Annotated in this window: 220 protein-coding genes, 7 tRNA genes, 2 pseudogenes and 1 riboswitch (2 of these 230 cut by a window edge); of the genes and pseudogenes, 135 read left to right on the top strand and 94 right to left on the bottom strand. The window is 68.3% G+C overall.

Annotated features, from left to right (window positions below):
• Positions 1-32: the start of a DUF5994 family protein gene (locus OG729_RS20645; RefSeq protein ID WP_405807572.1), read on the bottom strand. Its footprint begins 496 nt before the window's first position; the window shows 32 of its 528 coding nt (coding positions 1-32); it begins with the start codon at positions 30-32; its stop codon lies off the left edge, out of view.
• 321 nt (positions 33-353) lie between these two features.
• On the opposite strand from OG729_RS20645, the gene OG729_RS20640 reads away from it, so the two are divergent.
• The 5 genes from OG729_RS20640 (at position 354) to OG729_RS20620 (ending at position 2,397) form a co-directional block, all read left to right on the top strand.
• Positions 354-950 carry a DUF5994 family protein gene (locus tag OG729_RS20640; RefSeq protein ID WP_360873280.1) on the top strand — a complete coding sequence of 199 codons (597 nt, stop codon included), beginning with the start codon at positions 354-356 and terminating at the stop codon, positions 948-950.
• Between the two features lie 4 nt (positions 951-954).
• Positions 955-1,188, top strand: a complete 234-nt coding sequence (locus OG729_RS20635; RefSeq protein ID WP_360873063.1) for a hypothetical protein — start codon at positions 955-957, stop codon at positions 1,186-1,188.
• Positions 1,189-1,266: 78 nt separating this feature from the next.
• The gene (locus OG729_RS20630) at positions 1,267-1,527 is read left to right on the top strand and encodes a hypothetical protein (protein ID WP_360873060.1); all 261 of its coding nucleotides are present in this window, start codon (positions 1,267-1,269) and stop codon (positions 1,525-1,527) included.
• Positions 1,528-1,579: 52 nt separating this feature from the next.
• Positions 1,580-1,852 carry a hypothetical protein gene (locus tag OG729_RS20625; protein ID WP_405807570.1) on the top strand — a complete coding sequence of 91 codons (273 nt, stop codon included), beginning with the start codon at positions 1,580-1,582 and terminating at the stop codon, positions 1,850-1,852.
• A gap of 188 nt (positions 1,853-2,040) precedes the next feature.
• Positions 2,041-2,397, top strand: coding sequence for a PRC-barrel domain-containing protein (locus OG729_RS20620; protein ID WP_360873054.1), 357 nt, complete (start codon positions 2,041-2,043; stop codon positions 2,395-2,397).
• Between the two features lie 168 nt (positions 2,398-2,565).
• Here the strand turns inward: OG729_RS20620 and OG729_RS20615 are convergent, their stop codons facing one another.
• The 3 genes from OG729_RS20615 to OG729_RS20605 form a co-directional block, all read right to left on the bottom strand.
• Entirely contained in the window at positions 2,566-3,564 is a 999-nt protein-coding gene (locus OG729_RS20615; RefSeq protein ID WP_405807569.1) for a GNAT family N-acetyltransferase, read from the bottom strand.
• 109 nt (positions 3,565-3,673) lie between these two features.
• A complete protein-coding gene (locus OG729_RS20610) occupies positions 3,674-4,324 on the bottom strand; it encodes a sigma-70 family RNA polymerase sigma factor (protein WP_405811205.1) in 651 nt (216 codons plus the stop codon).
• A gap of 143 nt (positions 4,325-4,467) precedes the next feature.
• A complete protein-coding gene (locus OG729_RS20605) occupies positions 4,468-5,127 on the bottom strand; it encodes a hypothetical protein (protein WP_405807568.1) in 660 nt (219 codons plus the stop codon).
• Between the two features lie 292 nt (positions 5,128-5,419).
• Here OG729_RS20605 and OG729_RS20600 point away from each other — a divergent pair, with 292 nt between their 5' ends.
• Both OG729_RS20600 and OG729_RS20595 read left to right on the top strand, forming a co-directional pair.
• Complete coding sequence (locus OG729_RS20600) at positions 5,420-6,697, top strand: MFS transporter (RefSeq protein ID WP_405811204.1); 1,278 nt, start codon at positions 5,420-5,422, stop codon at positions 6,695-6,697.
• On the top strand, positions 6,694-7,608 hold the full coding sequence (locus tag OG729_RS20595; protein WP_405807567.1) for a sugar ABC transporter permease: 915 nt from the start codon (positions 6,694-6,696) through the stop codon (positions 7,606-7,608). Before OG729_RS20600 ends, OG729_RS20595 begins: the two co-directional genes overlap by 4 nt.
• On the opposite strand, the gene OG729_RS20590 is transcribed toward OG729_RS20595, so the two are convergent.
• Positions 7,605-8,789, bottom strand: coding sequence for an acyl-CoA dehydrogenase family protein (locus tag OG729_RS20590; RefSeq protein WP_405807565.1), 1,185 nt, complete (start codon positions 8,787-8,789; stop codon positions 7,605-7,607). The genes OG729_RS20595 and OG729_RS20590 overlap by 4 nt on opposite strands.
• Positions 8,790-8,903: 114 nt before the next feature.
• Here OG729_RS20590 and OG729_RS20585 point away from each other — a divergent pair, with 114 nt between their 5' ends.
• Both OG729_RS20585 and OG729_RS20580 read left to right on the top strand, forming a co-directional pair.
• Positions 8,904-10,691, top strand: coding sequence for a CoA transferase (locus OG729_RS20585; RefSeq protein ID WP_405807563.1), 1,788 nt, complete (start codon positions 8,904-8,906; stop codon positions 10,689-10,691).
• Complete coding sequence (locus OG729_RS20580) at positions 10,688-12,349, top strand: class I adenylate-forming enzyme family protein (protein WP_405807561.1); 1,662 nt, start codon at positions 10,688-10,690, stop codon at positions 12,347-12,349. Before OG729_RS20585 ends, OG729_RS20580 begins: the two co-directional genes overlap by 4 nt.
• Before the next feature lie 147 nt (positions 12,350-12,496).
• Here the strand turns inward: OG729_RS20580 and OG729_RS20575 are convergent, their stop codons facing one another.
• The 6 genes from OG729_RS20575 to OG729_RS20550 form a co-directional block, all read right to left on the bottom strand.
• Positions 12,497-13,300: a metal ABC transporter solute-binding protein, Zn/Mn family gene (locus OG729_RS20575; protein ID WP_405807559.1), complete on the bottom strand. Its 804-nt coding sequence runs from the start codon at positions 13,298-13,300 to the stop codon at positions 12,497-12,499.
• Entirely contained in the window at positions 13,255-14,124 is an 870-nt protein-coding gene (locus OG729_RS20570) for a metal ABC transporter permease (protein ID WP_405807557.1), read from the bottom strand. Before OG729_RS20570 ends, OG729_RS20575 begins: the two co-directional genes overlap by 46 nt.
• Positions 14,121-14,756, bottom strand: coding sequence for an ATP-binding cassette domain-containing protein (locus OG729_RS20565; protein WP_405807555.1), 636 nt, complete (start codon positions 14,754-14,756; stop codon positions 14,121-14,123). The genes OG729_RS20570 and OG729_RS20565 overlap by 4 nt, the downstream gene beginning before the upstream one ends.
• A gap of 92 nt (positions 14,757-14,848) precedes the next feature.
• The gene (locus tag OG729_RS20560) at positions 14,849-15,352 is read right to left on the bottom strand and encodes a copper chaperone PCu(A)C (RefSeq protein ID WP_360873024.1); all 504 of its coding nucleotides are present in this window, start codon (positions 15,350-15,352) and stop codon (positions 14,849-14,851) included.
• Positions 15,333-17,606 carry a heavy metal translocating P-type ATPase gene (locus OG729_RS20555; RefSeq protein WP_405811202.1) on the bottom strand — a complete coding sequence of 758 codons (2,274 nt, stop codon included), beginning with the start codon at positions 17,604-17,606 and terminating at the stop codon, positions 15,333-15,335. The genes OG729_RS20560 and OG729_RS20555 overlap by 20 nt, the downstream gene beginning before the upstream one ends.
• Positions 17,607-17,626: 20 nt before the next feature.
• Positions 17,627-17,830 (bottom strand): hypothetical protein, encoded by a 204-nt coding sequence (locus OG729_RS20550; RefSeq protein WP_360873022.1) that lies wholly within the window; start codon positions 17,828-17,830, stop codon positions 17,627-17,629.
• Positions 17,831-18,136: 306 nt separating this feature from the next.
• On the opposite strand from OG729_RS20550, the gene OG729_RS20545 reads away from it, so the two are divergent.
• The 4 genes from OG729_RS20545 (at position 18,137) to OG729_RS20530 (ending at position 21,907) form a co-directional block, all read left to right on the top strand.
• Complete coding sequence (locus OG729_RS20545) at positions 18,137-18,724, top strand: HhH-GPD-type base excision DNA repair protein (protein WP_405807554.1); 588 nt, start codon at positions 18,137-18,139, stop codon at positions 18,722-18,724.
• Between the two features lie 164 nt (positions 18,725-18,888).
• Positions 18,889-20,421: a M28 family metallopeptidase gene (locus OG729_RS20540; RefSeq protein WP_360873271.1), complete on the top strand. Its 1,533-nt coding sequence runs from the start codon at positions 18,889-18,891 to the stop codon at positions 20,419-20,421.
• A gap of 440 nt (positions 20,422-20,861) precedes the next feature.
• Positions 20,862-21,158, top strand: a complete 297-nt coding sequence (locus OG729_RS20535) for a type II toxin-antitoxin system VapB family antitoxin (protein WP_003955420.1) — start codon at positions 20,862-20,864, stop codon at positions 21,156-21,158.
• 122 nt (positions 21,159-21,280) lie between these two features.
• The gene (locus OG729_RS20530) at positions 21,281-21,907 is read left to right on the top strand and encodes a LytR C-terminal domain-containing protein (protein WP_360873016.1); all 627 of its coding nucleotides are present in this window, start codon (positions 21,281-21,283) and stop codon (positions 21,905-21,907) included.
• 88 nt (positions 21,908-21,995) lie between these two features.
• On the opposite strand, the gene upp is transcribed toward OG729_RS20530, so the two are convergent.
• Positions 21,996-22,631 (bottom strand): uracil phosphoribosyltransferase, encoded by a 636-nt coding sequence (gene upp / locus OG729_RS20525; RefSeq protein ID WP_360873013.1) that lies wholly within the window; start codon positions 22,629-22,631, stop codon positions 21,996-21,998.
• Positions 22,632-22,751: 120 nt separating this feature from the next.
• On the opposite strand from upp, the gene OG729_RS20520 reads away from it, so the two are divergent.
• The 9 genes from OG729_RS20520 to OG729_RS20480 all read left to right on the top strand — a co-directional run bounded on the left by OG729_RS20520 (position 22,752) and on the right by OG729_RS20480 (position 28,011).
• On the top strand, positions 22,752-22,937 hold the full coding sequence (locus OG729_RS20520; protein WP_360873010.1) for a hypothetical protein: 186 nt from the start codon (positions 22,752-22,754) through the stop codon (positions 22,935-22,937).
• Positions 22,938-23,106: 169 nt separating this feature from the next.
• Entirely contained in the window at positions 23,107-23,640 is a 534-nt protein-coding gene (locus OG729_RS20515) for a hypothetical protein (RefSeq protein WP_360873007.1), read from the top strand.
• A gap of 17 nt (positions 23,641-23,657) precedes the next feature.
• Positions 23,658-24,146: a tRNA adenosine(34) deaminase TadA gene (gene tadA, locus OG729_RS20510; RefSeq protein WP_360873004.1), complete on the top strand. Its 489-nt coding sequence runs from the start codon at positions 23,658-23,660 to the stop codon at positions 24,144-24,146.
• 92 nt (positions 24,147-24,238) lie between these two features.
• Positions 24,239-24,323: transfer RNA gene (locus tag OG729_RS20505), tRNA-Ser, on the top strand.
• A 203-nt stretch (positions 24,324-24,526) separates the two neighbouring features.
• Complete coding sequence (locus OG729_RS20500; protein WP_215092471.1) at positions 24,527-24,691, top strand: hypothetical protein; 165 nt, start codon at positions 24,527-24,529, stop codon at positions 24,689-24,691.
• A 9-nt stretch (positions 24,692-24,700) separates the two neighbouring features.
• Entirely contained in the window at positions 24,701-24,994 is a 294-nt protein-coding gene (locus OG729_RS20495) for a Dabb family protein (RefSeq protein WP_405807551.1), read from the top strand.
• A gap of 177 nt (positions 24,995-25,171) precedes the next feature.
• Positions 25,172-26,014, top strand: coding sequence for an RNA polymerase sigma factor SigF (locus OG729_RS20490; protein ID WP_404725012.1), 843 nt, complete (start codon positions 25,172-25,174; stop codon positions 26,012-26,014).
• A 234-nt stretch (positions 26,015-26,248) separates the two neighbouring features.
• The gene (locus OG729_RS20485) at positions 26,249-27,112 is read left to right on the top strand and encodes an RNA polymerase sigma factor SigF (RefSeq protein WP_360872995.1); all 864 of its coding nucleotides are present in this window, start codon (positions 26,249-26,251) and stop codon (positions 27,110-27,112) included.
• Positions 27,113-27,240: 128 nt separating this feature from the next.
• Positions 27,241-28,011: a hypothetical protein gene (locus tag OG729_RS20480; RefSeq protein WP_405807550.1), complete on the top strand. Its 771-nt coding sequence runs from the start codon at positions 27,241-27,243 to the stop codon at positions 28,009-28,011.
• A 39-nt stretch (positions 28,012-28,050) separates the two neighbouring features.
• Here OG729_RS20480 and OG729_RS20475 read toward each other — a convergent pair whose 3' ends face one another.
• Complete coding sequence (locus OG729_RS20475) at positions 28,051-28,272, bottom strand: hypothetical protein (protein ID WP_360872990.1); 222 nt, start codon at positions 28,270-28,272, stop codon at positions 28,051-28,053.
• A 196-nt stretch (positions 28,273-28,468) separates the two neighbouring features.
• Here OG729_RS20475 and OG729_RS20470 point away from each other — a divergent pair, with 196 nt between their 5' ends.
• The 3 genes from OG729_RS20470 (at position 28,469) to OG729_RS20460 (ending at position 32,100) form a co-directional block, all read left to right on the top strand.
• Positions 28,469-28,942, top strand: coding sequence for a MarR family winged helix-turn-helix transcriptional regulator (locus OG729_RS20470; RefSeq protein ID WP_405807549.1), 474 nt, complete (start codon positions 28,469-28,471; stop codon positions 28,940-28,942).
• Between the two features lie 20 nt (positions 28,943-28,962).
• The gene (locus OG729_RS20465) at positions 28,963-31,446 is read left to right on the top strand and encodes an MFS transporter (RefSeq protein WP_405807548.1); all 2,484 of its coding nucleotides are present in this window, start codon (positions 28,963-28,965) and stop codon (positions 31,444-31,446) included.
• A gap of 186 nt (positions 31,447-31,632) precedes the next feature.
• Positions 31,633-32,100, top strand: a complete 468-nt coding sequence (locus OG729_RS20460; protein ID WP_405807546.1) for a PPOX class F420-dependent oxidoreductase — start codon at positions 31,633-31,635, stop codon at positions 32,098-32,100.
• Here the strand turns inward: OG729_RS20460 and OG729_RS20455 are convergent.
• The 11 genes from OG729_RS20455 to OG729_RS20405 form a co-directional block, all read right to left on the bottom strand.
• Positions 32,097-32,876: a TetR/AcrR family transcriptional regulator gene (locus OG729_RS20455; protein WP_405807544.1), complete on the bottom strand. Its 780-nt coding sequence runs from the start codon at positions 32,874-32,876 to the stop codon at positions 32,097-32,099. The two genes, OG729_RS20460 and OG729_RS20455, sit on opposite strands and share 4 nt — an antisense overlap.
• Positions 32,877-32,918: 42 nt before the next feature.
• Positions 32,919-34,430, bottom strand: a complete 1,512-nt coding sequence (locus tag OG729_RS20450) for an MFS transporter (RefSeq protein ID WP_405807543.1) — start codon at positions 34,428-34,430, stop codon at positions 32,919-32,921.
• A 70-nt stretch (positions 34,431-34,500) separates the two neighbouring features.
• Complete coding sequence (locus OG729_RS20445; protein WP_405807541.1) at positions 34,501-36,672, bottom strand: ArnT family glycosyltransferase; 2,172 nt, start codon at positions 36,670-36,672, stop codon at positions 34,501-34,503.
• Complete coding sequence (locus tag OG729_RS20440) at positions 36,669-38,006, bottom strand: glycosyltransferase (RefSeq protein WP_405807540.1); 1,338 nt, start codon at positions 38,004-38,006, stop codon at positions 36,669-36,671. Before OG729_RS20440 ends, OG729_RS20445 begins: the two co-directional genes overlap by 4 nt.
• 26 nt (positions 38,007-38,032) lie before the next feature.
• Positions 38,033-39,640 carry an ATP-binding protein gene (locus OG729_RS20435; protein ID WP_405807539.1) on the bottom strand — a complete coding sequence of 536 codons (1,608 nt, stop codon included), beginning with the start codon at positions 39,638-39,640 and terminating at the stop codon, positions 38,033-38,035.
• Positions 39,641-40,378: a response regulator transcription factor gene (locus tag OG729_RS20430; RefSeq protein ID WP_360872964.1), complete on the bottom strand. Its 738-nt coding sequence runs from the start codon at positions 40,376-40,378 to the stop codon at positions 39,641-39,643. It abuts the gene before it with no gap.
• 84 nt (positions 40,379-40,462) lie between these two features.
• Entirely contained in the window at positions 40,463-41,374 is a 912-nt protein-coding gene (locus OG729_RS20425; protein ID WP_405807537.1) for an amidohydrolase family protein, read from the bottom strand.
• Complete coding sequence (locus OG729_RS20420) at positions 41,331-41,675, bottom strand: antibiotic biosynthesis monooxygenase (RefSeq protein ID WP_360872958.1); 345 nt, start codon at positions 41,673-41,675, stop codon at positions 41,331-41,333. Before OG729_RS20420 ends, OG729_RS20425 begins: the two co-directional genes overlap by 44 nt.
• Positions 41,676-41,772: 97 nt before the next feature.
• Positions 41,773-42,645, bottom strand: a complete 873-nt coding sequence (locus OG729_RS20415) for a DUF2797 domain-containing protein (RefSeq protein ID WP_360872955.1) — start codon at positions 42,643-42,645, stop codon at positions 41,773-41,775.
• Positions 42,646-42,760: 115 nt separating this feature from the next.
• Complete coding sequence (locus tag OG729_RS20410; RefSeq protein ID WP_360872952.1) at positions 42,761-43,639, bottom strand: arginase family protein; 879 nt, start codon at positions 43,637-43,639, stop codon at positions 42,761-42,763.
• Between the two features lie 49 nt (positions 43,640-43,688).
• The gene (locus OG729_RS20405) at positions 43,689-44,117 is read right to left on the bottom strand and encodes a DUF3291 domain-containing protein (protein WP_360872950.1); all 429 of its coding nucleotides are present in this window, start codon (positions 44,115-44,117) and stop codon (positions 43,689-43,691) included.
• 83 nt (positions 44,118-44,200) lie between these two features.
• On the opposite strand from OG729_RS20405, the gene OG729_RS20400 reads away from it, so the two are divergent.
• Positions 44,201-44,836, top strand: a complete 636-nt coding sequence (locus OG729_RS20400; RefSeq protein WP_405807534.1) for a MerR family transcriptional regulator — start codon at positions 44,201-44,203, stop codon at positions 44,834-44,836.
• 292 nt (positions 44,837-45,128) lie between these two features.
• Here the strand turns inward: OG729_RS20400 and OG729_RS20395 are convergent, their stop codons facing one another.
• The 3 genes from OG729_RS20395 to OG729_RS20385 form a co-directional block, all read right to left on the bottom strand.
• A complete protein-coding gene (locus OG729_RS20395; protein WP_405807533.1) occupies positions 45,129-45,650 on the bottom strand; it encodes a hypothetical protein in 522 nt (173 codons plus the stop codon).
• A 16-nt stretch (positions 45,651-45,666) separates the two neighbouring features.
• Entirely contained in the window at positions 45,667-46,824 is a 1,158-nt protein-coding gene (locus tag OG729_RS20390; protein WP_405807531.1) for a DNA/RNA non-specific endonuclease, read from the bottom strand.
• Positions 46,825-46,907: 83 nt separating this feature from the next.
• Positions 46,908-47,288, bottom strand: coding sequence for a hypothetical protein (locus OG729_RS20385; protein WP_405807530.1), 381 nt, complete (start codon positions 47,286-47,288; stop codon positions 46,908-46,910).
• A 509-nt stretch (positions 47,289-47,797) separates the two neighbouring features.
• Here OG729_RS20385 and OG729_RS20380 point away from each other — a divergent pair.
• Positions 47,798-48,199 (top strand): hypothetical protein, encoded by a 402-nt coding sequence (locus OG729_RS20380; protein WP_405807529.1) that lies wholly within the window; start codon positions 47,798-47,800, stop codon positions 48,197-48,199.
• On the opposite strand, the gene OG729_RS20375 is transcribed toward OG729_RS20380, so the two are convergent.
• Positions 48,196-48,780: a hypothetical protein gene (locus OG729_RS20375; protein ID WP_405807528.1), complete on the bottom strand. Its 585-nt coding sequence runs from the start codon at positions 48,778-48,780 to the stop codon at positions 48,196-48,198. The two genes, OG729_RS20380 and OG729_RS20375, sit on opposite strands and share 4 nt — an antisense overlap.
• A gap of 636 nt (positions 48,781-49,416) precedes the next feature.
• On the opposite strand from OG729_RS20375, the gene OG729_RS20370 reads away from it, so the two are divergent.
• A complete protein-coding gene (locus OG729_RS20370; protein WP_405807526.1) occupies positions 49,417-50,757 on the top strand; it encodes a tetratricopeptide repeat protein in 1,341 nt (446 codons plus the stop codon).
• A gap of 414 nt (positions 50,758-51,171) precedes the next feature.
• Complete coding sequence (locus OG729_RS20365; RefSeq protein WP_405807525.1) at positions 51,172-51,486, top strand: hypothetical protein; 315 nt, start codon at positions 51,172-51,174, stop codon at positions 51,484-51,486.
• A 382-nt stretch (positions 51,487-51,868) separates the two neighbouring features.
• Here the strand turns inward: OG729_RS20365 and OG729_RS20360 are convergent.
• Positions 51,869-52,324, bottom strand: a pseudogene (locus tag OG729_RS20360) (IS110 family transposase); the annotation flags it as partial.
• Between the two features lie 289 nt (positions 52,325-52,613).
• Between OG729_RS20360 and OG729_RS20355 the strand changes: the two are divergent.
• The 3 genes from OG729_RS20355 (at position 52,614) to OG729_RS20345 (ending at position 54,803) form a co-directional block, all read left to right on the top strand.
• Complete coding sequence (locus OG729_RS20355; protein WP_405807523.1) at positions 52,614-52,784, top strand: hypothetical protein; 171 nt, start codon at positions 52,614-52,616, stop codon at positions 52,782-52,784.
• 499 nt (positions 52,785-53,283) lie between these two features.
• Positions 53,284-54,240, top strand: a complete 957-nt coding sequence (locus OG729_RS20350; RefSeq protein WP_405807522.1) for a hypothetical protein — start codon at positions 53,284-53,286, stop codon at positions 54,238-54,240.
• A gap of 26 nt (positions 54,241-54,266) precedes the next feature.
• Positions 54,267-54,803, top strand: a complete 537-nt coding sequence (locus OG729_RS20345) for a hypothetical protein (RefSeq protein WP_405807521.1) — start codon at positions 54,267-54,269, stop codon at positions 54,801-54,803.
• A 69-nt stretch (positions 54,804-54,872) separates the two neighbouring features.
• Here OG729_RS20345 and OG729_RS20340 read toward each other — a convergent pair whose 3' ends face one another.
• Both OG729_RS20340 and OG729_RS20335 read right to left on the bottom strand, forming a co-directional pair.
• Complete coding sequence (locus tag OG729_RS20340) at positions 54,873-55,412, bottom strand: GNAT family N-acetyltransferase (protein ID WP_405807519.1); 540 nt, start codon at positions 55,410-55,412, stop codon at positions 54,873-54,875.
• A gap of 26 nt (positions 55,413-55,438) precedes the next feature.
• Positions 55,439-56,212: a GntR family transcriptional regulator gene (locus OG729_RS20335; protein WP_405807517.1), complete on the bottom strand. Its 774-nt coding sequence runs from the start codon at positions 56,210-56,212 to the stop codon at positions 55,439-55,441.
• 494 nt (positions 56,213-56,706) lie between these two features.
• On the opposite strand from OG729_RS20335, the gene OG729_RS20330 reads away from it, so the two are divergent.
• The 12 genes from OG729_RS20330 (at position 56,707) to OG729_RS20275 (ending at position 66,121) form a co-directional block, all read left to right on the top strand.
• Positions 56,707-56,976, top strand: a complete 270-nt coding sequence (locus OG729_RS20330) for a DUF6284 family protein (RefSeq protein WP_405807515.1) — start codon at positions 56,707-56,709, stop codon at positions 56,974-56,976.
• Positions 56,973-57,869, top strand: a complete 897-nt coding sequence (locus OG729_RS20325; protein WP_405807514.1) for a DUF2637 domain-containing protein — start codon at positions 56,973-56,975, stop codon at positions 57,867-57,869. Before OG729_RS20330 ends, OG729_RS20325 begins: the two co-directional genes overlap by 4 nt.
• Positions 57,866-58,249 (top strand): RRQRL motif-containing zinc-binding protein, encoded by a 384-nt coding sequence (locus OG729_RS20320; protein ID WP_405807512.1) that lies wholly within the window; start codon positions 57,866-57,868, stop codon positions 58,247-58,249. The genes OG729_RS20325 and OG729_RS20320 overlap by 4 nt, the downstream gene beginning before the upstream one ends.
• Before the next feature lie 29 nt (positions 58,250-58,278).
• Entirely contained in the window at positions 58,279-58,488 is a 210-nt protein-coding gene (locus tag OG729_RS20315) for a hypothetical protein (RefSeq protein WP_405807510.1), read from the top strand.
• A 15-nt stretch (positions 58,489-58,503) separates the two neighbouring features.
• Positions 58,504-59,055 carry a hypothetical protein gene (locus tag OG729_RS20310; RefSeq protein WP_405807509.1) on the top strand — a complete coding sequence of 184 codons (552 nt, stop codon included), beginning with the start codon at positions 58,504-58,506 and terminating at the stop codon, positions 59,053-59,055.
• A 115-nt stretch (positions 59,056-59,170) separates the two neighbouring features.
• Positions 59,171-61,291, top strand: a complete 2,121-nt coding sequence (locus OG729_RS20305) for an FtsK/SpoIIIE domain-containing protein (RefSeq protein WP_405807507.1) — start codon at positions 59,171-59,173, stop codon at positions 61,289-61,291.
• Positions 61,292-61,495: 204 nt separating this feature from the next.
• Entirely contained in the window at positions 61,496-61,951 is a 456-nt protein-coding gene (locus tag OG729_RS20300; protein ID WP_405807505.1) for a hypothetical protein, read from the top strand.
• An 85-nt stretch (positions 61,952-62,036) separates the two neighbouring features.
• Positions 62,037-62,948, top strand: coding sequence for a bifunctional DNA primase/polymerase (locus OG729_RS20295; protein WP_405807504.1), 912 nt, complete (start codon positions 62,037-62,039; stop codon positions 62,946-62,948).
• Complete coding sequence (locus OG729_RS20290; RefSeq protein ID WP_405807503.1) at positions 62,945-63,295, top strand: hypothetical protein; 351 nt, start codon at positions 62,945-62,947, stop codon at positions 63,293-63,295. Before OG729_RS20295 ends, OG729_RS20290 begins: the two co-directional genes overlap by 4 nt.
• Positions 63,292-64,458, top strand: a complete 1,167-nt coding sequence (locus OG729_RS20285) for a DUF3631 domain-containing protein (protein ID WP_405807502.1) — start codon at positions 63,292-63,294, stop codon at positions 64,456-64,458. Before OG729_RS20290 ends, OG729_RS20285 begins: the two co-directional genes overlap by 4 nt.
• Before the next feature lie 182 nt (positions 64,459-64,640).
• Positions 64,641-64,838, top strand: coding sequence for a helix-turn-helix domain-containing protein (locus tag OG729_RS20280; protein ID WP_405807501.1), 198 nt, complete (start codon positions 64,641-64,643; stop codon positions 64,836-64,838).
• Entirely contained in the window at positions 64,838-66,121 is a 1,284-nt protein-coding gene (locus OG729_RS20275; RefSeq protein WP_405807500.1) for a tyrosine-type recombinase/integrase, read from the top strand. Before OG729_RS20280 ends, OG729_RS20275 begins: the two co-directional genes overlap by 1 nt.
• Before the next feature lie 80 nt (positions 66,122-66,201).
• On the opposite strand, the gene OG729_RS20270 is transcribed toward OG729_RS20275, so the two are convergent.
• Positions 66,202-66,274 (bottom strand) — tRNA-Arg (locus tag OG729_RS20270).
• Positions 66,275-66,459: 185 nt separating this feature from the next.
• Positions 66,460-66,553: transfer RNA gene (locus OG729_RS20265), tRNA-Ser, on the bottom strand.
• A 265-nt stretch (positions 66,554-66,818) separates the two neighbouring features.
• Here OG729_RS20265 and OG729_RS20260 point away from each other — a divergent pair.
• Both OG729_RS20260 and OG729_RS20255 read left to right on the top strand, forming a co-directional pair.
• On the top strand, positions 66,819-67,262 hold the full coding sequence (locus OG729_RS20260; protein WP_405807498.1) for an SSI family serine proteinase inhibitor: 444 nt from the start codon (positions 66,819-66,821) through the stop codon (positions 67,260-67,262).
• Between the two features lie 168 nt (positions 67,263-67,430).
• Positions 67,431-71,243, top strand: a complete 3,813-nt coding sequence (locus OG729_RS20255) for a PAS domain-containing protein (RefSeq protein ID WP_405807497.1) — start codon at positions 67,431-67,433, stop codon at positions 71,241-71,243.
• A gap of 148 nt (positions 71,244-71,391) precedes the next feature.
• Here OG729_RS20255 and OG729_RS20250 read toward each other — a convergent pair whose 3' ends face one another.
• From OG729_RS20250 to OG729_RS20215, 8 genes are all read right to left on the bottom strand, one after another.
• Positions 71,392-73,038 carry a long-chain fatty acid--CoA ligase gene (locus OG729_RS20250; RefSeq protein ID WP_360872910.1) on the bottom strand — a complete coding sequence of 549 codons (1,647 nt, stop codon included), beginning with the start codon at positions 73,036-73,038 and terminating at the stop codon, positions 71,392-71,394.
• Between the two features lie 211 nt (positions 73,039-73,249).
• Positions 73,250-73,822 (bottom strand): SigE family RNA polymerase sigma factor, encoded by a 573-nt coding sequence (locus tag OG729_RS20245; RefSeq protein ID WP_360872907.1) that lies wholly within the window; start codon positions 73,820-73,822, stop codon positions 73,250-73,252.
• Positions 73,823-74,039: 217 nt separating this feature from the next.
• A complete protein-coding gene (locus tag OG729_RS20240; RefSeq protein WP_405807494.1) occupies positions 74,040-75,206 on the bottom strand; it encodes a lipid-transfer protein in 1,167 nt (388 codons plus the stop codon).
• Entirely contained in the window at positions 75,203-75,604 is a 402-nt protein-coding gene (locus OG729_RS20235; RefSeq protein ID WP_405807493.1) for a MaoC family dehydratase, read from the bottom strand. Before OG729_RS20235 ends, OG729_RS20240 begins: the two co-directional genes overlap by 4 nt.
• Positions 75,591-76,772 (bottom strand): acyl-CoA dehydrogenase family protein, encoded by a 1,182-nt coding sequence (locus OG729_RS20230; RefSeq protein ID WP_405807491.1) that lies wholly within the window; start codon positions 76,770-76,772, stop codon positions 75,591-75,593. Before OG729_RS20230 ends, OG729_RS20235 begins: the two co-directional genes overlap by 14 nt.
• A 2-nt stretch (positions 76,773-76,774) precedes the next feature.
• Positions 76,775-77,755, bottom strand: coding sequence for a bifunctional MaoC family dehydratase N-terminal/OB-fold nucleic acid binding domain-containing protein (locus tag OG729_RS20225; RefSeq protein ID WP_405807489.1), 981 nt, complete (start codon positions 77,753-77,755; stop codon positions 76,775-76,777).
• Entirely contained in the window at positions 77,752-78,930 is a 1,179-nt protein-coding gene (locus tag OG729_RS20220) for an acyl-CoA dehydrogenase family protein (protein WP_405807488.1), read from the bottom strand. The genes OG729_RS20225 and OG729_RS20220 overlap by 4 nt, the downstream gene beginning before the upstream one ends.
• 220 nt (positions 78,931-79,150) lie before the next feature.
• A complete protein-coding gene (locus tag OG729_RS20215) occupies positions 79,151-79,459 on the bottom strand; it encodes a hypothetical protein (RefSeq protein ID WP_360872890.1) in 309 nt (102 codons plus the stop codon).
• A gap of 312 nt (positions 79,460-79,771) precedes the next feature.
• Here OG729_RS20215 and OG729_RS20210 point away from each other — a divergent pair, with 312 nt between their 5' ends.
• From OG729_RS20210 to OG729_RS20195, 4 genes are all read left to right on the top strand, one after another.
• Positions 79,772-80,653, top strand: coding sequence for a bifunctional DNA primase/polymerase (locus OG729_RS20210; RefSeq protein WP_405807486.1), 882 nt, complete (start codon positions 79,772-79,774; stop codon positions 80,651-80,653).
• A gap of 383 nt (positions 80,654-81,036) precedes the next feature.
• Positions 81,037-82,566, top strand: coding sequence for a hypothetical protein (locus OG729_RS20205; RefSeq protein WP_360872884.1), 1,530 nt, complete (start codon positions 81,037-81,039; stop codon positions 82,564-82,566).
• 19 nt (positions 82,567-82,585) lie between these two features.
• On the top strand, positions 82,586-83,269 hold the full coding sequence (locus OG729_RS20200) for an NUDIX hydrolase (protein WP_405807484.1): 684 nt from the start codon (positions 82,586-82,588) through the stop codon (positions 83,267-83,269).
• Positions 83,242-83,442 carry an FAD-dependent monooxygenase gene (locus OG729_RS20195; protein ID WP_405811200.1) on the top strand — a complete coding sequence of 67 codons (201 nt, stop codon included), beginning with the start codon at positions 83,242-83,244 and terminating at the stop codon, positions 83,440-83,442. The genes OG729_RS20200 and OG729_RS20195 overlap by 28 nt, the downstream gene beginning before the upstream one ends.
• Before the next feature lie 19 nt (positions 83,443-83,461).
• Here the strand turns inward: OG729_RS20195 and OG729_RS20190 are convergent, their stop codons facing one another.
• Positions 83,462-83,740: a hypothetical protein gene (locus OG729_RS20190; protein WP_405807483.1), complete on the bottom strand. Its 279-nt coding sequence runs from the start codon at positions 83,738-83,740 to the stop codon at positions 83,462-83,464.
• Positions 83,741-85,324: 1,584 nt separating this feature from the next.
• Between OG729_RS20190 and OG729_RS20185 the strand changes: the two genes are divergently transcribed.
• A complete protein-coding gene (locus tag OG729_RS20185) occupies positions 85,325-86,374 on the top strand; it encodes a hypothetical protein (RefSeq protein ID WP_405807481.1) in 1,050 nt (349 codons plus the stop codon).
• Between the two features lie 396 nt (positions 86,375-86,770).
• Here the strand turns inward: OG729_RS20185 and OG729_RS20180 are convergent, their stop codons facing one another.
• The 5 genes from OG729_RS20180 to OG729_RS20160 all read right to left on the bottom strand — a co-directional run bounded on the left by OG729_RS20180 (position 86,771) and on the right by OG729_RS20160 (position 93,565).
• Positions 86,771-88,879, bottom strand: coding sequence for an AIPR family protein (locus tag OG729_RS20180; RefSeq protein WP_405807479.1), 2,109 nt, complete (start codon positions 88,877-88,879; stop codon positions 86,771-86,773).
• A gap of 220 nt (positions 88,880-89,099) precedes the next feature.
• Positions 89,100-90,974, bottom strand: coding sequence for an ATP-dependent nuclease (locus OG729_RS20175; RefSeq protein ID WP_405807477.1), 1,875 nt, complete (start codon positions 90,972-90,974; stop codon positions 89,100-89,102).
• A gap of 431 nt (positions 90,975-91,405) precedes the next feature.
• Positions 91,406-92,155 carry an inositol monophosphatase family protein gene (locus OG729_RS20170; protein WP_405807476.1) on the bottom strand — a complete coding sequence of 250 codons (750 nt, stop codon included), beginning with the start codon at positions 92,153-92,155 and terminating at the stop codon, positions 91,406-91,408.
• 32 nt (positions 92,156-92,187) lie between these two features.
• Complete coding sequence (locus OG729_RS20165; RefSeq protein WP_405807475.1) at positions 92,188-93,045, bottom strand: DUF5919 domain-containing protein; 858 nt, start codon at positions 93,043-93,045, stop codon at positions 92,188-92,190.
• A 19-nt stretch (positions 93,046-93,064) separates the two neighbouring features.
• Positions 93,065-93,565 carry a GntR family transcriptional regulator gene (locus OG729_RS20160; RefSeq protein WP_405807473.1) on the bottom strand — a complete coding sequence of 167 codons (501 nt, stop codon included), beginning with the start codon at positions 93,563-93,565 and terminating at the stop codon, positions 93,065-93,067.
• Positions 93,566-93,846: 281 nt separating this feature from the next.
• On the opposite strand from OG729_RS20160, the gene OG729_RS20155 reads away from it, so the two are divergent.
• The 20 genes from OG729_RS20155 to OG729_RS20060 all read left to right on the top strand — a co-directional run bounded on the left by OG729_RS20155 (position 93,847) and on the right by OG729_RS20060 (position 109,806).
• Entirely contained in the window at positions 93,847-94,230 is a 384-nt protein-coding gene (locus tag OG729_RS20155) for a hypothetical protein (protein ID WP_405807472.1), read from the top strand.
• Between the two features lie 169 nt (positions 94,231-94,399).
• The gene (locus OG729_RS20150) at positions 94,400-94,708 is read left to right on the top strand and encodes a WhiB family transcriptional regulator (protein ID WP_405807471.1); all 309 of its coding nucleotides are present in this window, start codon (positions 94,400-94,402) and stop codon (positions 94,706-94,708) included.
• On the top strand, positions 94,705-95,076 hold the full coding sequence (locus tag OG729_RS20145) for a hypothetical protein (protein WP_405807469.1): 372 nt from the start codon (positions 94,705-94,707) through the stop codon (positions 95,074-95,076). The genes OG729_RS20150 and OG729_RS20145 overlap by 4 nt, the downstream gene beginning before the upstream one ends.
• A 105-nt stretch (positions 95,077-95,181) precedes the next feature.
• Positions 95,182-95,481, top strand: coding sequence for a hypothetical protein (locus tag OG729_RS20140; RefSeq protein ID WP_405807468.1), 300 nt, complete (start codon positions 95,182-95,184; stop codon positions 95,479-95,481).
• 181 nt (positions 95,482-95,662) lie between these two features.
• Entirely contained in the window at positions 95,663-96,172 is a 510-nt protein-coding gene (locus OG729_RS20135) for a hypothetical protein (RefSeq protein WP_405807466.1), read from the top strand.
• Complete coding sequence (locus OG729_RS20130) at positions 96,159-96,371, top strand: hypothetical protein (RefSeq protein WP_405807464.1); 213 nt, start codon at positions 96,159-96,161, stop codon at positions 96,369-96,371. Before OG729_RS20135 ends, OG729_RS20130 begins: the two co-directional genes overlap by 14 nt.
• Positions 96,372-96,473: 102 nt before the next feature.
• On the top strand, positions 96,474-96,716 hold the full coding sequence (locus OG729_RS20125) for a hypothetical protein (RefSeq protein ID WP_405807463.1): 243 nt from the start codon (positions 96,474-96,476) through the stop codon (positions 96,714-96,716).
• A 7-nt stretch (positions 96,717-96,723) separates the two neighbouring features.
• On the top strand, positions 96,724-97,524 hold the full coding sequence (locus tag OG729_RS20120) for a DUF2637 domain-containing protein (RefSeq protein WP_405807461.1): 801 nt from the start codon (positions 96,724-96,726) through the stop codon (positions 97,522-97,524).
• Positions 97,524-97,913: an RRQRL motif-containing zinc-binding protein gene (locus tag OG729_RS20115; RefSeq protein WP_405807459.1), complete on the top strand. Its 390-nt coding sequence runs from the start codon at positions 97,524-97,526 to the stop codon at positions 97,911-97,913. Before OG729_RS20120 ends, OG729_RS20115 begins: the two co-directional genes overlap by 1 nt.
• On the top strand, positions 97,910-98,446 hold the full coding sequence (locus OG729_RS20110) for a hypothetical protein (RefSeq protein ID WP_405807457.1): 537 nt from the start codon (positions 97,910-97,912) through the stop codon (positions 98,444-98,446). The genes OG729_RS20115 and OG729_RS20110 overlap by 4 nt, the downstream gene beginning before the upstream one ends.
• Entirely contained in the window at positions 98,446-99,078 is a 633-nt protein-coding gene (gene traA / locus OG729_RS20105) for a plasmid transfer protein TraA (protein ID WP_405807456.1), read from the top strand. Before OG729_RS20110 ends, traA begins: the two co-directional genes overlap by 1 nt.
• A 24-nt stretch (positions 99,079-99,102) precedes the next feature.
• Positions 99,103-101,163, top strand: a complete 2,061-nt coding sequence (gene traB / locus OG729_RS20100) for a plasmid transfer protein TraB (RefSeq protein WP_405807454.1) — start codon at positions 99,103-99,105, stop codon at positions 101,161-101,163.
• A 339-nt stretch (positions 101,164-101,502) separates the two neighbouring features.
• Positions 101,503-102,369 (top strand): bifunctional DNA primase/polymerase, encoded by an 867-nt coding sequence (locus OG729_RS20095; protein WP_405807452.1) that lies wholly within the window; start codon positions 101,503-101,505, stop codon positions 102,367-102,369.
• A complete protein-coding gene (locus OG729_RS20090) occupies positions 102,369-104,213 on the top strand; it encodes an ATP-binding protein (protein ID WP_405807451.1) in 1,845 nt (614 codons plus the stop codon). The genes OG729_RS20095 and OG729_RS20090 overlap by 1 nt, the downstream gene beginning before the upstream one ends.
• 3 nt (positions 104,214-104,216) lie before the next feature.
• Positions 104,217-104,402, top strand: a complete 186-nt coding sequence (locus OG729_RS20085) for a hypothetical protein (protein ID WP_405807449.1) — start codon at positions 104,217-104,219, stop codon at positions 104,400-104,402.
• A 23-nt stretch (positions 104,403-104,425) separates the two neighbouring features.
• Positions 104,426-104,599, top strand: a complete 174-nt coding sequence (locus OG729_RS20080; protein ID WP_405807448.1) for a helix-turn-helix transcriptional regulator — start codon at positions 104,426-104,428, stop codon at positions 104,597-104,599.
• A gap of 398 nt (positions 104,600-104,997) precedes the next feature.
• On the top strand, positions 104,998-105,999 hold the full coding sequence (locus OG729_RS20075; RefSeq protein WP_405807446.1) for a tyrosine-type recombinase/integrase: 1,002 nt from the start codon (positions 104,998-105,000) through the stop codon (positions 105,997-105,999).
• A 134-nt stretch (positions 106,000-106,133) separates the two neighbouring features.
• Positions 106,134-106,886, top strand: coding sequence for a DUF5131 family protein (locus OG729_RS20070; protein ID WP_405807444.1), 753 nt, complete (start codon positions 106,134-106,136; stop codon positions 106,884-106,886).
• Between the two features lie 95 nt (positions 106,887-106,981).
• Positions 106,982-108,139, top strand: a complete 1,158-nt coding sequence (gene tcmP / locus OG729_RS20065; protein ID WP_405807442.1) for a three-Cys-motif partner protein TcmP — start codon at positions 106,982-106,984, stop codon at positions 108,137-108,139.
• 89 nt (positions 108,140-108,228) lie between these two features.
• Positions 108,229-109,806 carry a hypothetical protein gene (locus OG729_RS20060; protein ID WP_405807441.1) on the top strand — a complete coding sequence of 526 codons (1,578 nt, stop codon included), beginning with the start codon at positions 108,229-108,231 and terminating at the stop codon, positions 109,804-109,806.
• A gap of 144 nt (positions 109,807-109,950) precedes the next feature.
• On the opposite strand, the gene OG729_RS20055 is transcribed toward OG729_RS20060, so the two are convergent.
• Together OG729_RS20055 and OG729_RS20050 are read right to left on the bottom strand one after the other, a co-directional pair.
• A tRNA-Ser gene (locus OG729_RS20055) sits at positions 109,951-110,040 on the bottom strand.
• A gap of 142 nt (positions 110,041-110,182) precedes the next feature.
• Positions 110,183-111,751: a trypsin-like peptidase domain-containing protein gene (locus tag OG729_RS20050; protein WP_405807439.1), complete on the bottom strand. Its 1,569-nt coding sequence runs from the start codon at positions 111,749-111,751 to the stop codon at positions 110,183-110,185.
• A 246-nt stretch (positions 111,752-111,997) separates the two neighbouring features.
• On the opposite strand from OG729_RS20050, the gene OG729_RS20045 reads away from it, so the two are divergent.
• The 3 genes from OG729_RS20045 to OG729_RS20035 all read left to right on the top strand — a co-directional run bounded on the left by OG729_RS20045 (position 111,998) and on the right by OG729_RS20035 (position 114,655).
• Positions 111,998-112,798: a glycerophosphodiester phosphodiesterase gene (locus OG729_RS20045; protein ID WP_360867338.1), complete on the top strand. Its 801-nt coding sequence runs from the start codon at positions 111,998-112,000 to the stop codon at positions 112,796-112,798.
• A 95-nt stretch (positions 112,799-112,893) separates the two neighbouring features.
• Complete coding sequence (locus tag OG729_RS20040; protein ID WP_360867406.1) at positions 112,894-113,451, top strand: ATP-binding protein; 558 nt, start codon at positions 112,894-112,896, stop codon at positions 113,449-113,451.
• 211 nt (positions 113,452-113,662) lie between these two features.
• Positions 113,663-114,655 (top strand): DUF5926 family protein, encoded by a 993-nt coding sequence (locus OG729_RS20035; RefSeq protein WP_360867335.1) that lies wholly within the window; start codon positions 113,663-113,665, stop codon positions 114,653-114,655.
• Between the two features lie 195 nt (positions 114,656-114,850).
• On the opposite strand, the gene OG729_RS20030 is transcribed toward OG729_RS20035, so the two are convergent.
• Together OG729_RS20030 and OG729_RS20025 are read right to left on the bottom strand one after the other, a co-directional pair.
• Positions 114,851-115,456 carry a hypothetical protein gene (locus tag OG729_RS20030; RefSeq protein ID WP_405807437.1) on the bottom strand — a complete coding sequence of 202 codons (606 nt, stop codon included), beginning with the start codon at positions 115,454-115,456 and terminating at the stop codon, positions 114,851-114,853.
• A 223-nt stretch (positions 115,457-115,679) separates the two neighbouring features.
• Positions 115,680-116,363, bottom strand: a complete 684-nt coding sequence (locus tag OG729_RS20025) for a bifunctional DNA primase/polymerase (protein WP_405807436.1) — start codon at positions 116,361-116,363, stop codon at positions 115,680-115,682.
• 455 nt (positions 116,364-116,818) lie between these two features.
• Here OG729_RS20025 and OG729_RS20020 point away from each other — a divergent pair, with 455 nt between their 5' ends.
• A complete protein-coding gene (locus OG729_RS20020; protein ID WP_360867328.1) occupies positions 116,819-118,369 on the top strand; it encodes a PP2C family protein-serine/threonine phosphatase in 1,551 nt (516 codons plus the stop codon).
• Between the two features lie 87 nt (positions 118,370-118,456).
• A complete protein-coding gene (locus tag OG729_RS20015) occupies positions 118,457-119,941 on the top strand; it encodes an aminopeptidase P family protein (protein WP_405807435.1) in 1,485 nt (494 codons plus the stop codon).
• Positions 119,942-120,035: 94 nt separating this feature from the next.
• Here OG729_RS20015 and OG729_RS20010 read toward each other — a convergent pair whose 3' ends face one another.
• Positions 120,036-120,518, bottom strand: coding sequence for an ATP-binding protein (locus tag OG729_RS20010; RefSeq protein WP_360867322.1), 483 nt, complete (start codon positions 120,516-120,518; stop codon positions 120,036-120,038).
• A gap of 235 nt (positions 120,519-120,753) precedes the next feature.
• Here OG729_RS20010 and OG729_RS20005 point away from each other — a divergent pair, with 235 nt between their 5' ends.
• The 9 genes from OG729_RS20005 (at position 120,754) to OG729_RS19965 (ending at position 130,503) form a co-directional block, all read left to right on the top strand.
• Positions 120,754-121,542, top strand: coding sequence for a hypothetical protein (locus OG729_RS20005; RefSeq protein ID WP_405807434.1), 789 nt, complete (start codon positions 120,754-120,756; stop codon positions 121,540-121,542).
• A 96-nt stretch (positions 121,543-121,638) separates the two neighbouring features.
• Positions 121,639-122,379 carry a YcnI family protein gene (locus tag OG729_RS20000; protein ID WP_360867316.1) on the top strand — a complete coding sequence of 247 codons (741 nt, stop codon included), beginning with the start codon at positions 121,639-121,641 and terminating at the stop codon, positions 122,377-122,379.
• Between the two features lie 92 nt (positions 122,380-122,471).
• Complete coding sequence (locus OG729_RS19995; protein ID WP_405807432.1) at positions 122,472-123,122, top strand: SCO family protein; 651 nt, start codon at positions 122,472-122,474, stop codon at positions 123,120-123,122.
• Complete coding sequence (locus tag OG729_RS19990; protein ID WP_405807431.1) at positions 123,119-123,577, top strand: copper chaperone PCu(A)C; 459 nt, start codon at positions 123,119-123,121, stop codon at positions 123,575-123,577. The genes OG729_RS19995 and OG729_RS19990 overlap by 4 nt, the downstream gene beginning before the upstream one ends.
• Before the next feature lie 22 nt (positions 123,578-123,599).
• Positions 123,600-125,528, top strand: a complete 1,929-nt coding sequence (locus OG729_RS19985; protein WP_405807430.1) for a copper resistance CopC/CopD family protein — start codon at positions 123,600-123,602, stop codon at positions 125,526-125,528.
• 37 nt (positions 125,529-125,565) lie between these two features.
• Positions 125,566-126,828 (top strand): iron uptake transporter deferrochelatase/peroxidase subunit, encoded by a 1,263-nt coding sequence (gene efeB / locus OG729_RS19980; protein WP_405811198.1) that lies wholly within the window; start codon positions 125,566-125,568, stop codon positions 126,826-126,828.
• 43 nt (positions 126,829-126,871) lie between these two features.
• Positions 126,872-127,807: a prephenate dehydratase gene (gene pheA / locus OG729_RS19975; RefSeq protein WP_360867302.1), complete on the top strand. Its 936-nt coding sequence runs from the start codon at positions 126,872-126,874 to the stop codon at positions 127,805-127,807.
• A 600-nt stretch (positions 127,808-128,407) separates the two neighbouring features.
• A complete protein-coding gene (gene serS, locus OG729_RS19970) occupies positions 128,408-129,685 on the top strand; it encodes a serine--tRNA ligase (protein ID WP_405807428.1) in 1,278 nt (425 codons plus the stop codon).
• Positions 129,682-130,503, top strand: coding sequence for an HAD family hydrolase (locus OG729_RS19965; protein ID WP_405807427.1), 822 nt, complete (start codon positions 129,682-129,684; stop codon positions 130,501-130,503). Before serS ends, OG729_RS19965 begins: the two co-directional genes overlap by 4 nt.
• A 35-nt stretch (positions 130,504-130,538) precedes the next feature.
• Here OG729_RS19965 and OG729_RS19960 read toward each other — a convergent pair.
• The 7 genes from OG729_RS19960 to OG729_RS19930 form a co-directional block, all read right to left on the bottom strand.
• A tRNA-Ser gene (locus OG729_RS19960) sits at positions 130,539-130,625 on the bottom strand.
• Between the two features lie 211 nt (positions 130,626-130,836).
• Positions 130,837-131,514, bottom strand: a complete 678-nt coding sequence (locus OG729_RS19955; protein ID WP_405807426.1) for a rhomboid-like protein — start codon at positions 131,512-131,514, stop codon at positions 130,837-130,839.
• 101 nt (positions 131,515-131,615) lie between these two features.
• Positions 131,616-132,329, bottom strand: a complete 714-nt coding sequence (locus OG729_RS19950; RefSeq protein ID WP_405807424.1) for a hypothetical protein — start codon at positions 132,327-132,329, stop codon at positions 131,616-131,618.
• Between the two features lie 268 nt (positions 132,330-132,597).
• Positions 132,598-133,317 carry an ABC transporter permease subunit gene (locus OG729_RS19945; protein WP_405807423.1) on the bottom strand — a complete coding sequence of 240 codons (720 nt, stop codon included), beginning with the start codon at positions 133,315-133,317 and terminating at the stop codon, positions 132,598-132,600.
• A gap of 17 nt (positions 133,318-133,334) precedes the next feature.
• Positions 133,335-134,246 (bottom strand): ABC transporter ATP-binding protein, encoded by a 912-nt coding sequence (locus OG729_RS19940; protein WP_360867285.1) that lies wholly within the window; start codon positions 134,244-134,246, stop codon positions 133,335-133,337.
• On the bottom strand, positions 134,243-135,145 hold the full coding sequence (locus tag OG729_RS19935) for an ABC transporter permease (protein WP_405807421.1): 903 nt from the start codon (positions 135,143-135,145) through the stop codon (positions 134,243-134,245). Before OG729_RS19935 ends, OG729_RS19940 begins: the two co-directional genes overlap by 4 nt.
• Positions 135,142-136,107: an ABC transporter ATP-binding protein gene (locus OG729_RS19930; protein ID WP_360867403.1), complete on the bottom strand. Its 966-nt coding sequence runs from the start codon at positions 136,105-136,107 to the stop codon at positions 135,142-135,144. The genes OG729_RS19935 and OG729_RS19930 overlap by 4 nt, the downstream gene beginning before the upstream one ends.
• Positions 136,108-136,345: 238 nt before the next feature.
• On the opposite strand from OG729_RS19930, the gene OG729_RS19925 reads away from it, so the two are divergent.
• The 4 genes from OG729_RS19925 (at position 136,346) to OG729_RS19910 (ending at position 140,689) form a co-directional block, all read left to right on the top strand.
• Positions 136,346-137,233, top strand: a complete 888-nt coding sequence (locus OG729_RS19925) for a M24 family metallopeptidase (protein ID WP_405807419.1) — start codon at positions 136,346-136,348, stop codon at positions 137,231-137,233.
• The gene (locus OG729_RS19920) at positions 137,230-138,999 is read left to right on the top strand and encodes an SDR family oxidoreductase (protein WP_405807417.1); all 1,770 of its coding nucleotides are present in this window, start codon (positions 137,230-137,232) and stop codon (positions 138,997-138,999) included. Before OG729_RS19925 ends, OG729_RS19920 begins: the two co-directional genes overlap by 4 nt.
• Entirely contained in the window at positions 138,996-139,946 is a 951-nt protein-coding gene (locus OG729_RS19915) for a MerR family transcriptional regulator (protein WP_360867273.1), read from the top strand. Before OG729_RS19920 ends, OG729_RS19915 begins: the two co-directional genes overlap by 4 nt.
• A gap of 215 nt (positions 139,947-140,161) precedes the next feature.
• On the top strand, positions 140,162-140,689 hold the full coding sequence (locus OG729_RS19910; protein ID WP_405807415.1) for an RNA 2'-phosphotransferase: 528 nt from the start codon (positions 140,162-140,164) through the stop codon (positions 140,687-140,689).
• Positions 140,690-140,727: 38 nt separating this feature from the next.
• On the opposite strand, the gene OG729_RS19905 is transcribed toward OG729_RS19910, so the two are convergent.
• On the bottom strand, positions 140,728-141,627 hold the full coding sequence (locus OG729_RS19905; protein ID WP_360867267.1) for an LLM class flavin-dependent oxidoreductase: 900 nt from the start codon (positions 141,625-141,627) through the stop codon (positions 140,728-140,730).
• A gap of 140 nt (positions 141,628-141,767) precedes the next feature.
• On the opposite strand from OG729_RS19905, the gene OG729_RS19900 reads away from it, so the two are divergent.
• On the top strand, positions 141,768-142,643 hold the full coding sequence (locus OG729_RS19900) for a Cof-type HAD-IIB family hydrolase (RefSeq protein ID WP_405807414.1): 876 nt from the start codon (positions 141,768-141,770) through the stop codon (positions 142,641-142,643).
• 75 nt (positions 142,644-142,718) lie between these two features.
• On the opposite strand, the gene OG729_RS19895 is transcribed toward OG729_RS19900, so the two are convergent.
• The 5 genes from OG729_RS19895 to hisC form a co-directional block, all read right to left on the bottom strand.
• On the bottom strand, positions 142,719-143,765 hold the full coding sequence (locus OG729_RS19895; RefSeq protein ID WP_405807413.1) for a M23 family metallopeptidase: 1,047 nt from the start codon (positions 143,763-143,765) through the stop codon (positions 142,719-142,721).
• Positions 143,766-143,911: 146 nt separating this feature from the next.
• On the bottom strand, positions 143,912-147,502 hold the full coding sequence (gene cydD / locus OG729_RS19890; protein WP_405807411.1) for a thiol reductant ABC exporter subunit CydD: 3,591 nt from the start codon (positions 147,500-147,502) through the stop codon (positions 143,912-143,914).
• 15 nt (positions 147,503-147,517) lie between these two features.
• Positions 147,518-148,519 (bottom strand): cytochrome d ubiquinol oxidase subunit II, encoded by a 1,002-nt coding sequence (cydB, locus tag OG729_RS19885; RefSeq protein ID WP_360867257.1) that lies wholly within the window; start codon positions 148,517-148,519, stop codon positions 147,518-147,520.
• A 22-nt stretch (positions 148,520-148,541) separates the two neighbouring features.
• The gene (locus OG729_RS19880; RefSeq protein WP_360867254.1) at positions 148,542-150,050 is read right to left on the bottom strand and encodes a cytochrome ubiquinol oxidase subunit I; all 1,509 of its coding nucleotides are present in this window, start codon (positions 150,048-150,050) and stop codon (positions 148,542-148,544) included.
• 264 nt (positions 150,051-150,314) lie between these two features.
• Entirely contained in the window at positions 150,315-151,394 is a 1,080-nt protein-coding gene (hisC, locus tag OG729_RS19875; protein ID WP_405807409.1) for a histidinol-phosphate transaminase, read from the bottom strand.
• A gap of 370 nt (positions 151,395-151,764) precedes the next feature.
• Here hisC and OG729_RS19870 point away from each other — a divergent pair, with 370 nt between their 5' ends.
• From OG729_RS19870 to OG729_RS19860, 3 genes are all read left to right on the top strand, one after another.
• Positions 151,765-152,877 (top strand): LacI family DNA-binding transcriptional regulator, encoded by a 1,113-nt coding sequence (locus tag OG729_RS19870; RefSeq protein WP_360867248.1) that lies wholly within the window; start codon positions 151,765-151,767, stop codon positions 152,875-152,877.
• A gap of 174 nt (positions 152,878-153,051) precedes the next feature.
• Entirely contained in the window at positions 153,052-154,284 is a 1,233-nt protein-coding gene (locus tag OG729_RS19865; protein WP_405807407.1) for a metallophosphoesterase, read from the top strand.
• 147 nt (positions 154,285-154,431) lie between these two features.
• Positions 154,432-155,262, top strand: a complete 831-nt coding sequence (locus tag OG729_RS19860) for a hypothetical protein (protein WP_405807405.1) — start codon at positions 154,432-154,434, stop codon at positions 155,260-155,262.
• Between the two features lie 194 nt (positions 155,263-155,456).
• On the opposite strand, the gene thiC is transcribed toward OG729_RS19860, so the two are convergent.
• Positions 155,457-157,241: a phosphomethylpyrimidine synthase ThiC gene (gene thiC / locus OG729_RS19855; RefSeq protein ID WP_405807403.1), complete on the bottom strand. Its 1,785-nt coding sequence runs from the start codon at positions 157,239-157,241 to the stop codon at positions 155,457-155,459.
• A riboswitch (TPP riboswitch) is annotated at positions 157,234-157,368 on the bottom strand. (Overlaps the previous gene by 8 nt.)
• A 71-nt stretch (positions 157,369-157,439) precedes the next feature.
• Between thiC and OG729_RS19850 the strand changes: the two genes are divergently transcribed.
• A complete protein-coding gene (locus OG729_RS19850; protein WP_405807401.1) occupies positions 157,440-158,765 on the top strand; it encodes a YibE/F family protein in 1,326 nt (441 codons plus the stop codon).
• A 49-nt stretch (positions 158,766-158,814) separates the two neighbouring features.
• Here OG729_RS19850 and OG729_RS19845 read toward each other — a convergent pair whose 3' ends face one another.
• From OG729_RS19845 to OG729_RS19830, 4 genes and pseudogenes are all read right to left on the bottom strand, one after another.
• Positions 158,815-159,249 carry an SsgA family sporulation/cell division regulator gene (locus OG729_RS19845; RefSeq protein WP_405807399.1) on the bottom strand — a complete coding sequence of 145 codons (435 nt, stop codon included), beginning with the start codon at positions 159,247-159,249 and terminating at the stop codon, positions 158,815-158,817.
• A gap of 225 nt (positions 159,250-159,474) precedes the next feature.
• Positions 159,475-159,726 (bottom strand): annotated as a pseudogene (locus OG729_RS19840) (helix-turn-helix domain-containing protein); the annotation flags it as partial.
• A gap of 191 nt (positions 159,727-159,917) precedes the next feature.
• Entirely contained in the window at positions 159,918-160,130 is a 213-nt protein-coding gene (locus OG729_RS19835) for a DUF5326 family protein (protein WP_360867400.1), read from the bottom strand.
• A 128-nt stretch (positions 160,131-160,258) separates the two neighbouring features.
• Positions 160,259-160,576, bottom strand: coding sequence for a cupin domain-containing protein (locus OG729_RS19830; protein ID WP_360867232.1), 318 nt, complete (start codon positions 160,574-160,576; stop codon positions 160,259-160,261).
• Between the two features lie 48 nt (positions 160,577-160,624).
• Here OG729_RS19830 and OG729_RS19825 point away from each other — a divergent pair, with 48 nt between their 5' ends.
• From OG729_RS19825 to OG729_RS19805, 5 genes are all read left to right on the top strand, one after another.
• Positions 160,625-161,002 carry a phage holin family protein gene (locus OG729_RS19825; RefSeq protein ID WP_360867229.1) on the top strand — a complete coding sequence of 126 codons (378 nt, stop codon included), beginning with the start codon at positions 160,625-160,627 and terminating at the stop codon, positions 161,000-161,002.
• Positions 161,003-161,066: 64 nt separating this feature from the next.
• Positions 161,067-161,519 (top strand): low molecular weight protein-tyrosine-phosphatase, encoded by a 453-nt coding sequence (locus OG729_RS19820; protein ID WP_405811196.1) that lies wholly within the window; start codon positions 161,067-161,069, stop codon positions 161,517-161,519.
• Positions 161,516-162,655 carry a cystathionine gamma-lyase gene (locus OG729_RS19815; protein ID WP_405807397.1) on the top strand — a complete coding sequence of 380 codons (1,140 nt, stop codon included), beginning with the start codon at positions 161,516-161,518 and terminating at the stop codon, positions 162,653-162,655. The genes OG729_RS19820 and OG729_RS19815 overlap by 4 nt, the downstream gene beginning before the upstream one ends.
• 256 nt (positions 162,656-162,911) lie before the next feature.
• Entirely contained in the window at positions 162,912-163,802 is an 891-nt protein-coding gene (locus OG729_RS19810; RefSeq protein ID WP_360867222.1) for a LysR family transcriptional regulator, read from the top strand.
• Positions 163,803-163,854: 52 nt separating this feature from the next.
• Positions 163,855-164,334, top strand: coding sequence for an NUDIX hydrolase (locus OG729_RS19805; protein ID WP_360867219.1), 480 nt, complete (start codon positions 163,855-163,857; stop codon positions 164,332-164,334).
• 6 nt (positions 164,335-164,340) lie between these two features.
• Here OG729_RS19805 and OG729_RS19800 read toward each other — a convergent pair whose 3' ends face one another.
• Positions 164,341-166,194, bottom strand: a complete 1,854-nt coding sequence (locus tag OG729_RS19800) for a globin domain-containing protein (RefSeq protein ID WP_405807396.1) — start codon at positions 166,192-166,194, stop codon at positions 164,341-164,343.
• Between the two features lie 306 nt (positions 166,195-166,500).
• Positions 166,501-167,151 (bottom strand): HAD family hydrolase, encoded by a 651-nt coding sequence (locus OG729_RS19795; protein ID WP_405807394.1) that lies wholly within the window; start codon positions 167,149-167,151, stop codon positions 166,501-166,503.
• Positions 167,152-167,227: 76 nt separating this feature from the next.
• On the opposite strand from OG729_RS19795, the gene OG729_RS19790 reads away from it, so the two are divergent.
• The 5 genes from OG729_RS19790 (at position 167,228) to OG729_RS19770 (ending at position 170,850) form a co-directional block, all read left to right on the top strand.
• Positions 167,228-167,773, top strand: coding sequence for a DUF2269 domain-containing protein (locus OG729_RS19790; RefSeq protein ID WP_360867210.1), 546 nt, complete (start codon positions 167,228-167,230; stop codon positions 167,771-167,773).
• Positions 167,774-167,778: 5 nt separating this feature from the next.
• Positions 167,779-168,639 carry a GNAT family N-acetyltransferase gene (locus tag OG729_RS19785; RefSeq protein WP_405807393.1) on the top strand — a complete coding sequence of 287 codons (861 nt, stop codon included), beginning with the start codon at positions 167,779-167,781 and terminating at the stop codon, positions 168,637-168,639.
• Between the two features lie 113 nt (positions 168,640-168,752).
• Positions 168,753-169,211 (top strand): MarR family winged helix-turn-helix transcriptional regulator, encoded by a 459-nt coding sequence (locus OG729_RS19780; protein WP_405807392.1) that lies wholly within the window; start codon positions 168,753-168,755, stop codon positions 169,209-169,211.
• Positions 169,212-169,221: 10 nt separating this feature from the next.
• Positions 169,222-169,674, top strand: a complete 453-nt coding sequence (locus tag OG729_RS19775) for a GNAT family N-acetyltransferase (RefSeq protein ID WP_405807390.1) — start codon at positions 169,222-169,224, stop codon at positions 169,672-169,674.
• Between the two features lie 15 nt (positions 169,675-169,689).
• On the top strand, positions 169,690-170,850 hold the full coding sequence (locus OG729_RS19770; protein ID WP_405807389.1) for a winged helix DNA-binding domain-containing protein: 1,161 nt from the start codon (positions 169,690-169,692) through the stop codon (positions 170,848-170,850).
• 73 nt (positions 170,851-170,923) lie between these two features.
• On the opposite strand, the gene OG729_RS19765 is transcribed toward OG729_RS19770, so the two are convergent.
• Both OG729_RS19765 and dnaB read right to left on the bottom strand, forming a co-directional pair.
• Positions 170,924-172,306, bottom strand: coding sequence for a serine hydrolase domain-containing protein (locus OG729_RS19765; RefSeq protein ID WP_405807388.1), 1,383 nt, complete (start codon positions 172,304-172,306; stop codon positions 170,924-170,926).
• An 82-nt stretch (positions 172,307-172,388) separates the two neighbouring features.
• Positions 172,389-173,855, bottom strand: coding sequence for a replicative DNA helicase (gene dnaB, locus OG729_RS19760; RefSeq protein WP_360867397.1), 1,467 nt, complete (start codon positions 173,853-173,855; stop codon positions 172,389-172,391).
• Between the two features lie 442 nt (positions 173,856-174,297).
• On the opposite strand from dnaB, the gene OG729_RS19755 reads away from it, so the two are divergent.
• Positions 174,298-175,635: an MATE family efflux transporter gene (locus OG729_RS19755; RefSeq protein ID WP_405807386.1), complete on the top strand. Its 1,338-nt coding sequence runs from the start codon at positions 174,298-174,300 to the stop codon at positions 175,633-175,635.
• 91 nt (positions 175,636-175,726) lie between these two features.
• Here OG729_RS19755 and rplI read toward each other — a convergent pair whose 3' ends face one another.
• From rplI to rpsF, 4 genes are all read right to left on the bottom strand, one after another.
• The gene (gene rplI, locus OG729_RS19750) at positions 175,727-176,173 is read right to left on the bottom strand and encodes a 50S ribosomal protein L9 (protein ID WP_360867189.1); all 447 of its coding nucleotides are present in this window, start codon (positions 176,171-176,173) and stop codon (positions 175,727-175,729) included.
• Positions 176,174-176,191: 18 nt separating this feature from the next.
• Positions 176,192-176,428, bottom strand: coding sequence for a 30S ribosomal protein S18 (gene rpsR, locus OG729_RS19745; RefSeq protein ID WP_003956534.1), 237 nt, complete (start codon positions 176,426-176,428; stop codon positions 176,192-176,194).
• A gap of 54 nt (positions 176,429-176,482) precedes the next feature.
• Entirely contained in the window at positions 176,483-177,067 is a 585-nt protein-coding gene (locus tag OG729_RS19740) for a single-stranded DNA-binding protein (protein ID WP_360867185.1), read from the bottom strand.
• A 73-nt stretch (positions 177,068-177,140) separates the two neighbouring features.
• Positions 177,141-177,431: a 30S ribosomal protein S6 gene (rpsF, locus tag OG729_RS19735; RefSeq protein ID WP_004950685.1), complete on the bottom strand. Its 291-nt coding sequence runs from the start codon at positions 177,429-177,431 to the stop codon at positions 177,141-177,143.
• A 260-nt stretch (positions 177,432-177,691) separates the two neighbouring features.
• Between rpsF and OG729_RS19730 the strand changes: the two genes are divergently transcribed.
• From OG729_RS19730 to OG729_RS19720, 3 genes are all read left to right on the top strand, one after another.
• Positions 177,692-178,009, top strand: a complete 318-nt coding sequence (locus OG729_RS19730) for a hypothetical protein (protein ID WP_405807384.1) — start codon at positions 177,692-177,694, stop codon at positions 178,007-178,009.
• A gap of 108 nt (positions 178,010-178,117) precedes the next feature.
• The gene (locus OG729_RS19725) at positions 178,118-179,236 is read left to right on the top strand and encodes a lipid II:glycine glycyltransferase FemX (RefSeq protein ID WP_405807383.1); all 1,119 of its coding nucleotides are present in this window, start codon (positions 178,118-178,120) and stop codon (positions 179,234-179,236) included.
• A 97-nt stretch (positions 179,237-179,333) separates the two neighbouring features.
• Positions 179,334-180,365: an alanine racemase gene (locus tag OG729_RS19720; RefSeq protein WP_360867177.1), complete on the top strand. Its 1,032-nt coding sequence runs from the start codon at positions 179,334-179,336 to the stop codon at positions 180,363-180,365.
• A gap of 26 nt (positions 180,366-180,391) precedes the next feature.
• On the opposite strand, the gene OG729_RS19715 is transcribed toward OG729_RS19720, so the two are convergent.
• On the bottom strand, positions 180,392-181,912 hold the full coding sequence (locus tag OG729_RS19715; protein ID WP_405807381.1) for a glycosyltransferase family 87 protein: 1,521 nt from the start codon (positions 181,910-181,912) through the stop codon (positions 180,392-180,394).
• Positions 181,913-182,035: 123 nt separating this feature from the next.
• Complete coding sequence (locus OG729_RS19710; RefSeq protein ID WP_405807379.1) at positions 182,036-184,735, bottom strand: transglycosylase domain-containing protein; 2,700 nt, start codon at positions 184,733-184,735, stop codon at positions 182,036-182,038.
• A 359-nt stretch (positions 184,736-185,094) separates the two neighbouring features.
• On the opposite strand from OG729_RS19710, the gene OG729_RS19705 reads away from it, so the two are divergent.
• The 4 genes from OG729_RS19705 to OG729_RS19690 all read left to right on the top strand — a co-directional run bounded on the left by OG729_RS19705 (position 185,095) and on the right by OG729_RS19690 (position 188,915).
• A complete protein-coding gene (locus OG729_RS19705; protein ID WP_360867168.1) occupies positions 185,095-185,811 on the top strand; it encodes a helix-turn-helix transcriptional regulator in 717 nt (238 codons plus the stop codon).
• A gap of 59 nt (positions 185,812-185,870) precedes the next feature.
• Positions 185,871-186,953 (top strand): inositol-3-phosphate synthase, encoded by a 1,083-nt coding sequence (locus tag OG729_RS19700; RefSeq protein ID WP_360867165.1) that lies wholly within the window; start codon positions 185,871-185,873, stop codon positions 186,951-186,953.
• Between the two features lie 76 nt (positions 186,954-187,029).
• A complete protein-coding gene (locus OG729_RS19695) occupies positions 187,030-188,298 on the top strand; it encodes an MFS transporter (RefSeq protein ID WP_360867162.1) in 1,269 nt (422 codons plus the stop codon).
• Between the two features lie 50 nt (positions 188,299-188,348).
• Complete coding sequence (locus OG729_RS19690; RefSeq protein WP_405807376.1) at positions 188,349-188,915, top strand: hypothetical protein; 567 nt, start codon at positions 188,349-188,351, stop codon at positions 188,913-188,915.
• Between the two features lie 118 nt (positions 188,916-189,033).
• Here the strand turns inward: OG729_RS19690 and OG729_RS19685 are convergent, their stop codons facing one another.
• A complete protein-coding gene (locus tag OG729_RS19685) occupies positions 189,034-190,476 on the bottom strand; it encodes a CCA tRNA nucleotidyltransferase (protein ID WP_360867156.1) in 1,443 nt (480 codons plus the stop codon).
• 216 nt (positions 190,477-190,692) lie between these two features.
• On the opposite strand from OG729_RS19685, the gene OG729_RS19680 reads away from it, so the two are divergent.
• From OG729_RS19680 to trxA, 7 genes are all read left to right on the top strand, one after another.
• A complete protein-coding gene (locus OG729_RS19680; protein WP_405807374.1) occupies positions 190,693-193,083 on the top strand; it encodes a DUF6049 family protein in 2,391 nt (796 codons plus the stop codon).
• Between the two features lie 45 nt (positions 193,084-193,128).
• Positions 193,129-195,282: a murein biosynthesis integral membrane protein MurJ gene (gene murJ / locus OG729_RS19675; protein WP_360867150.1), complete on the top strand. Its 2,154-nt coding sequence runs from the start codon at positions 193,129-193,131 to the stop codon at positions 195,280-195,282.
• Positions 195,283-195,402: 120 nt separating this feature from the next.
• Positions 195,403-197,106, top strand: coding sequence for a serine/threonine protein kinase (locus tag OG729_RS19670; RefSeq protein ID WP_405807372.1), 1,704 nt, complete (start codon positions 195,403-195,405; stop codon positions 197,104-197,106).
• A gap of 25 nt (positions 197,107-197,131) precedes the next feature.
• A complete protein-coding gene (gene sigM, locus OG729_RS19665) occupies positions 197,132-197,836 on the top strand; it encodes an RNA polymerase sigma factor SigM (RefSeq protein WP_360867145.1) in 705 nt (234 codons plus the stop codon).
• Positions 197,837-197,868: 32 nt separating this feature from the next.
• Complete coding sequence (locus OG729_RS19660) at positions 197,869-198,735, top strand: anti-sigma factor family protein (RefSeq protein WP_405807371.1); 867 nt, start codon at positions 197,869-197,871, stop codon at positions 198,733-198,735.
• Between the two features lie 125 nt (positions 198,736-198,860).
• A complete protein-coding gene (trxB, locus tag OG729_RS19655) occupies positions 198,861-199,835 on the top strand; it encodes a thioredoxin-disulfide reductase (RefSeq protein ID WP_360867139.1) in 975 nt (324 codons plus the stop codon).
• Positions 199,836-199,886: 51 nt separating this feature from the next.
• Positions 199,887-200,219 carry a thioredoxin gene (trxA, locus tag OG729_RS19650; RefSeq protein WP_360867136.1) on the top strand — a complete coding sequence of 111 codons (333 nt, stop codon included), beginning with the start codon at positions 199,887-199,889 and terminating at the stop codon, positions 200,217-200,219.
• Between the two features lie 78 nt (positions 200,220-200,297).
• On the opposite strand, the gene OG729_RS19645 is transcribed toward trxA, so the two are convergent.
• From OG729_RS19645 to rpmH, 9 genes are all read right to left on the bottom strand, one after another.
• A complete protein-coding gene (locus OG729_RS19645; RefSeq protein ID WP_360867133.1) occupies positions 200,298-200,915 on the bottom strand; it encodes a GNAT family N-acetyltransferase in 618 nt (205 codons plus the stop codon).
• A 306-nt stretch (positions 200,916-201,221) separates the two neighbouring features.
• On the bottom strand, positions 201,222-202,313 hold the full coding sequence (locus OG729_RS19640) for a ParB/RepB/Spo0J family partition protein (protein ID WP_405807369.1): 1,092 nt from the start codon (positions 202,311-202,313) through the stop codon (positions 201,222-201,224).
• A complete protein-coding gene (locus tag OG729_RS19635) occupies positions 202,310-203,383 on the bottom strand; it encodes a ParA family protein (protein WP_360867127.1) in 1,074 nt (357 codons plus the stop codon). Before OG729_RS19635 ends, OG729_RS19640 begins: the two co-directional genes overlap by 4 nt.
• Before the next feature lie 263 nt (positions 203,384-203,646).
• A complete protein-coding gene (gene rsmG / locus OG729_RS19630; protein ID WP_405807367.1) occupies positions 203,647-204,363 on the bottom strand; it encodes a 16S rRNA (guanine(527)-N(7))-methyltransferase RsmG in 717 nt (238 codons plus the stop codon).
• Positions 204,364-204,476: 113 nt separating this feature from the next.
• Positions 204,477-204,989 carry a R3H domain-containing nucleic acid-binding protein gene (locus tag OG729_RS19625; RefSeq protein ID WP_360867122.1) on the bottom strand — a complete coding sequence of 171 codons (513 nt, stop codon included), beginning with the start codon at positions 204,987-204,989 and terminating at the stop codon, positions 204,477-204,479.
• A 14-nt stretch (positions 204,990-205,003) separates the two neighbouring features.
• On the bottom strand, positions 205,004-206,266 hold the full coding sequence (gene yidC / locus OG729_RS19620; RefSeq protein ID WP_360867119.1) for a membrane protein insertase YidC: 1,263 nt from the start codon (positions 206,264-206,266) through the stop codon (positions 205,004-205,006).
• 3 nt (positions 206,267-206,269) lie between these two features.
• Positions 206,270-206,629: a membrane protein insertion efficiency factor YidD gene (gene yidD, locus OG729_RS19615; RefSeq protein WP_360867116.1), complete on the bottom strand. Its 360-nt coding sequence runs from the start codon at positions 206,627-206,629 to the stop codon at positions 206,270-206,272.
• On the bottom strand, positions 206,626-206,997 hold the full coding sequence (rnpA, locus tag OG729_RS19610) for a ribonuclease P protein component (RefSeq protein WP_360867113.1): 372 nt from the start codon (positions 206,995-206,997) through the stop codon (positions 206,626-206,628). The genes yidD and rnpA overlap by 4 nt, the downstream gene beginning before the upstream one ends.
• Before the next feature lie 18 nt (positions 206,998-207,015).
• Positions 207,016-207,153, bottom strand: a complete 138-nt coding sequence (gene rpmH, locus OG729_RS19605; protein ID WP_006381191.1) for a 50S ribosomal protein L34 — start codon at positions 207,151-207,153, stop codon at positions 207,016-207,018.
• Positions 207,154-207,513: 360 nt separating this feature from the next.
• Here rpmH and dnaA point away from each other — a divergent pair, with 360 nt between their 5' ends.
• Positions 207,514-209,295: a chromosomal replication initiator protein DnaA gene (gene dnaA / locus OG729_RS19600; RefSeq protein WP_405807365.1), complete on the top strand. Its 1,782-nt coding sequence runs from the start codon at positions 207,514-207,516 to the stop codon at positions 209,293-209,295.
• Positions 209,296-209,341: 46 nt separating this feature from the next.
• Here dnaA and OG729_RS19595 read toward each other — a convergent pair whose 3' ends face one another.
• The gene (locus OG729_RS19595) at positions 209,342-210,544 is read right to left on the bottom strand and encodes an IS110 family transposase (RefSeq protein WP_405807364.1); all 1,203 of its coding nucleotides are present in this window, start codon (positions 210,542-210,544) and stop codon (positions 209,342-209,344) included.
• A 1,314-nt stretch (positions 210,545-211,858) separates the two neighbouring features.
• Here OG729_RS19595 and dnaN point away from each other — a divergent pair.
• The 11 genes from dnaN to OG729_RS19540 all read left to right on the top strand — a co-directional run bounded on the left by dnaN (position 211,859) and on the right by OG729_RS19540 (position 225,613).
• Positions 211,859-212,989, top strand: coding sequence for a DNA polymerase III subunit beta (gene dnaN / locus OG729_RS19590; protein WP_405807362.1), 1,131 nt, complete (start codon positions 211,859-211,861; stop codon positions 212,987-212,989).
• A gap of 187 nt (positions 212,990-213,176) precedes the next feature.
• Complete coding sequence (gene gnd / locus OG729_RS19585; RefSeq protein WP_360867106.1) at positions 213,177-214,055, top strand: phosphogluconate dehydrogenase (NAD(+)-dependent, decarboxylating); 879 nt, start codon at positions 213,177-213,179, stop codon at positions 214,053-214,055.
• A 30-nt stretch (positions 214,056-214,085) separates the two neighbouring features.
• Positions 214,086-215,213, top strand: coding sequence for a DNA replication/repair protein RecF (gene recF, locus OG729_RS19580; RefSeq protein ID WP_360867103.1), 1,128 nt, complete (start codon positions 214,086-214,088; stop codon positions 215,211-215,213).
• The gene (locus OG729_RS19575) at positions 215,210-215,770 is read left to right on the top strand and encodes a DciA family protein (protein WP_360867100.1); all 561 of its coding nucleotides are present in this window, start codon (positions 215,210-215,212) and stop codon (positions 215,768-215,770) included. The genes recF and OG729_RS19575 overlap by 4 nt, the downstream gene beginning before the upstream one ends.
• Positions 215,771-216,240: 470 nt before the next feature.
• Positions 216,241-218,307, top strand: a complete 2,067-nt coding sequence (gene gyrB, locus OG729_RS19570; RefSeq protein ID WP_360867097.1) for a DNA topoisomerase (ATP-hydrolyzing) subunit B — start codon at positions 216,241-216,243, stop codon at positions 218,305-218,307.
• 41 nt (positions 218,308-218,348) lie between these two features.
• Positions 218,349-220,958 (top strand): DNA gyrase subunit A, encoded by a 2,610-nt coding sequence (gene gyrA, locus OG729_RS19565; RefSeq protein WP_405807360.1) that lies wholly within the window; start codon positions 218,349-218,351, stop codon positions 220,956-220,958.
• Positions 220,959-221,054: 96 nt separating this feature from the next.
• Positions 221,055-221,606 carry a DUF3566 domain-containing protein gene (locus OG729_RS19560; RefSeq protein ID WP_360867092.1) on the top strand — a complete coding sequence of 184 codons (552 nt, stop codon included), beginning with the start codon at positions 221,055-221,057 and terminating at the stop codon, positions 221,604-221,606.
• 69 nt (positions 221,607-221,675) lie between these two features.
• Positions 221,676-221,749 (top strand) — tRNA-Ile (locus OG729_RS19555).
• Positions 221,750-221,917: 168 nt separating this feature from the next.
• A complete protein-coding gene (locus OG729_RS19550; RefSeq protein ID WP_003958712.1) occupies positions 221,918-222,052 on the top strand; it encodes a DLW-39 family protein in 135 nt (44 codons plus the stop codon).
• A gap of 178 nt (positions 222,053-222,230) precedes the next feature.
• Positions 222,231-224,162 (top strand): vWA domain-containing protein, encoded by a 1,932-nt coding sequence (locus OG729_RS19545; RefSeq protein WP_405807358.1) that lies wholly within the window; start codon positions 222,231-222,233, stop codon positions 224,160-224,162.
• A complete protein-coding gene (locus tag OG729_RS19540) occupies positions 224,159-225,613 on the top strand; it encodes a hypothetical protein (RefSeq protein ID WP_405807356.1) in 1,455 nt (484 codons plus the stop codon). The genes OG729_RS19545 and OG729_RS19540 overlap by 4 nt, the downstream gene beginning before the upstream one ends.
• A gap of 14 nt (positions 225,614-225,627) precedes the next feature.
• On the opposite strand, the gene OG729_RS19535 is transcribed toward OG729_RS19540, so the two are convergent.
• A complete protein-coding gene (locus OG729_RS19535; protein ID WP_360867084.1) occupies positions 225,628-226,965 on the bottom strand; it encodes a serine/threonine-protein kinase in 1,338 nt (445 codons plus the stop codon).
• A 56-nt stretch (positions 226,966-227,021) separates the two neighbouring features.
• Complete coding sequence (locus OG729_RS19530; protein WP_328682482.1) at positions 227,022-227,570, bottom strand: DNA-binding protein; 549 nt, start codon at positions 227,568-227,570, stop codon at positions 227,022-227,024.
• A gap of 182 nt (positions 227,571-227,752) precedes the next feature.
• Here OG729_RS19530 and OG729_RS19525 point away from each other — a divergent pair.
• A tRNA-Ala gene (locus OG729_RS19525) sits at positions 227,753-227,825 on the top strand.
• 215 nt (positions 227,826-228,040) lie between these two features.
• On the top strand, positions 228,041-228,442 hold the full coding sequence (locus tag OG729_RS19520) for a DUF6344 domain-containing protein (protein WP_405807354.1): 402 nt from the start codon (positions 228,041-228,043) through the stop codon (positions 228,440-228,442).
• A gap of 40 nt (positions 228,443-228,482) precedes the next feature.
• On the opposite strand, the gene OG729_RS19515 is transcribed toward OG729_RS19520, so the two are convergent.
• Positions 228,483-229,175 (bottom strand): DUF5324 family protein, encoded by a 693-nt coding sequence (locus OG729_RS19515; RefSeq protein ID WP_360867078.1) that lies wholly within the window; start codon positions 229,173-229,175, stop codon positions 228,483-228,485.
• 274 nt (positions 229,176-229,449) lie between these two features.
• Between OG729_RS19515 and OG729_RS19510 the strand changes: the two genes are divergently transcribed.
• Together OG729_RS19510 and OG729_RS19505 are read left to right on the top strand one after the other, a co-directional pair.
• Entirely contained in the window at positions 229,450-229,983 is a 534-nt protein-coding gene (locus OG729_RS19510) for a peptidylprolyl isomerase (protein ID WP_405807352.1), read from the top strand.
• A 93-nt stretch (positions 229,984-230,076) separates the two neighbouring features.
• Positions 230,077-230,686: the 5' portion of a rhomboid family intramembrane serine protease gene (locus OG729_RS19505; protein ID WP_405807350.1), read on the top strand. It continues 284 nt past the right edge of the window; the window shows 610 of its 894 coding nt (coding positions 1-610); it begins with the start codon at positions 230,077-230,079; its stop codon lies off the right edge, out of view.

The following is a 230,686-nucleotide window of genomic DNA, read 5'->3' as shown; positions in this document are numbered from 1 at the left end:
TTCGCTGCGCGCGGGGTGTCGGAGTCGGACATGGTGTGCTCGCCGTCTGCGGGATTCGTCAGTTGGCCGATCGCCTGGGACGGCGTCTGCGTGGCTGCCGGGCCGGCGGAGTGGTTTCGTCATTTCACGGTACTCCGCGAGCCGGCGCCCAGCGGTCGCCCGCGCAGCGGACCCGGACCCGGGTTCGCGAGAAAGTCGCTGGTCACGCGCGGGTTATGCGGGCCACACGCGGAGTACAGTGAAAGGACCGGGAGTACTTCGCACACCGGCTACGCGCTGGTGCCGTTCTCGGCGAGCAATAGCACCGGGGACGTTGAAGACGCGCCCGGGGACGGGTCTGCGCCATGACCGCCATGACTGCCGCGATCGACCGTACGAACATCAATGAGCGCGTCGCCTCACCTCCCGCCCGCCTGTCCCTGACCCCCGCAGGCCCGATGCCAGGTCTTCTGGACGGTGCATGGTGGCCTCGCTCCCGCGATCTCCTCCGTGAACTCCCGGCGCTGACGGACGTGCTGGACTCGCGCTGGGGGCGGATCACTCGCGTCACCGTGAACCCGGCCCACTGGCCCGTGATCCCCCGCAAGGTGCCCGTGACCGGGCATACGGTGCACGTCGGCTGGTTCACCGACGAGCAGGACCCGCACAAGCTGATTCTCCTCAGCTACACCGCAGGCCGCTGGGACCTGTTGGTGATCCCGCCGGAGACCGATGCGGCTGTCGCTGCCCGGCTGATGTCCGCCGCGGCCGCCCCCGGGGGCATCGTCGCCGCCAGCGGTCTGATGGCGAGCGAGGACACCACCCGTAACGCGAGTGAGTCGCTGAGCCGGGAAGAGGAGTGGGAGACCGAGGGCGGAGCCTCCTCGGCGGCTGCCGGGCACCAAAGCCCCATCCGCCCGGCCGGGCACCAGAACCTGATCGGCCCTCTGAGCTGCACCCAAGGGATGTGAGGACGTGGAGACTGCCCTGACCGTGGCCGTGATCATCGCCATGATCGTCGTAGGAGTAATGCTGATCCATCTGCTCAATGGCCAGCACGAGGCACGGATCGCGGCATTCCACTACGGCGACATCATGCCGGGAATCGGCCGACGGACCCGGAAGAGCCGACGGCCGGCAACGCCTGCCGGACCGCCCGTCGCCCCCACTCACCACGAACACAGCAACGGGTCCGCGGATGACGCATGACCTTCTGCTGACCGGACCGGTGGGTGTGGAGCTGCGGCTCATGCCCACCGACACGTCGTCCTGATGAATGAGGTCACCATGAAGCCACTGGAACTGCCCCTGGCCGGGCGTGCCGACGTGCGCATCGTTGCCGCGTCCCCCGAGGTCGCCCGCCGGGTCGCAGAGGTACTCCGGCGTTGCTTCGCCGCCACCGAACAGCGCAGTTACTCCGCCAGTGGCGAAGGCGGAACCCGCCTCCACCTCACCGTGGACACCAGCCAAACGGCCGAGCCGGCGCAGTCCTGGCTGGTGACCAGTCAGTCCTCGTCGGGGGATCGCGGACACGCGGACGAAATCTGAAGCGATGGAAATCTGAAGCGATGGAGTGCCTCAGCACGAGTGGGCGGACGTCATGGCAACACTGCAGGAGCGGAAGGTCTTCCGCGAAGCGATCATGAAGACCCTGTACGAGGCCACGGAAGGCAATCGCCTCCTCGGCGTCACCGGGGCGAAGCTGCGTGACGACCTCCAGGTCCCTGACGAGGATCTGGCCGCCGCCTGCGCGTATCTGGATGGCGAAGGGCTCATCACCGTCGACTGGGCACAAGGAAACACACCCGCGATGGTCATGCTGACGCATCAAGGGATCCGGCTCATGGAGGCCGAGGAGGAGGAACACGACTGACGCGGCGCGGGGCCTTTCCGGACATCAGGAGTGAATTATCCGAATAATCTCTGATGCCGGAAGTGCGTAGCGGTCATAACATGATGAATGGGTCGTGCACTCTCACGTGTGGCGGCCCGGAAGGGCGGCCCCGGTGTGTATACGCCGGGGTCGTTGTGTCACCTTCGGCGCGTGGCAGGGAGCAGGGAATGATTCGTTCAGCCGATATCCGCGAGTGGCGCGACCGCGACGTCGTCGACCCGAAGGGGCGCAAGATCGGCGCGCTGGAGGCGATCTACGTGGACACCGCCACCGATCAACCCGCCATGGCCACCGTCCGTACCGGCCTGCCCACCCGGCAGCGCCTGGTTTTCGTCCCCCTCGACGAGGCGATGCTGGGACCGGGATACGTCAAGGTCGCGCACGCGAAGGCACTGGTGAGGCAGGCCCCGTCCATCGGCACGGACGACATCCTGCCCGCCGAGCGGGAGGAAGCGATCTTCAAGCACTACGGCATGGCCTACCGGCCGGGCGCCAACGGCGAACGACAGCTCGCGCGCCGCTGATCGCCCGCCGATCTCCCGCCGATCTCCCGCTGCTTTCCCGTCGATCTCCGGAGCACCGCACCCGTGGAGGTGTGCGCGCATGGCGATCTTCCTGTTCCTGCTTCTCGTCGCCGTCGTTCTGGGACTCATCGGCGCGGTGGCGGAGGGCCCCCGTGACGTGAACGCCGACTAGGCGGTGGGGAGCGTCAGCTGGTACTCATGGGTGCGGCGGTAGGCACGGAATCCCAGCTGCTCGTTGACCGCGAGCATGTGGGTGTTGTCCGTCGCGTTGTCGGTTTCGACCTCGGTGAGGTGCGGGTGCTCCGCCCGCAGCCACTGCAGCATCGACGCCTTGACCCGGACGCCGAGGCCATGGCCGCGGTGGGCCGGGACCACCGCCGTGTCGTATTGCTGGGCTCGGGGACCGGTGCCGCCCGGGATCACGATTTCGGTGAAGCCCGCCATGTCGCTGTCGTGCAGCGCGGCGACGGTCAGGAGCGTATCGCCGCGGTCCGCGACGACCTCGGCCATCCTGACGACCCGGTCGGCGTCCCAGCCGACCGTGCCGTAGTCGATCTCACCGATGGGCATGTCGTTCATCGCGGACTTGGCGGCCGCGAAGGCGGGGGCGAGTTCGGCGGGGACGGTGCCGCGCCACCGGGTGAGGCGGTAGCCGGGGTCGTCTGCCGTGGCCAGCTTGTCGAGACGGTCCGGGTCCAACTCGCTCAGAGGCAGGATCAGATGATCGAGCGTCAGAGCAGAGCTGAAGCCGCGGCTCACACAGAAGCGCTGGGCAGGGGTGTCCGCCGGGGTCTGAGTGATGACCGTGCGACGGGCCTCCGCCGACGCCCCGGCCAGCAGTTCGCTCAGCAGCCCCGATCCGATGCCCCTCTTCCGCAGGTCCGGATGGACATACAGCTCCGCCTCCGCGAGATGGCCCTGGCCGACTCCGGTGAACAGACGGAGCGAGGCGACACCCGCGACCCGGCCGTCCGGTCCGGTGGCCAGCCAGGTGAGGACTCGGCTGCGCAGCTGGCTGCCCGCAAGACGGGCGTACAACTCCTCGGCCGTGGGCGGCGGTACACCGGGCAGGTCCAGGGCCATCGATGCGGCGACCACCTCCTGCCAGGCTTCGGCCTGTGCGGGTGTGAGCTGCGGCAGCGATGCGATCGCGAAGGAGGAGTCCATGCCGTCACTCTTTCAGGGCGGGCGCTCGACAACGACCCGATAACAGCCGGCCTGTTGAGAGTGCGGGGCCCCAGCGCCGCAGGGCGATGGGGCCCGCCTTCGTCGGCTGTCAGCCGCTCCAGCACGCCAGGGCGGGGCGCTCGGCATCGTGCAGCAGGCCGATCAGGGAGCTGCGGGCGCGGGCGACGCGGGAGCGGACCGTGCCCACCGGGCAGCCGCTGACCAGGGCCGCCTCGGCGTACGGCAGGCCCAGCAACTGCGTGAGGACGAAGGCCTCACGGCGCTCGTCGGGGAGCGTCGCCAGCAGCTCGGCGAGGGCGATGCCGTCGTCGAAACCGGGCAGGTTCCGGTGCTGGGCGCGCTCGGCGGCGGACTGCCAGTCGTCCGTGTCCGCGAGCCGCGGGCGGGCGGCGGTGTGGCGGAGGCTGTCGATCACCGCCCGGCGGGCTATCGAGAGCAGCCAGGTGCGGGCCGACGAGCGGCCCTCGAAACGGTGCAGGCTGCCCAGCGCCCTGAGGAAGGTGTCCTGGGTCAGATCGTCGGCCGCCTGCGGGTCGGCACTGAGGTAGGCGACGTACCGGCGGACGTCGCGGTGGAGAGCGCGTACGAATTGCTCGACGGCCAGGGGGTCGCCACCGCGGGCGGCGAGCGCCCACGCCGTGATCGCGTCGTCGTGCGGATTGGCGGTACATCGGGTCGCGTTCGGCCGGGGCGTGGTGGGCCGGGGCACGGTCGGCCGAGGGGTGGTCGGCCTGGGCATGGTCGAGGGCAGGGCAGCGTTCATCGCCTGGTGTCCTTCTCGGGAATCCGGTGGAACCGGTGAGTCGTACGGCCACGCGAAGGCGCGACCGGAGCCCGGACCGCCGAGGTGTGAACCCCATGGCGCGGCCGGGGAGCCGGCTGTCAGCTGACAGCGGTCTCCGCGGGCGGACCCCGAGTGGTGAGATCGTGAACGAGCAGCAGCTGCCTGGGCGTACGCACGCGACGGACGCGACGGACGCGGATCCGCGGGCGGCCGGGCAGCACGGGGACGATGACCGGCAGACGCAACGGTGCGGCCAGCCACCCTGCGACGGCGCGCAGGATCCGGAACGCCGCCCGCTCGCCGTACGCGAGCCAGAGGCCGCTGAGGAGCGCGGCCAGCAGGTGGGCGGCGAGCATTCCGGCCGAGGAGTTCGGTGAGGTGAGTGAGGTCAGTGAGATCGGCGAGGTCGGTGACAACGGCATGGTGCTCATGCCGTCCATGGCGTGCATCGCACCCATGTCGTGCGCCATCGAGGGCGCGGCGCCGTGCCCGTGCGTCGCCGGTACGGGCTGCGCCAGCGAGAACGCGGTGTGCAGTGCCGCCTGCATGGCCATCGTGATCGCCACGACCGGGAGGAGACCGCGCTCCCGCTCGGCCAGACACCACCCCGCGCCGCCACTCACGCCCGCTCCGGCCGCCACTGCCCACCAGGGGACGCCCGTCTGCGACATCAGTACGTGGCCCATGGCTGCGAGCAGCACACAGACAGCCGCGAACACCGCAGCCCGTACCGCGCGCACACCCCGTCCAGCACTCATGGCGGGCTCATCCTTGCATCCGGCTCGTGCACTTCAAGGGTGGGTACGGAACTTCCCGAGCGAGGCTCAAGGGACGACGGGTGATTCAAGCCATAGAAATTCCCGGGAACTTGGCGGCCGCCGCGAACGACTCCTGGCACGGCCCGGGTGACTTTCGGGGGAGCCAGGAAACGGAGACGCAGCGGTGGGGACAGCGGAGCAGAAGGAGACGGCCGCAGCTGGTGTGCCCCGCCGGACGGGCGGCCCGACGGATGGCCCGGCGCGTACGCCCACGGCGCTGCTGACCTGTGCCATGGCCTTCTCCATGATGCAGCTGTTCCTGCTCGGAGCGCTGGGCCCACGTCTCGTGAACGAGCTCGACGTGTCGCCGACCCTGCTGGGTCTGACCACGACCATCGGCTTCGGCGCGGCCGCCGTGCTCTCGCCGGTCGGCGGCCGAGTCGTCGACCGGGTGGGACCGCGCCGCTGTCTGGTCGCGCTGCTGCTGGTCTCCGCCGTGGCACTCGCGCTGATCGGTGCCGCGCCCGGCATCGGGCTGCTGCTGGCGGCGGTCGCGCTCGGGGGGCTGCCGCAGGCGCTCGCCAACCCGGCCACCAACAAGGCGATCCTGGCCACCGTGCCGCCCGAGCGGCGCGGCTCGGTGACCGGGATGAAGCAGTCCGGCGTACAACTCGGGGCCTTCGCCGCCGGGCTGCCACTCGCGGCGCTGGCCGGGGTCGCGGGGTGGCGGGTCGCGGTGTGGACGGCGGCGGGCGCGGCGGTCGTGGCGGCGGTGTGGGCGGCGCGGGTGCTGCCCGTGGACGCCGAAGCCTCGGTCGGCGGGCCGTCGCCGAAGCCGGGCCAGGGGTCCGGGCCCCGCCCGAGCGAAGGATCCGGGCCGCGACCGGGCTCCCCGCCGGCTTCCGAGCCCGGCTCCCCGCCGGCTTCCCAACCCGGCACCTCGCCCGCTTCCCAACCCGGCACCTCGCCCGCTTCCGGGCCGCGCTCCTCGCTGGTGCCGCGGGGTGCGATCGCCTGGCTCACCGTCTTCTCACTGCTGCTCGGCTGCGGCATCGCGTCCGTCAACACGTACCTGGCGCTGTACGGCGCTCAGCGGCTCGGCCTCGGCCCCACGGCGGCCGGCGCGCTCGTGGCCGTACTCGGCATCGCGGGCGTCGCGGGCCGCGTCGGCTGGTCGAAGGTGGCCGGGCAGCCCGGTCGTGCGGTCTGGCTGCCCGGCGGGCTGGCCGCGGGCTCCGTCGGGGCCGCGCTGCTCCTCGCGGGCGCGACCTTCGTCCACCCGCTGGCATGGGTCGCGGCGGTCGCCGTCGGCGTCTTCGCGGTCGCCGCCAACGCGGTGTCGATGGTGCTGGTCATGCAGCGCGCGGCTGCCGGGCGGGCGGGAGCGGACTCGGCGCTGGTCTCGGCGGGGTTCTTCGCCGGATTCGCCGTCGGGCCCCCGCTGTTCGGCCTGTTGGCGGAGTCCGGGTACTACGGACCCGGGTGGCTGCTGGTCGCCGGTGAGTTCGCGGGCGCGTGTGCGGTGGCGCTGTGCTGGGCCGTACGGGACAGGCGCGAGGCACGCGCATGAGTGCGCCTCAGTGGGCCGGGCGCGCCCTGGCCGGAGTTCTCGACCGGATCGCCGTCACCCGGGCCGAAGTCGCCGACCGTTTCCCGCTGTTCGCAGATCCGGAGTCCGGGCGCTGGACGACGACCCGGCGCGGCTCCTGGACCGGCGGGTTCTGGGCCGGGCTGCTGTGGCTGCGGGCACTCCACTCCGGCGACGCATCGGACCGGCAGGCCGCGGCCGAGTGCACCGCACGGCTCACCGACTGGGTCCACGCCGACACCGCCGCCCGTGGGCTGATCCTCTGGTACGGCACCGCCCTCGCGGACGACGCCGGATCCGTGGCGCTGCGAGAGCGCGCGGCACGCGCCTGCCTCGATGCGTACGACCATGAACTCGGCCTCGTCCCTTGGGGTTCGGCCTTCGGCGGCCCCCGGCTCGCGGCGCGCGTGGACGGCGCACCGGGCATGGTGCCACTGCTCGCGTCGGTGAACGCGAAAGCGGCCGAATCCCATCTGCGCACGCATCTGGAACTCGGCGCGCCCGGGTGGAGCCGTGGCCGTGCCTGGTTGCTGCTTGCGGTGGCCGACGCACTGCGGTGCTTGGATGTGCCCGATCTTCGTGGTGCGGCGACGGAGTTGACGCCTTCGCGACATGTTCCGCTCGCCACCGAGGAGCATCCCGACGGGCCGCTCGACACGTCCGCCGCGGCCATCACTGCGGTCGCGCTGCTCAAACTCGGGCAGCGCGACCGGGCCACCGCGGTACTGGAGGAGCTGGTGCGCGTACATCTGGCGGACAGCGGCGCGCTGTTGGACGGCTGCTATGACCTCGGCGGAGGCGTTGGGATGCGGCATGAGCTGGTGTGGGGCGACTTCTTCCTCGCCCTCGGTCTTGCGGTGCTGACGGGGCTCGTCGACGCCCACGCCGTCTAGGACTTTCGCAGCACCCGCCGTGCCACCGAGGTGATGTGCAGCTCGTCCGGGCCGTCCAGAATCCGCGCCGTCCGGCCGGTGCGGAAGAGCCCGGGCAGCGGAGTGTCGGGGCCGAGACCGGCCGCGCCGTGCACCTGGATCGCCGCGTCCGCGACCTGCTGGAGCATCCGGGCCGCCGCCACCTTCGCCAGGCCCACCTCCACATGTGCGTCGCGTCCCGCAGCGAGGTGCGCCACGGCCTCGTACACCAGCGGGCGCGTCGTGCGCAGGGCGAGCAGCGACTCGAAGATGTGGCGCTGGACGAGCTGGAGGTCACCCAGCGGCCCGCGCGAACGGGTGCGGGTGAGGGACCGCTCGCGCATCAGCTCGAAGGCGCGCCTCGCCTGGCCGAGCCAGCGCAGACAGCGCAGGGTACGGCCGAACTGCAGCCGTTCCCCGGCGATCGCCAGGGCCTTGCCGCGCTCGCCGAGCAGATGGTCGCCCGGCACCGCCACCTCGTCCAGGGCGATCTCCCACTGGCCGCCCGCCCCCAGCACGGGAAGTTCGCGCACCACGCGGAAGCCCGGCGAGTCCGTAGCGATGAGCAGCAGGGAGAGGCCTTCGCGGTCGGGCGGTGCGCCGTCCGTGCGGGCAAGGACGGTCACCAGATCGGCGTCGGCGGCCGCGCTGGTGAACCATTTGCGGCCGCTGACCGTCCAGTTGCCGTCGGCCGAGGGCGTCGCCGCGGTCTCGGTGAGGAAGGGGTCGGTGCCGGGGGTTTCGGGTTCCGTCATCGCGTACGAGGTGCGCAGCTCCCCGGCGACGAGCCGCTTCAGACAGAGGTCGCGCACCCGGGCGCTGCCGTGCCGTCGCAGCATCAGCACATCCAGCAGGGGCGCGGAGCCGAGCGCGGCAGGACCGTGGTCGCTGGCGCCCTCGGCCTCGGCGATATGCGCGTACGACAGGAGGGGCAGCCCTTGGCCGCCGAGTTCGGCGGGAAGGGGCAGCGCCCACAGGCCCTGGTCCTTGGCCTCCCGCTGGAGCCCGCGCAGCGCTGCCGTCGCCGCCGGGCCGCCGCGGTCGAGCACCGGCTCCCGGGGCATCACTCGTTGCCGTACGAAGTCCGCGACCCGGTCCCTCAACTCCCGTACGTCGGTCGGACATTCGGGATGTCCGGCCACCGCCGGCGTTTCGCCCTGCACCACTTTCCTCCGGCCTTCCGGGAACCCATGGGAACGACTGTCCGACTGCCTCTCACACGGAACTGTCGGGTGCGAGGGCTCCCGGGTTCCCACCGCTTCGGGGAGGGGAGAGGCATGGCATCACCAGCCACCACGCGCACGGTCCGGCCACTGGACGGGCTGCGGGCGGAGGCCGCGGGGCCGCCGGGCGGCCGAGGCGGTCCGTGCGGTCCGGGCGCCGGGCACGTGGCCGAGCATCTGCGGCTGCTGGGCGCCGCAACGGATGACACCGAGACATCCGGTTTCGTCGTCGAAGGTGCCGGTTTCGCCCCTCTCGTCGCCCGGACGGCATGGTCGGATGCGGGCGCCGACCTCACCGACGAGGCCACCGTGCAGGCCGCCACCGGGATCATGGCCGTGCACGGGAGGCGCGACGGCGGGCCACGCGGCATCGCGGCCGACTACGCCGCGACCGCCACCGGCGTGCTGACCGTGCAGGGAGTGCTCGCGGGCCTGCTGGCCCAGGCGCGCGGCGGGCAGGTCGCGCAGGTGTCGACCAGCGCGAGCCGGGCGGGGCTGCTGGCCGTTTCGCAGTATCTCGCCGCAGCCGGCGCCGACGAGGGCGAGGCGGCCGAACTCGCCCCCGGCGGGCCGCCCTTCACCTCGGCCGACGGGACCGTCTTCGAACTGGAGACCCTGGACCCGGGGGCCTGGGCGGCGTTCTGGCGGGTGCTCGGTGCTCCGGAAAAGGCGGTACGGGCGGGCTGGCGGCCCTTCCAGTTCCGGTACGCCACGGCCTGCGCACCGTTCCCCGAGGCACTGCACATCGCGGTCCGGCAGATCGAGTGGGAACGGATCCGGCACGCGGCCGGGGTCTCCGGCGCTCAGGTGTGCCCCCTGCGGTCCCTGGCCGATCGGGGCATCCCCGATGCGCCCCCGTGGAACCTGGTCCCGTACGAAGCGATGTACCCATCGGGCGCCACCGCGGGCAGTCCGCAGCTCGCCGGAGGGCCGCTCGCCGGGCTGACCGTCCTGGAGGCCGGACGGCGCATCCAGGCACCGCTCGCTGCCCATCTGCTCGGCCTGCTCGGCGCCGAGATCGTCCGGATCGAACCGCCGGGCGGCGACCCTCTGCGCGGCATGCCGCCCGCCTGCTCCGGGATCTCCGCGCGCTGGCTCGCCCTCAACCGGGGCAAGAAGGCCGTCGAGGTCGACATCAAGTCCGCCGCCGACCGGCGGCGGCTGCGCGAGACGGCGGCCGGAGCGGACGTCTTTCTGCACAACTGGGCCCCCGGGAAAGCCGCCGAACTCGGCCTGGACCACGAACACCTGGCCGCCGTGAACCCCGCGCTCGTCTATGCGTACACCAGCGGCTGGGCGAACCGGCTGCCCGGCGCCCCCATGGGGACCGACTTCATGGTGCAGGCCCGCACCGGCGTCGGCGAGGCCGTCCGGCCGGCCGGTGAACCGCCCGCGCCCTCGCTGATGACCCTGCTCGATGTGCTCGGCGGACTGCTCGGCGCGGAAGCCGTGCTGGCCGGGCTGCTGCTGCGGGAGCGCACCGGTAACGGCGTACGGGTCGACTCGTCCCTCCTCGGCGCGGCCGACGTCCTCACCGCGCCCGCGCTCCGCCGTCTCGCACAGGGCGGGGACGGGCGCCGGCCCGCCGGCTTCCGCCGCCCCCTGCCCACCGCCGACGGCTGGATCGCGCCCACCGACACGTGCGCGCCCGCGGCCGCCGCCTACGACCTGCGCGGGCTTCCCACCGTGGAGGCCCTGGCGCAGCTGCGCACACACGGCCTGTCCGCGACGCCTGTCACGGCCGACCTGGCCGGCCTGCACCACGACCCGCGCTTCGGCGGCTCGATCAGCCGCGACGCGCACGGTGCCCCTGCCGTTCCCGACCCCTGGAGCTTTCTGTGACCGTCGCACTGCACGACCTGCTGCCCGCCGAGCTGCGCCGTTCCTGGACCGTCGACGGCACCTGCCCCGACCTCGACGTCTACAGCCTCTTCCGGGCCCGCCAGATCGCCGATCTGCATCGCACCGCGGTGATCGACGCCAAGGGGAAGCTCTGTTACACGGCCCTCGACCGCAAGGTGCGATGTCTGGCCGCCGGCCTCACCGCCCTGGGCATAAGCCCCGGCGATGTGGTCGGCGTACAGCTGCCCGGCGGGCGCAACGCCGTCATCGCCGATCTCGCGCTGGCCGCGATCGGCGCTGTCGCGCTGCCCTTCCCGGTCGGCCGCGGCGGGCGCGAGGCGGCCTCGCTGCTGGGCAGATCCGAGGCGGTCGCCGTGATCGCCGCCATCGAGCACCGGGGCTGCCGGCCCGCCGCCGCTCTGGTCGAGCTCGCGGGTGAACTGCCCGCGCTGCGTACGGTGATCGCCGCCGGGTCCGGCACGGCGCCCGGCGGGTCCCTGCCGCTCTCCCAGCTGCTGCGCACCGACGCGAGCGCCTTCGTCCCGGCCCGCCCGGACCCCGATTCCGCCGTACGCATCCTGGTCTCGTCGGGCTCCGAGGCCGAGCCCAAGATGATCGCGTACTCGCACAACGCGCTGGCCGGGGGCCGCGGCAACTTCCTGGCATCCCTGATGAAGGACGGGCAGCCGCCGCGCTGCCTCTTCCTGGTCCCGCTCGCCTCCGCCTTCGGCAGCAACGGCACCGCGGTCGCGCTCGCCCGGCACGGCGGAACCCTGGTGCTGCTCGACCACTTCACGCCCGCGGCCGCCCTGGACGCCATCGCCGAGCACGAGCCGACGCATGTGCTGGGCGTGCCGACGATGATCCGGATGATGCTCGACCACCTGGCCGAGCAGCCGCGCGAACTGCCGCCGCCGACCGCGCTGGTGCTGGGCGGCTCCGTCCTGGACGCGGCCACCGCGCAAGAGGCCCGCCGCGCCTTCGGCTGCCCGGTCGTCAACCTGTACGGGTCGGCGGACGGCGTCAACTGCCATACGGGGCTCGGTGATCCGCCCGTGCCGGTGGAGGGGCCCGGGGTGCTCGCGGGACATCCGGACCCGCGGGTCGCGGACATCCGTATCACCGTCCCCGGCAGCGACGAGCCGGCGGAGGCACCCGCGGGTGCGGTCGGTGAGATCGTCGCCCGCGGCCCGATGACGCCGCTGTGCTACGTGGGCGCGCCCGAGCTCGACGCCCGCTACCGCACCGCCGACGGCTGGGTGCGTACGGGAGATCTCGGCATCCTGGGGGAGGACGGCGCGCTACGGGTGGTGGGCCGGCTGAAGGACGTGGTGATCCGCGGGGGCGCGAACATCAGCCCGGCCGAGGTCGAGATCGAACTGGCCGCGCATCCGGGAGTACGGGACGTGGTGTGCGTCGGCGTCCCCGATCCGCTGATGGGGGAGCGGCTTGCGGCCTGTGTGGTCGTGCGGGACGGGCATGTGCCGCCGACGCTGGACGAGTTGTGCACCCACCTCGACGCGCGGGGTCTGGAACGCCGCAAGCACCCGGAGCGGCTGCTGGTGCTGACCGCGGTGCCGCTGACTCCCGCGGGCAAGCCGGACCGCACGGCACTGCGAAGGTCCCTCACGGGGGAACCATTGGTTCAGGCGGTCTGACCCCGGTCCGTCCTCAATCGCCGGACGGGCTTGCAAACAAGCCCCGCCGGCGATTGAGGCGCTGGGGCGGAGCCCCAGGTGCTTCAGCCGTCCGGCGGAATGCCGGCCGGTCCGGCGTTGAGGCCGGGATCCGGGGCGAGCCCCGGGTCACGCGCCAGCCATCGCCGCCTTCACCGCAGCCGCCGCAGCGCGGTACACCGGCAGCAGATCCAGGTCGTCACCCGGATAGTTGACGATCTTCACCTGCTTCGCGCCCGAGTCGGGCAGCACCGTCCCCGTCGACATGTGTGCGTTGTCCAGCACCAGCGCCGGCTTCTTCGCCGACAGTCCGGACAGCTGCTTCGCGGTCACCGCCTCGGGCCCGTACGTCCCGACCACATTGACGCCCGCCATCTTCGCCGACCACGCGGTGAAGACCTGGGTGACGACGGCCGGGGCCTTGCCGCCCGGCCATGCGGCCTTCAACTCCCGCTGCAGCCCTGCGTACTGCGTGCCGAAGGTCTTCTGCCAGCTCGCCGCCGCGTCCGCCGTGCCGAACAGCTTTCCCAGCCGGGCGACTTCGGCCGTGGCCTTGTCGGCGTCGTTGTCGAGGTTCACCTCGACCAGCTCGGCGTCGGAGCCCGCGGCCTCCTTGATCTTCTCGGCGTACGGCTCGAAGGGCGCGTAGAGGACGAAGTCGGCCTCGGCGACAGCGGCGAGGTCGGAGGGCTTGGGGTCGTAGTCGGGCGCGTGCTGCACCGACTTGGGGACGATCACCTTCACGTCCTTCGCGCCCGCTGCCTTGGCGAAGGCGCCCTCCCAGGTCGTGGTGGCCACGACCACCGGCGCCCCGTCGTGAGCGTGCCCGCCGTCGCTCGACTCGGCGTCCGAGCTGCCGCAGCCCGCGGTGAGGAGCAGTACGGCGGTCAGTGGTGCAAAGAGGCATGCGAGGCGGACGCGGTTGCGCGCCATGGGCGGGTTCTCCGTTCGGGTACGAGATGGACGCCGAGGGCCACGGCCCCCGCCGTCAGGACGAGGACCGGGCCTGGCGGCAGGTCCAGCCAGAGAGCGACGAGGAAGCCGGTCGTATTGACCGCGACACCGATGGCGACGGCCCAGGCGCTGATCGACTTCAGTGAGGAGCCCAGACGGCGGGCGGCCAGCGCGGGCAGCAGGGTCAGCGCGTCGACCAGCAGCGCGCCGGTCAGCTTGATCGCGCCGGCGACCGCCACGGCGACCAGGACGAGCAGGATCAGGGTGAGCCGTGCGGCCTGCACTCCTGAACAAAGGGCGAGTTCACGGTCGTACAGCAGCAGGGCGATGTCGCGCCGCCGCCACCAGAACAGGGCCGGGACCAGGACGGCGAGCGCCCCGAGCAGCCACAGGTCGGCGGCGGTGACCGAGAGGATCGACCCCCACAGCAGCGCGAACGCACCCGCGGCATTGGCGCCCGAGACCGCGAGCACCAGCAGCGCCGCCGCGATCGCCAGGCTCATCAGGAGGCCCATCGCACCGGAGAGTCCGTCCGGTGTGCGGGCGAGCGGCGCGACTGAGGCGCCTGCCAGCGCGCACGCGAGAAGCGCACACAGCATGGGGTCGAGGCCGGTCAGCAGCCCCACCGCGATTCCCAGCAGCGCCACATGCATCATCGCGAAGCGCACCGGCATGATGTCGAGCCCGACGATCACGACGCCGACGATCGGCAGTCCGACGGCGGCCAGCAGCAGGGCCGCGCCCGCCCGTTGTACGGGGACGAGCTGCAGCAGGGCGCCGATGTCGGCGGTGGCGAGAGTCATACGGCCTCCCGCAGCCGCCCGGCGGCCATCTCGAGGACCCGCTCGCAGCGGTCGGCGAGCGCCCGGTCGTGCGTCACCACGACCAACGTCACCGGCAGCGACAGCAGCAGGTCGGCCGCCTCCTCCTGACCGGCGAAGTCGAGCGCGGCGGTGGGCTCGTCGGCCAGCAGCACCCCGGCCCCGGCGGCGACGCAGCCGACCGCCCGCGCCAGATGCATACGTTGCAGCTGGCCGCCGGACAGGGTGTGCAGCGGCCGGTCGGCCAGCCGCCCCACGCCCAGCTTCCCGGCCGCGTCCAGAGCATCCGCCACTGCGCCGCTGCTCGCCAGCAACTCCCCTGCCAGCAGCGGAAACCGCCCGGCCGCGGGCTTCTGCGGAATCCAGGCACACGCCCGACGACGCCAGGCCCACTCGGCGGCCGTGCGCGCCTGCCGCCCGCCGACGCCGATCTCACCGTCCACCGCGCGGTGCAGGCCGAGCAGGGCCCGTAGCAGTGTGCTCTTGCCGGAGCCGTTGGTGCCGGTCAGCGCCACGTGCTCGCCTGCCGCGACATCGAGATCGACGTCGCGTACGGCGTCCACGCGGCCGTGCCGGCAGCCCACTTGGCGCATCCGCAGGTCAAGCCCGCCCATTCCACCTCCCGCTCCCAACTCCCAGGTCACGGGAGAGGAGTCGGACGGCAGGTGCCGTCAGTTCCCGGGCCGGCCAGGATCTCCCTGAAGGGTCAGCCCCCGGTCCTGACCACCACCGCCTGCGTCCGCACCGTGGTCCCGTCCTTGAAGCGCAGGACGAACTCGACGCGCTCGCCGAGCTCCAGCGGCGGCGGAGACTCGACCATCACATCGCCCACGGCCGGGGACATCTTCACCTCACCGCCCGCGGGGATCCTCAGCTCGGGCACCTCCTCCATCCGGCCCGCCCCGCCGGACTCGACGTCGCGGGCCAGCATGGTCGGCGAGCCGAGCAGGGGTGCCGTGACCGAGACGAGCATGGCGTCGGAGCCACCGGTGTTGCGCAGGTCGATGTAGGCCACGGTGTCCCGGTCCGCGATCGGCTGGACGAGCCGGGCGCGGGTCACCGTGATCTCTGCCGGGGCCGCGCCGGCCGCGCCGCTCGCCACATAGGCGACGAGCAGGGCGAGCGTCACGACGCAGGCACCGACCGGAACCAGGACGGCCGCCGCCATGGCGTCCCCGGTCCCGTCTGGGTCAGCGGAGGCTGAGGTCATCGGAGCCCCTCCAGGAGCCGGTGGCGCGACGGCCGGCGAGGCCGTCAGGACGTGTCGGCCGACTGCGCGGTCGGGTCTCTTGGGCGCGCAGCCGCAGACTGTTGCCGACGACCAGGACAGAGCTCGCGGACATCGCGAGCGCCGCGAACATCGGGGTGAGCCAGCCCGTCGCGGCCAGCGGCACGGTGACCGCGTTGTAGCCGAAGGCCCACACGAGATTGGCCCGGATGGTGGCGAGCGTGCGGCGGGTGAGACGGACCGCCGAGACGACCGCGGCCATGTCCTCCCGTACGAGAGTTATGTCGGCGGCTCCGATCGCCGCGTCCGTGCCGCTGCCCATGGCGATGCCGAGATCGGCCGAGGCGAGAGCGGCCGCGTCATTGACCCCGTCGCCGATCACCGCGACCCGGCGTCCCTCGGCACGCAGGGCGGCGACCAGTGCGGACTTGCCCTCGGGGGTGACCTCTGCATGGACCGTACGGATGCTCAGCTCGCGGGCCACCGCCCGCGCCGCCGCCTGTCCGTCGCCGGTCACCAGGATCGGCTCGATGCCGAGCCGGGTCAGCTTGGTCACCGCCGCGCGGCTGGACGGCCGCAGGGTGTCCCCGACGGCGAGCAGGGCCACGGGCCGGGAGTCGATCTCGACGACGACCGCGGTGTGCCCGGCCTCCTCGGCGCGCCCCAGCCCGGCCCGCAGCGCGTCCGGCAGCGTGAGGCCGGGTCGTGGACGGCGTACGGAGACCTTCCGGCCCTCGACCACGCCGTGCACGCCCTCGCCCTGCACGGCCCGGAAGTCACTCACGCCGGGCAGTGCGTCACCGCCCGGCTGCTGGCGCGCTGCGGCCACCACGGCCCGCCCGATGGGGTGTTCGGAGCCGTACTCCACCGCGGCCGCGAGCCGCAGCGCCGTCGGGGCCGTGGGCGAGTCGTCGGCGACGGCCGTCTCGACGAGCGTCATACGGCCCGTGGTGAGCGTCCCTGTCTTGTCGAAGACCGCCGTGTCGACCCGGCGCAGCCGCTCCAGCGCCCCCGGTTCCTTGATGAGCACGCCGAGCTGCGCGCCGCGGCCCGTCGCCGCCAGGAATGCGGTGGGCGTCGCCAGGCCCAGCGCGCACGGGCAGGCCACGACCAGGACGGCGACCGCCGCGGTGACGGCCGCCTCGGGGTCGGCGCCGGCCCCGAGCCAGAAGCCGAGCACGCACGCCGCCACCGTCACGACCGCCGGGACGAACACGCCCGCGATCGTGTCGGCGAGCCGCTGCATGCGTGCTTTGCCGGCCTGCGCGTCAGTCACCAGCCGGGTGATGCGGGCCAGTTGGGTGTCGGCGCCGACAGCGGTGGCGCGGACGACGAGCAGCCCGCCGGAGTTCACGGCCGCGCCCACCACGCGGGAGCCCGGCCCCACCTCCACCGGCGTCGACTCGCCGGTGACCAGGGAGAGGTCCAGCGCGGAGCTGCCGTCGGTCACCACACCGTCGGTGGCGACCTTCTCGCCCGGCCGGACCAGGAACTCCTGGCCGGTGCGCAGCTCGGACACCGGGAGGCGGCGCCCCTGGGAACTGCCGCCCCCCTTCAACTCGACGTCCTTCGCGCCGAGTTCGGCAAGCGCCCGGAGCGCCGAACCGGTGCCGCGCTTGGCGCGCGCCTCCAGATAGCGGCCCGTGAGCACGAACAGCGGGACGCCGACCGCGGCCTCCAGGTACACATGCGCGGTGCCGCCCTCCGCGCTCGGCACGAGACTGAACGGCATCCTCATGCCGGGGTCGGCCGCGCCGCCGAAGTACAGGGCGTACACGGACCAGAGGAAGGACGCGATCACACCGAGGGAGACGAGGGTGTCCATGGTGGCCGTGGCATGCCGCAGGCCCCTCAGCGCCCTGGTGTGGAAGGGCTGGGAGCTCCACACGACGACCGGCCCGGCGAGGGTGAAGCAGAGCCACTGCCAGTAGTCGAACTGCAGGGCCGGGACCATCGACAGGACCAGGACCGGGACCGCCAGCAGCGCGGTGATCAGCAGCCGTTCGCGGCTTGTGGCCCGCTCCTCCTCCGCGTCGCCGGGCTCCTCATCGGCTGCGGGCGGGGGCAACTGCGCGGTGTAGCCCGCCCGTTCCACCGTCGAGACCAGCATGTCCGCGCTCACCTCCGGCGGATGCGCGATCCGGGCGAGACCGGTCGCCAGATTGACCGTGGCGCTCACCCCGTCGAGGCGGTTCAGCTTCTTCTCCACGCGGGCGACGCACGCCGCGCACGTCATGCCGCCGATCAGCAGGTCCGTCACCGGCTCTCCCCCATGCCGTGCATGCCCGGCATCCCGCCGGAATCCTCGGGCCCCGGGCTCCCCGGCTCCTCGGTGCGGTGCAGCCCGGGCGCCACCGGGCCGACGGCGCGTCCCACGGCGTAGGAGAGGGCCGTCAGGGCGAGCACCAGGAGCATGAACCCCAGCAGGGCCGGGGGCACGGGTAGCCGGGAAGTCCTCATGAGCCAATACCGTACGGGGGTATTGACGCCGGACGAACCCCCGGGCGCTGTGAGGAAGAACGGCACCCTGGCCGGGAACCCCGAGGGGTGGCTGCCCGACTACGTGAGGGCTCACCCAGGCTCACCCGACGGTGGGATGCCGGCCGGGCCGTTGATCCCGTCGAGTCCACAACGCAGTCCGAAGGCCGCAAGTCCGCGGCCCGCCGCTCGCGCCCGCCGCCCCGGCGACCCGATCACGAGGTGAGGACTCGTCCGCACGGCCGGGCTTACTGGCGACCCATCGGCGACCGGGTGATCATTCAGGGCATGAGCCCCACGATGCATCTCGCCCAGCAGCCCGAGGCCGACGAACTGCTCGGCCGCAGTCCGCTCGCCGCCCTGACCGGCATGCTGCTCGACCAGCAGGTCCCCATGGAGTGGGCCTTCTCCGGCCCGTACACCATCGCCCAGCGCCTCGGCAGCGACGACCTCGACGCCGCCCGGATCGCCGCGTACGACCCGGACGCCTTCGCCGAGCTGCTGAAGCAGAAGCCCGCCGTCCACCGCTATCCCGGGAGCATGGCCAAGCGGATCCAGCAGCTGTGCCAGTACGTCGTCGACGAGTACGGCGGCGACGCGAGTGCCATCTGGCGCGATGTGGAGACCGGCGAGGAGCTGCTTGCCCGGCTGAAGGCGCTGCCCGGCTTCGGCGAGCAGAAGGCGAAGATCTTCCTCGCGCTGCTCGGCAAGCAGTTCGGCGTGCAGCCCAAGGGCTGGCGCGAGGCGGCCGGCCCGTACGGCGAGAAGGGCTCGTACCGCTCGGCCGCCGACATCACCGGGCCCGATTCGCTGGCCAAGGTGCGCGCGCACAAGCAGGAGATGAAACGCGCCGCGAAGGCCGCCAAAAAGGCCTGAAAATTGGCGTGTTGAAGTGGATGGGTCACGTCCTGATGTCAATGCGCGTAAATGTGCCGTGAGTTGAGGCACAACTGTTCACAGAGCTCCCGAAGATCGCTAACTTCCCCTCAACCTCGTACACACCGGGAAGGAACTCTGTGAAGGCAACCCATCGCAGAGCCGTGGCCACCATGGCTGCCGCCGCACTCGCGACCCCGCTCCTGCTGGCATCCGCCTCCCCCTCCGCCGCCCGCCAGAACCCCGGCGAGCAGGCGGCCAAGGACGCCGCGAAGCTCGCCAGGAAGCTGGTGGCGAAGTCGTCCGCAAAGGACGCGTACAAGCACCTGCAGAAGCTCCAGCAGATAGCCGACACGACGGACGGCAACCGGGCCGCCGGCACGCTCGGGCACGACGCCTCCGCGGCGTACGTCTACCAGCAGCTCAAGAAGTACGGCTACGACGTCTCGTACCAGCGGTTCGAGTTCCTCTACACCGAGACGCAGGCCGAGAAGCTCTCGGTCATCTCGCCCGCGCCCCGCGATGTCGCGATCAAGGCGATGACCTACACCAAGTCCACTCCGGTGGGCGGCATCAAGGCCGATCTGGCCGCCGTGCCGGAGGATGCGACCACGGGCTGCGAGCCCGCCGACTACGCCTCCGGAACCTTCACCGGCAAGATCGCACTGATCAAGCGCGGCGGCTGCACCTTCGGCGCGAAGCAGGCGGCCGCGGCCGATGCGGGTGCGGTCGGCGCGGTCATCTACAACAACACCGACGGAGCGCTCTCCGGCACCCTCGGCGACCCGGCCACCGGCCGGATACCGACGGGCGGAGTCACCAAGGCGGACGGCGAAAAGCTCGTCGCCGACCTCGCCAAGGGCCCGGTGAACATCTCCTTCGAGATCCGCCAGCTCCAGCAGCAGCGCTCCACCAACAACGTCATCGCGGAGACCCGCGGCGGCAACGCGGCCAACACCGTGATGCTCGGCTCACACCTCGACTCGGTGACCGCGGGCCCCGGCATCAACGACAACGGCTCGGGCTCGGCCGGACTCCTCGAAGTCGCCCAGGAGCTCGCCAAGTCCAAGTCGAAGCCGGCGAACAAGGTCCGCTTCGCCTGGTGGTCGGCGGAGGAGAACGGCCTGCTCGGCTCGGAGGCGTATGTCGCGCAGCTGAGCTCGCTGGGCAAGAAGGAGATCAAGCTCTACCTGAACTTCGACATGATCGCCTCGCCGAACTACGGGCTCTTCGTCTACGACGGCGACGACTCGGACCACGTGGGCGCGGGCCCCGGCCCGGCGGGCTCGGCCCAACTCGAGCGCGACATCAACGAGTTCCTCGACAAGCGGGGCACCCCGCACGAGGGCACGGACTTCACGGGCCGCTCCGACTACGGACCGTTCATCGAGGTCGGCATCCCCTCCGGCGGCACGTTCACGGGCGCGGAGGGCATCAAGACGGCGGCCCAGGCGGCGAAGTTCGGCGGCACGGCGGGGGTCGCGTACGACGTGAACTACCACGCTGCCGGCGACAACCTGAGCAACATCAACATGAAGGCGTTCGCCGTCAACATCGGCGTGATCGCCAATGCGGTGGGCACGTATGCCCATGACCTGAGCTCGCTGCGCAAGCCTGTGACGTCGGTCCCGACGAACGGCGACGCGGGCAGCGGCGGCGGCCTGCACGAGGGCCACGACCACGACGTGACTCAGTAGCCCCGCGCTGTTCGACCGCCCGCGGGGCCACCCGGCCCCGCGGGCGGCCACGTCTTTGCCGGTTGGCCCCGCGCCGCGGACGCTACGGCCGCCGGCGGCCCTGCGGCAGGCCACCCGCACCGCGGGCCGGCCCACCGCTGAGCAGGGGGCTGCCCATGACGCCGCACCGCGCGGCGAAGCCGGCGCGGGCAGGGCCCGTGGACACCCGTCCCCACCCGGTCCCGGGGGCCGCCCGCATCGCGGCGGGAGCCGACGAGGCAGCAGTCGCGGATGGGGACGAGGGTGCGGGTGTGGCGGTGGGTACCCCGGTCTCCGGCGCGATCGCCGGCTGTTCGCTTGCGCTCATGGCGGTCTCTATTCCGGTTCTGCATAATTTTGTCCGGAATTGCACCGCCGCTGCTTGGCTGCGCCGACTGCCGCTTGCCCGGTAGGCTCTCCGTGTGATCTTCAAGCGCATCGGTAACGGGCGGCCGTATCCCGACCACGGCCGGGAAAGCACCCGGCAGTGGGCGGATGTCGCGCCGCGCCCGGTCCGCCTCGATCAGCTCGTGACCACCAAGGGCCAACTGGACCTGGAAACGCTGCTCGCCGAGGACTCCACGTTCTACGGCGACCTGTTCGCCCATGTGGTGAAGTGGCAGGGCGACCTCTATCTGGAGGACGGTCTGCACCGCGCCGTGCGCGCGGCACTGCAGCAGCGCCAGGTCCTGCACGCCCGGGTCCTCGAACTGGGCTGAGCCCGGGCACCGGTCCGCGGCCGCCTCGACGACTGAGCCTTTCGGGCCTTTTCGGGACCCTACGGACGCAATCGGTTGATCATTTAGTAGGCATCGGCTTCCGGCCGCACTACGCTGCGCCCATGAGCATGCTCACTCCCCCCGGCATGGGCGGAAAGTACCGCATCACGGGCGACAGATACCCACGAATGCGACGCCCTCGCCGGCGAGGCAGGATCATTTTGGCGGCCGTCGCCGCGGTGGTCGCCCTCAGCCTGGCCGTGTGGGGAACACTGCAGCTCATCGACGTCTTCACCGGCGACGGCACAAAGTCGTCCGCGGCCGCCCGCAAGGCGGACTGCAAAGCCGCACCGAAGCCGTCCGCGCTGCCCCCCGTGTCGCTCAAGCCCGGCCAGATCACGGTGAACGTCTACAACGCGACCCCGCGCGGCGGACTCGCCAAGGCTGCCGCCGACGAGCTGAAGCGGCGCGGCTTCGCCATCGGCAAGGTGGGCAACGCCCCGGAGGCGTACGACAAGAAGGTGCCCGGCGCCGGGATACTGCTGGGCGGCCCCGAGGCGCAGCAGGGCGCGTTCCGCGTGCTCGCCACGCAGCTCCGGGGCAGCCAGTTGAAGACCGACGCCCGCAAGACGGCGGACGTCGATCTGATTCTCGGTACGGCCTTCACGACCCTGGCGCCGAAGCAGGACTCCGACGCGGCGCTGGCCACGTTGGCCAAGCCCGCACCGGAGCCCTCCGGAAAGTGCTGACGCCACTCCTCCATCGCCGGTCGCGCCGAATGCCGGCCCGTCCGGCGATGGAGAACAACCGTAGGCTTGAGGTCCTGTCCGGCCGGACCTAGTCCGCCGAGCCGTACATCCGGTCGCCCGCGTCCCCGAGCCCCGGCACGATGTAGCCGTGCTCGTTGAGCCGCTCGTCGACCGCCGCCGTCACCACCGTCACCGGCGTCCCCGCCAGCTCGCGCTCCATCACCTCGACGCCCTCCGGCGCCGCCAGCAGGACCACCGCGGTCACATCGTCCGCGCCGCGCTTGATCAGTTCCCGGATCGCCGCGACGAGCGTGCCGCCCGTGGCCAGCATCGGGTCGAGTACGTACACCTGGCGGCCCGAGAGGTCCTCCGGCATCCGCGTCGCGTACGTCGACGCCTCCAGCGTCTCCTCGTTCCGGATCATTCCGAGGAAGCCCACTTCGGCGGTCGGCAGCAAACGCATCATGCCGTCGAGCATGCCGAGGCCGGCCCGCAGGATCGGCACGACCAGCGGGCGCGGGTGCGAGAGCTTGACGCCCGTCGTCCCGGTGACCGGGGTCTTGATGTCCACCTGCTCGGTGCGTACGTCCCTGGTGGCCTCGTACGCGAGCAAGGTGACCAGTTCGTCGGCCAGGCGCCGGAAGGTCGGGGAGTCGGTGCGCTGATCGCGCAGAGTGGTGAGTTTGTGCGCCACCAACGGGTGGTCGACGACATGGATCCGCATGTCGCCAACAGTAGCCGGGGGTCGCATCAAGGACGGGTCCGGAGGGAAGGTGGAGGGGGTCCCCCCAGGCCGCAGGGCCGAGGGGGAATACGGACTCAGCCGTGGGGTGGTGAGTGGCCGATGCCGGACCCAGATGCAGAGCAGTACGAGCCGGAGACCGAGAGCGACGCCGACCGCAGGCGGCGACGCGCCCAGTTCCTCCGCGAACTGGGCGAGGCAAAAGCCCTGCGCGAGCGCGTCCAGCCCCGGCGGGCCCGAGCGGCGCGGATGCGCCAGCAGATGCGCATGCGCACCTTCCGCTGGTAACAGGTCCGCTGATGACAGATCCTTCCAGAAGGTCCTTGGAAGAACTGATGGCCGACGCAACGACGGAAGACCTCTCGCAAAGCCCAGGTTTCTGCCACGATTCCGAGTGGGCGGGGCGCACAGGAACGCACCGCCGGTCGTCACACCTCTGATCAGTGGGAGAGTCACGGTGTACTTCGCCGCACTGCTCGCGCGCACTCAAGACGGGTGGGAAGCGAGCGACACAGAGCTCGACGATGTGGAGACCCTGTCGGATCTGACCGACCTGGCCCGTGAGGCCTCGGTTGACGAGGACACGGTGCTCGTCTACATCGAGCAGGAGGACGCCTGGTTCGGCATCGTCCGGGTGGAGGGCGAGGAGGACCCTCGCATCTTCGTCTCGGACGCGGCCGCGGCCGCCCGCTCCTCGTACGGGGAGATCCTCACCAATGAACTGCTCGGCGGGGAGGATGACGACCCGGCCGACGATCTCGACACGCTGGACCTCGACGGCACCGAGGACGGAGAGCCGGACGAGGACGACGAGGAGGACGCCGAGTCGTCTCCGGCCGGCGAGCTGGTGCCGGCGGGGCCCGTCGGTGACCGGGACATCCTCATGGACCTCGGACTTTCGGAGAAGGAGCTGCTGGCACTGGACACGGACGCACTGCTGGAGATCGCGGAGTCGCTGGGCGCCGCCGAGGTGCTGGAGACCGTCCGCTAGTGAATTCGGCCGTACCCATGCACGTACCCATGCCTGATCCTGTGCCCGATCCCATACGGGATCCGTGGGAGGCGCCGATGCGTCTCGCCCTCGAGGAGGCCGAGCGCGCGGTGCAGTCCGGCGATGTGCCGGTCGGTGCCGTTGTGCTGTCCCGGGACGGCACGGTGCTCGCCACCGGGCACAACGAGCGCGAGGCGACCGGCGATCCGACAGCGCATGCCGAGATGCTGGCGATCCGCAGGGCCGCCGCGCAGCTCGGCGAGTGGCGGTTGTCCGGCTGCACGCTCGTCGTGACGCTGGAGCCGTGCACGATGTGCGCGGGCGCGATCGTGCAGTCCCGGCTGGACCGGGTGGTCTACGGGGCACGGGACGAGAAGGCGGGCGCGGCCGGTTCGCTGTGGGACGTCGTACGGGACCGGAGGCTCAACCACCGGCCCGAGGTGATCCTCGGTGTGCTCGAGCAGGAGTGCGCAAAGCAGCTGACCGGCTTCTTCCGCGACCGCTGATCCGGCGCTCGTCCCCCGCTGATCCATCGCTGATCCACTTGGTTCGGATACGGATTTCAGAGCACGGCCCACCTTGGGCTAAGCTCTCTCCCGGTAGCGTGTCCGAGCGGCCGAAGGAGCTCGCCTCGAAAGCGAGTGTGGGGAAACTCACCGAGGGTTCAAATCCCTCCGCTACCGCTCTTGTCGAAGGGCCCCGGCGCATCGCGTCGGGGTCCTTCGTCGTTGCCGCGCGGGCGGACGCCGCGGCGCCGTGCGTGGGTACGCCACGGCCCGGGCGGCAAAAGGCCCCGATCACCCTGTCCTTGGTCCGATAGGGCTCGGTTAGACTCACGCGACGCACGGCCAGGGGGCCAAAGGGGTCACAGGGGAGGCAGGGGCTGATGGTGCAAACGAAGAAGATCGCTCTCTATGTTGTTGTCGTCTTCGTGCTGTACACGATCATCACGTCCCCGGCCAAGGCTGCGGACCTGGTCCAGATAGGGTTCGAGGGCATTTCCAGCGCCGCGCAGAGCGTCGGAGAGTTCATGACCGAGCTCGTCAACTAGGAGTGCCCCTTGATCCGCCATCTGGTCCTCTTCAAGCTCAATGAGAGTGTCGAGCGCGACGAGCCCCGTGTGGTCGCGGGTGCGAAGGCTTTCCAGGAGCTGGACGGGCAGGTGCCCGAGCTTGAGTTCTGGGAGTGCGCCTGGAACATCACCGACCGGCCGATCGCCTATGACTTCGCGATCAACTCCGCGGTCGCCGACCGCGATGCGCTGAAGCGGTACATCGAGCATCCGGCCCATCAGGCGGCCGCCGGACAGTGGCGCGAGTTCGCCACGTGGGTGATCGCCGACTACGAGTTCTGAGGTCCCCGCTCCCCAGGCCTCTCGCCATCACGGCGGGGGGCTTTTTTGGTTTAAGTGCCAACTTGCCCTCAACACGGTGTTATCGGGTGCTTGCACACAGTGGACATGTCTTGTGATGCTATGACCGCTTTTGACGAATGAGTGGACCGTTGTTGACCGCAAAGGGGTGGCGTGACCGTGCCGGCCAGTACTGCGCCTCAGGTGCCACCCCAGAACGAGCGGCCCGACGACCCTCCGGCCGCCGGAAAACCGCAGACCAGGGGCGCGGACACCCGGGCACTGACCCAGGTGCTCTTCGGCGAGCTCAAGGACCTCGAGCCGGGCACCCCGGAACACTCCCGGGTGCGCGGGGCGCTGATCGAGGCCAATCTGCCGCTGGTGCGGTACGCGGCCGCCCGCTTCCGCAGTCGCAACGAACCGATGGAGGATGTCGTCCAGGTCGGCACCATCGGGCTCATCAACGCGATCGACCGCTTCGACCCGGACCGCGGGGTGCAGTTTCCGACCTTCGCGATGCCCACGGTCGTCGGCGAGATCAAGCGGTACTTCCGCGACAACGTACGGACCGTGCATGTGCCGCGGCGGTTGCACGAGCTATGGGTCCAGGTGAACGGCGCCACCGAGGATCTGACGACGGCTCACGGCCGCACGCCCACGACAGCCGAGATCGCCGACCGGCTGAAGATCGGTGAGGACGAGGTGCTGGCCTGTATCGAGGCCGGGCGCTCGTACCACGCGACCTCACTGGAGGCGGCCCAGGAGGGCGACGGGCTGCCCGGGCTGCTCGACCGACTCGGTTATGAGGACCCCGCGCTGGCGGGCGTCGAGCACCGCGACCTCGTGCGCCATCTCCTCGTACAGCTGCCCGAGCGGGAGCAGCGGATCCTGATGCTGCGTTACTACAGCAATCTGACGCAGTCACAGATCAGCCAGGAGCTCGGTGTCTCCCAGATGCATGTGTCAAGGCTGCTTGCCAGAAGTTTTGCCCGACTCAGATCCGCAAACAGGATCGAGGCGTAGCTGAAACGGGTAGACCGTTTCGGGGCCACTTCGGGCTGCCCAAAAGCCGTACACCCCCTGTTTCCTGCATAGTTTTGCCGGATACTTGTCGACATGTCACTACAGCGTGTTGCCGACATGTGACATTCTGCGGGAACCGCGTTTGCCGCAGCTCCGCCTCCGGTATTCAGGTGGAGGCTGCGTTCCTCCGATGGTCGTGGCCGTTGCGACCGTCCGCGACCTCAAGGGGGTGGCATGTCCGTAGAACAGGGCAGCTCGAAAGTGCTCACGCTCGCCAAGAGCGCACCCGCACCCGTCGTGCCTGACAGCTCGGAAGCCATCGACACGCGCACTCTGTCCCGCTCCCTGTTCCTGCGGCTTCGCGCACTGGACGCAGCGAACGAAGCGGGCACGGGCGACACTCCGGAGCGCACCTATGTGCGCGACACACTGATCGAGCTCAATCTGCCCCTGGTGCGGTACGCCGCGGCCCGCTTCCGCAGCCGCAACGAACCGATGGAGGACATCGTCCAGGTCGGCACCATCGGCCTGATCAAGGCGATCGACCGGTTCGACTGCGAACGCGGCGTGGAATTCCCGACGTTCGCGATGCCGACGGTCGTCGGCGAGATCAAGCGCTTCTTCCGCGACACCTCGTGGTCGGTGCGGGTGCCGCGCCGACTCCAGGAGCTGCGGCTCGCGCTCACCAAGGCAAGCGACGAGCTGGCGCAGAAGCTGGACCGCTCTCCGACCGTGCCCGAACTCGCCGCGGTGCTCGGGGTGTCGGAGGAGGACGTGGTCGACGGTCTCGCCGTCGGCAATGCCTACACCGCCTCCTCGCTGGACTCGCCCTCGCCCGAGGACGACGGCGGCGAGGGCTCGCTGGCGGACCGGCTGGGGTACGAGGACTCGGCGCTGGAGGGCGTGGAGTACCGCGAGTCGCTCAAGCCCCTGCTGGCCAAACTCCCGCCCCGCGAGCGGCAGATCATCATGCTGCGGTTCTTCGCGAACATGACCCAGTCGCAGATCGGCGAGGAGGTCGGCATCTCGCAGATGCATGTCTCGCGACTGCTGACCCGTACGCTCGCGCAGCTGCGGGAGGGCCTGATCGGCGACTGACCGATCTCCTTGTCCTCGATCGCCGGACGGGCCTGTGCAGCAGGCCCGTCCGGCGATCGAGGATGTGACCGAAGGGCGTACCCCTCCGCAGGGTTTCTTATTGACGGTGCGTCAGACACACTGGCGCGATGCGACGACGTCAGAGCACCGCTCTCGCCGCGGTCGCGCTCTGCCTCGGCGGGGCGCTGACCGCGTGCGGAAGCGGGGGCGGCGACGGCTATGTGGCGGTCGGGGCAGCCGGATCCGGGCCCGATGAGGCGCCCACCGCTGCCGTGCCGCCGAAGGGCAGGGTCGTACTCGTACCGCTGGACGGTGCCACTGCGCCCGGCAGCCCGGCGGGCAAGCCGCCCGCGGAGCCCGGGAAGCCGAGCGGTGGGGACGCGAGCGGACCGGGACTGCCCGGCGTACCAGGCGCCGGCTCGGGCGGGGTCTCAGGCGGTACGGGAGCGCCGGGCGGCACGGGGGGCACCTCGGGCGGTACGAGCGGCTCCGTCACCGGCGGCGGGGAGTCGGGCGGCTCAGGCTCCGGCGGCCCCGCCTCGCCCGGCACCCCCTCCACGCCAACCCCGAGCCCTGCCCCACCACCCGCCACGCCTGCCGTGCTCACGCTCGGCGAGCCCGTCCGCACCGCCCTGGACAAGCGCTGGTGCGAGAAGGTGACCGTGGAGTTCCGTAACACCGGCGGCTCGCCCGTGACCTCGGGAACCGTCACCTTCGCGACGCACATCATCGGCCCGCTCGGGATCGACTGGGCGACCATCGAGTCGACTCAGCCGCTTCCGGCGCCGATCGCCCCGAAGGCCGTACGCAAGCAGGCGTACACCGTGTGCGTGGACGCCTGGCGGGTGCCGCTAGGCATGCACATCGACACCCAGGACGTCACCGCCGTATGGAAATGACCTGGCCGAGGGCGGATGTCCTGGCCGAAGGTGAATGACCTAGCCGAGGGCGAGCCAGGCCACCGCGCCGAGGATCAGGACGGCCGCGATCACGCCGACGATCAGCCCGACGCGCGAGGAGGACTGGGGGGCAGGCGCCGCCGCCCGGCGGCCCTGCGGAGCGCCCTCGTCGACGAAGGCCCGGAACATCTGGGTGCTGCCCGCCGGGTCGTAGTTGCCCTCGGGGCCCGGACCTTGGGGAGCGTGGGGGTTGTGTGCCATGGGGCAGGACCCTAGCGAACCCTCCGTCGAGGCCCAACCCCGGGCGGGTGGCAGACACACACCCTCCATGACCATGCGGGGCGGCGTGCGAAGCCTTTGGTGTTCCTTTACCACCGGGAGCCCCCATTTCGTTTGCCTGTAGCAACCAACAGCTTCTATGGTTGCCCTAAGCAACAAGATGTCGGGAGGGACTGCCATGGCCGCACAGAGTCAGTACGCGGAACTGGCCCGCCAGCTCAGCGCCCTCGGCGCCGTGAAGCGCGGCCTCGCGCGGATCCTGCCCGGCGAGTGCCCGCCCGGTTCGGCCGCCGTACTCACCCTGCTGGACCGGCACGGTGAGATGCGGATGAGCCGGCTCGCCGAGCTCCTCGCCGTCGACATGTCGGTGACCAGCCGCCATGTCGCCCACGTCGCCGAGCGCGGCTGGATCGAACGGCTCCCCGACCCGGGAGACAGGCGCTCCCGCATCCTGCGGCTCACCCCAGCGGGGCTGGACATGCTCGACGAACTCGCGCTGCGAACCGCCGACATGTTCGCCCGCAATCTGGGCGACTGGTCCGACGACGACGTCGGGCAGCTCATCGCGATGCTGGCACGCCTGCGCGACTCCTTCGGAGACTGCCGGTCGCGCCATCACGATGAGTCGTACTCCCGTACACCCGTGTGCTGAAACACAAGAAAAGGAAGTAAATGGCTACGACCACACCAACCGGTGTGCGGGGCGGCCACGCCAAGCACGGCGGCGGCCACGCCAAGCAGGGCGGCGGTCACGCCTCCGACGGCGGCGCGCCGATGACACACCGGCAGATCATGGAGGCGTTGTCCGGGCTGCTGCTCGGGATGTTCGTCGCCATCCTGTCGTCCACGATCGTCTCCAACGCCCTTCCGCAGATCATCTCCGACCTCGGCGGCGGGCAGAGCGCCTACACCTGGGTGGTCACGGCGGCGCTGCTGTCGATGACCGCGACCACCCCGCTGTGGGGCAAGCTCGCGGACCTGTTCAGCAAGAAACTGCTGGTCCAGATAGCCCTGATCATCTACGTGGCGGGCTCGGTGGTGGCCGGTCTCGCGCAGAGCACCGGCATGCTCATCGCCTGCCGGGTCGTCCAGGGCATCGGCGTCGGCGGTCTCACCGCCCTCGCGCAGATCGTCATGGCCGCGATGATCGCGCCGCGTGAGCGCGGCCGGTACAGCGGCTACCTGGGAGCGACCTTCGCCGTCGCCACGGTCGGCGGCCCGTTGCTCGGCGGCGTCATCACCGACACCGACTGGCTCGGCTGGCGCTGGTGCTTCTACGTCGGCGTGCCCTTCGCGATCATCGCCCTGCTCGTCCTGCAGAAGACCCTGAAGCTCCCGGTGGTGAAGCGGCAGGTCAAGGTCGACTGGGCAGGCGCGTTCTTCATCAGCGCCGCGGTCTCGCTGCTGCTGGTCTGGGTGACCTTCGCGGGCGACAAGTACGACTGGATCTCCTGGCAGACGTACGCGATGGTCGGTGGCGCGGTCGCGCTCGGCGGGCTCTTCCTCCTCGTCGAGTCGAAGGCGAGCGAGCCGATCATCCCGCTGCGTCTCTTCCGCAACCGCACCATCACGCTGGCCTCGCTGGCCTCGCTGTTCGTCGGCGTCGCGATGTTCGCGGGCACCGTCTTCTTCAGCCAGTACTTCCAGCTTGCGCGCGACAAGTCGCCGACGATGTCCGGCGTCATGACCATCCCGATGATCGGCGGCCTGTTCGTCTCGTCGACCCTCTCGGGCCAGATCATCACCAAGACGGGACGCTGGAAGGCCTGGCTGGTCGGCGGCGGCATGCTGGTGACGGCGGGCCTCGGGCTCCTCGGCACCATCCGGTACGACACGGAGTACTGGCACATCGCGGTCTTCATGGCCGTCCTGGGTCTCGGCCTCGGCATGATGATGCAGAACCTGGTGCTGTGCACGCAGAACCAGGTCGCTGCGGAGGACCTCGGCTCCGCCTCGTCCGTCGTCACCTTCTTCCGTTCGCTGGGCGGTGCCATCGGCGTCTCGGCGCTGGGCGCGGTCATGGCGAACCGGGTCACCCACTACGTCAAGGACGGGCTCGCCGAACTCGGCCCGCAGGGCGCGGCGCTGGGCCGCGGCGGCACGGGCGGCGGCATCCCCGACATGGACAAGCTGCCGGCTCCGATCCGGACGGTGATGGAGGGCGCGTACGGGCACGGTGTCGGCGATGTCTTCCTGTACTCGGCGCCGTTCGCGCTGCTGGCGTTCCTGGTGACGCTGTTCATCAAGGAAGTGGCGCTGAAGAGCCACGCGAAGCCGGAGGAGCCTGCTGCCGCGGCTGTCGAGGCCCCCTCAGCCGACGCCACCGCAGCCGTCGCCCCCGCAGCCGTCGCCCCCGCAGCTGACACTCCCGCGGCTCCGGTGGCCGTGGTCACCACGGCAGTCGTACGCGGCGTGGTGCGCGGCAACGAGGGCGCGGCGGTGCCACAGGCCGCGGTCACGCTCATCTCCCCGGCGGGACGCCAGCTCGGCCGCTCGGTCGCCCAGGCCGACGGCAGCTATGCCCTGGATGTGCCGGGCGCGGGCTCGTACGTACTGATCGCCTCCGCCGACGGCTTCCAGCCGCAGGCGTCCACGGTGGTCGTCGGCGCCGAGCCGCTTGATTACGACATCCTCCTGTGCAGCGCCAGTGGTCTCGCCGGGACCGTGCGTGCCGCCGAGGGCGGGGCGCCGGTCGAAGGCGCGATGGTCGTCGTGACCGATGTGCGCGGCGATGCGCTGGCGACCGGGAAGAGCGCGGAAGGGGGCGAGTTCGCGTTCGGCGAGCTGGTGCCGGGGGCGGTCACCGTCGCGGTGACCGCAGTCGGGTTCCGGCCGCTGGCACTGCCGGTGGAGATCGGCGGCCAGGGTGTGACCCGTATCGAGGCGGTCCTGCAGGCGGGCGCGCTGCTCCAGGGAATGGTCCGCGGCCCAGCCCGCGGGCCGCTGGCTGATGCCCGGGTGACCCTGGTGGACGCCGCGGGGAACGTGGTCGCGTCCGCGACGACCGGGGACGACGGGGCGTATGCCTTCGCCGACCTGGACACGGGGGAGTACATAGTCGTCGCGACCGGGTACCCGCCGGTGGCGAGCGCGCTGACGGTGGCCGGTGCCGGGGTTGACGGCCACGACATCGAACTCGCCCACCCCGGCGAGTAGTTGATCTCCCGGCCGTGCTTCGAGCGGAGAGGCGGCCGGGTACTGGGGGCGGCGGGCAGGGGACGGCCTGCCGCCCCCGCTCTTTGCGCAGGTGATGGGGGCGCGGGATTCTCGGCGATCGGCACGACGCTGACGGTGGAGCCGGCGTCCCGGCGGTGCAGGGGCAACTCCCCTAGGCTGCGCTGCATGGCACCCAACATCGCGAGCAACGCCTCGGTGGATCTGGAGCAGTTGCTGGAGTTCGTACGCCCCCGCCACCGCGCGATCCTGCTCACGCGCCGCGCCGACGGAACCCCGCAGGGGTCCCCGCTGACGTGCGGGGTCGACGACTCGGGGCGGATCGTCGTCTCGACCTACCCCGAGCGCGCGAAGACCCGCAATGCGAAGCGGGACCCGCGGGTGAGCGTGATCGTCCTGTCGGACGACTGGAACGGCCCGTGGGTGCAGATCGACGGCACGGCGGAGGTACTCGACGCACCGGATTCGGTGGAACCGCTGGTGGAGTACTTCCGGAACATCTCCGGGGAGCATCCTGACTGGGACGAGTACCGGGAGGCGATGGTGAAGCAGGGCAAGTCGATCATCCGCGTGACACCGGAGAGATGGGGGCCGGTGGCGACGGGAGGTTTCCCGGCGAGGCTGAGCGGGTCCTAGGCCTCCTTCGACCGCGCCACCATCGACTCGATCCCCGCCACCAGCAGGTCCAGCGCAAAGCTGAAGTCCCGCTCCCTCATCTCCTCCACCGTGTCCCCGCCCCGCGCCTCCATCAGTTCCGTCGCGCTCTCGAAGCTCTTCGCGAAGGCCGGCTGCTCGCTGATCGTCCCCATCGCCTCGCGGAAGTACTCGTCCTGGCTCATCCCCGCCGTCGCGCACCGCGCAATGAAGTGGCCCTCGATCGTGCCGAAGCCGTACACGAACTGGAATACCGCCGAAAGACCACCCATCTGGCCGTGCGGCGGCAGGCCCGTGTTGCGCATGACCTGCTGCACCGCCGTCGAGAAGGCCATCGAGTGCGGCCCGATGTTGAGGAAAGTGCCGATCAGCGCCGACACCCAAGGGTGGCGGACCAGCAGATCCCGGTATCCCGTCGCCAGTTCCCGCAGCTGCTCGCGCCAGTCGCCCTCCGCGCTCACGTCCGGCAGCGGGAACGTCCCGAAGACCGCGTCGAGGGCAAGCTCGAGCAGGTCGTCCTTGGTGTCCACGTACCAGTAGACCGACATCGCGGTGACGTTCAGCTCCGCGGCCAGGCGGCGCATCGAGAACTTCGCCGCGCCCTCGGAGTCCAGCAGCCGTACCGTCGCGTCGATGATCTTGTCGCGGTCCAGACCGGCCGGCTGGCCCGACTTACGGCCCCGTTCCCGGTCCGCCTTCCCCTCCAGCCAGATACTGGTCCGCGCAGGACCCTTCGCGCGGTCGGCCGCACTCACCATCGCGCATCCTCCTCGAACTCGCCCCCGGTCCCGGTCCCGATGCTATGCCGCTGCCTTGGCTGAGTCTGCCCGCTCGGCCCGCCGCAGCAGCATCGCGGCCAGCAGGCCACCGGCCAGCACAGCCACCGCGCCGACCAGCTGACTCGTCTGAAGGCCCGAGGCGAAGGCGTCGGAAACGCGGACACGTTCCGCAGGGCCGTCCGCGGCCGCCAGCGCGGCGGGCAGCGAGGCTGCGCCCACCACGGTCGGCACGAGCGCGGCGAAGCGGGAGTTCAGGACCGCGCCCAGGACGGCGACGCCGAGTCCGTTGCCGAACTCTGCGAGCGTGCCGTTCACACCCGCACCCACTCCCGCCTTCTCGGGCGGAATCGCGCTCATGATGGCGTTGGCCATCGCCGGCATGGAGAGCGCCACGCCCGCGCCCATCACCACAAGACCGAGCAGCATCCCGCCGTACCCGTGCCGACCGCCGAGGACCGCGATCGCCGCCAGTCCCGCGGCCACCAGGGTCATCCCGGCCGCGATGGTCCCCGGCGTGCCGAGCTTCGGCACCAGCCGCGCCCCGACGCCGGTCAGATTGAGGGCGACGACGGTCAGCGCGAGCGGCGCCGTACGCAGACCCGCGTCCAGCGGCCCGTATCCGAGGACGAACTGAAGGTGCTGGGTGAGCAGGAAGAGCGAGCCGCCCATGCCGAACGCGACGAGGATCGCACCCGCGACCGCCCCGATGAAGCGCTGGTTGCGGAAGAAGTGCATGTCGAGCATCGGATACGGGATGCGGAGCTCCCAGAGCACGAAGCCCACGAGGACCAGGGCGCCGACCGCGGCCGGAGCAAGCACGTGGGTGGAGGTCCAGCCGTGCCCGGGCCCGGAGATGATCGCGTACACGACCCCCGTCATGCCGATCGTGGAGAGCAGCGCGCCGAGCAGGTCGGGACGGTCCCCCTGGGGGTTTTTGGACTCCGGCACGAGCGCGACGACCGCGAACAGTCCGATCGCCGCGACCGGGATGTTGACCAGGAAGATCGCGCCCCACCAGAAGTGGTCGAGCATGACCCCGCCGATCAGCGGACCGGCCGCGAAACCGAGGGAGTTGACGGTGGACCAGAGGCCGATCGCCTTGACCCGTTCGGCGTCGTCGAAGATCTGCACGACGACCGCGAGCGTCGTCGTCATCAGCAGCGCGCCGCCGACTCCCATGCCCGCGCGGGCAGCGATCAGCTGAGTCGTTGACTGCGCGAGGCCCGCGGCGAGTGAACCCAGGCCGAAGAGTGCGAGGCCGCAGATGAGCATCTTCCTGCGGCCGTAGCGGTCGGCCGCGTTGCCCGCGGTGAGCAGCAGCCCCGACTGGACCAGCGAGTACGCGTTGATCATCCACTGGATGTCGGCGGTCGATGCGTCCAGCTCCCGGGTGAGGGAGGGGATCGCCACGCTGAGGACGGTGTTGTCGAGCAGCACGGTGAGCTGGGCGAGGCAGATGACGCCGAGGATCAGCCAGCGCTGCGGATGGCGGCCCGTGGGGGCCGTGCGGTTCTCGGCGGTCGTTGCCGTCATACACGCTCCTTGTACGGTGTACGGGATGTCGCCGTACACCGTACAAGGAATTGCCATACACCGTATAGGGCTACTTCTTCGCGGTCAGGTCGTAGAGGGTCGTGCCGTCCACGGTGACCTTGGTGAAGTTCGCCTCGATCCATGTGGTGATCGAGGAGCTGGAGTTGCCGCCGGGGCCGCCGCCCTGGCCGCCGCCCGCGATGAAGTAGTGGATCTTCCCGGCCGTGACGTACTGCTTGAACTGCGCGAGCGTCGGGGAGGGGTCGCTGCCGTTGAAGCCGCCGATCGCCATCACCGGCTTCTCGGTGGCGAGCTGGTAACTGGCGGCGTTCTGGGAGCCGATGGCCGCGGCGACCCAGGTGTAGTCGCCGGCGTTCTGCTTCAGCTTGGCCTCGACCTCGGCGTTGACGTTCGCGCCTCCGAGGAGGCCACCCATGCCGCCGCCCATGCCGCGCTCGCCCTGGCCGGGAAAGCCTCCGGGCATCTGGCCCCGGCCCGGTGCACCCTGACCCGGTGCACCCTGACCCGGTGCACCCTGACCCGTACGGCCCTGACTCTGGCCCGGCTGCCCGCCGTTCGGCGGCTGGCCCATGCCACCACCGGGGCCGCCCTGCTGGCCCTGCTGGCCGGGCGCCGGCATCCGGGCGCCCATACCGCCGGGACCGCCCCCGCCGCGCATACCGCCACCGCCCGGACCGCCCCGCATCGACGCCGGTCCCGCCGTCACGATCGACCCCGCGTGCCCCTCGCTCACCGTGGTGAGGGAGTACGCCACCGGCCCGGCCAGCGAAGCGGCGATACCCAACGCTGCGGCCCCCAGGGCCATTTGACGCCCGACCCGGCCCGCGAACAGCAGCCCGACCGCGGCCGCCAGACCGCCGATCAGCACCGCCCACCGCAGCCACGGCAGATAGTCCGAGCTCCGGCCGAGGAGTGTGTACGACCAGTACGCCGTCACCGCGACCGTGCCACCCAGGGCCGCCGAGCCGAGCAGTTTCGTCCGCTCCTCCCACAGCACGGTGGCACCCATGCCGACGAGCGCCGCGATGTACGGCGCCAGCGCCACCGTGTAGTACTCGTGGAAGATTCCCGCCATGAAGCTGAAGATCCCCGCGGTCATCAGCAGCGAGCCGCCCCAGACCAGGAAGGCCGCCCGGGCCGTGTCCGTCCTCTTGGCCCGCCAGGTGACGACGAGCCCCACGACGAGCAGCAGCAGCGCGGCGGGCAGCAGCCAGGAGATCTGGCCGCCGATGGTGGAGCTGAACATCCGGTCGATGCCGGTCTCGCCCCAGCCACCACCACGGCCGCCTCCGCCACCGCCCCCGGCCCCGCCCCCGCCGACGCTGCCGGTCTCGTTGCCGTTGATCCGGCCGAGACCGTTGTAGCCGAAGGTCAGCTCCAGGAAGCTGTTGTTCTGCGAGCCGCCGATGTACGGGCGCGACGACGCGGGCCACAGCTCGACGATCGCCACCCACCAGCCGGCCGATACGATCACCGCCAGCCCGGCGAGGGCGAGTTGGCCGAGCCGCCGCCGCAGCGTCGTCGGCGCGCACACCACGTACACCAGAGCCAGCGGCGGCAGGATCAGGAACGCCTGCAGCGTCTTCGTCAGGAACGCGAAGCCGATCGCCACACCCGCCCAGAGCAGCCACTTCGTGCGGGCGCCTTCGAGGGCGCGCAGCACGCAGTACACCGTCACCGTCATCAGCACAGTGAGCAGCGCGTCCGGGTTGTTGAAGCGGAACATCAGCGCGGCGACGGGCGTGACCGCGAGCACCGCGCCCGCGATCAGGCCCGCGGCGGGGGTGAAGCGCCGGCGTACGGCCGCGTACACCACAGCCACCGTCGCGACGCCCATCAGCACCTCGGGGACGAGGATCTGCCAGGAGCCGAGCCCGAAGAGCCGTACGGACAGGGCCATCGGCCAGAGCGCGGCCGGGGGCTTGTCGACGGTGATGGAGTTCGCGGCGTCGGAGGAGCCGAAGAAGAAGGCCTTCCAGCTCTCGCTGCCGGCCTGTGCGGCGGCGGAGTAGAAGGAGTTGGCGTAGCCGGACGCGCTGAGGTCGTAGAGGTAGAGCAGCGCCGTGACCAGCAGGAGGCCGAGGAAGACGGGGCGCACCCAGGGGGCGTCATCGGCCCGCCCGCGCCAGAGGCGGGCAAGCTGTCCGGCGCCGGTGCGGGCATGCGGCCGGCCCGCCGCCCGGGCCACCGCGGGCCCGTCGTGCGGAAGAGTCGTGGTCATCGGGCGTTCCTCACGTCGTAAAGAAGGTGGGTGGCGTCGGGCTCGTGGGGCGCGGCCGCATCGGCGGGCGCCGCGGGTGCGGCGGGCCCGTCGTCGCGCCGGTCGGGGAAGACCCAGGCCCGGAAGAGCAGGAACCGCAGCACCGTCGCCGCCAGGTTCGCTGCGATCAGGACCGTCAGCTCGGTGGCGTGCGACGGATTCCCCGCGGCCGCCGACAGGGCCGCAAGCGAGCCGCTCGTCAACGCGAGACCGATGCCGAACACGACCAGGCCCTGGGCCTGATGGCGAAGGGCGCGGTCCCGGCCCCGTACCCCGAAGGTGAGCCGCCGGTTCGCGGCCGTGTTGGCGACCGCCGACAGCAACAGCGCTCCGGCATTGGCGACTTGAGGTCCGGCCCCGGCCCTGAAGAGCGAGTACAGCAACAGATAGACCAGCGTGGAGAGGGCGCCGACGACGCAAAAGCCGACCAGCTGGCGGGCGAGTCCGCCCGGCACCCCGGTCAGCTGACGGTCGCGCGGATCGTCCCCGAAGGGCCGGGCCAGCCGGTCCAGCGGCAGCGCGCCGACCGCCAGCGCACGCCCCACCCGCCACACACCCTTGAGGTCCTCCGTCGCCGTACTCACGATGTGCACGGTCGAGTCAGGGTCGTCGACCCAGTCCACGGGCACCTCGTGGATGCGCAGCCCGGCGCGTTCCGCAAGCACCAGCAGCTCGGTGTCGAAGAACCAGCCGGTGTCCTCGACCATCGGCAGCAGGCGCTCGGCGACGTCGCGCCGTATCGCCTTGAACCCGCACTGGGCGTCGGAGAACCGGGCGGCGAGCGAGCCGCGCAGAATCAGGTTGTAGGCACGCGAGATGAACTCCCGCTTCGCGCCGCGCACCACCCGCGAGGAGCGCGCGAGCCGGGACCCGATCGCGAGATCCGAGTGACCCGAGATCAGCGGCGCGACCAGCGGCAGCAGGGCGTTGAGGTCGGTGGACAGATCCACGTCCATGTACGCGAGTACGGGAGCGTCGGAGTACGACCAGACGGTGCGCAGCGCCCGCCCCCGCCCCTTCTCCTCCAGCCGGTACGCCTCCACCTCGTCGATCGAGTGGGCGAGCCGGCTCGCCACCTGGGGCGTGCTGTCGGTGCTCGCGTTGTCCGCGATGGTGATCCGGAAGCCGTACGGGAAGGTCCGCGCAAGGTGGTCGTGCAGCCTGCGCACACACGGCTCGAGGTCGGCCTCCTCGTTGTAGACCGGGATCACCACGTCGAGTACGGGCAGTCCGGCCGTGTCGGCGAGCAGATGCTCCCGGGCCGGCAGGGTCCCCCTTGGGGTGTCGGTTCGCATGACATCGACACTCGGGGGGCGCGCTGTCACGGCTGTGTGATGCGCCTGTGCCCTGTCTGTGAGTCGTGCGCACGCGAGCCGGGCGCGTGCGAGGCGTGCGCGGGCGAGGCGTGCGCGGGCGAGGTGTTCATGTGCGAGGTGTGCATGTGCGAGCCGGGGGCGTGCGCTGCGTGCAGACGCACGGCGAAGACCGTGCGCCCCGGCTCGGACCGTACCCCCACTGTGCCGCCGTGCGCCGAGACCACCGCCTGCACGATCGCAAGCCCCAGACCGGTGGATCCGGCGTGCCGGGACCTGGACGCGTCGCCACGCGCGAACCGTTCGAAGATGTGCGGCACGAGCTCGGGCGGGACGCCCGGACCGTCGTCCTCGACCTCCAGCACGACCGCCGGGCCGCCGCATCGCACCCGTGCGGTGACGGTCGTCCCGGGTGGCGTGTGAGTGCGGGCGTTCGCCAGCAGATTGACCAGCACCTGATGGAGCCGGGCGCCGTCGCCCGGTACCGTCGCCGGTTCGACGGGCAGCTCGAGCCGCCACGTGTGGTCCTGGCCCGCCGCGCGCGCGTCGCTGAGAGCGTCCACGACCAGCGGGGAGAGATCAGTGCTCTCGTACGAGAGCGGGCGTCCGGCGTCGAGGCGCGCGAGCAGCAGCAGATCCTCCACCAGGCCCGTCATCCGGGTCGCCTCGGCCTCGATCCTTCCCAGGGCGTGCCGGGTGTCCGCGCCGACATGCTCGCGGCCGCGTCGGGTCAGCTCCGCATATCCGCGGATCGACGCCAGTGGTGTACGCAGCTCATGGCTGGCGTCCGCGACGAACTGCCGTACCCGCGTCTCGCTCTCCTGCCGCGCGCTGAGCGCGGAACCGACGTGCCCCAGCATCCGGTTGAGCGCCGCGCCGACCTGCCCGACCTCGGTCTGCGGATCGGCTTCGGCGTCCGGGACCCGCTCGTGCAGGGCCACCTCGCCGCTGTGCAGCGGCAGTTCGGAGACGCGTGTCGCGGTCGTGGCGACCCGCCGCAGCGGCCGCAGCGCAACACCGATCATCGCGGCACCGGCCAGGCCGGCGGCAACGAGCCCGGCGCCGGTGACGCACAGCTCGACCACGACGAGAGTGCCGACCGTGTCCTGGACCGACTTGGCCGGGATGCCGACGAGGAACGAGCCGTGCATTCCCTCCGCGTACTCGACGCGATAGTCGCCGAGCCCGCCCGGCAGTTCGACGCTGTGGGGATCGCTGTCGCGGGGCACGTCCGCCAGGGCACCGATCTGCACCTGGCTCAGCGGGTCCGCGGACGCGCCGGGCGTGTCCGCCTGCCGCTCCTTGCTGACCGCGGCGCCCGTGACCTTGCCGTCCTCGCCGAGCTTCGCCCCGAGCGTGCCGAACTGCTGCCCGCCCCGAACCACGAAGCCGAGCGGGTCGTCAGGACCCGGGCCCTGCTGCAGCGAACCGACGGGAGGTCCCGCCGCCCGCCTGGCCACATTCGCGAGCTCGCTGTCCAGCCGGTCGTACAGCGAGCCGCGCAGCGCGACCGTGGTGACCGTCCCGATCACCGCCGCCACCACCGCGATCAGCGTCACCGCGGAGACCACGAGCCGGGTCCGCAGCGACCATCTGCGCCGTCGTCCCCTGCTCACCTATTCACCGGGCTTGATCAGATAGCCGGCCCCGCGCCGCGTGTGGATCATCGGCGCCCGCCCCGCGTCGATCTTCTTGCGCAGATACGAGACATACAGCTCGACGACATTGGCCTGGCCGCCGAAGTCGTACGACCAGACCCGGTCGAGGATCTGCGCCTTGCTGAGCACCCGGCGCGGATTGCGCATCAAGAAGCGCAGCAACTCGAACTCGGTCGCCGTCAGATGGATGGACTGGCCGGCCCGACTGACCTCGTGGCTGTCCTCGTCGAGGGTCAAGTCCCCCACGGCCAGCAGGGATTCACTGCGTACGGTCGCGGCCCCGGAGCGCCGGATCAGCCCGCGCAGCCTGGCCACGACCTCCTCCAGCGAGAACGGCTTGGTGACATAGTCGTCGCCGCCCGCCGTCAGCCCGGCGATCCGGTCCTCGACGGCGTCCCTGGCGGTGAGGAAGAGCACCGGCACCTCGGGCAGCTCGCGCCGCAGCCGCCCCAGCACGGCAAGCCCGTCCATGTCGGGCAGCATCACATCGAGCACCACGGCATCGGGCCGGAAGTCGCGCGCGGAACGCACCGCGCCGGCCCCGTCCCCGGCGCTGCGCACCTCCCAGCCCTCGTAGCGCAGGGCCATCGACAGCAGCTCGCTCAACGCCGCCTCGTCGTCCACGACGAGCACCCGGACGGGGCTGCCGTCCGGCCTGAGCATTTCGGTACGCCCCTGGGGCGAGGTCGTGGTCATGCTGGTCACCTTGCGACCCCGCCCTGAGAGCCTCCTTGCACTTTCCTGTGAATTCCCTGAGAAAGAGCTGAGGGGGAGAAAGAGCTAAGGGACAGGGAGCGCGAACAGCCGTGCGCCGTTGTCGTGGCAGACCGCGCGCAGCCAGTCGTCTCCCAGCTCCAGCCGCTCCAGCGCCTGAAGTTGATGGGCGTACGGATACGGGATGTTCGGGAAGTCCGTCCCGAGCAGCACCCGGTCCTGCATATCCAGCAGCCGTGCCCGCTCCCCCTTCGGGAAGGGGCTGAAGCGCTCGCTGAAGTCGGTGAAGGCCATCGTCGTATCCAGCATCACACCGTCGTAGGACTCCGCCAGCTCCAGGAAGTCGGTGTACTCCGGCATGCCCATGTGCGCGACGACCAGCCGCAGTCGCGGATGCCGCGCGAGCAGCCGCCCCACCGGCTCGGGCCCGGTGTGCTTGCCGGGCACGGGCCCGGAGCCGCAGTGCATCACCACCGGGACACGGGCCTCGGCGAGCAGCCCCCACACGGGATCGAGCAGGGCGTCATTGGGGTCGTACGCCCCGACCTGGAGGTGCGCCTTGAAGACCCGCGCCCCACTCTCGACCGCCGTTCGTACGTACCGGTCCACGCCCTCCTCGGGGAAGAGCGTCGCGGTGTGCAGACACTCGGGCGTCCGCGCGGCGAAGTCCGCCGCCCAGCCGCCCAGCCAGGCGGCCATGCCCGCCTTGTGCGGATAGAGCATCGAGGTGAAGGCGCGCACCCCGAACTCCCGCAGCAGAGAAACCCGTTGCTCTTCCTCGTGGCGGTAGGTGATCGGCCACTCCATGCCGGTCAGCGGCCCGACCGCGTCGAAGTATGCCCAGACCTTCTTCAGGACCTGCTCGGGCATGAAGTGCGTGTGTATGTCGACGAGCCCGGGCAGCCCGAGCCGCCTCCAGAACCTCTTGACGTCCTCAGCCTCGCTCAAAGCCATAACTCCGCTCGACCCTGCCCACATGGACGGTGTAGCTGTCGTACCACTCGGCGCGTCCGCGCTTCTGCGCGGCCTGGTGATCGAGGTTGCGCTGCCAGGTGGCTATGGCTTCCTCGTCCCTGAAGTAGCCGACGGTGATGCCGAGTCCGCCGGGGGTGCGGGCGGACTCGTATCCGAGGAACCCGGGCACGTCCTTCACGAGTTCCTTCATCAGCTCGGCGGTCTCGGCGTATCCGTCGGGCCGCTCGGTCAGAACCGAGGCGAAGACGACGGTGTAATAGGGCGGTTCATGCGCAGTGACAGGCCTGATGCTCTTGATACTCATGACGTCCACCTTCCGGTCCCGGTCAGGCGGGTGTCCACCCTCATTGCCGTAAGGGATCCGAACGGGATCCAAGACTTGACCATCGGGTCGGCGCCGGTCAGAAGAGCCCGTCCTGCACGGAGTCGGGGCCGGTGCGGAGTTCGACAACGGGCACCGTCACCCCCGCCGCCGAGTCCGCGCCGACCAGCGCCCACCCGGTCATCAGCCGCGTATCGAGCACGACGAGCCCGTCCCCGGCGGTCCGCAGATGCAGATCGGGCCCGGCGGCGGCCAGCAGGCGCCCCGCGACCACCCCGCCGTCCACCAGCTCGCGCACCACGCCGGTCGCGGGCGGCAGCCCGTCGAGCCCGAACATCTCCCCGTGGTCGACCGCCTCGAACTCCAGCCGCTCCAGCGACTCGGCCCAGCCGGCGAGCCCGGTCGCGCGCCGGTGCAGCTCCGCCAGCTCGGCGGCCCGTTCCGCCGCGCCCGGCAGCGCGGTCCGCACGGCGCGCTTGTCGGCGTACGGAATCCGGTCCGGCACCCCCAGCGCACTGCGCAGCAGCTCCTCCGTCCGCCGCGCCGCCATCAGCGGACCGCGCCCCAGCCAGCTGAACGCGACGGCCCCCTGCTCGAGGAGCCGGACGGGCCCGCGCTGCTCGGCGGTGATGCCGACCTTGACCATCGCAGGACCGAACCAGGCGAGATAGACGCGGTACGTCCTGGGGTCGTCGGCGATGGTGTCGGCGGCCACCGAATGCGCCCGGTCCAGCCGCGCGCACTCGGCACACCGCGCCTGCGTCCCCCGCCCGGCGACGACGGCCCCGGACGGACAGGCATTCCCGCGCGCCCCGACACACCGCCGGGGCCCCTCGGCCCGGAACCCCAGCTCCTTTCCGCCGGTCAGCGGACTGACCGGGCCGCCCTCCCAACGGAGTACGGGCATCCGCGCCCCCTGCGGCCAGCTGAGCCCCGCGCACCGCCATGCCATTCACACACCTCCGGCCGAAAACGGGGAGGTTACCCGAGCCCACGGACACGGGTCGCGGCCTTGTGCCCGGTTGCCGCGAACGGGCGCCGGCTGCCGTTGCTCGGCGCCGACTGCCTCAGCTGCCACCTGCCCGCGCCGCAAGACCACGGCGCAGACACTCGACCAGCCGAGCGGCGATGCTCCCGTCGGGGTCGAGTCGGGGATTGAAGATCGTGACATCGAACCCGACGGCCCGCTCGTCGGCAAGGGCCGTGCGCAGCACGCTCTCCAACTCGGTCCAGCTCAGCCCACCGGGCAGCCGGTAGTCGACCGCGGGCATGACCGCGTCGTCCAGTACATCGACATCGAGGTGCACCCAGTACTCGCCGAGCCGCCCCACCGCGTGCCGTGCCGCCGCGGCGGCCCCCACGGCCCGCACCCCGTCGAGGTCGACCGCATGCAACGCGTCCGGCAACGGCTGCATCCCGGCCCCGGCCGACTCGGCTGCGTCCCGGAACCCGAGGACGACAACATCCTCGTCGGCCACGAGCGGCCCGAGTCCCTCCAGATCGCTGAGCACCCGCGGCCCGCGCCCCGTCGCCAGGGCGAGCTCCATCGAGGCCACCTCCCCGGTCGGCTCGGCGTCCGGCTGGTAGAAGTCGCAGTGCCCGTCCAGGAACAGCAGGCCATAACGTCCACGCCGCCTCAGCGCGAGCAGGTTGCCGAGCAGAATGCTGCAGTCACCGCCGAGGACGAGGGGGAAGAGCCCGCGGTCGATCACCTCGCCGACACGGTCCGCCAGCCTGCTGGAGTACTGCGCGATCCCACCCGGATTGAGCATCCCGGAGCCGGGGTCCCGCCTCGGGTCGTACGGGGGTGCGTCAACGCGCCCGCCCGCCAAGGCCCCAAGGCCGTCCGCCAACCCGGCCCCGAGCAGGGCCGCGGCCATGCCCTGCACGCCGGTCGGCCGCAGCCCGAGGACTGACGGGGCCTCGATGATCGCGAGCTCTCGCACTGGGCACCCAATCGTCGGCGGGGAATGCCCATTGTGGTGCGTACGGTCCTCATCGGACCGCACCGTCACCACCCTCGGCGGCGTCGGCCCGCCGCTGTTCCGCAAGGCGTCGTCGGGCCTCGTCCCAGCCGATCGGCAGCTGTTCGACCGGGACTTCCCAGAACGTGAACGTCGACGTGCGCATCGTTGCGCGCAGCGCGCTCATGATGCCGCGATGCGGCTCGGTCCTCGCGTACGCGTACAGAGCGTCTCGGCTCTCCCACGCGGACAGTGTGCAGAAGACGCGCTTCATCGGCTGGGCGACGAGGGACGCGCCCAGGGCTCCCGGCGCGGCGCGCACCTGCTTCCACGCAGCGAGAGACTTCCAGAAGAAGCGGGGCACGTCCCTGAGGGTTCGCACCTCGAAGCGGGAGGCCATGACGTAAGCCTGAGTGTGGGGCGGAGCCGGGTTCGGAGTGACCCAGGGAAGTGTCGGCACCGTACTCCTCGCCTTCATAGGAAGTGGCACTATCCATATTAGAGAGTCACACTCTCCAATTGCCAGCCGAGAGCGAGTAACAGGTGCGTATTTCCGAACTGAGCCGCCGCAGCGGGATACCGATCACGACGATCAAGCACTACCTCCGCGAAGGCCTGCTGCCCCCCGGCCGGGCGACGGCCGCCACCCAGGCCGACTACGGAGATCTGCACCTGCGCCGCCTCCGGCTGATCCGCGCGCTCATCGGTGTCCGGGGACTGTCGATCAGCGCCACCCGGGACGTCCTGAGCGCCGTCTCCGAACACGAGGCCGACACCCACCAGGTCCTCGGCCTCGTCCTCGGCGCCAGGCCGGTCACGTTGACCGACGCCGAGGAGTCCGAAGAGGCAGCAGACCGTCCGGGCATGGCCGACACGGACGCCCTGCTGTCGGAAATGGGCTGGGACGTCTCGCCCCACGCCCCGGCCAAACAGGTCGTCGCCGAGACCCTGGAGACCCTGCGCTCACTCGGCCTGACCTACGACTGGCGCTCCCTGGTCCCGTACGCCGACCTCGCCCAGCGCACCGCCACCCTCGACCTCGACCAACTGGACCACGCCGCCGACACGGTGGAGCGCGCCGAGCGCGCGGTGCTGCTGACGCTACTGCTGGAGCCGGCACTGCTGGCGCTGCGACGCCTCGCCCAGGAGAACGAGTCGGCGAAGCGGTACGGCGGTTGACGTCCCCTGCCGGGCAACGCAAGAGGCCCCTTGGATCTCTCCAAGGGGCCTCTTGTCTGTGTGCACTCGGCAGGATTCGAACCTGCAACCTTCTGATCCGTAGGATCGGACACCGCCTTGCAAGGGAGTCTCGCGGTCTCCTGAGCCGATCGCCGCGGTCGATGATCATCAGCCTTTGTGTGCTGTCGTTGCCATCAGCGCTGCCGTCATTCCGAGAAGCGGCCGACTGGCCCCGTCTTCTCAGTTGCCGCCGCTGCGTGACCTCCTGCTACCAGATGCTGCCGTACGTCATTCAGATACGCGGGTTGCGCTCGTACGTGGACGATTCATCCGGGAAGTCGTCGGGAAAGACTTCGCTCACGACGTCGCCCTGAAGCACACGCAACAGGTACGTCCCCACAGGGCCATCAAAGAGATCAAACTCGTCGCCACGCCCGATGACGGTGAGGACGGCCCACTTGCGGGGATCCGCGTTCGGGACCAGGAAGCACATGTCCGCATTGTCCGTACCTCCCCAGCGGACCAGCTGAGCCGGTGCCACTCCGCGTTGTGACAGCAGCTCCTGGATGTGCGGACGCGTGGTGGCCATGGTTTCCCTGGCGATGAGAGTTCGGGTTACCAGATCGACGTTCTCGTTGTTTGCGCCCGCACGGTAGACGCGCAGGAAGTCATCGAACTTGGCGCCTCCGAACACGTCGAGGAAGCGCATGAACGAAGCCGGGAAGGTGACACCGAGAGCCGCTTCGGCGGACTCCCAATCGTTGATCACCGGTCCCATCTCGCCAGTTGCCGGAAGTGCCGCCAAGAGTTCCAAGTCAGTCATGATCTGCCTACTGGTTGATGATGGTTTGGTCGATGTCGAGGCCACCGCCCTTGGCGACGACATGGACACCTGACGGGATGAGGTCTGACGGGTTTCGATACATAGGAGTGGCCAAGTACTTCACATCATGGCCAGCATCTACAACGGCGTATATCTGCTTCTCCATCTTCTGCATGACTTCATTGTTTGCCTTGTCGTACATGATGACGATGTTCTCTGGCGCCTTGCCGTCGCCCCCTAGAGACCTGGCGAGCAGGTGCCCCCGAGTGTGACCGGCTGTATCACCGCCCCAACCGGGAGGTTGCACGCGTCGGCCGGCCTTGGAACCCGTGTCGAGCATCGACTTAGTGATCGTTGTGTTAACGCCTTGGGCACGTCCGACGCCGTCAAGGGGCTGGCAGTAGTGGGGAGGTTGCCTCGCTGCCCCGTAGCCACCCCCCTGGCCGACACGCAGCAGGGGCTGCCCAGGACCGAGGGGTGGTATACCGGCCATCGCCAGGCGCGGGCCGGCGATATCGATGGGTATTCCCTGAAAGAACCTGTTGATCCCGCCCGCTTCGGATATGGCTTGCGCAGACTTTCCCAATCCACCGAATGCACCGCCGGTGGCCGCGCCGTAGAACCCTGCGCTCTGAGCTTCATCGAGGTTGAAGCCGTCCTGCATGCCGAAGTTGATCGCCATGTTCTGCGCGACGGCGAGGTCGACGGTGACGGACTCGATGCCTGCGAAAGCAGCAGTGACAAAGGTGGTAGCGGCGATGTCGGCGACCACGGTGGAGAGAGTCACCCCGAGGGTGGCGGCAAGTTCGATGATCGTGACCGAGGCTGCTGCGGCAGCGGCTTCGGACACACCGAAAGTGAAGATGGCGAGAGCGGTGCCCGCAACGATGGTGGCGCCGACAATCTCCAGTTCATGCTCGAGCTTTTTCTTGGCGTCAGCCACGGCATCGGCGTACTTGTCCAGCCCGTCCGCCAGGGCACGGGGACCGTCGATGAGGTCCTGAAGCCAGCCCTTCTTGTCGTGGTAATAGCGGCGCCAGAACGGGTCGTCAAAGGCCGATATGGCCTCTCCCGTGTTGTTGTGAATCAGAGTTTGTGCGGCTTTGTTGGCAGCGGCGGTAACGTCCTCCATGTCGTCGGCGAACTTCCGCCAGGCCTTCGCCATGTCCCGCAGCTTGTCCTCGTCAGCAGCCGGCCAATGTATCCCCGTGAGATCCTGGACAACTTCCCGGACCTTGTCACCCGCACTCACTGTCCTTGGCCCCGGTCGTGATTGCCGAGATCGTCATGCTTCTCGCGCGGCTTAGGCACGACCTTGCTGAACATGGCGCGAATCAATTCGTCATTTTCGATGTGCCCGTCCGCCATATCGGTCATGGCCAGATGGATGCTGACCAACCCCTCGGCAAGGATCATTGACGAACGCATAATTGCGGTGATGTTGGGGGCATAGATACCGTGGAACTTCATCCCTGGATCGTCGTCTCCCCAAGCCGCACCGGCCTCGGACAGCGAAGTCGTGAGTGTGGTGAGGGCCTTGACCAACGCCGTGCTCTGCTCGTGAAATGTCGGAGCAACCGCCTTTAGATCAGCGGTCTTGATGTTGAGGACCTTGCCGTCATCACCCATCGCAATCACCCCTCCGTTGATTCGTTAGCCGTACGACCTTAATGGGCGAGATTCGTTCACGAGTGCGACCCGCGGAAAGACTTGGTAAAGATCCACTCCGGGTGCGTGTCTCAATCCGCGCCGTCCAACACCATCGTCGGCGCTACGCTGCGGACCACAGCTGACAGGGGTCGTCCCCACGTCCGATCACCGTGACAGCCCGGCGTTCCCCTTGGCTCACCGGTCGGGTTGCCATCAACAGGCGTACCGGGCGGCCTGCTGTGCACTCGGCAGGATTCGAACCTGCAGCCTTCTGATCTGTAGGATCGGGCAACCCCTTGCCGGGGTCTGCGGCGGCCTCGTGATCTGCTCGCCCACGTAGGCCCTCGGCAGTCTCTGTGTGCCGTCGTTGCCGTCAGCGTTGCCGTCACGCAGGGGTTCTCGAACATCGGTGCGCCATTTCACCGGCCTGTCCAATGCACTGGCGGCGGCTTTCGTGGGGACCTCGACATCGGGCTACCCTGCGGCCCATGGCTGAGGCTTTCGTCACCGGTGGCGAACACCCGTCGTGCGGCATCTGCCCCTCACGTCGCTTTCCGCTCGGCGAGTTCGACGTGGTCGAGCGTCCCTCCGCCGACTGCCCGTTCAATCCTGCGGACGGGCACCGATACACAGCGGCTGGAGTGCCCGTATGCGTACACCCGGAGAAAGTCGGCCTGCCGCCTGGTCGGTACAGGACTGAAGGCGTGCCGTTCACGGTGGAGCTGCGGTTGCCGGACAGCCCGTCCCAGTTGGATGCGTACCTGTACGAGGTGATGCACAGCGCAGCACCCGGAGTGCTCGAACTGCTCATCGAGCAAGCCACCCAGGAGATCCCGCAGGTCTTCCCCGAAGTGGACGTACTCCAGGCGCTGCGCCGCGCGCTCAATTAACCGCGGGTGGCAAATCCGGGGGCGAACTTACGGCCGCCCTGAAAGATGCCCAGCGGCTCGTACTTCGCGACCACGACCGCCTTCCGCTTCATCGTCTCTTCCTTGCCGATCCAGAACCGCTCGCTCAGCGGTCCCCACGCGGCCCGGTAGACCTGGTGCGTGTAGTCGCCGTGGTCCCATCCGCCGATCTGCTCTCGGTCGGTGGCGTGCACGAACTTGATTCCGGTGCGCTCCTGGACACGGCTGAGCACGGTGAACTGCGCCGCGAGGGCGTGAATCATCTCGTCCACGGGGACGGAGACGGGAATCTCGGCGGCCTGCTCATCGCCATCGGTCATCTCATACACGGCCGACTTGATGGCCATGGCCCGAAGCGCCTCCGGGAAGAGCGGCACGGTGTCCGTCTCCACATCGAAGCCGTCCACCAGGGCGTAGCCGGTGAAGCTCTGCCAGTCCTCGTCGTACTTCGCGCACGCCGTGCGCAGCCGGGCGAACTCCGGGTCCGCCTCGATGATCCTCACGATTTCCCGGGCTCGCACCGCGACCCGCTCAGGGGCGGGACGTACTAACGTTGCGGACACTGCTGCACGCTCCTTCGGTTGGGTGCATCGGTTGACCCGTCCGGCTGCCGACCGCCGTCACACGGGACAGCCGGGCGGGAATCTGTCGCCACGCATATGGCGTGGGACCTGGCCGCTTCGAAGAGACACCTCCCGCGGCCAGGAGGCGTTCATGTGGTCGGGCTGACCAAAGCCACGCCGAGGACGAAGCCGACCGACCCTGAAATAGCGATGATGAGAATCGGTTCGGCGTAAAGGCCGAGGCGGGCCGTCAATCGCCTCACTGCGACTCGCCCCCGCTCTGCGCGTTCGCTGCTCGAACCTGGTCGCTCACTGTGGTGCCGCCCGTTGAGGCTTTCGCGGCGCGGTGTTGCGGGCACTGGCACGGCGGGTAAGCCATCGATCCCGGGGGCAAGTCCAGCCCCTCCGTCGTGTCGATTCTCAGCACTCCGCCGGCTCCGCGTTCCTCGGTCAACTGGGCGAGCAGTGCCCGCGCTTCGCTTCCCATAACTCAGCCCCTCATGGACGACTGCGGCGAGCGTCTCGCCGATCTCTCCTGCCTCTACGCAACCGCCCGACCACGCACAGCGGTACCGTTGCAGCAACGTCGGGACTTGAAAGCCTTGAAAGTTCTTAAGAGCACGGGGAGTTGAGGTCATGGCAAAGCGCTTACCGAACATGGCGCTTGCCCGGCTGCTGACTGAGAGCCGCTGGACGTACCGCCAGTTCGCGCGCGCGGTGAACCGCGTCGGCACCGAGACCGGCTTCCCGCTCCGCTATGACGAATCGGCGGTGAGCCACTGGCTCGACGGAACCACTCCCCGCAAGTCGGTTCGGACCTGCATTCTCGAAGCTCTGTCGCGACGGCTCGGCCGCCCCGTCACCCACGCCGAGGCAGGCCTGCCAATTCCCACTGATCACTCCCCCACGGCTGCGGATACCGTGGAAGGGATGATCGACCTGGGGAGGCAGGACATGGACCCTTCACGCAGGAGCGTCCTGGGCGCCGGTCTCTTCTCCGTCGCGTTGACCATCCCCGGCTGGCCCGATGTCGTCGGCCGTGCTGAGGCCGTTCAGACCGGCCGAACCTCACGCATCGGCATGAACGAGGTGGACATGGTCATCTCCATGACTGAGCGGGTCTCGGAACTGGACGACCAGTTCGGCGGTCGGCACGCCCGCCCCATGGCAGCGTCGTTCATGGTCAACACGGTGGCCGCGTATCTGCGGGCGGATGCTCCGGAGCACGTACGGCAAGCGATGCTTTCCGCGGCCTCCGACCTGCTGTATCTCACGGGCTACATGGCGGTGGACGAAGGGCTCCACGGGCTCGCGCAGCGCTACTACGTCAAGGCCTTGGAGCTGGCCGGTGCGGCGGGGGATCACCTCACGTACTGCACCACGCTGCGCGGCATGAGTGTGCAAGCGGTGGACCTGCGCCACGGAGCCAAGGCCATGGAACTGGCCGACGCAGCTGCTGCCGCCGCCCCGAAGGCTGGGCCACGCATGCTCGCCTTCCTCGTCGGCCAGCAGGCCCACGCCTCCGCCCAGACCGGAGGCCGCACGAGTGCGCTGCGCTATATCCGTGAAGCCGAAGCTGCCATGGACCGCGCCGAGTCACGCGGAAAGGCGTTCGGCTCTTACGACCCGTCTTCGCTCAACTATCACGTCAGCCAAGTCCGGTACGAACTCGGCGACAAGGCCGGGGCAGTCGAGGCTATGCAGCAAGCGGACGAGCTCCGCCCCAGCGTCTATCGGCGCACCCGGGTACAGCGGCGCGGCCTGCTGGCTGAACGGCAACTGGAGATCGGCCACCTGGAAGCGGCCTGCGCTACCTGGAACCTGGCACTCGACGACTACCCCAAGGTCCAGTCGGGCCGTGCTGACGATCGCGTGAAGACCATGCTCAGCCTGATCCGCCCCCACTTGAAGACTGCTGCGGCCCGAGAACTCCACGACCGTGCCCGCGCTGTCGCACCCTCTGCGCTCGTCGGCTGACCAAGCGCGGTACGGGTTGACGTCCGCACACTCGGGGCGACGGCGGCGATCCCGCGACATCACGACGCATATAGAGGGCTGCTTTGTAAGCCTGGCGCCGATCACAGGCCGGTCTTGGCTGGTCAACAGGCGTACAACAGCGCTGGGCCTGTCGGCGCTTTCCTGCACCGTCTCGCGCCCCAATTGACCGTGACTGACCGCTCGATCTGGCACGGATCTGGCACGAGCGTCGTCGCCGACACCTGCCTTGTAGGTTCGCTCCATGGCTCAACCTTGCTCGAAAACGCTGCCCTCGCTCGGCAGAGATGTCGCAGACTCGGTTCGTTCGCTACTGCGTCGTCCGCCACCGTTGATGTCACCTGGTGATGTCACCCGAGCTCAGTTGCGGCGCGCGCTCGCTGGCACTATGCCCACGTGACAGACTTCGCGCGCATCGCGGCAGACACCGCGGCCTACTACCGAGCACTCGATGAAGGGGCCACCCAGCGGCACCACTTTCGCCATGCCGACGAAGAGGGCGGACTGTGGTACATCGAGGGCGTCCCCGACGGCGCCGAGTTGATCGTCGTCAAGCAGGCCGAGCTCACTTCGGACGGCGGTCTCTACCGATACTCCTGGGAACACCTGGATGATGAACACGGCGGCCTGACAGACCGAGCGATCGATCCGGAGGAGGATCCGTTGGAAGTCATCACAGCCGACGACTTCCAGCGTCTGTGGACCCGCTAAGCCTGGAACCACCGCCTTAGGAGCGTGGTGGGGCGATCGTGGGCGTGACCTGGGAGCGTCAGCTTTCGGCAGGGCCGGGCTATCTTCTCTCCTGCTCGCCTTGATTCACCGTGACTCTCCGTCTCTTCTGGCACGGGAGTGGCACGGCCACTTGCGGTCTGTAGCTGCTGGTGCGACGCGTCAGACTCACGGCCCGGTACCGTCCGGTGGCTAGGGCACTCGCCGGTGGGAGCTCATTCCGGTGACGAGCTGCCCCGAAGGGCGAGCGGCAATGTTTGCTTGGCACGGACTGTCTTGCCGCCCGCGCGCCGCACGTACGCTCGGATCGAGTGCGTCTCGTTGGGCCATGTCGCCTGGCTGGCCTCAGCCAGGGAAACCACGTGAGCATCCGGACCCGGTCGGCGATCAAGTCGGATCGGTGAGCGGTCAGCAGGGCGAGATTGGCGGCCAGTTGGGCGGGCACGTCGATGGAGCTGAAGTCGCGCCGCAGGCGCGCGGTGTCGGCGATGACGTAGGCGTCACGGGCGTCGGTCTTGGCTTCACCGCGGTAGGCACCTGACATGCGGTTGACCGTGCGGCCGGGAACGTAGACCGCTTGTTGGCCGTGGGCGGCGAGTAACGCCAGCAGCAGGGCGGATGCTGTGCCGGCGATGTCCACCGCCCAGTGCACCCCGTCAGCGAGATCGAGGATCTCGCCGAGCGCGGTGAGAATCGAGGCCTCGTCGTTGGGAACCTTCCGGCTCCAAACCGTTGCCCCGGTGTCGTCGACCGCGGCCAGCCAGTGATGAGCCTTACCTGCGTCGATCCCGACCCAGAGCCGGTTCAGATGCTCGATCATGTGTGCCTCCTCAGCGTCGGGCAGCATGCCGTTCGGCCCGAGGAACACCCGCCGTCAGCTCCGTAAACAGCGACCAATGCGCACATCTCAATCAGCGGCCGGGGCGTCCCGGAGAATCGGGCGGCCACTCCACCGGAGCCACCTGCGGCAAGCGGTTTTAGAGCCACACCCGACTCCCCCGGACCGCTGAACAACTTACGGAGCGGCTGGGCGGGAGCTGCCATGGGGCGAGAGATCGGGGCCCGTAAGCTTTCCGCGACTCGGGCAAGGGGCCGACGCCAGGACGATCATGGAAGTCCTCGGACACAGCTCGATCCGCGTGACCATGGACGTCTACACGTTCGTCCGGCTGGACACCCAGCGGGCCGCCTTCGACCGCGTCAGTGATGCGCTGGCAGGCGTTGACGGCAACCGGCAGGACGGCGATGACGGTACGGCTGGAGTAATCGCCGCGATCTAGAAGCGGTTGCCGTCAACCACCTCCGTCAAGGCAAAAAGCAGAGGCCCTGTCGATCTCTCGACAGGGCCTCTGGCCTGTTGTGCACTCGGCAGGATTCGAACCTGCAACCTTCTGATCCGTAGGCGCGTGCCCCCTGCCTGTAGATCCCGCCGATCAGCCGCTCCGCAGCTACGATCCCGCATTGCGTCGGCACACGGGTCCGCGACTGTGCGTCGGTGTACGTGGCTGTTGATGTCAGCGATTGATGTCAGGGCGCGACGCTCTTTTCGCTGGTGAGGTCACCATTGGCAGAACGCCACTGTTGCGTCACCCCCGGACCCCGTGTCTGGTGCGAGCCTAGATGGATGGACTGGTTGTTCAGCGCCGCGGCGAGGTCGGGAGGGAGGCGTCGTGGCCTTGGCTTCTGGTCAGCTTGGTAGCTGATGTGCAGCCTGCGAGGTGAATGCGTGCATATGGCCCCGAAATCGTGTCAGATGCGGCACCATACGATCACCGCCAGTTGACAGAGCTCACCGCCACTGACACGAGATGGGGAACCCGGTTGCCTTCTTTTCAGTTCTGCATCTACGAATTTGGGGTTCGGCAGCACAATCGAAAAAATTCCAGTCGCCCGGTAGTCGAGTTCAACTCCAGGAGGCACGATCTCCTCGACTCGCTCCGGCGCTTCATGCGAGACGGCCTCGGAGTCAAGGGAATCACCTTATCCCATGGTGAGCATTACATCCGCTTGATGGGCATGGACGAAGAGCACAGGACTCTTTGGCCAACTGTAGAGTCGGGTCGCTTCGGAAACACAGGGAAAGTGGTCAACACGGCGACGGGGGATGACGCATACTCTATCGGCAATGAAGATGCCCCCACTTACCCGCTACGCCAGTTCTTCGTGGTGCCGCGATCTGGGCACTCAGCCCTCTGGGTAACCGAGGTGATAGGTCATTCCTCGGCGATAACGTCGCTATGGACAACGTTTAGCGACTGGTTCAGGGCCGAATATGACAACGATAGGCTTGTTGTTCGCCGCTCCCCGCTTCAGAACACTGATGCATGGAAAGCGTTCATAAGCGAGTCTGAGCTGCACGAGGTTAAGTTTCTGGCTCACGTTGCCGACTCTGACGGCGCTGTGGGAATCAAAACAAAAGAGTTCACAGCGAAGAGCGGCTGGGGCAGGCAGCTCCCGAAGGACTGGATATCGCGGGCATACGCTAGGGAACTTCCGCCAAGTGCGGTGTTCCACATCGAGGGTCTGCCGGAGCCAGATGAAGTGCACCTCGAAATCGAGCGAGAAGGCAAGAGTCGGACAATCGTCGTAGGGCGAGAGTTTCCGCGTTTCATGTACCAAGTCGAGACCCCGGACGGCGAACGCCCGGACGATGCCACCTTCAGAAGGGAGGTACTGTCAGAGGTAGGTGCTTCACTGGAGCTCATGGGGGTCAGCCAGGGAGACTGGCAGGCGTGACCTGAGGCCGAGGAGCCGGAGGGAACATGAGCGCCAAGTGGAGCGTCGCAAGCATCGCGCGCGCGCACTTTGCCACCTACACGGACGCGCGTTCTGGGAAAATGCTCCCTTCAGATTACCTGTCGTTTCTAGGGGGGCCTGGGGTAGTGGCTCTTGTCGCGTCTATCATGGCGAGCGCCGGAAAATTTCAACTAATGGACGTGTCCCGCCTCTTAGGGGGGATTGGTGTATTCACCGGCCTGCTGTTTGGCCTTCTGACCAACACATTTACTCTAAGCCTGCGCGTTCGCAGGGATGAAGGTCTTGATTCCGAACATGTAGTCGTGAAGCAGGTTGCAGAGTTATTCGCAAACCTTGGCTGGTCTGTGATTATCGGCTGCTTGCTGGTGAGTCTCATTGTGGTAGCGGGTGCCACGCATCCGGCAAAGGCAGCTCTAGGTCCCTGGTGGACAGGCGTATTGGTATTCCTCTTCCTGCATCTGATGATGACAGTCTTGATGGCGCTCAAACGCCTTTGGTATGCACATCAGAAGATTGCAGACCTTCCCCCCAAAGGCAGGTAAGCCTCCCAGCGTCGTTGTCTCATGCGTCGAGTCGGGGCCTTAATGCGCTACTCCCACGCGAACCGCAGCTCAGTCTGCTTGGGTGACAGGCTCAGGATCAGGAGTTTCATCCGCGAATCCGTGATCCGCAGGTCGCGCGGGACGCTGAGCAAGCCACCCAGATACCCGGGGTCCTCCGTTCACAGCAGTGCCCTCACGGATCGTCCGCACATACTCGAATTCCTGACGCAGGTAGTACTCCTGTAGCGCCGTGTTGGTTGTCCACGCGTCCAGTCGTAGCCACTTCGCGCCTGCTCGATACGCCCGATCTCCTGCCCAATCGAGCAGACGCCCGCCGACGTTCTGTCCAGCATGCGTGCGTGCGACTGTGAGTTTGTTGATGAACATAGAGGGTTCTGCGAGCTCCCGGTCTGTCCAGAGCCCCGCTTCTGCGTCAGAGGTCAGAGTGATTGTGGCAGCCGTCGCGGCACGATCTATGACCATGAAGACGGTGCCTGCCTCGATGGTGGCCAACAACTTGTCAGCTGGGTAGGGCCGTTGCCACTGGTCGGTTCCAACGCGAGAGAGCCAGGCTGCGGCCTCCTCTCGGAAGTCGAGCAGCTTGGCCACGTCGCCCGGTTGGGCAGGGATGATTCTCACTGAGGCTCGTTCTCACTTCGGGCGGACAGGTCGCCGGTCTCGTAGTTCATCCGGTTCAGATCGCCCCGGAAGGTTGTGATGGTGCACCGGACGGGTCGGTCTGCCGAGTAGCCCGTTCGCGTCCAGAGCAGCACTGGCACACCGGCGCCGACCTCCAGTAGGCGAGCCTCATCCGGTGTCGGCATACGCGTGGCAATCTCGTCGAAGTACCCGATCTGCTCGATTCCATGGGCCGCTAGGTACCTCGTCGTTCCCTCCGCGATATCCCCCGGTTCAGCCAGACGAGGCGCCTCTTCGATCAGCCATGCCGGGTAATAGGTCGCCTGCGTGGACCACGGCACGTCATCTACGTACCGGTGGCAGAACCTCAGAACCGTCTTGGCGCCAACCTCAACCTTCAGCCGCTGGGCCACATACTCCGAGGCAGGCAGCATCTCGACTCGGAATGTCTGATGCGGTCGGCGGCCGGCGTTCGTCACGTCAGTGTTGTACGCATCGCCGTTCTGCGGGAAGTTCAGGTTCTCGAACCGGGATGCGTTGAGCTCGAAGACCTCGTGGGACCGGACTTCGTACCCGAGCCCCTGGCTGGACGCAATCAAGCCCTCGCTGACCAGCAGACTCAGTCCATTTCGGACCGTGTTCCGCGAGGCGTCAAAGCGGGCCGATAGCTCACTCTCAGACGGCAGCCGCGACCCAGGTGGGAACGTGCCGTTGTCGATCTCTCGGCGCAGGGCGTCGGCCACCTGCCGGTACTTCGGCTGCTTGTTCATGCCCTCATCATGACGCACTCGCGCAACTTGTTGGTACATGTAGCCCCCAATCCCTTGACGACTCACCGTCCGTGGGTGCAGCATCACTGCATCAGCTTGTACCAACAAGCTGAGCAGGTGGTGCAACTCCTATAAAGGTGCCTGCCTGCACTGACAGCGCCCGGCGGGCCCCGTGAAGACGGGAGCGCCTCTGACCAGGGGTTACCGCGCTCGTCGGCAGCGACTGCGCCTTGAGAACTCAACAGCGTGCTTGAGGGAGACCGCCCTACCTCTGCGAGCAAGTGGGCGGCGTGCGCGGGTTCTGTCCCGTGTGCGAGTACAGAGCGTTTCGACCTTTCCGCAGCTCGATGGCTGCGGCCGGTTGCCTCCGCTGCTCGTCTCGTACGAGCAGCGCTGAGGGGAGCCGGATGTTCCGACTTCAACGGCGCGCGGCTCCCGGGTGGCACCCCGGGAGCCGCTGTTCGGGCCGTTCCACGCTGAGAGGAACACGACCCATGGAGCACATCGGTGCTGTTCAGGCGGTTGTTACCGCCGTCGTTTTCGACCGCGAGCCGACGGCCGCGGAGCTGGACGCGATCGAGCGCGAGATGCCCGTCATCACGGCGGACATCGAGCTGCTGGACGCGCAGATCATCACGCTCGACCGCATCCCGACCGAGCTGGACGCGCGGCGTATCCGCCGGGCCCGCCGTCGGGTGCTGGCCGCGCGGCGGGAGCTGGCCAACCAGTCCGCCGACGCGACGCGGGCGGGCGGTGCGGCATGAGCCTCCACCGCAAGGGGCGAGCCGCCCTGGTGCTGGCCTTGGTCGCCGTGGTCGCCATGGCGTTCCGGGTCTCGTGGAACGCGTTGCGGGACATCGCCAACGCGGTCGGTGCGGACCACACGGCCGCGACCCTGTATCCGTTCGTGGTCGACGGCCTGATGGCCCTGGCTCTGGTCGCCACCCTGGTGCTGGCGGGTCGGGATCGCACGTTCGCGCTGCGGGTGCTGGGCACTTACACGCTCGCCTCGCTGGTCCTCAACTACGTGCACGGCCTGGTGCCGCAGCTGCACGGCCGCACGGTCGACTGGGGACGGTTGGCCGACTGGGACCCGGCGAACTGGGCGCTCGTGCTGCTGGCGACGTCGCTTCCGGTCGGCTCGATCTACTTCGGATCCGACCTGGTCGCCAAGGTGCTGCACCACCGACCCACCCCGATCCCAACCGTGGGCGCGAATGTGGAGGAATCGACCGAGAGCGTGAGTAATCGGTCTACGGCTGACCTCCCGGAATCGACCCCGCAGCCGGTGCCCATGGCGCCGGTGCGGATGCCCGATCCGGTGGCCGTGGCGCACGTGAAGTCGGCTCTCCCGCGCAAGCCCTTCCCGTCCGTCGCCCCGATCCGGGTTGCCGCGATCGAGCGGCGTGCGGTGGCAGCTGAGTCGCCCCGGCCGCGTCGGACAACCGGTCGGGTGCCCGAGGCGGCCCGATCGACCCGCCCGAAGCGGACTGCGGCTCAACTGCTCGATGAAGCCCGCACAGTGACGGCGGGTTGGCCGGATGCGGAGCTGACCGCCGAGGGCATCCGCCGGAACGTCCGCACCTCCCCGGCGAACGCGCGGATGCTGCGCGACACCCTGCGCGGTGAGCGAGCCGGTAAGGCAGTCGCCCGATGAGCCCGGCGTTCGGCAAGTGCTACGACCCGAACGGCGCTGTTCATGGTCTCCCTACCTACCCGTGGCGCCTGGCCCCCGACGGTTTCGCCACGCGGCGCCAACTGCGTGCGCAGGGCCTGCGTCCGGGAGGCCAACCCATAGCCGCACAGGTGCTGAGGCTGCGCTACCGGCGCGGTCCGTTGGTCGCCTACCTCTACCGCATCGACCGTGCCAAGCCTGTACGACCGATGACCTCCCGCAAGTGGGGCGCCCTCGCCCTGGCGATGCTCGCCCGCCGCACCTGCCCCGTGTGCCGTCTCGACGTCGGCTACTGCATCCCGCCCTCCCTCGGCATGTGCGGCATGTGCCACACCCGCCTTAAGGACCAGCGCGCCGCCTGAACACCCCGACGAGACCTAGGAGTTCCGCTGTGACCAGCACCAATGCTGCCCCGAACGTCGTCGCCTACCACTGGCACGGCTGGGTGACCGTGCCCGGCAAGGGCCCCGCGTTCGCCTCCGGCACCGTCACCGGCCCGCGCGGCTACTGCCGCGCCAAGGCCCTGCGCGACATCGCCGCATGGCTCACCGCGCACGGCTGCACCGGCCGTATCGCAGACATCGCGCTCCTGCCCGCCTGAACGAACGGAGACGTCGTGAAGCTCACCGTCACCACACACAAGCTGTTCGGCTACGGTGCAACCCTGCGTACGGCCAAGCGTCTGGCCGAGCAGGCGGCGCCGCTCGTGGACCGGTCCGTGCCCGGCCGGATGCCGGATGTTCAGATCACCCTCGCCACCCCGCGCGGCTTGGCGGAGCTGGCCACGGCCGCCGCAGTCGAGATGGCCGGTGGTGTCGACAAGCGCGTTCAGGCCCGTGCGCTGCGGGAGGCCAACCGGCATGCCCGCGATGCCGCAGGCCGTGCAGTCCCGCTCGCCAACGGCGGGGTGTTGGTCGTGGTCAACGTCGACCAGCACGCCAGCCCTGCCCAGTTCGCCGTCACGCTCGTGCATGAGCTGGTCCACGCCATGCAGTTCAGCCGTAAGGGCGTGCGTGAGCGGATCGTGCGGGACCTGCGCGACTCCCTCGGAGTCGAGAAGCAGTCCCGCCGCCAGGCCCGCGAGCACGAGCGCTGCCTTGAGCAGGAGGAGCGCGAGGCGTACGGCGTCGAGTACCTGGCCAACCAGCTCGTTCCCGCCGCTGCTTGAAGCGGCTGCACTCATCGATTGATTGCCGGGGTGGCTGTCCCGGCCAAGGAAGCAGGCCACCCCGGCAACACCCCATGCCCGCCCCTGGTTCAGGGGCAGTCAGGAGACTCCCATCATGAGCGACAACGTCGTTCGCCTCTTCAAAGACCCGCAGGACGCCTCGCAGGCGCCCGCTGGGCCCCCGGTGGCTGCTGTAGCAGCGCCCGCCGTCGAAACGCCGACTGTGCCGCTGTGGGCGCGCTCCGCACGCGCCATCCGCATGGCGGTCACCCACGAGAACACCAAGACCGCCTGCCGCGCGGTCGCCCGCCACGGCCTCTACGTCGCCGGGGGAACGCGGATCATGGTCCGCCGCACCTGGGAGGGCCGCACCGCATCCCGCTACGAACGCATGCTCCGCGCCGCCGAAGCAGCAGGCAACTACGAGGTAGCCGCCGAGTGGGAAGAGCGCGGGCAGCGCTACAGGCAGGCCCGCCACCAGCGCCGCATGGACCTGCTCACCGCACCCTTGGATGCGGCCAAGGGTGTGGCGGCCGGTGCCGGGATGGGCGCCGGTGTGCTGCTCCTGCTCGGCATCGCCCTCGCCGTCGCGAACAAGGACTTCGCCGACGTCGCTACCCCGACGATGGCCGTGGTCCAGCTCATTTCGTGGGTCGTGTTCATCGCCTCGGTCGTGTGGGGTCCGCTGGTCACGATCGGCCCGTGGGCTGCCCTGATCGGCTTGTGGGCCGTGGGCAAGAACCAGCAGGCCGCACCCCAATGGGCGCTCCCGGTCCGCGACCGGAACACCGATGGCGAACCCATCACCCCGTCGATCGTGGTGCTCGCGCTGCGCAACCTCGGCATCGCCCCGCTGCGCAACGCCATCAAGGAGATGGGCGACGCCGGGGCGTCGATGCTCGGACCGATCCGGATCGCCGGATGCGGCGTAGAAGTCGACGTCACCCTGCCCTCGGGTGTTTCGACGGACGAGGTGCAAAAGCGCCGGCGCAAGCTCGCGGAGAACCTGTCCCGGCACGAGCACGAGGTGTTCATCACGATCCCCGAGGCGGCCCGCACGGTGCGCCTGTGGGTCGCGGACAGTGGCGCGCTGGACGAGCCGATCGGCCCGTCTCCGCTGGTCACGGACGAGACGCTGACCGCCAACTACAAGACCGGACGCGCCCCCTGGGGTCAGGACCTGCGCGGCGACGCCGCCGCGATCAGCCTGTATCAGCGCCACCTCCTGATCACCGGCCTGTCCAACCAGGGCAAGACCGCCGCCCTACGCGCACTCGCGCTGTGGCTGGCGCTTGACCGCACGGTCGAGTTCCGCATCGCTGACCTCAAGGGCGCAGGGGACTGGGCCATGTTCCTGGGGCTGGCGACGGTGCTGATCCAGGGTCCGACGGACGACCACGTCATTCAGGCAACCGAGATGCTGGAAGGTCTCGTTGCCGAGATGGAGCGCCGTCTTCAGGCGCCGCCCGGGACCGTGTTCCCGCCGCTGGTCGGCATCGTGGACGAAGCGCAGGTGGCGTTCATGTGCCCGATTCAGGACGAGGACAAGCGGCTGTACGGCGGCTCGAAGGCCACGTCCCGGTACTTCATGGCCGCCCGGAAGATCCACAACCAGGGCCGTGCGGTGAACGTGACGCTGTGGCAGGGCACCCAGGACCCGACCGACCAGAACCTTCCCAAGCTGGTCCGCGAGGGTGCACACACCCGCGCATCCCTCGCACTGGGCACCGAGTCACAGGCCCGCATGGCGCTGGGTGACAAGGCCGTGGACGGCGGCGCCGCACCGAACCTGCTGCGTCCCGGACTGGACAAGGGGACCGTGGTCGTCGCGAGCGATGGCATCGACATTCCCGCAGGCCAGGCGTCCATCACGGTCCGCACGCACTACATCGACACCGACCAGGCTGCCGAGATCACCGCGCGTGCGCGGGCCCTGCGCGACGGGGTCACCACCGTTCAGAGCATCGAGCGGGGCGAGCAGCGCGACCCGCTCGCGGACATCGCCACCGTCATCGGGGAAGCACCGCGCCTGCTCACACAGGACGTGCTGCAGCGCCTGCGCGCCCTCAACGAGGACGCCTACGGCACGTGGACGCACGCGGACCTGAAGCGGGTCCTGGCGGACGCGGGTGACGAGCCGTACAAGTCCGACGGACGCATGGTCGTCGGCCGCGACCGCATCGCACGCGCCCTCGCAAACCGCCACGAGGACGGTTCCGCTTCCGCCGCGCACTGACAGGGAGCCACACCCCGGCGGGCCAGGGAGACAGGGAGAACTCCCTCAACCCCTCCCTGACCCGCCTCCCTCGCCCTGACCTGCACCAATGATCTCGCAGGGAGACAGGGAAGCGCCCAGCTCAGCACCCCTCAACCCCCTTCCACGCGCCCCACCGAGGGGGGTGTCTCAGCCTCCCTGCCCCGATCCGAGAAGGGATTCCGGATGTATCCCGACAACCCCGGCCTGCCCGCTGAACGGGCCGTGACCGTCCACCAACCCGCACCCATCACCCCCGTGCAAGTGGCGCCGCTCGTGCCGGTGCAGCCGGGCACCATCCCGGCCGTGGCGAGCATCGTCCTGCCCGACGGGCGGGTCGTCACCGGCTACGCCATCGAGCCCGCCAAGCCCGAACCCGTCGCCGCCAAACCGGTCGTCTCCCGCACGGCGGTGAACATCGCTCTCGGCGGCGTCGGGTTCGGCGCCGTCTGCGGCGGGCTGCTCCTGCTCACCACGTTCATCGCGGCCCTGGCCGCCCTGGTTCAGCAGCTCATCATCCTGGCGGCCGTCATCTTCGGCGGCTGGATCGCCGTCCAGATCTTCAGCGCGAGCGGCCACAGCGGCGGGACCACAGTCAACATCCGCAAAGCCGTCATCAAACGCAACCACTTCCACAGCTAGCTACGCCAAAGGCGGCCCGCGTCTCGCCAAAGCCTCGGGCCGCCCTGGTCTCCAGTCCTCAACAGACCTGTTGGAGGTCTCCAGCATGACCCAACCCACCGACAAGACGCGAGCGTCGTTACTGGACGCTGCCCTGCGGGCCGCTGAGCGCGGCTGGCACGTCTTCCCTCTCCGCCCCGGTACCAAGCGACCTGCCCTGCACGGAGAGGCAGCCTGCCCCAACACTGGGGTGTGCGGGGGAGGCCACCGCAAGTGGGAACAGCGGGCCACCACCGACCCCGATCGCATCCGCGCCACCTGGTCGCGGGGCCCGTTCAACGTCGGTATCGCTACCGGCCCTTCCGGGCTGCTGGTCGTCGACCTCGACATGCCAAAGGACAAAGGCAGTTCGGACGCGCCTGACGGCGCGGCGACCTTCAAGGCGCTCTGCGAGCGCACCGGCCATGCCGTCCCGGATACCCATGGGACGCGGACCGCGAGCAGGGGATGGCACCTCTACCTCGCCCCGCCGTCGGGCGTGCGACTGGGCAACACGGCTGGAACGCTTGCCCCGTTGGTCGACACGCGCGCGTGGGGCGGCTACGTCGTCGCTGCGGGCAGCATCACCCCGCACGGCGCGTACAGCGTCGCCGACGACAGGCCCCCAGCGGAACTGTCCGGGTGGCTGTTCAACCTGCTCCAGCCCCCCGCGCCCGCACCGGTCAAAGCCTTCGCCCTGCCCGCCGTCAGCGGCAGCCGCGCGGCACTGACCGCGCTGGAGTGGGAGTGCGCCGTGGTGTCCGCAGCGCCGGACAAGCAGCGCAACATCACGCTGAACCGGTGCGCCTTCAAGGTGGGGCGCTTCGTCGCGTGGGGCGACGTCCCCCGGCACGTGGTGGAGGACGCCTTCCAAGCGGCTGGAGAGGCCCGCGGACTCACCGTCGCGGAGTGCCGCGCCACGATCCGCAGCGCCCTGGACGGCTCCATCCGCAAAGCCCGACCCCGGGATGCGGCATGAACACCCAACCCCATCCCCCCTTGGAAGGCCACCCCCACACCAACGGACCGCAGGCCGCCACACCGCCGATGGCAGAGACGGCCGTGGGCGACCTGAAGGGCGTCGCCGAAGGCGTCCCCATTGCTGTTCGCCCTGACCCGCAGCGCGGCCACGGCCGCCACCCCATCGCGTGGCTGCACATCAGCGCCCCGCGCGGCGCTATGCCCACCGCCACCTCAAAGTGCCGGTGCGGACATGACCGCAGCGCCGTCGGCAAAGCCCGCGTGCTCGCCCTGATCGACGACCACACCGCCCACCGCGACGAATGCCCGCTCCGCACCCACCAGGAAGGGAGGGCCGCAGCATGACCGCAGAGAGCCGCAACCCGGCCACCATCGACGGAGCCGCCCTGCTCGACGAGGTGGAAGCCTTCCACCGCCGCTTCAACGTCTTCCCCACCGAGGCCGCCTACGTCGCCGTCGCGCTGTGGGACGTACACGCCCACCTGCTCGACGCGTTCGACTCCACGCCCCGTCTGGCGTTCCTGTCCCCGGAACCGGGGTCGGGGAAGTCCCGGGCCCTGGAAGTCGTCGAAACGCTCGTGCCGCGTGCTATGGCGGCCGTGGACGCGTCCGCCGCCGCCCTGTTCCGGTCCGTCTCCGGTATCGACGGCGGTCGGCCAACGATCCTGTTCGACGAGATCGACACCATCTTTGGCCCCAAGGCCGGAGAGAACGAACAGCTCCGAGGGTTCATCAACGCCGGTCACACCCGCGGGCGCGACATGTACCGGTGCGTCGGGGATGGCGCCAACCAGCAAGTACAGGGCTTCCCGTCGTTCTGCGCGGTCGCCGTCGCGGGACTCGGCAAACTGCCGGACACGATCATGACCCGGTCCGTCATCATCCGCATGCGACGCCGGGCCAGGAACGAAAAGGTGGAGCCCTTCCGCACCCGCATCCACGTCCACGAGGGCCACAAGCTCCGTGACCGACTGGCCAAGTGGGCCGAGACCATCCAGGAGCAAGTCACCGACGTCTTCCCCGAGATGCCCGAAGGCGTAGCCGACCGGCCCGCCGACGTGTGGGAACCGCTGCTCGCCATCGCGGACGCGGCCGGAGGGCACTGGCCCGACCGCACCCGCAAAGCCTGCCTTGCCCTGGTCAAAGCCTCCCGCGCCAACGACAAGGGCAGCATCGGCATCCGCCTCCTCACCGACCTGCGCGACCACGTCATGGTCGGCATCGACCGTCTGCCCACCGTCGCAGTCCTGGACCGGCTCAACGCCATGGACGACGCCCCGTGGGCCGACCTCAACGGCAAGCCCCTCGACAACCGACGGCTGTCCCGGATGCTCAGCGAGTACGTCACCGCCGACGGCGATCCCGTCGCCTCTCGCAACATCAAGACCGGCGGCGCAGTCCTCAAGGGCTACTACGCCGCCGATCTGCACGACGCCTGGCAGCGCTACTGCCCCCCACCCCCGGAAAGTCCGCTACTTCCGCTACCGCAGGGTGAAAACAAGCTCTGAGCTGCACTGATCCGGTAGCGGATGGCGCCCCCGCTATCCGCTACCGAACAGCCTCTATCCGCTACCGCTACCCCTTGCCGCTACCTCCCGCGGGCCCCTGACCTGCGAGGTAGCGGCGGTAGCGAACGTAGCGGACTTCCCAGCAGGGGCCATGTGGCCCCCGCCCTCTTACGGAGGTCGACGTGCTGACCGTCGTACCCGCAACTCCCGAAGCACTCACCGTTCCCGAGGTCATGAAAGCTCTGCGCCTCAGCCGCAGCAAGGTCTACGACCTCTTCCGCTCCAAGCAGCTCGAAAGCTTCACCGCAGGTCGCGCCCGCCGAGTCCCGGTCGACGCAGTGCGGCAGTACATCCGCAACCAGCTTGAGGAGGCCGCCTAATGGCCAAGCGCCGTGCCAATGGTGAAGGAACGATCACCAGGCGCAAGGACGGGCGGTATCACGCCGCCGCGTATGTCTACCGTCCCGACGGAACGCGAACCCGGAAGTTTGTCTACGGCAAGACCCGCGAGGAAGTCGCCGACAAACTCACCGAATTGCAGGAGAAGACCCGACAGGGCATCCCGGCCGCGTCGTCCACGATGGCATTCGGGGACTACCTCACGTACTGGCTCGCCACCATTGCACCCGAACGGCTCAAGCCCGCGACGCTCAACAGCTACGAGGGTTTGAGCCGCCTGTACATCCGGCCGGCACTCGGCAAGAAGAAACTGAACCGGTTGTCACCGGCAGACGTCCGCCGGTTCCTCTCGGAGTTCAAGGCCTCATGCCTGTGCTGTCTCCGTGGTGCGGACAGGGAGCGGCCGGAGGAGAAGCGGTCCTGTTGTGCAGTCGGCCGGTGCTGCAAGCGCGGTCCGTCGGCCCGCACGGTTCAGTACATCCACGCCGTTCTACGGTCCGCCCTTCAGCAAGCGATGCGCGAGGAACTGATCGCGCGAAACGTCGCGCGGATCGTGGAGACCCCCACCGTCACCACCAAGGAGGTGCGTCCGCTGGACGCCACAGAGGTCCGGCTTTTACTCAAGACCGCCAAGTCTCACCGCCTGTACGCTCTGTGGCTGGTGCTGGTTTCGACTGGCCTGCGTCGTGGCGAAGTACTCGGGCTCACCTGGTCGGATATCGATCTAGCGGGCGGTCAGCTCAGGGTCCGCCGAAACGTGCAGCGCATCCGGCGGGAGCTGATCTTCGGCACGCCCAAGACCACGCGGTCCATCCGTACGGTGAGCCTGCCCAAGCATTGCGTACGGGCGCTCACGCAGCACCGCGAGCAGCAGGAGCGAGAGCGAAGGGTGGCGGGCAAGAAGTGGCAGCCCGCGCCAGGGCACCCCGACGGGCTGGTCTTCACCACGGCGACAGGCCGCGTCACAGACCCCCGCAGTCTGAACCGGATGCTCACGATCCTGTGCAGGGACGCGAACGTGCGGCGCGTGCGAGTGCACGATCTGCGTCACACGTGCGCGTCGCTGCTCCTCGCGCAGGGCGTCGACGCCCGCACGATCATGGAAACGCTCGGGCACAGCACCATCACGATGACGCTGGACACCTACGCACACGTGATGGGCACGACGCTGAGGGCCGCTGCGGACCGTATGGACGACGCCCTGCGGCTCGACGAATCCGACGAAGGTGCGGGGTGCGAGACAGAACAGGATGCCGACGGCTGAGTGCCTCTTCCGGGGGCGTTGATGTCACCCGCTGATGTCAAAGGCCCCTTGGGATGATCCCAAGGGGCCTTTGAGCTGTGTGCACTCGGCAGGATTCGAACCTGCAACCTTCTGATCCGTAGTCAGATGCTCTATCCGTTAAGCTACGAGTGCTTGGCGTTCCGGGCTATTCTGCCTGGTCGGCGTTGCGGGAACAACATTACATGACCCGCGCCGTCAGGTGAAATCCGTTAACCGAACCTCACCTGACCTGCGAAAACGCCTCAGAATCGCCCGTACTAAGCCCCCCTGCGAACGACCGAAGCCCCGGCCGTCAGGACGGGGCTTCGGTCATCAACTGGCGGAGGCGGAGGGATTTGAACCCTCGATGGGCTTTAAGACCCAAACCGCATTAGCAGTGCGGCGCCATAGACCGGACTAGGCGACGCCTCCAGCACACCCGCGCGGGCGCGAGTGGTGCGTGCAGATGATGACACAGCCGGGCGGGGTGTCACCAATCGCTGTCCACGGTACTAGGCACGCGGGCCGCAGGGCAAAGTCCAGGGGCATGGGGTGTCCCCCGAAAGCCCGCCAGGGCGCCGTGCGTCCCCCGGCGGCGGCTGCCCGGTTGCGCAACGCCCGGGCGCACGGAGCGTTAGAGATGCAGGCGCCTCGCGCCTCGCACGAAAACCGTGACTCTTCAGCTCAAGGAGCACCCATGCTGCGTCGCATCGTCCTGATCGCAACCGTCTCCGCCGCCGCCCTCGTCGGCGGCGTGTCTGTCGCCGGAGCCTCGCCCCTCCCTCTTCCGCTGCCGCTGCTGTCGGAGCCGGCGGATCATCTGACGGTCACCGTCGCCGAGACGGGGAACACACGGACCGACGGGAGATACGAGCTCGAGTGCGGGCCCACCGGCGGGACGCATCCCGCGGCGGAGGGGGCCTGTGAACGGCTGGAGCAGCTCGCGCAGGAGGGGCTGGACCCCTTCGCGCCGGTGCCGGAGGACCAGATGTGTACGCAGCAGATGGGCGGGCCGGCCACCGCGCGGGTCACCGGCACCTGGCAGGGACGTCAGGTCGACGCCACCTTCCTCCGGACCAACGGCTGTGAAATCTCGCGCTGGCAGACCCTCGAACCCGTACTGCCGAACACCAGGTCATAAGCCCAAGGCGTACGCCATGTGCACACAACCTTGGTGAGAGCTCCCCCTCATCCGCCGCGCCCGCGCATCTGCTGCCTTTAGACTCCCTCCAGTGACAGGCTGGGGCCCGAGAGGCAAGATGGGACCGGCCGTCCGCAATATGCAGTAGGTCAGGGAGGAACCGCCGTCGTGAGCAGCAGGCCATCCCGAGGCGCTGCTCGCCTCGCAGCCATACTCGACGCCCTTCCGGACGGGCTTGTGCTCGTCAACTGCAACGGCACGGTCGTCAACGCCAACACCATCGCGCTCGAACTCTTCGAGACGCCCGGCACCGCGCTGGTCGGACGAGGGTTGCTCGATCTGCTTCCGTCCTTCGACTCCCGGCTGATCCCCGGCTCCATGCGACGCCCCGAGGCGGCCGACGAGCGGGGGCGCACCAAGCCCGCACGGATGATCGCGCGGCGCACGGACGGCAGCGAGTTCCCGGTCGAGGTCACGAGCGCGAGCCTGGAGGACGGGCGCGAGGCGTACGACTCGTACAGCGGCTACACCGGCGACGAGCTGCTGATGCTCGTCGTACGGGATCTGTCGGGCACCGTGGACACGGAAGCGGAGCTGGCGCGTTCGCAGCGGCAGACCGAGATGATCCTGCGGGCGGCGTCCGAGGGCGTGGTCGGCACGGACACCGACGGGCGGGTCGTGCTGGTGAATCCGGCCGCCGCGCAGATCCTCGGGTTCCGGGCGAGCGACCTCGGCGGCCAGGAGCTGCACCCGCTGATCCTGCACTCGCGGGCGGACGGTGAGCCCTTCCCGTACGAGGGGTCGCCGCTCGCGGACACGCTCAAGTCGGGCCGCAAGCACCGGGTGCGCGGGCAGGTGCTGTGGGCCAAGAACGGCTCGAAGGTGTCGGTCGATCTGACGACCGCGCCGGTACGGGACGGGGACCAGCTCGTCGGCGCGGTGATGACCTTCACCGACCGGCGGCCGTACGAGGAACTGGCCGAGCAGCACGCCGCGGAGCTCGCGGAGAGCACGAAGCGGCTGACGGCCGAGGTCGAGGAGACGACCGAGCGGCTGACGGCCGAGCTCGCGGACAAGTCGGAGCGGTACGCGGCCGAGATCGAGGAGCGGACGGACCGGTACGAGGAGCTGGCCGCCCGGCATGCCCAGCTGACCGCCGTCCTCGGCGAGTCGCTGCGCGGGCCGCTGGAGGAACTCCGCGCCGAACTGGGCACGCTGGCCGCCGATCCGGCCGGACAGCTGTGGCCCGAGGCCAACCAGATCCTGCATCATCTGGCCGCCGGATATGCCCGGATGACGACGCTTGTCGACAATGTCCTGGGTTATCAGCGGCTCGACACGGGCGCGGAGGAGCTTCACAAGGCCAACGTGATGCTCGACGCCGTCGTTGCAGCCGGCGTCGAGGGTGCGATCGAGCTGATCGGCCCCGGGCGGGCGCAGTTCGCGGTGCACGCGCCGCCGATAGAGGCCGAGGTGGACGCGGGGCGTCTGGCGACCGCACTCGCGCATCTGGTCGCGGACGTGGCCGGGGTCGACTCCACCGGCAAGGCCCGGGTGGTCCCGGGCGGCGGGTATGTGGACTCGACGGTCGTGGTCGCGGCGGCAGAGCGCGGTGATGTCGTACGGATCGAGGTGCGCGGGCCGTTCGCCGGGGGAGACCCGGTGCACGAGCCGATCGTGCGCGGAATCGTACGGGCGCACGGCGGTGTGCTGCAGACGCACGAGGTGCCGGGGATGAGCGGCAGCGCATACGTCCTGGAGCTGCCGCTCGGCGAAGGCTCAGGGACCGTGACTCCTCCGGCACCGGCCGCCGGCAGTGCTCTCGCCCTGCCGGAGCAGCAGACGGGCGGCTCCCCCGGTACTTCCGGCGGCGGCGGGCGGCGGCGCGCACGGCGGGCCTCCACGGATGCCTTCCTGGAGAGCCCGGTGGCCATGGAGGACCCGGTGGCCACCCCGCCGACCGGGCGTCGCCGGGGCCAGACCGAGGAGCCACGGCAGGAGCTGATCCCGGCCCAGGACCCGGGTGAGGGCAAGGGCGGCGGGACCGGACGGCGACGCGGGCGGCCGAGCCCTGCCGACGAAGCCGTCGTGGTCGCCGCGGGAGCCGGCCGACCCGCCGAGGGCGCGGTCGTGACGGCCGCCGAGGGCGCGGCCGCGGCGAACGGGCGCGCGGCGCTCGGCGAGGCGGTGCCTCCGCAGGGTGTGCCCGTGGACGCGCATGGAACGGGGCGTCGCGCACGCCGCGGCGGCGAGGGCGGGCTGCCGGAGCTTTCTGCCGCTCCGCCTGCGCTCAGTGCTCCGGTCGTTGCTCCGGTGCCGCCGGCCGGGCGGCGGGCCAGGCGGGCGCTGGCGACCGCGCCGGCCGAGGCGGAGGGCGCGCGCACGGCGTTCGCGCTTCCGCCGGCGGAGGCCGACCGGATCCCGCCGACGGCCGGTGAGGCCGATGCCTCGCTGCCGGGTCAGCACGAGGCCGTACGCACCGAGCCGGGCACGCACCACCACACGCCGCCGCAGCCGCATCCGGTGCCGACGGGCCGCCGACGTGCCCGCAAGGAGTCGCAGCCGCTGCCGACCGAGACGGAGCCGGACGCGTCGGCAGGCGCACAGCACGATGTGCAGCCGGATGCGCCGGTGGATGTGCCGGTGGACGCACAGCCGGAGGTTCAGACCGGCGTGCAGCCCGGCTGGGGGGAGAACGGCAGCTTGGGCACCGGGCTCGCCGCGCTCGCCTCCGACGACTCGACCGGTCAGCACACGGCGACCGCCGACGAGGCCGCTCCGGCGCAGGGCGTCGAGCCGACCTCCCAGGGCACCGGCTCGACGGTCCTGCCGCAGCCGCTGCCCGCCGCCGAGCCCGCCACGCCGCGTGCCGCGCAGCCGCTGCCCGCGGAGGCGCCGGTGCCGGCCGACTCCACGCAGGGGCGGGCTTTCAGCGTGCGCACGCTCGGGCAGGGCGTGCCGTTCTCACAGCAGATCACCGAGAAGCAGAACCAGACGCTCGGCTCCGGTCGCCGCCGCAAGCTGGCCACGCCTCCCGAGGGCGAGCCTCCCGAGCCCAGGACCGAACCCGGCGCCCGTCCGCACCCGCAAGCTCCGGCGCAGAGCGGGCCGCGGCTGGCCGCCGATCGGACCGAGGGCCGGGCATACGCGATAGGAGCCCCCGACGAGGGCGCGGAAGGCCCCGAGCCGCTGGACGGACCGGGTGGCGCCGTCGAGGTGGCCAACCGGCCGCAGCCGCAGCCCGTCGACGACGAACTGCCTCCGGAGCCGCTGGACAACCCGCGCCGTCTCCTTGTCTGGCCCGCGCCCGACGTCTCGACCCAGCAGGCGCTGAGCGACCGCGGCTACCGCCCTGTGGTCGTGCACTCGCGCGAGGAGGTCGACGCACAGATCGCTGCCTTCCCGGCGGCGCTCTTCGTCGACCCGCTGACCGGCCCGATCACCCGGACGGCGCTGCAGTCGCTGCGCCAGGCCGCGGTGGCCGCCGAGGTCCCGGTGCTGGTGACGGCCGGCCTGGGGCAGGCGACGCGGGAGGCCGCGTACGGCGCCGATCCGGCCGTACTCCTCAAGGCGCTGGCGCCGCGCGACAGTGAACAGCACCCCTCACGCGTGCTGTTGATCGAGGAGCACGAGGAGATCGCCCTCGCGCTGACAGCCACGCTGGAACGCCGCGGCATGCAGGTCGCCCGGGCCGGCGCGGACACGGACGCGGTCACGCTCGCCACCCAGATGCGGCCGAACCTGGTGGTGATGGACCTGATGCAGGTACGCCGCCGACGCGCCGGGATCATCGACTGGCTGCGTGCGAACGGCCGGCTGAACCGGACACCGCTGGTCGTCTACACCTCGGCGGGGCTCGACCGGGCGGAGCTACCGCGCCTCTCGTCGGGGGAGACGGTGCTCTTCCTCGCGGAGCGCTCCACCAGCAACGAGGTCCAGGCCCGCATCGTCGATCTGCTCGCGAAGATCGGCACGAATTGATGTGACACGAGATGTCGCATGAGATGCGGCATGGGATGCCGTTGAGGCGGCATGAGGCGGCATGAGATGTGCCGCGAATTGGTATGAACTGGTGCGAATTTTCGCGAAAGGGGCGACAGTTGTCACCGCCGCCCCTCCGCGCTCCGCACTAGAGCTGGGTGACGTCCAGCTCACCGTCCGCGTACTGCTTGCGGATCACCTTCTTGTCGAACTTGCCCACACTCGTCTTCGGCACCGCCGGGATCACCGCCCACCGCTCGGGCAGCTGCCACTTCGCGACCCGCTCGGCGAGGAAGTCCCGCAGCGACTCGTAGTTCGCGGTCGACCCCTCCGTGAGCACCACCGTCGCCAGCGGGCGCTCGCCCCACTTGTCGTCCGGGACTGCGACCACGGCGGCCTCGGCGACCTCGGGGTGCGCCATCAGCGCGTTCTCCAGATCAACGCTGGAGATCCATTCGCCGCCGGACTTGATGACGTCCTTGGCGCGGTCGGTCAGCGTCAGATAGCCGTCGGCGCTGATCACGCCGACGTCGCCGGTCTTCAGCCAGCCGTCCTCGCTGAACTTGTCCTCGGGCTTGAAGTTTTCGCCGCCAGCGCCGCCGTAGTACGCGCCCGCGATCCAGGTGCCGCGCACCTCCAGCTCGCCCGCCGACGCGCCGTCCCACGGCAGGATCTCGCCGCCGGGGCCGACCAGCCTCCCCTCGACGCCCGCCGGGAAACGGCCCTGGGTGACGCGGTAGGGCCACTCCTCCTCCGCGCTCAGTCCGGCCGGCGGGTGGGCCATCGTGCCGAGCGGGGACGTCTCCGTCATGCCCCAGGCGTGGCACAGCCGCACGCCCAGCTTGTCGTACGACTCCATCAGCGCCGGCGGGCAGGCCGCGCCGCCGATGGTGACCTGCTTCATGGAACTCAGGTCGCGAGGGTTCGCGGTGACTTCGGCGAGCAGGCCCTGCCAGATGGTGGGGACGGCGGCGGCGTGCGAGGGCTTCTCGCGCTCGATCATCTCGGCGAGCGGCGCGGGCTGCAGGAAGCGGTCGGGCATCAGCATGTTGATGCCGGTCATGAAGGTGGCGTGCGGCAGGCCCCAGGCGTTGACGTGGAACTGCGGGACCACGACGAGCGTGGTGTCCCGCTCCGTGAGGCCCATCGACTCGGTCATGTTGACCTGCATCGAGTGCAGATAGATGGAGCGGTGGGAGTAGACGACGCCCTTGGGGTCGCCGGTGGTGCCGGAGGTGTAACACATGGCGGCCGCGGTGCGCTCGTCCAGCTCCGGCCAGTCGTACGTGGTCGGACGGCCGGCGATCAGCTCCTCGTACTCATGCACCCGCGCCCGGGCGTCGGCGAGCAGGCTGCGGTCGCCGGGGCCGGAGACGACGATGTGCTCGATCGTCGGCAGATGCGGCAGAAGCGGTGCGAGCAGCGGGAGCAGCGAGCCGTTGACGATGACGGCCCGGTCGGCGGCGTGGTTGACGATCCACACCAGCTGCTCCGCGGGGAGGCGGAGGTTGAGGGTGTGCAGTACGGCGCCCATGGCAGGGATCGCGAAGTATGCCTCGACATGCTCGGCGTTGTTCCACATCAGCGTGGCGACGCGCTGGTCGCCGTCGATCCCGAGCTCGTCGCGCAGGGCGTTGGCCAGCCGGGTGGCGCGCTCGCCGACCTCCGCGAAACTGCGGCGCTGCGGCTCGGCCTCTCCCGTCCAGGTGGTGATCTGCGACTTTCCGTGGATCGTCATCCCATGGTGAAGGATGCGGGTCACAGTCAGTGGTACGTCCTGCATGGTGCTCAGCACGGCGTCCTCCCGGTGGGCGCTAGCGCTACGTGGCAGTAAGGGCGTGACGATTCTGCTCACATACCGCGCGGTATGTCACTACCCCCGGGTAGGGGGATTCGGCGAGGGAGTCCATGGATCTTCAGCACGCGGGAGACCCGGGAGGCACGGGAGGCACGGGAGGCACGGGAGGCACGGGAGGCACGGGAGGCACGGGAGGCACGGGCAGCCTTCAGCGCACCGGCGACAGCTCCGGGTCCTCGCGCAGCTTGCCGAGCGCCCGGGACACCGCGCTCTTGACCGTGCCGACGGAGACGCCGAGCACCTCGGCGGTCTGGGCCTCGCTGAGGTCCTCGTAGTAACGCAGCACGACCATCGCCCGCTGCCGGTCCGGCAGTTTCATCACGGCGCGCCACATCGCGTCGTGCAGCACCTGCTGCTCGGCGAGGTCGGGCTCGGGCACGGTCTCCGGCTCGGGCAGCTCGTCGCAGGCGAACTCGTCGACCTTGCGCTTGCGCCACTGCGAGGTACGGGTGTTCAGCAGGGCCCGCCGGACATAGCCGTCGAGTGCCCGGTGGTCCTCGATCCGCTCCCAGGCGACGTAGGTCTTCGTGAGCGCGGTCTGCAGCAGGTCCTCGGCATCGCTCGGGTTCGCGGTGAGCGAGCGGGCGGTTCGCAGCAGCACGGGCCCCCGCGCCCGTACGTACGACGAGAAGGACGAGTAGGCGGCATAGCGCACGGTCGGTGCGTACGAAGGCAGCGGCGAGGCGGCCTTCGAAGCACTTGTGCAGACTGGCGTGGTCATGGGTCCACGCTAGGAGCGGCGACTGCTGTCGCGGATCGGCCCCAAGTCCCGAAGGGGTGTCCGCCTCAGGTTGTACGGCTGGTGCCGGCCCCACCTCCTTCAGGTGGAGGAGACCCTCAGGGAGGGATGCGGGCCAGGGCGGTCGGCAGCCCTGCGCTCGGCCTTCCGTTCGGTCCTCCGCTCAGTTTCCCGCTCACTTCTCCACGCCACTCTTCGCTCAGTCGTCCGTACCCAGGACCAGTCCGGATGTGGGAACGCCCGTGCCCGCCGTGACCAGCGCCCTCGCCGCACCCGGTATCTGGTTCACCGAGGTGCCGCGCAGCTGTCTGACCGCCTCCGCCACGCCGTTCATCCCGTGCAGATACGCCTCACCCAGCTGACCGCCGTGGGTGTTGAGCGGCAGCACGTCCGCGGCCACGAACTCCGCGGCCTCGCCCGGGTCGCAGAACCCGAACTCCTCCAGCTGCATCAGCACAAATGGGGTGAAGTGGTCATAGATGATGCCGACGTCCATCTGGGAAGGGGTGAGCCCGGAGGTCTGCCAGAGCTGCCGGGCGACCACACCCATCTCGGGCAGGCCGGTGAGGTCGTCGCGGTAGAAGCTGGTCATCTGCTCCTGCGCCCGGCCCGCTCCCTGCGCCGCCGCGACGATCACTGCGGGCGGCCTGCGCAGATCGCGGGCCCGCTCGACACTGGTCACGACTATCGCCTGGCCGCCGTCGGTCTCCTGACAGCAGTCGAGGAGACGCAGCGGCTCGACGATCCAGCGTGACGCGGCATGGTCGGCGAGGCTGATGGGCTTCTCGTAGAAGTACGCGGCGGGGTTGTTCGCCGCGTGACGGCGATCCGTGACGGCGACATGGCCGAACGCCTCGGGCGTCAGCCCGTACGTGTGCAGATAGCGCTGCGCCGCCATGGCAACCCAGGAAGCGGGAGTGAGCAGCCCGGACGGCAGGTTCCAGCCGAGTGCCGTGCCCTCGGCGGAGGGCTCGCGATGCTGCACACCCGACCCGAAGCGCCGCCCGGAGCGCTCGTTGAACGCCCGGTAGCAGACGACGACTTCGGCCACGTTGGCCGCGACGGCGAGGGCGGCCTGCTGCACGGTGGCGCAGGCCGCGCCGCCTCCATAGTGGATGCGGGAGAAGAAGGACAGCTCACCGATGCCGGCCGCCTGGGCGACGGTGATCTCGGGGCTGGTGTCCATCGTGAAGGTGACCATGCCGTCGACGTCGGCGGGGGAGAGGCCGGCGTCGTCGAGGGCGGCATGCACCGCCTCGACTGCCAGCTTCAGTTCGCTGCGCCCCGAGTCCTTGGAGAACTCGGTCGCCCCGATGCCGACGACTGCCGCCCGGCCACCGAGCAAGTCCCGGCTGCGGATGCTCATGTGGCGTCCTCCGGGCTCTTGGAGAGGCTCACCGTCACCATGCCTGTGACGTGGTTCCCGATGCCGTTGGCACCGACGACGCGAACCTCCGCCGTGTCCCCGTCGACGGCCGCGACCGTACCGGTCAACGTCATCGTGTCCCCCGGATAGTTGGGCGCACCCAGCCGTATCTTCACTGACCGCAGCCGGGCCTTCGGCCCGAAGTGGTCGGTGATGTATCTCCCGACCAGGCCGTTCGTCGTCAGGATGTTCATGAAGATGTCCGGTGATCCCTTCTCCTTCGCGATTTCGGCGTCGTGGTGCACGTCCTGGTAGTCGCGTGAGGCCACGGCACCGGCGACGATCAAGGTGCGGGTGATGGGGATCGTCAGCGGCGGGAGTTCGTCACCGGCTTTCACGAGAGGCTCCTTTGGGCATGCGGTCGCTTTTGCGGCTGCGGTCGCCTTTGCGGGCGCGGGCTCCCCTTGCGAGCAACCGGCCCAGTTCGGCGAGAAGTTCCGGGCCGCAGCCGAGATAGGCGTCCAGCTGGCGTCCCCAGAGGAAGTGCCGGTGGACCGGATGGTCCAGGTCTGCGCCGGTCCCGCCGTGCAGATGCTGTCCGGCGTGGACGACGCGCTTGCCCGCTTCACAGGCCCACCAGGCCGCAGTCAGCACCTCGGCAGCCGCGTCCATGCCTTCGTCCTGCCGCCAGGCGGCTTCATACGCCGTGACCCGGATCGACTCGGTGTCCATGTACGCGTCGGCCGCACGCAGCAGCACGCCCTGGTTCGTGGAGAGCGGCCGCCCGAACTGCTCGCGGGTCGAGGTGTACGCGACCGCCCGTGCCAGCGAGCCCGCGCACACCCCCGCCTGGAGTCCCGCGAAGGCGGTACGGGCCATGGCCAGCACCGACTCGTACGCACCGGGCCCGCCGAGGCGTTCGCCCGGGGTCCCGGAGAGGACGAGCCGTCCGGCCGCCCAGGGCGCGGTGGTCTCCACCGCCGTCACCTCCGCGTCGGCGGTCCGTACGAGCCAGAGCGCCCCGTCGGCGTCGGGGAGCAGCACAAGCGTGGCGTCCCGCAGCCATGGCACCAACGGCAACGAGCCGGTCAACTGCCCTGATGCCGTGGTCCGTATGCCTCCGCCGTCCACGGTCCGTCCCCCGCGGACCGTGGTCCGTAGACCGCCTGGTGTGACCGGTACCCCTTCGCCCGCCGCGGCCCGTATGGCACCGCGCTCGGGGAACGCACCGGTCGCCACTGACGTGCCGTCGCGCAGGCCGGGCAGCAGCCGCGCCCGCTGCTCGTCCGTGCCGTGGGCTGCGACCGCCAGCAGTCCGTAGACACAGGTCGCCGCGAAGGGCACCTGCGCGGTGGTCCGTCCCTGCTCCTCCAGAAGCAGCACCAGTCCCAGCAGGCCTATGTCCTCGACGGCCCCGGGGAGTCCCGCCGCGCACAGCGCCTTCCACAGCTCGGCGTCCGTCCCTGTCCCGGCGGCGGTCAGCCGGTCGTGCGTGGAGAGATCGCCGAAGATCCGCGCCGCGAGCTCCTGCGCCGCCGTCTGCTCCTCCGTGGGTGTGAAGTCCATGGTCAGCCGGCACCCCCTGGCAGCGCACTGAACACCGGCAGCTCCAACTCCTCATCGACGCGCAGGAATTCGAGCTGGACGGGCATCCCGATCCGCACCTTGTCGTAGGGCACACCGACCACATTGCCGACCATCCGCACGCCCTCCGCGAGTTCGATCAGCCCCACGGCGTACGGGGGATCGAAGGCGGGGAAAGGCGGGTGGTACATCACCACATACGAGTAGACGGTCCCCTGGCCATGTGCCTCGACCGTGCCCCACTCGGCCGATCCGCATGCATTGCACCCTGGCAGCCAAGGGAAGCGCAGCTCCCCGCATCCCTCGCACCGCTGGATCAGCAGCCGGTGCTCGGCGACCGCCTCCCAGAATCCGGCGTTGTCTCTGTTGATCACGGGCCGCGGTCTCTTGCCCTTGGAGTGCGGCTCTGGCTTCGCGGGTCCTGTCTCGGGCTTCGTGGACTGACGCTCAAGCTGCGCGCGGGCGGACGGGGCGTACTTCTGCCGGGCGGCCGGGGCGTACTTCAGGATCCGGAAGCGGTGCGTGCCCGCCAGCTCGCCATCCGCCCGGACATCCATACGCGTCGTGACGAAGTGGCCCGTCCCCAGCTTCGTCGTCTTGCGCTCCGACACCGACTCGATCACCGCGTCGAAGGTGATCCGGTCCCCCGGCCGCAACGGCCGCAGATACTCCTGCTCGCAGTCGGTCGCGACCACCGAGGTGAACCCCGCACCGTCGAGCAGCCCGAACAACTCGTCCTGTGCCGCCGACCTGTCCGTGTGCCCGGAGAGACCGCCCATGGTCCAGGCCTGCAACATCGTCGGTGGCGCTATGGCGTCCGGCCCGGCGTAGGCAGGGTTGGTGTCCCCCATCGCCTCGCACCAGTGCCTGATCATTGGCTCGTTGACCAGGTCTTTCCCCGCGCCCGCGGTCGTGGCTGCCCGCCCCTCGTACGTCTTCAGCCGTGCGTAAAGGTCCTCGCTCACCTCTTCCCCCTCTTCATGCCGAGCCGCATCGTCGCGACGATCTCCCGCTGCACCTCGCTCACCCCGCCCCCGAAGGTGTTGATCTGCGCCGCTCTGTTCATCCGCTCGAGCTCCCCGTCCCCAAGAGCTCCGACGTCGAGCGAGCCGGGCGAGCCGGCCCGGATCAGCGCCGCCTCCCCCGTGATTTCCTGGCACATTCGATACACCTCGACCGCGGATTCGGTTCCCGCGAATTTCACGCCGCTCGCGTCGCCGGGGGCCAGCCGGCCCGCCCCCACATCCCCCACCAAACGCCAGTTGAGCAGGCGCGTTGCCGCCAGCCGGGCATGCACTTCGGCCGCTCTGGACTGCACCCACGGCTCGTCAATCCGACGCTCACCCGTCACCGGATCGGGTGCGTGGGCCCGCTCCAGCGCCGCCTCGTAGAAGTCCTCGGCCTGCATCCCGATCGCGGCCAGCGCCACCCGCTCGTGGTTCAGCTGGTTGGTGATCAGCCCCCAGCCGCCGTTCTCCTCGCCGACCAGGTTCGCGGCAGGTACCCGTATCCCGTCGTAGTACGTCGACGTCGTGGTCAGACCGCCCACCGTCTCGATCGGCGTCCACCCGAAGCCGGACGCGTCGGTGGGCACCAGGATGATCGAGATGCCCTTGTGCTTGGGCGCCTGCGGGTCCGTGCGGCAGGCCAGCCAGATCCAGTCGGCGTTCTGACCGTTGCTGGTGAAGATCTTCTGCCCGTCGACGACCCACGAGTCGCCGTCACGCACGGCGCGCGTACGCAGCGAGGCCAGATCCGTCCCGGCCTCGGGCTCGCTGTAGCCGATCGCGAAGATGATCTCGCCGCTGAGGATGCGCGGCAGGAAAAAGGCCTTCTGCTCCTCGGTCCCGTACTTCATGAGGGTCGGCCCGACGGTGTTCAGGGTCACCATGGAGACGGGCGCGCCGGCCCGGTAGGCCTCGTCGAAGAACACGAACTGCTCGTCGGGACCGCGCCCCTGACCTCCGTACTCGACGGGCCAGCCGAGCCCGAGCATCCCGTCCGCGCCGATCCGTCGCAGCAGTGTGCGCCCGCCCGCGTCGTCGCCGGTGGGCGGCGGCCCGTCCGGCATCAGTCCGCGGAAGTACGAGCGAAGTTCGGCACGGAGCTGCTGCTGCCGCTCCGTAGGGGCGAGGTGCACGGCGGCCGCCTCCCGGGCGTACGGATCCGCGGATCGTACGAATGACAGGGACAGGAATCAGCGAAAGGAATCAGGGTTTCTGACTGTCCGTCAGAAAAGTGGTCGCTGTCAAGGTCACTGCCGCGTCGGGCGCCCGTACGCACAACCGCCTGCGCGACGACACCGAAGTGCCGTCGCGCAGGCAGTCGTTCGCCCCTTGCTCAACCCCCCATCGGGCCGGTCACCACCACAGATTCGTGAAGTTCACCACCGCGTTGGACTGGTGGATGGAAGTGAAGCCGGAACCGTTCACGCTCGCGGTGTTGTTCTGATTGGACGCGCCGGCACCGCTCGCCACCTGCTGGGTGGTTGTCGAATTCCCCCAGTTGTCGCCGCCGACGCCGCTGCCCCTGATCGAGGCCACGGTCGCGTTCGATCCGTCGTCCGCGAAGGCGCCGTTGTCGGCCAGGGCAACACCCGAGAAGAGGGTGGCCGCGAGGGGCAGGGCAGCGACGACGGCGAGGACGCGGGCGGTGCGGATGCTTGCCATGTCATTTCCTCCAGGTAGCGGAACTGCTGAAGTACGGCTTGCTCCAAGGCAGTTGGCCAACCGCCCCGGATCGTGGTCACGACGTCGCGGGATCAGAGTTGCCCACCGAATCCCCGGCGAACCACCCGAGGTCCCCCAATTCCTCCTCAAGCGTGATGACCTATCGATAAACCCCCTTCACGCCCGCAGAACCCCAGTTCGGCACGGCGCACGCCGGGAAACCCGACCAGGGCAAGGGATGAAGCGGTACGGCGTATTTTCGGCCGGATATCCCCCCTTCCCTTCTTCGAACACTCGTACGAAAATAGAGCCATGGCCACCACCGACCGGCAGACCGCCACCCTGGCCCTGGCCCACGCTCTCTCCGCCGCGGAGCGCGGGCTCCCCGTCATCCCTCTGTCCCCCACGAAGCTCCCCGCCCTGCGCTCCCCCCACCGGGGCGACCCGGAGCCGGTCCTGTGCCGCGGCGAGTGCGGCCTCCCCGGCCATGGCGTCCACGACGCGACCGCCGACCCCGCCGGCGTGCGCGCCCTCTTCGCCGCCGCCCCCTGGGCCACCGGCTACGGCATCGCCTGTGGCCGGCCGCGGCACCATCTGATCGGCATCGACCTCGACACCAAGTCCTCGACGGACTCAGTGGCCGCGCTCCAAGATCTGGCGCTGCGGCATCTGTTCACGATCCCGGAGACGGTCACCGTCCTCACGCCGAGCGGCGGCCGCCACCTCTGGCTCACCGGCCCGCCGGACGTCGTCGTCCCGAACTCCGCGAGCCGACTGGCCCCCGGCATCGACGTCCGCGGCGCCGGCGGCTATCTCGTCGGACCCGGCTCGGTCACCGCCCATGGCGCGTACCGCCTGGCTCCGGGCGCCGCGGACCTCAACCCCGCGCCCTGCCCCCGCGCACTGCTCCGCCTCATCACACCCCCCACGCGCCCCCACCACCCCACACACTCTGCCCAGTCCCGTCCGCCCCAGGGCCAGGGCCTGGTCCAGTTCGTACTCGCGGCACACGAGGGCCAGCGCAACACCCGCCTGTTCTGGGCGGCCTGCCGCGCGTACGAAAACGGCTTCGGCGACGAACTCGCGGACGCCCTGGCCCAGGCCGCGGTCCGCGCGGGCCTGACCGAACGGGAAGCCCGAGCGACGATCGCATCGGCGGACCGGCTGACCTCCGGGCGGGGCCACGGCCGCTGACAGGGAGAAGGCAGAGGATGGAACAAGGGATGCCTCTCAGCGGGAGACACCCCTTGCCATCTGGCCGTTTGGACGTTGAAGGTGCAGCAGCCGATGCACGCCCGGGAAGCCCCCGGGGACGAACCGCGCGTGCCGGCCACCGGCACAAGTCAACTCGTCCACAGGATCGAGCCGCACAGCGGGAAGGTCCAACTCGCTGTCCAGCAACCCCTCCAGTTGGCAGAATGAACGGGCTCGCCACAGGCCCTCAGCGTCCGGATGTACCGCTTCTCCACTCGATTCCCTTCTTTCAAAGACGCTTCGTGCGTGCCGACGGGCGAAGACGGGCGAAGGTGACAGCGGAACGTGGCCGCTCCGGGCTGATCAAAAGATGCGGAGGGACTATGGCTGGTACGCATGACCGCGATGACCTTGTGGTCAGGGCTCGGCCGGCGGATCTGGATCCCGGAGCGGTGATCGCGCAGTCGCTGGACAACCAGTGGGTGAGCGCGGAGCTGACCCAGCACATGGTCAAGAAAGGGAAATCGCTGCAGGACATGGCGGACCTGCGCGGCAATGAGGTCCGCGCCGAGTACTTCCGCAGCCTCATCAATACGCGGCAGGTGGTGGTGAACCGCGTCTTCTTCTACAACAATCTCGCCGTCAGCCGCGACCTTGTCGAGGGTGGTGAGGCCCGTCGGGCACACCAGAAACTGCTGGCGGAAGGCGCCCTGGTTCCGTTTCTGTTGAGCGAGCGGGAGCCTACCGACCGTCCACGAGGAGTACATGTGGACGAGGCCGCATTCACCGCGTGGCAAGACACCGTGGAAGGCATGCCCGCTACCGACCGGGTGACCTGTGCTCGCATGTCCTGGAATGACCAGGACAACGTGAGGGACACCAATTCGGCGCTCATCAACCCTTTTGCCGCCAAGGTGCAAGGGTTGACTGCCAAGGACATCCCCCTGCTCGCCTCCCAGGTCGGTGTACCGGAGGAGAAAGTCCCGCAGTTCGCGGAGACAATCGGCGAAGTCGTCCAGTTCAGTAACGAACGGCGGATCCGCGACGCGGTGGTCACCCGGAATCTGCTGTACGAGAAGTTCGTGTCCGTCCCCGGCTCACCCGTCTCCGACGGCAGGTACGACAAGAACAAGCCATTCGCCGGGGAGATCAAGCAACTTCTGGACCTCATCTACAACGTCAATCTCGCCGACGCCCTGGGGATGTACCCGCTCACCCCGATCGGGAGCCTGCGACGAGTCGCGCTGCAAGAGTGGCGGGACATGCGCGCCACCCCGTCGAGCGAAACCATCCAGGACCCCGAACAGCTCATCCTCTTCTTGCAGCAGCAAGCCTTCGCCGCTGTCCAGGACCGCCTCACTCCTTCCGAAATAGACACGCTGACCCTCGAAGACATCTGGTTACTCCGCCAAAGCGCCCCCTGGAACCGCTACATGAAAGCGTTCAGATCGCTGACGGCTGACCCGGCGGCGTTCCACGACAGCGTGGGCGACGTCTTCGATCGCTACGTCAAGCTCAACTCCGAAATCGTCAGCCTGGCTTCGGCACGGCCCGGCACAACGGCCAAGGCGAATAGCTGGGTGCCGATTGTCGAGGTGGCTGTCACAGTCGGCGGGGCAGTTTTCACCGCGGTGACCGGCAACGAGGGCTGGGCCGTGGCCGGAAGTATCGGGGCGATGTCGACCGGCTCGTTCGGCGGCTCTGTACAACTCACCTTGCGCAATCGGCTGGCAGGGCGCCGCGAGCAGAAGTTCGCCCGTGAGATGGCCACCGTCCGGCTCGACAGCGAAGCCGAGTGGCGCCAGTTCCACGAATTGGTCCAGCGGCTGCCCGGGTACGAGGAGCGGGTCGGCGCACCGGCGGCCACCAGTACCACCACCATCCAGGAACGCGAAGAGATTCCGGAGTACTGAGCACCTTGCGAATCGTCCTGTGACTTCCTACGAGGCCCTGCGCCGGACTCACCCCGAACTGTTCGGCAATGACCCGAGCGGCATTGAGATCCTTTTCGACCCCGACGACATCGAGGCGGCCCGACTCAGCGCCGGATCCGGAGAGGCAGAGCCGATCGGCGTGGTGTACGCCGACCAGTTCATCACCATCGTCCGCGATGCGGTGCGCTTCCCGGGCGGAGCCCTGGGCCTCTACGTGAGGATCCTGCCTACTTCGGCGGCTCCTGGTGTGGTGGTCCTGCCGCTACTCGGCTCCGCAGCCGACGTGGTCCTCGTTGAGCACTACCGGCATGCCACCCGGGCGTGGCACCTGGAGGCACCCCGTGGCATGGGGGAGGCAGAAACAGCCGGGGCAGAGGACGCGGCACGCGAACTCGAGGAGGAACTGGGCACGCAGCCCGACGTGCTGATCCCCCTCGGCGAAGTACATGCCGACAGCGGACTGCTTGGCGGCCGCGCCGAGTTGTACGCCGCGCGCATCCACAAAGTTGGAAGTCTGAACACCGCCGAAGGCATTCGTCGCGCGGTGATCGTGCCCGTCACCGAGGCGGAGGACATGATTCGACGCGGAGTCATCACCGACGGCTTCACCATCGCAGTCATCACTCGAGCCCGCCTGGCCGGTCTGTTCGGCGCCTGTGCAGACGACCGTCACACCGCCTGAGCCGCTACACCGACCGTGCGGCAGGGCCGGTCGGCCTGAGTGCCGCACTGCTGCTCGCCCGGGCGGGGCTCGGTGTGGTGGTGTTGGAACGCTGTCCCGATCCGGTCACCGAGTCCCGGGCGACGGACCTGCACGCGCGGACCCTGGAGGCCCTGGCCCCGAGCGGGCATTGATGGTCTGTGTCGGGTGGGGTCAGTGGGTCGAGACCTGGAGGCAGGCCACGTCGTACTGGGAGATCGAGTGGGGGTTGGTGGAGTTCTGGGGCTGTTCGCCTGCGTAGTGGGTGCCGGCGGTGCCGTTCGGGTTGAAGGCGGAGCCGGGAGCAGTCTGGGACTGGCCGGGGCGGGTGGTCTGTTCTTCGCAGGACTGGTTGGGCTGGCCGGCGAAGGCAGGGGCGGCGCCGATGCCTGCGGCGCCGGTGAGGAGGGCGGCGGAGGCGAAGCCGAGGGCTGCGCGCTTCAGGGGGGTCATGATCGCTTCTCCTTCCATGGAGTGCCTGTCCATATGTACGTGCGGAGGGTGGGGATGGATTGTGATCGCTCTCCAGGCGCTGACTGCAAGGTTTCCTCACCGGCCCCTGAAGAGTGGACGGCCATACAGCAGCTGAGCACAGCAACCACAGCGACCGACCACGGCCGGTATCGTCTGCTTGGGGCTTCACGGCGCCCTGTATGACCGCAGGCACCCGACTCTGCCAGAGCTACGGATCAAAGGGTGGCCGTGCCCCTCCCGTGCCCGTTCGGTCGGGAAACAGCGGGGAACAGCGGTAGCCGGCAGACAACGCTCATGACGACGGCCCCTGACCGAGTTTCCTGGTCAGGGGCCGTTCATCTGCGGTGGGTGTGGGATTTGAACCCACGGTGACATCGCTGCCACGACGGTTTTCAAGAGCGTCACGGTGCCGGGCGGCGCATGCACTCTGACCTGCGCAGTACTGCCCTCTGTCACGCGGATCCATCGCTCTGGCCCACACATGGCCCATGGGGAGCGCGAGAATGCCATGGGGTGAGACGAGGCGGTGGTCGACCTGTCGTCCTCGTGCGGTGCACCTACCGAGCCGGTGCGTTCTCCGCGGGCTTGAGACAGGGGCCGGGACCCCCGATGCACGGAGCGGAAAGTGGACGTCGCCATACCGACTGCGGTGGGAGGGGGTACTGGCGCTCATCGGTCTGTGGCACGCCTTCGGTGCTCGGCGTGCCCAACACCAGGTGAAGCTTGCTCGTGTCGAGGCAAATGGTGCCTGCCATCAGCCAGCCAGCGTCCTGGTAGCCGACATCGGATCCGTCGACCGGTTTCAGGGAGGCGTGGTTTGCCTCGGCGCGGGACCGCTGGTAGCCGGCGTCGGTGGCCAGGTCGGTCCGGTGCCCTCGTGCCCCTCCCTGTGATGAGGGTGAGGTGCTGGCCTTCCGGCCCAGCGGCGGGGCGGTCGCTGCACGGAATTCAGGACGAGGCGGGGTCGTAGGCGGCTACCCGCGCTCCGCTCGGTCGACGAGGTTGGGTCACCGAGCGCGCAAGTCTCGCCAGGTAAGAGGGCACTGCTCCCGGGATGCAAAGATCCAACCGCTGTTGCATATTTGTTATGTGGGCGATCACCGGGAGGAATTGTGGAATCTTCATCCAGAGAAGAGCTAATCGGGCAGAAAGTCTTCGACCGCCAAGGCAAAGAAGTCGGCGAGATCCTAGAAGTATATAGGGGCATTCGACTTCCGATCGCCCTATTGGCTAAAGTCCGCCTCCCGAACAATCAGCATGCCAAAATGATCCCGCTCGCGACAGCCAAGCCAATAAATAATGGCATCCAAGCCCCAGTGAATGCTGAGAAGATTTGGGGAAGTCCGACGATTAAGTCCGGGCGCAGTGTCGTAGTGTCGCCAAGCCGGGTGCAAGAGATATATCGCTACCATGATGTGAGTCTTCCAAAACGATTCAAGGCTGTAAAATCATCTTCCCGGCGGCCAGGGGAGGTACTGTACCTCGATCTACCCCCAGGAGTGAGGACTGGAAGAACGTGGAAGGAGATATTGCGGGACAAGCCGAGCGAAGGCAAGTAACGCCATGACTGACATCATCAAGGGCGTAATTTCGGGCGGCTGGCTGCTACTTGTCGGGTGGATTTTCCCGACCTCCATAAACGTCGCACTCTTTTCCCTGCTTGTATTGCCGAGCCTGCAGGAGAAAGGCTGGGCACATGGAATCACCCACGCGGACGCAATCGGAAAATCACTCGCTTTCATCACCGTTTCAGTATTTGTCGGCCTTCTAGGAAGCATGACGAAAACCCCGGCATACAGAATGTTGGAAGGTTATCTTTTGCCATCCAAACTGGCGAGCTATGCGATAGAGCGTCAGAAAACTAAAAAGAATGATCTGACCAAAAAAATAGAAGACGTTGAGGCTCCTGCCGAGTTGGCAGCAATTACGACAGGTCACGGAGATGCTGGTCCAGCAGCAGTCGGGTCGGTCAATCAAGGCGGTGGAAAGAAGGACAAAAAGGCCAAACGGGCTATATCTCGTGCCAAAGTTGGCCTGTGGCGAGAAAAGCTGGATCGCTACCCTGGCGATGACAGTCAGATCATGCCAACTCGGCTGGGAAACGCGATTCGTCGGTTTGAGACGTACGGGCAAGACAGATACCAGATCGACGCTGTTGCCTTGTGGTACGAGCTGAGCTTTAGCGTACCCAAAGAACTGCGAGATCAAATTGATAGCGCCAGGGCGAATGTCGACTTCTTTGTCTGCCTCCTATACGGTCATGTACTTGTTGCGGTTTCGGCAGGGGCTACTCTGCTCGCCGCCGATCACCCTTATGCACTGATTCTCTGGGCGTCCATGATTGGGCTGCTCGCCTTTTCCTACCTATGGTATTTGTGCGCCACGAGAATGACCGACAATTGGGCGGCCGTCATCCGTGCGATGATAAATCTCGGCCGCAAGCCCATGGCCGAATCTCTGGGATTGAAAGTTCCTGCTTCCTTGGAAGAGGAACGGAAAATGTGGGAGTATGTGAGCGCCCTGGTGAGCGAACCTTACATCCTCGAGGCTTCCCAGCTAATTAATCCGTTCCGCGCCCAAAAGAGCGAAAACATCGAAGGGCCTGCGCGCTGAGGGCATGGAGTTGGCGAATTGGCTTTGGCTGGTGCCTCGGTCCGCGTAGTCGCGGTAGGGGCGCCTTGATGAAGTAGGGCAAGGTCTACCGCGCTCGGACAGGGACGGTCCTCTAGAGCGTCACGGTGCCGGGAGGCGCATGCTCTCTGACCTGCGCAGGACTGCCGAATGTCACGCCGATCCATCGCTCTGGCCCACACATGGCCCATGGAGCGAGCGCAGAGCAGAGCAGTTGATCATCGCCATAGGCCACGGCTCCGGAGGCCGCTTCTGTCCCGGAGGTTCGCGCACGTCACGGACCTTTCACCGGCTGATGAGAGATGGCCCGTCCACGCATAGTCCACCGCCCTCGCTATTCCCGAGCTTCCACAAGAGGACCGGTGACTAACGGACTGGTCACTCTTCGTCAGCCTCCTGAGTGGCTAGCCACTCCACTGCAAGCTCGTGGAGGGTTCGATCGCCGTTGACTACCCAACGCATCGGACCTTGAACTGCAACCGGCGCCTTGGCCCAGCCAGAGAGTTCCCAGATACGGATGACGAGCCCACTGACCGAATAGGCGAGCCCGTCGTAGGACCAGAGTAGGGGCCTTGTACGGTGGTTCTGCCAACGGGCCTGATACCTGCGCTCGTCGGCCGCAAGCCATTCCTGGGTGGCTACCATCTCCAGAGCGTTGCTCGGAACGTAGGTCAGCGGTGTTCCGTCTTTGACAACGTGGGCGTTGACAAGGGTGGGAACCGTGGGGGGCCGTCGGTGTCGTGGTCGTGCCGAAGCCACGTGTTCGTCGTGCAGTTGCGGTAGGGGGACTCTACTGCGCACATCTTCCAACACCATTTGGGCGAGCTCCCTGCATCGAGCCTCGTTGGTGAACGTGCTCATGAGGAATGAGGTAGAGCCGTAGTTGACGTTCACGCGGTAGATAAGCCAGGACAGGATGGACCCGACCAACTCGGGTATGGTTTCCAGCACGGATTCGATTGGAAATTCCAGTTCGTCAATTTCCATTAGATCGAGCAACTGGAACACCAGATGAGTGATCAGCATGTCGCCGTGCTGGGCAGTGGCGAGCGTACGGCCTTCGAGTCGACCCCTCAGAGCGTTGAGGGCCTTTCCTGCCTCTCGCTGGATCTGCACACACCGCCAAATACGGAAGGCGCTCGGGACTTCACCGAAGAGCCGCTGATACGCTCCCTGGGCACCTGCCTCCCAGAGTAGTTCGGTGTCCCGCTTGGCCCGTACGGCAAGCTCCGGTGACCTGTAGGCACATGCGAGAGCTACGGCCGCTTGTACGACCGAGCATCCCGAGTCTGGTACGGGCTCTGCTTCACCACGCTTATACACGTAGGTCTTGCCCAGTGTCAGGTCGAGATCCTCACGAATCAAGGCCTGTTTCTCATCCAACGAGATAAAATCACGACGATAAACATCGTTTTGAGTGTTCGTGGTTTCGGCAATTCGGTAGACATAGCCGGCATAGTCATCACCTAGGGCGATAACTCGGACCGCAACATCGGCATCTGCAACGGTCTCTGGTGTCTCCTGCATGGCTCTGTGAATGGAAGTAACGGTTTGGGCGCCGTTAACCACGGTGGCGTGCGTTAGCTTCAATTCCACAGGGTAGTCGGGATTCCGACGACCGGGGTAGAAGGGTTCGATCCGGTCACACAAGATGGTGATTCCGTTGTTGAAGTACCAGAAATTTTCCGGCTCTTCTGTGAGCGTCTTCTCGATTCCGACATTGATGCGAGTAAGTCCCAACGACTGTCGGATATTTTTTGAAAAGAGCGTAGAGCCGTGCAGCTCGTATATCTCCGCAACGTCCCTGGCCCACAAGCTTCCTTGGTAGGAGGTGAACGGGAGATCGCGTCTGAGCCATTTCGGCATGCGAACCGTGATGTTCACCGGATCGGGCATCCGGTCCTCCCGTAGCTGCTGCAGCAACTCGGGTGTGTTCATCAGGCTGTAACTCAGCATCGGCCCATGGCCGTGATGTTCATCGCTGGCACGGTCAAGAATCGCGGCTGCATGAGAGCTGAGCGGATCGTTCCCGGCGAGCGCGATGATTAGATGGATCTTGAGATTTGGATCACCCAACGCCGAGTCGAGGAGGGCTGTGAATGGCTGCAGCTTTCTATTGAACGTGTCGAACTGCCTGTTTTCCAGCAGCCGCAGTCCATCGATGAAGGCACGGGCCGCGTCCGTGTGGAAGCCTGCGGTTCCCCGATCGCTCCACTTTGCCTGAACCAACCAAACCTGGGCACCGTCTCTCACGGCCACAGCGTCGATTCCATTATCGTCACTCCCATCGATCACTGCCTCGGCACAACGCCTCAGCTCCCACCCTGTGACCCGGCGGATAGCTGTGGCTGCCACTGCCCGTGAGAGAAAAGCGCGCTCGCGCTCCTGCTTGGAGTTCCGCTGTAGGTCGCTTTCGTCTATGAGCCCTTGGTATGCCTGCGTCAGGGCTGAGCGCATCTGGTGCAGCTCAAGTGGCGTAGTCTTCACGGTTCCTCATTCAGGATCAACGCTCGATCGGCCGTCGCTGGCTTACCTTGAGCCTCATTTAGACAGGATGAGGCATGCCCAACCCGGGTGAGCACCGCATTAGGAGTTCGATCGCTGGCGCTCGGCCCCACGCCCGCTTGTGACTGTGACAGCTGTGCGGGGGCACTCAAGGGTGCGTCTGTGTGCTGTTGTTTATGCCAGCGGGAGATGTAAATGTGCCCTACCCGGCTAGGGTATCGATCCTCTGCAAAACCTGACGCATTTCGACAGGGACCTCATCCTTTCGGATTTTTTTGGCCAGGGCATCGAATGAGACCGCCTTGTATCCATTATCCTGCAATTGCTTATTCAGTCCGGACATGATGCCCTTCGGCGGGCAAACGGAACGGCGATACTCAACATTAGCCCATTTAGGTGTGAAGTCAGCAAGGGTGGCAGCCGTAATGTTCACCTCATGAACTTTTGCTGATCTCTCCGTGGCCTGCCGCTCGCAGTTGAATTTCGCGAATACGTCGCCATACATATCGGCCATCAGTTGATTCATGACACGCTCGACCTCAACCACCGGGCACCCGGAGAGTCGGGAAATCGCAGTAGTCGACAGGAGATAACTCTCTAGTTCCTTCTTCTCCCACACGTGGCATTCTAGGCCCGCGTTCACGAGTTTAGCGCGCACCGAGTCCACCTGGGCTGGCGTCCGGTAATCTCGATCGAGAATGATGATGGACCCCACCGAGCTCTTCAGGAAGTCTTGCACGAGCCACCCAAACGCTTCAGCGTTACTCCAATTCGAATAGCCGTTGATGGGTACTACCGCCAACTCCATATCTGCCACGATGCGGGTGAATCCAAGATTCTTGGCCAGGATGCGCAGAGTCCTCAAGTCCTTTCCCTCTACGAAGACTATCCCTTTCGCTCGGAGAGCCTTAGCCATTCCGAGATTGAAAGCGGTTCCGAGGGCGGCACTGAGGGTTTCCATTCCCTCTTTTCGGGGGGCTCGAATAGCATTCCTCTTCGACTTGTCGATCCAGACGATCGACTTACTGTCAGCCTCCGCTAGCACTTCACTCGAATGTGTTGCAAGTACTACCTGGATTCCAAGGGAGTCGATCAACCTGATCAGTCGACGCTGAAGATCGGCATGCAGAAAAACCTCGGGTTCGTCCAGGACTAGCGTTGGGTTATCTTTGAGGCGATAAATATGCAAGAGAAGTTGAAGCCAAATCTGCACACCATCGCCTGCCCATACTAGTTCCTTCTCTCTTGCGCTACCCGGTTCCGTATAAAAGACGTCGATGCTTGTTTTCGGGCCATACTGCACGGCCGGAACCGAGATTTCCATTCCTCCCATCCAGGGTTCGGCGAATTCAATAAAGTCGCTCCAGTCTTCATTGCTATTACTCAGAATGCGAAGCTGGTTCCTAAAGTGTCGACTGCTCAGTCGTGAGGCTTGATTCTTCTTCACGTAGTCATATGTCAAGATCTCTTCTACGTGCTCTAGCGGTGTAAGCGCAGGGATGATGCCGATGGGTGAGTATCCATCCTTGACCTGCTTCGGGGTCCTCGGGATCCTTCCGGTGCTGTCCAGCAGGTAGAAATATGGAGTGTCATCAGCATCGGATTCGACATTCGGCCAAATGGCGCGCAGCTTGGATCCGTTTTGCCAAGACAATTCCAGGCTGGTTTCTTGGTTATCCCGAAATTCGTGACGCACGCTCTCGTTGAGGAGCTCGAAATCTTTCACGGGAATTGGGTAACCCTGCATCCAGGAAGATTCGTGCTGGCGACTCAGCGAAAACTTGGTCCTTTTGGCGCTCCGCAGGCATGCCTCTGCGAATTTGAGGGCCGACAGGATTGTGCTTTTCCCGGCGCTATTTGGTCCCACGAGGAGGGATGATTCCCTGAGTGTGATCGTAAAGTTTTCGAAAGCCTTGAAGTTTCGGAGCTTGACCTGCTTGATCAACTCGCCCTCCCCGTTGAGCTGTGCTGCAGCCCCTGAGGCTGATTGTCTGCCCAAGGAGCCTGATGCTGGTTGATCGTAGGAGAGGTCAACGGGCGGCGGATGCCCTTTGCGCTTTTCCGTGGCGGCCAGCACTTATGCCGTTAATCGATAGCCGTTCGATTCGGAGGCTCTGTACGGCAGACCTCTGGAGGCCCCCTGCGGCCGGCGGAGCGAGTTTGGCCGGTGTCCTGCCCGGGCTGGGGTCGAGCCTGATCAGGGGGCCGTAGGCTGGTCGGCAACTCGGGCAGGCCTGTCCCCTGCCTGTGTCCGAGTGGCCCTCTGGTCTTGCTCGGCGCGGGTCCCTGACCGGGGAGGTGGCTACAGCCGTGGAGCTGACCGCCCCAGCCACAGCGAGGTTTGTCCTCATCAACCCTTCGCCGTTCGGCTGCGGCCGACGACCGGCGGCCGGGCCGTGCCGTGCCGGGCGAAGACAGGTGGCGGCCCGAGCCGGCGTGCCTTGATGACGTAGGGAAGCTCTGTCCGCGCAGGGGGCGAGCGCGTCCCCTGACCCATATGCCTCGCGATCAGATCCCCCGAAGCGACTCCAGGACGCTTCCACGCAGGCCCGGCGACGTAGCGATCGTCGCGGTGGACCGGAGGTCGTGAGTGGCCCCATCCACATCCATGACGACGGCGCCGGCTTCGCGAGCGATGGCGACGCCCGCCGCCATGTCCCACGGGTGGTTGCTAAGGGCGATGCTCGCATCGAGCTTGCCTGAAGCGACCCACACGAGATCCACAGCTGCCGAACCCAACATCCTCACGCGCAGCACCCGCTCAGCGAGGAGCGCAGTGAGCGCGAGTCGGCGCCTGTTCCGTTCCCGCGCTCGCTCTCCCACTGCGTAGTCCCCAATGGCGACGATCGCCTCGCTCAACGTCTGCGCGCGGCTAGGGGCAATCCGCGCTTCGCCGCAGTAGGCCCCTAGCCCTTCCGCCGCCCTGTAGCGCTGCCCCAGAAAAGGCAGGTCGATGACGCCCAGAACTGAGCGATCGTTCTCCACGAGCCCCAGCGAGACCGCACAGAGCGGCAAACCGTTGACGAGGTTCGCAGTGCCGTCGACCGGGTCAAGCGCCCACGTGAGCGCGCCCCCGATTCCCGAGCCGCCACTCTCCTCCCCCAGAAAGCCGATCTCCGGAGTCTCATTGAGGAGGAAGCTGCGGACCTGCTCCTCCACTGCGTAGTCGATCTCTGAGGCCATATCTCGGTCGCCCTTGGCTGTCACCGTTCCAACAGCCATGTCGGTCACCAGGGTCGACGCCTGATCCAGCGCCACACTTGCGACATGAAGGAGCGCCCGCAAGTCAGTCATTCAGCTGCTCGCCTTTCCCACAGCGTGGTGAAGATCTGATCGAACGTCGGGTATAGGCCGCCGGTGGTCCGTCGCTTCCGGACGAGGAACGTTGGGGAGTCCACACCACGAGTCTGCGGGAGGTACGGCTGAGCCACACACAACTGCGAGTCGATCAACGTGATGTTGAACCGAATGGGCTCGTCATAGACACCGAACTCAATGCGCTTCGCCGCTTCTGGGCTGAGCCGCTCGACAACACGATCCTGCAGGATCGTCAGGTTCAGCGCGGTGAGCGCCGACAGCCGGCCTTCCGGGTATCCCTCTTCCTGCTCCCGCTCAGCGATGAACTGCCCGTACGGCTTCAGAAACAGGGCCTTGAGGGACGTGCCGTCCTCGATGATCTGCCGGAGCCGGGCATCTGAGTACGACTGACAGAGGAGGTTCAGCGAGAGCCCGCTAATGCGGATCTCCTTTGCCTCATCAAAGAGTTCGGAGGCAGACACCTTCGCCTGAAACTCCGAACGACTGGCGTAGACGCCGGTGAGATCGGCGAATTGGTCCCCCACGATCTGAGTAAGCGCATCCCGCGGCTCCCCGTCGGTCAGCCCTGGTGCCGACTGCCGCACCATGAGTTCAGCTGCAACCAGTACATCGCCGGGCGGAGTCGCGCTGGTCTCCCAGGACTCCAGCGCTTCGGGGCTGACAGTCCAATCCAGCATCGTGGACAGGAGATCCGCGAACTCTGTGAGCTGCAGCCCTCTTGCTGCTCGGGCGGCTGCGAGCTGATTGCGTGCCAATGCCCCGAGGTCAGGACGATATGACGCCCGTCCGTGCATTGAGACGACTGTGCCGGGTTTGCTGCTGCTCTCCATGTCCCCCTCCGAGCAAGCTTCAGGCGCCGGCTGCCCTGCGCGTGCGTTCCGGCGCCGCCGCGCCCTTGATGGGCGCCTTGTCGTGCGGATACGGCTGACCCACACGTCCGTACAGCTCGATCAACTGTGCCTGAAGCACGGCCACTGAGCGGCGAAGATCCTTCATCTCCTCTTTGAGATCTTCGAGTGCTGTCGCATCGGTCGTTGGTTCCAACCCGGCGACCTGCTGCTGAAGCTGCAGGAGCCCGTCGGTCACCTCCTGCAGAGACAGGCGCTCGGACTCCGACTCCTCAGGGGTTGCACGTACGTACACGGCCTTGCCTGGCTGGCCGTAGATCAACCCCTCGTTGCGCAGAACCTTGAGAGCATCTCTGACCACCGTCGTGGAAACCCCGTGCTGTTTGACCAGTTGGGACGCCGACGGGATTGGCGATCCCACCGACAGGTCCCCCCGCGCGATCTGCCCACGTAGATCGTCCGCGAGCCGCTGGTAGGCGGGGCCTGTTTGCGTCTCGACCACTGGGCCTCCTCTGTATGCACCTAGCTGCACTAACCACAGCTAGTGCAACACAGTCCGCCTTCACCGGACCAGCAAGACCTGAAGAGACATCTCACGGAACCCCTTGACAACCTCATGCACTAGGTTGAACCTAGTGCGTGAGGTTGAGCCAGGGTGAGACAACCCGAGGCACTTCCGAGCAAGACAAAGGCCCCGGCGGAATCCGGGATCCGAAGGTGCGGGAACACCTTCGGGCCCACCGCCGAGGCCACGCATCGAATCCCGTACAGAGGAGTTCAACGATGCTCAACCAGCGTACTTCCGGGGGCTTACCGGCTGTTGCCCCCTCACCGCAGGAGGACGAGCGGTCTCGCTTCGTCCAGGGTCTGCGTAGCCTTGCGGACTGGCTGGAGCAGACCGACCTGCCGGTCCCGTCCGACCAGCGGATGCTTCTGCCGTTTCACAGCAACACGGCTGTTGAGAAGTTCGCCGCGGCTCACAGCCTTGAAGTCGAGTACGACAACGAAGGAAACGCGAGCACCGATCTGGCCTTCGGGCAGGTCAGGTACCACGTATATGGCTACGTGGACTTCGATCAGCATTGCGCCCGCGCCGATGAACAGCGGGCCCGGCAGTGGGCGGACGAGCACGGCCTGGTCCTGCGTCCTGTGGACGAGGTGGTGTGATGGCTGCGTCCCCGTTCTACGACCTGCGGCCTGTGTGTCGAAAGTCCATGTGCCCGCGCTGCCGCCGCCAAGTGCCGGTATCGCGCTGCCGTACAGCTCGCGAGGTGTGCGGGCAGTGCGGCAACGAGTGGGCGCCGACCTCCGGGATCGAACGGGCGGTGGTGCGCTGATGGCTCGCAGCATCGTGCGCGGCAACGCGCACCCTCACCGCCCGCTCCTGCAGCTGGCCGCCGACGACTACGTTCCGGCCACGAGCACCCTGGCTGGTGCGGCCTGCACCGGGACCAAAACGGATCTGTTCTTCGACGGCGATCCTCGGTCTGTCGCGCTGGCGAAACAGATCTGCGACTCCTGCCCCGTGCGAGCGCTATGCCTTGAGCAGGCAATGGCCCGCAAAGAGCGGTTCGGGATCTTCGGTGGCCTCACCGCGGACGAGCGGCGGAAGCCTCGGCGCCGGAAGGTGGTGCGGGCAGCATGACCCAGCCCACCTCCCCCTTCCAGCCTGGTGAGCAGTACGTGCTCACCGACGCGTCCGGCCGCACCTACGTCTCGTCGGCGCCGACGGCGCACGCGCCCGTCCCGCAGGCCATCCAGGTGTCACAGCGCATGGCAACGCACTGCGCCTGTGCGCATACGCCGGCCCCCGTTAGGCGAACGCATGGCCTGTCGCCCGCCTTGATGCTCGCGGTCGGTGCCGGGGGCGTCGTCGTGCTGGTCGCCCTGCTGCTGTCCGTCGCCGTGGTTGCCGCGTCGGTCGCTACCTGCGCTCTCGCGCTGACGGTCTGCGCCGTGGTGCTGCGCTCCATGGTCAACAAGTCGCCTGCACGCGGCCGTTACCGCCGCTGACCTTCTCATCACCCTTCTTCGCTTCCCGGCTGCCGGTCCGTACCGGCCCAGGTTCGTGCTGCCTGTGCGCGCCCGGCAGCCCCTCACTTCGGAGGTACACCCTTCATGTCCACCGGGACACTTCGCACTGCTCCCGCCAGGCCGACCCTCGCCTCGCTGACCCGCGCCAACAGCCATCTGCGCCGCCAGCTCGCGGCCCTGCGCCACGACCACTCCGAGCTCCTGGTCGTGGCCCGCGCCGCCGTCACCGCGCAGTACGACGGCCAGGCGCTGCCGCTCACGGTCCTGATCGACACCCTCGACCAATTGGGTGCCCTGCCCGAGTTCGCGCCGCAGGTCACCGACGACGGCCTCGCGGCCCTCACCGCCGACACGCTCCCGCTGGCTGGGAGGCGAGTCGCGTGACCGCCCGTCCCCGCTGCCCGGGGTGCGGTTGGCACCCCGCCCACCGCAGCCAGCGCGCAGCCCGCCGTGCCGCCCGCGCGCATACCTGCCACCCCGCCCACGTACGGAAGGCAGCCCTGCGATGACCGCCTCGAACACCCGCCGGCCGCACAACCTCCGCCTCCTCGAAGGAGACCTCGTCATGACCAACCAGATCACATCTATGCCCGCCACGGCCTTACTGGAGCTCGCTGCCTCGTACCGCCAGGAAATCGACGGATCGCGCGCTGAGCAGCGCCGGACCGAGAAAGAGGCCATGCGTCGCGGGGCGGTGGAGTGCGCGGAGGAGTTCGTGCTGCGGCACTTCCCCGACACACTCGCCAAGTTGTTTTCCGACGTGTCCTGGCAGGGCTACCCCGATGGAGGGCCGCAGGGATCCCGCTTCCTCGCATCCGCCGTTGCCGCGCTCGGTGAGGGCCTCTTCCTTCACTACACGCGTCGCAAGACGTACGCCGAGGGATACATGGACGGCTCGCAAGACGTCCTCACGCTGATCCGATCGTGCCCGTGTGGCAATTACCCGCACACCGAGGTGAGCGACGACTACGGCCTCGCTCTCGCCCTGGAGGAGATGCAGAAGTCCGGCTACTGCCGCGGTGCCTGCACTCCGGACGGGTTGCGCCGCCGGGGGAGCGGCAATGAATCCCGCTGACCTTCCCGAGTCCGTGACGATTCCGGACCGGCCCGTGATCCGCCGCCGCGCCTACCTCGCAGTCTGCGTGATCGAGCCGGGGGCGTTCTCCGAGCACTGGCACGTCTGGCATGCCAACGGCGCCTACGTCGGCTACTGCACGGATCCCGCGCTGATCGACCTCACCATCGCCCAGGACCCGGGCGCCCCCAGTAGGTAGTTGCGCTTCCCGCCCGGCGTGCCGGACCCGTGAGTCCGCGCCGGGCGGGATCCAACCCTCGAACTCTCCGCCTCGTACGCCTCGTTGAAGGAGGCCCTGCTCGTGAACACCGCCCTGACCGTGCTGGCGGCCGGCCCCGCCCCCGTCGTCACCGTCCCGATCCTGTTGGCCCTGCTCGTCACCGGGATCGTGCTGTGCACGTACGTCGGACACCGCTGGTCCACGCTGATCGTCGGCGTCCTGATCGGCCTGTTCCTCACCGGCGGCTTCGCCGAAAGCACCAAGACCATCGTCTCCGAAACCGTGATCTCTGTGGTTTCCGGCATCTCCGCCTCGGTCGGGTGAGCACACGATGACCACGGACTCACTCACCGTCGAGGCCGGCGCTGAACCTGTACGCCGGGACTGGCTGCTCTACGCCGGGATGGGCGCCGTCGGCCTGGCGGCCGCGGCCTCTTCCTACGCCGCCCTGCAGGACCTCGCGGTTCGTACCGGCTGGTGGAAGGGACTCTCCTGGCTGCTGCCCTTGACGATCGATGCCTACGCCATGACCGCCGTCCGGGTCTGGCTCGGGAAGTCCACTCGCAACAGCCACGCCCGTGCATGGGCCAAGGCCAACGCCATCGGCGCGATCGTCCTGTCAGTGGCCGGCAACGCCGTTGACCACGCCATCGCCGCCAACGTCCTGCCTGTTCGCTGGCCACTGATCGTCGCCGTCTCGGCAGTCCCGCCCATCGTCTTGGGACTGTTGGTCCACATGGCGCACCTGCGGACCCTGTCCCCCGCCGACGGCCAAGAGGGCGGTACCCCTGCCGCCAATGACCGGCAGCAGGCCCCGCCGGATCGTTCAGTGGCACCCCCGCCGCCCGCACCACCGAAACCCCCTGCCGCCGACAAGCCGAAGCAGCCCCGCCGCCCGGCGAACGGCAGCGGCAAGCGGCAGGAGCTGCCACCCGGCAAGACCGACAACGAGCTGATCGCCGCTGCTCGCGAGCGCGCAGCCGCGGGGCAGGACCCGTCCGCGACCTGGCTGATCAAGACGTACGGGATCGGCACGAGTCGAGCCGCCCGGATCCGCGAAGCCGCGAAGACTCAGCCGGCTCCGGAGCCGCAGAACGTCGCTGAGTTAGCGCTCGCAGGTGGTGAGGGCTGATGTCCGCCGCGCACGCGAAGTGCTGTGACCCCAACGGCACGGTCCACGGGATACCCACCTTCCCGTGGCAGATGGCCCCGATGGGCCTGGCCACCCGCCGCCAGCTGCGCGCCCGCGGACTGCGCCCGGGCGGCCAGCAGATGGCCGCACAGGTCATGCGCTACAGCCGCGGCACCGGAGCGCCCCGCGTCGCCTACCTCTACCGGATCGCCAACGCCCGGCCTGTCCGTCCGATGACCCCGGCGAAGTGGGCCGCTCACGCCAAGGCGATGGCCGCGCGCCGCACCTGCCCGGCCTGCCGGAAGGACGCCGGATACGTCATCCCCACCTCGCTCGGCATGTGCGTCACCTGCGCCTATCCCACCTCTCATCAGGAGCTCACGTCATGACCAACCGAACACGTATCCGGACGGCGAAGGTGCCCCGTGGCACCACCGCCATCCGCATCCCCCGGCAGGGCCGCCGCCGCATCGGCCGCCGCGCTGCTCAGCCGATCGTCCTGGTCGTCCCCGAGCAGCCTTCGCTCGGCGCTCGCGCCGCTGCGGCGGCAGGGGGCTGGCTCTGGGACCGTCGCGGTTCGTGGGCGCCGACAGCCATAGCCCTCGCCGCGTTCCTCGCCGCTGCGATCGTGCACGCGCTGGCCTGGTGGAGCGGGCTCGTCCTCGCTCCCGCTACGGCGGCCCCGCTCATCTGGCTGCTGCGGACGAACCGGCAACGCCCCGCTGGCGACCCGTCGGTACGCCGCTGGCGCAACGGCCTGGTGCTGCTCGCCACCACGGCCACCGCGTGGGCCGCACTCGCGCTGGCCTTCGGCCCCACCGCTGGCCCCCTCGAACTCCTATGGCTGATCAGCACCATCGCCGCCCAGACCCTGTGGCTGCGCTCCCGCCGTACCCCGGACCCGACTGAGGAGATCCGCTGATGTCTTCCGCCACCCCGCCCCCGAACAGCGGCAACGGAGCCGCACCCCCGCGCAACGGCCACAACTCGTCAAGCGGTTCCGGCGGGGGGAACTGGTTCACCAGCCCCGGCGGAGCGCAGAGCCCCAACGGAAGCAGCCGCTCGCGGACCACAAACAGGACCCGGACGCGCGAGTACCACTTCCACATCAACGACCAGGGCCAGGGCGCGAATCGTGGCAGTGGTCAGAACAGTGGCCGGAAGTTCTTCGGCCGCGGCAACGGCTCCCGGCAGGGCGTCCATAGCCCGCTCGCAGATCCAGAGTTCTTCAACAACGCCGATATCCGCACTTACTGCGAGAACGGCCGCGGCCTGTTCCTGCAGTTCTCCTTCGAACTCGCCAGCGCTGCCGAGGTCTTGAACGCCGTGCTCAAGGAGGTGCCCGACCCGGAGGGCCGCGCGTTCGGCTCCCGGATGAGGGCCCGCCGGGTGTCGAAGAAGCTCAAGAAGGCCGCAGACGATGCCCGCGACACGGCCAAGAACATGGCCGCCACCTACGCCGCCTTCCAGCGCGAATACGACCCCGAACTCGCCCCTTACCGAAGCCGCCAGCGCCCGCGCCAGACGGGCCGCCGCTTCGACTTCAACAGCTAACCCAAGGTGAGAGGAAGCCAGGCCGTGTCCCAGTCGAACCCGGAGCAGATGTACGAGGACCAGCTGCGCGCCGCCCAAGGCGGCAGCGGCGTCGTCGAATACCTGCTGCACCGCGCCAAGCCGCATCTGCCCCCGTGGCTCGCGGGCATCGGGACCGGCCTGGCCTCCCTGCCCGCCCACTACTACTGGCACAACAGCGCCGCCGCGACGGCCGGCCTCACCCTCGCCTCCGTCGCGCTGACTGGCACGACCTGGTGGGCAGGCAAATCCACAACCGCGCAGCGCCGCCTACACTCCGCGATCACGGTGGCCGTATCCTCGACCTGGTTCACCGCGGCAGCCATCGCGGGACCCGACGCAGGACCACTCCCGAGTCTGTACTTCATGGGCGCCCCCGCACTCGCCCTGACCTGGAACATCCGGCAGATCCTGCGCCGCAACCCCGAAGGCTCCACCAGCGCCGACGGCGGCATCCTGGAGAAGGTCGGCCTGGCCAAAACACAGGTCACGAGTTTCACGGTGGCTCCGAACAAGGCCACCTTCGACCTGCAGCTGCCCCGCGGCGAACTCACCCAGGACGACGTGAGCAAGGCCCTGCCGCTGCTCGCGAGCGCCATGGATGTCTCCAAGAACGCGGTCCGCGTGACGCACGATCCGGACTCCGCCTCCCGGGTCCAGCTCACCGTCGTCCCGCACGACCTGCTCAAGAACACCGTCCCCTGCCCCGGCCCCTCCCACCCGGGCGGCTCCATCGCCGATCCGGTTCACGTCGGGATCTACGAAGACGGCACCGAAGCCGTCATGTACTTCCCAGGCGACCCCGACGCCGGCCGCAACGCGATGTTGCTGCTGATCATGGGGATGACCGGCTCCGGAAAGTCCGAGGGCGGCATGACCGCGCTGGCGGAAGTCCTCACCCGCCGCGATGTCGTGGTGTGGGCCTCCGACCCGTCAAAGGCGGACCAGACGCTGGGGCCGCTGCTCCCCGCGATCGACTGGGCCGCGCTCGACATGACCTCGACCAAAGCCATGATCGAGGCTCTCAAAGCTGCGGTCCCGGCCCGGACGCGGTGGCTGGCCAAGTACGGCTACAAGCAGTGGGTCCCCGCCTGCGCCGAGACCCAGGCCGACGGCTCCCCAGGCATGCCCTACCTGGTCGCCTGGTTCGAAGAGGCCGCCAAGACCATCCGCGAGACCGACGACGACGTCTTCACCGGCATCGCCCAGGAGGTCCGATCCGCCGGCGTCTCGCTCGTGGTCTCCATGCAGCGCGCCTCCGGCAACCAGGTCTCCACCGACACCCGCGCCTCGCTCGGATCGTCCTGGGTCTACGGCGTGCGCAACGACCGCGACGCCCAGTTCGCCCTCGACGACGACGTCTTGGACGCAGGCGCCGCACCCCACACCTGGAAGGACAAGAAGCCCGGCTACTGCTACCTGGTCGCCAACGGCATCCCCGAGACCTTCTGGGCCACTCCCGCCCGCTCGTATCTGACCGCCCGCGAATACCTCGACTGGGTCGTCCTCACGTTCGCCGACATCCGCGCCCAGGGCGACCCCGTCACCGCGAACGCCACTGCCAAAGCCGTCGGCCGCCTCTACACGAAGCGCACCCGCTACCCCATGCCCGGCACCACCCAGCCCCAGCCCCTGGAGGACGCAGCCATGACCGGCCAACAGCACGGCTACGACGATCAGGAGGACCACGACCGATACGACGACAGCGACCAGGACGAGCGCGACACCGACGACGAGTACGACGACGACCAGGACGACATCGACCCCGAGCAGGAACTCCCGCCGGTCACACGAGTCCTGCAGCTCACCGAACGGTCCGCAGAGAAGCCGAAGGTTCAGCTCTCGCCGAGCCAGGCCCGGCAGGCGATGGAGGAGATCCTCGACGAGTTCGAAGCCGAGGACCGCGACATCGTCCGCCCCGCCGACTTCATGGAGCACTGCGACCGCCACGGCCGCTCCCGCTCCTGGGTCTCCAGCCAGGTTGCTGCGTTCATCGTGGCCGGCCGCCTGGCGGAAACCGGAGAGACCGGCGTGTACCGCATCGTCCGCGACGACGAAGCAGCCTGACGGCCCTGACGCGTCGGACGCGTCTGACACTCCTGACGGCAACGGGCCCCAAACGCACAGGTCATACGTGCGCGCGACCCCTGTCAGACGCGTCTGACACCCCGGGCCTGACGGCTCTGACAGCCCTTTCACAGCAGGGCACCGGGCCAGGGTTTCTGGACTTTCTGGACCGCTCTACGCGCGCACGCGTGCGCGCGACGCGCCTCCTCGGAGCAGCCCGCGATGGGGGGTGTCACGGATTTCGAGAATCCACGTTCCATCAGACATGGGATCGATCAAGACCGAGGCGAGACACCCCGGTTCCACTCGGCCCGCCCATCTGTCCCGAAGGAATCATGTATGGCCAGCGCCACCCACTACTCCGCTGCACTCGATCAGGCGCTGCGCGCCGCCCGATCCGGCTTGGCAGTCATTCCACTGAGCCGCACCAAGCTCCCCGCCGTCCGCTCGCCGCACCGTGCCGAACGCCGTGGCGTCCGGTGCCGGGGCGAGTGCGGGCAGATCGGCCACGGCATCCACGACGCCACCACCGATCCCGACGCCGTAGGCGCCCTCTTCGCCGCCGTCCCCTGGGCGACCGGCTACGGCATCGCCTGCGGCCGCGCTCCCCACCACCTCATCGGCGTCGACCTGGACGTCAAGAACGACACCGACGGCATCGCCCACCTCGAACAGCTCGCCCGCGAGAACGACTTCACCATCCCCGAGACGGTCACCGTCCTAACCCCGAGCGGCGGCCGCCACCTCTGGCTGACCGGCCCCGCCGAATCCGCTGTCCCGAACTCGGTCGGCCGTCTCGCCCCAGGCATCGACATCCGCGGTACCGGCGGCTACTTGGTGGGCCCCGGATCGGTCACCACACGCGGACGCTACGCGCTCGCTCCCGGCACTGAACGCCACCCCGTGGCGAGCGCCCCCAAAGCCCTGCTCCGTCTCCTGGCCCCGGCCGCGCCAACTCCGGCGGGCTCGATGGCGCTCCCCGTCTCCGGCAGCCAGGCCGTAGCCCTAGTGGCGTTCGTCCTGGACGCACCCGCCGGCCAGCGCAACGACCGCCTGTACTGGGCCGCCTGCCGGGCGCACGAGACCGACCAGGGGCAGCAGCTCGCCCAGGCCCTCGTGGACGCCGCGGTGCACATCGGCCTCCCCGAAGCCGAGGCCCGCGCCACGGTCGCCTCTGCCGCCCGCCGCTCCACGCGAGGCGCCTAGTGACCTCTCAGCCCAACAGCACCGCCCCGACCAGCACCCCCGATCTCGCCCGGCAGATCGTCGCGGACAACGGCATCGACCCCGACAAGAAGGGCCCCTCCCAGGCAACCCAGATCGCCGCCATGGCCCGCGAGCGCTACCAATTCTTCATGTCCGACGACGGCCGCCCCTACGCCGTCCAGATCGACGGCCCCAATCTCGCCTTCCCGCTCCGCAACAAAGCTGGCCTGCGCTCCCAGCTCGCCCGGCAGTTCGCCGACGCCAACAACGGCACTGTCCCCTCCAGTTCAGCCCTGACCGACACCATGACCGTCCTTGAAGGAGTCGCCGCCATGGCCGACCCCCAAGTTCCCCAGCTGCGCACCGCCCGCCATGAGGGGCGCATCATCATCGACCTCGCCACCACCGACGGCCGCTGCGTCGCCATCGGCACCGACGGATGGCAGCGCCTCGCGTCCTCGCCCGTGGTCTTCCGCCGCTCCGGCGCCATGAAGCCCCTGCCCGAACCGATCCGCGACGGCGACGGCATCGCCCAACTCCGCGCCCTGATCAACACCACCGACGACGGCTTCCACCTCCTGGTGGCCTGGCTGATCGCCGCGTTCATCCCCGACCTGCCCCACCCGATCCTCACCTTCCGAGGCGAGCAGGGCACCGGCAAGTCCAAGGGCGCATCCATGGTCATCGGGATCATCGACCCGTCCGGTGCCCCGAAGCGCACCGCGCCGCGCGACATCAAGTCCTGGGCCACCCAGGCCTTCAACTCCTGGGCCCTGTGCATCGACAACATCAGCACCGTCCCCGACTGGCTCTCCGATGCCCTGTGCCGGGCGGTCACCGGCGACGGCATCGTCGACCGCGCCCTCTACACCGACGACGACGTCGTGGTTCTCGAATTCCGCCGCGTCCTGGCCATGACCACCATCGACGCCGGAGCCCTAGCCGGCGACCTCGCGGAACGGCTGCTGACCATCGAGCTGCAGCTCATCCCCGACCACAAGCGCCGCGAGGAAGCAGACCTCGACAGCGCGTACGCCGACTCCCACCCCGCGATCCTCGCTTCGCTCTTCGACCTACTGGCCCAGGTCCTCAAGACCCTGCCCGACGTCCAGCTGACGGAGCGGCCCCGCATGGCCGACTTCGCCCGCGTGCTGGCCGCCGTCGACCACGTCACCGGCTGGACCACCCAGCAGACCTACAGAGCCACCGCAGCCGACGCCGTCGCTGATGTCCTGGACGGCGAACCCTTCGCCCAGGCCGTCGTCGCCCTGGTCGACAAGGCCGGCCCCGACGGCATCACCCTCACCGCCGCGCAGCTGCTCGACACCATCGAGACCCCCGAACGCCTCCCGAAGAAGTGGCCCAAGGACGCCACCCGCGCCGCCGGCCAGGTCAAGCGCCTCGCCCCCGCCCTACGCGCCATCGGCATCGAAGTCGACGACAGCAAACGCGGCCCAGCACCCCAGCGCCAGCGCCTCTACCGGCTCACGGCCTCACCAGATAGAAGGTGCGCAACAGCGTCCCCAGCGTCCACCCTCGCCCCGAAACCGCCTGTGACCAGCAAAGACAGGGTGGACGCTAGCGCCCCGCTCGCAGCGTCCACTCCCACCGTGCACCGTCCGGGGGTGGACGCTATGACACCCCCCTCAGCGTCCACCCCCAAAACGACGCCTGACCTGTACGAACAGCAACAGATGGACGCTGTGGACGCTGAATCGCACCTTCTAACTGGTCGCCCCCTCTGCACCGAGTGCGGAACTCCGCTCGATCCCTCCCTCGCAGCCGCAGGCGACACCACACACGCCGGCTGCGAACCCGCGCCCGCACCAACCCACCGGAGCTGACCCATGCGCATCCGCCTCCACGGCACCGAACTTGAATGCCTCCGCACTGCCCGCCAGCTCGCTCGCGTCCTGGACGTCCTCGACATCAGCCCGCCCTACCCCGACCGGCCACCCAGCCGACTCGTACGGATCTACCTCACAACCGACCAGCCCACCGACCACGACAGCCACAACACTCAGGGGGACTGATCACCGTGCGCCGAGAACCACACATGAAGCTCTCCGACGTCCTGGACGAACTCGACATGTCGCGCGCCGCCTTCTACCGCATGCGCGCCCGCGGCCAGTCCCCCAAGTGCCTCAAACTCCCCAACGGTCAGCTTCGCTTCCGTCGCAGCGACTTCGAAAAGTGGCTCAACGACTGTGAAGAGAGCCCTACTTGTTGACCTTTGAGGTTGAGATCTGGAGCATCCGCGAGCGCAAGGGTCGGGCCAAGCCCTTCGAGCTGCGCTGGCGGACCGCCACCAGGCCGCATTCCAAGAGCTACAAGACCAAGGCACAGGCCGATGGCAGACGGGCTCAGTTGCTTACTGCCCTCCGAAAGCGCGAGCAGTTCGACGTCGACACCGGATTGCCTGGTTCGGAGGTGGAGGCCCTCAACTCACCAACCTGGTACGAGCACGCCACTGCCTATGCGCTCATGAAGTGGCCGAAGGCCGCAGCGAAGCACCGAGCCGGGATCAGCGAAGGGCTCACGGTGATAACGCCGGCGCTGGTCTCCACATCCCGGGGCGCACCCGATCCCAGTGTGCTCCGAACGGCCCTGCACACCTGGGCCTTCCGGATGGTGCGGACGCCTGAAGGCAGGCTGATCCCTCGTACAGAGGCTGAACTGCCCCCGGACGATGTCGCGAGGGCGCTCACATGGCTCTCCAAGCACTCGTTGAAGGTGACTGATGCGGCCAAGCCTGAGCACCTACGAAAGGCGCTCGAAGCGATGTCCCTGAAGCTGAACGGAGAGCCGGCCGCGGACAACACCTTCAGGAGGAAGCGCACCGTCTTCAGCAACGCGCTGCGGTACGCCGTGGAGAAGGGAATCCTGCCTGCGCACCCGCTGGCCCGCGTGGACTGGGAGCCTCCTCAGACAGCCGACGAAGTCGACTTCCGGTACGTGCCCAACCCAAGGCAAGCTCGGGCACTCATCCAGGCCGTGAAGGAGCAGGGCAGTCGGGGTGAGCATCTTGAGGCGTTCTTCGGCTGCTTCTACTACGCAGCCATGCGCCCGGGTGAAATCTCAGCCCTCAAAGACACCGACTGCATCCTCCCCGCCGACATCGAGGGCAACGAGGAGGAGTGGGGCGAGCTCCTCCTCGAGGAGAGCCGCCCCGAAGTCGGCGCCGGCTGGACCGACGACGGCAACTCCTACGAGCAGCGTGGCCTCAAGCGCCGCGCACGCAAGGCCACACGCCCCATTCCGATCCCTCCCGTGCTCGTACGGATGCTCCGAGAACACAAGGAGAGGTACGGCGTGACGGCGGACGGCCGCCTCTTCCGAGCCGTCCGAGGAGGCCGCATCCGGTCCACCGAATACTGCGAGGTGTGGGCCACCGCGCGCGAGAAGGCGCTCACCTCAGAGGAAGCCAAGACACCACTTGCCGATGTCCCGTACTCCCTGCGGCACGGAGGAATCTCACTCTGGATCAAGGCGGGGGTTGACCCCGCGGAAGCCGCTCGCAGGGCAGGCCATAGCCTCGCTGTGCTGTACCGCTTCTACGCGAAGTTGCTGCGCGGCGTGCAGAGCCGAGCAAACGATCTCATCCAACTCGCCTTGCATGAAGTGGAATAGAACGTCCTCGGACAGATGCACTGGCGGCCAGTTCGCTTAGCTGAATCCACGTAAGCTGCGGGGTCTAGCTACAGACACGCGCCATATCAGGTTCTAAAATTAGAACATAATTTCGATTGCCGGGAGGTTTGGCCATGGGTGACGGCAGCTCGATCGAGTGGACGGAAGCGACGTGGAATCCAACGACCGGATGCGATCGGGTATCGGCAGGGTGCGACAACTGCTACGCACTGCTACTCGCAAAACGCCTCAAGGCGATGGGCGCACCCAAGTACCAGACTGACGGCAATCCGGTCACCTCTGGGCCTGGGTTCGGCCTCGCTTTACACCCGGACTCCTTGACCCTGCCCTACCGCTGGAAGTCGCCTCGGACTGTCTTCGTCAACTCTATGAGCGATCTCTTCCATGCACGGGTACCTCTGGAGTTCGTCCGCCAGGTCTTCGCGGTCATGGCAGACACCCCACAGCACACGTACCAATTGCTCACCAAGCGCGCACGACGGCTGCGCCGCGTCGCAGACGACCTGGACTGGCCCCCGAATGTCTGGATGGGCGTGTCCATCGAGTCAGAGTCGGAGCTCGACAGGGTCGACGATTTGAGGCGTGTGCCAGCTCAGGTGCGGTTCTTGTCCTGCGAGCCGCTTCTTGGTCCTCTGCCGAGCCTTGAACTGAACGGCCTTGGATGGGTGATCGTGGGAGGGGAGTCAGGACCGCGCCACCGATCCCTCGAAGAGGCTTGGGTGCTTGAGATTCGGGACAAGTGCGAGGCCTCTGGAGTCCCGTTCTTCTTCAAGCAGTGGGGTGGTCGAACACCTAAATCGGGCGGCCGTCAGCTACAAGGGCGAACTTGGGACGACATCCCCGCGCCTCTGGCAGCGGTCTCTTGAGAATGACCGATCGGCGCTCTGTTGCCAAGGGCTAACCACGTGTAACCATCCTCTTCAGGCATCGCCATCGAGGCGACGCTTGAGGGGGGAGCACCATGGCCGTCAACACTTCAGCCGGGTTACTCGACAAGAATCACAGCCAGTCCGTCTTTAAACACGCCATCCTACGGCGGTACGTGACCCCATACGCCGCAATGGTGGGATCGAGCTCACCGGCCAACCGAGTGGCCATCGTGGACGGGTTCGCCGGCCGGGGCCGCTACCCCGATGGAACCCCGGCATCTGGCGAGCTGATTCTCCAAGCCGCAGGCAAGGCAAGCCGCGCAGTCGTCGAAGCCACCCTGGTGGAGAAGAAGCGCGCCGACTACGAGAAGCTGGCGCAAGTCGTGAGCGAGTACGCCGCCCAGGGTGTCCGGGCCACGGCGCACCACGGTCCCGTGCATGAGCACTTGGACAGCATCGTCGCGGCGGCCAGCGGGATCCCTCTCTTCCTCTTCCTCGACCCGTGTGGTGCAGGTCTTCCTTTCTCGGAGCTATCACGCGTGCTCGCTGGAGAGCGGCGCCCAGTACGTCCGAGCACAGAAGTGCTACTCAACTTCAGTGCGGACTTCACGCGTCGGGCAACCGGCGCTCTAGCTGCAGACCACCACGACCACGACAGCCTGCCGGCCTTGGACCGCGTCTGTGGAGGCATCTGGTGGCGAGAGGTGGCGCTCGCGGCGCTGGGCCCTGAGTCCACATTCGAGGCCTCAGCTGAGGCGGTGGCACGCGCCTATACAGAGCGTCTGGCCAGCGCCACCGGCATGTACGGGATCACCGTCCCTGTGAAGCGGCGTGTGGGACACCAGCCCGTCTACCACCTCGTGTTCTTGACCCGGAGCCCGTTTGGAATATGGGTGTTCGCCGACGCCATCGCCAGGGCCAGGCACGAGTGGCTGGAAGCCCTCGGGCCGGAAGATGGCGATGCCGATGACGCTCTGTTCAGCTTCGGAGACGTCGTCAAGGATGTGATCAGCCAGGAGCAGGAAAAAGCACGCATGCGCGTTCTGAAGAACCTGCAGGGGATAGTCGCCCGCCGCAGCCGGATCAAGCTGGTGGACGAGGTCTGGTCCGTGTTCGATGGGGTGTATGGCCTGGCCAATGACACGACCGTCAGCACAGCCCTGGGCATGGCAGTCAAAGACGGGTCCGTCGCAGTCCTCCAGCAAGGCAGGAAGGTTCGCGACAACGTCATCGGCCCCCGCTCGCGCTAGCGCCTCTGCAACGCGCCCTACACGCTCCCCGTTTCGGCTAGCCCACCGGCGTTAATTTGGGTGCCTGAGCTGACGGTGAGGGGCCGAGCATGGGTGAGCATGAGCCGCGGCGGCGGTGGTGGCGGCTGCGGCGCGGGACGCCGAAGGCGGGAGGCACGGTATCCGTCGACTACGAGAAGGACGGCACCCGAGTGGTGAGCCGTAATTTCACCGATGCGTCAGGGAAGCAGCGGATGACCAGGCACAGCTTTCCCGACGCAGTCCAGCACCACTACCGCCCCACCGACACCGACGACGACAGCGACGTACTGCTCTACGCAGGCGAGCTGTCCTTCCCCGGTGAGGAACACCGTCCTTACGTTGGCGACGTTACGTTCACCTGGCGTCGCACCCCGCGGATCCGCGTGCGCGGAACGCGAGCCGTGGACGGTACGGGTATCGAGGAGTACTTCAGCCCGCCTCCCGGCGGCAGCATGTGGGTCGATGTCCAGGGAGTGGTCATTGCCCTGCAGGACGGAAAGATTCCCGACCAGCCGAACGAGCTGGCCCCCGCTGAGACGTTTGCTGGCAGCTCCCTTCATGTCGACGAGCGCGTGGATCAGCAGGTGGGAGATGCCACTGAGCTCGAAGAAGTCACGTTCCTCGTTCCAAATGGCTGGCAGGCGCATGACGAGACACGCATCTTTGATCCGGAAGATGTTGGGCATACATGGCATGGCCGTACGCAAGCACAAGGAGACGGCTGGACTGTCGTCTTCGACCGTAACCGCACCGCGGACAGCAAGGCGTGGGAAACCCTGAAGAGAAGCGGCGGCCACCGATTCACGCACGTAGGGCGCCTGACCCGGACCGATGGCGCATCGTTCAGCGGCGAAGGCGCTCTAGAGGCGCTCGAGCGAGTTCGCTTGGGTCTGTGCCTTGCTCTTGGCCGCCGCACTACCTGTGTTCTTCCAGTCGGCCGCCGCGGGGGACAGCCCGTGTGGGCTCTGTGGCGCGGCAACCCGGTAGACAGCTACAGCAACGCCAGCCACTGGCTCGACTCCAGCACCTGCTCAAAGCAGCTCGCGGAGATCGTTTCGCGAGTGCTGGAATTCTCTAACGACGCCACGCGCCTGGAGACTCTCACTCACGCTCTGTCTTACTACGTCGCGGCCAACGTCGACGTGGACGTGCATCTGCAGGTCTCTCTGCCCGTTTCGGGCCTCCAGCTGCTCACCTACTACCAGTTCGTCACCGATGGTCCTCACACCGCCAAGGAGTGGGAGGCCCTCGTGCCCAAGGAACGCGGCACGGAGTGGGAACTGAGGCAGCTGCTCTCGAAGATGAACGTCAGTGTCCCTATGCCCCCGCACTTCCAGAATCTGGCCGCAGTGCAGCGGCGTCTCGCCACTTCTGGAGCCCAACGTGATGCTCTGGGGGTCGTGATCAAGATGCGCAACGTGGCTACGCACCCAACCAAGGACCAGCCCGGCAACTATTCGATCTACCAGTGGGCCGAGGCAGGCATGCTGGCCCGGTACTGGCTCGGCCTCGCCCTGCTGCACACGATCGGCTACCGGGGTGACATCGCAGCCATCCTGCAAGCACGGCCCCGAGAGACCGGCGAGTTGCGATCGGTGCCGTGGGCAAGCGCATGGTCGGCCGGGCTATCGCCGTCGGGACCTTAGCCCACCGCCTACAAGCTGGCCCGCCACTGGCCCGTACGCCTTGATCCACGACGGATCATAAGTGAGACAGTTCGAGACGGAAATCGAAAAGAGAGGGGTGTCCGGAAGCTCCGGACACCCCTTCTCACCTGGCCTTATAGGCCCTGGCGGTGGGTGTGGGATTTGAACCCACGGTGACATCGCTGCCACGACGGTTTTCAAGACCGTTCCCTTAGGCCGCTCGGGCAACCCACCCACGCCCCGGACCACCTGCCCCGGAGCGGGCTACAGACTACCGGCCCGGCGTAGTGCGCCGCAGCAGCGTTCCGCAGGCGCGCGGCCCGAGGGAGGACACCGTCAGCCGGCGCTCCCGAGCCCTCCCGAGGGAGGGACCTGGTCAGCTGTCGCCGGTGCGCTTGCCCAGGGTGACCTCCGCCGTGTGCTCCTTGCCGTCTCGCTGGTAGGTCAGCGTCACCTTGTCACCCGGCTTGTGGTTCCAGATCTCGCTGATCAGCGTCGGGCCGCTCTCCACCGGCTTGCCGTTGAACCTGGTGATGACGTCGCCCGCCTTCAGCCCCGCCTTCGCCGCCGGGCCGTTGGGGGTCACCGCCTCCGTGCCGCCCGCGCCCTCGGAGGCGATCTTGGCGCCCTGGTCCTTGCCCGCCATGTCGACCGTCGCGCCGATTACCGGGTAGACCGGCTTGCCCGTCTTGATCAGCTGTTCGGCGACGTTCTTCGCCTGGTTGATGGGGATGGCGAAGCCGAGGCCGATCGAGCCGGCCTGCGTCTGGCCGAAGCCGCCGGTGCCCGCCGACTGGATCGCGGAGTTGATGCCGATCACCGCGCCGCGCGAATCGAGCAGAGGGCCGCCGGAGTTGCCCGGGTTGATCGAGGCGTCGGTCTGCAGGGCGCTCATGTACGAGTTCTTGCCGCTGGAGCCGTCGCCGGAGGCGACAGGGCGGTTCTTCGCGCTGATGATGCCGGTGGTGACGGTGTTCGACAGGCCGAAGGGCGCGCCGATCGCGATGGTCGAGTCGCCGACCGCGACCCTCTCGGAGTCGCCGAGCGCCAGCGGGGTCAGCCCCGAGGGCGCGTTCTTCAGCTTCAGTACGGCGACGTCGTAACCCTGCGCCCGGCCGACGACCTCGGCGTCGTACTTCTTGCCGTTGGAGAAGGTCGCGGAGAGCGTGCCGCCGTCGGCTGCGGAGGCCACCACATGGTTGTTCGTGAGTATGTGGCCTTCCCTGTCGTAGACGAAGCCGGTGCCCGTGCCGCCCTCGGTGCTCTCTCCGCTGTCACCGCCGCCCGCCTTCGCCTCGATGGTGACGACGCTCGGCAGGGCCCTGGCCGCGACCGCGGCGACAGTTCCGGGATCACGCTTGAGGTCTCTGGGGGCGTCCGCCGCCGCGACCGTGGTCGAGCCGAAGTTGTCGTCGTTGTGTTCGGCGGCCCAGTAGCCGATGCCGCCGCCGACGCCGCCCGCGACGAGTGCGGCGACGAGCACTGCTGCGACCAATCCGCCGGAGCGTTTGCGCGGGGGCTGTGAGGCCTGGTCCGGCGCGCCCCAGGCCGGGCCGGCGCCGCTGCCCCCGCCCCCGTAGGAGGGGAGGGAGGGCGGGGGCGGCGGCCATCCGGCCTGCGGGTGCTGCGCCGTGGTCGGCGCGGCACCCGGGACGGGACCAGGCAGCGGCGCGGTGGCGGGCTCGGGCTGGGGGGGATGCCCGGGCCGCTCCGCCGCGGCCGCTGCCGGCTCAGTGGGGTGTGTCCCCTGGTGCGTCCCGTCGTGCGTCCCCTCGCCGGTTCCGCGGTTTGTGTCGTGTCTCGCGTCCGATGTCCTGTCCGAACCGGACATCTCGGCTCCCGGTGCGGACGCAGGCGTGCCCTCGGGAGCGGCGACCGGCACAGGAGGTACGGACTCGGCGGCCGGAACCGCAGTGCCCTCGTTGCCCTCGTTCTCGGTGCTCACAGCTCTTTCTCCTCAGGTTCCACGTCAGTCTTCGGCAAGAGTCCGCTCTGCAGCTGTCTGCCGTCAGCTTTTCCCACCGCACGTCAGGCCGCTGTAAGCAGGACCTGTGTATGTCTCCGCAATCCTTTACTTCCGACAAAACGGATGCAGCTCCAACGCCACCGTACGGCCCATCGGACGAACCTCGAACGACCCTCGGGCGGCCCCGTGCACGCGCCTACCCCGTCACGGTGGCACCATGACGCGGTGACCCAAGCACGGCAGCACAACATTCAGGTCGTTGCCCACCGAGGGGCCTCCGAAGACGCCCCCGAGCACACCCTGGCCGCGTACAAGATGGCCATCGAGGACGGCGCGGACGCCCTCGAGTGCGATGTGCGGCTCACTGCCGACGGCCATCTCGTCTGCGTCCACGACCGTCGCGTCAACCGGACCTCCAACGGCCGGGGTGCGGTCTCCGCACTGGAGCTCGCGGATCTCGCCGCCCTCGACTTCGGTTCCTGGAAGGACAGCGAGGAGAGCCCCGACTGGGGAGACCCGTCCTTCACCTCCGTACTCACTCTCGAACGGCTCCTGGAGCTGGTGTCCGACTCCGGCCGCCGTATCGAACTGGCCATCGAGACCAAGCACCCCACCCGCTGGGCCGGCCAGGTGGAGGAGCGGCTGATCCAGCTGCTCGGGCGCTTCGGTCTCGCCGATCCGGTGACGGCTGACGACTCGCCCGTACGGATCATGAGTTTCTCGGCCCGCTCCCTGCACCGGATCGCGGCGGCCGCGCCGAACATCCCCACCGTTTATCTGATGCAGTTCGTGACGCCGCGGCTGCGCGACGGACGGCTGCCGGCCGGGGCGCGGATCGCCGGCCCGGGCATGCGGATCGTACGCAACCAACCCGGCTACATCGCCCGGCTGCACGCCGCGGGCCACCGCGTCCATGTCTGGACCGTCAATGAGCCGGAGGACGTCGAGCTGTGCGCCCGCCTCGGCGTGGAAGCAATCATCACCAACCGCCCCAAACAGGTGCTGTCCCAACTGGGTCGCCTTTAAAGCCAGTTACAGGGAGTGCACCGGCGCGTTCGCTCCGTACTGGATCGTTACGAGTACGTCACTGCCCCGCGGTTGGCCGGTTTCCGGTCCAGTCCATTGGGGCATTCACACCGTGGCGTGGGGCAAAGGAGGTCTCGGGGGTGGCGTTTGTGGTGGCACAGGAGGTGCCCACGTCGTCGAGCATGGCCGTACCCCATGGCCCTGCGGGCGTGGGTAAGGCAAGACACCGTATGCGCGAACAATTGCGCCGCAGCGGGGTCTCCGAATCAGTGGTCGACGATGCAGTTCTGATCCTTTCCGAACTTCTCAGTAACGCATGCCGACACGGCAGACCGCTGGGTCGCGCCGATGTGGGCGACGGTGACATCCGCGCGGCATGGCGCTTCGACCGGGCGGGCCGGCTCACCGTCGAGGTGACGGACGGAGGCGGCCCGACCCGGCCGGTTCCAGCCACGCCGTCGGTCACCGCGCGTGGCGGCCGGGGGCTCAACATCATCAGCACGCTGGCCCAGGACTGGGGTGTCCGCGACGGCGCGACAGGTGAGGTCACGGTGTGGGTGATCGTCACCGAAGGCCACCGCCACGAGGATTTCGCTACGCGCGTCGCTGGTCCCGGCTTCGACTTCGCGGAGTCGTTCGACGATCTCGACTGAGGAGGCGCGCGGGATCGTACGACGGTCTCGGCCGGGGGCAAGGGCGGGACCAGCGAGGCGTACGACAGTCTCGACCGATGCCGGGCCGGCGCGACCCACGCCGGACCGGCTCGACCGAGGCCGGACCCGCGCCACTGAGCCCCCGAAACGGCGGCGGACGGCTAGGCTCGCGCCCGACACAGCACCACCGCAGTCGGGAGAGAGCCGCACCATGGCCAAGAAGCGCCCCCAGACCAAGGCCGCCAAGTCGCAGACCGCCGGCGGAGCCCGCGCCGCAGGCGCTGATGTGAACGTCCCGGTCGTCGGAGCCCGCGAGCCCTGCCCATGCGGCTCCGGCCGCCGCTACAAGGCCTGTCACGGCCGGGCCGCCGCACATGCCGTGACCGAGCTGGTCCAGCGCCCCTTCGAAGGACTTGCCGGCGAGTCCGACTGGGTGGCCCTGCGCGAACTGGTTCCCGCCGCGACCGCCACGCTCACCCTGAAGGACGGGCTGCCCGAGGGCGTGCCGTCCGTGACCCTTGCGACCGTACTGCCGATGGCCTGGCCGGCGTTGCGCCGCGAGGACGGCTCCGTCCTGATCGGCCTGCAGAACGACACATCGTCCGGCGACCTCAGCCGCGACCTTGCCGACACCCTTCGGCGGGCGCTGACGGCCAAGCCCGGCACCCCGGTCGCAGGGCAGCGCGCGTCGGCCGACGGCCCGCGGCTGCAGGACCTCCTCGACGAGAGCGCCGGATTCGAGCCGACCGTCCACTCCGGCTTCGAGTTCTGGGTCCCGGACTCGGCGGAGGGCGCCACCCCCGAGGTGTCCGCCTCGCTGGAGCGCGCGAACGCCGCTGCGATCCCGACCGTGAAGCTCTCCGGCGTCGACGCCGCCTACTGGTGCGAGACCCCGGACAAGAACCATCTGCGCTGGGTCATGCCGCACCCCGAGGAGCAGCTCCTCGATGCGCTCGCCCGTCTCCACGCCGCCGGTGCGTCCACGCTCGGCGAGGGCACCCGGCTGGTCGGCTCCTTCCGTGCGCACGGGCTGATGGTCCCGGTCTGGGACCTGCCGAGCTCGATGGGCGCCGAGGAGTGCGAGAAGCCGGCTGCCGAGCTCGCCGAGCGGCTGGCGAAGGCGCTGACGACCGACACCCCCCTCAGCGCAGAGGAGCGCCGGGCGCGCGGCGGGCTCACCAACCGGCAAGTCACCCTGAGCTGAGAGTGACGGTTTCTGTCGACCGATAGGTGACTCCAGTCACAACTCGCGCTATCGGCAGCTAAATCTCTGTCCGAATACCCGAGATCGAATTTGCGAACTGCAGATCTCTTGTTACCGTTCTAGAAGCCCGGTCGCTGGTGCATCCCCCGTCGCCAGCGACCGGGCGCTTCCATTTCCGCGGAACGGTTGGTTCCGTCAATGGCCAGCAGGAGCAGCCGAGTTGCTGCCCGAGCGCAGCAGCAGCGGCCCCTCGTCCGAACCGTCCGCAGTCGCGAACTCCGCCACCGCGGAATATGCCGATACAGCGCCCCGAGAGGGCTCACGCGGCGTCTCACAGGCATCCGGATCATCTCCCGCGCCGACCGCGCAGTTGGTCTGCAGAGTGCGTCCGCCGGGCCCCATCAGGGTAAGTACGGACGTCAATTTCCCGCCCGTCGCATTGCGGTAGTAGGTACGCGCCCAGGTGTCGTGCCCCTCGGTCAGTACGCAGGTCTGCGCCTCGACCCCGTCGGGAGAGGTGAGTTCCGGCCCACATAGCGCGGAGGTCTGCGGGGCAGTGGCACCGGTCACAGGGGATGGGGCCGACGGGGTGGCGCCACCGCCGAGCGCGGGCCGCGGCACCGGCTTCCGTTCGCTCTTCGGCTTCGACTCGTCCGCGGGCACGGCGCCGGATACCGGCCATAGTCCTCCGCCGGAACCTTTGGCCCGCGAGGTACCCCCAATAGGGCCGGCCTCGGCGGCCAGCGGCAGCAGCGCGGTGCACATCACGGCCACGGCGAGCCCGATCATGCGGAGATTCATGGGTCCACCTGCCGAGTGCGCGGGAATTCCTGACGGTGGGCCGAAGATATCGACGGAATGCGGGCGCCCAGGCAGCCGCGCGCCCAATTCCCGTACAAGTCGGGCCGGCTGCTACCCGTACGAGTGACGCAGCCGACCCGGTTCGCGATCCCTGGGCTCGGTGGTCGAGATTCATCGACTCGGTGGTCGTGACCCCTCGACCGGGTAGTCGAGATCCCTGGACTCAGTAGGCGAGGCGGCTGCCGCCGTCCGGTGCGCTCGTGCTCGCCTCGACCAGCGCGTCCACCACCGCCTCCACATCCGGCAGCCAGGGAGCCGCGGAGCCGGGCAGCGGCGCGCGCTCCCAGCGCACCTGGCCCGTCCCGGTCTCGGACGGCGGCAGCACGAGATAGCCGCCCTCGCCGTGGAAGCGCAGCGAACTCGGCACGCAGTCCTTGACGAAGAGCAGCTCACCGAGCTGTTCGAGGGTGTACGGAGCCACCAGCAGCGACCACCGGGTGGGCGTCGCCACAACGGGGCCCAGCCGCATGCCCATCCGGTCCAGCGCGGAGAGCGCACGAGCGCCCGCGACAGCGGGCAGGCTCACCGCGCAGGGCGCGCGGCCTCCGGTGGCCAGCATGATCGGAGCGGTGGGCCGGTTGGTCCACCACCAGCGCACCATCCGCTCGTCGGTGGTCGCAGCGAGGATTCCGGGGTCGAAGGGGTGCGCGCCGGGTACGACGCACTCGGGGTCGGGGCAGGCGCAGCCGCGCCCGCGGTCACCGCGACTTCCGGCCGCTTTCAGCCCCACACCGGGGAGTACGGGCCATTTCCACTCGGCGGCGCAGGTGAGCGCCGCTTCAAGCTGAACAGGCCCCCTCTTGCGCCGGAACCGGAGCCTGCGTCGCCTTCCGAGGATCTCGCGCATGAGCGCTCGTTCCTTTCCGTTGAACGCCGAGGTCCACATCACACCATGTGTGCAGCTCTTCACTGTGCGTACAAATCGGCGCATCACCGCCCCTTGCCGGTGGCATGGGCGACCCCCCGCTTCGCCTGCGACAGGATCGCCGCCCGGGGGCCGAACGTGGGCTGTAGTCCATTAAACGCGTGGCGAGGGGTGGCGCGCGCCTGGCGCTTGCTGTCCCGTTGAACTTTTTCCCCGCCACTCGGGGATGGGGCGTGGTCTCCGGATGTTAGGACGCCCGGGCCCGTCGCCAGGTTCCGGGGCGGTCCCAACTGCCCCTGGCCATCACCGTTTACGTACCCATCACGCTTGGAATGACGCGCTGCCGAACGCCCTCAGTCGACCTCAATTGGCCGCCAGGGGGCGCATTTTTCGGCCAAGTTCAAGGTCACGTAGACACCACCAATCCCACTGGTCCAATGCTGGACATCCCCTTACTTGTGCGTGTACATGTGGATGCATTGATAGCGGCGCAGAATGACATGGGGGTTTGCGATGCTATTGAGCGAAACGCACCAGTCGGAAAGCCGGCTGCCATGAGCGCCCCTCACCTGCCGAAAGTGGCTGGAATCGATTCAGCGGTTCCGGCTCACCCGCACACTGCGGCGGACCTGCCCGCCATCCCTGCCGCTCAGCCCCCTCCCGGCGCGGTGATTCAGGATCGGCTGGCCGGCTGGGTCTCCGACCTGACCACCCTCCACGAACTCACCGAGCGCCTGGCCAGAACCGGTTCTCTGGACGACGCCCTGCATGAACTGCTGCGCGCGGGAGCCGCCCTGGTCGGCGCCCGCCGCGGCCTGGTCGTCCTCGAACCAGTCCCGGACCTCTCGGGGGCCGACTGCTTCGAACCGGACCGCGGCCCCGCCCTGACCAAGGGCCTCGGGTTCACCCATGCTGAACTGGGCCACATCGAGACGGTGCCGCGCGGCGCGACCGCGTACGGCCGGATCCTCGACGGCCGGCTCCCGGACGGGCGGTCCGGTCCGGCCGGTCCTCTCCAGGCCGTCGCCCAACCCGATCTGCTCGGGGACAAGAGCCTCGACACCCGCCACCGAGAGGTCGCCGGCCGCCTCGGCTACGCGGCCAGCTACACCGTGGCGCTCGCCTCCGAGGCGGCCGGCACGCTCGGCGCGGCCGTCTGGATGTACGACGAGCCCGCAACGCCGGTGGAGCGCCAGTGCCATCTCGTCGGGCTCTATATGCGGTACGCCACCGAGCACCTGGCCCGTCTGCTCGAGTTGGAACACGCCCGGGAGACGGTGGCGACCGTCGCCGAGGAGTTGCTGCCCAGCAGACTGCCCCGGGTGCCCGGTGTCCAGCTCGCGGCCAAGCACCGCACGACTGAGCGCGGCGGCGGCGACTGGTACGACGCGCTGCCGCTGCCCGAGGGCGCGCTGGGGCTCGCCGTCGGCTCGGTCAGCGGATCCGGGCCGAGCGCGATGGCCGCAATGGGGCGGCTGCGCGCATCGCTGCGGGCGTACGCCGTGATGGAGGGTGAGGACCCCGTCGCCGTACTCTCCGATCTGGAGCTGCTGCTGCGGCTGACCGAGCCGGCGCGCACGGCGACCGCGCTCTTCGCGTACGCCGAGCCGGCGAACAGAAAGATCGTGCTGGCCGGGGCCGGGCACACGCCGCCGCTGGTGGTCGGCGAGCGTCGCACCGAGTTCGTCGAGACGTCCCTCTCGGCGCCGCTGGGGATGCTCGCCTGCTGGGAGGCGCCCAGCGTCGAGCTCTCCCCCGAGCCTGGAGAAACGGTGCTGCTGTACACGGACGGGCTGCTGCGGCGTACCGGAGATCCGATGGACCGGGCGTTCGCCAGGCTGCATGCCGCGGCCGCGAGCGTGCCGAAGTCGCTGCGCGGCGACCCGGGGGCGATCGCCGACCATGTGCTGCGCACGGTGTTGCCGGAGGGGCTCGACGAGGCCGGCAGCGGCGAGGACGTCGTACTGCTCGCCGCCCGTTTTGACTGATTCCTCGCACGTTGTCCACAGGGCGCCGGGCCGTCTTCCCGTCGCACATACGATGGAAGGCGGTCCAGTCGTAACGAGGAGGCAGACGTGGCCGAGGAGCTCACCCCGGCGGCATCCGATCCTGCTGCTGACGCAGCGGGCCCGGACGAAGAAGAGCAGCCCATCAAGCAGCGCAAAAACGGCCTGTACCCGGGCGTGTCCGACGAGCTCGCCGAGAACATGACGAGTGGCTGGGCAGACACCGAACTGCGCGATCTGGAGCCCATCGCGCAGGCCTCGCACACCGCGGCCCGCCGTGCCGCTCTCTCGGCGCGTTTCCCCGGCGAGCGTCTGGTGATCCCCGCGGGCAATCTGAAGACCCGCTCCAATGACACCGAGTACGCCTTCCGCGCCTCTACCGAGTACGCGTACCTCACCGGTGACCAGTCCGAGGACGGCGTCCTGGTCCTGGAGCCCAAGGGCGCCGGGCACCGGGCCACCATCTATCTGCTGCCCCGCTCCAACCGTGCGAACGGCGAGTTCTGGCTCTCCGGCCAGGGCGAGCTCTGGGTCGGCCGCCGGCACTCTCTCACCGAGGCCGAGCAGCTGCTCGGTGTGCGTGCCAAGGACGTGCGCGAGCTGCCGGAGCGGCTGCGCGAGGCGAGTGGACCGGTCCGCGTGGTGCGCGGACACGACGCCGGCATCGAGGCCGCGCTGACGGACAAGGTCACCGCAGAGCGCGACGAGGAGATGCGCGTCTACCTCTCCGAGACGCGTGCGGTGAAGGACGAGTTCGAGATCGGCGAGCTGCAGAAGGCGTGCGACTCCACCGCGCGCGGCTTCGAGGACGTCGTACGGGTCCTGGACAAGGCCGAGGCGACCAGCGAGCGCTATATCGAAGGCACCTTCTTCCTGCGCGCCCGCGTCGAGGGCAACGACGTCGGCTACGGATCGATCTGCGCGGCCGGCCCGCACGCCACCACGCTGCACTGGGTGCGCAACGACGGCCCGGTCCGCTCCGGCGAGCTGCTGCTGCTGGACGCCGGTGTGGAGACGCACTCTCTCTACACCGCGGACGTCACGCGCACGCTGCCGATCAACGGCCGTTTCAACGAACTGCAGCGCAAGATCTACGACGCGGTGTACGAGTCGCAGGAGGCCGGTATCGCGGCCGTGCAGCCAGGCGCCAAGTTCCGCGACTTCCACGACGCCTCGCAGCACGTGCTCGCCGAGAAGCTCGTCGAGTGGGGTCTGGTCGAGGGCCCGGTGGAGCGCGTCCTCGAGCTGGGTCTGCAGCGCCGCTGGACGCTGCACGGCACCGGCCACATGCTCGGCATGGATGTCCACGACTGTGCTGCCGCGCGCACCGAGGCGTATGTCGACGGGACACTGGAGCCGGGCATGTGCCTGACGGTGGAGCCAGGGCTCTACTTCCAGGCCGACGACCTGACGGTGCCGGAGGAGTACCGGGGCATCGGCGTCCGGATCGAGGACGACATCCTGGTCACCGAGGACGGCAACAGGAATCTGTCGGCGGCGCTGCCGCGGCAGGCCGACGAGGTCGAGGCGTGGATGGCCTCGCTCAGGGGCTGACCGTACGACGTCGGACAGACGTGCGGAATGACATACGGAGCAGACGTACGGAGCAGTCGTACGGAGCAGTCGTACGGAGCGGAGGGCGCGCGGCTCAGGAAACCTTGAGCAGCGCGTTCTCCCGCCATTTCAGGGTCTTGTCGAAACTGACCACCGCGCCGTGGCCCGGCCGGTTGCGAAAGTCGACATGGTCGGCGAGCTGCTCGATCAGGCACAGACCTCGGCCGCTCTCGGCGGTCGGCGAAGCCTGCGGCACGGAGTAGGGGCACTTCTCGCCGTGCCGTACGGCGAAGCCTGAATCCGGCACCGGGAAGCCCGGGCCCGAATCGGCCACCTCGATACGGCACTTCTCGCCGTCCAGATAGGCGGTCACGCGGTACGCCGCCGAGGCATCGCCGGAGTCCTGGCCGCCGCCGTGCTCCACGGCGTTCGCACAGGCTTCGCCGAGCGCGACCGAGAGGTCGTAGGAGATGTCGGGATCGACCCCCGCGGTCTCCATCGTGCCGAGCAGCAGGCGACGGGCGAGCGGGACGCTCGCGGCTTCGCGCCGCAAGTGGAGAGACCACCAAATGCTCATGCTCCAGCCTCCTGGCTGCGGCTCGACATACCGATACGTATTGCCGCAAGACACGGTCCGTAAGCGCACAGTTGACGTGATTGCGCTCATTCGGCGGACGCGCGCGGCTCGCGCGGCGGTGTATGTCGCCGCGCACCCGTCAAGCCGCGCACTCGCCCCTGAGGATCTTCCGCAAAGGGGATCTTCCGGACCTGGCGTATGAGCCGTCCCCCCACAGTGCGATGATGACCCGGCCATGTCGTCCATCCCCGTTGCACGCGCCGGAGCCGGTCCCCGGCTGCTGAGGGCCGCGGTGTTCACCGCGGTCTGTGTCGTGCTGTCCGCGACGGGACATGCGCTGGCCGCCTGCGCGGCGGTCCCGTGGTGGACGCTGGCGGCAGGGTTCACCGGGGTGTTCGTGCTGGTCGCGCCCTTCGCCGGGCGGGTTCGCTCGCTGCCGTCGATCACCGTCGCACTGGCCGTCGGACAGCTTGCTCTGCACGCGCTGTTCGGGCTCGGGCAGCAGCACCGGCTGCAGCTCGCCCCGACTGCCGACGACGCGCTGATCAGGATGGCCGCGAGGCTGGTGTGCGGGGCAGGCGCTGCCTCGCTGAGCCCCACGGACGCCCAGCGGATCGTCAGCAACGCGGGCATCATCCCGCCCGGGCACGCCGCCCATGCGCACATGGCCGAGACCGCCGCCGCATCGCCGCAGCTGCTGCCCACACTCCCCATGCTGCTGGGGCATCTGCTGGCCGCACTCGCGACCGGCTGGCTGCTGCGGCGCGGGGATCTGGCGCTCGGGCGCCTGATCGGGCTGTCGGCGGACTCCGCCCAAGAGGTGGCCGAGGTGGCGTGGCTGCGCCCGTTGCGCGCGGCGCTCGGACTCGTACGGGCCTTGCGCGCCGGTCTGACGGGGGCACCCGCGGTGGATCCGCGCGCTCCCCGGCGCGCGTCCGGCCTTCCCGCGCCATCGGTCGGCGAGGCACTCCAGCACACGGTGATCAGGCGCGGGCCTCCCGCACAGCTCGCTCTCGCAGCCTGACGCGGCCCACTCGACGGGAGTGGTGCCGTGGTGCCCGCGCACCCGTATGTGCCCGGCACGCACCCATCTCTCCTGAACTGTGGAGTGTCTACCGCCATGAACGTTTCCCGTATCGCCCTCGCGACCGGTGTTGCCGCCTCCTCCGTGCTGCTGCTGTCCGGCCCCGCCTTCGCGCACGTCAGCGTGCAGCCTCAGGGCGAGGCCGCCAAGGGCGGTTATGCGACGGTCAACTTCAAGGTTCCCAACGAGCGCGACAACGCCTCGACCGTGAAGCTCGAGGTCAACCTGCCGACCGAGCACCCGCTGGCATCGGTGATGCCGCAGCCCGTGCCCGGCTGGAAGGTCGAGGTCACCAAGGCGAAGCTGGCCAAGCCGCTCGAGGTGCACGGCAAGCAGATCACCGAGGCCGTCTCGAAGGTCACCTGGACCGCTGACGGTTCCAAGATCGGGCCGGGCCAGTTCCAGCAGTTCCCGCTCTCCCTCGGCCGGCTGCCCGAGGACGCCGACCAGTTGGTCTTCAAGGCGCTGCAGACGTACGACAACAAGGAGGTCGTGCGCTGGATCGAGGAGGCCAAGGAGGGTGCGCCCGAGCCCGAGTCCCCCGCGCCGGTCCTGAAGCTTTCGGCGGCGACCGAGGACGAGCACGGCGGCGCGAAGGAAGCATCCGCCAAGGACGGCAAGAACGCCGGGCACGGGCACGACGAGGACGCCAAGTCCGAGACGGCGTCCGACGAAAGCAGCGACATCACGGCGCGCGTCCTGGGCATCGTCGGCATCCTTGCCGGCATTGCCGGTGTCGCCTTCGGCGTCCTGGCCGGCCGTCGCCGCTCCTCCTGACGTTCCTCCTGACGCTCCCTCCGACGCGGCTCCCGGCGCGCCTCGTGATGCGCCTCCTGAGGCCCCGTACACCACATTTGGGATATTTCTCCATGCGTAAGAAGACCGTGCTCGCGGCCACGCTCGTCGTGGCCGCAGCGCTCACCCTCTCCGCCTGCTCGGGCAGCGACTCCGCCAAGGGTCCCGTCGCCGATGTCTCCGCGGCTGTCCAGAAGCCGGCGACCGTGCTCGACCAGCCGTTCACCAAGCCGAACCTCGTCCTCACGGACACTCACGGCAAGAAGTACGACCTGCGCGAGCGGACCAAGGGCAAGCCGACGCTGATCTACTTCGGCTACACGCACTGCCCCGACGTCTGCCCGCTGACGATGAGCAATCTCGCCATCGCCAGGAAGAAGCTCGCCAAGGCCGACCAGGACAAGCTCCAGGTCGTGTTCGTCACCACCGATCCCGAGCGGGACACCCCGGCCGAGCTCGCCAAGTGGCTGCCCAGCGCGGGCGATCCGTCCTTCACCGGTCTCACCGGCGACTTCGCGACAATCCAGGCGGGCGCGCGCCAGATGGGTATCGGCATCGACCCGCCGAAGAAGGAGAAGGACGGCACGATCGTCTCCATGCACGGCGCGCAGGTCATCGCCTTCTCCCCGAAGACCGACGCGGGTTATGTGCTGTACGGCGACGACACCTCGGCGGACGAGTACGCCAAGGACCTGCCGAAGATCATCCGTGGGGAGAACCCGTGAACCGCCGTTCCACCGTCGCGTCCGTCCTAGCCCTGACCGCGGGTCTGGCGCTGGCGGGCTGCTCGTCCGACGGCCTGTCCGGATCGCCCGATTTGAAGGTCAGCGGCGCGTTCATGCCACAGCCCGTCGGCGCCGACATGGCCGCCGGGTTTCTGACGGTGCAGAACACCGGAGGCGGAGCGGACAAGCTCACCTCCGTCACCAGCGACATCTCCGACGACATCACGATCCACGAGTCGAAGGACCAGAAGATGCAGAAGGTGAAGGCCTTCGACGTCCCGGCGGACGGTGAGCTCGACCTCGAACGCGGTGGAAACCACATCATGTTCATGAAGCTCAAGCAGAAGCCGAAGCAGGGCGAGAAGGTCACCGTGGAGCTGCGATTCGAGAAGTCCGACCCGATCAAGGTCGAACTTCCCGTCAAGGAGCCCACGTACAACCCGGAGAAGCACTGAGCACCGAGGGACTGATCACGCCATGACAGCCATCGCCCCGCGCTTCGGCCCATCCCCGGTCGTCCGGCTGCTGCTCGCCGCGACCGTGCTCATCGGCACGCTCGTCGGCGCGCTGCTGGCCGGTGCGAGCCCCGCCTCGGCGCATGCCGCGCTGACCGGGAGCAACCCGAAGGACGGGGCGGTGGTCGCCACCGCCCCCAAAGACGTCACGCTCACCTTCTCCGAGCAGGTCGCCATGGGGAACGACTCGATCCGGGTACTCGAACCCAGCGGCAAACGCGCCGACAAGGCCAAGATCCGCAACCTGAGCACCGGCGGCAAGGTCTCCTACGGCGTCGATCTGCTGCCGGGACTGCCCAACGGCACATACACCGTGGCCTGGCAGGCCGTATCCGCCGACAGCCATCCCGTCTCCGGGGCCTTCACCTTCGCCATCGGGGCGCCCTCCGCGACCTCCGCCGCCCTGCCCGACCAGAAGGCCGGCACAGGGGTGGTCGGCGTTCTCTACGACATCGCGCGCTACACCGCGTACGCGGGCTTCGTGCTGCTCGTCGGCGGCGCCGCCTTCGTCCTCGCGTGCTGGCAACGCGGCGCTTCCGTACGCCCGCTGCAACGACTCGTCGTACAGGGCTGGGTGGCGCTCACCGCGGCAACGCTCGCGATGCTGCTGCTGCGCACCCCGTACACCGGCTCCGGGAAGCTGGCGGACGCCTTCGACCTCGGCGGACTGCGGGACGTCCTGGAGACCAAGACCGGGGCAGCGCTCATCTCGCGGCTGCTGCTGCTCGGGGCGGCCGCGCTGTTCGTCGCCGTGCTCTTCGGGGCGTACGCGAAACGGGAGGACGAGGGCGGGGAGGAGGGCGAGCGCAACGGCGACGGCGACGGCGAGAAGAAGGATCTGACCTTCGGTCTCGCCATCGGCGGCACGGTCGTCGCGGCCGGGATCGCCGGGACGTGGGCCCTGTCGGAGCATGCGTCGACCGGCATCCAGCCCGGCCTTGCGATGCCTGTGGACGTCCTGCATCTGCTGGCCGTGGCGACCTGGCTGGGCGGGCTCGCAGCGCTGCTCACGGTGCTCTACCTGGCGCCTTCGATCGAGCGGGCGGCGGTACGGCGGTTCTCCGGGGTGGCGTTCGGCAGTGTCGTCGTGCTGACCGCGACCGGGATCTACCAGTCCTGGCGGCAGGTCGGCTCCTGGTCGGCACTGACCGGGACATCGTACGGACAGCTGCTGCTGGTCAAGGTCGCGCTGGTCGTCGTCATGGTCTGTGTGGCATGGATCTCGCGGCGGTGGACGGCGCAGCTGGGAGAGGTGACGGAGGCCGAAGCCACAGAGGAGGCGCAGGGCGAGGCGGAAGCGGATCCCGAGCGGGCGGCCCAACTCGCCCGGCAGAAGGCCGCGGTGGCCACGGCCCTGAAGAAGAAGGCGAGGGACGCCGACCCGGAGCGTTCCGGACTGCGCCGTTCCGTGCTGGCGGAGGCGGGCATCGCCGTGGTCCTGCTGGCGGTGACCACCATCCTGACGTCCACCGAACCGGGGCGTACGCAGGAGGAGGCGGCCAAGTCCGCGGGGGCATCGGGCACCCAGGCGGCCTCCAACGCGCCGGCCGGTCCCACCGAGATCAAGCTGCCCTTCGACACGGGCGGCCAGAACGGCAAGGGCACCGTTCGGCTCAGCCTCGACCCCGCCACCTCCGGCGGCAACGAAATGCACGTCTGGATCTACAACCCGGACTTGAAGCCGATGGACGTGCCCGAGGTGAAGGTGTCCTTCACCCTCAAGGCCAAGCAGATCGGCCCGCTGCCGATCACGCCCGACCGCGTCACTGTCGGACACTGGAGCGCGGACCCGGTCCAGATCCCGATGCCCGGCGACTGGCAGGTCCAGGTGATGGTACGGACCTCCGACATCGACCAGACGACGGTCGACAAGAACATCAAGATCGGCTGAACCACCCGTGAGCGACAACCCCGTGAGCGACAACCGCGTGAGCGACAACCCTGTGAGCGACAGCCCTGTGAGCGACAAGGACATCTCCCGGCGCCGGCTGCTCGGCACCGTGGGCGCGGCGGGCGCGACCGGCCTTGTCCTGGGTGCGGCGGGCGGCGCCGCGGCGCACGCGGCCGCGGCCGGCGACACCCCGACCGCGCTGACCACGCTCGGCTCGACCGGCGTCGACTTCCACGGCGCCCACCAGGCGGGCATCACCACGCCGCTGCAGGCCTGTGGCCATCTGATCGCCTTCGATCTCGCGCCGGGAGCAGGCCGCAAGGAAGCCGCCGCACTGATGCGCCGCTGGTCCGCGCTCGCGGGCGATCTGATGGCGGGCCGGTCGGCCGGCGACGGCGACACCGGCGTCGCGCTCGACGCCGGGCCCTCATCGCTGACCGTGACCTTCGGCTTCGGCCGCACCTTCTTCGACCGTACGGGGCTGACAGCGCAGCGACCGCCGGAGCTGGACCCGCTGCCCGCGTTCTCCTCCGATCAGCTGGACGCCAAGCGGTCGGACGGCGATCTGTGGGTGCAGATCGGCGCGGACGACGCGTTGGTCGCCTTCCACGCGCTGCGCGCGATCCACAAGGCGGCGGGGGACGCGGCCCGGGTGCGATGGCAGATGAACGGCTTCAACCGCTCGCCCGGCGCCACCGGAAAGCCGATGACCGCCCGCAATCTGATGGGCCAGATCGACGGCTCCGGCAATCCGAAACCGTCCGAGCCGGACTTCGACAAGCGGATCTTCGTGCCGTCGGGGACGAAGTACGAGTGGCTGACTGGGGGCTCGTACGCCGTCGTACGCAGGATCCGCATGCTGCTCGACGACTGGGAGAAACTCTCGCTGAAGAAGCAGGAGCAGGTCATCGGCCGCCGTAAGTCCGACGGCGCGCCGCTGACCGGCGGCAGCGAGCTGACCGAGCCCGCGCTCGATGAGACCGGCCCGGACGGAAAGCTGGTCATCCCGGACAACGCACATGCCCGGATCTCCGCCCCGGAGCAGAACGGCGGCGCGGCGATGCTGCGGCGGCCGTTCTCGTTCCACGACGGCATCGCCGCCGACGGGACGCCGGACGCGGGGCTGCTCTTCATCTGCTGGCAGGCCGATCCGCTGCGTGGCTTCGTTCCCGTGCAGCGCAAGCTCGACCGGGGCGATGCACTGTCGGTGTTCATCAGGCACGAGGCGAGCGGACTGTTCGCGGTGCCGGGCGGTCCGAAGAAGGGCGAGTATGTGGGACAGCGGCTGCTGGAGTCCTGAAGATCGCGAGTCGTCCGGTTCGCGGGCCCATTAGGGTGACGGTATGTCGGCCACGCGCTACACGTATCTCGGACCCGAGGGCACCTTCACCGAAGCCGCCCTGCGCACCCTTCCGGAAGCAGCCACCCGGGAGCTGGTCCCGATGGTGTCCGTGCCCGCGGCGCTCGATGCCGTACGGAACGGGGACGCCGCGGCCGCCCTCGTACCGATCGAGAACTCCGTCGAGGGTGGCGTCACCGCCACCCTCGACGAGCTGGCCTCGGGCGAACCGCTGATGATCTACCGCGAGGTGGTGCTGCCCATCGCCTTCGCGCTGCTGGTGCGTCCTGGCACCAAGCTGTCCGAGGTGAAGACGGTGACCGGCCATCCGGTCGCCCAGCCCCAGGTGCGCAACTGGCTGCGGGCCAACCTTCCGGACGCCCTGTGGGAGTCGGCCGCTTCGAACGCCGACGGCGCGCGCCTCGTCCAGGAGGGGCGCTACGACGCGGCCTTCGCGGGTGAGTTCGCGGCGGCCACCTACGGCCTTGAGCCACTGGTCACCGAGATCCACGACGCCGAGAACGCGGAGACCCGCTTCGTCCTGGTGGGCCGGCCCGCCAGGCCCGCCGCGCCGACCGGCGCGGACAAGACGTCGGTGGTCATCTGGATGGGCGAGGACCACCCGGGTGCGCTGCTTGAGCTGCTGCAGGAATTCGCCGTACGCGGGGTCAACCTGATGCTGATCCAGTCCCGGCCGACGGGCGCGGGCATCGGGAACTACTGCTTTGCCGTGGACGCCGAGGGCCATATCTCGGACCGGCGGGTGGGTGAGGCGCTGATGGGGCTGAAGCGGATCTGTCCGAACGTGCGGTTCCTCGGCTCGTATCCCAGGGCGGGTGTGGCGGTCGAGGACGTGCGGCAGCTGCGTGCGGGGACGTCGGACGAGGAGTTCACGGCCGCGTCGGACTGGCTGGCGCGCTGCCAGGACGGCCGGGCCTGAGCGGTGGAGCAGCGGTAGAGCAGCCGGCAGCGGTGGAGGAGCGGTTCGATCCGGTCCTACCTGCAGATTTTCGTTGTCCACAGAACTTATCCACAGGCTTGCTTCTCGACCTGGGGACAAGTCGACAACACAACCCGACATGGTCGACAAATCTGCTCAGTCGCCCCAACTCCGTCCACAGGGCCGCACGGTGGCCTGTGTCACCTCAATTCCATTGATCAACTCTTTAGAGCGAGGAATTCCCACCTGGATGAGCCCGTGAGGTGGGTTTGCGTGGTGAATCCTCCGACTCACCCACAGCATTGGAATGATCTTTTCCGCGGTCCACAGACCCCCCACACAACCTGTGGATAACTTTGCGAAGGGCTGCATCCCCTGTGGACAGGCAGGCTCGAGCCCCCGCCCCACAAGGGATGCCGGTCAATGCGAGTCTTCGCCAGATGCCCCATTTCGGCGAATAGCATGGCATTTATTGACGCTTACCCGTGGCGCGAATTCCCGGAGCTTTCCAAACTCCGACAATTTAAGCAATTCGGACAAAGGGGCAGGCGAGGCTATATCGATTGAGGTGCCACCGGTCCGCACCGGTAGCCTGGTGGGGTGATTGACCTTCGCCTGCTTCGTGAGGACCCCGACCGTGTTCGCGCCTCCCAGCGCGCCCGTGGAGAGGACGTCTCCCTTGTGGACGCCCTCCTCCTGGCCGATGAGCGGCGCAGGTCGTCCGGCCTCCGCTTCGACGAGCTGCGCTCCGAGCAGAAGCAGCTCGGCAAGCTCATCCCCAAGGCCACACCCGAAGAGCGCGCCGAGCTGCTGCAGAAGGCCGAGCAGCTGAAGGCCGACGTCAAGGCGGCCGACGCCGCGCAGGGCGAGGCCGACGAAGAGACCAGGCGGCTGCTGCTCCAGCTCGGGAACATCGTCCACCAGGACGTCCCGGTCGGCGGCGAGGAGGACTTCGTCGTACTGGAGACGCACGGTACCGTCCGCGACTTCGGCGCCGAGGGATTCGAGCCCAAGGACCACCTGGAGCTCGGCGAGGCGCTCGGCGCCATCGACGTCGAGCGCGGCGCCAAGGTGTCGGGCTCGCGCTTCTACTACCTGACGGGCGTCGGCGCGCTGCTCGAGCTCGCGCTGGTCAACGCCGCCATCGCGCAGGCCACCGAGGCCGGCTTCATCCCGATGCTGACCCCGGCGCTGGTCCGCCCGCGCGCAATGGAGGGCACCGGCTTCCTCGGCCAGGCCGCGGAGAACGTGTACCACCTGGAGAAGGACGACTACTACCTGGTCGGCACCTCCGAGGTCCCGCTCGCCGCGTACCACATGGACGAGATCATCGAGGCCGAGAAGCTGCCGCTGCGGTACGCGGGCTTCTCGCCCTGCTTCCGCCGCGAGGCCGGGACGTACGGCAAGGACACCCGCGGCATTTTCCGGGTGCACCAGTTCGACAAGGTCGAGATGTTCTCGTACGTCGCTCCCGAGGACGCGGAGGCCGAGCACAAGCGGCTCCTCGACTGGGAGAAGCAGTGGCTGACCGGCCTTGAGCTGCCCTTCCAGGTGATCGATGTGGCGACCGGTGACCTGGGCGCATCCGCCTCGCGCAAGTACGACTGCGAGGCGTGGATCCCGACCCAGGGCAAGTACCGCGAGCTGACCTCCGCGTCGAACTGCGACAGCTTCCAGGCCCGCCGGCTGTCCGTGCGCATGCGCGACGGCAAGAAGGTGCAGCCGCTGGCGACGCTGAACGGCACGCTGTGCGCCGTACCGCGCACGATCGTGGCCATCCTGGAGAACCACCAGCTGGCGGACGGTTCGGTACGGGTGCCCGAGGTGCTCCGGCCGTACCTGGGCGGGCGTGAGGTGCTGGAGCCGGTCTCCAAGTGAGCCCCGCCCCCTTCCCGTACCGCCTGATAGCAACGGATCTCGACGGCACGCTGCTGCGGGGCGACGACACGGTCTCACAGCGCACACGTGACGCGCTCTCCGCCGCCACGGCGGCGGGCGCCGCCCACATCATCGTCACCGGCCGCGCCGTGCCCTGGACCCGGCACATCCTGGACGACCTCGGATACGAGGGCCTGGCGGTCTGCGGCCAGGGCGCGCAGGTCTACCACGCGGGTGAACGGCGGCTGTTGACGTCGGTGACACTGGACCGGCAACTGGCCGCTCTGGCGCTGGCCAAGCTCGAGGCGGAGATCGGCCCGCTGACGCTGGCCGCGAGCCGCGACGGGCTCGATGGCGAGGTGCTGGTCGGCGCGGGCTACCGGGTGCAGGAGGGCCCGCTGCCGGTGGTGACCTTCGAGGACCCGTCCGAACTGTGGTCCGCCCCGATCAACAAGCTCTACATCCAGCATCCGGGGCTGGACGACGACGCACTGACGAAGGCGGCCAGGGCGACGATCGGCGGCCTGGTGAACGTGGTGATGGCGGGTCCGGGGATCGTGGAGATCCTTCCGCTGGGGCTGAGCAAGGCGACCGGACTCTCGCTGGCGGCGCGACGGCTGGGGCTGCGGGCTTCGGACACGATCGCGTTCGGTGACATGCCGAACGACATCCCGATGTTCGGGTGGGCGGCGCACGGTGTGGCGATGGCCAACGCGCACGACGAGTTGAAGGCAGTGGCGCACGAGATCACGGCGTCGAACGAAAACGACGGCATCGCGATCACGCTGGAACACCTGCTGGGCCAGGGCGGGTTTTAGAAGTCCCGCCTGTCTTGCGGCCCGCCCAAGGGCTGCGGAGGATGCGCGGATCGAACGCGCGCGAGGCTTCCGCCCCGACGACGGCTTAGCAAGCCGCTGCCTTACCACTCGGCCAATCCTCCGGGAGGGGGCGGCCCGCGCAGATGCGCGCTCGAAGCGGCCGCCCCCGGGCAACTGCTCGCGGGCGGCTCCGCGGAGTGTCGGTGGCTACTCCGCGTCCTGCCCGGCGCTGCCCTGCTGGGAGCTCGACGGACTCGCACTCGTACTCTCGGTCATCGCCGCGCTCCTCTCCCGGTCGGATGGCGTCGGTCGCACTGGCGTGCGCCGGCTCAACTACTCTGCCTCGGCCGACGGTTCGCTGCCACTGATTTTCGTCCCACCGGGATTCCGTGTGAGTGGCCAGCCGAGGAGGCCGATGCCGAGGGCGATGGCATGCCCGAGGTCGGTGAAGGTCCCGTCGGTCGCAAGCGGCACGCCGAAGAAGGCGAGCGCGCCCGCGAGATAGAGCCAGCGCCAGCGGTACGGAAGCCGGTAGGTGAGGATGCCGACCGATGCGGCGATGCCGTAACTCACCCCGATGTCCACGACATGCGCCATCCTGCGCGGCACCTCGTGGTTCTCGATGCTCAGCAGCACGACCCGCTGGCTGATGAGCGTGGCGGCGATATGCGCGGTGGCGACCGTGAACAGCCAGCGCAGGGTGCCGATCCAGCGCTCGACGTGCGCGTGGAAGATCTCGAAGAGGACCGCGTAAAGCAGGAAGGACGAGGGGTTCTCGATCCAGAACGCGCTGGTCAGCAGCGATTGGAAGGGGTGGGCGGAGAGCTCGTGGACATTGCTGCTGGTGCGGTGGAGCAGATAGAGCTCAAGACCTTCCGTGGAGAATTCGATGACGATGCTGGTGACGGCGATGATCAGCAGCCAGACATGAGTGCCGGGCGTCGAGCGAATCCAGCTCCGTACGGGCCGGGACGGCTCGCCCCGGCCCGTACGGTCTGTCGCTGCGCTCACCCCTCGATCATGACGCGTCTGTCCGGTCGGTGCGCCGTACGACATCGAGGCGGCACATCGGCGCCGCGTCAGCAGTCAGTCAACGGTCCGTCAACGGTCCGTCAACGGCGCTTACGTCGCTGGCTGCGCTGCAGTTCTCTCAGCTGATGGGCGAAGTCGTCCATCCTCTTGTCCATCCGGCGCTCCATCCGCCGCATGTCGTCGGAGAGGTCGCAGAGCCGGTTGCTGATGGCCCCGACGACTTGATTGGTGGCGTCGAGCCGCCGGTCGAGGCGATCGAGACGTACCGAGATCCCGTTGATCACGGGACCGAGCTCCTGGAGCGCGCGGCCGACGGTGTCCAGGTTCGCCTCGGCGGCGGTGACCCGGCGGTCGAGGGATGCGTACCCCTTGCGCCAGCCTTCCTCGGCGTCGAGGAGGTAGGTGCGGACACAGCGGGCGATGTCGCTGTCGCGAAGAAGCAGCGCGACGTTGAGCACGGTGCGGCGGGTGTAGAGCCTGAGCTGAGTCACCGCCTGTGGATAACTTTCACCCTGGTTGGCGTCCCATAGCGACACCATGTCTCTATGGAAGGATCGCAGTTCAGCGCCGCGCAGCACGCGCATCCCGTTCTCCGTGAACTCCTTGTGATGCCGGTCGGTCAACCTCCGGATGACGACTGTGGATACTTCGAAGTACCGCGCCACATCCTCTGTGCGAACGTGAACTCCGTCCGGGAGCATGACAAGAGCCTTCACCTTGTCGAGGACGTCGACGCGCCCCAAATGCTCGTCACGCATCGTGCGCGATTCGAGCAGGGCGACTTCCGATGGCATGGGGATGCCTTCCGTTCGTGAAACCGGTCATGGACGGCCCTCTCCCCGGGCACAGGGGTGGAGGTCGGCTCACGGTGCTACTCACCCAATGACCGGCCCGGCTTTCGATCCAGTACCGGCAATCCCCAACTTCACGAACTCTCGTCGCCACGAACTCCAGTTGCCTCCACGCGCAGTGAACAACGAGCCGATAAACGCACAGTCACGCGGATACACGTCAACCCCCGTCCTCTGGACAGGGGTTGAACGGCAACGCAAGCTCTTCCTCTCACTCCTCGCCGGCGAGCTTCAGCACCCTCAGCTTCTGTCCCGCGTACCACGTCGCCACGACCGTGACCCCCGCCAGCAGCGCCACCGCCAGCGGCAGCCCCACGTCCGAGCCGATCAGGCCCTGCCCGCCGATCTTCTCGGCGAGCGACAGCGACCACTGCTGGACGCTCAGCGTGCGCGCCCCCGGCACCAGGCTGCCGAACAGCGTCTCCCACACCAGCGCGTAGACGAGTCCGATGACCACCGCGTGCCGGCTGACCGTCCCGAGGAGCAGGAACAGTGCGCTGTAGGCGATCGAGGCAACCAGCGCCGCCACGGTGTACGCCACCGCGACCTGCTGGCCGTTGCCGTTGAGGATGAACCCGGCGATCAGCGTGGGGATCGCCGAGAAGGCCATCGTGATCGCGATGGCCACGACCAGCTTGGTGACGATGATCGTCGGGCGCTTCACCGGCTTGGCGAGCAGATAGACGATCGACCCGTCGTCGATCTCGGGGCCGATCGACCCGGTGCCCGCGATCACCCCGATCAGCGGCACCATCGTGGCGATGGCGAACCCGCCCAGGAGGTCGGCGGCGACCTGGTCGTCGACGCCGTTGAAGCTCCGTACCGCCGCCGCGATGAGCAGCAGCAGACCGGGCAGTACGAACAGGATCGCGGCCCGGCGCCTGCCGAGCACGGCCCGGTAGGTGAGCCGGGCGACTGTGGGGTTGTACATGGACGTCACAGCTCCTTTCAGGCCGCTACGAGGTAGGAGAAGACCGACTCGAGGGACTCGTCCGAGGGCGAGACCGTCAGCAGCCTGATGGAGTGCTCGCGGGCGACCCTCGGCAGCAGTTCGGTGAACCGGCCGAAGTCGACGGCCTGGATGCGCAGCGCGCCCTCGGCAAGGTCGACCTCGATACCCGCCGTGGACGGATCGGCGATCAGGGCCGCGGCGAGGGCCCGGTCGTCGCTGGACCGTACGAGATAGCGGTGTGGCCGGTCCGTCATCAGCCTGCGGATCTTGCGGAAGTCACCGGATGCGGCATGGCGGCCGGCGACGATCACCTCGATGTGGGAGGCGAGTTGCTCGACCTCCTCCAGGATGTGCGAGGAGAACAGCACGGTCCGGCCCTCTGCGCCCATCCGCCGCAGCAGGTCCATCAGCTGCATGCGCTGGCGCGGGTCCATGCCGTTGAAGGGCTCGTCGAGCAGCAGCACGGACGGCTCGTGGACGAGGGCCGACGCCATCTTCACGCGCTGCCGCATGCCCTTGCTGTACGTCGAGATCTTGCGGTCCTGCGCGTACTCCATCTCGACCGTGGCGAGCGCCTTCTGCGCGGCCTTCTTGCCCAGGCCGTGCAACTCGGCGTTGGCGACGACGAATTCGCGGCCGGTGAGGAAGTCGTACATCGCTTCCCGCTCCGGCACGACGCCGATCTGCCGGTAGACGGACTCGTTGCGCCAGATCGCGTGCCCGTCGAGCGTCACGCTTCCCGTCGACGGGGCCAGGAAACCACCCATCATGTTGATGAGCGTGGACTTTCCGGCGCCGTTGGGGCCGAGCAGACCGGTGACGCCCGGGCCGATCGTCATCGTCACGTCGTTGACGGCCACGACATTGCCGAACCACCGCGAGGTGTGCTCGATGTTGATGGTTGTCACAGCCCGACCTTTCGGTAGCGGCGCATCAGTACGGCGTACGAGCCGGCGACGAGCGCGAGGACGACGAGCACATAGACCACGCCGGGCCCGGCACCCGGGCCGGCCTCACCGGGGAAGGCCGAGGTGGCGCCGAGGAAGGCGGTCTGTACGCCGTCGATGAGAGTGACCGGCGAGAACAGGCCCAGCCACTTGATCACCTCGGGCGATCCGGTCTCCCAGGCGATCGCCTGGACGGTGGAGACGGCGCCGTAGGTGATGGTCATCGTGGCGATCACGGCGGCGACGCCGAAGCCGCGGCGCGGCGTGAGCGCGGCCATCACCAGTCCGATCCCGCCGAAGAGTACGGACAGAAGCGCCACGGAGACCATGCCCTGCGCGAAGCCCTTCGTCTGGTCCACGAAGTCCATCTTGGCGAGCAGCGAGCCGATGTACAGGATGACCAGCGGCGCCGCGGTGAGCACGAACAGGGCCGAGGCCATCGCGCCGTACTTGGCGAGGACGTAGTCGATGCGCTCGATCGGGCGCGAGAAGTACAGCGGCACCGTCTTGAAGCGCAGATCGCGCGAGACGGACTGCGGAGCCTGCGCGGCCAGGAAGAGGCCGATGACCGCCTGCGTGACGATCGCATAGCGGGTGTAGTCGAGCGGCAGGTCCTTGAGCTTCGTGGCGACAGCGACGGCGACGATGATCGCCGCGGGCAGGCACATCACCGCGAAGAGGATCATCGGCAGCACCTTGGACTTGGCCGAGCGGCCGAGGCCGTAGGCGCCGCGCAGCGACTGGGAGTAGAGAGAGCGACGCGCATACGCACGGCCGAGCCGCGGGCCCTCGTAGTTCCGGTAGCCGATGTTGTGGATCCGGGTGGTCTCGTTGTGGACCCCGGTGAGCTCTGTGCTCATCGCGCCTGCACCTCCATGGGCTGTGCCGCCGCCTCCGGACGGAAGACCTCCGCGATGTGGTGGCGACGCTGTTCCATCCGTACGAGACCGAGGCCGAGCCCGGCGACTGTGTCGCGCACGACGTCGTACGTCTCCTCGCCCGTCGCCTCGATCAGCAGGATGTGGCCCGCTCCGGGCAGACCGTCCTCCACGCGCGCGTGCAGCGTGACTCCGGCGGCGGCCAGTGCCTTACGGAGCACCGCCGTGCCGTCGGGGTGCGTGTCCGTGTCGGTGACCTCGACCGCGAGGGTCGCGGTGGTCTGGGTGAAGTCGCTGGTGGAGCTCGAGCGCAGCAGCGAGCCGCCGTCGATGACGACGACGTGGTCGCAGGTGCGCTCGAGTTCGCCCAACAGGTGCGAGGTGACCAGGACCGAGATGCCGAAGTCGGTGTGGACGCGGCGGATCAGATTGAGCATCTCGTCGCGGCCGACCGGGTCGAGGCCGTTGGTCGGCTCGTCCAGGAGGACCAGCTTGGGGTCGTGGACCAGGGCCTGCGCGAGTTTGACGCGCTGCTTCATCCCGGTCGAGTAGCCGCCGATGGGGCGATAGCGCTCCTCGTACAGGCCGACGTGGCGCAGGGTGTCGGCGGTGCGCTCGCGGGCGGCCGTCGGCGGCAGCCCGGACATGCGCGCCATGTGGACGACGAACTCGGTGGCCGAGACATCGGGCGGCAGGCAGTCGTGCTCGGGCATGTATCCCACCTGCTCCCGGATGGCGGCGCCACTGGTGGCGACGTCGAGACCGAGCACTGCGGCCCGGCCCTCGGTGGCGGGAGACAGACCCAGCAGGATCTTGATCAACGTGGACTTGCCGGCTCCGTTGGCGCCCACCAGGCCGGTCACACCGGGTCCGATGTCCAACGAGAGCCGGTCAAGCGCGGTCACCCTGGGGAACCGCTTGCTCAGGCTTTCGGTCGCGATCACAGTCACACTTCGAAGGTAGTGGCGCAGGACACACCGGGCGTCAGCCCTGACGGCTGGATCGGTGTCCGACTCCAGAGGTACGGACCCGTAAGGGGCCTGCGACCAAAGTCGACCGCGCCACGGCGGCCGGTGAGTTTTCCACAGGCTGATGCACAGCCCTTGACGCAGCCGCCGGGCATTGTCACATTCATCGGTGTCAAGTTACGAGCGAGCACCGCACACGGGACGGGCGGGTGGCATGAGCTCAGCAGTGGAGAGTGAACTGACCGCGGAACTGCGGGGGTTCAGGGAGGTGCAGCGCCTCGCGTACGCATGCGCGGAGGCAGTGGCGGCGCAGCTCAAGCCGGGTGTGACCGAGCGCGAAGCGGCCCGGATGCAACGGGAGTGGCTGCGCGAGCGTGGCGTGCGGGACTGGTTCCATCTGCCCTTCGCATGGTTCGGGGACCGTACGGCCTTCGTGAACTTCCGGATACCGCTCCAGTTCTTCCCCACCAACCGGAAGCTCGAGGCGGGGATGCCCTTCATCCTCGACATGGCACCTGTCCACAAAGGCTTCACGGCCGACATCGGGTATTCGGGCTGCCTCGGCCTCAACCCCGTGCACGACAAGCTGCTGACCGACCTGGAGGCACACCGCGAGCTGATCCTGCGCGAGGTGCGGGAGCGGCGCTCACTGCGCGAGATCTATGAGGACGTGGACCGGCTCATGGTCCGCCAGGGGTACGCCAACCGGCACCGCGCCTACCCCTTCGGCGTCATCGCCCACAAGATCGACCGGGTGAAGGAGCGACGCTGGTCGCCGCATCTGTTCGGTTTCGGCACCCAGTCGCTGAAGGGACTGGCGAGCGACGCGCTGCACGGCCACCGGGACGGCTGGTCGCCGCTGTGGAGTCCGTATGCATTCTCCGACCACCCGCCCCGGCCGGGGTTGTGGGCGGTCGAGCCGCACCTCGGGTTCCGGGGCACGGGCGCGAAGTTCGAGGAGATCCTGGTGGTCACCGACTCCAAGGACCCGGAGCAGAGCGCGTTCTGGCTGGACGACGATCTGCCGCATGTGCGGCGCTGGGCGGATGACTCGTGCCGGGTGTCGGCTCTGGGAGACAACCATGAGAAGGAGTCGGCGTGAGTCTCAAGGGGGCACGGGAGCGCTGGGTCCGTACGGGCGGAGTCGAGCTGTGCGTCGCCGAGCTGGGTGATGCGACGCAGCCGACGGTGCTGCTCGTGCACGGCTATCCGGACAGCAAGGAGGTGTGGACGGAGGTCGCCGGACGCCTGGCGGACCGGTTCCATGTGGTGCTGTACGACGTCCGGGGGCATGGCCGCTCCACCTCGCCGGCTCCACTGCGCGGCGGCTTCACCCTGGAGAAACTGACGGACGACTTCCTGGCGGTCGTCGACGCGGTGAGTCCGGGCAAGCCGGTGCATCTGGTCGGCCACGACTGGGGGTCGGTGCAGTCGTGGGAGTTCGTCACCGTGCAGCGCGCCGAGGGCCGTATTGCCTCCTTCACCTCCATGTCCGGCCCGTCCCTCGACCACTTCGGGCACTGGATCAAGAGGCGGATGAGCCGGCCGACGCCCCGCAGGGTGGGCCAGTTGCTCGGCCAGGGCGCCAAGTCCTGGTACGTGTACATGCTGCACACGCCGGTGCTGCCGGAGCTCGCCTGGCGCGGGCCACTGGGCAAGCAGTGGCCGAAGATCCTGCAGCGGATCGAGAAGGTGCCGACAGGCGACTACCCGACGCCGTCGCTGCCGCAGGACGCGGCGCACGGCGCATGGCTCTACCGGGACAATGTCCGGGCCAGGCTGCGCCGCCCCCGCGCCGACGCCTACGCCCACGCGCCGGTCCAGCTGATCACGCCGACCGGCGACGCCTTTCTGTCCGAGCGGCTCTATGACGAACTGGGCGAGTGGGTCCCCCAGTTGACCCGCCGCTCGCTGCCCGCCAAGCATTGGATACCGCGCACCCGGCCGGACCAGCTGTCGGCCTGGATCGGCGAGTTCGTCACGGCCAACGAGCACTTCGGGGCGGGCATGGCCGCGCGTCAGACCGTGGCCAAGGGGCCTTGTGCCGAGCGGTTCGGGGGGCAGCTCGTCCTGGTGACAGGCGCGGCGAGCGGCATCGGGCGGGCCACCGCCTTCGCGTTCGCCGAGGCGGGGGCGCGGATCGTGGCGGTGGACCGGGATGCCGAAGGGGCGGCCAGGACCGCGGAACTGTCCCGGCTGATAGGTGCGCCCGAAGCCTGGGGCGAGACCGTGGACGTCAGCGACGAGCCGGCGATGGAGAAGCTCGCCGTGAAGGTCGCCACCGAGTACGGCGTGGTGGACGTCCTGGTCAACAACGCAGGCATCGGGCTGTCCGGCTCCTTCCTGCAGACCAGCGCCGAGGACTGGAAGAAGGTCCTCGACGTCAATCTGTGGGGGGTCATACACGGCTGCCGGCTCTTCGGCAGGCAGATGGCCGAGCGTGGCCAGGGCGGCCATATCGTCAACACCGCGTCCGCTGCCGCCTATCAGCCCACGAGGTTGCTGCCCGCGTACAGCACGTCGAAGGCGGCGGTGCTGATGCTCAGCGAGTGCCTGCGGGCGGAGCTGGCCGGACAGGGCATCGGGGTCTCGGCGATCTGCCCCGGCATCGTCAACACCAACATCGCGGCCTCCGCGCGCTTCGCCGGGGTTGACGAGGCCGAGGAGAAGCGACGCCGGAAGAAGTCCGCCCGGCTGTACCGGCTGCGAAACTACCCGCCGGAGAAGGTCGCCGACGCGATCCTGCGCGCCGTCGTCAGGAACCAGGCTGTTGTGCCGGTGACGCCCGAGGCGCGCGGCGCCCGCTTCATGTCCCGCTTCATGCCCGGGAGCCTGCGGGCGATAGCACGATGGGAGCCGCCGCTATGAGCGCTGTGGGAGCACAGTCAGTAGCCGAGTACCGGATCGAGGATCTGGCGCACCACAGCGGTGCCACGGTCCGTACGATCCGCGCCTACCAGGACCGCGGACTGCTGCCGAAACCGGAGCGGCGCGGGCGGGCCAATGTGTACGGCTCCACCCATCTGGCCCGGCTGCGGCAGATCGCCGATCTGCTGGACCGCGGCTACACCCTGGCCTCGATCAAGGAGTTGCTGGAGGCCTGGGACGCCGGGCGCGGGCTCGGCGGGGTGCTCGGTCTGGTGGCGGAGGTGCAGGGGCCGTGGACGGACGAGGTGGCGGCCCGGATAACCCGCGCCGAGCTGGACGGCAAGTTCGGCGGGAAGCCGGACGAGGCCGCCGTCGAGGAGGCGGTGGAGCTCGGCGTACTGGAACGCGTCCCGGGGCGGGACGACGAGTTTCTGGTGCCCAGTCCCCAAGAGCTGGCCGTGGCGGCCGAGTTGTACGCGTCCGGGGTGCCGCTCTCGGCAATCTCCCGTCATCTGCGGGAGCTTCGTGGACAGGTCGAGCACATAGCGTCCCGTTTCCTGGAGTTCACCACCGAGCATGTCTTCGCGCGCTGTCTCGGCCATCTGCCCCCTACCGACGCGGATGCCGCCGAGGCGGCGGCTCTGGTGCGGCGGCTGAGACCACTTGCACAGCAGACGGTCGACGCCGAACTGGCCCGGGCCATGCGGACGTTCGCCAGCCGGCATCTGCAGCAGCATCTGACTGCCGAGGGACCGCAGCCGGTGGAGAGCGAGCCCCGGTCGGTGCTGCTGCCCACGGAGACAATTCGAGCGGTGCAGGCACTGGTTGGCGAACAGAACGCGGCCGCCTTCATCGCGGCGGCCGCCGAACGGGAGGTACAGGCCAGAACATTGGACGCTCTCACCTCAAGGAGCGTACATTCAGCCCAATTTGACCAAAGAGCCTAAATTGGCGTTCCGTTGTCCACAGAACCTTCAATTCCCTTGTGGATAACTACAGTTGGCTGTGGATCAAACCTGTAGAGCGATTTTTCTCAGTGGCGACGGGACCGGGACGAGGGCACGCTGACGGGATGAACGAAAGACCCGACAACCGACCCGACAACCGACCCGACAACCGATCCGATGACCGACCCCATGAGAGACCCGATGACCGACGCACCGTGAAGGTGTCCAAGTACCTGTCGAAGCATCTGCGGCACCAGCCGGAGCGGATCGGCATCACCCTCGACGAGAACGGCTGGGTGGCGGTCGACGAACTGATGCGTGCCGCGGCCGCGCACGGCTTCCGGTTCACCCGGGCGGAGCTCGACCATGTCGTCGCCGTCAATGACAAGCGGCGCTTCACCATCGACGGCACCCGCATCCGCGCCAACCAGGGCCACACCGTCGAGGTCGACCTGGACCTCCCCACGGCCGAGCCGCCCGCGTACCTCTACCACGGCACGGTCGCCCGCAGTCTGGAGGCGATCCGCGCCGAGGGCCTGCGCCCCATGAACCGTCACCATGTGCATCTCTCGCCCGACCGCGATACCGCGACCCGCGTCGGCGCCCGCCGCGGCCGCCCAGTCGTCCTGTCCGTGGACGCCGGCGCGATGCACCGGGCGGGCCACGTATTCCACGTCAGTGCCAACGGCGTCTGGCTCGCCGACGCCGTACCGCCGGAGTTTCTCCGCTTCCCCGGCGCATGAGCGCGTCCGCCGATCCGCGGCGGGCGGGACGGTAAGCCTCAGCGGGTGAGCTGGGCGAGGCCCTCCGTCGCGATCTGCTCGAAGACCGCCTGGTCCGCGGCGAAGTACGAGTCCGGGATCGGAGCATGCAGCACGATCTCCGTGAAGCCGAGGTCGAAGTGTCTGCCCGCGAAGTCGACGAAGGCGTCGAGGGACTCCAGCACCCGGCCGGGCTGCGGCGTGAAGCCGGTGAGCAGGATCTTGTCCAGCTCGGCGACATCCCGGCCCAGGTCCGCGCACGCCTTGCCGAGCTTGTCGATCTGCCCGCGGATCGCCTCGACGGACTGCTCCGGCGTACCCGTCTCGAAGAGCTTCGGGTCACCCGTGGTCACCCATGCCTGCCCGTGCTTCGCCGCGAGCTTGAGCCCGCGCGGCCCGGTGGCCGCGACCGCGAACGGCAGCCGGGGCCGCTGTACACAGCCGGGGATGTTTCGGGCCTCCACCGCCGAGTAGAACGTCCCCTCGTACGTCACCGAGTCCTCGGTCAGCAGCCGGTCGAGCAGCGGAACGAACTCTCCGAAGCGGTCGGCCCGTTCGCGCGGCGTCCAGGCCTGCTGGCCCAGTGCCGTCGCGTCGAAGCCCATACCGCCCGCGCCGATGCCGAGCGTGATGCGGCCGCCGGAGATGTCGTCGAGCGAGATCAGCTCCTTGGCCAGGGTCACCGGATGCCGGAAATTCGGCGAGGTGACCAGCGTGCCGAGGCGCAGCCGCTCGGTGGCAGCAGCGGCGGCGGTCAGCGTCGGGACCGCGCCGTACCAAGGGCCGTCGCGGAAGGTCCGCCATGAGAGGTGGTCATAGGTGTACGCGGTGTGGAAGCCGAGCTGCTCTGCTCGCAGCCACTCGTCGCGGCCACCGTCGTGCCAGCGGCGGACAGGGAGGATCACGGTACTCAAACGCATGCCTTCGAGCGTACGTGGCTCCGCAGGTGCCGGTGCACGCTCACGGCAGCGGCCGGTGCACGCTCACAGCAGCGGCCGGTGCGCACTCAGATGTGCGCCCACCCGCACGCCCGTGCGCAGCCGTACGGGAGAATGGATCTGTGACCTCAGCTATCGATCCACACGCCCTGCCCGCTGCCACCCGGCTGATCGCCACAGACCTGGACGGAACGCTGTTGCGCGACGACAAGTCCGTGTCGCAACGTACGATCGCCGCCCTGGCCGCCGCCGAGGAGGCAGGGATCGATGTCTTCTTCGTCACCGGGCGGCCCGCCCGCTGGATGGATGTCGTCAGCGATCACGTCCACGGCCACGGGCTGGCGATCTGCGCCAACGGCGCCGCCGTCGTCGATCTGCATGCCGGCGGAAAGGTGCTGGAGGTCCGTGCTCTGGAACGGGACACCGCCCTTGAGGTCGTACGGGCGCTGCGCGATGCCGCTCCCGGCACGTCGTTCGCGGTCGAGCTGACCACCGGCATCCACTACGAGCCGGACTATCCGCCCTTCCATCGCGACCCGGTCGCGACCATCGCCGCCGCCGAGAAGCTGCTTCACGCGGAGCACCCGGACGCCGACGCCCCGGTGATCAAGCTGCTCGCCCACCACCCGGAGCTGACGCCCGACGGCTTCCTCACCCTGGCCCGTACGGTGGCCGGCGAGCTCGCGTCGTTCACCCGGTCCAGCCCGACCGCTCTGCTCGAGGTCAGCGGCCCGGGCGTGAGCAAGGCGAGCACCCTGGCGCTCTGCTGCGCCGAGCGCGGGATCTCCTCGGACGAGGTCGTCGCCTTCGGGGACATGCCGAACGATGTGGAGATGCTGAGCTGGGCAGGCACTTCGTACGCGATGGGCAACGCCCATCCGGATGTGATAGCCGCGGCGTCCGGTCGGACCGTTGCCAACAACGAGGACGGCGTCGCGGTCGTCATCGAGGAGATCCTGGCCCGGCGCGCGGAAGCCGACGGCAGTACGGAGCGCTGAAGCGGCAGCGCAGAGCGGAACGGCGGCACCAAACTCCAGGACGGCAGCGCGGAGCTCTAGCGGGACGCTGAGGGCCTAGAGATCGACGCCGTGTTCGCGCAGCCACACCGCCGGATCCACCCCGGACCCCAGATACGGCGTGAGCCGCACCTCGAAGTGCAGGTGCGGCCCCGTCGAGTTGCCCGTGGTGCCCGACTGCCCGATCAACTGCCCGGTGCGCACCTGCTCGCCCTGGTCGACGGTGACCGCCGCAAGATGCGCGTACTGCGAGTAGTAGCCACCCGGGTGCTGCACGACGATCTCGATCCCGAAGGCCCCGCCGCAGGAGACCGAGATCACACGCCCCGCTCCGACCGAACGCACCGGCGTCCCGATGTCGACCGCGAAGTCCTGCCCGGTGTGCCGATGCGCCCAGTGCTCGCCTTGGCTGTCGAACCCTGCGGAGAGCTCGTAGTGCTCCACCGGCGTCACCCACTCGCGGCCGCGCGGCACATTCCCGCTCCCCTCGAGGTGTACGGCACCGGTGCACTTTCCTGCCGCGACGCTGCTGTCCGCCTCCTCCTGCAGCGTCCACTGCGCGGCCTCCAGCTTCGTCTCGATGCCACGTTTGATCGTCGCCAGCTGCTCCCTGCGTACGTCGAGCTCCCGCCAGGCGGCCCGGGCCTTCCCCTCCGCGGCGGTGAACCGCCGCTCGGCCTGCCTCGCCCGGCCGAGCAGCTGGTTCACAGCCATCTCCGCCTGCCAGGCCAGCCGCCGGGAGCGCATCAGCTCGTCCGGATTCGACGCGAGCAGCAGCTGCGCGGTGAGCGCGAGCGGGCCGCCGGTGCGGTACTGGGCGCGGGCGACGCCGCCCACCGCGTCGTGGACCGTCGCGAGTTCACGCCGCTGCTGGATCAGCAGTCCCTCGAGCCGGCCTGCCTTGGTGCGCTGCGCTTCGGCCACGTGCCTGCCCTTTTCGTAGGTCGCGGTCGCCTTTGCCGCTTCCTCGAAGAGGCGCGCCACCTCGGCGCTGGTGCCGGCTTCCGGCCCGTCGGATGCCGTGGCCGTCGGCGCCGCGGTACTGAGGAGCGCGCACAGCGCCGCCGGGACGAGCAGCAGCCGGTCGCGGGTTCTCAAACGCATGGACGGATCGTTACCCGGCGCCGGGGCGATTTCGGGTACCCGCGAGGTGTCGTACCGCCACCTGGCCCAGATTCCCGACCTGCCTGGCGGGTCCCCGTCCGGGCTTCGGCCGCGACGCGTGCCGGGTCCGCGCCGACCGGAGCGACCTATCTCACGAGGGAAGCCGGCTCCTCGGCTTCGGCGAGCCGCGCGCCCAGCAGGTCCGCCGCCTGTTCGCGTTCCAGCATCCGGCGCAGCGGCCCCTCGGCCGCGGCGAGCTCTTCGTACGAACCGCGCTGCACGGTACGCCCCGCCTCCAGGACGACGATCTCGTCCACGGCGTCCAGCCCCCGCAGCCGGTGCGTGATCAGCAGCGTGGTCCGCCCCTCGGTGGCCGTCAGCAGATCCGCGGTCAGCGCGTCCGCCGTCGCCAGGTCGAGATGCTCGGCGGGCTCGTCGAGCACGAGTACGGGAAAGTCGGCGAGGAGCGCCCGGGCCAGCGCCAGCCGCTGCCGCTGACCGCCGGAGAGCTGTGCGCCGTGCTCGCCGACGAGGGTGTCGAGACCGTCGGGCAGAGCGTCGACCCACTCCAGCAGCCGTGCCTTGGCGAGCGCCTGCCTGAGTTCGTCCTCCGTCGCCTCCGTGCGGGCGAGCCTGAGGTTCTCCCGCACGGAACTGTCGAAGAGGTGGGCGTCCTGCGCACACAGCCCGACGAACCGCCTGACCGCGTCCCCGTCGAGCACTGCCGCTGCCACACCGCCGATCGTGTACGTCCCCTCCTTGGCATCCAGGAAGCGGAGCAGCACCTGGGCGAGGGTGGTCTTGCCCGACCCCGAGGTACCGACGACGGCGATGCGCCGTCCCGCGTCGAGGGTGAGATCGAAGCCGTCCAGCGCATCCCGCTCCTGCCCTGCGTACCGTGCCCGCAGCCCCCGCACTTCGAGCGGGAACGGCGTCCCGGGCGGTGTTGCCGCCCGCTCCGGCTCGTGTACGGGAACGGGCGCGTCCAGCACCTCGTACACCCGCTCGGCGCTCCGCTTGACGCGCTGCCGGTACTGCACGGCGAGCGGCAGACCGGTGACCGCCTCAAAGGCGGCGAGGGGAGTGAGCACGACGACAGCGAGGGACACTCCGTCGAGCCGCCCGTCGCGCACCGCCTGCACTCCCGCGAACGCGGCGCACACGACCGTCAGTCCGCAGGCCAGCGCGGAGAGCCCGGCGCCGAGCGCGGTGGCCGCGGCGGTCCGCGAAGCGATCCGGGTCAGCTGCCGGTCGGCCTCTCGCGCCGTGTGCAGGCGGCCCTTCAGCGCCCCGGCGACGGTCAGTTCGGCGGTCCCCCCGAGCAGATCGACGACACGGATGGCCAACGTCCCACGCGCGGGCGCGAGTTGACGCTCGGCCCGGCGCGCGAAGGTCCCGCTGATCAGGGGCACGGCCACCCCGGCGACGAGCAGCCCGACCGCGAGCACTGCGCCGGCCTCGGGCAGCAGCCACGCGGTGAAGGCGACGGCCCCAGCTCCCACGGTGACGGCGACACCCGCGGGCAGCAGCCAGCGCAGCCAGTAGTCCTGCAGGGCGTCCACATCGGCGACGAGCCGGGACAGCAGATCTCCGCGCCGGGTCTGCCGCAGCCCGGCGGGTGCGATGCGCTCCAGTCTGCGGTAGACGGCCACCCTCAGCTCGGCGAGCATCCGCAGCACGGCGTCGTGCGACACGAGACGCTCGGCGTAGCGGAAGACGGCCCGTCCGATACCGAAGGCTCGGGTCGCCGTCACGGCCACCATGAGATAGAGGACGGGCGGCTGCTCCGAGGCACGCGAGATGAGCCAGCCGGAGACGGCCATCAGGCCCACGGCGGCACCGAGGCCGAGGCTCCCCAGCCCCAGGGCAAGCACCAGCTGCCCCCGCAACGCGCCGGCCATCCCCCGCACCCGCGCAAGTACACCCCCGACGGCCCCCGCGCGGCGCGGCTCCCCACCACGACCTGAGTAACGCTCGGCAGGAGGGTAGGCAGCCAGTGGCTCGACGGAGCCGACTACCGCACCGTCCGGCGAAGCCGACGGCCGCACCACCGCGGCACCCCCCTCCCCCGTCAGGGGCTCGCGGGCAGGGAACCCAACCCCATCGCAGCGGGAGAGCGTGACCACCCGGTCCGCCACACCCAGCAGCGCCGGCCGGTGGACGACCAGCAGCACCGTCCGCCCCGCCGACAGCCGCCGTACCGCTTCGACGATGCCCGCCTCCGTCTCCCCGTCCAGCGCCGCGGTCGGCTCGTCGAGCAGCAGCAGCGGCCGGTCCGCGAGGAACGCCCGCGCCAGCGCGAGTCGTTGCCGCTGACCGGCCGAGAGCCCCGCGCCGTCCTCCCCGAGGAGTGTGTCCACGCCCTGGGGGAGTCCCGCCACGAAGTCGTACGCGCCCGAGTCCCGCAACGCCTCCCGCACCGCAGCGTCGTCCGCACCCGGCCGCGCCAGCCGTACGTTCTCCGCGATCGTGCCCGCGAAGAGATACGGCCGCTGCGGCACCCACGCGATCAGCTCCCGCCACCGCTCCAGGTCCAGCGAGGAAAGGTCCACGCCCCCCACCTTCGCCCGCCCCTCGGCCGGCTCGACGAACCCGAGCAGCACATCCAGCAGCGTCGATTTCCCGACCCCGCTCGGCCCGACCAGCGCCACCGTCTCGCCGGGCTCCACCACGAGCGTTGCGGCGTCCAACGACGCCTCACTGCGCCCCGGATGCCGGACGGTCACCCCGTCGAGCTCCAGCCGGAGCGTGCCGGGCACCTCCCCCGTACCGCCCGCCCTCGGCTCGGTCTCCAGGACCTCGAAGATCTCCTCCGCGGCCGAAAGCCCCTCCGCCGCCGCGTGGTACTGCGCCCCCACCTGCCGGATCGGCAGATACGCCTCGGGCGCGAGGATCAGGATCACCAGCCCCGTGTACAGATCCAGTTCACCGTGCACCAGCCGCATGCCGATGCCGACGGCCACGAGCGCCACCGACAGCGTCGACAACAGCTCCAGCGCGAACGACGAGAGAAACGCGATGCGCAGCGTCCGCAATGTGGCCCGCCGGTACTGCGAGGTGATCGCCCGGATCGACTCGGCCTGCGCCTTCGCCCGCCCGAAGACCTTGAGGGTGGGCAGTCCGGCCACCACATCCAGGAAGTGCCCCGACAGCCGGGACAACAGCCGCCACTGGCGGTCCATCCGGGCCTGCGTGGCCCAGCCGATGAGCACCATGAACAGCGGAATCAGCGGCAGGGTCACCACGATGACCGCCGCCGAGACCCAGTCCTCGGTCACAATCCGCGCGAGCACCGCGACCGGCACGACCACCGCGAGCCCCAACTGCGGCAGATAGCGCGAGAAGTAGTCGTCCAGAGCATCGACACCACGCGTGGCGAGCGCGACGAGCGACCCGGTGCGCTGCCCGCTCAGCCACTCGGGCCCCAGCTCGGCGGCCCGCTCCAGCAGCCGCCCCCGCAGCTCAGACTTGACCGCCGCGCTCGCCCGGTGCGCGGCCAGTTCGGTCAGCCACGAGACGACCGCCCGGCCGACGGCGACCGCCGCCAGCAGCGCCAAAGGCGTCCCAAGACCGGAGGGGGAGAGCCCCTTCTGGAACGCCCCCACCACCACCTCGGCGATAAGCATCGCCTGGGCGACGACCAGCGCCGCCCCGACAAGTCCGAGCAGCACCACAGCGATCAGGAATCGACGGGTGGCCCGGGCGTACCGGAGCAGACGCGGGTCGATCGGTTTCACGTGAAACATCCCCCACTAATGCGCATCGGCGATGTGCTGCGTACCGATCCGCTTGCGGAACACCCAGTACGTCCAGCCCTGGTAGAGCAGCACCAGCGGCGTGGCGATGCCTGCCAACCAGGTCATGATCTTCAGGGTGTACGGACTCGACGAGGCGTTGGTGACCGTCAGGCTCCACTCCTCATTGAGGGTGGACGGCATGACGTTCGGGAAGAGCGTCAGGAAGAGCATCGCGACCGCGGCCACGATCGTGACACCCGACAGCGCGAACGACCATCCTTCGCGCCCCGCCTTGATCGTCACGATCGCCCCGACCAGCGCGAGTACGGCGACGATCATCGCGATCAGGCTGTTGCCGTCCCCGCGCGAAGCCTGGGTCCACAGCAGAAAGCCGAGCGCCACTACAGCCGTGAGCAGCCCCAGCTTCAGCGCCAGAGCCCGCGCCCGGAGCCTGATCTCGCCCACCGTCTTCAGCGCGGTGAAGACCGCACCGTGGAAGGTGAACAGCGTCAGCGTCACCAGCCCGCCGAGGAGCGCGTACGGGTTGAGCAGATCGAAGAGATTGCCGACGTACTCCTTGTGTCCGTCGATCTTCACGCCGCGCACGATGTTGCCGAAGGCGACGCCCCACAGCAGAGCCGGCAGCAGCGAGGTCCAGAAGATCGCGTGCTCCCAGTTGGTCTGCCAGCGCTCCTCGTCCCGCTTGTGCCGGTACTCGAAGGCGACTCCGCGCACGATCAGGCAGACCAGGATGAGCAGCAGCGGCAGATAGAAGCCGGAGAAGAGCGTGGCGTACCAGTCGGGGAAGGCGGCGAACGTCGCGCCACCCGCGGTCAGCAGCCAGACCTCGTTGCCGTCCCAGACGGGCCCGATGGTGTTGATCAGCACGCGCCGCTCGGTCCGGTCCCGGGCCAGCAGCTTGGTCAGGACGCCGACGCCGAAGTCGAAGCCCTCCAGGAAGAAGTAGCCGATCCACAGGACGGCGATGAGTACGAACCAGACGTCGTGAAGTTCCATGCCTCAGCAGCTCCTCAGGGCCTCAGTACGAGAAGGCCATCGGCCGGTCGGCGTCACGGTCGTCGCCGCCGATCTTGGTGGGCGGGTTGAGGTCGGCTTCGGTCAGCTCGGGCGGTCCGGCCTTGACGTACTTCACGAGCAGCTTGACCTCGATGACGGCGAGCACCGCGTAGAGCAGAGTGAAGACGATCATCGAAGTGAGCACCTCGCCCTGCGAGACACCGGGGGAGACCGCGTCGCGGGTGCGCAGCACGCCGTAGACGACCCAGGGCTGACGCCCCATCTCGGTGAAGATCCAGCCCCAGGAGTTGGCGATCAGCGGGAAGCCCATCGTCCACAGAGCGATGATCCAGTACCACTTGGTGAACCTGGGGTTCAGCGCCTTGCTCTTGAAGAGCACCAGATTCGGCACTTCGTCCTCGCTCGTCCGCAGGGCCGGCGGCAGCATGAACTTCTTGCGGGTGAGCCAGAGCCCGAGCAGACCGATGCCGAGGGACGTCATGCCGAAGCCGATCATCCAGCGGAAGCCCCAGTACGCGACGGGGATATTGGGCCGGTAGTCGCCGGGCCCGAACTTCTCCTGCTCTGACTTGTTGACGTCGTTGATGCCGGGGACGTACGAGGAGAAGTCGTCGTTGGCCAGGAAGGACAGCACTCCCGGGACCTCTATCGCGACCGTGTTGTGGCCCTTCTCGACATCTCCGTACGCGAACACCGAGAAGGGCGCGGGCGCCTCGCCGTCCCACAGCGCCTCGGCGGCGGCCATCTTCATCGGCTGCTGCTTGAACATGACCTTTCCGAGCAGGTCGCCGCTGAGCGCGGTGAGCAGTCCCGCGATCACGATGGTCACAAGCCCGAGCCGCAGCGAGGTCCGCATCACCGGGATGTGCTTCTTGCGCGCCAGATGGAAGGCGGCGATCCCGACCATGAACGCGCCGCCGACGAGAAAGGCGGCCGTGATGGTGTGGAAGAACTGGGTGAGCGCGGTGTTCTGGGTGAGCACATGCCAGAAGTCGGTGAGCTCTGCCCGGCCCCGCTCCTTGTTGATCCGGTAGCCGACGGGGTGCTGCATCCAGGAGTTGGCGGCCAGGATGAAGTACGCGGAGAGGATGGTGCCGATGGACACCATCCATATGCAGGCCAGATGGACCTTCTTCGGCAGCTTGTCCCAGCCGAAGATCCACAGGCCGATGAAGGTGGATTCGAAGAAGAACGCGATCAGCGCCTCGAAGGCGAGCGGGGCGCCGAAGATGTCACCGACGAAGCGCGAGTAGTCGGACCAGTTCATGCCGAACTGGAACTCCTGGACGATGCCGGTGACGACACCCATGGCGATGTTGATCAGGAAGAGCTTGCCCCAGAACTTCGTGGCCCTGAGGTACCTCTCCTTCTGCGACCGCACCCAGGCCGTCTGCAGGCCCGCGGTGAGCGCGGCGAGCGAGATCGTCAGGGGAACGAAGAGGAAGTGGTAAACGGTGGTGATGCCGAACTGCCAGCGCGCCAAAGTCTCCGGCGCCAGAGCCAGGTCCACGTCGTCATCTCCTTACATCGCCGTGGGCAAGCGGCGGTTTGCCCTGTTAATCCCAGTGATCACGGGAGAAACGGGACGCGCTTGTGAACGCGTTCACATTCACAAGCATTATGACCCATGCGTAATCCGCACTGTCGAGCGGGGGGTGCCTGTTCGCATCCACCCGACCGCGACCTCGAAGAAACCCCCACGAGCAAGGGCGCTCATGGGGGCTCTGCCGCTCCGGTCGCGGCCGACGTGCCTGAAAGCCGAGGAGGCCGGAGCCTAGAGCTCCTTGCGGAAGGCCTCCGCGGTGTGCAGGAAGATGTCGTTGGCCTCGTCCTCCCCGATGGTGACCCGGACGCCCTCACCCGCGAAGGGCCGGATCACAACGCCGGCCTTCTCACACGCCGCCGCGAAGTCGAGCGTACGGTCGCCGAGCCGCAGCCAGACGAAGTTCGCCTGGGTCTCGGCCACGGTCCACCCCTGCTTGACCAGGCTGTCGTAGACCCGTGTGCGCTCGCAGACCAGCGAGCCGACCCGGCCGAGCAGCTCGTCCTCGGCCTGCAGCGAGGCGACCGCCGCGTCCTGCGCGAGCTGTGAGACGCCGAAGGGGACCGCGGTCTTGCGCAGAGCGGCGGCCACCGGCTCATGAGCGACCGCAAAGCCGACCCGCAGCCCTGCCAGTCCGTACGCCTTGGAGAAGGTACGCAGCACCGCCACATTGGGGCGGTCGCGGTAGATCTCGATGCCGTCCGGCACCTCGGCGTCGCGGATGAACTCGCGGTACGCCTCGTCCAGCACCACAAGCACGTCCGACGGCACCCGGTCCAGGAAGCGCTCGAGCTCGGCCCTGCGCACCACCGTGCCGGTCGGATTGTTGGGGTTGCAGACGAAAATCAGCCGCGTCCGGTCGGTGATCGCATCCGCCATCGCGTCCAGATCGTGCACCTCGCCGGCGGTCAGGGGCACCTGCACCGGCTTCGCACCACTGATCCGGGTGATGATCGGGTACGCCTCGAAGGACCGCCAGGCGTAGATGACCTCGTCACCCGGCCCCGACGTGGACTGCAGCAGGGACTGGGCAACGCCGACCGATCCCGTGCCGGTGGCCAGATGCGTCACCGGCACACCGAAACGGTCCGCCAGCTCGTTCATCAGACCGGTGCAGGCCATGTCGGGATAGCGGTTGAACCCGTGCGCCCCGGCGATCACGCTCTCCATGACGCCCGGCAGCGGCGGATAGGGGTTCTCATTGGACGACAGCTTGTACGCGACCGGGCCACCGGCGGCCGCGGGCTTGCCGGGCTTGTAGGTGGGGATGCCGTCCAGCTCGGCGCGCAGCTTGGGGCTGGTCTCGCTCACCGCAGGTCCTCCTCGTGCCTTTTCGTGCCGTCTCATGCGTTCAGCAGGTTCGAATACTGCTCACCTTATGAGGATTCCCGGCCAGTGCGAATGGCGGTGTCCGGGAAAGGGGGGCGCGCTCCTCTCAGAGCGTGCGCCGGTAGCTCACTCCGTGGCGCGCATCCCCCGTAGTGGTGAGTTGAGACCTCTTCGAAACATCGACCATTCGACAGGCCCGCACCGCTCGATACCCGAGACCCTGTAGGTGTGTCGCTCAACTGCCTTGACTTCCAATGAAGTTGAACGAAAACGATCATGCAGAAACGTGCCTGTCAACGAGTGAATATGCGACCGGCCCAACCACCCGCCCGAGCCCTACTATCGGCTCGCCATGACAGCAGCAGGGAAGCACCAGGTGAGCCGGACGGAGACATCCCGCCGGGGCAGCCGGCAGAGTCGAGCGGGCATCCGGGACGTGGCCGCCGCAGCCGGTGTCTCCATCACGACTGTCTCCGACGCACTCAACGGCAAGGGGCGGCTCCCGGACGCCACCCGCCGACATGTCCGCGAAGTCGCCGACCGGCTGGGCTACCGGCCCTCCGCCGCGGCCCGAACGCTCCGTACCGGTAAGTCGGGCTTAATCGGCCTGACAGTGACCACGTACGGGGATGAACCCTTCACCTTCACCGAGTTCGCGTACTTCGCCGAAATGGCGAGAGCCGCGACCTCCGCCGCGCTCGCGCGCGGCTACGCCCTCGTCATCCTGCCCGCCACCTCACGCCATGACGTCTGGTCGAACGTCGCCCTCGACGGAACCGTCGTCATCGACCCCTCCGACCACGATCCAGTGGTCACCGAACTCGTCCGCCAGGGTCTGCCCGTCGTCTCCGACGGCCGCCCGGCCGGCACGCTTCCGGTCACCGCCTGGGTCGACAACGACCACGAAGCCGCCGTACTCGATCTCCTCGACCATCTCGCCGCCGCCGGCGCCCGCCGGATCGGCCTGCTCACCGGCACCACCACCGACACCTACACCCGCCTGTCCACCACCGCCTATCTGAACTGGTGCGAGCGCACGGGCCAGGACCCGGTCTACGAGTCCTATCCCGCCCATGATCCGTGCGCGGGCGCCGTCGCAGCCGACCGGCTGCTCGCCCGCCCGGACCGGCCCGATGCCGTGTACGGACTCTTCGACCCCAACGGCACCGATCTGCTCGCCGCCGCCCGGCGGTACGGCCTGCGCGTCCCCGACGATCTGCTGCTCGTGTGCTGCAGCGAGTCGACCGTGTACGCCGCCACCGACCCGCCCATCACCACGCTCTCGCTCAAACCCCGCAGGATCGGCACGGCCGTCGTCCAGCTCCTCATCGACGCGATCGAGGGAATCGCCGAAGACCGGCCGGTCGAGCAGGTGATACCGACCGAACTGATCGTCCGGACGTCCTCACAGCGCCGCCCTCCGCGTACGACTGTCAGCGCTCCGCGATCCCCTTCACCGGACTAGGCCTGCCTAATCGGGACGAAACGACCGGCGAACCAGGGGTGCAAACGGATTCACCACCCCTGGTGCGTCACACAGCGCGGACCTCATTCCTATGATGGGCGGACGACACCGCGGACCACCCCGACCAGGCTGGGCCGAGAGGTGAACGGCGGCGCGACGGTGGTGGAGGGGTCGATGACTCAGGGGGCCGGTCAAGGACCCGTGGTGCGGACGGCAACATTGCGCGATTTCCGCGTTCCGCCGTACGCGCAGGTTCCCGTGCAGTCGCAGGTTCCGCCGCACGCCGACGTGGCTCAGGAACACGTAGCTCAGGAACACGCGGCTCAGGAACACGTAGCTCGGGAACAGACAGCTCAAGAACAGACAGCTCAGGAGCACGTGATGCCGCAGGACCAGGCACCGCCTGCTCGGACTCAGCCGTCGCAGCAGCCGCCGGAGTCCGCCCATCCCGGTAACGCCGTCCCGGAGGGGGAGGCCCCTGACGGCTACACCCCTACCGAGCGCGATCTCCCGGTGATCAACCTCGGCGGTCCCGGCGACACCGTCCAGGTCCAGGTCGACCCGGACGAGGCGCCCGCGCCCGACGGCCTCGGCCCGCTCTATGTGGTCGGTGACGTCCACGGCTACCTCGACGAACTCGTCGCGGCCCTCGGCGAACAGGGCCTCATCGATGCCGAGGGCAACTGGGCCGCCGGCCACGCCCGCCTCTGGTTCCTCGGCGACTTCACCGACCGCGGCCCCGACGGCATCGGCGTCATCGATCTCGTCATGCGGCTCTCCGCCGAGGCTGCGGCCGCCGGCGGTTACTGCAAGGCGCTGATGGGCAACCACGAGCTGCTGCTGCTCGGCGCCAAGCGGTTCGGCGACACCCCGGTCAACTCCGGCGCCGGCACCGCCACCTTCCAGGCCGCCTGGCTGCTCAACGGCGGCCAGAAGTCCGACATGGACCGGCTGCAGGAGGTCCACCTCCAGTGGATGGCGCGGCTGGACGCGGTGATCGAGGAGGACGAGCATCTGCTGATGCACTCCGACACGACCGCCTATCTGGAGTACGGCTCCAGCATCGAGGACGTGAACGACAACGTGCACGAGATCCTCACCCGCAATGACGCCGACGAGTGCTGGGACCTGTTCCGCAAGTTCACCAAGCGCTTCGCCTTCCGCGACGAGGCGGGGCCGGAGGCCGTACGTGAACTGCTCGGCGCCTACGGCGGCCGCCGCATCGTGCACGGCCACAGCCCGATTCCGTATCTCCTCGGCGAGGTCGGCACCGAGGACGGCGAGGACGGCGAGCGTCCGGTCGTCGAGGGCCCGCACGTGTACGCGGACGGGCTTGCGATCGCCATGGACGGTGGCGTGACCATGGCCGGAAAGCTCCTTGTCGTCCAACTTCCGCTGCCCAACTGAACCGAGCCCGGCAGGCGATTTACTGAAACCCCCTGTCACCCCGTGCCGTAACCGCTCTACCATCGGCTTATCCGTAGCAGGCTCTCCTCCGTTTCTGCCCAACTGCCCGATCGATGCGGGCGATCCGGCCCTACGGAGCATCGGGGGATGCACATGAACAGCGCTCCGCACCTGCTGACCGAGGACCGCGCCGAGTACGAGCGCATCCTCGACGACGCGCTGCGCAACGCCCATGACCGTCCGGATCTCGCTGCCGTGGGACAGCGACTGAACGCCGAACAACTACGCACGATGGCCCTCAACGCGACGGCACTGATCACCACCGCCGCCGCTGCCGAGTACGAGCACTACATAAAGATCCGCGAGGAGATGCGGGCGCCGACGGCCGCCGACTCCGTGCGCAACTCCGTGCTGGCCCCAGCCGGGGAGGACGAGGACTCCGAGCGCGGCGCGGGATTCACCGCCGTCATAGCCGTGCTGGCCCCCGTGCTCGCGGGGACGGCCGCGCTGATCTTCCTTCTGGTCGGCTACATACTGAAGATGCTCAGCCCCGCGCCGTCCTTCGCCGAGACCCTGGTCTCCGCGGGCTGGTTCTTCGGGGCTCTGACGGCTGTCGCCATTCTGTTCGCAGCGATCGCGCTGCTGCTGACGGCTCTGCGCAACGGCGCTACGCAGGTCCCGGCCGAGGAGTCGACGGGCGAGCTGCCCGACGAGGTGTCCCGTGCCAAGGAGGCCTGGCGGCACGCCCTGCTTGAGCGTGGACTCCTTCCCTTCCTGCGGGCCGCGCTGGCGGACCCCAGCGCCGACCCGACCTCGTCGGCTCCACCGCGCCATGTGAGCCGTATCCCGAAGGTCGGCTACAGCGGCCCGGACTACTCCAGCCCGAACGAGGGCTCGACGGCGGGACAGCGGCCCACTTTCACCAGCCCGGACTTCACCAGCCCGGACTTCGGCGGCCCCGAGCACCAGCCGGAGTGACCCCCGGCCGGCGCTCGGGGCCGAAGACCACTCCGCGCCGGGAGGTCACTCCCCAAGGTCAGTTGATCACCACTGAGCACTGGCCCCACCACCCGAGGGTCAGAGCTCTCCCACTACGTCGACGATGTCCAGGCGGTCCGCGCCTCCAACTTGGCCTGAGGACCACGGAGGCGCGGGCCGTCTGCACGTGAGCCTCAGTCCGCCAGCGGCAGATACACCCGGTTCCCCGCCTCGGCGAACTCCTTCGACTTCCGGAGCATCCCCTCAGCGACCTCCTCGGCCGTCGCTCCCGCAGCCGCAGTACCGCCAAACTGCTCTGTGATGCTTTGGCTAATCTTCATGCTGCAGAACTTCGGGCCGCACATCGAGCAGAAGTGCGCGGTCTTCGCCGGCTCGGCCGGCAGCGTCTCGTCGTGGAACTCCCGTGCCGTGTCCGGGTCGAGGGCCAGGTTGAACTGGTCCTCCCACCGGAACTCGAAGCGCGCGTCGGACAGCGCGTCGTCCCACTCCTGCGCGCCCGGGTGACCCTTGGCGAGGTCGGCGGCATGTGCCGCGATCTTGTAGGTGATGACGCCGGTCTTCACGTCGTCGCGGTTGGGCAGGCCCAGGTGCTCCTTGGGCGTCACGTAGCAGAGCATCGCCGTGCCCCACCAGGCGATCATGGCCGCCCCGATGCCGGAGGTGATGTGGTCATACGCCGGGGCCACGTCCGTGGTGAGCGGGCCGAGCGTATAGAAGGGGGCCTCCTCGCAGATCTCCTGCTGGAGGTCGATGTTCTCCTTGATCTTGTGCATCGGGACGTGACCGGGGCCTTCGATCATCGTCTGCACATTGAAACGCTTGGCGATCGTGTTGAGTTCCCCGAGCGTGCGCAACTCAGCGAACTGCGCCTCGTCGTTGGCGTCCGCGATCGAGCCGGGCCGCAGTCCGTCACCGAGGGAGTACGTCACGTCGTACGAGGCGAGGATCTCGCAGAGCTCCTCGAAGTTCTCGTACAGGAACGACTCCTTGTGGTGCGCCAGGCACCAGGCCGCCATGATCGAGCCGCCGCGCGAGACGATGCCGGTCTTGCGGTTGGCAGTCAGCGGGACGTACGGCAGCCGCACGCCCGCGTGGACCGTCATGTAGTCCACGCCCTGCTCGGCCTGCTCGATGACCGTGTCCTTGTAGATCTCCCAGGTCAGCTCCTCGGCCTTGCCGTCGACCTTCTCCAGCGCCTGGTAGAGCGGCACGGTGCCGATCGGCACGGGGGAGTTGCGCAGCACCCACTCGCGGGTGGTGTGGATGTTGCGGCCGGTGGAGAGGTCCATGACGGTGTCCGCGCCCCAGCGGGTCGCCCAGGTCATCTTCTCCACCTCCTCCTCGATGGAGGAGGTGACCGCGGAGTTGCCGATGTTGGCATTGACCTTCACCAGGAACCTCTTGCCGATGATCATCGGCTCGATCTCCGGGTGGTTGACGTTGGCGGGCAGGACCGCACGGCCTGCCGCGATCTCCTCACGTACGACCTCGGGGGCGACGTTCTCGCGGATCGCGACGTACTCCATCTCCGGCGTGATCTCGCCACGTCGGGCGTACGCGAGCTGCGTCACCGCCACTCCGGCGCGGCCCCGGCGGGGCTGCCGCGGGCGGCCGGGGAAGACCGCGTCGAGGTTGCGCAGACCGCCGCGCGGCGAGGTGTGCTTGATCCCGTCGTCCTCGGGGCGGACCGGTCGGCCCGCGTACTCCTCGGTGTCGCCGCGGCCGATGATCCAGTTCTCCCGCAGCGGCGCCAGACCGCGGCGGACGTCGGTCTCGACGCTCGGGTCGGTGTACGGACCGGACGTGTCGTACAGCGTCACGTCCTTGCCGTTGGTGAGGTGCACCTGGCGGACCGGCACCCGGAGGTCGGGGCGCGAGCCCTCGACGTACCCCTTGTGCCAGCCCGGCTTGCGCTCGTCCTGGCTGGTGGCAGGCGTGCGTGCATCCTGAACGGTCATGAGACCTACTCCCTACGCCGGCATTACCCGGTAACAGGTTCGGCGGTCGACGCAGCGGCTTCCGTACGTCTCGTACGGAGGTCAGCGCCCTCTCAGCCCGGTGCTCCGAGCTCCCGCGTGTGCAAAGGTGCCACCACGCTAGCGCCATTTCTGGCGTGCTGAACAGAGGGGTCCTCTCGTTCTTGCGATGATCGGTCGGTGACAACGCCGCCGACCTCATCGCCGCAGCAGCCCGAGTCCCATGGCCATTCCCACAGCCATGGGCCCGCCGCGCCCGTCTCGCTACACCTCCGCAAGGTCATTGCCGCGGTGCTGATTCCTTTCGCCGCCGCGGTCGTCGTGGGCCTGGTCGTGCTCTGGCCGGGCGGCGCCCCCGGCCATGAGCGCACGGGCGTCGGCTTCGACCGGCAGACCCAGCAGGGCAAGGTCACGCAGGTCGAGAAGGTCAACTGCAAGGACGTGAACGTCGCGGTCCCGCCGACCGGTGACACATCCACGCCCGAGGGACGTGAGGCGGTCAATTCCCAGAAGGGCAGCTGCAAGAAGGCGACGATCGAGGTCACCACCGGCAAGGACAAGGGCCGCACCTTCAGCGAGATCATCCAGCCCGACGCATCACGGCAGTTGAGCGAGGGCCAGGGCGTGGTGGTGGCGTACGCCCCCGACGCGCCCCGCGATCTGCAGTACTCCGTGACCGATGTGAACCGGAAGTTCCCGATTACGGTACTGGCCGGGATCTTCGCCCTCGCGGTGGTGGTGGTGGGACGGATGCGCGGCGTGATGGCTCTGATCGCGCTCGCGGCCTCCTTCGCCGTCCTGACGCTGTTCATCCTGCCCGCTATCCTGCAGGGCTCCAATCCACTGATCGTCGCGGTGGTCGGAGGCGGCGCGATCATGCTGATCGCGCTCTATTTGTGCCACGGTCTCAGCGCGCGCACCTCGGTCGCGGTCCTCGGCACACTGGTCTCGCTGCTGCTGACCGGACTGCTCGGCTCGCTCTTCATCGGCTGGGCGAGCCTGACCGGCAACACCGACGACAACACCGGCCTGATCCACGGCCTGTACCCGAACATCGACATGAGCGGTCTGCTGCTCGCCGGCGTCATCATCGGCTCGCTCGGCGTGCTCGACGACGTGACGGTGACCCAGACCTCGGCGGTGTGGGAACTGCACCAGGCGGACCCGGACATGGGCCCGCGAAGGCTCTACCGGGCCGGTATGCGGATCGGCCAGGACCACATCGCCTCCGTCGTCAACACGCTCGTACTGGCTTACGCGGGCGCGGCGTTGCCGCTGCTGCTGCTCTTCTCGATCGCGCAGAGCAGCGTGGGGACGGTGGCCAACAGTGAACTGGTGGCGGAGGAGATCGTACGGATGCTGGTGGGGTCGATCGGCCTGGTCGCCTCGGTGCCGGTGACCACCGCGCTCGCGGGGCTGGTGGTCTCCGCCGACCGGCCGGGGGCGTCTGCGAAGGCCGGCAGATCGCCGGTGCGGGGCGGCAGCGGCCGTCGCCGCAAGAGGTAGCCCACCGAGCACGCGATGTGGCACGGGACCAAGCAGACGGGCGGTGGGCTCAGCCGGCGTTCTCCTCGGCGAGGATGCGCCCCAGCGCATCTTCGAGACTGACCTCGAAGTCACCGAACGTACGCTCCTGCCCCAGTGGCACCAGCTTGTCGGTGCGGTCGAGGAAAGCCACGAGCGGCGCCACGCCCACCCGGAACCGCGCCCGGTCGCAACCGACCTGGAGCTGGATGACGACATCGGAAAGCCCCTCGGGCCCGGTCGGCGTGATGCGCACATCACCGTCCCCGCTCGGCCCGTTGATCCCGTCGAGCAGCAACTCCCGGCCGAAGGCCCAGGTCACCGGGGCGTCCCCGGGCAGATGGAAGGTCATCCGCACCGCGAACGGATCCCCCGTCTCGTACCGGAGCTCCACCGGGATCCGGAATGAGAGCTCCTCGGAGACAAGGAAGTTCATCAGGACCTCGGCCTGGACCGACTGGCGCATCTTGTAACCCCACATTGGATCAAGCACTGAACACATAACTCGGCTCAAAACGGCCAGGAATGATCCGCCATGGCCCTCTTGACGCAATCGTCCAGTAAGCGCTAAGTGATCACAAGGAGTGATTTTTCAGATACTGATAGAGAACACAAGGGAGTTGAGCAGCCTCTCCATGGCTTTGCACAGCTCATCGATGGCGAGATGTGGTCATTCCGGATTGTGGAGAGAGCCGCCCGAGGCGAGCCGCCCGACCGCGTCGCCGAGGACGAACACGCCCTTCTCACGGCGCAGATAGTCCTCGTGTGTCAGGGTGCGCAGCAGGTGGTACGCGGTGGGAAGCGGGAGCCCCGCCTCGCGGGCCAGCTGTTTTGCGGGGGCTCCGTCGGGATGCGAGCCCGCGGCCTCCAGCAGCCTCAGCGCCCGCTGCACTGAACCGATCAGGGTTGGGGAAGGAACATTCGTAGCCGTAGCCGTGGCCATAGGGCACCCCCAGGCATGGTGACGGGCAACTCGCCCGCGGGGGCCGCCCCCGAGGGCCGCCGCACGATTTTCCCAAGAGGCAGATTTCCCAGGGGCGGCAGCGGATTGTCACTGTATGGGCCGCCCCTGTGCGGGACCGGGGGTTTGCAGGAGCGTTCCCCCGGCCGGGCTAACGCCCGTCCGGGCGCGGGCTACCAGTCGCTGCTCGAGCTCGATGACGACATGAACTTCCGTACGACAAAGATGAGTCCGCCGACAAGAGCGACGAACACCAGAGCCTTGAAGAGCAGCCCGATCACGAAGCCGACAACGCTCGCGATCAGCCCGCCGAATACGACAAGGGCGATGACGGGCACGGCGACCCACTTCACCCACCACGGCATCCCCGTGAATACTTCCCGCACAGCCATTTCCCTTACCTCGTTTCGCTGGGTTCCTGCCCTCGATGCTAGGCGGGAGGGGGTGGTGCGCGGGGACCCGCGAGCCCTTGATCTCCCCTGACTGAACCCCTAGGGAACGGCGGGGCTCCCGGTCAGCTCTCAGGCGGAGAGAAGATCACCATGACCCGCAGATCCTCGGTGATGTGATGGAACTTGTGGGGCACTGTGGCCGGGACATAGACCACGCTGCCGCGCCCGACCTGTGTCGTCTCCGTTCCCACCGTGATGGAGGCGCGGCCGCTGACGACGAAGTAGACCTCGTCCTGGCGGTGGGGCAGCTGGGGGTCCAGCTCGCCGGCGTCCAGTGCGTAGAGCCCGACCGACATGTTCCGCTCGCGAAGGAACTGCAGATATGCCCCGTCGTTGGCGGCGCGCTCTGCCTCCAGATCATCCAATCGGAATGCCTTCATCCTGTCCGCCCCTGCCTTGTCCCGATCACGTCTGTCACGATCAGACACATGATGAATTTCGTAGTCAAGACGGTCGCCAATGCAGCGGCCCTTCTGGTGGCCATCTGGCTGCTGCAGGACATCACACTGACCGGCGACAGCACCGGCAAGAAGGCGCTGACCCTGGTCCTGGTGGCACTGCTCTTCGGCCTGGTCAACTTCATCGTCAAGCCCGTGGTGAAGCTGCTGACACTGCCGCTGTTCATACTCACCCTCGGTCTGATCACGCTGGTCATCAACGCACTGATGCTGCTGCTGACCTCCTGGCTGGCCGACAAGCTCGATCTGAACTTCCATGTCGAAGGCTTCGGAACGGCCGTGCTCGGCGGCCTGATCATCTCCGTCGTTTCATGGGCGCTGAACGTCGCCCTCCCGGACAAGGACTGAACACCGCGTGAGATCTGCGTATCGCGTCTGCTTCGTCTGCACCGGCAACATCTGCCGCTCGCCCATGGCCGAGTCCGTCTTCCGCGCGCGAGTGGCGGAGGCCGGACTCGGCGAGGTGATCGAGGTGGACAGCGCCGGCACCCGGGCCTGGCACGAGGGCGACGGCGCCGACCGGCGCACCATCGCCGTCCTGGAGACGAATGGCTACGAATCGGAGCACAGCGCACGGCAGTTCCGGGCCGCGTGGTTCCCGCTCCTCGATCTGGTGATAGCCCTGGACGAGGGGCATGCGCGGGAGCTTCGGCGGCTCGCGCCGACTGCCGCTGACGCCGCGAAGGTGCGGCTGCTGCGGTCGTACGACCGCCCGTCGCCCGACCTCGCGGCCGGGGATCTGGATGTTCCGGATCCGTATTACGGCAGCATGGACGGGTTCGAGGAGTGCCTGGCGATGGTGGAGGCGGCGAGCGAGGGTCTGCTCGACGCCGTACGCACAGCAGTGGAGGAGCAGGCGGCATGAGCGGCGTGAGCGGTGCCGGCGCTGGAGACGGTACGAGGGCGGTGCGGGCGGGGCTGCCCGAGCCGCAGCAGTACGAACCGACCCTGCCGGGACCGGTCTTCGCTGCCCATTTCCATCTGTCCGGCGAGCCCACCGGGCCCTACACCTACGGCCGTGACACCAACCCGACCTGGACCCATCTGGAGCGGGCGATCGGCGAGCTGGAGGCACCGGGCGAGCCCGTCGAGACCACCGTCTTCGCCTCGGGAATGGCGGCGGTCTCGGCCGTGCTCTTCTCCCAGTTGAAGGCCGGGGACGCGGTGGTCCTGCCGGACGACGGCTATCAGGCGCTGCCGCTCCTGCGCGAACGGCTCGAGGCGTACGGCGTCGAGGTCAGGACCGCGCCGACCGGCCACGACGCGCAGCTGTCCGTGCTGGACGGGGCTCGGTTGCTGTGGATCGAGACCCCGTCCAATCCGGGGCTCGATGTGTGCGACGTGCGACGGCTGGCCGAGGCGGCGCACTCGGCCGGCGCGCTGGTCGCGGTCGACAACACGCTTGCGACGCCGCTCGGGCAGCGCCCGCTGGAGCTGGGCGCCGACTTCTCGGTAGCCAGCGACACCAAGGGCATGACGGGCCACGGCGACATCCTGCTCGGCCATGTGACCTGCCGCGATCCGCAGTTGGCGGCAGGTGTACGGGGCTGGCGCAAGGTCGTCGGGGCGATTCCGGGCCCGATGGAAGCATGGCTCGCACATCGTTCGCTGGCCACGCTGCAACTGCGGATCGAGCGGCAGTGCGCGAATGCGCTGGCGCTCGCGCAGGCGCTGCGCGGGCGCGGCGAGGTGACCGGGCTGCGCTACCCCGGCCTGCCGACGGATGCCTCGTACAAGATCGCCTCACAGCAGATGCGGCGTTTTGGCTGCGTGGTCTCGTTCGTACTGCCCGATCGCGGGCACGCGGAACGATTCCTGGGCGCTCTGCGGCTGGTGGACGACGCAACGAGCTTCGGCGGGGTGCGCTCCACCGCGGAACGCCGCGGGCGCTGGGGCGGCGACGCCGTACCTGAGGGCTTCATCCGCTTCTCGGCGGGCGCCGAGGACGCGGCGGACCTCGTGGCGGATGTGCTGCGGGCGCTGGACGAGTCAGATCGTTAGGTCGGCCATGGGGGCGTTCGGCGGGCCGGGGGGCGTACGCCGGGGTACGCCCGGGCGCTGAGCGGCCCCTACCGCAAACGGGCGGCCCGAGCCTCCCCCCTCATGGCTCGGACCGCCCCGGTTCCACGCGCGAAGAACCGTGTGAACAAGGCTAGTTGACTGTGCGTCAGTGTCCAATCACAGTAGCGACAGCGGCCTATCGACTTATTTATAGTTGTCCGGGTCCGTGGGCATCGTCGGCCGGGAGGGGCTTGGCATGGATCTGGCCCTGTTGCGCACATTCGTCACGGTGCACCGGGCCGGCTCCTTCACCCGCGCCGCGGCGCTGCTCGGGCTCTCCCAGCCTGCGGTGACCGGCCAGATCCGCACGCTGGAGCGGCAGTTGGGACGGCCGCTGTTTCTGCGCCAGGCCCGCGGCGTGACCCCCACGACCATCGGGGACGAACTCGCGCACCGGGCAGCCCCCCATCTGGACGCCCTGGTGGAGATCACCGAGACCGGTCTGGACGAGGAATCGGGCGTACGGACCCTGCATCTCGCCGGGCCTCCGGAGTTCACCTCGTTACGCGCCCTGCCGGCCCTCACCCCACTGATTTCGCAGGGGCTCACCCTCCGGGCCTCTTTCAAAAACGCCGAGGAGACCCTGGAAGGGCTGGCCGCCGGGCATCACGATCTGGCCATCACCACCGCCAGGCCGCGCGGCGGACTGCTCACGTCGACTCCGCTCTGCGACGAGGAGCATGTACTGGTCGCCTCGCCGCGCTGGGCTGCCCGGCTGAGTCCTGGAGTGCTGCGCGGCGGGCATGTGGTGCTGGAGCAGCTGCCCGTGGTGGAGGTCCATGAGTCCCTGCCACTGGTCTCGCGGTACTGGTCCGCCGTCTTCGACTCCCGTCCGGCCGCCGCGGGCGCCGTCATAGTCCCCGACCTCCGGGCCGTCCTGGAGGCCGCGGCCTCGGGCGCGGGGCTCGCCGTGCTTCCGCGCTATCTGTGCGAGGAGGCCATCCGGGACGGGCGGGTCGTACCGCTCCTCGACCCTCCGGTGCCCCCACTGCGTACGTACTTTCTCGCCGTACGGACCGGCACACTCTCCCTTCCGCACATCGCGCGGGCGCACGAGTGGCTGCTGCGCGCTGCCGTCGACTGGTGATCGCCCGGTGGTCAGGAGTTTCAGAACGGGCGTCGCGGGCCATTTTCTAGCCATGACCGAACGGCCAGTGGTCAAGCGCACCGCACGCGCCATCCTGCTCGACGGAGACGATCTCGTCCTCATCAAGCGCACCAAACCCGGCGTTGATCCGTACTGGCTGACGCCGGGCGGCGGGGTCGAGCCCGAGGACGCCACCGTCGTCGACGCACTCCACCGGGAGGTGGACGAGGAGCTCGGCGCCAAGATCACCGATGTGGTGCCCTGCTTCGTCGACACCGTCGAGCACATCGCGGACGGGGGTGTGACGGGCGTGAAGGTGCAGCACTTCTTCGTCTGCCGCCTCGAGTCCATGGATCCCTCGCGCCGGCACGGCCCGGAGATCGACGAGCCCTGTGGGGAGTACGAGATCGTACGGGTGCCGTTCAGCCGGGTCGGGATCGCCGCCGTCCATCTCGTACCCCTGTCGCTGCGGCACTATCTGGACGGCAATATCGAGGGCGTACGTGCGATGCACGCCCCCGACCTGGGCTGATCTCAGCTAGTCCCCCGCTGCCACCAGCTCTTCGAGGGAGTCGTGGCGGATCCGGTCGAACGGGATGCCGATGCCGCGCAGTGCGTCCACGCCACTGCGGATCATGCCGGGCGGGCCGGAGAGATATGCGTCGTACTCGTACCAGGGGCCGTACTCGCGCACGGCGTCGGGGAACTGCGAACGGCCGTCGACCACCGGCCGGACCGACAGCCAGGGGTGCGTCTGCTGGAGCCGCAGCATGGTGTCGATGTCATAGAGGTCGTAGTCGGTGCGCGCCCCGTAGAAGACCTCCACCTGGCGCCGCGCACCGTGCTCGGCGACATCCTCGACCAGCGCCTTGATGGGCGCGATGCCGGTGCCGCCGCCCAGGCAGAGCAGGCCGTTGTCGGTGGTGTGGTCGACGGTCATCGAGCCGGCGGGCGGACCGAGGCGCAGGACGTCGCCGGGGCGGGCATGGTGGACGAGGGCGTTGGAGACCCAGCCGGCCGGGACCGCTTTGACATGGAAAGAGAGCAGACCGTCGGCGCGAGGCGCCCCGGCGAAGGAGTAGTGGCGCCAGATCCGCGGCCACCAGGGCGTCTCCAGGCTCGTGTACTGGCCCGCCACAAAGGCGTACGGCTGGTCCGGGCGGACGGTGATGATGGCGATGTCTGGGGTCCTGAGGTCGTGCGAGACCACCTCGCCGTGCCACCAGGCGGGCGCGTGCCGCTCATTCTCGGCCGCTGCGTCGATCATGATCTGGGAGATCGTGGTGTATGTCCGCACCCAGGCGGCCTCGGTCTCCTCGTCCCAGGTACCCGTGGCGTACCGGGTCAGCGCGCCGATCAGGGCCTCGCCGACGGCGGGATAGTGCGCAGGCTGCGTGCCGTACTTGCGGTGGCCGCGGCCCAGGTGCTGGAGGTAGTCGGTGAGCACGGCCGCGTTGTCCATGTGCTCGGCGGCGGTGAGCAGGGCCTTGAGGAGCCGGTCGCGCTGGGCGTCCATGGCGGCGGGGAAGAGACCACGCAGCTCGGGGTGACGGACGAAGAGCAAGGCGTAGAAGTACGACGTGACCTTGTCCGCCACGGGCGCGATCTCCGCCATGGTGCGGCGGATGAGGATGGCGTCGGGGGACGCGCCGTCCGCGGCGGGTTCGTGGCGGGCGGGAGCCTCGGGGTGGACCGGAGCCTCGTGGCGAGCGGGAGCTTCGTTGCGGGCTGGGGCCTCGGTCGGCCCGGTGGCTTCACGGGGTACCGCGGTTTCGTAGGACGCGGCGGGGTTGTGCGGGGCCGCGGCTTGGTGCGGTGCAGCGGCGTTGTAGGGGGCCTCGTGGGGCCGGCCTGCCATATGAAGCCGCCCTGCGGGCCCCGGGGGCCAGGCCGCCTCACGGTGCTGAGGGGCTCCGGCGGGGTGCGAGGCCTCGCGGGGACTCGGGACCCGGGGCTCCGCGTCTCTTTCGCGGGCTCTCGGGTCCGTGGAGGGATCGGCGGCGCCGTGAGCCGTGGGCCCCGCGTGGGCTCCCCCGGCCGGGTCGTCGGGCGGTTGCTCGGCCGCCGCATGCTCGGCCGGAATGTCATCTGCCGGGGGGTCGTCGACGAGCGCCTGGTCCATCGAGGTGTCCGGTACACCGTCCTCGACGGTTCTCGGTTGCCCCCGCACCGGCGGCGGGCCGGGCCGTGACCCCTCGGAGCCCACCGGCCGTATGGAGGCGACGGGACGCCTCTGCGCGGCTATTCGTTCCTGCCCGGCGTCACCCGCGGAAGCCCCCTCACCGGGGGCGGGCCTGCCCTGGACCGGCGTCTTACGAGGGGTGAACCATCCGCCCCCGCCGTTCTCCCCTGAAGTGCCGTTGTCGGCCGACGTGGTGGTCGGAGCGTCCATTGTCTGCCTCGCCTCGAACATCTTTCGGTCGGTCCACGCACTTCCGTTGAAATCGGAACGTGCCTCAATTCCCCGCTCTGCCTCAGGACTACTGCCAGCCACACTAACCTCGGCCGCGCGCCGAACCGGGGCGTCTGAGCCCGGAATGTGACATTGCCCGCAGCGCCCGTCGTCGCAGCATGCCAGGCGCTGTCATCACGGGGGACAAAGAGCGGAAAGTCCGGGCATCCGAACCCGCTTTCCCGTTACGCTTCATTGCCCCCGTGTCCTTGTGCCGGGTCTCCCGGGCCACTCCGGGCTCGTGAACTACCTGCCGAATCGCACCTGTTCGTAGGCCTCGCGCAGATCGCCCCCTGTATAGGTATGTGTGGCCAGTCCGGACAGATAGTGATCGGCATTCATCGCTACCGTTGTGGGCACTACCGCAAAGATCTCCGCGTCGGACATGGAATCACCGTATGCAACGCATCTGTCCAGAGTCACCCCGAACTCTGCACACAGCCGGTCCGCGATCTTCACCTTGGCTGCCGCGTTGAGAATGCCCGACGGGTCCACTGGCTGGGTGAACGGCAACTCGGGAAAGCGCGAGCCGTGCGCCGCATGAGCTCCCCAGCTCAGCAGCCGCTCCACGAAGAAGGAGGGTGAGAGCGAAATGACGGCGCAGTAGTCCCCGCCTTCACGGATCTCCCGCCATACCTCCTGGATGCCGTCGAGCCAGGGGGCCGCCTCGAAGGCCGCCGCAACATGCGCCTCGGTGAGATCGCTCCACAGAGCGTGCACGCGCTCCGCATACTCCGGCGGTCCGATCCGGTGGGCGATCAACTCCCCCTCCAGCTCACCGATCTCTTCCAGCAGCCCGAGCTGCCGGGATATCTCCACCGCCGCAGCCGACCCGCGAATCAGCGTGCCGTCGAGATCGAAGATGTGAAGCCTGCGCGTTGTCTCCTTGTCCGCCATGTACGCCGAGGTTAGTACCCGGGATTACTCCCGCTGTCAGACGCGATATGACTCGCTTCCCGGCACGGTGTTTCACGTGAAACCACTCAAGCGCTCCGCTCGCCGGGCCCTCCTCGTCGTCCATGTCGCCGCGTCCGCCGCCTGGCTCGGGCTTACGCTCGGCCTGCTCGCGCTGGCTCTCACCGCAGCCACCACGGAATCCGCGCCCATGATCGAGGCCGCCTGCCGCTCGATGAAGGTGTTCACGGACTGGCTGGTGATTCCCGTCGCGCTGTTGACCCTGCTGAGCGGCCTCGTTCTCTCGCTCGGTACGAAGTGGGGGCTCGCCAGGCACCACTGGGTCTTTACGAAGTTCTGGCTGACCCTTGTCACCATCACCGCGTCGGTCTTCGCGCTGCGTCCGGGCGTCAATGCCGCGGTCGAAGCCGTCGCCTCGGGCTCACCGCCGGCCGACCCTCTCGACCTGGTGATGGGACCTGTCGTCTCCTTCAGCGCGTATGTCTTCATGACCGTCATCTCGGTGCTCAAGCCATGGGGTCTGACGCGGCGCGGTCGACGAATGCGTGTGCCGGCCACTTCCCGGAAAGCACTGGACGAACGATCACTGCGTCCGACAGCCTGACCACCATGTCGACTCCGCTCCCCCAGCTGCCCATTCGCCGTCTGACCACGGACGACCTCATTGCCTGCGCCGATCTCTCCGAGGACCGAGGGTGGCCGCGCGAGGAGCACAAATGGGGCCTGCTGCTCGCAGCGGGGAGGGGGTACGGGATCGACGACCCGGCGGGCAAGGGACTGGTGACCGCCTGCGTACTGACGTCGTACGGCGACGGGCTCACCGCGATCGGGATGGTGCTTGTCGCCGAGCAGTACGCCCGCCAGGGCATCGGACGCCGTCTGATGACGCATGTGCTGGCAGAGGCCGGAGACACCCCGGTCACGCTGCACGCCACCCCGTACGGGCAGCCGCTCTATGAGCAGCTGGGCTTTGTGAACGTCGGCCGCGCCGAGATGGTCCGAGGCCACTTCCAGGCCGAGGACCATGCCCCCGAGGCGACGGTGACCACTCGACCGGCGACCGCCGATGACCTCGCCGCCATACTGCGCCTGGACACCGAGGTCTTCGGCCTCGACCGCACCCACATGATCACGCGTCTTCCGGCCTTCGCCGACCAGCTGCGGGTGGCGGAAGAGGACGGCGTCCTGACGGGATACGCGGCGGCCTGGCCGAACATGGAGACTCATGTCGTCGGCCCGCTGATCGCCCGGGACTCGGAGACGGCGAAGGCGCTGATCACCTCCCTGGCGGCAGGCACGGACCGGCCGTTCCGTACGGATATCGACGTACGCCACGAGGAACTGATCGCGTGGCTGAAGGACCGCGGTCTGGAGACGGTCGCCTTCAACGCGGTGATGACCTACGGCATCCCGGACCTCCCCGGCGACTGGACCCGGCGCTTCGCTCCGCTGACGGTCGCTGCGGGCTGACCCGGGAAAGTCGGGCGAACCGTGGCGCGAGCCCAGGATATTTGCAAGCGCGGGATATTGCACTCGTCGTCTATCCTGGGTAGGAGCCGCTCGGGCACGGAGGAGGAAGACACATGACGGCGACCGACCCCGCGCTCACCCCGCTCTCCCAGAGCTGGTGCGCCCTCTCCCTGCTCCACGGAAGGATCGAGGCGCACATCGAGCGTGCCCTTGAGAGCAAGCACGGCCTGAGCATGCGCGAGTACTCACTCCTCGACGTCCTCAGCCGCCAGCACAGCGGCCCGGGCGGACATCTGCAGATGAAGCAGGTGGCCGACGCCGTCGTCCTCAGTCAGAGCGCCACCACTCGCCTTGTCACCCGCCTCGAGGACCGCGGTCTGCTGACCCGCTATCTCTGCGACACGGACCGGCGCGGCATCTACACCGATGTCACCGAGGCCGGCCTGGCCTTGTTCGCCCGAGCCCGCCCCACCAACGACACGGCCCTGCGCGAGGCTCTCGACGAAGCCGCCAAGAACCCCGAGCTGGCTCCCCTGGTCAGGACGGTCGAGGAACTGCGGGTCCCCGCGTAATCTGCGGATCATGAGCGATCTGGAGATACGACCCGCCGTGCTGAACGACATCCGGGCGATCGTGGCGATGCTCGCCGACGACCCACTGGGCGCCCAGCGCGAGTCGCCGGACGACCTCACCCCGTACACCGCGGCCTTCGAGCGACTGGCCCAGGATCCGAACCAGATTCAGGCGGTCGCCATACGCGAGCACCGGGTGGTGGGAACTCTTCAGCTCACGATCATCCCCGGACTGTCCCGGCGCGGCTCCACCCGGTCGATCATCGAAGGCGTACGGATCCACGCCGACGAGCGCGGCAGCGGACTGGGCACCCGGCTCATCGAATGGGCCATCGACGAATCCCGCCGCCAGGACTGCCAGTTGGTTCAGCTGACCTCGGACGCATCCCGCACCGACGCCCGTCGCTTCTACGAGCGCCTCGGCTTCGAGCCTTCCCACGTCGGTTTTAAACTCCAGCTCTGACCAAGGGAGTTCACCGTGCTTCGGATCAGCGACGAGCAACGCCGCATCCGGCTCGGTCGCCGCCATCGGCTCGCCCCCTCAGTACGGACGGACTCACCGGTGGCCGCCGCCGACGCGGTCGTCGCGCTGCATGCCACCGACGCCGCCACGGTCTTCCTCTCCGCCTGCGCCCGCCTCACCGAGCCGAGTGTCGAGGCGGTGGAACAGGCCCTGTACGAGGACGTGGCGCTGGTACGGCTCCTCTCCATGCGGCACACGCTCTTCGCCGTCTCAGCCGAACTCGCTCCGTATGTCGACGCCTCCACCGCGCGCGCCATCGCGCTCAAAGAGCGCAAGACACTCGTCGGGCACCTGGCGGAGGAGGCGAACGGGCTGGACGAGCAGTGGCTCGCGGAGGCCGAGGAGGCGGTGCTGGCCGCCCTCGCAACGCGTGGCTCCGCAACCGGCAGCCAGCTCTCCGCCGATGTTCCGGCCCTGAAGACGAAGATCACCGTCTTCCCCGGCAAGAAGTACGAAACGGTGCAAGGCGTCGCCACCCGTGTCATCCGGCTGCTTGCCTCCGCCGGCCGCATCCGGCGGGACCGGCCACGCGGCTCCTGGACCTCCAGCCAGTTCCGCTGGACGGCCAGCGACCCCTGGCCCGCCCTGTCCGCTGCCGAGGCTCGGGCCGAGCTTGCCCGCCGCTGGCTGCTCTCGTACGGGCCCGCCACCGAGGCCGACCTCAAGTGGTGGACGGGCTGGACTCTCGGCGACGTACGCAAGGCGCTGGCCGCTGTGGCTGCGGAGGAAGTCCAGCTCGATGAGGGCACTGGCTATGTGGCGCCCGGCGACACCGCGCCTGAACCGGCCGTGGAGCCCTGGGCAGCGTTGCTTCCCGCGCTCGATCCCAGCGCCATGGCCTGGGCGGGCCGCGGCCTCCATCTCGCCGCGGACCATCGCGCGGTCCTCTTCGACCGAACGGGCAATATCGGCCCCACGGTGTGGTGGAACGGGGAGATCATCGGCGGCTGGGCACAACGCCCGGACGGGGAAATCGTGTGGCGGCTGCTGACCGATCCCGGCCGTGAGGCGACCGCCGTCATCGCGGCAGAGGCCTCACGGCTGTCAGGCTGGGTGGGCGAGGCCAGGATCACGCCCCGCTTCCGTACGCCACTGGAGCGGGCATTGACGGCCTGATGGCTGCCAGGTCCGGCCTGGCGGCTGACCGGGATCAGCCTCGGGCGGTTTCACGTGAAACATCACATCCGTTTCACACCTGAAGCCCGCGCCAGCCCTCCTCGTCAACGCCTCCAGGAACTGCCGTCCCCGGCTCGTACGGCTCACGGGTGAGGACGAAGGACCCCAGGTCGAGATGGCTCACCGAGCCGTCCTCCCGACGCACCACGCGCAGGGTCTCCCCCGCGTAATAGCCCTCACGACCGGTCCAGGTCCCGTCCGTCTCCGCGAAGAAGCGCGACCCTCGGGCGCCGCCACGCAGCGGCTGAAGCTCTACGCCACGGTCAGCGAGCAGGCGCAGCCCGAAGGAGTACGTCCCCCAGTACCAGGGCCCGGTCAGCTCCAACAGCTCCTGGTCGACCTCCGGCAACGGCCGCCAGGGCTCGGGGATGCGCGGCTCAGCCTCGGCCACGATCCGTACGAGATCGGCGGCGACCGATCCGGTAAGCGGCCCCGAGGTGACATTGGAAAGCGCGACCGCGGTGAGCCCGTCGTCCACACTCACCCACAGCGCGGCAACAAAGCCGGGCAGCGAACCCTGGTGCCCGACGAGGGTACGGCCGTCCTTCCGCACGATCTGCATCCCCAGTCCGTAGCCGCTGTCCCACTCCTCAGCCTCGGGAGGCACGGAGGGCGTACGCATCTCCCGCACGGACGCCGCACTCAGCACACGGTCGTCGCCCTCGGCGAGAAACGCGGCGAAGCGGCAGAGGTCGGCTGCCGTCGACCAGAGCTGTCCTGCCGGGGCCATCAGCCCGAGGTCCTCGGAGGGCTCGGGCAGCATCACATCGGCCCAGGGATGCACCGCCCAGCCGCCGGCATGCGGGGCTCGGGGCTGTGCAGTCGTGCGGTGCATGGCGAGCGGCCCGAGGATCTCGCGCTGGAGAACGTCCTCCCAGGACGCTCCGCGCACCGCCTCAATCAGTGAACCGAGCAGCGTATAGCCGGGGTTGGAGTAGTGATGGCACCGGCCGACGGGATGCATCCGGGACTGGTCCCCGAGGACATCGGCAAGCCCGGGACGGAGCGAGCCCGGCGTGCGCTCCCACCACGGCGCCGGAGCCTCCGCGCTCAGCCCTGCACTGTGACCAAGCAGCTGAGCGATGGTCACATCCCCCACGCCGGTGCCAGGAAGGTGCTTCTCCAGAGGATCGTTCAGATCGAGCAGACCCTCGTCGCGCAGCCTCAGCACCAGGACGGCCGTAAACGTCTTGGTGATCGAGCCGATGCGGTACTGGGTGTCGGCATCCGGTTTATGCCCGTCGACCGAACTGCGTGAACCCGTCCAGGCCAGCTGCCCGTCGCGCCCCACGGCAGCGACGAATGAGGGCGCGCGCCCCTCGGACTGGGCAACGGCGATGCGATGCAGAAGGGCCCGCCGCGTGGCGGGGAGGAGCTCTTCACAGGGTGAGGTCATGGGGCAGGTCTATCGGGCAGCCAAGGCGACGTCGAGTTCATTTCGTGGCAGTACGCGGTACGCGCCACTGCACGCTCTGGGATCAGGTCTGCGCCATGTCCACAAAGCGTGAGTAATGTCCCTGGAAGGCGACCGTGATCGTCGCGGTGGGACCGTTACGGTGCTTGGCCACGATCAGGTCCGCCTCACCGGCGCGCGGTGACTCCTTCTCGTACGCATCCTCGCGGTGCAGCAGGATGACCATGTCCGCATCCTGCTCGATGGAGCCCGATTCACGCAGGTCGGAGACCATCGGCTTCTTGTCCGTACGCTGCTCGGGACCACGGTTCAGCTGCGACAGCGCGATGACCGGGAGCTCCAGCTCCTTGGCCAGCAGCTTGAGGTTTCGGGACATGTCAGAGACCTCCTGCTGACGGCTCTCGGCGCGCTTCGAGCCGCCGGACTGCATCAGCTGCAGATAGTCGATGACGACCAGCTTCAGATCATTTCGCTGCTTCAGCCGTCGGCACTTCGCCCGGATCTCCATCATCGACAGGTTCGGGGAGTCGTCGATATAGAGCGGGGCCTGCGACACATCCGGCATCCGGCGGGCCAGCCGTGTCCAGTCCTCGTCCGTCATGGTCCCGGAGCGCATATGGTGCAGCGCCACTCGCGCCTCGGCGGACAGCAGACGCATCGCGATCTCGTTGCGGCCCATTTCGAGGGAGAAGATCACGCTCGGCAGATTGTTCTTGATTGAGCAGGCCCGGGCGAAGTCCAGCGCCAGTGTGGACTTACCCATGGCGGGACGGGCCGCGATGACGATCATCTGGCCCGGATGCAGGCCGTTGGTCAGCGAATCGAAGTCCGTGAACCCGGTCGGCACGCCGGTCATCTCTCCGCTGCGCGAACCGATCGCCTCGATCTCGTCGAGCGCGCCCTCCATGATGTCGCCGAGGGGCAGATAGTCCTCGCTGGTCCGCTGCTCGGTGACGGCGTAGATCTCGGCCTGGGCGGAGTTGACGATCTCGTCGACATCGCCGTCGGCGGCGTATCCCATCTGAGTGATCTTGGTGCCGGCCTCCACAAGGCGGCGCAGGACAGCACGCTCATGAACGATCTCGGCGTAGTACGAGGCGTTGGCCGCGGTCGGGACCGACTGGACCAGGGTGTGGAGGTACGGGGCGCCGCCGACCCGGGTGATCTCGCCGCGCTTGACCAGCTCGGCCGCGACCGTGATGGGGTCGGCCGGCTCACCCTTGGCATAGAGGTCGAGGATCGCCGTATAGACGGTCTCGTGGGCGGGCCGGTAGAAGTCATGGCCCTTGATGATCTCGACGACGTCGGCGATGGCGTCCTTGGAGAGAAGCATGCCGCCGAGGACGGACTGTTCGGCGTCCAGGTCCTGCGGAGGGACGCGCTCGAAGCCGGGGGAGCCGCCGTCCCAGCCGCCACTGTCCCTGCCGCGCTCGTGCTGGTCCTCTCGGCCCCCACGGCTGTCGTTGCGGCGCTGGCGGGAGACGGGCAGGCGGTCACCGGGGCCGCTGTCGGCTGCCCACGGATCGTCCAAGGGCTCGGAAATGCTCACCCGCGCCACCTCCTCCCGTCCGCCCCGCGGACCTCGCCGTGCCACTCTTTCTACGGCACGGCACTGACAAAACGAACGGCCGGACTCCGCTTCGGGCGCGTCGGGCGACGGTCCACGGTAGGCCCGTCTGCACCGTCAGCCAATCTGGTTATCCACAGGCCATGTGGACGACGGACCAGATGCTGTGGAGAACTCTGCAGAACCTGTGCACGGACCGGGGGACAGTACTGTGGACAAACTCATCACCACCCCGCCACACAGTCCCTGACCTGGCCTTTTTCTGTCCACTGACTGTGGGGGAGAAAAACTTTCCCAGCTGGATCAAGATCACAACAAATAGCGCACAGCAGAACCCGCACCTGGAGGATAGGTAAGGACTGCACAGCAATTGCATCTCTTACCTGTGGAAGATTAGATTGCTGCCATGACACAGGCTCCAACGGCACCGAAGGACCTCCGGCGACGCCACGATCGAGAGATCGTGGCGCTCGCCGTCCCCGCCTTCGGAGCCCTCGTCGCCGAGCCGCTCTTCGTGATGGTCGACAGCGCCATCGTCGGCCATCTCGGCACCCCCCAGCTCGCCGGACTGGGGGTCGCGGCGGCGCTCCTGATGACCGCCGTGAGCGTCTTCGTCTTCCTCGCCTACGCCACCACGGCCGCCGTCGCCCGCCGTGTCGGAGCGGGCGATCTCGCGGCAGCCATCCGCCAGGGGATGGACGGCATCTGGCTCGCGCTGTTCCTTGGCGCCGTCGTCGTCGCGGTCACCCTCCCCACGGCGCCCTGGCTCGTCCATGCCTTCGGAGCCTCCGACACCGCCGCCCCGTACGCCACGACCTATCTCCGCATATCCAGCCTCGGCATCCCGGCCATGCTGATCGTGCTCGCCGCGACCGGTGTACTGCGCGGCCTCCAGGACACCCGGACTCCTCTGTATGTCGCCGTCGGCGGCTTCGCCGCCAACGCAGCCCTCAACGCAGGACTCGTCTACGGGGCGGGCCTGGGCATCGCAGGATCCGCCTGGGGCACGGTCATCGCCCAGGTCTGCATGGCCGCCGCCTATCTCGTCGTCGTCGTCCGGGGAGCGCGACGGCACGGGGCGTCGCTTCGCCCCGACGCCGCCGGCATACGGGCCAGCGCCCAGGCCGGCGTTCCCCTACTGGTCCGCACGCTCTCGCTGCGCGCCGTCCTGCTGATCGCCACCGCCGTGGCGGCCCGCCTCGGAGACACCGAAATCGCCGCCCACCAGATCGTCCTCTCGCTCTGGAGCCTCATGGCCTTCGCCCTGGACGCGATCGCCATCGCCGGGCAGGCGATCATCGGCCGCTATCTGGGGGCCGATGACGCCGAGGGCGCCCGCCAGGCCTGCCGCCGCATGGTGCGGTGGGGCATCGCCACCGGTGTGGTGCTCGGCATCCTCGTCGTGGTCTGCCGACCGCTCTTCATCCCTCTGTTCACCAGCGACTCGGCAGTGCATGACACCCTCCTCCCGGCCCTGCTGGTGGTCGCCGTCTCCCAGCCCATCGCGGGCGTTGTCTTCGTACTCGACGGTGTGCTGATGGGAGCGGGCGACGGCCGCTATCTGGCCATGGCGATGCTCGTGACGCTGGCGGTCTTCGCGCCTGTCGCCCTGCTCGTTCCCATGATCGGCGGCGGGCTGACGGCACTGTGGTGGGCCATGACCCTGATGATGACGGTCCGCATGCTGACGCTGTGGCTGCGAATGCGCTCCGGCCGCTGGATCGTCACCGGCGCTACGCGCTGAGCCGATGTTTCACGTGAAACGGACCAACTGAACAGCAAGAGGGCCGCACCCCTGGGGGGTGCGGCCCTCTCATGCTCTGCAGTGCGCAGCGTTACGCGGCGACGACCTCGACGCCCAGCTTCGCGGCAACCTCGGGGTGCAGACGCACGGACACCTGGTGCGAACCCAGGGTCTTGATCGGCGAACCGAGCTCAACGCGACGCTTGTCAACCTCCGGACCACCGGCAGCCTTGATCGCCGAGGCGATGTCGGCCGGGGTGACGGAGCCGAAGAGGCGGCCGGCGTCGCCGGAGCGAACAGCCAGACGCACCTTGACGCCCTCGAGCCGGGCCTTGATCTCGTTGGCCTGCTCGATGGTTGCGATCTCGTGGATCTTGCGGGCGCGGCGGATCTGCGCCACGTCCTTCTCGCCACCCTTGGTCCAGCGGATCGCGAAACCACGCGGAACCAGGTAGTTGCGAGCGTAGCCGTCCTTGACGTCAACGACGTCGCCGGCGGTACCGAGGCCAGAGACCTCGTGGGTGAGGATGATCTTCATGATTCGGTCACCCTTCCCTTATCGCGCGGTGGACGTGTAGGGCAGCAGCGCCATCTCACGGCTGTTCTTCACGGCCGTGGCGACGTCACGCTGGTGCTGCGTGCAGTTGCCGGTAACGCGGCGGGCACGGATCTTGCCGCGGTCGGAAATGAACTTCCGCAGCATGTTCGTGTCCTTGTAGTCCACGTACACGGTCTTGTCCTTGCAGAATGCGCAGACCTTCTTCTTCGGCTTGCGCACAGGCGGCTTCGCCATGTGTATCTCCTGTGTGATCAAGAAGTGGGGTACGAGCTCCCCGGGAGGGATCCCTTAGAAGGGGGGCTCGTCCGAGTAGCCGCCGCCAGAACCGCCGGAGCTTCCGCCCCAGCCGCCCCCACCGCCCTGCTGCTGGCCGCCACCGGCCGGCGCGCTGGTGGCCCAGGGGTCGTCGGCGGGTGCACCGCCGCTGCCCTGCTGCGCACCACTGGGACCGCCGCCCCAGTTGCCGCCGCCCTGCTGGCCGCCGCCGTAGCCACCCTGGCCGCCGCGACCGGTGGTCTTGGTGACCTTGGCCGTGGCGTTCTTGAGGCTGGGGCCGACTTCCTCGACGTCCAGCTCGTAGACCGTGCGCTTGACGCCCTCGCGGTCCTCGTAGGACCGCTGCTTCAACCGGCCCTGGACAACGACACGCATGCCGCGCTGGAGCGACTCGGCGACGTTCTCCGCGGCCTGACGCCAGACCGAGCAGGTGAGGAAGAGGCTTTCGCCGTCCTTCCACTCATTGGTCTGACGGTCGAAGGTGCGGGGAGTGGACGCGACACGGAACTTCGCGACCGCCGCACCGGACGGGGTGAAGCGCAGCTCGGGGTCGTCGACGAGATTGCCGACGACCGTGATGACGGTCTCGCCTGCCATGGGTGAACCTCTCGGCGGGATTGCTGCTGGCTGCTTGCTGCTACTCGAACCCGATGACCTCTGAGCTAGGTGCTCAGTGGGTCTCGGGACGGAGGACCTTGGTCCGGAGGACCGACTCGTTCAGGTTCATCTGGCGGTCGAGCTCCTTGACGACCGCAGGCTCGGCCTGCAGGTCGATGACCGAGTAGATGCCCTCGGGCTTCTTCTTGATCTCGTAAGCGAGACGACGACGGCCCCAGGTGTCGACCTTCTCAACCTTTCCGTTGCCCTCGCGGACGACGGAGAGGAAGTTCTCGATCAGCGGGGAGACAGCGCGCTCCTCGAGATCGGGGTCGAGGATGACCATCACCTCGTAGTGACGCATGTGGAACCCACCTCCTTTGGACTCAGCGGCCACGGTCGTTCCGTGGCAGGAGGGTCGTGATGCGTAAGCAACGGTATCCGCCGCCACTGACAATCGCGGAGGATCGTCTTCTGGCCAGGGCAGACACCGGTGCAGACCGTACAGAGTACCCGCAGACGTGCCCCGGGTTGAAATCCGGTGGTCACGGGCCGCACCCTGTACACATCGGGTGTGGGCGGCGTCACAGTGCGCCGCATTCCGGAAACGCCAGGAGGTGCTTCATGGCACAGACAATGCGACCGAACCCCACAGGCTCTCTCTTCGCCACGGACGGCAAACCCCATCCGCTCCAGGACACCCTGATGGTGATGACCCTGGCGCTCGGCGTGCTGTCCTTCGTCACCGCCCAGTTCGACAACCTTCACATCCTCAGCTCCTGGTCCGGACTGATCGGGGTCCTCGCTGGCGCGTACGGCCAGTTCATCTCGGTGACGACCCGTGAACGCTTCCTCCTGATCGTCGGACTCGGCGCCTCTGCCTTCGGCTTCTACCTCGGTATGGCAGACGGTGGGCTCTTCGGTGGCTTGATCGGCTACTAGCCCCGTTCTCCCTCGGCCACGCGGGGCGTTCTCACGGCCCAGTAGGCTTCGGCGCGAGAGCCGGAGCCCCTGTACCCATGGGGACACACCTGCCGAGGAGCGCCCCGCATGAGCCTGACCCTGAGGACCATCAGCCGAGAGCAGCATCTGGCGTACATCCAGACCCTGCCCGCGGCAAGTCACTGCCAGGTCCCGGCATGGGCTGATGTGAAGACCGAATGGCGGTCGGAGAACCTGGGCTGGTTCGACAGGAGCGGTGAGCTGGTGGGCGTGGGCCTGGTGCTGTATCGCCAGCTGCCCAAGATCAAGCGCTATCTCGCGTACCTGCCCGAGGGTCCAGTGATCAACTGGTACGCCCCGAATCTGGACGACTGGCTGCAGCCCATGCTCGCCCACCTGAAGCAACAGGGCGCCTTCTCCGTGAAGATGGGCCCGCCGGTGGTCATCCGCCGCTGGGAGGCACCCGCGATCAAGTCCGGCATCCAGGACCCGGACGTCAAGCGGCTGCGGGACGTCGAGGCGACGCACATCGAGCCGCGGGCGTTCGAAGTGGCCGACCGGCTGCGGAAGATGGGCTGGCAGCAGGGCGAGGACGGCGGCGCCGGCTTCGGCGACGTACAGCCTCGGTACGTCTACCAGGTGCCGCTGGCGAACCGTTCGCTCGACGATGTCCTCAAGGGCTTCAACCAGTTGTGGCGACGCAACATCAAGAAGGCCGAGAAGGCCGGTGTCGAGGTCGTCCAGGGCGGCTACGAGGATCTCGCCGAATGGCAGCGGCTGTACGAAATCACCGCCGTGCGCGACCACTTCCGGCCTCGCCCGCTCTCGTACTTCCAGCGCATGTGGACCGTGCTGAACACCGAGGACCCGAACCGCATGCGGCTGTACTTCGCGCGGCACAACGGGGTGAACCTGTCCGCGGCAACGATGCTGGTCGTCGGGGGGCACGTCTGGTACTCGTACGGCGCGTCCGACAACATCGGCCGCGAGGTCCGGCCCTCGAACGCGATGCAGTGGCGGATGCTGCGCGACGCCTACGCGATGGGCGCGACCGTCTACGACCTGCGCGGCATCAGCGACTCCCTCGACGAGACCGACCACCTCTTCGGCCTGATCCAGTTCAAGGTGGGCACGGGCGGCGAGGCCGTCGAGTACGTCGGCGAGTGGGACTTCCCGCTCAACAAGCTGCTGCACAAGGCGCTGGACATGTACATGTCGCGTCGCTGACGCGGCCGCCGACGGCGCCGTAACCTCGGTCGTAATCTCGTAAATCTCGCACATACCTCTGATACACCGCAGACACCAGAAGGGTTCCGGACCGGCCATGGCGCTCTCCCTCTACGTCGACACCGCGCGCTGGCGGGCGCACCAGAAGTCCGTGATCGACCAGTTCCCCGGCCTCGTACCGGTCTGCAAGGGCAACGGCTACGGCTTCGGTCATGAGCGCCTGTCGGAGGAGGCCTCCCGCTTCGGCTCGGACATGCTGGCCGTCGGCACCACCTACGAAGCGGCCCGGATCAAGGACTGGTTCAGCGGCGACCTCCTCGTCCTCACGCCCTTCAGACGGGGCGAGGAGCCGGTCCCGCTGCCCGACCGCGTCATCCGCTCCGTCTCCTCGGTCGACGGTGTGTACGCACTGGTGGGCGCCCGGGTCGTCATCGAGTGCATGAGTTCCATGAAGCGCCACGGCATCACCGAGCAGGAGCTCGGCCAGTTGCACGCGGCCATCGAGGACGTACGTCTGGAGGGCTTCGCCCTGCACCTGCCGCTGGACCGTACGGACGGTTCCGACGCGGTCGAGGAGGTCATCGGCTGGATGGACCGGCTGCGCGCGGCCCGGCTGCCGCTGCACACCATGTTCGTCAGCCATCTGCGCGCCCAGGAACTGGCCCGCCTCCAGCAGCAGTTCCCGCAGACCCGCTTCCGCGCCCGCATCGGTACGCGGCTGTGGCTCGGCGACCACGAGGCCACCGAGTACCGCGGCGCCGTCCTCGACGTAACCCGTGTCACCAAGGGCGACCGCTTCGGCTACCGCCAGCAGAGGGCGGCATCGGACGGCTGGCTGGTCGTGGTGGCCGGCGGCACCTCGCACGGCGTCGGGCTGGAGGCTCCGAAGGCCCTGCACGGCGTGATGCCGCGGGCCAAGGGCGTCGCCCGCGCGGGTCTCGCGACCGTCAACCGGAATCTGTCGCCGTTCGTCTGGGCAGGCAAGCAGCGCTGGTTCGCCGAGCCGCCGCACATGCAGGTGTCGATCTTGTTCATCCCGTCCGACTCGCAGGAGCCCAAGGTCGGCGACGAGCTGGTGGCACATCTGCGCCATACGACGACCCAGTTCGACCGTCTCGTCGACCGCTGAAGCCGAAGGCCGGGCCGTCAGGCTGACTACTGCGGCTCTCCGGACCCCTGCGAGGGCGTCCCCCAGTCCACCCGCGGACCCTCCACCGCGTGCGCCGCATGCCGTGGCGGATGGGCCCTCCGCCCCAGTACGAAGACGTCGTCGGCCCCGTCGAGCACACCGCCCGACGGGTCGTCCGAGCCGTCCTGGCGTACACCGTCGCGCTCGGGCATCAGGATGTCCCGCACGACCACGGCGCACAGATACAGCGTCCCCAGCAGATGCAGGGCGATCGCCACCTGGTAGCCCTCGGGCGGCAGCCCCTGGTGCTTGGGGCTGGTCGTGTACGCGAGGTACATCCAGATCCCCAGGAAGTACATGACCTCGCAGGCCTGCCAGATCAGGAAGTCCCGCCAGCGCGGCCTGGCCAGCGCGGCAAGCGGAATGAGCCACAGTACGTACTGAGGCGAGTAGACCTTGTTGGTGACGATGAACGCGGCGACGACCAGGAAAGCGAGCTGCGCGAAACGGGGCCGCCGGGGCGCGCCGAGCGTCAGCGCCGCGATGCCCGCGCACGCCAGGATCATCAGCAGTGTCGCGTACGTGTTCACCGACTCGACTTCCAGCGGCTCGCCCGTGCGCTGCGTGATGATCAGCCAGAACGAGCCGAAGTCGACCTGCCGCTCCTGGCTGAAGGTGTAGAACTTCTTCCACCCTTCCGGCGCCATCAGCATCACCGGCAGATTCACCACCAGCCACGCGCCTGCCGCACCGAGCGCCGCAGCGGCGAACTCTCGCCATTTGCCAGCCCGCCAGCACAGCAGGAGCAGCGGGCCGAGGAGCAGTACGGGATAGAGCTTGGCGGCGGTCGCGAGCCCGATGAGGACGCCGAAGGCCAGCGCTCGGCCGCGTGACCACATCAGCATCGCGGCGGCGGTGAGCGCCACGGCCAGCAGGTCCCAGTTGATGGTCGCGGTGAGCGCGAAGGCGGGTGCCAGAGCCACCAGCAGGGCGTCCCAGGGGCGACGGCGGTGTGTGCGGGTCACACAGACGGCGATGACCGCGGTGCAGATCATCAGCATGCCCGCATTGACCAGCCAGTACATCTGCTCCCGGTGCTGCACGGAGCCGCCGGCCAGATCGAGCCAGGAGGCGACCTGCATGAACAGACCCGTCAGGACCGGGTACTCGAGGTACTGCATGTCGCCGGGCAGCCGGTCGAAGTACGGGATGAGCCCTTCGGAGAAACCGCGCCCCACGTAGAGATGCGGAATGTCCGAATAGCAGGCGTGGGTGTACTGGGAGCTGGCACCCCTGAACCAGGCCCAGTTGTAACACGGCAGCTTCTGCACCATGCCAAGCGCAAACATGCCGATGGCCACCAGGGCGACGACGCGTACCGGAGTGAGCCAGCCGCTGTTGCCACGCCAGGCCCAGCGGCCCGCCGGACCGCCGATCAGCTCACTGCCGGACGCGGCGACGGAGTCCCGCCGCGTGGGCCGTACGTCCGGCCGCTCCGGCTGCTCCGGCCGGTCCTGGTACACGCTGATCTCTTCTGCGCTGGGCATGCTGCACATCCTGCCGTACGGGGTGGGGGATACGGCGAGGGCCGCCGCCACCGGATCGCACAGGTGCTGTGCGTGCCGGGTGCGGCGGCCCTCATGGCGCTGCGGGGGTGGAACGGCGGCCCGCTAACTGCTCGTGCCTCCGAAGAAGCCTCCGTTGCCGTTGCCGTTGCCGCCGTTACCGTTCGTGCCTGGTGCTGTCGTCGACGGACTGGTCGTCGGGTCGCCGGTGGGTCCACCGTCGACTCCGCCGTTGCCTGTACCGCCCTTGGTGCCGCAGGTGATGTCCTCCCACGGGTTGCAGGACTGGCTCGGATCGGGGCTGCCGGACGGCGTGGTGGACGGGTCAACCGAAGGCGTCGTCGACGGGGTGCCGGACGGCGTGGTGGACGGCGACGGGGGCGGGCTGGAGGCGCCGCCGCCCCAGATGGCCTCACCATCGATGGACTCGGGCTCCGGGAAGGTCTCCAGCGCGGTGTTCTTGAGCGCTTGCGTCATGTACGTCTGCCAGATCTCCGACGGGAACGACGCACCGTGGATCTTCTTCTGGGCACCGGTTCCGTACATCTCGAGGAACTCGCGCTTCTTGCCGCTCTTCTCGTCGTCGTCCATCCGGTACATGTCGATGGCGGTCGACAGCTGCGGCGTGTAGCCGACGAACCACGCGGACTTGTTGCCGTCGGTCGTACCGGTCTTGCCCGCGACCTGCCGCCCGGGGATCCGGGCGTTCTTGCCGGTGCCCTCGGGGTCGTCGACCACAGACCTGAGCACGTCCGTCACATTGCTTGCGACAGCGGTGGTGAAGGCGCGCTTGGGCTTGATATCGGGCTTGAAGATGGTCTTGCCGCGCTCGTCGACGCGGGTGACGGAGTACGGGTCGCGCTGCTCACCATTGGCCGCGAAGGTCGCGTAGGAGCCGGCCATGCGGATGGCACTGGGGTCGGAGATACCGATCGAGAACGACGGCACATTCGACTTCGAGAGGCTGGACTCGAGCAGCCCGGCCTTGACGGCCGCCGCTCTCACCGTCGGAATGCCAATGTCCATGCCCAGCTGCACGAAGGGCGAGTTGGCGGAGTGGACCATGGCTTCGCGCAGGTCGATGTTCCCGTACGACTCATTGCCGTCGTTGGTCTGCAGCCACTCCTCGTTGTCCTGGTTCCTCCACACGGTGCCGTCGTATTTCTTGATCTTGAGCTTGTTCTTGCCGCTGTACCGGCTCTTGTCGGGGTCGACGATCTTGCGCTCCCCGGGCCCCTGCTCTTCCCCGAGCTTGGGGTCGCGCACACCGTCTTGCATCGCCGCCGCCAGCACAAACGGCTTGAAGGTCGATCCGACCTGGGCACCGGTCTGGTCGGCGTTGTTGGTGAAGTGCTTGGTCGCGTCCACACCGCCGTAGACGGCGACGATCGCCCCGCTCTTCGGGTCGACCGAGGCGCCACCGAACTGGACGTGCGTGTCCGTTTCCGGGCGCTTCTTGGGATTGATATTGGCGTCCCGGACCTTCTTGACCGCGGCCTCGAGCTTCTTGACCCTGTCCTTCTGGAAGGTCGTATGGATCTCGTAGCCGCCCCGCGCGAGCTTGTTGGCGTCGATGCCCTGGTCGTTGTTGTTGAGGAAGTAGGACTTGGCGAGGTCCACCAGATAGCCGACCTGACCGCTCAGCTGGGCGTTCTTCTTGATCGCGTGGGGCTTCGGGAACTTGGTGTACTTGCCCCGCTGTGCGGCGCTGAGATGCCCGTCCTTGACCATTTCGTCGAGGATCCAGTTCCAGCGTTCCTTGGCGCGAGCAAGGTTGGCCTCCGGAGTCGCCGCGGGGTCGATGTCCCTGGCGCCGGCCGGGTCGAAGTAGGTGGCGCCCTTCAGGAGCGAGGCGAGGAACGCGCACTCGTCGGGCTCCAGGTCCTTGGCGTTCTTGCCGTAGTACGTGCGCGCCGCGGCCTGGATTCCGTACGCTCCGCGTCCGTAGTACGAGGTGTTCAGATAGCCGGCCATAATGTCCGGCTTGTCCATGTCCGTGCCGACCTTTATGGAGATGAACAGCTCCTTGAACTTACGGGTCAGGGTCTGGGACTGATCACCGAGCCGCGCGTTCTTCACATACTGCTGGGTGATGGTGGAGCCACCCTGGGTCTGGCCGCCCTTGGCCATGTTGACCAAGGCTCGGCCGATGCCCATCGGGTCGATGCCCGAGTCGGACCTGAACGTCTTGTTCTCGGCGGAGATCACCGCGTTCTGCATGGCGTCGGGGATCTGATCGATACCGACGATCTGCCGGTTGATCTCGCCACCGGTGGCGGCCATCTGAGAGCCGTCCGCCCAGTAGTAGACGTTGTTCTGCGCCTCAGCCGTAGCGTCCGGGTTCGGGACACCCACCATCGCGTACGCAATGGTCGCGGCCGCCATCAGGCTGCCCACGAAGCCCAGGCAGAGGCCGGTGACCAGCTTCCACGACGGGACCCAGCGACGCCATCCGTACTTGTTGTGGCGCGGATAGTCGATGAACCGCGGCTTGGACGGCCGCCCGCCGCGACCGCGGCCCTCATGCCCTCCGCCGCCTCCGCGCCGACCGCCACCCCGGCCCCCGTGGCCGGATCCCGCGCCTTCGTCAACGCGCCGGCGACCACCTCCGCTCCGCTGTGCGGCGCGGCGAGCCTCGGCCCGGCCGACGTGGGGACGCTCCTCGCCGTACGCAGCGGAAGGAGATCCTGAGGTATCGCCCCGGGGCGGGGCCGCGCGGCGGCCAGAAGGCTGCTGGGCGGCGCGTCTGGCCGCGGCACGGCCGCCGCCCTGGGACTGCGGCGGTTTGCGACGGTGCTCGCTCATCGAACGACTACTCCTCGGGCAGGCGAGACGCCTGGAAGCGGCAGTTGAGTTCCGGTCCCCCCGAAATGGATACGGACAAGCCCTGCGAGGGACTCATCCGCTGTGCACCCACGACGATGACGCTCACTGGCGTCACATGGTTCCCGGCGGTGTGCATGGCGCACAGACTACGCACGCTCAAAACCCGCCTAGGGCCGAAGGTCCTCCCAAATCAGGCAACTCGCCCCCCATGAATTGCCGATGTGACGCCGCTCACGATGGCCACTCTTGTCGCAGGAGGTACGTCGTTCTATCGTGCTGATGTATCGAGTCGATACATCAGCACGGCATAAGCGACCGGGACGGCAAGGGAGGCAACAGTGAGCAGGCGCTCCGGCATCCTTGAGTTCGCTGTGCTCGGTCTGCTCCGTGAGGCCCCCATGCACGGGTATGAGCTGCGGAAACGGCTCAATACCTCGCTGGGAATCTTCCGGGCCTTCAGTTACGGAACCCTCTACCCCTGCCTCAAGACGCTGGTCGCCAACGGCTGGTTGATCGAGGAACCGGGCAGCGCTCCCGAGGAAGCGCTGGCCGCTTCACTCGCGGGTCGCCGCGCCAAGATCGTCTATCGGTTGACGGCGGAAGGTAAGGAACACTTCGAGGAGCTGCTCTCCCACACCGGCCCGGACACGTGGGAGGACGAGCACTTCGCGGCTCGCTTCGCCTTCTTCGGGCAGACGGAGCGCGAGGTGCGGATGCGGGTGCTCGAGGGCCGCCGCAGCCGGCTGGAGGAGCGTCTTGAGAAGATGCGCGCCTCCCTGGCACGCACCCGCGAGCGCCTCGACGACTACACGCTTGAGCTGCAGCGACACGGCATGGAGTCCGTGGAGCGCGAGGTGCGCTGGCTGAACGAGCTCATTGAGAGCGAGCGAGCGGGGCGGGATCAGCGACAGTCCTCCCCCGAGAGCTCTGCTCAACAGGACAACACATCTTCAGAGACGGGCGGCCTGCCCCGGCACAGGGGTGCCGAGCCGTACGGGGGCACACCCCCCGGGCACTCCACCCCGCCGGATCCGTCCGACGACACCGCCAAGTGAGGCCCTGCGCTCCGCAGGGTTTCATCCGGAATACCGAGATCACACAGGGAGCAACCGGAATGGGTTCGGTTCGCGTAGCCATCGTCGGCGTGGGCAACTGCGCCGCCTCGCTGGTGCAGGGCGTCGAGTTCTACAAGGACGCCGACCCGGCCGGCAGAGTGCCGGGTCTGATGCACGTCCAGTTCGGCGACTACCACGTCAGCGACGTGGAGTTCGTGGCTGCCTTCGATGTCGACGCCAAGAAGGTCGGCCTCGACCTGGCGGACGCCATCGGCGCCAGCGAGAACAACACCATCAAGATCTGCGACGTGCCGTCCACCGGCGTCACCGTGCAGCGTGGGCACACGCTCGACGGCCTGGGCAAGTACTACCGCCAGACCATCGAGGAGTCCGCCGAGGCCCCGGTCGACATCGTCCAGATCCTCAAGGACAAGCAGGTCGACGTCCTGGTCTGCTACCTGCCCGTCGGTTCCGAAGACGCTGCGAAGTACTACGCGCAGTGCGCCATCGACGCCAAGGTCGCCTTCGTCAACGCCCTCCCGGTCTTCATCGCCGGCACCAAGGAGTGGGCCGACAAGTTCACCGAGGCCGGTGTCCCGATCGTCGGTGACGACATCAAGTCTCAGGTCGGCGCCACCATCACGCACCGCGTCATGGCGAAGCTGTTCGAGGACCGGGGCGTCATCCTGGATCGCACGATGCAGCTGAACGTCGGCGGCAACATGGACTTCAAGAACATGCTCGAGCGTGATCGCCTTGAGTCCAAGAAGATCTCGAAGACGCAGGCCGTCACCTCGCAGATCCGCGACCGCGAGCTGGGCGAGGACAACGTCCACATCGGCCCGTCGGACTACGTGGCCTGGCTGGACGACCGCAAGTGGGCGTACGTGCGCCTCGAGGGCCGTGCATTCGGCGAGGTCCCGCTGAACCTCGAGTACAAGCTCGAGGTCTGGGACTCCCCGAACTCCGCGGGCATCATCATCGACGCCGTGCGCGCTGCGAAGATCGCCAAGGACCGCGGCATCGGCGGCCCGATCCTCTCCGCGTCCTCGTACTTCATGAAGTCCCCGCCGGTTCAGTACTTCGACGACGAGGCCCGCGAGAACGTCGAGAAGTTCATCAAGGGAGAGGTCGAGCGCTAAGCGTTTGCCTGCTCGACCGCGGAGGGTCCCCGGGTTATCCGCCCGGGGACCCTCCGCGTGTGTGACGCTTGATCGCATGCCTGTCGTACGTGACTTGCGCGTACTCCTGCGCCTGACGAATTTCCGGCGGTTGCTGGCTGTCCGGCTGCTCTCCCAGTCGGCCGACGGTGTCTACCAGGTCGCGCTCGCCACGTACGTGGTCTTCTCCCCGGAGAAACAGACCTCACCGGCCGCGATCGCCTCCGCCATGGCGGTGCTGCTGCTGCCGTACTCCGTGATCGGTCCGTTCGCCGGCGTCCTGTTGGACCGCTGGCAGCGCAGGCAGGTCTTCCTCTACGGGAATCTGCTGCGGGCTCTCCTCGCGAGCGGTACGGCCGTGCTGATCCTCGTCTCGGTGCCCGACTGGCTCTTCTACGCCTCCGCCCTGTCCGTTACGGCGGTCAACCGCTTCGTACTGGCGGGGATCTCCGCCTCGCTGCCCCGGGTGGTCGACGCGGACCGACTCGTCATTGCCAACTCTCTCTCGCCGACGGCGGGCACGCTCGCGGCGACCGCCGGCGGCGGGCTGGCCTTCGCCGTGCGGCTGGTGTCGGCGGACTCCGACGCCGCGGTGGTGCTTCTCGGTGCCGTGCTCTACCTCTGCGCCGCGCTTGCCTCCCTACGGATGCCACGTGACCTGCTGGGCCCCGAACCGCAGTTGGTGCAGCCGCGGCTGAGGTCCGCCCTCACCTCCACGGCACGCGGCCTGGCGGGCGGACTGCGGCATCTGGCAGAACGCCGAGCGGCGACCGCTGTACTGATCGCGATGACGGCGATGCGCTTCTGCTACGGCGCGCTGACCGTCATGGTGCTGATGCTGTGCCGGTACGCCTGGTACGAGAAGCAGTCGGACGGCCTGGCTCTGCTGGGCCTGGCCATTCTCATCTCGGGCGCCGGCTTCTTCGCGGCGGCCGTGCTGACCCCTTGGGCGGTCGGCCGGCTCGGCCAATTCGGCTGGGTGGCGGTGTGCGCGGGGACGGCTGCCATCCTCGAACCGGCGCTGGGACTGCCTTTCGAACCCGAGCCGATACTGGTCGCCGCGTTCGTCCTCGGACTGATCACCCAGGGCGCGAAAATCGCCACGGACACCGTGGTGCAGATGTCGGTGGACGACGCCTTCCGCGGCAGGGTCTTCTCCATCTACGACGTGCTCTTCAATGTCGCCTTCGTGGGTGCTGCGGCGATCGCCGCACTCATGCTGCCTCCTGACGGACGGTCGGTTCAGCTAGCCATCGTGGTCGCGGTCATCTACGCGACCGTTGCCGCAACCATGGCCCGTTGGAGTCGTGTTGGCGCGGTGATATAGCGTGCGCGCGTCAAAGACTCGATCGCACACGTTCACTGGGGGACTCCCGCATGACCCATCCGCCTCAGCAGGGCCCAGGCGCGTACGGACACCCTGACCCGTACGCACAGCAGCCTCAGCAGCCGTACCCGCCGCAGCCCGGCTACGGATATCCGCAGCAGCAACAGCCCTACCCGCAGCAGCCGCAGCCGGGGTACGGGCACCCCCAGCAGCCTCAGCAGCCGTACGCGCCGCAGCAGCAGTGGGGCGCGACGCCGCCCCCGCCGCCCCCGTCCGGGCGTGGCGGCCTCGGCATCAAGAACATCCTGAAGATCATCGGCGTGGTCATCGCCCTCATAGTCTTCGCGATCGTCTACTTCACGAGCCAGGACGACGCCGACAAGGCGGAGGTCGGCGACTGCATGCACAACAGCGGCTCCACGATCACTCCCGATCTCCAGGTAGTGAAGTGCGGCGACGCGAAGGCTGATTACAAGGTGGTCGAGGTTCACCCCGACACGACCGACCAAAAGCTCTGCGAAGGCAAGTCCGACGTTGGCTACTTCGAGCAGACGCGCGGCGGCCGGCGCAGCTCGGGCAAGCAGTTCGTACTCTGTCTGAACAAGATCAAGAAGTAGGCACGGAAGCAGCCGCGTACACCGAGGGGCGATGTTTCACGTGAAACATCGCCCCTCACTCGTCGATCCGGCGCCATGTTTCACGTGAAACATGGCGCCGTTTCACGCTCAGCGCCGGTCAGTCCTGCGTCGCCCACCATTCCTTAAGCGCCGCGACCGCCGCATCATGCTCCATCGGCCCGTTCTCCAGACGCAGCTCCAGCAGGAACGCATACGCCTTACCGATCACCGGGCCTGGCCCCACGCCCAGGATCTCCTGGATCTGATTGCCGTCCAGGTCGGGCCTGATTGCGTCCAGCTCCTCCTGCTCCTTCAGCTGCGCGATGCGCTCCTCGAGCCCGTCGTAGGTCCGGGAGAGGGCGATCGCCTTGCGCCTATTGCGTGTGGTGCAGTCCGAGCGAGTCAGCTTATGGAGCCGGCTCAGCAGCGGCCCGGCATCGCGTACGTACCGCCGCACCGCCGAGTCGGTCCATTCGCCCGCGCCGTAGCCGTGGAACCGCAGATGCAGCTCCACCAGTCGCGAGACATCCCTGACCATGTCGTTCGAGTACTTGAGCGCGGTCATCCGCTTCTTGGTCATCTTCGCGCCCACCACCTCGTGATGGTGGAAGGAGACCCGGCCGTCGGACTCGAAGCGCCGGGTGCGCGGCTTTCCGATGTCATGGAGCAGCGCAGCCAGTCGCAGCACCAGGTCGGGCCCGTTCTCCTCCAGGTCGATGGCCTGATCAAGGACGGTCAGAGAGTGCTCGTACACATCCTTGTGCCGGTGGTGCTCATCACTCTCCAGCCGCAGCGCCGGCAGCTCGGTCAGCACATGGTCGGCCAGGCCGGAGTCGACGAGCAGTCCCAGCCCCTTGCGCGGGTGGGCGGAGAGAATCAGCTTGTTCAGCTCGTCACGCACGCGCTCGGCGGAGACGATCTCGATGCGGTCGGCCATATCCTTCATCGCGGTGAAGACCTCTGGGGCGACCTCGAAGTCCAGCTGCGCCGCGAAACGGGCGGCTCGCATCATGCGCAGCGGATCGTCGGAGAAGGACTCCTCCGGCGTACCGGGGGTCCTCAGAACACGCTCGGCCAGGTCCTCAAGGCCGCCGTGCGGATCGATGAACACCTTCTCCGGCAACGCCACGGCCATCGCATTCACGGTGAAATCGCGACGTACGAGATCTTCTTCGATCGAATCACCGTAGGACACCTCGGGCTTCCGCGAGGTCCTGTCGTACGCCTCCGAGCGGTACGTCGTGACCTCGATCTGGTAGCCCTCCTTCTGGCAGCCGACCGTGCCGAACGCGATCCCGACCTCCCACACCGAGTCCGCCCACGGACGGATGATCTTCAGTACGTTCTCGGGACGGGCGTCGGTCGTGAAGTCCAGGTCATTGCCGAGCCGGCCGAGGAGCGCATCCCGGACCGAGCCGCCGACCAGGGCAAGACTGAACCCGGCCTCCTGGAAGCGTCGGGCGAGATCGTCGGCGACAGGCGAGACACGCAGCACTTCGCTGACCGCGCGGCGTTGCACCTGGCTCAGTGCGGTGGAGTTGTCTTCGTTGGCGTTCGGCACAACAGAAAAGGGTACGTGCCGCGGCCCACCCGAGCGTCCCCGTTTTTGGCGGCGCACAGAGTAACCGCTCGCAGCGGCGTTCTCGGCCACCCGGAAGTCTCTTCCGATCATGTGGGGCACTCCGCGGCACTTCGACGCCGCGCACCTCGTTACCATGCGTGGACGCAAGAACCGAGAACCACCACCGGCAGCAGACGACGAGGGACGGGCGAGCGCGTGGCCGACGCGGCAGACTTCCAGGGGATGAGTCCTTCTCCTGCCCGCCGGTGGCTGCGCCGCACAGCCTCCCTGATCCTTGGCGCCCCGCTAGTGGCCGGACTGCTGTGCGGTCCCGCCACACCGGCCGCGCACGCCGCCGAGACCGCCTCGGCCTCGCATACGGTGGATGTGTCCCTCGACACTCTGACGCCGTCAGCCCCTGGGCAGCACGACACGCTCACCGTCTCCGGCTCGGTCACCAATAAGGGCAAGCAGACCGTCACCGACGCCCAGATCGATCTCCGGGTGGGCCCGAGGCTGTCCGGCAGGATCGCGATCGACCGGGCAGCCGAGCAGGCCGGTGATGCCGCGGTCGCCGACGCACCACCCGTCGGCGGCAAGTACAGCGTCAAGATTCCACAGCTCCTCTCCGGCATCAGCCGGGATTTCACGCTCCGGATCCCGGTCGATGAGCTGGAACTCGACGAGGACGGCGTCTACCAGCTCGGTGTCTCCCTGTCGGGCCAGACCCCGGACGAGCCGTTCGATCAGCTCCTGGGCGTCGAGCGGACCTTCCTGCCCTGGCAGCCCGAGGCCACCGAGAAGAAGACGCAGTTCAGCTATCTCTGGCCGCTGATCTCCTCGACCCACCTCACCTCGGAGACCGGTTCGGACGAGCAGCAGACGCCCGTCTTCGAGGACGAGGCGCTGGCTGGGGAGCTCGCCCCGGGAGGGCGGCTGGACCAGCTTGTCTCGCTCGGCAACACGCTACCCGTCACCTGGGTCATCGACCCGGATCTGCTGGCCACCGTCGACGCGATGACCAGGAACTACCAGGTCAAGAACGGGAACACCACGGTCGCGGGCAAGAACCAGGCTCTCGCGAAGCGGTGGCTGAGCGCCGTCGAGGCCGCGGTCCAGGGCCGCAAGGTGGTCGCGCTTCCCTTCGCCGACCCTGATCTGGCGTCCCTGGCACACCGCGGCAAGAACGTCTCCGGATCCCTCAGCCATCTACAGCCGGCCACCAAGGTCGCCGAGACGACCGTGGAGACGATCCTCCATGTGAAGCCGTCGATCGACTTCGCCTGGCCCGTTGACGGTGCCATCGACTCCTCGATCGTGGATGTCGCCACCTCGGCCGGCGCCCACAAGGTGATCGCCCGCAGTGACAGCCTGCGGGACGACCTGTCGTACACGCCCAGCGCTGCCCGGCCGATCGGCGGCGGGACAACGGCGGTGGTCGCCGATTCCCGGCTCTCCACGGCCTTCGCGGGCGAAATGATCAACACGGAGAATTCTACGCTCGCGGTCCAGAAGTTCCTGGCCCAGACACTTGCTCTGACCCTCCAGGACCCGGACAACCAGCGGAGCATCGTCGTCGCCCCGCAGCGGATGCCCACCGCGTCCCAGGCGCAGTCCATGGCACGTGCGCTGCAGGCCCTCGACGGTCAGCGCTGGACGCAGCCGCTCGACCTGGTCGCGGCGGCGGGCGCCAAGCCGGACGCCAGTGCCACGACCAAGGTGCCCGGCACCTCCCGGTACCCCGGGCATCTGCGCAAGCAGGAGCTGCGGATCCAGGCGTTCCGAGACATCAGGAACACGCAGAACACCCTCGACAACTTCAAGGTCATCCTCACGGCGCAGGACCGGGTGGAGACCCCCTTCGGCCGGGCGATCGACCGGGAGATGTCTACTTCCTGGCGAGGCAAGCCGGTGGAGGCCAAGGAGTACCGCGACCAGGTACGGGCCTATCTGCGGAGCCTCACCGAAGAGGTGCAGCTGATCGAGAAGTCGGCCATCACGCTCTCGGGACGCAGCGCGACGATCCCGGTCACCGTGCAGAACAGGCTGGTCCAGGGAATCGACCATCTGGTCCTGCGGCTTACCTCGGACAACCCCACTCGCCTCAACCTCGACCACGACAAGGGCACCGCCGAGCAGCCGATCAAGGTCGAAGGGGGCCACAGCCAGTCGGTGAAGTTCGCAGCGTCGGCCAATGCCAATGGCCCCGTGAAGATGACGGCACAGCTCTTCACCGAGGATGGCAAGCCGTACGGCGATGCCATGGAGTTCACGGTGAAGGTCTCGGAGATCACCCCTACTGTGATGCTCGTCATCGCGGGTGGGGTCCTGCTGCTCGTCCTCGCAGGCATCAGGATGTACAGCCAGCGCAAGCGCGCGGCAGCCCGCGATGCGATCGCGAGTGATGCAGACGGGTCTCAGGAGCTGGGAGACTCGGATGACTCCGCCGACGCTGATGACGCGGACGGCTCCGACGACTCCGACGAGACTGAGGACGCCGAGGGTGGCATCGACAGCCCCGATCCCGGGCAGGCGAGTGACCCGACACCGGACACCGGACCGGAAAGCGGCGACCCGTCCGGCACTGGTGAGAAAGTGGACCGTTGAGCGATGTCGTGGCCGGTCGGCCGGGGACGATGAGGTGGGGTTGCAATGAACGCGCCGTACGACGGTGACCGCGGCCAGGGTGTGAGCAGAGACCCGGCAGGCCAGGTTCCGCCGCAGCCGACCCCTGAGCCCTCCACACAGGACCCGTACGTCCAGGACGCCTATGCCCATGATCCCTACGGGTCGCAGGATCTGTCGGCCCAGGACCCGGTGACCGAGGCGCTCTACGACCGCGCCGCGCACCCGCCGCCACCCCCGGGCACCTACCAGGAGCCCCAGCCGCTGTACCAGCAGCCGCCGTCCCCGCAGCACACACCGGACCCTCGTATCTGGGCGCAGACCCCGCCGCCCGAGCCCGCAGGGCCGTCCCGTCACCTGCCGTACGGCGACGATGCCAGGACCACCCAGTTCACCGGCGTCGACGATCTGGTCACCCGGGCCGGCGAGCAGGAGCCGGAGCCCGACGCCTTCGCACACCTCTTCCGGGACCAGCAGGCATCCGGTCAGCCCGAGCCCTCGCCCGAACCGCTCCCGGCAGCCCCGGCTCCCAAGAAGCCGAACGGCCGGGCCTCCAGCCTGCTGAAGTCCAGCGCTGTGATGGCGGCGGGCACGATCGTCTCCCGGATGACGGGCTTCCTGCGCACCCTCGTGATGGCCGCGGCGATCGGTGTCGGCACGCTCAACGACTCCTACCAGGTCGCCAACGTCCTTCCGACGATGATCTACGTACTGGTCGGCGGCGGTGCTCTGAACGCGGTCTTCATCCCTCAGCTCGTGCGGGCGATGAAGAACGACGACGACGGTGGCGAGGCGTACGCCAACCGGCTGCTCACCCTCGTGGTGGTGCTGCTCGCCGGCGTCACGACGGTCTGTGTGCTGGCCGCGCCCGTCCTCATCCGGATGATGTCGACGGAGATCGCGTCCGACCCGGAGCGGATGGAAGTAACGGTCGCCTTCGCGCGCTACTGCCTGCCCACGATGTTCTTCATGGGCCTCCACGTGGTGCTCGGCCAGATCCTCAACGCCCGCGGCAGGTTCGGCGCGATGATGTGGACCCCGGTCCTGAACAACATCGTGATCATCGCGACCTTCGGCGCCTTCATCTGGGCCTTCGGCAGCTTCACCGGCTCCCGGCTGCAGGCCGAGACCATCACCCCGGAAGGCGTCCGGCTGCTGGGCCTCGGCACCCTTCTCGGTCTCGCCGTACAGGCGCTTGCGATGGTCCCGTATCTGCGCGAAGCGGGCTTCAAGATGCGGCTCCGCTTCGACTGGAGGGGCCACGGTCTCGGCAAGGCCATCGGGCTCGCCAAGTGGACCTTCTTCTTCGTCCTCGCCAATCAGCTCGGCATGATCGTCGTCACCCAGCTCGCCACCTGGGCGGGCTCCGTGGCCGAGAAGCAGGGCTTCACCGGCACCGGCATCACCGCATACAACTACGCGCTTCTGCTGTGGCAGATGCCACAAGCCATCATCACCGTCTCCGTGATGACCGCGGTCCTGCCGAGAATCTCCCGGTCGGCGCATGACGGCGACCCCGCCGCGGTGCGCGACGACATCTCGTACGGGCTGCGCACCTCCGCCGTTGCGATCGTGCCGTGCGCCTTCGCCTTCCTCGCACTCGGCGTGCCGATGGCGACGCTGCTCTACGCGGGCTCGGGCGCCGAGGGCGCCCGCGGTATCGGCTTCACCCTGATGGCCTTCGGTCTCGGCCTCATCCCGTACTCCGTGCAGTACGTAGTGCTGCGCGGGTTCTTCGCCTACGAGGACACCCGAACCCCCTTCTACAACACAGTGATCGTGGCCCTCGTCAATGCCGCGGCCTCCGGGCTCAGCTTCATCGTGCTGCCGGCCCGCTGGGCGGTCGTCGGCATGGCCGCCTCGTACGGCCTCGCCTACGCCGTCGGCGTGGGTATCGCCTGGCGGCGGCTGAAGAAGCGCCTCGGCGGCGATCTGGACGGCGCGCACGTCATGCGTACGTACGCGCGCCTCTGCATGGCTTCCGTTCCCGCAGCGGCGGCCGGAGGTGCGGTCGCCTTCGTCATCATCAAGGCGCTGGGTACCAGTGCCCTCGGTTCGCTCGCTGCCCTGGCCGGCGGCGGGGTCGTGTTGCTGTGCGTCTTCTTCGTTGCCGCGAAGCGGATGCGCATCCATGAGCTCAACGCAATGGTCGGCATGGTGCGCGGGCGCCTCGGACGTTAAGGAGCCCGCGGGTCCCGCACAACCATCGTCGGGCGCCGTGTGTCGTGCATAGCGGCCGACTGTGGGCACAATTGGCATGGCTGTTGAATATGCGCAACGGATGGGGAGGCAGGAACGACGGTGGCGGAACGTAGCACGGCTGCCGTCGACGTGGCCGACAACAGCGGAGACGATCCGCTGACCGCGCAGGCGGGCAAGGCCACGACCGACGGGGCGGCGGAATCCCAGGAAACAGCGGAGAAGACCGCACCGGACACAGGCAGCGAACGGCAGGACATCGATCCCACCATCGCGACGCCCGAACTGCACAGTGGTCACAAGCTCGCCAGACGCTATCGGCTCGAGGAGTGCGTCACCCGTCTGGACGGTTTCAGCAGTTGGCGTGCGGTCGACGAGAAATTGCGCCGCGCGGTCGGCGTCCATCTGCTCCCCGCCGACCACCCGCGGGCCCGTTCCGTGCTCGCGGCGGCCCGCTCGTCGGCGCTTCTCGGCGACCCCCGCTTCGTACAGGTCCTGGACGCCGTCGAGGAGAACGACCTCGTCTACGTCGTCCACGAGTGGCTTCCGGACGCGACAGAGCTCACCGCACTGCTCGCCGTGGGCCCCATGGAGCCGCACGACGCGTACCAGCTCGTCGACCAGCTCTCCCAGGCCATGGCCGCGGCACATCGTGAAGGGCTGGCACACCTCAGGCTCACCCCCGGCGCGGTGCTCAGGAGTTCGACCGGCCAGTACCGCATCCGCGGCCTCGCGGTGAACGCCGCCCTGCGCGGAATCACCGCCGACCGACCGCAGCGCACCGACACCGAGGCGATCGGCGCCCTCCTCTACGCCGCGTTGACCCAGCGCTGGCCGTACGAGAACGACGCGTACGGACTGTCCGGCCTGCCCAAGGGCGTCGGACTCCTCGCTCCCGACCAGGTACGGGCCGGGGTGCACCGAGGGCTCTCCGAGCTCGCCATGCGCGCCCTGGTCAACGACGGCGCCACGGCATCCCGCCAGGAGCCGCCCTGCACCACGCCCGACGAACTGGCCAAGGCGGTCGCCGCGATGCCCCGCATCCGGCCGCCGGAGCCCGCGTTCACCTCTCCGCCCGAGTACCAGCGGACCACGTACCAGCAGGGCACGTACGGCCGTCCTGCGGCACGTCCCGGCCCCACGGCACCCCAGCCGGTGGCAACCCCGCCGGCGCCGCTCCAGAGCCGCACCGGCAAGGTCCTCAAGTGGACCGTGGCCGCGCTGCTCATCGCAGCGTTGGGACTCGGCAGCTGGCAGATCGCCGACAAGCTCATCGACCGCAAGAAGGACCCGGTCGATCCGGGTACGTCGCAGTCGAACAGCGGCGAGAGCAACACCGACGACGACAAGTCCGGCAAGCCGGTGGCCATCGCCGGTGCCCGCGACTTCGACCCCTTCGGCCAGGATCTCTCCGAGAAGCCTGCCGGGGTCAAGAACAGTTACGACAGCGACCCGACCAGCTACTGGAACACCGATGCCTACAAGTCCTCAAACTTCGGGAATCTGAAGGCCGGCGTCGGCATCATTCTTGACCTGGGCAAGGTCCAGCAGGTCGGCACTGTGGATGTCTCGTTCCTCGGTGGCGAGACATCGGTAGAACTTCGGGCCGCACCCGAGGGAACCACGGCGGAGCCGACGAGGTTCCGCGAGTTCACCAAGGTCTCGGCCGGGACCGGGGCGAATGTGTCCCTCAAGCCCGGTAAGCCGGTACAGGCGCGATACGTTCTGCTCTGGCTGACAAAGCTGCCGCCGAGCGGCGACGGCGACTGGCGGGGCAAAGTAGCGGAGATCAAGATCACCAGCTGACGGCACCAGGGGAGGGGGCTCACCGTTGGACGACGCGACACTCGGCGACATGAGTGACCAGGATCTTCTGGCTCGCCATGTCGCGGGGGACCCGGATGCCTTCGGTGAGCTCGTACGGCGACACCGCGACAGGCTCTGGGCTGTTGCCCTGCGCACGCTGGGAGACCGAGAGGAAGCCGCGGACGCGGTCCAGGACGCCCTGGTGTCCGCCTTCCGGGCCGCCCACACCTTCCGTGGCCAGTCCGCCGTCACCACCTGGCTCCACCGCATCACGGTCAACGCCTGTCTGGACCGAGCACGCAAGGCGGCCTCACGGAAGACCTCTCCCGTCGACGACACCGAGCGACTGGAGCAGCTCCTCGAACCTCATGAGTCCGCCGAGGCACCGGCTGAGCGGCAGGATCTACACCGCGAACTCCTCGCCGCCCTGGCAAAGCTCCCCATCGACCAGCGGGCCGCCCTGGTGCTGGTGGACATGCAGGGCTATCCAGTGGCGGAGGCTGCGCGCGTCCTCGATGTGCCGACCGGGACCGTGAAAAGCCGGTGCGCTCGCGGTCGGGCACGGCTGTTGCCGATGCTCACTCATCTGCGCGGTGATGCAGGGGATAACCCGCAGCTTGGCATGGGAAGGAACCGGACGCCGGGGACATCCGTCCCACCGGAGTCGGGGCAAGAGAACGCAGGGACAAGTGATCCTGCAGCTGTGAAGGGCGGAGGTGGGCGCACGTGACTTCCACGGCCGACACGACTCAGCATCCGGACGTGTCAGAAATCTCCGACCTCACCGAAGGTCTGCTCTCCCCGTCCCGAACTGCCGAGGTGCGGGAGCATCTTGACAGCTGTCCCCTGTGCGCCGATGTACGTGCGTCCCTCGAAGAGATCCGCGGGCTGCTCGGCACACTGCCTGGAGCCCATCGGATGCCCGACGATGTCGCGGGCCGCATCGATGCCGCTCTGGCCGCTGAGGCTCTCCTGAACGCGACCACGCCCGAAGAAGCGGCGCATGTTTCACGTGAAACATCGCTCTCCCCACAGCAGGCCGAGACCACCCCTGCCGACCGTCCAGCCGGCCACGCCCGCGCCGCAACCGGCCCGGGCCGCAGCCACAAGGCCCCGAGGCGCCGCAAAGCTGTGCTGGGCGCCGTCCTCGGCGCCGCCGCGGTCGGCATGAGTGTCCTGCTCCTCCAGTCGCTGCAGCCCACCGGTGGGAACAGCGCCGACTCGGCCAAGAAGGACACCAGCGTCAGCACAGCAACAGGTGACTCCCAGGACTTCTCCGCGTCCGGCCTCCAGACCCGCGTGCAGGCACTGCTCGCCACCAGCTCCGGTCAGCCGGAGCAGCGGATCGAGAAGGGCCCGTCCATCGAAGGCCAAACCAGTCCGGCCTCACCCCGGACGATGGAACGCCCGGCGGTGCCGCCCTGCATCCAGAAGGGCACCGGCCGGACCGAGTCCCCGATCGCCTTCGAGCAGGGCGAGTACAAGGGTGACAACGCCTACCTCGTCGTGCTCCCGCACGCCACGGACAGTAAGCAGGTTGAGGCGTATGTGATCGACGCCGCATGTGTCGACACGGCGCCCGCAGCTACGGGAAAGCTGCTGCTGACGAACACCTATCCTCGCCGCTGACACACACCACTGCGTCGCTCTGGTATCCCGGGAATGCAAGCCCCGTAGGATCCGTTGGGTGGGGTGAGAGTCATTGACCCGGCCCAGTAGGCAGCACGCAGTCCGCAGAGACGAGGAAGAAACCCGTGAGCGACGTTCGTAACGTGATCATCATCGGCTCCGGGCCGGCCGGCTACACGGCGGCGCTTTATACGGCGCGCGCATCGCTGCAGCCGCTGGTCTTCGAGGGTGCCGTCACCGCAGGCGGTGCGCTGATGAACACGACCGATGTGGAGAACTTCCCCGGTTTCCGCGACGGCATCATGGGCCCCGACCTGATGGACAACATGCGCGCCCAGGCCGAGCGCTTCGGCGCTGAACTGGTGCCGGACGACGTCGTCTCGGTCGACCTCAGCGGCGAGATCAAGACCGTCACCGACACCGCGGGCACCATCCACCGGGCCAAGGCCGTCATCGTCACCACCGGCTCCCAGCACCGCAAGCTCGGCCTGCCGAACGAGGACGCGCTCTCCGGACGCGGTGTCTCCTGGTGCGCGACCTGTGACGGATTCTTCTTCAAGGACCAGGACATCGCCGTGATCGGCGGCGGCGACACGGCGATGGAGGAGGCGACCTTCCTCTCGCGGTTCGCCAAGTCCGTCACCATCGTCCACCGCCGTGACACCCTGCGCGCCTCCAAGGCCATGCAGGACCGTGCCTTCGCCGACCCGAAGATCTCCTTCGCCTGGCACAGCGAGGTCGCGGAGATCCACGGTGACCAGAAGCTGACCGGTCTGACCCTGCGCAACACCAAGACCGGTGAGACCTCTGCGCTCGCGGTCACCGGGCTGTTCATCGCCGTGGGCCACGACCCGCGGACCGAGCTCTTCAAGGGCCAGCTCGACCTGGACGACGACGGCTACCTGAAGGTCGATGCACCGTCGACCCGCACCAACCTCAGCGGCGTGTTCGCCGCGGGCGACGTCGTCGACCACACCTACCGTCAGGCCATCACCGCTGCCGGCACCGGCTGCTCCGCCGCTCTCGACGCCGAGCGTTACCTCGCCGCTCTCGCCGACAGCGAGAAGGCGGCAGAGCCGGAAAAGACCCCCGTGGTCTGACTCCTGCGCACCATCCCCCTCTCACCCGCTTAAAGAAGTAAGGAGGCCGCCGTGGCCGGCGCCCTGAAGAACGTGACCGACGCATCCTTCGAAGAGGACGTCCTCAAGAGCGACAAGCCCGTACTGGTCGACTTCTGGGCCGCCTGGTGCGGTCCGTGCCGCCAGATCGCTCCGTCCCTCGAGGCAATTGCTGCCGAGCACGGTGACAAGATCGAGATCGTAAAGCTCAACATCGACGAGAACCCGGCCACGGCAGCCAAGTACGGCGTCATGTCCATCCCGACGCTGAACGTCTACCAGCACGGTGAGGTCGCCAAAACGATCGTCGGCGCCAAGCCGAAGGCCGCGATCGTCCGCGATCTTGAGAGCTTCATCGGCGAGTAGTCACGGCTTCGCTGTTTCACGTGAAACATGAGTGGGCTCATCCCCGACGGGGATGAGCCCACTCTCGCGTTCGGAGTCTCACAGGGGCCGCAGAACGGGCTCCTTCTGTACGGCGCCGAGAAGCCGGTCCAGCGCCAGCTCCACATCTTCCTTCCAGGAGAGCGTGGTCCGCAGTTCCAGTCTCAGCCGGGGATGCGTCGGATGCGGACGCACCGTTTTGAAGCCGACGGCAAGAAGATGCTCGGCGGGCAGCACACAGGCAGGCTCCTTCCAGCGGGCATCGCCGAATGCCTCGATCGCACGGAAGCCGCGTCGCAGGAGGTCCTTGGCCACCGTCTGCACGATGACCCTGCCGAGCCCTTGCCCTTGATACCCCGGGCTGATCCAGCCGGTCATCAGCTGGACGGCGTCGGGTGAGACGGGGCTCGTCGGGAACGCTGTGGACCGTGGCACATAGGCTGGAGGCGCATAGAGCACAAAGCCGACCGGCACGTCGTCGACATAGACAACCCGGCCGCAGGAACCCCATTCGAGCAGCACGGCCGAGATCCAGGCCTCTTTCTCAAGCTCGGGAGTTCCCGCTTTTACCGCGGCTTCTCCACTGACCGGATCAAGCTCCCAGAAGACGCACGCACGACAACGCTTGGGAAGGTCCGAAAGGTTGTCCAGCGTGAGCGGTACAAGCCGACGCCCCATGAAGGCTGTTCCTCGCTTCCTTCACCCGCCGCGCTACGAGCGGCTTCCAGCGCGCTCCGCTCCTGGAGCAGGCTGCTGATGAAACCTCCGACTGCCCCAAGGCCCAAGCCTGCTGTCACCAGTTGGCTGCGGCTCACCGTTCGCATGGCCCTCGCCCTCCCTCTGAGGTGGATCAAGGTGGATGCGCCATACCAGAACGCATCGTATCCACCCAGCCCCGGCAGGGGTACCGCCCTACAGCAAAGGGCGGGTCGTATCCGGTCAACCCACCGGACACGACCCGCCCTTTCCTTTCACCCCGAAGCCTCAGACCTCGTCGTCCTCGGGCTCCTCAGCGAGTCCCTGTTCCAGGACCCGTCCCTCGCCGGGTGCGAGGGTGCCGAGGATCCGCTCGAGATCGTCTATCGAGGCAAACTCGACGACGATCTTTCCCTTCTTCTGACCGAGGTCGACCTTCACTCGGGTCTCGAAGCGGTCGGAGAGCCGTGAGGCAAGGTCCGTCAGAGCCGGCGACAGCCGGGCACCAGCACGCGGGCTCTTCGGCTTGGACGTGCTCTTCGGGTTCGAGTTGATCAGCGTCACGATCTCTTCGACTGCTCGGACCGAGAGCCCCTCAGCCACGATCCTGTGTGCCAACCGGTCCTGCTCCTCGGAGTCATCCACCGAGAGCAGCGCCCGCGCATGACCGGCCGAGAGTACCCCTGCGGCGACCCTGCGCTGGACGGGGGGCGACAGACGCAGCAGGCGCAGTGTGTTGGAGACCTGTGGACGCGAGCGTCCGATCCGGTCGGCCAGCTGGTCGTGCGTGCAGTTGAAGTCCTTCAGCAGCTGGTCGTAGGCGGCAGCCTCTTCCAACGGATTCAGCTGCGCGCGGTGCAGGTTCTCCAGCAGCGCGTCCAGGAGGAGCTTCTCGTCGTCCGTGTGCCGGACGATTGCGGGGATCCGCTCCAGAGCGGCCTCACGGCAGGCCCGCCAGCGGCGCTCGCCCATGATGAGCTCATAGCGCTCCGGCCCCAGCTGCCGAACGACGACGGGCTGGAGAAGCCCCACTTCCTTGATGGAGGTAACCAGTTCAGCGAGGGCGTCCTCGTCGAAGACCTCACGCGGCTGGCGCGGGTTGGGCGTAATGGCGTCGAGCGGCAGCTCGGCAAAGTGCGCGCCGGCCGGCTCCGCGGGCGATGCCGCCTCCGGCTCCGGCGCGGGCGTGATCGCCTCGGGCGAAGCAGCGGCCGCCGGAAGCGTTGTCACCTTGGCGGCTGCCACCCCCCGTTCCGCCGTCAGTACCGGAGCCGCTCCCGGAGAGCTGGAAGCCCCAGCAGGGGGCACCTGCTTCTCCTGGGGAGCGGCAGGGATCAGCGCACCGAGCCCACGCCCCAATCCTCTACGTCGCTCGCTCACTGGATCCCCTCCGAGATGTTCTGCTGGCTGTTCTGGCTGCCCACATGGGCCTGCTGCGGGTCGTAGTGGACCCCGACCCCACGCAGGGCGATTTCACGAGCCGCCTCAAGATACGACAGCGATCCGCTGGAACCCGGATCGTAGGTGAGCACCGTCTGTCCGTAGCTCGGCGCCTCCGAGATACGCACCGAGCGCGGGATGCTCGTCCGCAGCACCTCTTCGCCGAAGTGGCTGCGTACCTCGTCCGCCACCTGCGAAGCGAGCCGGGTTCTGCCGTCGTACATGGTGAGCAGAATCGTCGAGACATGCAGCGTGGGGTTGAGATGCCCGCGCACCAGATCCACGTTCCTCAGCAGCTGTCCCAGCCCCTCCAGCGCGTAGTACTCGCACTGGATGGGGATGAGCACTTCCGCACCGGCGACCAGCGCATTGACGGTCAGCAGACCGAGCGACGGCGGGCAGTCGATGAGGATGTAGTCCAGTGGCTGCTCATAGGCCTGGATGGCCCGCTGCAGTCGGCTCTCCCGCGCCACCAGCGATACCAGCTCGATCTCCGCACCGGCGAGATCGATGGTGGCGGGGGCGCAGAAGAGGCCTTCGACGTCCGGGACCGGTTGGACCACCTCGGAGAGCGGCTTGCTCTCCACCAGGACGTCATAGATCGAGGGGACTTCGGCGTGGTGATCGATCCCCAGCGCCGTCGAGGCGTTGCCCTGTGGATCCAGGTCGACCACCAGGACGCGCGCGCCGTGCAGCGCAAGCGAGGCGGCGAGATTGACCGTGGTGGTGGTCTTCCCTACGCCGCCCTTCTGGTTGGCCACGACCATGACGCGTGTCTGCTCAGGTCGGGGAAGACCCTCGCCGGCACGCCCCAGCGCCTCCACGGCCAGCTGGGCAGCACGGCCAATGGGGGTGTCGTCCATCGGGGGCGGTGTTTCACGTGAAACATCCTCCCCCGACGACTCGGTACGGGGACCGGGGACCGGATCGGTCATCGGTCCCGCGATGTTGGCGTCGGACCGCAAGGCACTCTCCTCGACTTCAGGCTCGCAATGAACAGAGCCTGCCATGCTTTCGGGGTCGTGAACCAGCGAGGCCCGTGGTTCTGTGGATGAATCCACATCTGTGGATAATTCCGTAGCCCTCACGAGGGGCTTGCGGTCCCGCAGCGGGGCGGCAGCACGGCCGCGGCTGATGATTCCCTGCAGCAGTGAGCGACGTTTCACGTGAAACACGATGCACGTGCCGCACCCCTACAGCCGCTCGACACTCCGAATTGCGTACGTATGGAAGCTTGTATGGAGCATCGCTGATAGACAGTACGAACTGTGGATCAGCGACGCCGACGGGTTCGGCTGGTTCGGGCGGCCTTGGCCCGCTTCGCCGCGAAACGCACTCCGCCGGGGCTCTCCCCGACCTCGACGCGCACCACGGTGGACAGCGGATCGACCAGCCCTTCACCGACATGCAGCACCGAGGTCTCCACCACACCGAGCTTGCTCAGTGCGGCCCGGGCCCCCTGAATCTCCTCCTCCGCAGTGTCGCCCTTGAGCGCCAGCATCTCTCCGTACGGACGCAGCAGGGGCACCCCCCAGCCCGCCAACCGGTCCAGCGGGGCCACGGCCCGCGCCGTCACCACATGGACCGGGGGCAGCGTGCCCAGTACTTCTTCGGCCCGGCCCCGGACCACGCTCACATGGTCCAGGCCCAGCAGCTCGACCACTTCCTGGAGGAAGTTCGTCCGCCGCAGAAGCGGCTCAAGGAGCGTGATCTTCAGATCGGGGCGCACCAGCGCGAGCGGAATGCCGGGCAGTCCCGCCCCCGAGCCCACATCGCAGACCGTGACGCCCTCAGGCACGACCTCCGAGAGCACCGCGCAGTTCAGCAGATGCCGCTCCCACAGCCGCGGCACCTCACGGGGACCGATCAGGCCACGCTTGACTCCGGCATCCGCGAGCAGCTCCGCATACCGCACGGCCTCCGGAAAGAACTCGCCGAATACCGTCCGCGCCACTTCTGGCGCCTGGGGAAGCTCTGCTGCCTCCGTCACGGGAACCGTCCTTCCGTACCGCACTGTCGCAATGTGGACTGTGGTGGCTGACTATCAGGCTGACAAAGATCGGCCCCGCCTGCGAACAGACGGGGCCGAGGAAACGATGAGGGTCAGGCAGGGAGTACGACGACGAAGCGCTGCGGCTCCTCGCCCTCGGACTCACTGCGCAGACCCGCGGCCGCAACCGCGTCGTGCACGACCTTGCGCTCGAAGGGCGTCATCGGGTTCAGCTTCACCGGCTCACCGGTGCTCTTCACCTCGTCGGCGGCCTTGGCACCGAGCTCGGCAAGCTCCGTGCGCTTCTTGGCCCGGAAGCCCGCGATATCGAGCATCAGCCGGCTGCGATCCCCGGTCTCCCGGTGCACTGCGAGCCGCGTCAGCTCCTGGAGAGCCTCCAGGACCTCGCCGTCACGACCGACAAGCTTCTGCAGATCCCGGCTGCCCGCTTCACTGATGATCGAGACCGCGGCCCGGTCGGCCTCGACGTCCATGTCGATGTCGCCGTCGAGATCGGCGATGTCGAGCAGACCCTCGAGGTAGTCGGCCGCGATCTCCCCTTCCTGCTCAAGGCGGGTCAGGGTGTCGCCACCCTCGGCGGCGGCGGAGATGGTGCCTTCCGTCACGGATGGACTCCTTCTTACTTCTTGGACGACGGGTGCTTGGGGCGCTGCTGGCCCTTGCGCTGACCGGACTTGGGCTGCTGGCGCGCGGAGCCCGAGGCGGGCTTCCCCGCCGGCTTCGGCTGCGCGTCCTGAGGCGCGTCCTTCTGCAGCGAAGGCTTGGCGTCAGCATCTTCAGAGCTCTTGGCCGTGCCCTGCTGGGCACTGGCCGACTGACGCTGCGCCTTGGACTGCCGCTTGGGCTGCTGCCGCCGCTGCGCTGCTCCGCCATCGGCCTCAGCGACAGCGGTGTCACTCTTGGACACCGTGCCGTCTGCCTGAGCAGCGAGGCCCACCTTGGCCAGGCCGGTGATAAAGCGACGTTCGTTCTCGTTGCGGTCCGAGCCCTTGGCCACGATCGCCTGGATGACGTTGCGCTTGCGGCGCGACTTGACCTCGTTCTGGGCGGTGATGCTCTTCAGCAGCCGCTGCAGGTAGTGGTCCTGGGCCTTGCTGCCAGGCGTCGGGTTCTGGTTGATCACGTACATCTGCTGGCCCATGGTCCACACGTTGGTGGTCAGCCAGTAGACGAGGACACCGACGGGGAAGTTGATGCCCATCACGGCGAAGATGACCGGGAAGATGTACATCAGCATCTTCTGCTGCTGCATGTACGGCGTCTTGACCGTCAGGTCGACGTTCTTCTGCATCAGCTGGCGCTGCGTGTAGAACTGCGACGCCGACATCATCACGATCATGATCGCGGTGACAATGCGCACATCCATCAGCGTGGCGCCGAGGGCAGCGACCTTCTCCGGGCTGTCCGTGAACTTCGAGGCGAGCGGGGCACCGAAAATGTGCGCCTGACGCGCGCTGTCCAGCAGCGATTCATTGATGACGCCGATGGTCTTGCCCGAGGCGATGCTGGAGAGCACGTGGTACAGGGCGAAGAAGAACGGCGACTGCGCGAGGATCGGAAGGCACGAGGAGAGCGGGTTGGTGCCCGTCTCCTTGTACAGCTTCATCATCTCTTCGGACTGACGCTGCTTGTCGCTCTTGTAGCGCTCCTGGATCGCCTTCATCTTCGGCTGGAGCGCCTGCATGTTCCGGGTCGACTTGATCTGCTTCACAAAGAGCGGGATCAGACAGATCCGGATGAGGATCACCAGCGACACGATGGACAGTCCCCAGGCCCAGCCCGTGTTGGGGCCGAAGATCGCCCCATAGAGCGTGTGGAACTGGACGATGACCCACGAAACAGGTGTGGTGATAAAGCTGAAGAGACTGGCAATCGTGTCCACTAATCAGGCTCCTTGAGCATTGGGCGAGGTCTCTGCTGCCGGACTCGGGGGTTCGGGGGTCGATCCCCGGGGAGGCACATCGGCGGCGGAGTGCCCGCCCTTGCTGCCACGCAAGGCGTCGCGCAGCATTTCGTGCCACCGCGGTCGCTTACGCGGCGGCACATGGTCCACACCACCCGGCGACCACGGATTGCACCGCAGGATGCGCCAGGCGGTCAGTGCTGTGCCCTTGATCGCGCCGTGCCGGTCGATGGCCGTGTATCCGTAGTGCGAGCAGGACGGGTAGTACCTGCAGACGGGCCCCAGCAGCGGGCTGATCGTCCACTGGTACAGCTTGATCAGAGCCAGCAGCGGGTACTTCATCGAGCGCCCCCTCCCAGCAGCCGCTGGAGAGCGGCATCCAGGTCTCGGGCCAGCTGTGCATGATCGGCGTCGCCCGCACCGGGCAGCGCCCGTACGACCACCAGGCTACCGGGGGGCAGCTCGGCGAGTCGGTCGCGCATGAGGTGGCGCAGTCTCCGCTTGACCTTGTTGCGGACGACCGCCCCACCCACGGCCTTGCTTACAACGAAACCCGCACACGTCGGGGGAGCGCTCTCCCCAGGCGCGTGCGGGTCCGTTGCACCGCTGCGTAGATGGACGACGAGGAGCGGGCGGCCGGCCCGGCGTCCTCGGCGTACCGCGGTCGCGAAGTCCTCGCGCCGCCTCAGCCGATTCTCGGTAGGCAGCACGTCATGACCTGTATGCGATCAGGCGGACAGGCTGGCGCGACCCTTGCCACGGCGGTTCGCGAGAATCGCGCGGCCGGCACGGGTGCGCATCCGCAGGCGGAAGCCGTGGGTCTTGGCGCGACGACGGTTGTTCGGCTGGAAGGTGCGCTTGCTCACTCGGGGGCTCCAGAAATGATTGTGTGGTGGCGGGACATCGCCTGGCTGTCACCGTGCGCCCACGAGTAGCTCGCGTTTACGCCCGAGTGCACCGCTTCACGATCACAGACCGTGATCTTTGCCCATCGGAGGCAGGCGGCAGCAGCCATCGACAACTCGACCTGGTTACGGTACGCGCGGCTACGCCATCCGGTCAAACCAGGGTCAGGGCGTGCTCCACTGTGCACAGGCTGTGGACAACAACTTGAACCGCGCGGGTCGCCCTGACTACCGTGGCTGAACTTGAATTCCTTTCCTGCCTGTCTTCCCATCCCGTCCCGAGAACCACACATTCGTGGGACCTGCGAGAGAGCGTGCCTTGTGGCTGACGTACCTGCCGATCTTGCCGCAGTGTGGCCACGAGTGCTGGAACAGCTCCTTGCAGAGGGCCAGCAGGGCATCGAGCCCAAGGACAAGCAGTGGATCGAGCGCTGCCAGCCTCTCGCACTGGTGGCCGACACCGCGCTTCTCGCCGTACCCAATGAATGGGGCAAGCGTGTCCTCGAGGGCCGGCTCGCCCCGCTGATCAGCGAGACCCTCAGCCGTGAGTGCGGCCGCCCGATCCGGATCGCGATCACTGTGGACGACTCCGCAGGCGAGCCTCGGCCCCCGCAGCAGGCGCCTCCCGCCCAGCAGCAGGCCCCCCGTTATGGGGGGCCGCAGCACGACGAGCGGCAGAACGACCCCTACGACAGTTACGGGCGCCGGCCCCCCGCCGACGACGGACTGCCGGATGTGCGCCCCGCCTATCCCGAGTATCAGCAGCAGCGTCCGGAACCCGGCGCGTGGCCGCGTACTCAGGAGGACCTGTCGTGGCAGCAGCCCCGGCTCGGCGGCTTCCAGGACCGGGACCCGTCCGCGGACCAATGGCGCGAGCCCTACGCCACCGCCAGGCCGCGCCCTCCCCAGCACGACTACCGGCAGCCGCAGCCGCCCGAGCGGGCGCAGTACGAGCAGCGCCGCCCGGAACGCCACGAACTTCCCGACCAGTCCCCGCACCGCGGCACCGGCAGTGGAGCGACCGGACCGCTCGGCGCACAGCCCTCGCCGGCGCCCGGCCCCGGTGAGCCGCACGCCCGCCTCAACCCGAAGTACCTCTTCGACACCTTCGTCATCGGCGCGTCCAACCGGTTCGCACACGCGGCTGCGGTCGCGGTAGCCGAGGCACCCGCGAAGGCGTACAACCCCCTGTTCATCTACGGGGAGTCGGGCCTCGGCAAGACCCACCTGCTGCATGCCATCGGGCACTACGCGCGCAGTCTCTATCCCGGCACGCGGGTGCGGTATGTGAGCTCGGAGGAGTTCACCAACGAGTTCATCAACTCGATCCGCGACGGCAAGGGCGACACCTTCCGCAAGCGCTACCGCGATGTGGACATCCTGCTGGTCGACGACATCCAGTTCCTGGCGAGCAAGGAGTCGACGCAGGAGGAGTTCTTCCACACCTTCAATACGCTCCACAACGCGAACAAGCAGATCGTGCTCTCCTCGGACCGGCCGCCCAAGCAGCTGATGACGCTGGAGGACCGCCTGCGGAACCGCTTCGAGTGGGGGCTGACCACCGACGTACAGCCGCCGGAGCTGGAGACGCGCATCGCGATCCTCCGTAAGAAGGCGGTGCAGGAGCAGCTCAACGCTCCGCCGGAGGTGCTGGAGTTCATCGCCTCCCGGATCTCTCGCAACATCCGCGAGCTGGAGGGCGCGCTGATCCGGGTGACGGCGTTCGCGTCGCTCAACCGGCAGCCGGTGGACCTCGGGCTCACCGAGATCGTGCTCAAGGACCTGATCCCTGGCGGGGAGGATGCGGCCCCGGAGATCACCGCGAGCGCGATCATGGCCTCGACCGCCGACTACTTCGGTCTGACGGTGGAGGACCTCTGCGGATCCTCGCGCAGCCGGGTGCTGGTGACGGCGCGCCAGATCGCGATGTATCTCTGCCGCGAACTCACCGATCTGTCGCTGCCGAAGATCGGCGCACAGTTCGGCGGCCGCGACCATACGACCGTGATGCACGCGGACCGCAAGATCCGCGCGCTGATGGCCGAGCGGCGCTCCATCTACAACCAGGTCACCGAGCTCACCAACCGCATCAAGAACGGCTGACGCGAGCGACTCTCAATGAGGAAGAGCGGCCGTCATGGGACGTCTGTCAGCTGGAGCTCCCGCGCTGAGGGGGCTCCAGCTGGTACTGCCTCTCCTCCCGGAGCAGCGTCCAGAGCATCCTGATCTGGCGTCGCGCCACGCAGATGACCGCGGCCGAGTGCCTCATCCCTTGAGCGCGTTTCCGGTTGTAGTACTCGCGGTCCCGTTGGTGGTGAAGGCAGCTGGCTTGGGCCGCGAGGAAGAGAGCCCTTTGCAAGGGGCGGCTGTATCTCTTTGGCCTAACGTTGATCCCCATCCTAGTTCCGGAGTCACGCGACACGGGCACCATGCCAGCGGCCGATGCGAAATTCCCCTCTGTGGCGTAGGCAGAGAAGTCCCCAGCAGCGACGAGGAGTTCGGCCGCCAGGATGTACCCCATGCCGGGCATCGAGAGGAGGATGGGCGCCTGAGGGTGCTGGTCGAGCATCTTCTCCATCTGCTTCTCGACCCTGGTGATCCGCTCGGTGAGATTCAGGATGCTCGTGGCCAGGTCTTGGACGATTTGGGCGGCGGCGTCCTCGCCGGGCAGCGACGTCTGCTGAGCCTTCGCCGCTTCAATGGCAAGTTCCGCAACCCCGTGGGGCAGTCGGACTCCTCGCCTGGAAAGCCACGCCGTGAGCCGACTGTGTCCCACCCTGCGCAGTGCCGCGGGCGTCTGGAAGCCTGTGAGCAGCACCAAGGCACCCTTGTGGGCCGAGAAGTTGAACGCGCGTTCCAGAGCAGGGAAGACCCCAGTGAGTGTGTCCCGCATTCGGTTGTAGGCACGGGTCCGATCTCGCACCAGGTCGGTGCGGTGCGAGGTGAGCAGGGTGAGGTCGGACATCACCTGAGCTGGGACTTTGAGGTCCGAGAGTCGGTCCGCAGCGAGGACGGAGGTCCTGGCGATGACGTGCGCGTCGTTGGCGTCCGTCTTGTTCTCAGTGCCCAGGGCCCGCGACATCTGCTTGACCAGGGTGCCGCTGATGTATCGAGGGTTCTGGCCGTGCGTGATGAGGAGCGCCACCAGGAGAGAAGAAGGGCTGCTTGAGATATCGATGGCCCAGTTGACTTTCGGCGCCAGGTCGAGGATCTCGCCCAGGCCGGCCAGGATCTCATCTTCGCCGTTAACGATCTTCTTGGACAGCAGTTTCTTTCCAGACGCGTCCACGGCGCAGGCCCAGTGATGTCCCTTGCCGGCGTCGATGCCGACCCAGATTTCGTTCGTCTCCACCCAGCGGCCCCTCTCAGATTCTGGTCCTCTGGCCGGCAGGGCGCTCACTCGCTGAGTCCGTACGGAGCGGCTCAACCGCAGCTCTCAATAAGCAAGTACGAGCGACCCGGAGGCCAGCCGGACCAGTCGCTCGGAGCCCCCGAAGGGCAGACTGAAGCAAGCCGCATCTGGCCTCCCGGCCGCTTACGAGAACGATTCGAAAGCACGCAAGATGCTCTTATGTGATCACTGTCACAAGTGTGGTGAAGCGATTGCTGAGCGCCCGCTGACCGGGCTCCAGGAGAACCCGGGCGGTTGCCCACCTGTCTCGTCCGTAAGACAGCGGCCGTGCCGCAGCTCTCAATCAGCAGCGAGGGCGAGCCGCTGACTACTGATGCCAGCAACCAGCCACCCGTAGCCGCCCGGGTCGCGACCAAGCTACTGCCCCGACGTGGGGTGCAGCGACCGAAGCGACTGACTTCACTGGTACGGACTGAAGCGGCCGACACGGCCGACGAAGAAGCCTTCGAGGGCGCCCCGGGACCCGAGTCCCGGGGCGCCCTTCGCCGTCCCCAGCCTGTCCCGCCTATGTCCGCTGTTCGAATCCGCGGCGACGGGAAGGTGTTCTCCACAGATCTGGGGAAGATCTTCCATCCACAGCCTGGGGACTGGGAAGTTGTCCAGATTGCATCCACAAGGGCGGTTGCTGAAACTTCATCACGCCAGGTCAACCGGTTGTGGATTTGTGGCCAACCGTGCTCCACAGTCTGTGGACACCGAGACCGTCCACAGGGCGTGCTCAAGGTTGTCCACCGGCGGCCCACAGGCATTGCCGCGTTGCCCACAGCTTCTCCACACCCCTGTCCACTGTTCGGCAACGAAACACCCCGGCTCACCGCGTCGAGTGAAAGGCGTCACACCAACGTGGTCGGTTGGGCTGTGGGGAACGTGGGTAAAGCTGGGGACAGCACTGGGGAGAAGTCCCCCGGGTCTGTGCATCGGATGTGCAGAACTTTCCGGCGTCCACAGAAACACCGGGTTGTCCACCGGCTCCACCCACAGGTCCCGTGGACAAAAAAACGGGTCTGACCTGCGCAAACAGGGTTATCCACGGTTTCCACAGGCCCTACTACTACTCCCACCTAGAGTTATCGAGGAATTCGCTTCGAAGAAGGCCCTGTGCACAACTCGAGCCCGGAGCGCCCGACACCTCTTGCCACGACTTGACCCCGACCCGCACCGACTGTCGGTGCCGTACGTCAGACTGGTCCCCGGCGACACAGCCGACGACGAAGGCCAGCAAGGGCGAGCCAGCAACAGCAGGAGGCGGTTCCGGTGAAGATCCGGGTGGAGCGCGATGTACTCGCGGAGGCGGTGGCCTGGGTGGCCCGCAGCCTTCCGGCCCGTCCGCCGGCGCCCGTACTTGCGGGCCTTCTGCTGAAGGCGGAGGACGGCGCTGTCAGCTTCTCGAGCTTCGACTACGAGGTCTCGGCGCGGGTATCCGTGGAGGCGGAGGTGGACGAGGACGGCACCGTGCTCGTCTCCGGCCGGCTCCTCGCCGACATCTGCCGCGCCCTGCCCAACCGGCCGGTGGAGATTTCCACAGACGGTGTACGGGCGACCGTGGTCTGCGGCTCCTCGCGATTCACACTCCACACCCTGCCTGTGGAGGAGTACCCGGCGCTGCCGCAGATGCCGACCGCGACCGGCACCGTGCCCGGTGAGGTCTTCGCCTCCGCCGCCTCCCAGGTGGCCATCGCCGCGGGTCGCGACGACACGCTCCCCGTGCTCACCGGCGTACGCATCGAGATCGAGGGCGATACCGTCACGCTGGCCTCCACCGACCGCTACCGCTTCGCGGTCCGCGAGTTCCTGTGGAAGCCGGAGAACCCGGAGGCGTCCGCCGTCGCGCTGGTGCCCGCCAAGACGCTGCTGGACACCGCCAAGGCACTCACCAGCGGTGACACGGTCACACTGGCGCTTTCCGGCTCCGGTGCGGGCGAGGGGCTCATCGGTTTCGAGGGCGCCGGGCGGCGGACCACGACCCGGCTGCTCGAAGGCGATCTGCCGAAGTACCGGACGCTGTTCCCCACCGAGTTCAACTCCATCGCGGTCATTGAGACCGCGCCCTTCGTCGAGGCCGTCAAGCGTGTGGCGCTGGTCGCCGAGCGGAACACCCCGGTGCGGCTCAGTTTCGAGCAGGGCGTGCTGATCCTGGAGGCCGGTTCCAGCGACGATGCACAGGCTGTGGAGCGTGTGGACGCCCAGCTGGAGGGTGACGACATCTCGATCGCCTTCAACCCGACCTTCCTGCTGGACGGTCTGAGCGCGATCGACTCGCCGGTGGCCCAGCTCTCCTTCACCACCTCGACGAAGCCCGCGCTGCTGAGTGGCAAGCCGGCGGTGGACGCCGAGGCGGACGAGGCGTACAAGTACCTGATCATGCCCGTACGCCTCTCGGGCTGATGCACACAAGCGCGTTGGGCTCGGCCGCTCGGTCGGCGGTCCGGGGATTTGTCCCCCGCGACAACGCGGTACGCCTGAGCGGATGAGCCCCGGCGACTGAGCGCCTGACCCCACAGGTGTGCACCCGCGTCCGGGCGTAGGCTCGGTCGCGGGTACGAAACTGCACACAACGCTTAAGGAATCTCTGATGGAGCTCGGTCTCGTCGGTCTCGGCAAGATGGGCGGCAACATGCGTGAGCGCATCCGCCGCGCAGGCCACACCGTCATCGGATATGACCGCAATCCGGACCTCGCCGATGTCCACAGCCTTGAGGAGCTTGTGGGCAAGCTCAAGGGCCCGCGCGTGGTGTGGGTGATGGTTCCGGCGGGCGCCGCGACCCAGTCCACCATCGACGAGTTGGCCGCGCTGCTCGAGCCCGGCGATGTGGTGGTCGACGGCGGCAACTCCCGCTGGACGGACGACGAGAAGCACGCTGTCGAGCTGGGCATCAAAGGAATCGGCTTTGTCGACTGCGGTGTCTCCGGCGGTGTCTGGGGCCTGGAGAACGGCTATGCGCTGATGTACGGCGGCCACAAGGACCATGTCGAGCGCGTGCAGCCGATCTTCGACGCGCTGAAGCCCGAGGGCGACCTCGGCTCGGTCCACGCGGGCAAGGTCGGCGCCGGGCACTTCGCGAAGATGGTCCACAACGGCATCGAGTACGCGATGATGCAGGCCTATGCCGAGGGCTGGGAGCTGCTGGAGAAGGTCGACTCGGTCACCGACGTACGCGAGGTCTTCCGCTCCTGGCAGGAGGGTACGGTCATCCGTTCCTGGCTGCTCGACCTCGCGGTCAACGCGCTGGACGAGGACGAGCACCTGGACAAGCTGCGGGGTTATGCACAGGACTCCGGCGAGGGCCGCTGGACTGTGGAAGCCGCGATCAACCACGCGGTGCCGCTGCCCGCGATCACCGCGGCGCTGTTCGCTCGGTTCGCGTCCCGTCAGGACGACTCTCCCCAGATGAAGATGATCGCCGCGCTGCGCAACCAGTTCGGCGGTCACGCGGTCGAGAACAAGAAGTAGCCCTGAGCCGGGGGAGGTCGGCGTACATCCATGCACGTCACGCATTTGTCGCTGGCCGACTTCCGCTCGTACGCCCGGGTCGAGGTCCCGCTCGACCCGGGCGTCACCGCGTTCGTGGGGGCGAACGGGCAGGGGAAGACCAATCTCGTCGAGGCCGTCGGCTATCTGGCCACGCTGGCCAGCCACCGGGTCTCGTCGGATGCGCCGTTGGTGCGGATGGGGGCGGACCGGGCGGTGATCCGGGCTGCCGTCACGCAGGGCGAGCGCTCCCAGCTGATCGAGCTGGAGCTCAATCCCGGTAGGGCGAACCGGGCCCGTATCAACAGGTCCTCGCAGGTCAGACCGCGTGATGTGCTGGGGATAGTACGGACGGTGCTGTTCGCGCCGGAGGATCTGGCGCTGGTGAAGGGCGATCCGGGCGAGCGGCGGCGCTTCCTGGACGAGCTGATCACGGCGCGCTCGCCGCGGATGGCGGGAGTGCGGTCCGACTACGAGCGGGTGCTCAGGCAGCGCAACACCCTGCTGAAGTCCGCTGCCATGGCGCGGCGGCACGGTGGGCGTGGCATGGACCTGTCGACGCTGGATGTGTGGGACCAGCATCTCGCGCGGGCGGGCGCGGAGGTGCTGGCGCAGCGGATCGATCTGATCACGGCGCTGGAGCCGCTGGCGGAGAAGTCGTACGAGGCGCTCGCTCCCGGGGGCGGTCCCGTTGCCCTGGAGTACCGTTCCTCCGCCGGTGGCGAGGGCGGGGTTCACGGGCGGGATGCGCTGTACGAGCAGCTGATCGGAGCGCTGGCCGAGGTGCGCAAGCAGGAGATCGAGCGTGGCGTGACGCTGGTCGGGCCGCACCGGGACGATCTTGTGCTCAAGCTGGGGCAGCTGCCGGCGAAGGGGTACGCAAGCCACGGCGAGTCCTGGTCGTATGCGCTGGCGCTGCGGCTGGCCTCGTACGACCTGCTCCGGGCGGAGGGCAACGAGCCCGTCCTGGTGCTCGACGATGTCTTCGCGGAGCTGGACGCGCGACGTCGGGAGCGCTTGGCGGAGCTGGTCGCTCCCGGTGAGCAGGTGCTGGTGACGGCGGCGGTCGAAGACGATGTGCCGGGAGTGCTGGCGGGGGCGCGGTATGTGGTGGCGGACGGGGCGGTGGAGCGGGTATGAGCGAGGAGCCGGGACCCGGGCAGCCGGAGTCGCTGTCGCCGAAGGCGCCCGAGTCGTCGGGGGTCGACCTGGCGCGGGTCGCGCTGCGCGCGGCGAAGGAGCAGGCGAAGGCGCGGGGCGCGGCGGCGCAGCAGAAGAAGCAGGCCAGACGGGGCGGCGGGCTGCGGTCGGGGGCGCGCGCGGACGGCCGCGATCCGCTGCCGCTGGGTGCGGCGATCAACCGGCTGATCACCGAGCGCGGCTGGGAGACGCCGGCCGCGGTGGGCGGGGTGATGGGGCGCTGGCCACAGATCGTGGGCGAGGACCTGGCGAACCACTGCGTACCGCTGAAGTACGACGAGGATCCTGACGAGCGCGTGCTGACGGTGCAGTGCGACTCGACTGCGTGGGCGACGCAGCTCAGGCTGCTGGCGCCGCGGTTGGTGGCGCGGCTGAACGAGGACCTGGGGCATGGGACAGTACGGCTGATCAAGGTGCTGGGGCCGGGCGGGCCGCAGCGGGGATACGGGCGGTTGCGGGCGCCGGGGAGTGTGGGGCCGGGCGACACGTACGGCTGAGGCCGGGTCTCTGCCCGGTCCTTTCCCGAAAGCGGCGGCGCCGCCGGGCCTCCGAGTGTCGCTGCCGTGGTGCGGGCGAATGCAGCCCACGGATCCCGCGGCCTCCGCGTCGGGACTGCGCCTCGTCCGGACCGCGGCCTCTGCACGAACCGGGTGCCCGCCCTGGACCGCGCCGATGCCCCGCCCCACCCGCCCCCCACACCCCGATCGCATCCCCCGACCCATGTGACGTGTCCCTCACCGTAGCCAGTGGTTGACAGGCCGAAGCGCTCAATGCCCGTGTGAGCCTCCTGAAGCCCCTTCCTGGATATGGGGAGTCGGACCGTTACGGTTCAGGGCGGCACATGCGGACTCAGCTACCGGCAAACCCCCATTAGGGTCGGCGGTACCGGTAGACTGATAGACAATCCCGCCCACTCGCGGAACATGTCGAACGACGCAGCCGCTCCCGCCTGCCCGGAGAACGGCTTGTGCTGTGCCAGAAAGGGCGCTTCGTGGCCGATTCCGGCAACCCCAACGAGAACATCCCGTCCACTCCTGCCGGTGGGAACGGCGAGGTAACCGCCTCGTACGACGCCAGCGCGATCACAGTCCTCGAGGGTCTGGACGCGGTCCGCAAGCGCCCCGGCATGTACATCGGCTCGACCGGTGAGCGTGGACTTCATCACTTGGTGTACGAGGTCGTCGACAACTCTGTCGACGAGGCCCTCGCAGGCCACGCCGACAGGATCGATGTCACGATCCTCGCCGACGGTGGCGTACGCGTGGTCGACAACGGCCGTGGCATCCCGGTGGACATCGTCCCCTCCGAGAACAAGCCGGCCGTCGAGGTCGTACTCACCGTCCTGCACGCGGGCGGCAAGTTCGGCGGCGGCGGCTACGCCGTCTCCGGCGGTCTGCACGGCGTCGGTGTCTCCGTCGTCAACGCCCTGTCGTCCAAGGTCTCCGTCGAGGTCAAGCGCGACGGCTACCGCTGGACGCAGGACTACAAACTCGGCGTCCCCACCGCCCCCCTCGCGCGGACGGAGGCCACCGACGAGACCGGCACCACGGTCACGTTCTGGGCCGACGCCGACATCTTCGAGACGACCGAGTACTCCTTCGAGACGCTTTCGCGCCGCTTCCAGGAGATGGCCTTCCTCAACAAGGGCCTGACCCTGACGCTGACCGACGAGCGCGAGTCCGCCAAGGCCACCGCGGGCGCGGACGCCCCTGAGGAGCCGGAGCAGGAGCCGCCCGCCAGGACGGTCACGTACTACTACGAGGGCGGCATCGTCGACTTCGTTAAGTACCTGAACTCCCGCAAGGGCGATCTGATCCACCCGACTGTCATCGACATCGAGGCGGAGGACAAGGAGCGGATGCTCTCTGTCGAGATCGCCATGCAGTGGAACTCCCAGTACACCGAGGGTGTGTACTCGTTCGCCAACACGATCCACACCCATGAGGGCGGTACGCACGAAGAGGGCTTCCGGGCCGCGCTCACGGGCCTGGTCAACCGTTACGCGCGCGACAAGAAGCTGCTGCGCGAGAAGGACGACAACCTCTCCGGCGAGGACATCCGCGAGGGTCTGACCGCGATCATCTCGGTCAAGCTGGGCGAGCCGCAGTTCGAGGGCCAGACCAAGACCAAGCTGGGCAACACGGAGGCGAAGACCTTCGTCCAGAAGGTGGTGCACGAGCACCTCACCGACTGGTTCGACCGCAATCCCAACGAGGCCGCGGACATCATCCGCAAGTCCATCCAGGCGCAGACGGCGCGTGTCGCGGCCCGTAAGGCCCGTGACCTGACCCGCCGCAAGGGCCTGCTGGAGTCGGCGTCGCTGCCGGGCAAGCTGAGCGACTGCCAGTCGAACGACCCGACCCAGTGCGAGATCTTCATCGTCGAGGGTGACTCCGCCGGCGGTTCGGCGAAGTCCGGCCGTAACCCGATGTACCAGGCGATCCTGCCCATCCGAGGCAAGATCCTGAACGTCGAGAAGGCGCGGATCGACAAGATCCTGCAGAACACCGAGGTCCAGGCGCTGATCTCGGCCTTCGGTACCGGAGTCCACGAGGACTTCGACATCGAGAAGCTCCGCTATCACAAGATCATTCTGATGGCGGACGCCGACGTGGACGGCCAGCACATCAACACCCTGCTGCTGACCTTCCTCTTCCGTTTCATGCGACCGCTGGTCGAGGCCGGGCACGTCTATCTCTCGCGTCCGCCGCTCTACAAGATCAAGTGGGGCCGGGACGACTTCGAGTACGCGTACTCGGACCGCGAGCGCGACGCGCTCGTCGAGCTCGGCAAGCAGAACGGCAAGCGGATCAAGGAAGACTCGATCCAGCGCTTCAAGGGTCTCGGCGAGATGAACGCCGAGGAACTGCGCGTCACCACGATGGATGTGGACCACCGCGTTCTCGGCCAGGTCACGCTGGACGACGCGGCTCAGGCCGACGATCTGTTCTCGGTGCTGATGGGTGAGGACGTCGAGGCACGGCGCTCGTTCATCCAGCGCAATGCCAAGGACGTCCGCTTCCTCGACATCTGAGTCGGTCTCAGCTGACCGCACGAAAGGACTGAAGACCAGCAATGGCCGACGAGAACACTCCTGCCACGACCGAAGAAGAAGAGCCCGTGCTGCGGATCGAGCCCGTCGGGCTCGAGACGGAGATGCAGCGCTCGTATCTCGACTACGCGATGTCCGTCATCGTCTCGCGTGCGCTGCCCGACGTGCGGGACGGTCTCAAGCCCGTCCACCGGCGTGTGCTCTACGCGATGTACGACGGTGGGTACCGGCCCGAGAAGGGCTTTTACAAGTGCGCCCGCGTCGTCGGCGATGTCATGGGTACGTACCACCCGCACGGCGACTCCTCGATCTACGACGCCCTGGTCCGGCTGGCCCAGCCGTGGTCGATGCGGATGCCGCTGGTGGACTCCAACGGCAACTTCGGCTCTCCGGGCAACGACCCGGCCGCCGCCATGCGGTACACCGAATGCAAGCTGATGCCGCTGTCGATGGAGATGCTCCGGGACATCGACGAGGAGACCGTCGACTTCCAGGACAACTACGACGGCCGCAATCAGGAGCCGACGGTTCTGCCGGCCCGGTTCCCGAATCTGCTGGTCAACGGTTCGGCCGGTATCGCGGTCGGTATGGCCACCAACATTCCGCCGCACAATCTGCGTGAGGTCGCGGCGGGCGCCCAGTGGGCGCTGGAGAACCCTGACGCCACCCACGAGGAGCTGCTCGACGCACTCATCGAGCGGATCAAGGGCCCGGACTTCCCGTCCGGCGCGCTGGTCGTGGGACGCAAGGGCATCGAGGAGGCGTACCGCACCGGTCGCGGCTCCATCACGATGCGCGCGGTCGTCGAGGTCGAGGAGATCCAGAACCGCCAGTGCCTGGTGGTCACGGAGCTTCCGTACCAGACCAACCCGGACAATCTCGCCCAGAAGATCGCCGACCTGGTGAAGGACGGCAAGATCGGCGGCATCGCGGACGTCCGCGACGAGACTTCCTCCCGTACCGGCCAGCGCCTGGTCATCGTGCTCAAGCGCGACGCCGTCGCCAAGGTCGTGCTGAACAACCTCTACAAGCACACCGACCTGCAGACGAACTTCGGCGCGAACATGCTGGCGCTCGTCGACGGCGTGCCGCGCACGCTCTCGCTCGACGCCTTCATCCGCCACTGGGTGCACCACCAGATCGAGGTCATCGTCCGGCGTACGAAGTTCCGCCTGCGCAAGGCGGAGGAGCGGGCGCACATCCTGCGCGGTCTGCTCAAGGCGTTGGACGCGATCGACGAGGTCATCGCGCTGATCCGGCGCAGTGACACGGTCGAGATCGCCCGCGAGGGCCTGATGGGCCTGCTGCAGATCGACGAGATCCAGGCCAACGCCATTCTCGAGATGCAGCTGCGCCGACTGGCCGCCCTGGAGCGCCAGAAGATCGTCGCCGAGCACGACGAGCTGCAGGCCAAGATCAACGAGTACAACGCGATCCTGGCCTCGCCCGAGAAGCAGCGCCAGATCGTCAGCCAGGAACTGGCCGTCATCGTCGAGAAGTTCGGCGACGACCGGCGCTCCAAGCTGGTGCCCTTCGACGGTGACATGTCCATCGAGGACCTGATCGCCGAGGAGGACATCGTCGTCACCATCACGCGTGGCGGCTACGTGAAGCGTACGAAGACGGACGACTACCGCTCGCAGAAGCGCGGCGGCAAGGGCGTACGCGGCACGAAGCTCAAGGAAGACGACATCGTCGACCACTTCTTCGTTTCCACGACGCACCACTGGCTGCTGTTCTTCACCAACAAGGGCCGGGTCTACCGCGCCAAGGCGTACGAGCTGCCGGACGCCGGCCGCGATGCGCGCGGCCAGCACGTCGCCAACCTGCTCGCCTTCCAGCCGGACGAGCAGATCGCCGAGATCCTGGCGATCCGCGACTACGACGCCGCGCCCTATCTGGTGCTCGCCACCAAGGGCGGTCTGGTGAAGAAGACGCCGCTGAAGGACTACGACTCGCCGCGATCGGGTGGTGTCATCGCGATCAACCTCCGTGAGACGGAGGACGGCAGCGACGACGAGCTGATCGGCGCGGAGCTGGTGTCGGCCGAGGACGATCTGCTGCTCATCAGCAAGAAGGCGCAGTCGATCCGGTTCACGGCGACGGACGATGCGCTGCGCCCGATGGGACGCGCGACGTCCGGCGTCAAGGGCATGAGTTTCCGTGAGGGAGACGAGCTCCTCTCGATGAATGTTGTGCGGCCGGGTACGTTCGTGTTCACTGCCACCGATGGCGGGTACGCGAAGCGGACCGCCGTTGACGAGTACCGCGTTCAGGGGCGTGGTGGCCTCGGAATCAAGGCCGCCAAGATCGTCGAGGACCGCGGTTCGCTGGTCGGCGCGCTGGTGGTCGAGGAGACGGATGAGATCCTCGCCATCACGCTGGGCGGCGGTGTGATTCGTACGCGAGTCAACGAAGTCAGGGAGACGGGCCGTGACACCATGGGCGTCCAACTGATCAACCTGGGCAAGCGCGATGCCGTGGTCGGTATCGCTCGTAACGCCGAGGCCGGTCGTGAGGCAGAAGAGGTCGAAGGGACCGTAGAGGTCGAAGGGACCGTAGAGGCCGACGGTGAGGCGGCCGAGGTGGCAGTCGAGGGCACGCAGCCCTCGGCCGGGGAGCACGAGGAGTAAAGCGTGAGTGGAGCCACGGGCGCCGGATCGGCCGCTGCTGGAGCTGCTGGAGCGAACGGTGCCCGTGGCCCCGCCACGGACTCCCAGGGGGTTACGGTGACGGACACCCGGGGGCCAAACCCCCCTTACGAGACGTACGGCGGCGAGCAGCCGCCCCAGCAGCCTGCGCAGCCGTACCACCCGCCGCAGGCGTATCCCTCGCCGCCGGGCGGTGGCGGCGCGCCGCAAGCGGGGGGCGCTATGCGCCTGCCGCGCACCGGGGCGCGCACGACGCCGCGTACGCGCAAGGCACGGCTGCGGGTGGCCAAGGCCGACCCGTGGTCGGTGATGAAGGTCAGCTTCCTGCTCTCCATCGCGCTGGGCATCTGCACCGTCATCGCGGCCGCGGTGCTGTGGATGGTCATGGACGCGATGGGCGTCTTCTCGACGGTCGGCGGGACGATCAGCGAGGCCACCGGCTCCAACGAGAGCAATGGTTTCGACCTTCAGTCGTTCCTGTCGCTGCCGCGGGTGCTCATCTTCACCTCGGTGATCGCGGTGATCGATGTGGTGCTGGCGACGGCGCTGGCGACGCTGGGGGCCTTCATCTACAACCTGTCGGCCGGTTTCGTGGGTGGTGTCGAGCTCACCCTCGCCGAGGACGAGTGAGGCATGACAACCGATTTTGGGACTGGCCCCGACGTGCGCTAATCTTCATGAGTCAGCGCGCAGCGCGGCGGGGCTATAGCTCAGTTGGTTAGAGCGCATCCCTGATAAGGATGAGGCCACAGGTTCAAATCCTGTTAGCCCCACAGTCGTGATTCGGCCCGGACGGAGATTCTCCGTCCGGGCCGATCGCTTTGTCCGGGGCAGTAGTTGAGGCGTGCACGGCTGGTACGCAGGTCACCGATCGGTATCGGTCGGTGTGTATAGTCGGGCGCCAGAAGTCCTCATACGTCAAGGAAAGACGAGGTCGCGCGGTGAAGAAGCTTCTCCTGGTCGCACTGGCCGCCATCGGCGGGCTCCTCGTGTACCGCCAGATCCAGGCGGATCGCGCCGAGCAGGATCTGTGGACGGAGGCGACCGACTCCGTGCCCGCAGGTTCGGGTGTGTGAGACGCAGCATTCTTGGATCACCAAGCCCCGGTCGCTGAAGCGGCCGGGGCTTCGTGCTGCCCGGGCCCGGTCGATGCGGGGTGGCGTTGCGAGACCGTGACTATCCTGCCCTTGAGTTCACCCTCGCAAATCACTAGCTTGCAAGAGCAAATATGGGGGACTCGGAAGGGGAACACGAGTGACGGCACGACTGGGCCACCGCGCGACGGTGGCGACGATCGGAGCGGCGCTGCTGGCCCTTGCGGCCGGCCCGCTGCCGGTCGCGAGAGCAGCCGCACCGGCGGGGGCAGCAGGGCAGGCGGGGAAAGCGGGGCAGGCGGCACGGGCCGAGGTGCCCGACGGGAAGAGCGGGCTCGTCATGGTGCTCGACTCCTCCGGCTCCATGGCCGACGACGACGGCACGGGGCAGACCCGGATGGCATCCGCCCGCGCGGCCGTCGGAACGGTCGTCGACGCCCTTCCGGACGGCTTTCCCACCGGCCTGCGGGTCTACGGCGCGGACCGGCCCAAGGGCTGCACCGACACCCGGCTGGCCCGGCCGGTCGGGCCACTGGACCGCGCGGGCATGAAGCAGGCCGTGGCAGCCCTGCAGCCCAAGGGCGACACCCCCATCGGGCTCTCGCTGCAGAAGGCCGCCAACGACCTCCCGGCGCCCGCGGACGGCTCCATCGGGACCCGTACGATCCTGCTGATCTCCGACGGCGAGGACAACTGCGGCTCCCCGCAGCCCTGCGAAGTCGCCCAGCAGCTCTCCAAGGGCGGGATCGGGCTGCGCATCGACACCGTCGGCTTCCAGGTGCGGGGCGCGGCACGAGCGCAGCTCGAGTGCATCGCGAAGGCGGGCAACGGCCGTTACTACGACGCACCCGACGCCAAGGCGCTCGCCCGACAACTCCAGCGCTCCGCGCAGTTGTCGGCCGACGGATACCGCTTCCGCGGCAAGCAGGTCGAGGGCGCGCCGCAGCGGGACGCGGCACCGGCTCTCGTACCGGGGCAGTATCTGGACACCATCGGCCCGGGCGAGCGGCGGTACTACGCGGTCGACCTCGATGCCGAGACCACTGTTCAGTTCTCGGCGACGGCGGTGCCCCAGGCCGGCGCGGCGGTGGACACCTTGGACGCACTGCGCACCAGGATCGCGTACGGCACTGACAGTTCCTGCGGGACGAGCACCGAGCACTTCTTCCAGAAGGAGGGGGCGACCCCGCTGACTTCGGCCGTTGCCCGGATTCCCAGCGAGAAGGGCATGAGCTCCTGTGACAAGGCGGGCCGGTACTGGCTGGTCGTGGAGCGGGAGAGCAAGAAAGGCTCGGACGCCGCGCGCTGGCCGCTGGAGCTGACGTACGGGTCCGAGAAGCCGCTGCCCAAGGGTGTGACGCCGGCCCAGTCGCAGCCTGAGTATGGGCACGTCGGCAAGGCCGCCCAGCTGCCCACCGGGGACCCGCGCGATGTGGCGGGCGGCACCGGCTTCAACGACGCCAGGGAGATCGGGCAGGGCGTGTGGCGGGACAAGGTGCTGCCGTCGCAGACGCTCTGGTACAGGGTCCCGGTCGGCTGGGGTCAGCAGCTGCGCTACGACGTGGAGTTCGCCAACGAGCCCACTGTGGACGGCGCCTCCTCGGTCTGGTCCTACGGAGCCACGCAGGTCTTCACGCCGGGCCGGGCGCCGGTCGGCGGCGGCACCGCGGAGTTCAGTCCGCAGTCCATTTACAACGGCCGGCCGATGGCACTGAAGATGGGCACCGTGCCGGTCGCCTGGACCAACCGCCACGAGTCCCACCCCAATGTCGTCCCCGTGCACACCAAGGGCGGTTTCTACATCGCCGTCACGCTCGGCGCCAAGGCCGCCGAAATCGCCGAGAACCCCCGGATCGGCGTCGTGTTGCGGGTCGCGGTGCTGGGCGACGAACTGTCCGGTCCGCAGCATGACGCGCCCCTGCTCGCGAAGAAGGGGGACAAGCAGGGTGATTCGGCTGCCCGCCAAGACAGCAAAGCGGCTGCCGGGGCAGGATGGTCCGGCACCGCGACCGCCGCGGCGGCAGGCGGCGCAGTCGTCCTGATCGCGGGCCTGGTGCTCGTACTGGTACGGCGGACAAGGAGAAGCGCGTGAAGAGGCAGCGCGGCAGCGGCCGGGTGACGCTGGCGGCCATGGCGGCGATGTGCGCGGTGGCGGCGCTGCCCGGGCAGGCCTGGGCAGCCGGCGAGCCCAATCCGTACGCCTTCGACAGCGAAGCGAAGACGGTCAAGGGCTCGGCGGTGAACAGCGACGGGCCGCCCCTGAAGGCCGGATCGACCTACCGGGACATCATCAAGCCGGGCGAGAAGCGCTATTACCGCGTCGACCTGGATGCCAAGACCAATGCGTACATCTCGGCGGTGGCCGTCCCCAAACTGGCTACCAAGGTCGCGTACGCGGACAAGCTCGCGGTGAGCATCGAGGACCGCTCGGGCATCAAGTGCGGTGACGACGACGCCCAGTTCGGCGCGGCCACATACGCCAGGCCGGTGGCCGCGTATGCGGACCGGACCATCGAGAAGGGCAGCAGCAGCTGCCAGGATGCAGGCGCGTACTACGTACTCCTGGAGCGGTCCGGCGAGGACACCTCGACGCCCGAGCCGTGGGACGTGGAGATCCGTTTCGCCTCCGAGCCCGGGCTGAAGTCGGCCGGTCCGACTGCGCCGCCCGAGAACTGGCCGTCCGCATCGCCCGCCGCGCCCGGCGGCGGACCGCAGAAGCGGCACGGCGGCACGAGCTTCACGGACGCCACCGGCCTGAAGGAGGGCGAGTGGCAGGACCAGATCACCCCTGGCCAGACGCTCTTCTACCGGGTTCCGGTGAACTGGGGACAGCAGATCTTCGCCAGCGCCGACCTCGGCAGCAGCGCGGCGCCCGACAGCGCGCAGAGCGTCGGCAACGCCCTCGTCATGGCCCTGCACAACCCGGCACGCGGGATGGTGGAGGACACATCGAGCATGTACTACGACGGCAAGCAGAAGACGCTGGCGCTCGATCCGCTGCCGCCGGTGGCGTACGAGAACAGGCACGACTCCGACAGCTCCAACAGCGCCATGCGGTTCGCCGGCTGGTACTACCTCTCGGTCACGCTCAGCCCTGAGATCGGCGAGCAGTACGGCAAGAAGGCGATCCCGCTGACGCTGCGGGTGAATGTCGAGGGCGAGGCGCAGAGCGCTCCCGCATACGCCGGGCCCGCGGGAGACTTCGAGGTCACCCAGGACGACCAGGAGGCCGCGGACAGCGGGAAGAGCGCGCCTCAGGCGGCGAAGGGCGACACGATGAAGCTGGTCGCGGCGGCCGGGATCGGTGCGGGGGCCGTGCTGGTGGTGGGGCTCGGCGTGTGGACGCTGCTGGCCCGGCGGCGCACGGGCGCGGGTGCGGTGCCCGAGGCGGCGCCCGGGCCGGTCGCTCCGTTCCCGCCGCAGGCGCAGGCGCAGGCGCAGGGGCAGATCCAGGGGCACATTCCCGGGCAGGCACAGGTTCCGGCTCAAGGGCAGGTTCCGGGACAGGCGCCGGGGCAGTACGGGCCGCCGCCCTCCTGGTAGTTGAGGGCCGGCGGTCAGGCCTGGGTCAGTGCCCAGATACCGACCGCGAAACACAGCAGCGCGACGATCAGCACCGGGACCGCAACCTTCGGGGGCGGTCCCGGTCGCTTTCCGGACGCCGTCGGAATCGGCGCGTGCGGGAGCGGAACCTGCGGGCTCTGAGCGGTGTAAGCACGAGTAGAAGGCGGTTCGTACTGCACCGGGGCGGTCGGCCCGGTCGGAGCATGAAGAGGGGAGGCGCCGTGCGCCGGTACAGGTGTCGGGATGGGGGTCGGCGTGGGCGTCGGCTCCGGTGCCGCGGGCATGGGGGGAGGAGTGGACGGCTGGGCCACGTGCGGGAGTTGTGCGGGCGGCTGCTGAGGTGGCGGGGCCAGATGGAAGCTGCCCGTCTCCGACGGCGGGAGCGGCGGCTGCACGGGAGCCTGCGCGGCCTGCGGGACATGAGGGGCCTGTGGGGCAGCTGCTGCGGCCGTTACGGGACCGGTGGGGCCGAAGCCCCCAGGGAGCGGCCCGATCTGGTCGAAGACCTCCACCGGCTCGTCGTCGGCCCCGGCGTCCGGGAGCATTTCGACGGCCGCCGTCAGCGCCTTCCGCGCGCCCGTGGCCGTACGGAACCGAGCCCCCGGATCGGGCTGCAGCAGACCGGCCAGCACCTGCCACAGCGGTTCCGGGATGCCCTGGGGAGCGCCGGGAGTCCCGTTGTTGGCGAAGTGCTCGACCAGCGCCCTGGAGTCGGGCTTCTGGCCCTCGAGCAGATAGAGCGCGACCAGGCCTACCGCGAAGAGATCGGCCGGGAAGTCCGGCTCCGCGCCCATCATCTGCTCGGGCGCGAAATAACCGGGCGTGCCCACCACATAGTTCGTCTCGGTCAGCCGCGGCTCGCCCTTGCGCATCGAGATGCCGAAGTCGGACAGCCGCAGATGCGGCCGCCCGGTTCCGGTGGCCTCCAGCAGGATGTTCGCCGGCTTGATGTCGCGGTGCACGACCCCCTCCGCGTGCACCGCGGCAAGTCCGGACAACAACTGATCGAGCAGGGTGCACACAAAACGGGGAGGCAACGGGCCATAGTCGCCGATCACATGCGCAAGCGACCCGCCACTCACCAGATCCATGGTGAACAGCACCTTGTCGTCGTCCGCGGCCCAGCTGGCCGGGGCGAGGACATGCGGGTGATCGATCCGCAGAGCCTGCTCGCGGACGAAGCGCAGCAGCGTGTGCGCATCGCTCTGCTGCAGCACCTTGGCCGCGACATAGCGACGGCGCCGGTGATCCCAGGCACGCCAGACCGCACCGACACCGCCACGTCCGATCGGGTCGATCAGTTCATACCGACCAGCGAAGACCTCACCCATTGCGCTGCGCCCGCTCCCCGTTCCCCAGTGAGGCCCGCTGCCTCAGTCAGCTCCAGTCAGCTCTGATGCGACTCGTAGTGCGCGACCGCGTCAGCCGTGCGCCCCGCGCCGTACACCCTGAGGAACTCTGCCAGCTCGGGGTGGCTCGGGGCGAGCGAGTCCGCAGCATCGATGATGTCGCCCGCCGCGGCCACGGAACGCAGCAGCGACTGGATCTCCCGTACGACACGGCGCACCGTCGGCGCACCGGAACTGCTCGTGCTCTGGCTGGTGCCGGTCAATACAGAGCCCCCCTGCGACTTCTTGATCTCTTCCATCCGGTCAGTGGCTTCGACAGCGCTGACGCTGCCGTCGGCCACCTGGCTCGCCAAATCCTGCAGCGCCTGCACACGCTGGACGACCGCGGGGTTGCCGATCTTCGCGCGCTGGCCGCTCATCAACTGGGAGAGCATGGGAGCCGACAGCCCGAGCACCGCCGCGAGGCGGGCCTGATTCAGACCCAGATCATCGATCAGCCGACGGAAGAGCGCCCCCAGCGGCTCTCCGTACCAGCTGCGCTGCAGCTCTCTGGCTCTTGCGGTTGTTTCCTGCTGAGCGGCGTCCATGTGCGTCTCCCCATCGCTTCCCCAAAGCGGGCTTCGCTGCTGCGAACCACGTCGAGCATCTTACGGAGCGTGGTCGCCCATAGGGAGTCCTAATCCTTTTGCAGGATCTGGGGGGTCACCCGGTACTCTGGTCCCCGGCGGTCGCCGAGACAGGTTTCTGCTCGGCCGTACCCACCCATCCCGGGGCCTTAGCTCAGTTGGTAGAGCGCTGTCTTTGCATGGCAGATGTCAGGGGTTCGACTCCCCTAGGCTCCACACCCAAAGGGCGCTCCGATCTGTTCTCGACAGATCGGAGCGCCCTTTTCGCTGCCCCCTTACCGCCTCGCGGCTCTGCTCGCACTGCGGATTGGACCGTCCGGGTGGTGTTCATCGGAAGAACTGCGCAGCGGCGGCGTAGCTCCCGCACTTCTCAAGATGCGTACACATCATGAGGAAGGTATGTAGATCGCTCAACCCGAAAGCGAGGGGTCATGGCCGCCTTGAAGGTCAGAAATCTGTGGACCGCGCTCATCAGCGCGTTCTTTGCACTGCTTGCCTCGGTGGGGCTGACCACCGCCACCACCGCCGCCGAGCAGCCGGCCGCGCAGACGCCGGACCGGCCGGGTCTGCCGACCGTGCCGAAGCAGCGGCGCAGGCAGGCCGTCCGGGCGACGGCATCATCCCCCCATACACGCTGGAACCCGATCGCGCGCGACAGATCCCTGCCGCCGACGATCAAGCAGCGGATCCGCGCCGAGGCCCACGGCTCATCGCCCGCCAGCCGGCACCTGCCCGCACCCGACGCCGACAGCGCCGACGCCCTCCACCTTCCCGACGGCGGGCCGCGCACCACTCCCGACCCCGCCACCGACCGGGCGCTCGCCTCAGCATGAGGCGCCGGGAGCTCTCACTGCCTCCCGGCGCCACCAGCCATCAGGCACGGTCGTCGCGATCCGCGGCTTCCGCCTCAGCCTGCTTCGCCTGCACCTCCGGGTCGAGATCGGATCGCTCACTGCCGTCGACGGACGACAGCGGCGCGCGGTCGGAGACCTCCGTGGCAGCGGGCGGTTCGACCAGCCAATCGGGGTTGGCCTGCTTGTCCCACCACTTCCAGACGGCGACAGCTCCACCGGCCACCACGCCAATGATCGCAAGGCCCTTGGCGAGACGACCGGCCCTGGCACGCCGTTCGTGCTTCCTCACCAACTTCTCGATTTCCTTCGCCGTCACCTGCCCACGTAGCGCGGCCAGCGCCGCAGCGGAGCGGGCCACAGCCTCTTCCCGAACGGGCTGAGTGACGGCCACCGCGTGCTCGACACGCGGAACGGTGTACTCCGCCGCCTGGCGAGCGGTCCTCCGGGCCTGAATCGCGGCCCGGCGCGCAGCGCGGTCCACATTCGGCGGCACATGCGGCGCCACACGCGTGCCGTACTGCACACGCGCCTGCACACGGGCCTTCTTAGCTGCCTTCGAGACTTTTGGCGCGAGCCGTACGCGGGCCTCGTGCGCGTAGTGCGCGGCCTGGTCCTTTGCCGTATCGGCGTAGGGCGCCACCACGTCCGCGGCGTGCAGCACGCTGTCCTTCGCCGTACCGGTCGCGGCGCGCACGCTGTCCATGCGGGTCACGGGATCCTCCTCCTCGGTGGCGTTCTGGGGGACTGGGGGCTTATTTCCAGTTGGGCACAGTTTCGCCTTTCCACCCGTTTCGAAATCATGCCTGTTGACTGCCGTCTCGGCATGCGGGGCGGGCATCCGGGTCATGTAGGTACCTTGTGGACGACGATGCCACGGTTCGCCTCATAACGCGCCGCCCAGTCGGCTACCCGGCGGCTTTTCTCCCTACACGACTCTTCCGTGCGAGGATCGGGAGACGTCAGAGAAGACTTACGGAAGGCACACCGTGGCCGAGCAGCTTTACGCCACCCTGAAGACCAACCAGGGCGACATCGAGATTCGGCTCCTGCCGAACCACGCCCCGAAGACGGTCAAGAACTTCGTGGAACTCGCCAACGGCGAGCGGGAATGGACCAACCCGGCGACGGGCAAGAAGTCCACGGACAAGCTGTACGACGGAACGGTCTTCCACCGCGTGATCAGCGGCTTCATGATCCAGGGCGGCGACCCGCTGGGCAACGGCACCGGCGGCCCGGGCTACGAATTCGGGGACGAGTTCCACCCCGACCTCGCCTTCGACAAGCCGTACCTGCTGGCCATGGCCAACGCCGGACCGGGCACCAACGGCTCGCAGTTCTTCATCACCGTGTCGCCCACCGCCTGGCTCACCCGTAAGCACACCATCTTCGGCGAGGTCACCAGTGAGGCCGGCAAGAAGGTCGTGGACACCATCGCAGGCACCCAGACCAACCCGCGCACCGACCGCCCGGTCAATGACGTCATCATCGAGTCGGTCGTCGTCGAAACCCGCGAAGGCTGATCCCACGGGAACCAATACGCCCCGCTCGTCCGTATGGATGGGCGGGGCGGTGTGTTGAGCCAGTGGTGTTGACCTAGGGAGATCGAGGACCTCATGGACCAGGCGCCAGGCAGTCCGCAGGAGCCGCAGGACGCGCACAGCCTGCCCAGCTGCTACCGGCATCCGGGCCGCGACACGGGCATCACCTGCACCCGTTGCGAACGGCCCATCTGCCCGGACTGCATGGTCAGCGCGTCGGTCGGCTTCCACTGCCCCGAGTGCGTACGCAGCGGATCCGGTACGGGACACTCCGCGACCGCCAACCAGCCCCGGACCGTCGCCGGCGGTGCCGCGTCGGCCAGCCCTCACCTGGTCACCAAGATCCTGCTGGCCATCAATGCCGCCGTGTTCATCGCCGCGCTGGCGAGCGACCGCGTGGTCAGCGATCTGGCTCTGGTCGGACAGTGGCCGCCCGCGCCGTTCTCCCCGGTGGAAGGCGTCGCCGAGGGACAGTGGTACCGGCTCGTCACCTCGATGTTCCTGCACCAGGCGGTATGGCACTTCGCATTCAACATGCTGGGCCTGTGGTGGCTCGGCGGCCCCCTGGAGCAGGCGCTGGGGCGCATCCGCTACCTCGCGCTCTATCTGCTCTCCGGGCTGGCCGGCAGCGCCTTCACCTATCTGCTCGCCTCCCCGGACCAGGCCTCGCTGGGTGCCTCCGGCG

The organism is Streptomyces sp. NBC_00210 (assembly GCF_045160975.1).
Classification (GTDB): Bacteria; Actinomycetota; Actinomycetes; order Streptomycetales; family Streptomycetaceae; genus Streptomyces.
Note: the sequence above shows the minus strand (reverse complement) of the source record. Positions and strands in the feature narration are given on the sequence as shown.

Bases quoted from the DNA above. Each gene is read 5' to 3' on its own strand.
- OG729_RS20640 (WP_360873280.1), top strand. From the start codon at position 354: ATGACTGCCGCGATCGACCGTACGAACATCAATGAGCGCGTCGCCTCA.
- OG729_RS20630 (WP_360873060.1), top strand. From the start codon at position 1,267: ATGAAGCCACTGGAACTGCCCCTGGCCGGGCGTGCCGACGTGCGCATC.
- OG729_RS20625 (WP_405807570.1), top strand. From the start codon at position 1,580: ATGGCAACACTGCAGGAGCGGAAGGTCTTCCGCGAAGCGATCATGAAG.
- OG729_RS20620 (WP_360873054.1), top strand. From the start codon at position 2,041: ATGATTCGTTCAGCCGATATCCGCGAGTGGCGCGACCGCGACGTCGTC.
- OG729_RS20615 (WP_405807569.1), bottom strand. From the start codon at position 3,564: ATGGACTCCTCCTTCGCGATCGCATCGCTGCCGCAGCTCACACCCGCA.
- OG729_RS20610 (WP_405811205.1), bottom strand. From the start codon at position 4,324: ATGCCCAGGCCGACCACCCCTCGGCCGACCGTGCCCCGGCCCACCACG.
- OG729_RS20605 (WP_405807568.1), bottom strand. From the start codon at position 5,127: ATGAGTGCTGGACGGGGTGTGCGCGCGGTACGGGCTGCGGTGTTCGCG.
- OG729_RS20600 (WP_405811204.1), top strand. From the start codon at position 5,420: ATGGCCTTCTCCATGATGCAGCTGTTCCTGCTCGGAGCGCTGGGCCCA.
- OG729_RS20595 (WP_405807567.1), top strand. From the start codon at position 6,694: ATGAGTGCGCCTCAGTGGGCCGGGCGCGCCCTGGCCGGAGTTCTCGAC.
- OG729_RS20585 (WP_405807563.1), top strand. From the start codon at position 8,904: ATGGCATCACCAGCCACCACGCGCACGGTCCGGCCACTGGACGGGCTG.
- OG729_RS20575 (WP_405807559.1), bottom strand. From the start codon at position 13,300: ATGGCGCGCAACCGCGTCCGCCTCGCATGCCTCTTTGCACCACTGACC.
- OG729_RS20570 (WP_405807557.1), bottom strand. From the start codon at position 14,124: ATGACTCTCGCCACCGCCGACATCGGCGCCCTGCTGCAGCTCGTCCCC.
- OG729_RS20565 (WP_405807555.1), bottom strand. From the start codon at position 14,756: ATGGGCGGGCTTGACCTGCGGATGCGCCAAGTGGGCTGCCGGCACGGC.
- OG729_RS20560 (WP_360873024.1), bottom strand. From the start codon at position 15,352: ATGACCTCAGCCTCCGCTGACCCAGACGGGACCGGGGACGCCATGGCG.
- OG729_RS20555 (WP_405811202.1), bottom strand. From the start codon at position 17,606: ATGACGTGCGCGGCGTGCGTCGCCCGCGTGGAGAAGAAGCTGAACCGC.
- OG729_RS20550 (WP_360873022.1), bottom strand. From the start codon at position 17,830: ATGAGGACTTCCCGGCTACCCGTGCCCCCGGCCCTGCTGGGGTTCATG.
- OG729_RS20545 (WP_405807554.1), top strand. From the start codon at position 18,137: ATGAGCCCCACGATGCATCTCGCCCAGCAGCCCGAGGCCGACGAACTG.
- OG729_RS20530 (WP_360873016.1), top strand. From the start codon at position 21,281: ATGAGCATGCTCACTCCCCCCGGCATGGGCGGAAAGTACCGCATCACG.
- upp (WP_360873013.1), bottom strand. From the start codon at position 22,631: ATGCGGATCCATGTCGTCGACCACCCGTTGGTGGCGCACAAACTCACC.
- OG729_RS20520 (WP_360873010.1), top strand. From the start codon at position 22,752: ATGCCGGACCCAGATGCAGAGCAGTACGAGCCGGAGACCGAGAGCGAC.
- tadA (WP_360873004.1), top strand. From the start codon at position 23,658: ATGCACGTACCCATGCCTGATCCTGTGCCCGATCCCATACGGGATCCG.
- OG729_RS20500 (WP_215092471.1), top strand. From the start codon at position 24,527: ATGGTGCAAACGAAGAAGATCGCTCTCTATGTTGTTGTCGTCTTCGTG.
- OG729_RS20485 (WP_360872995.1), top strand. From the start codon at position 26,249: ATGTCCGTAGAACAGGGCAGCTCGAAAGTGCTCACGCTCGCCAAGAGC.
- OG729_RS20480 (WP_405807550.1), top strand. From the start codon at position 27,241: ATGCGACGACGTCAGAGCACCGCTCTCGCCGCGGTCGCGCTCTGCCTC.
- OG729_RS20475 (WP_360872990.1), bottom strand. From the start codon at position 28,272: ATGGCACACAACCCCCACGCTCCCCAAGGTCCGGGCCCCGAGGGCAAC.
- OG729_RS20470 (WP_405807549.1), top strand. From the start codon at position 28,469: ATGGCCGCACAGAGTCAGTACGCGGAACTGGCCCGCCAGCTCAGCGCC.
- OG729_RS20465 (WP_405807548.1), top strand. From the start codon at position 28,963: ATGGCTACGACCACACCAACCGGTGTGCGGGGCGGCCACGCCAAGCAC.
- OG729_RS20460 (WP_405807546.1), top strand. From the start codon at position 31,633: ATGGCACCCAACATCGCGAGCAACGCCTCGGTGGATCTGGAGCAGTTG.
- OG729_RS20455 (WP_405807544.1), bottom strand. From the start codon at position 32,876: ATGGTGAGTGCGGCCGACCGCGCGAAGGGTCCTGCGCGGACCAGTATC.
- OG729_RS20450 (WP_405807543.1), bottom strand. From the start codon at position 34,430: ATGACGGCAACGACCGCCGAGAACCGCACGGCCCCCACGGGCCGCCAT.
- OG729_RS20445 (WP_405807541.1), bottom strand. From the start codon at position 36,672: ATGACCACGACTCTTCCGCACGACGGGCCCGCGGTGGCCCGGGCGGCG.
- OG729_RS20440 (WP_405807540.1), bottom strand. From the start codon at position 38,006: ATGCGAACCGACACCCCAAGGGGGACCCTGCCGGCCCGGGAGCATCTG.
- OG729_RS20430 (WP_360872964.1), bottom strand. From the start codon at position 40,378: ATGACCACGACCTCGCCCCAGGGGCGTACCGAAATGCTCAGGCCGGAC.
- OG729_RS20425 (WP_405807537.1), bottom strand. From the start codon at position 41,374: ATGTGGGCAGGGTCGAGCGGAGTTATGGCTTTGAGCGAGGCTGAGGAC.
- OG729_RS20420 (WP_360872958.1), bottom strand. From the start codon at position 41,675: ATGAGTATCAAGAGCATCAGGCCTGTCACTGCGCATGAACCGCCCTAT.
- OG729_RS20415 (WP_360872955.1), bottom strand. From the start codon at position 42,645: ATGGCATGGCGGTGCGCGGGGCTCAGCTGGCCGCAGGGGGCGCGGATG.
- OG729_RS20390 (WP_405807531.1), bottom strand. From the start codon at position 46,824: ATGGCGAAGGCCTGGCGGAAGTTCGCCGACGACATGGAGGACGTTACC.
- OG729_RS20385 (WP_405807530.1), bottom strand. From the start codon at position 47,288: ATGGGTGATGACGGCAAGGTCCTCAACATCAAGACCGCTGATCTAAAG.
- OG729_RS20380 (WP_405807529.1), top strand. From the start codon at position 47,798: ATGGCTGAGGCTTTCGTCACCGGTGGCGAACACCCGTCGTGCGGCATC.
- OG729_RS20370 (WP_405807526.1), top strand. From the start codon at position 49,417: ATGGCAAAGCGCTTACCGAACATGGCGCTTGCCCGGCTGCTGACTGAG.
- OG729_RS20355 (WP_405807523.1), top strand. From the start codon at position 52,614: ATGGAAGTCCTCGGACACAGCTCGATCCGCGTGACCATGGACGTCTAC.
- OG729_RS20345 (WP_405807521.1), top strand. From the start codon at position 54,267: ATGAGCGCCAAGTGGAGCGTCGCAAGCATCGCGCGCGCGCACTTTGCC.
- OG729_RS20335 (WP_405807517.1), bottom strand. From the start codon at position 56,212: ATGAACAAGCAGCCGAAGTACCGGCAGGTGGCCGACGCCCTGCGCCGA.
- OG729_RS20330 (WP_405807515.1), top strand. From the start codon at position 56,707: ATGGAGCACATCGGTGCTGTTCAGGCGGTTGTTACCGCCGTCGTTTTC.
- OG729_RS20325 (WP_405807514.1), top strand. From the start codon at position 56,973: ATGAGCCTCCACCGCAAGGGGCGAGCCGCCCTGGTGCTGGCCTTGGTC.
- OG729_RS20320 (WP_405807512.1), top strand. From the start codon at position 57,866: ATGAGCCCGGCGTTCGGCAAGTGCTACGACCCGAACGGCGCTGTTCAT.
- OG729_RS20305 (WP_405807507.1), top strand. From the start codon at position 59,171: ATGAGCGACAACGTCGTTCGCCTCTTCAAAGACCCGCAGGACGCCTCG.
- OG729_RS20300 (WP_405807505.1), top strand. From the start codon at position 61,496: ATGTATCCCGACAACCCCGGCCTGCCCGCTGAACGGGCCGTGACCGTC.
- OG729_RS20295 (WP_405807504.1), top strand. From the start codon at position 62,037: ATGACCCAACCCACCGACAAGACGCGAGCGTCGTTACTGGACGCTGCC.
- OG729_RS20290 (WP_405807503.1), top strand. From the start codon at position 62,945: ATGAACACCCAACCCCATCCCCCCTTGGAAGGCCACCCCCACACCAAC.
- OG729_RS20285 (WP_405807502.1), top strand. From the start codon at position 63,292: ATGACCGCAGAGAGCCGCAACCCGGCCACCATCGACGGAGCCGCCCTG.
- OG729_RS20275 (WP_405807500.1), top strand. From the start codon at position 64,838: ATGGCCAAGCGCCGTGCCAATGGTGAAGGAACGATCACCAGGCGCAAG.
- OG729_RS20260 (WP_405807498.1), top strand. From the start codon at position 66,819: ATGCTGCGTCGCATCGTCCTGATCGCAACCGTCTCCGCCGCCGCCCTC.
- OG729_RS20245 (WP_360872907.1), bottom strand. From the start codon at position 73,822: ATGACCACGCCAGTCTGCACAAGTGCTTCGAAGGCCGCCTCGCCGCTG.
- OG729_RS20240 (WP_405807494.1), bottom strand. From the start codon at position 75,206: ATGAGCATCCGCAGCCGGGACTTGCTCGGTGGCCGGGCGGCAGTCGTC.
- OG729_RS20230 (WP_405807491.1), bottom strand. From the start codon at position 76,772: ATGGACTTCACACCCACGGAGGAGCAGACGGCGGCGCAGGAGCTCGCG.
- OG729_RS20215 (WP_360872890.1), bottom strand. From the start codon at position 79,459: ATGGCAAGCATCCGCACCGCCCGCGTCCTCGCCGTCGTCGCTGCCCTG.
- OG729_RS20210 (WP_405807486.1), top strand. From the start codon at position 79,772: ATGGCCACCACCGACCGGCAGACCGCCACCCTGGCCCTGGCCCACGCT.
- OG729_RS20205 (WP_360872884.1), top strand. From the start codon at position 81,037: ATGGCTGGTACGCATGACCGCGATGACCTTGTGGTCAGGGCTCGGCCG.
- OG729_RS20190 (WP_405807483.1), bottom strand. From the start codon at position 83,740: ATGACCCCCCTGAAGCGCGCAGCCCTCGGCTTCGCCTCCGCCGCCCTC.
- OG729_RS20185 (WP_405807481.1), top strand. From the start codon at position 85,325: ATGACTGACATCATCAAGGGCGTAATTTCGGGCGGCTGGCTGCTACTT.
- OG729_RS20165 (WP_405807475.1), bottom strand. From the start codon at position 93,045: ATGGAGAGCAGCAGCAAACCCGGCACAGTCGTCTCAATGCACGGACGG.
- OG729_RS20155 (WP_405807472.1), top strand. From the start codon at position 93,847: ATGCTCAACCAGCGTACTTCCGGGGGCTTACCGGCTGTTGCCCCCTCA.
- OG729_RS20150 (WP_405807471.1), top strand. From the start codon at position 94,400: ATGGCTCGCAGCATCGTGCGCGGCAACGCGCACCCTCACCGCCCGCTC.
- OG729_RS20145 (WP_405807469.1), top strand. From the start codon at position 94,705: ATGACCCAGCCCACCTCCCCCTTCCAGCCTGGTGAGCAGTACGTGCTC.
- OG729_RS20140 (WP_405807468.1), top strand. From the start codon at position 95,182: ATGTCCACCGGGACACTTCGCACTGCTCCCGCCAGGCCGACCCTCGCC.
- OG729_RS20135 (WP_405807466.1), top strand. From the start codon at position 95,663: ATGACCAACCAGATCACATCTATGCCCGCCACGGCCTTACTGGAGCTC.
- OG729_RS20130 (WP_405807464.1), top strand. From the start codon at position 96,159: ATGAATCCCGCTGACCTTCCCGAGTCCGTGACGATTCCGGACCGGCCC.
- OG729_RS20120 (WP_405807461.1), top strand. From the start codon at position 96,724: ATGACCACGGACTCACTCACCGTCGAGGCCGGCGCTGAACCTGTACGC.
- OG729_RS20115 (WP_405807459.1), top strand. From the start codon at position 97,524: ATGTCCGCCGCGCACGCGAAGTGCTGTGACCCCAACGGCACGGTCCAC.
- OG729_RS20110 (WP_405807457.1), top strand. From the start codon at position 97,910: ATGACCAACCGAACACGTATCCGGACGGCGAAGGTGCCCCGTGGCACC.
- traA (WP_405807456.1), top strand. From the start codon at position 98,446: ATGTCTTCCGCCACCCCGCCCCCGAACAGCGGCAACGGAGCCGCACCC.
- OG729_RS20095 (WP_405807452.1), top strand. From the start codon at position 101,503: ATGGCCAGCGCCACCCACTACTCCGCTGCACTCGATCAGGCGCTGCGC.
- OG729_RS20085 (WP_405807449.1), top strand. From the start codon at position 104,217: ATGCGCATCCGCCTCCACGGCACCGAACTTGAATGCCTCCGCACTGCC.
- OG729_RS20080 (WP_405807448.1), top strand. From the start codon at position 104,426: ATGAAGCTCTCCGACGTCCTGGACGAACTCGACATGTCGCGCGCCGCC.
- OG729_RS20075 (WP_405807446.1), top strand. From the start codon at position 104,998: ATGGTGCGGACGCCTGAAGGCAGGCTGATCCCTCGTACAGAGGCTGAA.
- OG729_RS20070 (WP_405807444.1), top strand. From the start codon at position 106,134: ATGGGTGACGGCAGCTCGATCGAGTGGACGGAAGCGACGTGGAATCCA.
- tcmP (WP_405807442.1), top strand. From the start codon at position 106,982: ATGGCCGTCAACACTTCAGCCGGGTTACTCGACAAGAATCACAGCCAG.
- OG729_RS20060 (WP_405807441.1), top strand. From the start codon at position 108,229: ATGGGTGAGCATGAGCCGCGGCGGCGGTGGTGGCGGCTGCGGCGCGGG.
- OG729_RS20035 (WP_360867335.1), top strand. From the start codon at position 113,663: ATGGCCAAGAAGCGCCCCCAGACCAAGGCCGCCAAGTCGCAGACCGCC.
- OG729_RS20030 (WP_405807437.1), bottom strand. From the start codon at position 115,456: ATGAATCTCCGCATGATCGGGCTCGCCGTGGCCGTGATGTGCACCGCG.
- OG729_RS20025 (WP_405807436.1), bottom strand. From the start codon at position 116,363: ATGCGCGAGATCCTCGGAAGGCGACGCAGGCTCCGGTTCCGGCGCAAG.
- OG729_RS20020 (WP_360867328.1), top strand. From the start codon at position 116,819: ATGCTGGACATCCCCTTACTTGTGCGTGTACATGTGGATGCATTGATA.
- OG729_RS20010 (WP_360867322.1), bottom strand. From the start codon at position 120,518: ATGAGCATTTGGTGGTCTCTCCACTTGCGGCGCGAAGCCGCGAGCGTC.
- OG729_RS20005 (WP_405807434.1), top strand. From the start codon at position 120,754: ATGTCGTCCATCCCCGTTGCACGCGCCGGAGCCGGTCCCCGGCTGCTG.
- OG729_RS20000 (WP_360867316.1), top strand. From the start codon at position 121,639: ATGAACGTTTCCCGTATCGCCCTCGCGACCGGTGTTGCCGCCTCCTCC.
- OG729_RS19995 (WP_405807432.1), top strand. From the start codon at position 122,472: ATGCGTAAGAAGACCGTGCTCGCGGCCACGCTCGTCGTGGCCGCAGCG.
- OG729_RS19985 (WP_405807430.1), top strand. From the start codon at position 123,600: ATGACAGCCATCGCCCCGCGCTTCGGCCCATCCCCGGTCGTCCGGCTG.
- pheA (WP_360867302.1), top strand. From the start codon at position 126,872: ATGTCGGCCACGCGCTACACGTATCTCGGACCCGAGGGCACCTTCACC.
- OG729_RS19950 (WP_405807424.1), bottom strand. From the start codon at position 132,329: ATGCCATCGGAAGTCGCCCTGCTCGAATCGCGCACGATGCGTGACGAG.
- OG729_RS19945 (WP_405807423.1), bottom strand. From the start codon at position 133,317: ATGTACAACCCCACAGTCGCCCGGCTCACCTACCGGGCCGTGCTCGGC.
- OG729_RS19935 (WP_405807421.1), bottom strand. From the start codon at position 135,145: ATGAGCACAGAGCTCACCGGGGTCCACAACGAGACCACCCGGATCCAC.
- OG729_RS19925 (WP_405807419.1), top strand. From the start codon at position 136,346: ATGAGCTCAGCAGTGGAGAGTGAACTGACCGCGGAACTGCGGGGGTTC.
- OG729_RS19915 (WP_360867273.1), top strand. From the start codon at position 138,996: ATGAGCGCTGTGGGAGCACAGTCAGTAGCCGAGTACCGGATCGAGGAT.
- OG729_RS19905 (WP_360867267.1), bottom strand. From the start codon at position 141,627: ATGCGTTTGAGTACCGTGATCCTCCCTGTCCGCCGCTGGCACGACGGT.
- OG729_RS19895 (WP_405807413.1), bottom strand. From the start codon at position 143,765: ATGCGTTTGAGAACCCGCGACCGGCTGCTGCTCGTCCCGGCGGCGCTG.
- cydB (WP_360867257.1), bottom strand. From the start codon at position 148,519: ATGGAACTTCACGACGTCTGGTTCGTACTCATCGCCGTCCTGTGGATC.
- OG729_RS19870 (WP_360867248.1), top strand. From the start codon at position 151,765: ATGACAGCAGCAGGGAAGCACCAGGTGAGCCGGACGGAGACATCCCGC.
- OG729_RS19865 (WP_405807407.1), top strand. From the start codon at position 153,052: ATGACTCAGGGGGCCGGTCAAGGACCCGTGGTGCGGACGGCAACATTG.
- OG729_RS19860 (WP_405807405.1), top strand. From the start codon at position 154,432: ATGCACATGAACAGCGCTCCGCACCTGCTGACCGAGGACCGCGCCGAG.
- thiC (WP_405807403.1), bottom strand. From the start codon at position 157,241: ATGACCGTTCAGGATGCACGCACGCCTGCCACCAGCCAGGACGAGCGC.
- OG729_RS19845 (WP_405807399.1), bottom strand. From the start codon at position 159,249: ATGCGCCAGTCGGTCCAGGCCGAGGTCCTGATGAACTTCCTTGTCTCC.
- OG729_RS19830 (WP_360867232.1), bottom strand. From the start codon at position 160,576: ATGAAGGCATTCCGATTGGATGATCTGGAGGCAGAGCGCGCCGCCAAC.
- OG729_RS19825 (WP_360867229.1), top strand. From the start codon at position 160,625: ATGATGAATTTCGTAGTCAAGACGGTCGCCAATGCAGCGGCCCTTCTG.
- OG729_RS19820 (WP_405811196.1), top strand. From the start codon at position 161,067: ATGGCCGAGTCCGTCTTCCGCGCGCGAGTGGCGGAGGCCGGACTCGGC.
- OG729_RS19815 (WP_405807397.1), top strand. From the start codon at position 161,516: ATGAGCGGCGTGAGCGGTGCCGGCGCTGGAGACGGTACGAGGGCGGTG.
- OG729_RS19810 (WP_360867222.1), top strand. From the start codon at position 162,912: ATGGATCTGGCCCTGTTGCGCACATTCGTCACGGTGCACCGGGCCGGC.
- OG729_RS19805 (WP_360867219.1), top strand. From the start codon at position 163,855: ATGACCGAACGGCCAGTGGTCAAGCGCACCGCACGCGCCATCCTGCTC.
- OG729_RS19800 (WP_405807396.1), bottom strand. From the start codon at position 166,194: ATGGACGCTCCGACCACCACGTCGGCCGACAACGGCACTTCAGGGGAG.
- OG729_RS19795 (WP_405807394.1), bottom strand. From the start codon at position 167,151: ATGGCGGACAAGGAGACAACGCGCAGGCTTCACATCTTCGATCTCGAC.
- OG729_RS19785 (WP_405807393.1), top strand. From the start codon at position 167,779: ATGTCGACTCCGCTCCCCCAGCTGCCCATTCGCCGTCTGACCACGGAC.
- OG729_RS19780 (WP_405807392.1), top strand. From the start codon at position 168,753: ATGACGGCGACCGACCCCGCGCTCACCCCGCTCTCCCAGAGCTGGTGC.
- OG729_RS19775 (WP_405807390.1), top strand. From the start codon at position 169,222: ATGAGCGATCTGGAGATACGACCCGCCGTGCTGAACGACATCCGGGCG.
- OG729_RS19765 (WP_405807388.1), bottom strand. From the start codon at position 172,306: ATGACCTCACCCTGTGAAGAGCTCCTCCCCGCCACGCGGCGGGCCCTT.
- OG729_RS19755 (WP_405807386.1), top strand. From the start codon at position 174,298: ATGACACAGGCTCCAACGGCACCGAAGGACCTCCGGCGACGCCACGAT.
- rplI (WP_360867189.1), bottom strand. From the start codon at position 176,173: ATGAAGATCATCCTCACCCACGAGGTCTCTGGCCTCGGTACCGCCGGC.
- rpsR (WP_003956534.1), bottom strand. From the start codon at position 176,428: ATGGCGAAGCCGCCTGTGCGCAAGCCGAAGAAGAAGGTCTGCGCATTC.
- OG729_RS19740 (WP_360867185.1), bottom strand. From the start codon at position 177,067: ATGGCAGGCGAGACCGTCATCACGGTCGTCGGCAATCTCGTCGACGAC.
- rpsF (WP_004950685.1), bottom strand. From the start codon at position 177,431: ATGCGTCACTACGAGGTGATGGTCATCCTCGACCCCGATCTCGAGGAG.
- OG729_RS19730 (WP_405807384.1), top strand. From the start codon at position 177,692: ATGGCACAGACAATGCGACCGAACCCCACAGGCTCTCTCTTCGCCACG.
- OG729_RS19725 (WP_405807383.1), top strand. From the start codon at position 178,118: ATGAGCCTGACCCTGAGGACCATCAGCCGAGAGCAGCATCTGGCGTAC.
- OG729_RS19720 (WP_360867177.1), top strand. From the start codon at position 179,334: ATGGCGCTCTCCCTCTACGTCGACACCGCGCGCTGGCGGGCGCACCAG.
- OG729_RS19715 (WP_405807381.1), bottom strand. From the start codon at position 181,912: ATGCCCAGCGCAGAAGAGATCAGCGTGTACCAGGACCGGCCGGAGCAG.
- OG729_RS19710 (WP_405807379.1), bottom strand. From the start codon at position 184,735: ATGAGCGAGCACCGTCGCAAACCGCCGCAGTCCCAGGGCGGCGGCCGT.
- OG729_RS19700 (WP_360867165.1), top strand. From the start codon at position 185,871: ATGGGTTCGGTTCGCGTAGCCATCGTCGGCGTGGGCAACTGCGCCGCC.
- OG729_RS19695 (WP_360867162.1), top strand. From the start codon at position 187,030: ATGCCTGTCGTACGTGACTTGCGCGTACTCCTGCGCCTGACGAATTTC.
- OG729_RS19690 (WP_405807376.1), top strand. From the start codon at position 188,349: ATGACCCATCCGCCTCAGCAGGGCCCAGGCGCGTACGGACACCCTGAC.
- murJ (WP_360867150.1), top strand. From the start codon at position 193,129: ATGAACGCGCCGTACGACGGTGACCGCGGCCAGGGTGTGAGCAGAGAC.
- OG729_RS19645 (WP_360867133.1), bottom strand. From the start codon at position 200,915: ATGGGGCGTCGGCTTGTACCGCTCACGCTGGACAACCTTTCGGACCTT.
- OG729_RS19635 (WP_360867127.1), bottom strand. From the start codon at position 203,383: ATGGCAGGCTCTGTTCATTGCGAGCCTGAAGTCGAGGAGAGTGCCTTG.
- yidD (WP_360867116.1), bottom strand. From the start codon at position 206,629: ATGAAGTACCCGCTGCTGGCTCTGATCAAGCTGTACCAGTGGACGATC.
- gnd (WP_360867106.1), top strand. From the start codon at position 213,177: ATGGAGCTCGGTCTCGTCGGTCTCGGCAAGATGGGCGGCAACATGCGT.
- recF (WP_360867103.1), top strand. From the start codon at position 214,086: ATGCACGTCACGCATTTGTCGCTGGCCGACTTCCGCTCGTACGCCCGG.
- OG729_RS19575 (WP_360867100.1), top strand. From the start codon at position 215,210: ATGAGCGAGGAGCCGGGACCCGGGCAGCCGGAGTCGCTGTCGCCGAAG.
- gyrA (WP_405807360.1), top strand. From the start codon at position 218,349: ATGGCCGACGAGAACACTCCTGCCACGACCGAAGAAGAAGAGCCCGTG.
- OG729_RS19535 (WP_360867084.1), bottom strand. From the start codon at position 226,965: ATGGGTGAGGTCTTCGCTGGTCGGTATGAACTGATCGACCCGATCGGA.
- OG729_RS19530 (WP_328682482.1), bottom strand. From the start codon at position 227,570: ATGGACGCCGCTCAGCAGGAAACAACCGCAAGAGCCAGAGAGCTGCAG.
- OG729_RS19520 (WP_405807354.1), top strand. From the start codon at position 228,041: ATGGCCGCCTTGAAGGTCAGAAATCTGTGGACCGCGCTCATCAGCGCG.